The 200,995-nt window shown below is 71.5% G+C and carries 175 protein-coding genes and 2 tRNA genes; 98 read left to right on the forward strand and 79 right to left on the reverse strand.

All coding sequences use genetic code 11. The features are described 5' to 3' along the window. The coding region (gene putA / locus KF737_RS03770) for a bifunctional proline dehydrogenase/L-glutamate gamma-semialdehyde dehydrogenase PutA (RefSeq protein WP_296450519.1) at window positions 1-2,933 on the reverse strand (2,933 nt) is incomplete at its 3' end. 103 nt (window positions 2,934-3,036) lie between these two features. Here putA and KF737_RS03775 point away from each other — a divergent pair. Continuing rightward, a complete protein-coding gene (locus tag KF737_RS03775) occupies window positions 3,037-3,507 on the forward strand; it encodes a winged helix-turn-helix transcriptional regulator (protein ID WP_296450520.1) in 471 nt (156 codons plus the stop codon). Between the two features lie 648 nt (window positions 3,508-4,155). Here the strand turns inward: KF737_RS03775 and KF737_RS03780 are convergent. Continuing rightward, complete coding sequence (locus tag KF737_RS03780; RefSeq protein ID WP_296450521.1) at window positions 4,156-5,355, reverse strand: outer membrane beta-barrel protein; 1,200 nt, start codon at window positions 5,353-5,355, stop codon at window positions 4,156-4,158. A 537-nt stretch (window positions 5,356-5,892) separates the two neighbouring features. After that, window positions 5,893-7,683 carry a cation:proton antiporter gene (locus KF737_RS03785; protein ID WP_296450522.1) on the reverse strand — a complete coding sequence of 597 codons (1,791 nt, stop codon included), beginning with the start codon at window positions 7,681-7,683 and terminating at the stop codon, window positions 5,893-5,895. A gap of 86 nt (window positions 7,684-7,769) precedes the next feature. Between KF737_RS03785 and KF737_RS03790 the strand changes: the two genes are divergently transcribed. The 4 genes from KF737_RS03790 to KF737_RS03805 all read left to right on the forward strand — a co-directional run bounded on the left by KF737_RS03790 (window position 7,770) and on the right by KF737_RS03805 (window position 13,021). Continuing rightward, entirely contained in the window at window positions 7,770-8,168 is a 399-nt protein-coding gene (locus KF737_RS03790; RefSeq protein ID WP_296450523.1) for a DUF2946 family protein, read from the forward strand. 59 nt (window positions 8,169-8,227) lie between these two features. Then, window positions 8,228-10,291: a TonB-dependent receptor gene (locus tag KF737_RS03795; RefSeq protein ID WP_296450524.1), complete on the forward strand. Its 2,064-nt coding sequence runs from the start codon at window positions 8,228-8,230 to the stop codon at window positions 10,289-10,291. A gap of 100 nt (window positions 10,292-10,391) precedes the next feature. Beyond that, window positions 10,392-10,832, forward strand: coding sequence for a copper chaperone PCu(A)C (locus KF737_RS03800; RefSeq protein ID WP_296450525.1), 441 nt, complete (start codon window positions 10,392-10,394; stop codon window positions 10,830-10,832). A gap of 107 nt (window positions 10,833-10,939) precedes the next feature. Next, window positions 10,940-13,021 (forward strand): M13-type metalloendopeptidase, encoded by a 2,082-nt coding sequence (locus tag KF737_RS03805; RefSeq protein ID WP_296450526.1) that lies wholly within the window; start codon window positions 10,940-10,942, stop codon window positions 13,019-13,021. Window positions 13,022-13,473: 452 nt separating this feature from the next. On the opposite strand, the gene hisG is transcribed toward KF737_RS03805, so the two are convergent. The 3 genes from hisG to hisS are packed head-to-tail and all read right to left on the reverse strand — an operon-like array spanning window position 13,474 to window position 17,071. After that, on the reverse strand, window positions 13,474-14,421 hold the full coding sequence (hisG, locus tag KF737_RS03810; RefSeq protein ID WP_296450527.1) for an ATP phosphoribosyltransferase: 948 nt from the start codon (window positions 14,419-14,421) through the stop codon (window positions 13,474-13,476). Further along, window positions 14,418-15,563, reverse strand: a complete 1,146-nt coding sequence (locus KF737_RS03815; protein ID WP_296450528.1) for an ATP phosphoribosyltransferase regulatory subunit — start codon at window positions 15,561-15,563, stop codon at window positions 14,418-14,420. The genes hisG and KF737_RS03815 overlap by 4 nt, the downstream gene beginning before the upstream one ends. Next, on the reverse strand, window positions 15,563-17,071 hold the full coding sequence (hisS, locus tag KF737_RS03820; protein ID WP_296450529.1) for a histidine--tRNA ligase: 1,509 nt from the start codon (window positions 17,069-17,071) through the stop codon (window positions 15,563-15,565). Before hisS ends, KF737_RS03815 begins: the two co-directional genes overlap by 1 nt. A gap of 255 nt (window positions 17,072-17,326) precedes the next feature. Between hisS and KF737_RS03825 the strand changes: the two genes are divergently transcribed. Next, a complete protein-coding gene (locus tag KF737_RS03825; protein ID WP_296450530.1) occupies window positions 17,327-18,220 on the forward strand; it encodes an alpha/beta hydrolase fold domain-containing protein in 894 nt (297 codons plus the stop codon). A gap of 167 nt (window positions 18,221-18,387) precedes the next feature. After that, window positions 18,388-19,827 (forward strand): MFS transporter, encoded by a 1,440-nt coding sequence (locus KF737_RS03830; protein WP_296450531.1) that lies wholly within the window; start codon window positions 18,388-18,390, stop codon window positions 19,825-19,827. A gap of 109 nt (window positions 19,828-19,936) precedes the next feature. Here KF737_RS03830 and KF737_RS03835 read toward each other — a convergent pair whose 3' ends face one another. Next, window positions 19,937-20,512 (reverse strand): VOC family protein, encoded by a 576-nt coding sequence (locus tag KF737_RS03835; RefSeq protein ID WP_296450532.1) that lies wholly within the window; start codon window positions 20,510-20,512, stop codon window positions 19,937-19,939. Window positions 20,513-20,745: 233 nt separating this feature from the next. Further along, entirely contained in the window at window positions 20,746-21,789 is a 1,044-nt protein-coding gene (locus tag KF737_RS03840) for an HWE histidine kinase domain-containing protein (protein WP_296450533.1), read from the reverse strand. A gap of 142 nt (window positions 21,790-21,931) precedes the next feature. On the opposite strand from KF737_RS03840, the gene KF737_RS03845 reads away from it, so the two are divergent. The 4 genes from KF737_RS03845 (at window position 21,932) to zapE (ending at window position 27,351) form a co-directional block, all read left to right on the forward strand. After that, window positions 21,932-23,065, forward strand: coding sequence for a hypothetical protein (locus KF737_RS03845; RefSeq protein WP_296450534.1), 1,134 nt, complete (start codon window positions 21,932-21,934; stop codon window positions 23,063-23,065). Window positions 23,066-23,130: 65 nt separating this feature from the next. After that, a complete protein-coding gene (locus KF737_RS03850; protein ID WP_296450535.1) occupies window positions 23,131-24,342 on the forward strand; it encodes a DUF2920 family protein in 1,212 nt (403 codons plus the stop codon). 47 nt (window positions 24,343-24,389) lie between these two features. After that, window positions 24,390-25,886 (forward strand): CoA-acylating methylmalonate-semialdehyde dehydrogenase, encoded by a 1,497-nt coding sequence (locus KF737_RS03855; protein WP_296450536.1) that lies wholly within the window; start codon window positions 24,390-24,392, stop codon window positions 25,884-25,886. A 343-nt stretch (window positions 25,887-26,229) separates the two neighbouring features. Continuing rightward, window positions 26,230-27,351: a cell division protein ZapE gene (gene zapE / locus KF737_RS03860; RefSeq protein WP_296450537.1), complete on the forward strand. Its 1,122-nt coding sequence runs from the start codon at window positions 26,230-26,232 to the stop codon at window positions 27,349-27,351. A 96-nt stretch (window positions 27,352-27,447) separates the two neighbouring features. Here the strand turns inward: zapE and gltB are convergent, their stop codons facing one another. After that, entirely contained in the window at window positions 27,448-32,034 is a 4,587-nt protein-coding gene (gltB, locus tag KF737_RS03865) for a glutamate synthase large subunit (RefSeq protein WP_296450538.1), read from the reverse strand. A gap of 125 nt (window positions 32,035-32,159) precedes the next feature. Next, on the reverse strand, window positions 32,160-33,605 hold the full coding sequence (locus tag KF737_RS03870) for an NAD(P)-dependent oxidoreductase (RefSeq protein WP_296450540.1): 1,446 nt from the start codon (window positions 33,603-33,605) through the stop codon (window positions 32,160-32,162). A 186-nt stretch (window positions 33,606-33,791) separates the two neighbouring features. On the opposite strand from KF737_RS03870, the gene KF737_RS03875 reads away from it, so the two are divergent. Beyond that, window positions 33,792-34,592 carry an undecaprenyl-diphosphate phosphatase gene (locus KF737_RS03875; protein WP_296450825.1) on the forward strand — a complete coding sequence of 267 codons (801 nt, stop codon included), beginning with the start codon at window positions 33,792-33,794 and terminating at the stop codon, window positions 34,590-34,592. A 28-nt stretch (window positions 34,593-34,620) separates the two neighbouring features. Here the strand turns inward: KF737_RS03875 and KF737_RS03880 are convergent, their stop codons facing one another. Then, window positions 34,621-35,592 carry a complex I NDUFA9 subunit family protein gene (locus tag KF737_RS03880; protein ID WP_296450542.1) on the reverse strand — a complete coding sequence of 324 codons (972 nt, stop codon included), beginning with the start codon at window positions 35,590-35,592 and terminating at the stop codon, window positions 34,621-34,623. 123 nt (window positions 35,593-35,715) lie between these two features. On the opposite strand from KF737_RS03880, the gene KF737_RS03885 reads away from it, so the two are divergent. The 5 genes from KF737_RS03885 (at window position 35,716) to lptB (ending at window position 38,530) form a co-directional block, all read left to right on the forward strand. Then, window positions 35,716-35,802: transfer RNA gene (locus KF737_RS03885), tRNA-Leu, on the forward strand. A 75-nt stretch (window positions 35,803-35,877) separates the two neighbouring features. Continuing rightward, window positions 35,878-36,510, forward strand: coding sequence for a ribonuclease D (locus tag KF737_RS03890; protein ID WP_296450545.1), 633 nt, complete (start codon window positions 35,878-35,880; stop codon window positions 36,508-36,510). 12 nt (window positions 36,511-36,522) lie between these two features. Next, window positions 36,523-37,161: an LPS export ABC transporter periplasmic protein LptC gene (lptC, locus tag KF737_RS03895; RefSeq protein ID WP_296450546.1), complete on the forward strand. Its 639-nt coding sequence runs from the start codon at window positions 36,523-36,525 to the stop codon at window positions 37,159-37,161. A gap of 8 nt (window positions 37,162-37,169) precedes the next feature. After that, window positions 37,170-37,736 (forward strand): LptA/OstA family protein, encoded by a 567-nt coding sequence (locus KF737_RS03900; RefSeq protein ID WP_296450548.1) that lies wholly within the window; start codon window positions 37,170-37,172, stop codon window positions 37,734-37,736. Window positions 37,737-37,804: 68 nt separating this feature from the next. Continuing rightward, on the forward strand, window positions 37,805-38,530 hold the full coding sequence (gene lptB, locus KF737_RS03905; protein WP_296450827.1) for an LPS export ABC transporter ATP-binding protein: 726 nt from the start codon (window positions 37,805-37,807) through the stop codon (window positions 38,528-38,530). 51 nt (window positions 38,531-38,581) lie between these two features. Here lptB and KF737_RS03910 read toward each other — a convergent pair whose 3' ends face one another. The 3 genes from KF737_RS03910 to KF737_RS03920 form a co-directional block, all read right to left on the reverse strand. Then, on the reverse strand, window positions 38,582-40,204 hold the full coding sequence (locus KF737_RS03910) for a cisplatin damage response ATP-dependent DNA ligase (RefSeq protein ID WP_296450551.1): 1,623 nt from the start codon (window positions 40,202-40,204) through the stop codon (window positions 38,582-38,584). Between the two features lie 46 nt (window positions 40,205-40,250). Then, entirely contained in the window at window positions 40,251-40,448 is a 198-nt protein-coding gene (locus KF737_RS03915; RefSeq protein WP_296450553.1) for a hypothetical protein, read from the reverse strand. Between the two features lie 100 nt (window positions 40,449-40,548). Beyond that, window positions 40,549-41,556, reverse strand: coding sequence for a ligase-associated DNA damage response exonuclease (locus tag KF737_RS03920; RefSeq protein ID WP_296450555.1), 1,008 nt, complete (start codon window positions 41,554-41,556; stop codon window positions 40,549-40,551). Between the two features lie 88 nt (window positions 41,557-41,644). Between KF737_RS03920 and KF737_RS03925 the strand changes: the two genes are divergently transcribed. Together KF737_RS03925 and KF737_RS03930 are read left to right on the forward strand one after the other, a co-directional pair. Continuing rightward, window positions 41,645-42,085, forward strand: a complete 441-nt coding sequence (locus KF737_RS03925) for a PaaI family thioesterase (RefSeq protein WP_296450557.1) — start codon at window positions 41,645-41,647, stop codon at window positions 42,083-42,085. Between the two features lie 3 nt (window positions 42,086-42,088). Next, entirely contained in the window at window positions 42,089-42,508 is a 420-nt protein-coding gene (locus tag KF737_RS03930) for a PaaI family thioesterase (protein WP_296450559.1), read from the forward strand. 162 nt (window positions 42,509-42,670) lie between these two features. On the opposite strand, the gene phnD is transcribed toward KF737_RS03930, so the two are convergent. From phnD to KF737_RS03945, 3 genes are read right to left on the reverse strand one after another with little or no spacing between them, the layout of a single operon-like run. Continuing rightward, window positions 42,671-43,663 carry a phosphate/phosphite/phosphonate ABC transporter substrate-binding protein gene (gene phnD, locus KF737_RS03935; RefSeq protein ID WP_296450561.1) on the reverse strand — a complete coding sequence of 331 codons (993 nt, stop codon included), beginning with the start codon at window positions 43,661-43,663 and terminating at the stop codon, window positions 42,671-42,673. Next, complete coding sequence (locus tag KF737_RS03940; RefSeq protein ID WP_296450563.1) at window positions 43,660-44,418, reverse strand: hypothetical protein; 759 nt, start codon at window positions 44,416-44,418, stop codon at window positions 43,660-43,662. The genes phnD and KF737_RS03940 overlap by 4 nt, the downstream gene beginning before the upstream one ends. Then, window positions 44,411-45,937 (reverse strand): alkaline phosphatase D family protein, encoded by a 1,527-nt coding sequence (locus KF737_RS03945; RefSeq protein ID WP_296450564.1) that lies wholly within the window; start codon window positions 45,935-45,937, stop codon window positions 44,411-44,413. Before KF737_RS03945 ends, KF737_RS03940 begins: the two co-directional genes overlap by 8 nt. Before the next feature lie 86 nt (window positions 45,938-46,023). On the opposite strand from KF737_RS03945, the gene KF737_RS03950 reads away from it, so the two are divergent. Beyond that, entirely contained in the window at window positions 46,024-47,721 is a 1,698-nt protein-coding gene (locus tag KF737_RS03950; RefSeq protein WP_296450566.1) for a lysine--tRNA ligase, read from the forward strand. Between the two features lie 40 nt (window positions 47,722-47,761). Here KF737_RS03950 and KF737_RS03955 read toward each other — a convergent pair whose 3' ends face one another. Continuing rightward, complete coding sequence (locus KF737_RS03955; protein WP_296450568.1) at window positions 47,762-48,970, reverse strand: CaiB/BaiF CoA-transferase family protein; 1,209 nt, start codon at window positions 48,968-48,970, stop codon at window positions 47,762-47,764. A 230-nt stretch (window positions 48,971-49,200) separates the two neighbouring features. On the opposite strand from KF737_RS03955, the gene KF737_RS03960 reads away from it, so the two are divergent. Beyond that, window positions 49,201-49,815 (forward strand): response regulator transcription factor, encoded by a 615-nt coding sequence (locus KF737_RS03960; RefSeq protein ID WP_296450570.1) that lies wholly within the window; start codon window positions 49,201-49,203, stop codon window positions 49,813-49,815. Here the strand turns inward: KF737_RS03960 and KF737_RS03965 are convergent. Next, complete coding sequence (locus KF737_RS03965; RefSeq protein ID WP_296450572.1) at window positions 49,812-51,593, reverse strand: hybrid sensor histidine kinase/response regulator; 1,782 nt, start codon at window positions 51,591-51,593, stop codon at window positions 49,812-49,814. The two genes, KF737_RS03960 and KF737_RS03965, sit on opposite strands and share 4 nt — an antisense overlap. A gap of 182 nt (window positions 51,594-51,775) precedes the next feature. Here KF737_RS03965 and KF737_RS03970 point away from each other — a divergent pair, with 182 nt between their 5' ends. Next, window positions 51,776-52,564 carry a PEPxxWA-CTERM sorting domain-containing protein gene (locus KF737_RS03970; RefSeq protein ID WP_296450574.1) on the forward strand — a complete coding sequence of 263 codons (789 nt, stop codon included), beginning with the start codon at window positions 51,776-51,778 and terminating at the stop codon, window positions 52,562-52,564. A gap of 17 nt (window positions 52,565-52,581) precedes the next feature. Here the strand turns inward: KF737_RS03970 and KF737_RS03975 are convergent, their stop codons facing one another. Then, the gene (locus KF737_RS03975) at window positions 52,582-53,271 is read right to left on the reverse strand and encodes an AcvB/VirJ family lysyl-phosphatidylglycerol hydrolase (RefSeq protein WP_296450575.1); all 690 of its coding nucleotides are present in this window, start codon (window positions 53,269-53,271) and stop codon (window positions 52,582-52,584) included. Between the two features lie 513 nt (window positions 53,272-53,784). Between KF737_RS03975 and KF737_RS03980 the strand changes: the two genes are divergently transcribed. The 7 genes from KF737_RS03980 (at window position 53,785) to KF737_RS04010 (ending at window position 59,041) form a co-directional block, all read left to right on the forward strand. Further along, window positions 53,785-54,465 (forward strand): fumarylacetoacetate hydrolase family protein, encoded by a 681-nt coding sequence (locus KF737_RS03980; protein ID WP_296450577.1) that lies wholly within the window; start codon window positions 53,785-53,787, stop codon window positions 54,463-54,465. Continuing rightward, entirely contained in the window at window positions 54,462-55,109 is a 648-nt protein-coding gene (maiA, locus tag KF737_RS03985; protein WP_296450579.1) for a maleylacetoacetate isomerase, read from the forward strand. The genes KF737_RS03980 and maiA overlap by 4 nt, the downstream gene beginning before the upstream one ends. Continuing rightward, window positions 55,109-55,735, forward strand: coding sequence for a carbonic anhydrase (locus KF737_RS03990; RefSeq protein WP_296450581.1), 627 nt, complete (start codon window positions 55,109-55,111; stop codon window positions 55,733-55,735). The genes maiA and KF737_RS03990 overlap by 1 nt, the downstream gene beginning before the upstream one ends. A 233-nt stretch (window positions 55,736-55,968) precedes the next feature. After that, entirely contained in the window at window positions 55,969-56,763 is a 795-nt protein-coding gene (locus KF737_RS03995; protein WP_296450583.1) for an enoyl-CoA hydratase/isomerase family protein, read from the forward strand. Window positions 56,764-56,806: 43 nt separating this feature from the next. Further along, window positions 56,807-57,685 (forward strand): glycine/sarcosine/betaine reductase selenoprotein B family protein, encoded by an 879-nt coding sequence (locus tag KF737_RS04000; RefSeq protein ID WP_296450585.1) that lies wholly within the window; start codon window positions 56,807-56,809, stop codon window positions 57,683-57,685. A gap of 106 nt (window positions 57,686-57,791) precedes the next feature. Further along, window positions 57,792-58,589, forward strand: coding sequence for a DUF4198 domain-containing protein (locus tag KF737_RS04005; protein WP_296450587.1), 798 nt, complete (start codon window positions 57,792-57,794; stop codon window positions 58,587-58,589). 11 nt (window positions 58,590-58,600) lie between these two features. Then, window positions 58,601-59,041 carry a hypothetical protein gene (locus KF737_RS04010; protein ID WP_296450589.1) on the forward strand — a complete coding sequence of 147 codons (441 nt, stop codon included), beginning with the start codon at window positions 58,601-58,603 and terminating at the stop codon, window positions 59,039-59,041. A gap of 163 nt (window positions 59,042-59,204) precedes the next feature. Here the strand turns inward: KF737_RS04010 and KF737_RS04015 are convergent, their stop codons facing one another. Beyond that, window positions 59,205-59,405, reverse strand: a complete 201-nt coding sequence (locus KF737_RS04015; RefSeq protein WP_296450591.1) for a hypothetical protein — start codon at window positions 59,403-59,405, stop codon at window positions 59,205-59,207. Window positions 59,406-59,463: 58 nt separating this feature from the next. Further along, a complete protein-coding gene (locus tag KF737_RS04020) occupies window positions 59,464-59,907 on the reverse strand; it encodes an SRPBCC domain-containing protein (RefSeq protein ID WP_296450593.1) in 444 nt (147 codons plus the stop codon). 321 nt (window positions 59,908-60,228) lie between these two features. On the opposite strand from KF737_RS04020, the gene KF737_RS04025 reads away from it, so the two are divergent. Then, window positions 60,229-62,427, forward strand: a complete 2,199-nt coding sequence (locus KF737_RS04025) for a TonB-dependent hemoglobin/transferrin/lactoferrin family receptor (RefSeq protein ID WP_296450595.1) — start codon at window positions 60,229-60,231, stop codon at window positions 62,425-62,427. 11 nt (window positions 62,428-62,438) lie between these two features. Then, window positions 62,439-63,410 (forward strand): DUF6607 family protein, encoded by a 972-nt coding sequence (locus KF737_RS04030; protein WP_296450597.1) that lies wholly within the window; start codon window positions 62,439-62,441, stop codon window positions 63,408-63,410. Between the two features lie 141 nt (window positions 63,411-63,551). Here KF737_RS04030 and KF737_RS04035 read toward each other — a convergent pair whose 3' ends face one another. The 4 genes from KF737_RS04035 to KF737_RS04050 form a co-directional block, all read right to left on the reverse strand. Beyond that, window positions 63,552-63,935 carry a hypothetical protein gene (locus KF737_RS04035; RefSeq protein ID WP_296450598.1) on the reverse strand — a complete coding sequence of 128 codons (384 nt, stop codon included), beginning with the start codon at window positions 63,933-63,935 and terminating at the stop codon, window positions 63,552-63,554. Between the two features lies 1 nt (window position 63,936). Continuing rightward, a complete protein-coding gene (htpX, locus tag KF737_RS04040) occupies window positions 63,937-64,863 on the reverse strand; it encodes a zinc metalloprotease HtpX (RefSeq protein WP_296450601.1) in 927 nt (308 codons plus the stop codon). A 255-nt stretch (window positions 64,864-65,118) separates the two neighbouring features. After that, window positions 65,119-66,432 carry a bifunctional diguanylate cyclase/phosphodiesterase gene (locus KF737_RS04045; protein WP_296450603.1) on the reverse strand — a complete coding sequence of 438 codons (1,314 nt, stop codon included), beginning with the start codon at window positions 66,430-66,432 and terminating at the stop codon, window positions 65,119-65,121. 237 nt (window positions 66,433-66,669) lie between these two features. Next, window positions 66,670-67,917, reverse strand: a complete 1,248-nt coding sequence (locus KF737_RS04050; protein ID WP_296450606.1) for a dicarboxylate/amino acid:cation symporter — start codon at window positions 67,915-67,917, stop codon at window positions 66,670-66,672. Between the two features lie 102 nt (window positions 67,918-68,019). Between KF737_RS04050 and KF737_RS04055 the strand changes: the two genes are divergently transcribed. Further along, window positions 68,020-69,465 (forward strand): AMP nucleosidase, encoded by a 1,446-nt coding sequence (locus KF737_RS04055; RefSeq protein ID WP_296450608.1) that lies wholly within the window; start codon window positions 68,020-68,022, stop codon window positions 69,463-69,465. A gap of 114 nt (window positions 69,466-69,579) precedes the next feature. Here KF737_RS04055 and KF737_RS04060 read toward each other — a convergent pair whose 3' ends face one another. After that, entirely contained in the window at window positions 69,580-70,353 is a 774-nt protein-coding gene (locus KF737_RS04060) for a tyrosine-protein phosphatase (RefSeq protein ID WP_296450610.1), read from the reverse strand. Between the two features lie 53 nt (window positions 70,354-70,406). After that, a complete protein-coding gene (gene nth, locus KF737_RS04065; RefSeq protein WP_296450612.1) occupies window positions 70,407-71,102 on the reverse strand; it encodes an endonuclease III in 696 nt (231 codons plus the stop codon). Window positions 71,103-71,339: 237 nt separating this feature from the next. Here nth and KF737_RS04070 point away from each other — a divergent pair, with 237 nt between their 5' ends. Beyond that, entirely contained in the window at window positions 71,340-74,156 is a 2,817-nt protein-coding gene (locus KF737_RS04070) for a [protein-PII] uridylyltransferase (protein ID WP_296450614.1), read from the forward strand. Between the two features lie 322 nt (window positions 74,157-74,478). Here KF737_RS04070 and KF737_RS04075 read toward each other — a convergent pair whose 3' ends face one another. Together KF737_RS04075 and KF737_RS04080 are read right to left on the reverse strand one after the other, a co-directional pair. Then, window positions 74,479-75,132 carry a sulfotransferase family protein gene (locus KF737_RS04075; protein ID WP_296450616.1) on the reverse strand — a complete coding sequence of 218 codons (654 nt, stop codon included), beginning with the start codon at window positions 75,130-75,132 and terminating at the stop codon, window positions 74,479-74,481. 39 nt (window positions 75,133-75,171) lie between these two features. Next, window positions 75,172-76,587, reverse strand: coding sequence for a class I adenylate-forming enzyme family protein (locus tag KF737_RS04080; protein WP_296450618.1), 1,416 nt, complete (start codon window positions 76,585-76,587; stop codon window positions 75,172-75,174). A 221-nt stretch (window positions 76,588-76,808) separates the two neighbouring features. Here KF737_RS04080 and KF737_RS04085 point away from each other — a divergent pair, with 221 nt between their 5' ends. Further along, complete coding sequence (locus KF737_RS04085; RefSeq protein ID WP_296450620.1) at window positions 76,809-77,471, forward strand: hypothetical protein; 663 nt, start codon at window positions 76,809-76,811, stop codon at window positions 77,469-77,471. 134 nt (window positions 77,472-77,605) lie between these two features. Here the strand turns inward: KF737_RS04085 and KF737_RS04090 are convergent, their stop codons facing one another. Further along, window positions 77,606-78,265, reverse strand: a complete 660-nt coding sequence (locus tag KF737_RS04090; protein ID WP_296450622.1) for a glutathione S-transferase family protein — start codon at window positions 78,263-78,265, stop codon at window positions 77,606-77,608. Window positions 78,266-78,366: 101 nt separating this feature from the next. Between KF737_RS04090 and KF737_RS04095 the strand changes: the two genes are divergently transcribed. From KF737_RS04095 to KF737_RS04110, 4 genes are all read left to right on the forward strand, one after another. Then, complete coding sequence (locus tag KF737_RS04095; RefSeq protein ID WP_296450624.1) at window positions 78,367-79,431, forward strand: ribonucleotide-diphosphate reductase subunit beta; 1,065 nt, start codon at window positions 78,367-78,369, stop codon at window positions 79,429-79,431. Between the two features lie 46 nt (window positions 79,432-79,477). Beyond that, on the forward strand, window positions 79,478-80,434 hold the full coding sequence (locus KF737_RS04100; RefSeq protein WP_296450626.1) for a phosphoribosylaminoimidazolesuccinocarboxamide synthase: 957 nt from the start codon (window positions 79,478-79,480) through the stop codon (window positions 80,432-80,434). A 167-nt stretch (window positions 80,435-80,601) separates the two neighbouring features. After that, entirely contained in the window at window positions 80,602-81,291 is a 690-nt protein-coding gene (locus KF737_RS04105; RefSeq protein ID WP_296450627.1) for an AAA family ATPase, read from the forward strand. Between the two features lie 61 nt (window positions 81,292-81,352). Beyond that, on the forward strand, window positions 81,353-81,781 hold the full coding sequence (locus KF737_RS04110) for a DUF5990 family protein (protein WP_296450630.1): 429 nt from the start codon (window positions 81,353-81,355) through the stop codon (window positions 81,779-81,781). Window positions 81,782-81,910: 129 nt separating this feature from the next. On the opposite strand, the gene KF737_RS04115 is transcribed toward KF737_RS04110, so the two are convergent. Both KF737_RS04115 and KF737_RS04120 read right to left on the reverse strand, forming a co-directional pair. Further along, complete coding sequence (locus tag KF737_RS04115) at window positions 81,911-83,227, reverse strand: MFS transporter (RefSeq protein ID WP_296450632.1); 1,317 nt, start codon at window positions 83,225-83,227, stop codon at window positions 81,911-81,913. A 92-nt stretch (window positions 83,228-83,319) separates the two neighbouring features. After that, window positions 83,320-84,327, reverse strand: a complete 1,008-nt coding sequence (locus tag KF737_RS04120) for an RluA family pseudouridine synthase (RefSeq protein ID WP_296450634.1) — start codon at window positions 84,325-84,327, stop codon at window positions 83,320-83,322. 65 nt (window positions 84,328-84,392) lie between these two features. On the opposite strand from KF737_RS04120, the gene KF737_RS04125 reads away from it, so the two are divergent. Further along, window positions 84,393-86,051 (forward strand): alkaline phosphatase D family protein, encoded by a 1,659-nt coding sequence (locus KF737_RS04125; RefSeq protein ID WP_296450636.1) that lies wholly within the window; start codon window positions 84,393-84,395, stop codon window positions 86,049-86,051. A 211-nt stretch (window positions 86,052-86,262) separates the two neighbouring features. Here KF737_RS04125 and hisI read toward each other — a convergent pair whose 3' ends face one another. Beyond that, window positions 86,263-86,652, reverse strand: coding sequence for a phosphoribosyl-AMP cyclohydrolase (hisI, locus tag KF737_RS04130; protein ID WP_296450638.1), 390 nt, complete (start codon window positions 86,650-86,652; stop codon window positions 86,263-86,265). A gap of 285 nt (window positions 86,653-86,937) precedes the next feature. Then, a complete protein-coding gene (gene folE, locus KF737_RS04135) occupies window positions 86,938-87,570 on the reverse strand; it encodes a GTP cyclohydrolase I FolE (protein ID WP_296450639.1) in 633 nt (210 codons plus the stop codon). A 169-nt stretch (window positions 87,571-87,739) separates the two neighbouring features. Between folE and cysS the strand changes: the two genes are divergently transcribed. From cysS to KF737_RS04155, 4 genes are all read left to right on the forward strand, one after another. Next, window positions 87,740-89,170 (forward strand): cysteine--tRNA ligase, encoded by a 1,431-nt coding sequence (gene cysS / locus KF737_RS04140; protein WP_296450641.1) that lies wholly within the window; start codon window positions 87,740-87,742, stop codon window positions 89,168-89,170. Further along, a complete protein-coding gene (locus KF737_RS04145) occupies window positions 89,170-89,742 on the forward strand; it encodes an SRPBCC domain-containing protein (RefSeq protein WP_296450644.1) in 573 nt (190 codons plus the stop codon). The genes cysS and KF737_RS04145 overlap by 1 nt, the downstream gene beginning before the upstream one ends. A gap of 18 nt (window positions 89,743-89,760) precedes the next feature. Next, window positions 89,761-90,405, forward strand: a complete 645-nt coding sequence (locus KF737_RS04150) for a glutathione S-transferase family protein (RefSeq protein WP_296450646.1) — start codon at window positions 89,761-89,763, stop codon at window positions 90,403-90,405. A gap of 240 nt (window positions 90,406-90,645) precedes the next feature. After that, window positions 90,646-92,874 carry an arylsulfatase gene (locus KF737_RS04155; protein WP_296450647.1) on the forward strand — a complete coding sequence of 743 codons (2,229 nt, stop codon included), beginning with the start codon at window positions 90,646-90,648 and terminating at the stop codon, window positions 92,872-92,874. A gap of 3 nt (window positions 92,875-92,877) precedes the next feature. Here the strand turns inward: KF737_RS04155 and KF737_RS04160 are convergent, their stop codons facing one another. Then, entirely contained in the window at window positions 92,878-93,627 is a 750-nt protein-coding gene (locus tag KF737_RS04160; protein WP_296450649.1) for a PEPxxWA-CTERM sorting domain-containing protein, read from the reverse strand. A 164-nt stretch (window positions 93,628-93,791) separates the two neighbouring features. On the opposite strand from KF737_RS04160, the gene KF737_RS04165 reads away from it, so the two are divergent. Next, window positions 93,792-94,271: an iron-sulfur cluster assembly scaffold protein gene (locus KF737_RS04165; protein ID WP_296450651.1), complete on the forward strand. Its 480-nt coding sequence runs from the start codon at window positions 93,792-93,794 to the stop codon at window positions 94,269-94,271. Continuing rightward, on the forward strand, window positions 94,271-94,561 hold the full coding sequence (locus tag KF737_RS04170) for a hypothetical protein (protein ID WP_296450654.1): 291 nt from the start codon (window positions 94,271-94,273) through the stop codon (window positions 94,559-94,561). The genes KF737_RS04165 and KF737_RS04170 overlap by 1 nt, the downstream gene beginning before the upstream one ends. Here the strand turns inward: KF737_RS04170 and KF737_RS04175 are convergent. Beyond that, window positions 94,450-95,295: a PEPxxWA-CTERM sorting domain-containing protein gene (locus tag KF737_RS04175; protein ID WP_296450656.1), complete on the reverse strand. Its 846-nt coding sequence runs from the start codon at window positions 95,293-95,295 to the stop codon at window positions 94,450-94,452. The two genes, KF737_RS04170 and KF737_RS04175, sit on opposite strands and share 112 nt — an antisense overlap. A gap of 570 nt (window positions 95,296-95,865) precedes the next feature. Between KF737_RS04175 and yidD the strand changes: the two genes are divergently transcribed. The 3 genes from yidD to KF737_RS04190 are packed head-to-tail and all read left to right on the forward strand — an operon-like array spanning window position 95,866 to window position 99,050. After that, window positions 95,866-96,138 (forward strand): membrane protein insertion efficiency factor YidD, encoded by a 273-nt coding sequence (gene yidD, locus KF737_RS04180; RefSeq protein WP_296450658.1) that lies wholly within the window; start codon window positions 95,866-95,868, stop codon window positions 96,136-96,138. Beyond that, window positions 96,135-98,090 carry a threonine--tRNA ligase gene (thrS, locus tag KF737_RS04185; RefSeq protein ID WP_296450661.1) on the forward strand — a complete coding sequence of 652 codons (1,956 nt, stop codon included), beginning with the start codon at window positions 96,135-96,137 and terminating at the stop codon, window positions 98,088-98,090. The genes yidD and thrS overlap by 4 nt, the downstream gene beginning before the upstream one ends. A 21-nt stretch (window positions 98,091-98,111) precedes the next feature. Further along, window positions 98,112-99,050 (forward strand): glycosyltransferase family 2 protein, encoded by a 939-nt coding sequence (locus KF737_RS04190; RefSeq protein ID WP_296450664.1) that lies wholly within the window; start codon window positions 98,112-98,114, stop codon window positions 99,048-99,050. Between the two features lie 102 nt (window positions 99,051-99,152). Here KF737_RS04190 and KF737_RS04195 read toward each other — a convergent pair whose 3' ends face one another. The 3 genes from KF737_RS04195 to KF737_RS04205 form a co-directional block, all read right to left on the reverse strand. Beyond that, the gene (locus KF737_RS04195) at window positions 99,153-99,962 is read right to left on the reverse strand and encodes a DUF5694 domain-containing protein (protein ID WP_296450666.1); all 810 of its coding nucleotides are present in this window, start codon (window positions 99,960-99,962) and stop codon (window positions 99,153-99,155) included. A 69-nt stretch (window positions 99,963-100,031) separates the two neighbouring features. Then, window positions 100,032-100,958: a hydroxymethylglutaryl-CoA lyase gene (locus tag KF737_RS04200; RefSeq protein WP_296450667.1), complete on the reverse strand. Its 927-nt coding sequence runs from the start codon at window positions 100,956-100,958 to the stop codon at window positions 100,032-100,034. A gap of 1 nt (window position 100,959) precedes the next feature. After that, on the reverse strand, window positions 100,960-102,639 hold the full coding sequence (locus KF737_RS04205; protein WP_296450669.1) for a glycosyltransferase family 39 protein: 1,680 nt from the start codon (window positions 102,637-102,639) through the stop codon (window positions 100,960-100,962). Between the two features lie 55 nt (window positions 102,640-102,694). Between KF737_RS04205 and KF737_RS04210 the strand changes: the two genes are divergently transcribed. The 3 genes from KF737_RS04210 (at window position 102,695) to KF737_RS04220 (ending at window position 104,547) form a co-directional block, all read left to right on the forward strand. Further along, a complete protein-coding gene (locus tag KF737_RS04210; protein ID WP_296450671.1) occupies window positions 102,695-103,420 on the forward strand; it encodes a glycosyltransferase family 2 protein in 726 nt (241 codons plus the stop codon). 108 nt (window positions 103,421-103,528) lie between these two features. Continuing rightward, the gene (locus tag KF737_RS04215) at window positions 103,529-103,999 is read left to right on the forward strand and encodes a hypothetical protein (RefSeq protein WP_296450673.1); all 471 of its coding nucleotides are present in this window, start codon (window positions 103,529-103,531) and stop codon (window positions 103,997-103,999) included. Between the two features lie 233 nt (window positions 104,000-104,232). Next, window positions 104,233-104,547 carry a helix-turn-helix domain-containing protein gene (locus KF737_RS04220; protein WP_296450675.1) on the forward strand — a complete coding sequence of 105 codons (315 nt, stop codon included), beginning with the start codon at window positions 104,233-104,235 and terminating at the stop codon, window positions 104,545-104,547. Window positions 104,548-104,654: 107 nt separating this feature from the next. On the opposite strand, the gene KF737_RS04225 is transcribed toward KF737_RS04220, so the two are convergent. Both KF737_RS04225 and phaR read right to left on the reverse strand, forming a co-directional pair. Then, complete coding sequence (locus KF737_RS04225; RefSeq protein WP_296450677.1) at window positions 104,655-104,873, reverse strand: hypothetical protein; 219 nt, start codon at window positions 104,871-104,873, stop codon at window positions 104,655-104,657. Between the two features lie 161 nt (window positions 104,874-105,034). Next, entirely contained in the window at window positions 105,035-105,676 is a 642-nt protein-coding gene (gene phaR, locus KF737_RS04230) for a polyhydroxyalkanoate synthesis repressor PhaR (RefSeq protein WP_296450681.1), read from the reverse strand. 172 nt (window positions 105,677-105,848) lie between these two features. Between phaR and KF737_RS04235 the strand changes: the two genes are divergently transcribed. The 4 genes from KF737_RS04235 to KF737_RS04250 all read left to right on the forward strand — a co-directional run bounded on the left by KF737_RS04235 (window position 105,849) and on the right by KF737_RS04250 (window position 109,236). Then, window positions 105,849-107,024 (forward strand): acetyl-CoA C-acetyltransferase, encoded by a 1,176-nt coding sequence (locus tag KF737_RS04235; RefSeq protein WP_296450682.1) that lies wholly within the window; start codon window positions 105,849-105,851, stop codon window positions 107,022-107,024. Window positions 107,025-107,076: 52 nt separating this feature from the next. After that, entirely contained in the window at window positions 107,077-107,802 is a 726-nt protein-coding gene (locus KF737_RS04240) for a beta-ketoacyl-ACP reductase (RefSeq protein ID WP_296450684.1), read from the forward strand. 152 nt (window positions 107,803-107,954) lie between these two features. Continuing rightward, on the forward strand, window positions 107,955-108,686 hold the full coding sequence (locus KF737_RS04245) for a DUF4908 domain-containing protein (RefSeq protein WP_296450685.1): 732 nt from the start codon (window positions 107,955-107,957) through the stop codon (window positions 108,684-108,686). A gap of 52 nt (window positions 108,687-108,738) precedes the next feature. Then, on the forward strand, window positions 108,739-109,236 hold the full coding sequence (locus KF737_RS04250) for a hypothetical protein (RefSeq protein ID WP_296450687.1): 498 nt from the start codon (window positions 108,739-108,741) through the stop codon (window positions 109,234-109,236). 846 nt (window positions 109,237-110,082) lie between these two features. Here KF737_RS04250 and gloB read toward each other — a convergent pair. Then, complete coding sequence (gene gloB, locus KF737_RS04255; protein WP_296450689.1) at window positions 110,083-110,844, reverse strand: hydroxyacylglutathione hydrolase; 762 nt, start codon at window positions 110,842-110,844, stop codon at window positions 110,083-110,085. Between the two features lie 72 nt (window positions 110,845-110,916). On the opposite strand from gloB, the gene KF737_RS04260 reads away from it, so the two are divergent. Genes KF737_RS04260 through KF737_RS04270 form a run of 3 tightly spaced genes read left to right on the forward strand, consistent with a single transcriptional unit; the run spans window position 110,917 to window position 112,843 of the window. Next, entirely contained in the window at window positions 110,917-111,675 is a 759-nt protein-coding gene (locus KF737_RS04260; protein ID WP_296450691.1) for a class I SAM-dependent methyltransferase, read from the forward strand. A 42-nt stretch (window positions 111,676-111,717) separates the two neighbouring features. After that, the gene (locus tag KF737_RS04265; protein WP_296450693.1) at window positions 111,718-112,062 is read left to right on the forward strand and encodes a P-II family nitrogen regulator; all 345 of its coding nucleotides are present in this window, start codon (window positions 111,718-111,720) and stop codon (window positions 112,060-112,062) included. A gap of 28 nt (window positions 112,063-112,090) precedes the next feature. After that, on the forward strand, window positions 112,091-112,843 hold the full coding sequence (locus tag KF737_RS04270) for a hypothetical protein (RefSeq protein ID WP_296450695.1): 753 nt from the start codon (window positions 112,091-112,093) through the stop codon (window positions 112,841-112,843). Between the two features lie 225 nt (window positions 112,844-113,068). Here the strand turns inward: KF737_RS04270 and KF737_RS04275 are convergent, their stop codons facing one another. The 3 genes from KF737_RS04275 to KF737_RS04285 form a co-directional block, all read right to left on the reverse strand. Then, entirely contained in the window at window positions 113,069-113,581 is a 513-nt protein-coding gene (locus tag KF737_RS04275; protein ID WP_296450697.1) for a hypothetical protein, read from the reverse strand. Between the two features lie 308 nt (window positions 113,582-113,889). Continuing rightward, the gene (metW, locus tag KF737_RS04280; protein ID WP_296450699.1) at window positions 113,890-114,615 is read right to left on the reverse strand and encodes a methionine biosynthesis protein MetW; all 726 of its coding nucleotides are present in this window, start codon (window positions 114,613-114,615) and stop codon (window positions 113,890-113,892) included. Continuing rightward, on the reverse strand, window positions 114,612-115,769 hold the full coding sequence (locus KF737_RS04285; RefSeq protein ID WP_296450701.1) for a homoserine O-acetyltransferase: 1,158 nt from the start codon (window positions 115,767-115,769) through the stop codon (window positions 114,612-114,614). Before KF737_RS04285 ends, metW begins: the two co-directional genes overlap by 4 nt. Window positions 115,770-115,870: 101 nt before the next feature. On the opposite strand from KF737_RS04285, the gene KF737_RS04290 reads away from it, so the two are divergent. From KF737_RS04290 to KF737_RS04305, 4 genes are all read left to right on the forward strand, one after another. Further along, complete coding sequence (locus KF737_RS04290) at window positions 115,871-116,368, forward strand: histidine phosphatase family protein (protein WP_296450703.1); 498 nt, start codon at window positions 115,871-115,873, stop codon at window positions 116,366-116,368. After that, entirely contained in the window at window positions 116,365-116,697 is a 333-nt protein-coding gene (locus tag KF737_RS04295) for a DUF952 domain-containing protein (protein ID WP_296450704.1), read from the forward strand. Before KF737_RS04290 ends, KF737_RS04295 begins: the two co-directional genes overlap by 4 nt. A 118-nt stretch (window positions 116,698-116,815) precedes the next feature. Then, window positions 116,816-117,853 carry a quinone-dependent dihydroorotate dehydrogenase gene (locus KF737_RS04300; RefSeq protein ID WP_296450706.1) on the forward strand — a complete coding sequence of 346 codons (1,038 nt, stop codon included), beginning with the start codon at window positions 116,816-116,818 and terminating at the stop codon, window positions 117,851-117,853. A 55-nt stretch (window positions 117,854-117,908) separates the two neighbouring features. Beyond that, window positions 117,909-119,384, forward strand: a complete 1,476-nt coding sequence (locus KF737_RS04305) for a sensor histidine kinase (protein WP_296450707.1) — start codon at window positions 117,909-117,911, stop codon at window positions 119,382-119,384. Between the two features lie 119 nt (window positions 119,385-119,503). On the opposite strand, the gene ggt is transcribed toward KF737_RS04305, so the two are convergent. Next, entirely contained in the window at window positions 119,504-121,234 is a 1,731-nt protein-coding gene (gene ggt, locus KF737_RS04310; RefSeq protein ID WP_296450709.1) for a gamma-glutamyltransferase, read from the reverse strand. 88 nt (window positions 121,235-121,322) lie between these two features. On the opposite strand from ggt, the gene KF737_RS04315 reads away from it, so the two are divergent. The 5 genes from KF737_RS04315 to KF737_RS04335 all read left to right on the forward strand — a co-directional run bounded on the left by KF737_RS04315 (window position 121,323) and on the right by KF737_RS04335 (window position 126,063). Then, window positions 121,323-122,345, forward strand: coding sequence for a P1 family peptidase (locus KF737_RS04315; RefSeq protein WP_296450711.1), 1,023 nt, complete (start codon window positions 121,323-121,325; stop codon window positions 122,343-122,345). Between the two features lie 50 nt (window positions 122,346-122,395). Further along, window positions 122,396-123,688 (forward strand): hypothetical protein, encoded by a 1,293-nt coding sequence (locus KF737_RS04320; RefSeq protein ID WP_296450713.1) that lies wholly within the window; start codon window positions 122,396-122,398, stop codon window positions 123,686-123,688. Window positions 123,689-123,781: 93 nt separating this feature from the next. Next, window positions 123,782-123,858 (forward strand) — tRNA-Arg (locus KF737_RS04325). Between the two features lie 122 nt (window positions 123,859-123,980). Further along, window positions 123,981-124,124: a hypothetical protein gene (locus KF737_RS04330; RefSeq protein ID WP_296450715.1), complete on the forward strand. Its 144-nt coding sequence runs from the start codon at window positions 123,981-123,983 to the stop codon at window positions 124,122-124,124. A gap of 16 nt (window positions 124,125-124,140) precedes the next feature. Further along, entirely contained in the window at window positions 124,141-126,063 is a 1,923-nt protein-coding gene (locus KF737_RS04335) for a DUF3604 domain-containing protein (protein ID WP_296450717.1), read from the forward strand. A 40-nt stretch (window positions 126,064-126,103) separates the two neighbouring features. Here the strand turns inward: KF737_RS04335 and KF737_RS04340 are convergent, their stop codons facing one another. The 5 genes from KF737_RS04340 to KF737_RS04360 all read right to left on the reverse strand — a co-directional run bounded on the left by KF737_RS04340 (window position 126,104) and on the right by KF737_RS04360 (window position 132,755). After that, the gene (locus KF737_RS04340) at window positions 126,104-127,585 is read right to left on the reverse strand and encodes an AcvB/VirJ family lysyl-phosphatidylglycerol hydrolase (protein WP_296450718.1); all 1,482 of its coding nucleotides are present in this window, start codon (window positions 127,583-127,585) and stop codon (window positions 126,104-126,106) included. Between the two features lie 90 nt (window positions 127,586-127,675). Further along, entirely contained in the window at window positions 127,676-130,321 is a 2,646-nt protein-coding gene (gene mprF / locus KF737_RS04345; RefSeq protein ID WP_296450720.1) for a bifunctional lysylphosphatidylglycerol flippase/synthetase MprF, read from the reverse strand. A gap of 84 nt (window positions 130,322-130,405) precedes the next feature. Then, window positions 130,406-131,764 (reverse strand): sensor histidine kinase KdpD, encoded by a 1,359-nt coding sequence (locus KF737_RS04350; RefSeq protein WP_296450721.1) that lies wholly within the window; start codon window positions 131,762-131,764, stop codon window positions 130,406-130,408. Next, window positions 131,761-132,444: a response regulator transcription factor gene (locus tag KF737_RS04355; protein ID WP_296450723.1), complete on the reverse strand. Its 684-nt coding sequence runs from the start codon at window positions 132,442-132,444 to the stop codon at window positions 131,761-131,763. The genes KF737_RS04350 and KF737_RS04355 overlap by 4 nt, the downstream gene beginning before the upstream one ends. A gap of 92 nt (window positions 132,445-132,536) precedes the next feature. Continuing rightward, on the reverse strand, window positions 132,537-132,755 hold the full coding sequence (locus KF737_RS04360; RefSeq protein ID WP_296450725.1) for a hypothetical protein: 219 nt from the start codon (window positions 132,753-132,755) through the stop codon (window positions 132,537-132,539). 155 nt (window positions 132,756-132,910) lie between these two features. On the opposite strand from KF737_RS04360, the gene KF737_RS04365 reads away from it, so the two are divergent. After that, entirely contained in the window at window positions 132,911-134,596 is a 1,686-nt protein-coding gene (locus tag KF737_RS04365; RefSeq protein ID WP_296450727.1) for a glycosyltransferase family 4 protein, read from the forward strand. A gap of 8 nt (window positions 134,597-134,604) precedes the next feature. Next, a complete protein-coding gene (locus tag KF737_RS04370) occupies window positions 134,605-135,792 on the forward strand; it encodes an MFS transporter (protein ID WP_296450730.1) in 1,188 nt (395 codons plus the stop codon). Here the strand turns inward: KF737_RS04370 and KF737_RS04375 are convergent. Next, window positions 135,789-136,535, reverse strand: a complete 747-nt coding sequence (locus KF737_RS04375; protein WP_296450732.1) for an ABC transporter ATP-binding protein — start codon at window positions 136,533-136,535, stop codon at window positions 135,789-135,791. The genes KF737_RS04370 and KF737_RS04375 overlap by 4 nt on opposite strands. Window positions 136,536-136,545: 10 nt before the next feature. Then, entirely contained in the window at window positions 136,546-137,379 is an 834-nt protein-coding gene (locus tag KF737_RS04380; protein ID WP_296450734.1) for an ABC transporter permease, read from the reverse strand. A 107-nt stretch (window positions 137,380-137,486) separates the two neighbouring features. Between KF737_RS04380 and KF737_RS04385 the strand changes: the two genes are divergently transcribed. Genes KF737_RS04385 through KF737_RS04395 form a run of 3 tightly spaced genes read left to right on the forward strand, consistent with a single transcriptional unit; the run spans window position 137,487 to window position 140,292 of the window. Then, on the forward strand, window positions 137,487-138,569 hold the full coding sequence (locus KF737_RS04385; protein WP_296450736.1) for a glycosyltransferase family 2 protein: 1,083 nt from the start codon (window positions 137,487-137,489) through the stop codon (window positions 138,567-138,569). Then, the gene (locus tag KF737_RS04390; RefSeq protein ID WP_296450738.1) at window positions 138,566-138,922 is read left to right on the forward strand and encodes an EamA family transporter; all 357 of its coding nucleotides are present in this window, start codon (window positions 138,566-138,568) and stop codon (window positions 138,920-138,922) included. The genes KF737_RS04385 and KF737_RS04390 overlap by 4 nt, the downstream gene beginning before the upstream one ends. Further along, window positions 138,919-140,292 (forward strand): hypothetical protein, encoded by a 1,374-nt coding sequence (locus tag KF737_RS04395; protein WP_296450740.1) that lies wholly within the window; start codon window positions 138,919-138,921, stop codon window positions 140,290-140,292. The genes KF737_RS04390 and KF737_RS04395 overlap by 4 nt, the downstream gene beginning before the upstream one ends. Here KF737_RS04395 and KF737_RS04400 read toward each other — a convergent pair. Further along, window positions 140,258-141,331 (reverse strand): hypothetical protein, encoded by a 1,074-nt coding sequence (locus KF737_RS04400; RefSeq protein WP_296450742.1) that lies wholly within the window; start codon window positions 141,329-141,331, stop codon window positions 140,258-140,260. The genes KF737_RS04395 and KF737_RS04400 overlap by 35 nt on opposite strands. 104 nt (window positions 141,332-141,435) lie before the next feature. On the opposite strand from KF737_RS04400, the gene KF737_RS04405 reads away from it, so the two are divergent. From KF737_RS04405 to KF737_RS04420, 4 genes are read left to right on the forward strand one after another with little or no spacing between them, the layout of a single operon-like run. Further along, window positions 141,436-143,379, forward strand: a complete 1,944-nt coding sequence (locus KF737_RS04405) for a hypothetical protein (protein WP_296450744.1) — start codon at window positions 141,436-141,438, stop codon at window positions 143,377-143,379. Beyond that, on the forward strand, window positions 143,376-144,977 hold the full coding sequence (locus KF737_RS04410; RefSeq protein ID WP_296450746.1) for a hypothetical protein: 1,602 nt from the start codon (window positions 143,376-143,378) through the stop codon (window positions 144,975-144,977). Before KF737_RS04405 ends, KF737_RS04410 begins: the two co-directional genes overlap by 4 nt. Beyond that, window positions 144,974-145,999: a hypothetical protein gene (locus KF737_RS04415; protein WP_296450748.1), complete on the forward strand. Its 1,026-nt coding sequence runs from the start codon at window positions 144,974-144,976 to the stop codon at window positions 145,997-145,999. The genes KF737_RS04410 and KF737_RS04415 overlap by 4 nt, the downstream gene beginning before the upstream one ends. Further along, complete coding sequence (locus KF737_RS04420; protein WP_296450749.1) at window positions 145,996-147,255, forward strand: hypothetical protein; 1,260 nt, start codon at window positions 145,996-145,998, stop codon at window positions 147,253-147,255. Before KF737_RS04415 ends, KF737_RS04420 begins: the two co-directional genes overlap by 4 nt. Here KF737_RS04420 and KF737_RS04425 read toward each other — a convergent pair. Continuing rightward, on the reverse strand, window positions 147,215-148,024 hold the full coding sequence (locus KF737_RS04425; RefSeq protein WP_296450750.1) for a DUF6270 domain-containing protein: 810 nt from the start codon (window positions 148,022-148,024) through the stop codon (window positions 147,215-147,217). The two genes, KF737_RS04420 and KF737_RS04425, sit on opposite strands and share 41 nt — an antisense overlap. Before the next feature lie 210 nt (window positions 148,025-148,234). Here KF737_RS04425 and KF737_RS04430 point away from each other — a divergent pair, with 210 nt between their 5' ends. From KF737_RS04430 to KF737_RS04445, 4 genes are all read left to right on the forward strand, one after another. Then, entirely contained in the window at window positions 148,235-150,010 is a 1,776-nt protein-coding gene (locus tag KF737_RS04430) for a type I secretion system permease/ATPase (protein WP_296450751.1), read from the forward strand. Beyond that, entirely contained in the window at window positions 150,007-151,380 is a 1,374-nt protein-coding gene (locus tag KF737_RS04435; RefSeq protein WP_296450752.1) for an HlyD family type I secretion periplasmic adaptor subunit, read from the forward strand. The genes KF737_RS04430 and KF737_RS04435 overlap by 4 nt, the downstream gene beginning before the upstream one ends. Window positions 151,381-151,594: 214 nt before the next feature. Beyond that, the gene (locus KF737_RS04440) at window positions 151,595-153,409 is read left to right on the forward strand and encodes a calcium-binding protein (RefSeq protein WP_296450753.1); all 1,815 of its coding nucleotides are present in this window, start codon (window positions 151,595-151,597) and stop codon (window positions 153,407-153,409) included. Window positions 153,410-154,069: 660 nt separating this feature from the next. Continuing rightward, a complete protein-coding gene (locus KF737_RS04445; protein WP_296450754.1) occupies window positions 154,070-155,719 on the forward strand; it encodes a glycosyltransferase family 4 protein in 1,650 nt (549 codons plus the stop codon). Between the two features lie 362 nt (window positions 155,720-156,081). Here the strand turns inward: KF737_RS04445 and KF737_RS04450 are convergent, their stop codons facing one another. Next, entirely contained in the window at window positions 156,082-157,062 is a 981-nt protein-coding gene (locus tag KF737_RS04450; protein WP_296450755.1) for a M23 family metallopeptidase, read from the reverse strand. Between the two features lie 210 nt (window positions 157,063-157,272). After that, the gene (locus KF737_RS04455) at window positions 157,273-158,028 is read right to left on the reverse strand and encodes a sulfotransferase domain-containing protein (protein ID WP_296450756.1); all 756 of its coding nucleotides are present in this window, start codon (window positions 158,026-158,028) and stop codon (window positions 157,273-157,275) included. A 74-nt stretch (window positions 158,029-158,102) separates the two neighbouring features. On the opposite strand from KF737_RS04455, the gene rfbF reads away from it, so the two are divergent. Genes rfbF through KF737_RS04490 form a run of 7 tightly spaced genes read left to right on the forward strand, consistent with a single transcriptional unit; the run spans window position 158,103 to window position 163,639 of the window. After that, on the forward strand, window positions 158,103-158,870 hold the full coding sequence (gene rfbF, locus KF737_RS04460) for a glucose-1-phosphate cytidylyltransferase (protein WP_296450757.1): 768 nt from the start codon (window positions 158,103-158,105) through the stop codon (window positions 158,868-158,870). Next, window positions 158,858-159,943, forward strand: coding sequence for a CDP-glucose 4,6-dehydratase (rfbG, locus tag KF737_RS04465; protein ID WP_296450758.1), 1,086 nt, complete (start codon window positions 158,858-158,860; stop codon window positions 159,941-159,943). The genes rfbF and rfbG overlap by 13 nt, the downstream gene beginning before the upstream one ends. After that, window positions 159,940-161,181, forward strand: coding sequence for a class I SAM-dependent methyltransferase (locus KF737_RS04470; RefSeq protein ID WP_296450760.1), 1,242 nt, complete (start codon window positions 159,940-159,942; stop codon window positions 161,179-161,181). The genes rfbG and KF737_RS04470 overlap by 4 nt, the downstream gene beginning before the upstream one ends. Then, window positions 161,178-161,708 carry a dTDP-4-dehydrorhamnose 3,5-epimerase family protein gene (locus tag KF737_RS04475; RefSeq protein WP_296450762.1) on the forward strand — a complete coding sequence of 177 codons (531 nt, stop codon included), beginning with the start codon at window positions 161,178-161,180 and terminating at the stop codon, window positions 161,706-161,708. The genes KF737_RS04470 and KF737_RS04475 overlap by 4 nt, the downstream gene beginning before the upstream one ends. Continuing rightward, window positions 161,701-162,192 carry a DapH/DapD/GlmU-related protein gene (locus KF737_RS04480; protein ID WP_296450764.1) on the forward strand — a complete coding sequence of 164 codons (492 nt, stop codon included), beginning with the start codon at window positions 161,701-161,703 and terminating at the stop codon, window positions 162,190-162,192. The genes KF737_RS04475 and KF737_RS04480 overlap by 8 nt, the downstream gene beginning before the upstream one ends. Beyond that, window positions 162,189-162,989: an NAD(P)-dependent oxidoreductase gene (locus KF737_RS04485; RefSeq protein ID WP_296450766.1), complete on the forward strand. Its 801-nt coding sequence runs from the start codon at window positions 162,189-162,191 to the stop codon at window positions 162,987-162,989. The genes KF737_RS04480 and KF737_RS04485 overlap by 4 nt, the downstream gene beginning before the upstream one ends. After that, a complete protein-coding gene (locus tag KF737_RS04490) occupies window positions 162,986-163,639 on the forward strand; it encodes a hypothetical protein (protein ID WP_296450767.1) in 654 nt (217 codons plus the stop codon). Before KF737_RS04485 ends, KF737_RS04490 begins: the two co-directional genes overlap by 4 nt. 58 nt (window positions 163,640-163,697) lie before the next feature. Here the strand turns inward: KF737_RS04490 and KF737_RS04495 are convergent, their stop codons facing one another. Genes KF737_RS04495 through KF737_RS04510 form a run of 4 tightly spaced genes read right to left on the reverse strand, consistent with a single transcriptional unit; the run spans window position 163,698 to window position 169,241 of the window. Then, a complete protein-coding gene (locus KF737_RS04495) occupies window positions 163,698-165,962 on the reverse strand; it encodes a glycosyltransferase family 41 protein (protein ID WP_296450769.1) in 2,265 nt (754 codons plus the stop codon). After that, on the reverse strand, window positions 165,962-168,247 hold the full coding sequence (locus KF737_RS04500; RefSeq protein ID WP_296450771.1) for a tetratricopeptide repeat protein: 2,286 nt from the start codon (window positions 168,245-168,247) through the stop codon (window positions 165,962-165,964). The genes KF737_RS04495 and KF737_RS04500 overlap by 1 nt, the downstream gene beginning before the upstream one ends. Window positions 168,248-168,303: 56 nt before the next feature. Beyond that, on the reverse strand, window positions 168,304-168,585 hold the full coding sequence (locus KF737_RS04505; RefSeq protein ID WP_296450773.1) for a SemiSWEET family sugar transporter: 282 nt from the start codon (window positions 168,583-168,585) through the stop codon (window positions 168,304-168,306). Beyond that, window positions 168,582-169,241, reverse strand: coding sequence for a sensor histidine kinase (locus KF737_RS04510; protein ID WP_296450775.1), 660 nt, complete (start codon window positions 169,239-169,241; stop codon window positions 168,582-168,584). The genes KF737_RS04505 and KF737_RS04510 overlap by 4 nt, the downstream gene beginning before the upstream one ends. Before the next feature lie 163 nt (window positions 169,242-169,404). Here KF737_RS04510 and purD point away from each other — a divergent pair, with 163 nt between their 5' ends. Continuing rightward, on the forward strand, window positions 169,405-170,673 hold the full coding sequence (purD, locus tag KF737_RS04515) for a phosphoribosylamine--glycine ligase (RefSeq protein ID WP_296450776.1): 1,269 nt from the start codon (window positions 169,405-169,407) through the stop codon (window positions 170,671-170,673). Between the two features lie 228 nt (window positions 170,674-170,901). Here purD and KF737_RS04520 read toward each other — a convergent pair whose 3' ends face one another. Continuing rightward, a complete protein-coding gene (locus KF737_RS04520) occupies window positions 170,902-171,324 on the reverse strand; it encodes an SRPBCC domain-containing protein (RefSeq protein ID WP_296450779.1) in 423 nt (140 codons plus the stop codon). Window positions 171,325-171,428: 104 nt separating this feature from the next. On the opposite strand from KF737_RS04520, the gene KF737_RS04525 reads away from it, so the two are divergent. Next, window positions 171,429-172,505, forward strand: a complete 1,077-nt coding sequence (locus KF737_RS04525) for a phosphotransferase family protein (protein WP_296450781.1) — start codon at window positions 171,429-171,431, stop codon at window positions 172,503-172,505. On the opposite strand, the gene lpxK is transcribed toward KF737_RS04525, so the two are convergent. The 5 genes from lpxK to KF737_RS04550 form a co-directional block, all read right to left on the reverse strand. Beyond that, window positions 172,498-173,487 carry a tetraacyldisaccharide 4'-kinase gene (lpxK, locus tag KF737_RS04530; protein ID WP_296450783.1) on the reverse strand — a complete coding sequence of 330 codons (990 nt, stop codon included), beginning with the start codon at window positions 173,485-173,487 and terminating at the stop codon, window positions 172,498-172,500. The two genes, KF737_RS04525 and lpxK, sit on opposite strands and share 8 nt — an antisense overlap. After that, window positions 173,484-174,734 (reverse strand): glycosyltransferase N-terminal domain-containing protein, encoded by a 1,251-nt coding sequence (locus tag KF737_RS04535; protein ID WP_296450784.1) that lies wholly within the window; start codon window positions 174,732-174,734, stop codon window positions 173,484-173,486. Before KF737_RS04535 ends, lpxK begins: the two co-directional genes overlap by 4 nt. Window positions 174,735-174,800: 66 nt before the next feature. Further along, window positions 174,801-175,793: a cation diffusion facilitator family transporter gene (locus tag KF737_RS04540; protein WP_296450786.1), complete on the reverse strand. Its 993-nt coding sequence runs from the start codon at window positions 175,791-175,793 to the stop codon at window positions 174,801-174,803. A gap of 56 nt (window positions 175,794-175,849) precedes the next feature. Further along, complete coding sequence (locus KF737_RS04545; RefSeq protein ID WP_296450788.1) at window positions 175,850-176,551, reverse strand: lysophospholipid acyltransferase family protein; 702 nt, start codon at window positions 176,549-176,551, stop codon at window positions 175,850-175,852. After that, window positions 176,548-178,338 (reverse strand): ABC transporter transmembrane domain-containing protein, encoded by a 1,791-nt coding sequence (locus tag KF737_RS04550; RefSeq protein WP_296450789.1) that lies wholly within the window; start codon window positions 178,336-178,338, stop codon window positions 176,548-176,550. Before KF737_RS04550 ends, KF737_RS04545 begins: the two co-directional genes overlap by 4 nt. A 131-nt stretch (window positions 178,339-178,469) precedes the next feature. Here KF737_RS04550 and KF737_RS04555 point away from each other — a divergent pair, with 131 nt between their 5' ends. After that, a complete protein-coding gene (locus KF737_RS04555) occupies window positions 178,470-178,565 on the forward strand; it encodes a PEPxxWA-CTERM sorting domain-containing protein (protein WP_296450791.1) in 96 nt (31 codons plus the stop codon). A gap of 44 nt (window positions 178,566-178,609) precedes the next feature. Then, entirely contained in the window at window positions 178,610-179,293 is a 684-nt protein-coding gene (locus KF737_RS04560; protein WP_296450793.1) for a sulfur transferase domain-containing protein, read from the forward strand. Window positions 179,294-179,521: 228 nt separating this feature from the next. On the opposite strand, the gene trxA is transcribed toward KF737_RS04560, so the two are convergent. The 7 genes from trxA to KF737_RS04595 all read right to left on the reverse strand — a co-directional run bounded on the left by trxA (window position 179,522) and on the right by KF737_RS04595 (window position 189,662). Then, window positions 179,522-179,857 carry a thioredoxin gene (gene trxA, locus KF737_RS04565; protein ID WP_296450795.1) on the reverse strand — a complete coding sequence of 112 codons (336 nt, stop codon included), beginning with the start codon at window positions 179,855-179,857 and terminating at the stop codon, window positions 179,522-179,524. 101 nt (window positions 179,858-179,958) lie between these two features. Further along, window positions 179,959-183,453, reverse strand: a complete 3,495-nt coding sequence (addA, locus tag KF737_RS04570) for a double-strand break repair helicase AddA (protein ID WP_296450796.1) — start codon at window positions 183,451-183,453, stop codon at window positions 179,959-179,961. Between the two features lie 79 nt (window positions 183,454-183,532). Then, entirely contained in the window at window positions 183,533-186,547 is a 3,015-nt protein-coding gene (gene addB, locus KF737_RS04575) for a double-strand break repair protein AddB (RefSeq protein WP_296450799.1), read from the reverse strand. After that, window positions 186,544-187,278: a nucleotidyltransferase family protein gene (locus KF737_RS04580; RefSeq protein WP_367273208.1), complete on the reverse strand. Its 735-nt coding sequence runs from the start codon at window positions 187,276-187,278 to the stop codon at window positions 186,544-186,546. Before KF737_RS04580 ends, addB begins: the two co-directional genes overlap by 4 nt. Next, window positions 187,275-188,372: an N-acetylmuramate/N-acetylglucosamine kinase AmgK gene (amgK, locus tag KF737_RS04585; protein WP_296450801.1), complete on the reverse strand. Its 1,098-nt coding sequence runs from the start codon at window positions 188,370-188,372 to the stop codon at window positions 187,275-187,277. The genes KF737_RS04580 and amgK overlap by 4 nt, the downstream gene beginning before the upstream one ends. Next, complete coding sequence (tsaE, locus tag KF737_RS04590; RefSeq protein WP_296450803.1) at window positions 188,356-188,796, reverse strand: tRNA (adenosine(37)-N6)-threonylcarbamoyltransferase complex ATPase subunit type 1 TsaE; 441 nt, start codon at window positions 188,794-188,796, stop codon at window positions 188,356-188,358. The genes amgK and tsaE overlap by 17 nt, the downstream gene beginning before the upstream one ends. Then, window positions 188,793-189,662 (reverse strand): 1-acyl-sn-glycerol-3-phosphate acyltransferase, encoded by an 870-nt coding sequence (locus KF737_RS04595; protein WP_296450805.1) that lies wholly within the window; start codon window positions 189,660-189,662, stop codon window positions 188,793-188,795. The genes tsaE and KF737_RS04595 overlap by 4 nt, the downstream gene beginning before the upstream one ends. Between KF737_RS04595 and KF737_RS04600 the strand changes: the two genes are divergently transcribed. Beyond that, complete coding sequence (locus tag KF737_RS04600; protein WP_296450806.1) at window positions 189,649-189,876, forward strand: hypothetical protein; 228 nt, start codon at window positions 189,649-189,651, stop codon at window positions 189,874-189,876. The two genes, KF737_RS04595 and KF737_RS04600, sit on opposite strands and share 14 nt — an antisense overlap. 31 nt (window positions 189,877-189,907) lie before the next feature. Here the strand turns inward: KF737_RS04600 and pgi are convergent, their stop codons facing one another. Both pgi and KF737_RS04610 read right to left on the reverse strand, forming a co-directional pair. Next, window positions 189,908-191,482, reverse strand: a complete 1,575-nt coding sequence (pgi, locus tag KF737_RS04605) for a glucose-6-phosphate isomerase (RefSeq protein WP_296450808.1) — start codon at window positions 191,480-191,482, stop codon at window positions 189,908-189,910. Window positions 191,483-191,599: 117 nt separating this feature from the next. After that, window positions 191,600-192,814 (reverse strand): cyclopropane-fatty-acyl-phospholipid synthase family protein, encoded by a 1,215-nt coding sequence (locus KF737_RS04610; protein ID WP_296450810.1) that lies wholly within the window; start codon window positions 192,812-192,814, stop codon window positions 191,600-191,602. A 217-nt stretch (window positions 192,815-193,031) separates the two neighbouring features. On the opposite strand from KF737_RS04610, the gene groES reads away from it, so the two are divergent. Together groES and groL are read left to right on the forward strand one after the other, a co-directional pair. Continuing rightward, window positions 193,032-193,319, forward strand: coding sequence for a co-chaperone GroES (gene groES / locus KF737_RS04615; protein ID WP_296450812.1), 288 nt, complete (start codon window positions 193,032-193,034; stop codon window positions 193,317-193,319). A 65-nt stretch (window positions 193,320-193,384) separates the two neighbouring features. Then, on the forward strand, window positions 193,385-195,028 hold the full coding sequence (gene groL, locus KF737_RS04620) for a chaperonin GroEL (protein ID WP_296450814.1): 1,644 nt from the start codon (window positions 193,385-193,387) through the stop codon (window positions 195,026-195,028). A 253-nt stretch (window positions 195,029-195,281) separates the two neighbouring features. On the opposite strand, the gene KF737_RS04625 is transcribed toward groL, so the two are convergent. Continuing rightward, complete coding sequence (locus tag KF737_RS04625) at window positions 195,282-195,635, reverse strand: phage holin family protein (RefSeq protein WP_296450831.1); 354 nt, start codon at window positions 195,633-195,635, stop codon at window positions 195,282-195,284. A gap of 149 nt (window positions 195,636-195,784) precedes the next feature. Between KF737_RS04625 and KF737_RS04630 the strand changes: the two genes are divergently transcribed. After that, on the forward strand, window positions 195,785-197,536 hold the full coding sequence (locus KF737_RS04630) for an ATP-binding protein (protein ID WP_296450816.1): 1,752 nt from the start codon (window positions 195,785-195,787) through the stop codon (window positions 197,534-197,536). On the opposite strand, the gene KF737_RS04635 is transcribed toward KF737_RS04630, so the two are convergent. Beyond that, the gene (locus KF737_RS04635) at window positions 197,533-198,840 is read right to left on the reverse strand and encodes an MFS transporter (RefSeq protein WP_296450818.1); all 1,308 of its coding nucleotides are present in this window, start codon (window positions 198,838-198,840) and stop codon (window positions 197,533-197,535) included. The two genes, KF737_RS04630 and KF737_RS04635, sit on opposite strands and share 4 nt — an antisense overlap. Window positions 198,841-198,949: 109 nt before the next feature. Between KF737_RS04635 and motA the strand changes: the two genes are divergently transcribed. The 3 genes from motA to mnmD form a co-directional block, all read left to right on the forward strand. After that, window positions 198,950-199,819, forward strand: a complete 870-nt coding sequence (gene motA, locus KF737_RS04640) for a flagellar motor stator protein MotA (RefSeq protein ID WP_296450819.1) — start codon at window positions 198,950-198,952, stop codon at window positions 199,817-199,819. 248 nt (window positions 199,820-200,067) lie between these two features. Then, window positions 200,068-200,328: a hypothetical protein gene (locus KF737_RS04645; RefSeq protein ID WP_296450821.1), complete on the forward strand. Its 261-nt coding sequence runs from the start codon at window positions 200,068-200,070 to the stop codon at window positions 200,326-200,328. A gap of 76 nt (window positions 200,329-200,404) precedes the next feature. After that, window positions 200,405-200,995 (forward strand): tRNA (5-methylaminomethyl-2-thiouridine)(34)-methyltransferase MnmD (gene mnmD, locus KF737_RS04650; RefSeq protein WP_296450823.1); only part of this gene is annotated, 591 nt, incomplete at its 3' end.

Genomic DNA, 200,995 nt, shown 5'->3' on the forward strand with positions numbered 1-200,995 from the left:
ACCGCGCCGATCATCGAGCGGTTCACGTAGGCGTTGCCCGCCGGGACGGTCTCGCGGACCTCCTCGGCAAACGCCTCGATGCGCGAATGCACGCCCAGCGTCAGGCCGTAGCGGGCCTGCACCAGCGGGGCCGCGGCCTTCTCCAGCTTCGCCGGGTCGTAGCGGACGACGTGCAGCACCGGGCCGAACACCTCCTTCTGCAGGAAGGACGCGTCGGGGATCTCGGCCAGGGTCGGCGCGAAGAAGTGGCCCCCCTTCGGGACACCCAGGCGCTCCAGCACCTTGGCGTCCGCCTCCAGCCTGCGGACGTGCGCCTCCAGCGCGGCCTGCGCCTCGGCGTCGATCACGGGGCCGATGTCGGTGCGCGGATCGGCGGGGTCGCCGACGACCAGGGTCTTCATCGCGCCCTGGAGGCCGTCGATCAGCAGGTCGGCCGTATCATGCGGCAGGAAGAGGATGCGCAGCGCCGAGCAGCGCTGGCCGGCCGAGCCGAAGCCGGACGTCAGCACGTCGTCGATCACTTGCTCGCGCAGCGCGGTCGTATCGACGAACATGGCGTTGAGGCCGCCCGTCTCGGCGATGAACGGCACGATCGGCCCCTGCCGCGCGGCCAGCGTGCGGTTGATCGCCCAGGCCGTGTCCGTGCCGCCGGTGAAGGCGACGCCGTCGCAGCCGGGGTGCGCGGTGAGCTGCGCGCCCACCGTCGCCCCGTCGCCGGGCAGCAGGTGCAGCAGGTCGGCCGGGACGCCCGCGGCGTGGAACAGCTTCACCGCCTCGGCGGCGATGATCGGGGTCTGTTCGGCGGGCTTGGCCAGCACGCCGTTGCCGGCGGCGAGCGCGGCGGCGATCTGGCCGGTGAAGATGGCCAACGGGAAGTTCCACGGGCTGATGCAGACGAAGACGCCGCGCCCGTGCAGGCTCAAGCTGTTCGTCTCGCCGACCGGCCCGCGCATCGTCTCGGGCTGGGCGAACTGCCGCTCGGCCAGGTGGGCGTAGTAGCGGCAGAAGTCGGCGGCCTCGCGCACCTCGGCGACGGCGTCGGCGAGCGTCTTGCCGGCCTCGCGCACGCAGACAGCGATCAAGCGGTCGCGGTGGGCCTCCAGCGCGTCGCCCATGGCGCGCAGCACGGTCGCCCGGCCTTCGCCGCCGCGGCGGTCCCAGGCGGGTTGCGCGGCCTTCGCCGCCGTGAACGCGGCGCCCACGTGCAGCGGCGTAGCGGCCCAGGTGCGGCCGATCTCGCGGCCGAGGTCCTGCGGCGAGAGCGCGGCCTGCCCGGCGCCCTCGGTCACCAGCTTGCCGGAGACGATCGGGGCGCCCTGCAGCGCCGGCAGCGCGTCGACGGCCGCGGTCAGCCGGTCGCGCACCCCGGCGATGGAGAGGTCGAGGCCCATCGAGTTCTTCCGCGACGGGCCGTAGATGTCGCGCGGCAGGGGGATGCGCGGGTGCGGCCCGGCGCCGGCCGCCTCCACCGCGCCGACGGGATCGACCACGACCTTGCCGACCGGCGTCTTCTCGTCGAGCAGCGCATGCACGAACGAGGTGTTGGCGCCGTTCTCCAGCAGCCGGCGCACCAGGTAGGGCAGCAGGTCCTCGTGGCTGCCCACCGGCGCGTAGACCCTGAGCGGGAAGTCGCCGTAGCGCTCGTGGGCGGCGGCGTAGAGCGCCTCGCCCATGCCGTGCAGCCGCTGGAACTCGACGGCCAGGCCCATCTGGCTGGCCATCAGGCGCACGGCCGCCAGCGTGTGGGCGTTGTGGGTCGCGAACTGGCCGTAGAGGTGCGGCGCGGCGGAGAGCAGCGCCCGTGCGCAGGCGAGGTAGGAGACGTCGGTCGCCGCCTTGGTCGTGTAGACGGGATAGCCTTCGAGCCCCGCCACCTGGGCGCGCTTGATCTCCGAGTCCCAGTAGGCGCCCTTCACCAGCCGCACCATCAGGCGGCGGCCCGACGACCGCGCGATGCCGGCCACCGCCTCGATCGTCCGCGGCCCGCGCTTCTGGTAGGCCTGCACCGCGAGGCCCAGGCCCTTCCACGTCCCCAGCGCCGGTTCACGCGCCAGCCGGTCCAGGATCTCCAGGGAGATGACGAGCCGGTCGGCCTCCTCGGCGTCGAGGGTGAAGTTGATGTTGGCCTCCGCGGCCGTCTGCGCCAGGCGCAGCACGCGCGGGTAGAGGTCGGCGAACACCCGCTCGGCCTGGCGCGCCTCGTAGCGCGGCGAGAGCGCCGAGAGCTTCACGGATATGCCGTGGCCGCGCTCCGGGCCCTGGCCTGTCGCCGCCCTGCCGACCACGGTGATCGCCCGCGCATAGGCCGCCTCGTAGCGGTCGGCGTCGGCGTCGGTGCGCGCGCCCTCGCCCAGCATGTCGTAGCTGCAGACGAAGCCGTCGTCGGCGGCGCGCTTCAGCGCCTTCTCGATGGTGGCGCCCAGCACGAACTGCTCGCCCATGATGCGCACCGCGGCGCCCACGGCGCGGCGGATCACCGGCTCGCCCAGCCGCCCGGCCAGCCGCCTGACGAAGCCCGGCAGGTCGTTGCGGGCCTCCTCGTCCGGGTCGATCAGCTTGCCGGTCAGCATGAGGCTCCAGGTCGAGGCGTTGACCAGGATCGAGTCCGACTTGCCCGCGTGGCTGGCCCAGTCGGCCGAGGCGATCTTCTCGGCGATCAGGCGGTCTCGGGTCTCCTCGTCGGGCGTGCGCAGCAGGGCCTCGGCCAGGCACATCAGCGCCAGCCCCTCGCGCGTCGACAGGCTGAATTCCTGCAGGAAGCTCTCGACCACGCCCTGGCGGTCGGCGGTCCTGCGCGCCGCGCGCACCAGCGCCTCGGCCTCGCCCACCACCGCCTCGCGGTCCTGCGGGCTCAATGGCCGGCCGGCCAGCAGGCCGGCGAGCGCCGTGCGTTCGTCGGCGAACTTGCCGTCGTCCAGGTGATCGAACGCCATGAATGCCCTCCGCGGCTGACGATGTGCGGAATAATCCAGACTTCTCCGAATGTGCTACGTTAGATATCCATGATCGCCGGACATTTCCGGCCGGAGCGCGCACATGGCGAATAACCTGCGGCTGGACGACACGGATCGCCGGCTTCTCCGCGCCTTGCAGGCCGACGGCCGGATCTCGAACGCCGAACTGGCCGAGCGCTGCAACCTCTCGCCCAGCGCCTGCTCGGACCGCGTGCGGCGCCTGCGCGACAGCGGCTACATCACGGGCTTCGCGGCGCTCATCGACCCGCAGATGGTCGAGCGGGGCGTGCTGATCTTCGTGGAGGTGGTGCTGGACCGCACGACCCCCGAGGTGTTCGAGACCTTCGCCGCCGCCGCCCGCCGCGCGCCCGACGTGCTGGAGTGCCACATGGTCGCCGGCGGCTTCGACTACCTCATCAAGAGCCGCGTCCGCGACCTGGCCGCCTGGCGCAAGTTCCTCGAGGACGTCCTGGTCCGCATCCCCGGCGTCCGCGAGACCCGCACCTACGCCGTGCTGGAGGAGGTGAAGTCGACCACGGTGCTCCCGATCTGAGCACCCTTCCCTCCCTTGATGGGCAGGGCGATCGCATATGGATGTGGGCGGCCGAAAGGCCGTCAGTCGAACCGCAGAGATCGCAGAGATACGCAGAGGATTCCGGTGGATCCGCGACCCTCTCTGCGCATCTCCGCGATCTCTGCGGTTCAAGAATCGGGCGGACGAGCCGCCCACAAACCATATGCGATCGCCCTGCCTTGATGGGGAGGGACAGACCGTAGCGCGGTCAGGGTGGTCCAGGCGCGGCGTTTCGTGATTGGCCGTCGAGCGGGCGACTTCCTCCTCTCCCGGGACGCGCCGCTGCGCGGCCCGCCGAGGGCAGGCTAGGAGGGTTGGGTGGTGGTGTGGCCGCGGCGTTGCGGCAGATGGCGCATGTGGCGTCGACGCCTCTCGCGCCCGGCCGGTAAGGTCCTGCGCACACCACCATCCCCGACCCTTCCTCCATCGAGGAGGAAGGGAGACCCTTTTCGCCCTATCTGTCGGGCGGGCACGCAATTTTGCGAAGGGGCGAAGGGGGCGCCGCGCTCCGGGCCATGCTCCCTCACCCTGGCCGCTGCGCGGCCTGTCCCTCCCCATCAAGGGCGGGAAAGAAAAGGGCCCGGCGTCGCCGCCGGGCCCTCGTCTCGTTCGCAGTCAGCGATCGACTTAGAAGTTGATGTCGATCGTCGAGCGGCGGTTCAGCGGTTCCTTCACGCCGTCGCCGGTGGCGACCGCGAGCTGGGTCTCGCCCTTCCAGTCGACCGAGAGGGTCGTCTGGTTCACGCCCGAGCCCACCAGGGCGTCAGCGACGGCCTTGGCGCGGCGCTCGGACAGGCGGACGTTGTACGCCTGCGAACCGGAGCTGTCGGTGTGGCCCACGACCACGACGCGGGTGGCGTTGCCGCCCATGGCGTAGTTGGCCGCATCGGTGATCACCGCCTGCGCTTCCGGCGTGATCACGTACTGATCGAACGGGAAGTAGACGATGAACTGCTTGGCCTCGTAGGCCGCCGGCGGAGGCGGCGGGGGCGGAGGCGGCGGCGGGGGAGGCGGCGGCGGAGGCGGCGGGGGCGGGGGCGGAGGCGGCGGCTCGGCCACGGCGAAGATGTAGCGCAGACCCAGCGTCACCGCCTGGTCCTTGTACTGGCCCGAGAACACGCCCGGCTGCAGGCCGGTCGCCACGCTGCCCGTCGACGTGAAGTCGAGGTCCGAGCCCGCGAGGTAGCGGTAGGTCAGGTCGACGCGCAGTTGGTCGGTGGCCCGCCAGGCGAGGCCCGCGATGAACTGATAGGCGAACGCGGTGTCGCTGTCGTCGATCGTCAGGTTCTGGATGGCGTTGGCCGCGGCGGTGCCGACCGGCACGTTCGAGAACTGGCCCGTGACGTCCATCGAGACGTGGTTCGCGCCGATGCCGGCGCCGATGAACGGGTTGATCACGCTGTTCGGCGCGATGTCGTAGATGATGTTGCCCATCACCGTCCACGCCGACACGTCGCCGTCGGGCTTGCCGCAGGCGGGCGCGGCCGGGGTGCGCGTCACGCCGGGGGTGCAGAGGCCGACGATCGCCTGGTTGGCGCCGCCACGGATCGACTCGATGTCGCCCGAGCGGTAGCCGACTTCCAGTTCGACGCGCCAGTGGTCGGTCAACTGGTAGCCGAGGCGGGCGAAACCGGCCCAGTCGTCTTCCTGGTTGAAGTCCCAGTCATACGCCGCGCCGTTCGGCGCGTTGTTCGAGGACGCCATCTCGAACTCTTGGGGCCAGTGGTACCCGAGGTCCACGGCGCCATACCAACCTTCTTGGGCAGCGGCTCCGGATGCGGCGAACGCCGCAGCCATCGCGGCCCCAGCCAGGAGTTTCAACTTCATAATCAGAGCCCTCTCGTTGCCCTCAGGTGGTGCGGCCGTTCGACCCAGCCGCCGTTATAACAAGGCCGGATGGTTGCGAAAGTGTCGCCAGGGCCACACTCGGAGCGCAATTTCGCCAGCCTTTACCAAGCTCTACCAAGACGTCATAGCCCCGTTCCTGCACAAATGGTCGGATTTGCACGGAACCGCGAACAGAACGCCCCTGGCCGACCCGTCCGACAGCCGCCGTCCGGGTCCCGATCTCATCGCCAGCACCTCGGCAAGTCTCGCCCGACGCGGGATGTTCGGACGCCGACCCCTGACCCAAGTCCTTGGCTTTCCTTGTAAACATACGTCGGTGACGCAGCCGGGGCCCGCGAATGCCGGTCCGCCGCGCTCCCAGTCGTCCGTGAGCCGATGATGGTCATGCGCTTTCCCCGACCGCCAGGCCCTCGCCTTCGCGTCAGCCGGTCAACGAGCAAGGCTCCGCTTGGTTCCGCCCCGTCGGACGGCGGATGAATTTTTTCGGACGGCCGTGATTCCGGCGCCATTCCGCCGTCACGGCTTGGCCTGCCGCTCCCGGAAGCGCCGGGAGCGGCCGCCGAGCGATTCGGGGCGGTTGAGCGCCTTGCGGAATTCGTCGCGCCGTTCGTGGATCGAGGCGATCACCAGGCCCATGGGCACGCCGATCTCCACCAGCACCGCCTCCGAGAGCTGCAGGCTGGCCTCGACGGTCTCGGGCACCGCGTCTGTGGCGCCCAGGTCGTAGAGCCGTTGCGCGTGGCGCGCGTCGCGGGCGCGGGCCACGATGGTCAGGTCCGGCCGCAGCTCGCGGGCCACCGCGACGATCGTCTCCACGCCCTCGGGGTCGTCCATGGTCACCACCAGCGCCGGGGCGTCGGCGAGGCCGCAGCGGAGCAGGAAGTCGGCGCGCGCCGCGTCGCCGAAATAGATGGTCTCGCCCGCGCGGCGGCCCTGGTCCACCAGCCGCGGGTCGAGCTCGGCGCCCACCCACGGCAGCGCGTGGCGCTTCAGCATGTCGCCCACCAGCCGCCCGACGCGCCCGTAGCCGACCACCAGCACCTTGGGCGCCTCGTCGCCGGACGGGGCTTCAGGCTTCTCGGCGGGCTGCTCGGCGGGCGTCACGCGGCGGCCGCCCAGCCGCAGGCCGAGCTGCGCCAGGAACGGGATGGAGAACATCGAGAGCGTGGCGGCCACCAGCGCCGTCTGGCCCACGTCGCGCGGCACGAGCCCCTCCGTCATCGCCTGCCCCAGGATGACGAAGGCGAACTCGCCGGCGCCCGCCAGCAGCAGCGCCGCCTCGATGGCGCTCTTGGTCTTCAGGCCGAACGCCTTCCCGAGCCCGAAGATGATCGCCGTGTTCATGGCCAGCAGTCCGACCGCCGCGCCCAGGATCACCAGCGGACGATCCAGCAGCAGCGGCACGTTCAGGCCGATCCCCACCGACAGGAAGAAGAGCCCGAGCAGCAGCCCCTTGAACGGCTCGACCCGCACCTCGACCTCGTGGCGGAACTCGGTCTCGGCCAGCAGCAGGCCGGCGATGAAGGCGCCCAGCGCCATGGAAAGGCCGGTGATCGCGCTCACCAGGCCCGCGCCCACCACCACCAGCAGGCAGGCGGCGACGAACAGCTCCTCGCTCTTGGCGCGGGCCACCGAGCGCAGCATCGGGCGCATCAGGAAGCGGCCGAACAGGAACAGGAACGCCACGCCCAGCACCGCCGGCAGGACCGAGAGCAGCAGGGCAGGCGACAGCGGCTGGTCGGTCCGGTCGCCCATGAGCGTCAGCGTCACCAGGATCGGCGCCACCGCCAGGTCCTGGAACAGCAGCACCGAGAAGGTCGCGCGGCCGGCCACCGCATGCTGGCGCTTCTGCTCGGTCAGGATCGGCATGACGATGGCGGTGGACGACAGCGCCAGCGCGGCGCCCAGCGCGATCGCCGCGGCCGGCGGCTGGCCGGCGAAATAGGCCACCACCGCCGTCGCGCTCAGGCAGAGCGCCACCTGCAGCGCGCCGAGGCCGAACACATACCGGCGCAGCGACCGCAGGCGCTCCCACGAGAGCTCCAGGCCGATGGCGAACAGCAGGAACACCACCCCGAACTCCGCGAGCTGCGCGAGCTCGTCCGGGTTGGCGATGGTGAAGGCGTCCAGCCAGGAGACTTCGCGCGCGAGCTGGCCCAGGCCGTAGGGCCCCAGCAGCACGCCCGCGCCCAGGAACCCCAGGATCGGGCTGATACGCCATTGCCGGAAAAGCGGGACGACGACCCCGGCCGTGGCCAGGAACAGCACCACATCCTTGTACGCGCCGGGCTGAACCTCGCCTGCCATCCGGTCTCCCAATTGTCTGGACCGGAACACTATGGCCTACCCGGGCCGCTTGCGGAATCCCGCGAGCGCTCTAGAAGCGCAATACCGTGGAAAGGCCGAAGACCGCTCAGATCACGCCGCAGGCCGAGCGCCGCGCCCTGATCGCGCTCGTCGCGGTCTTCGCGCTGCTGGTCCAGGCGCTGTTCCCGGCCGTCGCCGCCGCCTCGCCGCTGTCCGGCCCGGGCATGACGATCTGCACCGGGATGGGCCTCTCGGCCGACCTGCCGGGCGGCCCGCAGCCCGCGACGCCCGCCCACGGCTGCGACCACTGCCTCTGCCCGGCGCCCACAGCCCTGCCGCCCGCGATCGCCGGCGCGCCGGTCGAGATGGTGCGCTACGCGGAGACGGCGCCTTCGCTGACGCCGCGCGCCGTCACGGTCAGCCCGGGCCGCGGCCTGGCCGCGCCGCCACCGCCGTCCCGGGGGCCACCCGCGCCGAACGCCTGAAACGACGCCGCCGGCGCGCGAACCCGCGCGCCCGTCCTTCACGTTCGGAATCCATCTCCATGTCCCGCACACGCGCCCTCGCGCGCGCCCTCCGCCTTGGCGCCTGCGCCTGGCCCGCCCTCGCTTGCCCGACGCCCGCCTGGAGCGCGGACGAGGCCCCGCCCACCGTCGACAGCGTCATCGTCACCGGCGCGCGCAACCCGGAAGACCCGCCGGTGGTCCAGGCGGCCCGCAAGCGCCTGTCCGAGACGCCCGGCGCCGTCTCCGTGATCTCGCAGGAGAGCTACGCCGGCCGCTTCGCCGTGGCCCTCGACGACGTCCTGCGCGACGCGCCCGGCGTCTACGCGCAGAAGAAGTGGGGCGGCGACATCCGCATCTCGATCCGCGGCTCGGGCATCGGCAACGCCAACCACAACCGCGGCCTGCTGATCGCGCAGGACGGCGTGCCGCTGAACGAGGCCGACGGCTACGGCGACAGCCAGATCGCCGATCCGCTCAACACCCGCTTCACCGAGGTCTACCGCGGCGGCAATGCGCTGCGCTTCGGCGGCGCGCTGCTGGGCGGGGCGATCAACATGGTGACGCCGACCGGCAGGACGGCCGGCTACGACACCCTGCTGCGCGTGGACGGCGGCAGCTTCGGCCTGCACCGCGAGCATGTCGCCGTGGCCCGGCAGGCCGGCGACTGGGACGTCTACGCCGCGGCCACCAACCAGCGCGGGCAGGGCTGGCGCCCGCAGAGCCAGCAGAACATCCAGTTCGGCTCGCTGAACGTGGGCCGGAGCTTCGGCGAGGACCGCGAGGTCCGCCTGATCATCAATGGGTCCAACATCAACCAGGAGATCCCCGGCGCGCTCACCCGCGCGCAGTTCGACGCCAACCCGCGCCAGCCCGCGCCCGGCAACTACGCCAACGACCAGGGCCGCAACCAGCGCGGCGTGCGCACGTCGCTGCGCACCACGTGGCGGCTCGGCGACTCCACCGTGTTCGAGGGCGCGGTCTACGGCGTCTGGAAGGACCTCGACCATCCGATCTTCCAGGTCATCGACCAGGAGAGCCGCAACTACGGCGCCTTCGGCCGCCTCGACTGGCAGGGGGAACTGGGCGGCCGCCGCGCCGACGCCTATCTCGGCGCCTGGCTGCGCACCGGCGACCTCGACTCCAACTTCTACGTCAACGTGAAGGGCGCCCGCGGCGCGCCGACCTCGCGCACCCGCCAGAACGCCGACGCCACCGACGTCTTCGGCGAGGGCCGCCTCTTCGTCAGCGACCGGCTGGCCCTGGTGGCCGGCGCGACCTGGGGCACGGCCGACCGCGACTACCAGCAGTATGCGATCCCCGGCCAGCCCGCGACCTTCAACCTGAAGGCCTCGAAGGCCTACGCGTGGCTCGCCCCGCGCATCGGCCTTCTCTGGGAGGACGAGGGCGGCGTGCAGTTGTTCGCCAACCTCACGAAATCGGTGGAGCCGCCGAACCACGGCTCGCTGTCGCCCACCGGGACCGGCTTCGCGCCCGTGAAAGCCCAGGCCGCCTGGACCGCCGAGATCGGGACCCGGGGCCGCCGCGGCCCGCTCACCTGGGACCTCACCGCCTACCGCGCCGAACTCGACCGCGAACTGCTGCAGTTCACGGTGGCGCCGAATATCCCGGCCTCCACCTTCAACGCCGGCGACACCGTCCACCAGGGCGTCGAGGCGGCGCTGGACTGGGAGGTCGCGAAGGGCCTTCGCCTGCGCCAGACCTACACCTTCTCCGACTTCCGCTTCCGGGGGGACAGCCAGTACGGCGACAACCGCCTGCCGATCGCGCCGAAGCACTTCTACCGCGCCGAGCTGCGCTGGCGGCATCCATCGGGCTGGTTCGTCGCGCCGTCGCTCGAGGCCTCGTCCGCCGTCTGGGTCGACTACCGCAACACGACGAAGGCGCCGGCCTACACGGTGTTCAACCTGGGCGCCGGATACGCCGTGAACGACCGCGTCAGCGTCTTCCTCGACATCCGCAACCTCGCGGGCAAGGACTACATCTCCAACGTCCAGGCGCAGATCGCGGCTACCGTGGCCAGCGCCGCCTACTGGCCCGGCGACGGGCGTTCCGTGTTCGGAGGCCTCACATGGTCGTTCTGAGACTGGCCGCGGCGGGGGCGGCGCCGCGCGGGCCGTCAGCCTCGTCCCCGCGACACCAGCGCCTGATGCCGGCCACGTTCATCACGACTAAGGTGTCCGCATGAAGCTCGCCCTCGCCGCCGCCGCGGCGCTCACCCTCGCCGCCACCGCCGCGCACGCCGCGCCGAAGGTCTCCGCCGCCTGGAGCCGGCCCGCCGCCCAGGGCTCGACCGGCGCGGGCTACATGACACTCAGCAACGCGGGCCCCGCCGACGCGCTGGTCGCCGTCGAGAGCCCGCTCTCGGGCCATGTGATGATCCACCAGTCGGCGGTCGCGAACGGCATGGCCTCGATGAAGATGGTCGACCGCGTGCCCGTGGCGACCGGCCGGAGCGTCACATTCGCCCCCGGCGGATACCACCTGATGTTCATGGGCCTGACCAGGGCGCTCGGCGTCGGCGACACGCTGCCCGCCACCCTGGTCTTCGCCAGCGGCGCGAGGGTGAAGGCGTCGTTCGTCGTGGGTTTGGCCCCGCCGGTCGCCGCGCCCGCCCGCAAGTGACCGCCTGACAAAAATGTAACGCGCGTAACGGGGCGGCCCGGAGGCATGATCGCGCCGATTTCGCCCTATCGCCCCTCGCGGCGCATCGAGAGAGCACGACCCCACCCATGAAGACCCCCTGGCTCGCCGTCGCGTCCGCGGCCGCCCTGCTCGTGGCGGCCCCCGTCCTGTCCGGGCCCGCCTTCGCCGCCGACGGCGCCACCGCCCCCGAAACCCCCGTGCGCGACCTGACGAAGGCGCCGCGCATGGGGCCGTGGGGCTTCGACGCCACGGGCATGGACCGCTCGGTGAGGCCCGGCGACGACTTCTTCCGCTACGCCAACGGCGCCTACATGGAGAAGCTGGAGATCCCGGCCGACCGCTCCAGCTACGGCGCCTTCAACACCCTCGACGAACTGTCCAGCGACCGCCTGAGGGCCGTCATCGAAAAGGCCTCGGCCGCCGCCGCCGCGCACGGCCCCGAGGCCCAGGTGGGCGCGCTCTACAGGAGCTACATGGACGAGGCCAGGGTCGAGGCCCTGGGCGCCACGCCGCTGGCTCCCGATCTCGCCAGGATCCGCGCCGCGAGGAGCCGCGACGAGATCGCCCGCCTGATGGGGGCGACCGCCAAGGGCTTCGGCCGCAGTTTCTTCGACCCGCAGGTCTACGACGACTCCAAGGACCCGCTGAGGTACGCGGTCTACCTGAGCCAGGGCGGCGTCACGCTGCCCGACCGCGACTACTACCTCGACGACAGGTTCAAGCCGCAGCGCGAGGCCTACGAGGCCTACATCGCGAAGATGCTGAAGCTGGGCGGCTGGGCGAACCCGGAGGCGAACGCCAGGGCGATCGTCGCCATGGAGACCGAGATCGCCAAGGTCTCGTGGACCCGCGCCGAGCGCCGCGACGACGACAAGACCTACAACCCCGTCGAGACCGCCGAACTGGCGCGCTTCGCGCCGGGCTTCCCCTGGGCCGCCTTCCTGGCCGGCGCCGACCTGTCGGCGGCCCGGCGCGTGATCGTGGCGGAGAACACCGCCTTCCCGAAGATCGCCCAGGTGTTCGCCCGGACCGACGTCGAGACGCTGAAGGCCTGGCTCGCCTTCACGACCACCGACCAGGCTTCGCCGTACCTGTCGAAGGCCTTCGACCAGGCCCGCTTCGACTTCCGCTCGAAGACGCTGTCGGGCGTCCAGCAGCAGCGGCCGCGCTGGAAGCGGGCGGTCGATACGGTGGACGGCAGCCTGGGCGGGGCGGTCGGCAAGCTCTACGTCGAGGCCTACTTCCCGCCCGAGAACAAGGCGCGGATGGAGGCCCTGGTCGGCGATATCCGCACCGCGCTCGCCGCCCGTATCCGCAGGCTCGACTGGATGGGCCCCGAGACCAAGGCCAAGGCGCTGGAGAAGCTCGGCAAGTTCAACGTGAAGATCGGCTATCCCGACAAATGGCGCGACTACGCCGCGCTCACGATCAGGGCCGACGACCTCTATGGCGACATCGAGCGCGCCTCGGCCTTCGACTGGGACTACCGGATCAGGCGGATCAACGACCCGGTCGACCGCGGCGAGTGGGAGATGACCCCCGGCACGATCAACGCCTACTATTCCCCGACCCGGAACGAGATCGTCTTCCCGGCCGCCATCCTGCAGCCGCCGTTCTTCGACCCTGAGGGCGACCCGGCCGTCAACTACGGCGGCATCGGCGGGGTGATCGGCCACGAGATCACCCACGGCTTCGACGACCAGGGCCGCAAGTCGGACGGCGACGGCCGCCTGGCCGAATGGTGGACCGCCGAGGATGCCGCCAAGTTCAACGCCCGGGCCAAGGTCCTGGGCGACCAGTACTCGGCCACCGAGATCCTGCCGGGCGCGAAGATCAACGGCGAGTTGACCATGGGCGAGAACATCGCCGACCTGGGCGGCCTGCTGCTGGCGCTCGATGCCTACCACCTGTCGCTGAAGGGCCGCCCCGCGCCGGTGATCGACGGGCTGACCGGCGACCAGCGCGTGTTCCTGGGCTGGGCGCAGGTGTGGCGGGGCAAGTACCGCGACGACCTGATGAAGCAGATCCTGGTCAGCGACCCGCATTCGCCCCCGGTCGCCCGCGTCGACATCCCCGTGCGCAACATCGACGCCTTCTACGAGGCCTTCGACGTGAAGCCTGGCGACCCGATGTACATCCCGCCCGAGAAGCGCGCGCGGATCTGGTGACCCCTCCCTCCCTTAATGGGGAGGGACAGGCCGCGTAGCGGCCAGGGTGGGGCAGTGTGGGTCGGAACCCAGCGCGTGGGGATTTGCCAATCCCGAAGCGCCAGCGCTTTGGATCAGGCTTCCCCACCCTGCGCGCCTGACGGCGCGCTGTCCCTCCCCATTAAGGGAGGGAAGATTTTTGACTCTTTCGTCGAAACTTGGGGTCGCCAGACAAAGAATCGGCCCGCAGCGGGGGATAGTCGCTGCGGGCCGCCTTGAGCAGTCGCTCTGATAGAGCGGGCGTTTCCTCCCCGAAACGCCGGAGACCTCAGGACTAGCGCCTTCATGTCTCTCGCGATGTGACAGGACGGCAATTTTCTACCCGAGTCAACGGGGCCTCACTCGGAATTGAGCACGGATGACGATAAAACTGCACTTCGCGGGAAGCTTTGCGTCGTTTTTTGACGGGCTAGTCAAAATACGCGTTCTTCCAATCGCCGGAACGGCAGGCACCTGACGTCGAAGACGAAGTCCGGCTTCGACACCGTGACCGGGCCCAGCCCCGCCGCGCTGAGCGCCAGCGCCGAATCCGCCACCTGGGTCGAATCGACGAGAAGGCCGTTCGGCCGCCGCGATGCGCCCGCCGCCACCAGCCCCTCGACCACCGCCGCCTCGGCCGCGTCGCCGCGCGCCGGCCAGGCCAGCGTCGCGCTCTTGAGCGCCGCCGCGCGGGCCTCGACGATCCGCAGCAGCCGTTCCGCCGCCGTCAGGGCGTCCGCATCCCACGCCGCGCGCAGGCTGGCCGCCAGTTGCGCCTGGCTCTTCAGCATCACGCCGTCGCCCAGCACCTTCAGCCCGTTGGCCTGCAGCGTCGCGCCCGTGGTGGTGATGTCGACCACCAGCTCGGCCGCGCCCGTCGCCGGCGCCCCTTCGGTCGCCCCGCCCGACTCCACGATCCGGTAGTCGGCCACGCCGTGGCGCGCGAAGAAGGCGCGGGTCTGCGCCAGGTACTTGGTCGCCACCCGCATCCGCCGGCCGGTCCGCGACAGGTGCTCGTGGGCCACCTCCTCCAGGTCGGCCATGTTCTCCACGTCGAGCCAGCTCTTGGGCGCGGCCACCACCAGGTCGGCCCGGCCGAAGCCCAGCGCGCGCAGCAGCAGCACGCGGCTGTCCAGGTCCTCGCCGCGCTCGCGCAGCAGGTCCTCGCCGGTGACGCCCAGGTGGACCTCCCCCGCATCCAGCGCGTCGGCGATGTCGGCCGCCGACAGCAGCCGCACCTGCGCGCCGGGTACGCCCTTCAGGCTGGCGACGTAGCCGCGCGCGCCGCCGGTGACCTCGAGCTTCAGCCCGCTGTCGGCCAGCCAGCCCTCGACCTGTTCCTTCAGCCGCCCCTTGGACGGAATGGCGATGATCAGGCTCATGCTTCGCCTCCCGGCCCCTCGCCGTCGCGCCACGCCCGCCAGGGCCGGACCATGCAGCCCACCGCCCGCGCGTCGCCCGCGCCGCCCAACCGCGTCAGCAGGCCGTCGTAACGACCCCCCACGGCCACCGGCCGCTCGGGCCCGAGGCCGGCCGACCGCACCTCGAAGGTGATGCCGTCGTAGTAGTCGAACGCGTGGCCCAGCGCCGGGGTGAACCGCGTCGCCTCGGGGGGGGCGATCCGCGACAGCTCCTGCAACCGCGCCTCCCAGCCGCCGAGCGCCGCCTTCAGCGCCGCGTCCTTCCGGCCCGCCAGCTCGCGGACCTTGGCGAAGGCGTAGGCCGGCGCGTCGTCGATCGCCATGAAGGCGCGGATCGCGTCGGCCTGGCCCTCGGTCAGCGCCGGCGCCTGGGCCGCCTCGGCCTTGCGCACCAGCCGCGCGGCGATCTCCGCCGGCCCGCGGCCGCCCACGGGCTCCACGCCCGCCAGCGCCCAGACTTCCTCCAGCAAGGCCGCCGCCTGCGCTTCCGAGAGCCCCGCCAGCAGCCCGGCCAGCGTGCCGCCGCCGGACCCGTTCGCCTCGCCGACGCGCGACAGCTCGTTCCACAGCAGCCGCGGCCGTCCGGCCACGCGCTTCAGCCGGCCGCTGAGCCCCTCCGGCAGGTCCAGGCTTTCCACGAACGCCGAGAACAGCGCCACGTCGCCCAGCCACAGCGACAGGTCCTTGCGCCCGCCCGCCGCCGCCGCGCGCCACGCCAAGCCCGCGATCTCGGCGTCCGCCGCCTCGACCGCGCCGCCGCCCGGCGAGAACATCTCCAGCCCGACCTGCACGAACTCCTCGGGCCTGTCGGCCCCTGACGACGCCCGGAACGCCGCGCCCTCGTACCAGTAGGCGCCGGCCGCGCGGCCGCTCTCGATGTGCCGGCGGGCGATGGCCACGGTGAAGTCGGGCCGCAGGCAGCTCTCGGCCCCGCCCTCGGACTGCACGACGAACAGCCGCGCCCGCATCGCCTCGCCGGCGAGGTCGAGCAGCAGGTTCAGCGGCTGCAGCAGCGGCGCGTCGGCGCGCTCGGCCCCGGAGGCCTCCAGGGGCGCGCGGACGGCGGCCGCGATCTCGGCCGGGACGGCGGGCTCGACGCGCATCACTGCGCGTCCAGGATGCGCCGCAGCGCCGCGACCAGCTCGCCGCGCGGGATCGTCTGCTGGCCCGGCCGCTCGGCCCGCCACTCGGCGTTGTCGCTGACCTTCGAGGCCAGCTCGCGGCCGAGGTCGAGGTCCTTCACGGTGACCGTCCCGGCCGCCAGCTCGTCGTCGCCGACGATGATGGCGGCGGGCGACAGCCGCCGGTCCGCATACTTCATCTGCGCCTTCATGCCCGACGAGCCCAGGTAGACCTCGGCCGGGATCCCCGCCGCGCGCACCTCGCGGGCGACGGCGAAGTAGTCGGCCATCCGGTCGGGCGAGAAGGCGATCACCACCACCGGCCCCCGCGCGGCCCTGGCCATGTCGCGGCCCGCGGCCCGGAGCGCCGAGGCCAGCCGCGAGACGCCGAACGAGAAGCCGGTGGCCGGCGTCCGCTCGCCGGTGAACCGCGCCACCAGGTCGTCGTAGCGCCCGCCGCCGCCGATGGAGCCGAACCGCATCGGCTGGCCCTTCTCGTCCAGCGTGGAGAGCAGCAGCTCCGCCTCGAACACCGGGCCGGTGTAGTATTCGAGCCCCCGCACCACCGAGGGGTCGACGATGGCGCGCTCGGCGCCCACGCCCAGGCCCTTCAGCGCCGCGTCGATGGCGGCCAGCTCCGCCAGCCCCTCGTCGCCCTCGGCCGAGCCGCCGACCACGTCGGCCAGCTTCGCCAGCGTCTCCGCCCGCCCGCCGACCCCGGCCGCGGTGAACGCCAGCACCCGCTCGGCCGCCGAGGCGTTCAGCCCCGCGCCCCTGGTGAAGGCGCCGGACTCGTCCTTGCGCCCCTCGCCCAGCAGGAGGCGCACGCCGTCCGGCCCCAGCCGGTCCAGCTTGTCCACGGCCCGCAGCACCGCCAGCTTCTGGCCCTCGTCGGTCACGCCCGCCGCGGCCATCAGGCCGTTCAGCAGCTTGCGGTTGTTGATCTTGATCACCGCCGCGCCGGCCGGCAGGCCCGCGGCCTCCAGGCCCTCGGCCACCATGGCGATGATCTCGGCGTCGGCTTCCGGGCGCGCCGAGCCCACCGTGTCGGCGTCGCACTGCACGAACTCGCGGAACCGGCCCGGTCCCGGCTTCTCGTTGCGCCATACCGGACCGTAGGCGTAGCGGCGGAACGGCTTGGGCAGCGTCTCCCAGTTCTGCGCCGCGAACCGCGCCAGCGGCGCCGTCAGGTCGTAGCGCAGCGCCACCCACTGCTCGTCGTCGTCGGTCAGCGCGAAGACGCCCTCGTTCGGGCGGTCGGTGTCGGGCAGGAACTTGCCGAGCGCGTCGACGTACTCGAACGCCCCGGTCTCCAGCGGCTCGAAGCCCCAGCGCTCGTAGACGCCGCTGACGGCGGCCAGGATCGCGCGCTCGCCGACCACGTCGCGGGCGCGCCGGTCGATGAATCCGCGGGGCGTTCGGGCTTCGGGGCGCTCGCTCATGGCGGGGCGCTTAGCGTCTGGGGCGGTCTCACTCAAGGAAAGGCTCATCGGTCGTCTCGGTTTGGCGGAGAAGACGGACGAAGCGGGAAGCCCCAGGCCCCGTCCGCGTCCGGCGGGGCTTCGGGAGGGGTTCGCGTCAGGCCACGCGCACGCCGTCCGAACCCGCCGGGGTCGGATGGTGAAGGCCGTGATGGTGCGCGAGCCGCGTCATGACGGCTGCGCTTCTAGCGGAACTTCGTGAACGAGTCACGACGGGCGCCGGGGCCGCCTGTGCTAGCCTCCCGGAAAAGAGGAGGAACCGCGATGCCGGACGACCTGAGCGCGCCCACCGCCGCCCATGAGGTGATCGACCTCTGGCCCGGCGCCCCGCCGCGGATCATCGAGGACGTCCCGCCCGAGAGCGCGTTCAGCCCGCCCGCAGGCCTCGCCGCCCACACGACGATGCTGCGCAACGTCTCGCACCCGACGCTGACGGTCTATCGCCCGACGGGCGAGGCCAACGGCTCCAGCGTCATCGTCTGCCCCGGCGGCGGCTGGTCCATCCTGGCCTGGGAGCACGAGGGCGTCGACGTCGCCGAGTGGTTCGCGGCGCGCGGCTACACCGCCTTCCTGCTGAAGTACCGCGTCTCGGCCACGCCGGCCGACCCGGCCGCCTTCGCCGCGCGCATGGCGCAGAACGACAGCCTGCTGTCCGAGCCCCTGACGGCCGCCAGGGCGCCGAAGGCGATGGGCGACATCGTCCGCGACGAGCGCCTGCTCCACGCCCGCGAGATCGCCGCCGACGATGGCCGCCGCGCCCTGGCCCTCGTGCGCGAACGCGCCGCCGATTTCGGCCTGGACCCCGCCAGGGTCGGCATGATCGGCTTCTCGGCCGGCGCCTTCCTGGTCGTCGACGTGGCCATGGACCCGCGGGGGCCGCCGCCCGCCTTCCTCGCGCCGATCTACGGCGGCGAGACCCGCGGCCGGCCGGTCCCCGCCGACGCCCCGCCGCTCTTCACCTGCATCGCCCACGACGACCGGCTGCTGTTCCACATGGTCGAGGGGCTCTACCTCGACTGGTCGGCGGCCGACCGCTCGTCGGAGCTGCACATCTTCGCCCGCGGGACGCACGGCTTCGGCATGGTGCGCCAGGGCGCCCCGTCGGACCGCTGGATCGACCTCCTCGGCGCCTGGCTCGCAGACAAGGGCTTCGGCTAAGCAAAGTTGCGATGCCCCTCCGACAGATAGGGCATGAACGGGCCGCCGCTTCCGTTCGACTCCTCGGCGACCCTGCTCGGGCGCTCGCGGCGGCAAATCTCGTTTGCGGGCCGCTGAACTTTATTCGGTAGGTCCGGCGCGAGGCCCGCCCCTACGGTCCAGGCGTCATGACCGCCTCAAAGACCGCCGGGACCGGCGAACGCCCCCACTTCGGCTGGCTCTCGATCGGCCTCTATGGCCTGGGATCGATCTCGAACTCGGTGAAGTCGAGCGGCCTCGCGACCTTCCTGATGATCTTCTACAACCAGGTGATGGGCCTGCCGGCCAGCCTGGTGGGCTTCGGCATCGGCTTCGCCCTGATCGTCGACGCCTTCATCGACCCCGCGGTGGGCCAGCTCTCGGACAACACCCGCTCGCGCTGGGGCCGGCGGCATCCGTTCATGTACGCGGCCGCCGCGCCGGTCGCGATCTGCTTCTTCCTGATCTGGAACCCGCCGACCGGCCTCGAGCACATGCAGCTCTTCGCCTACATGATGGCCTGCCTGCTGACGATCCGGCTCTTCGACACCTTCTTCGAGCTGCCGTCCTCGGCCCTGATGCCCGAGCTGGTCGAGGGCTACGACCGGCGCACGGTCGTGGTCGCGGTGCGCGTCCTGATGAGCACCCTGGGCAGCATGGGCATGACCGTCTTCGCCTATCAGGTGGCGATGAGGGAACAGCCCGGCGGCGGGGGCGGCGTCCTGGCGAAGGACGGTTATCTCTCCTACTCGATCGCCGGCGCGCTGGTGATCCTGACCACCATCCTGGTCTCGTCCGTCGCCACCCACCGGTTCATCCCGTGGCTGCGCCAGGCCGGCGCGAAGTCGGCGGCCCGCACCGACCACCTGAAGCAGGTCCTCGAGGTGCTGAGGAACCGCGCCTTCCTGACCATCATGGGCTCGGGCGCGCTGGTGTACCTGGTCGCCGGGATCACCCAGGGCCTGGCGATCTACATCTCGCTCTTCTTCTGGGAGCTGACCCAGGCGCAACTCGCGGGGCTCGCTGCGACGACGGCGGCCGCCAGCCTCACCGGCGTGATCATCGCGCCGCAGCTCACCAAGCGGATCGGCAAGAAGGAGGCCGCCCTCATCGGCTATTTCGTGGGCGCGATGGGCGAGCTCACCCCGTTCATCCTGCGCCTGCTCGGCCTGGCGCCGGACAACGGCGACCCGGCGCTCTTCTCCCTGCTGGCCGCCGGCCGCTTCGTGAACTTCGTCTCCTGGAGCGTCACCGGCATCTGCATCTCCGCCATGATCGCCGACGTGGTGGAGGACAACGCCGTCAGGACCGGCCGCCGGTCCGAGGGCTTCCTGTTCGCCGCCGACAGCCTGTTCAAGAAGATCGCCTCGGCGGGCGGGCCGGCGCTGGCGGGCCTGGTGCTCTCGGCCGCCCACTTCCCGATCGGCGCCAGGAAGGGCGAGGTCTCGCCCGAGGTGCTGCAGACCCTGATCACCCTGTACCTGCCGATGCTGGTGGCGATCTACACGGTCTCGATGAGCATCATGGCCTTCTACAACATCAACCGCCACTCCCACGCCGCCAACCTGGAGGCGCTGAGGGAGGCGTAGGGGCGCCGGCGTCCCATTGAACCGCAGGGATCGCAAAGGAGTCCGCGAAGACCTCTGCGATCCCTGCGGTCAAGGACGGCGCTGACGGCGGAGCGCGGCCGGCGCAGGCTCAGGCCGCGTCGGCCGTCTTGCGCAGGAGCACCGGCGTGTAGTCCACGCGATCGCCCTTCGCGTTCTTGACGCCGGGAGCCAGGTCTTCCTTCGTGCCCAGTTCGCGCAGCAGGCTGGCGAACTCGAAGGCGATCCCGTCCGGGTCGCGGAAGTACATCGAGCGGATCCAGGTGTCGGCGTCGGGCGTCTCGCCGAACGGGTCCGGGCTGCCGTGGTTGATCGTCCGCACCGTGATCCCGCGCGAGCGCATGGCGGCCAGGATCTCGTCGAAGCGCTCGGCCGGGACGTCCAGCGCCACGTGGTTCATCGAGGCGATGGCGGTCTTCGCGCCGTCCTTGCGGACGTCCAGCGGCTGCGAGGCGATGCCGGGCGCATAGGCCGGCGCGCCGTCGAACGTCATGTACGAGAGCATCGCCCCGTTGCCCATGTCGTGGAAGCTGTGCTGGCCGCCGCCGGGCAGCTCTTCCATCTTCACGAGCGGGATGCCGATCTCCTCCCAGAACTTCACCGTCTCGTACATGTCGGAACAGACGAGGGCGACGTGGCTCAGGCCGCGGGTCGGGACATCGGACATTCGGAACCTCCCTCCGCCGGTCGTCCGGCGGGCTTCGGGCCGAAGGCTACACCCAAGGCGAAAGCCGCCTCCACGGAGGAAAAATTTGCGCCCCGTCAACTGTCGTTTGCGTCCCCGCGCGAGCGCGCCGTCCTGGCCCTACCTCTACATCCTGCGCGCCACGACTTGTCGAAGTCCCGAAGCCGGCGGCGTGATCCGCGCCAGGGCTGGGCCTGGCCGCCGGCCTGGCGCTTTCAGGCGTCCGGCGGCGCCTGCTGGGCGTCGAGGCGCAGGCGCATCTCGGCCTGCAGCCCGTCCTCGCGCCAGTCGAAGCGGATGTCGCCCTGCATCAGCCGACCCAACTGGCGGATGAGCCGCGAGCCGAAGCCCTCGTGGCTCGGCGGCGTCACGGGCGGGCCGCCCTGCTCGCGCCAGGTCAGCGTCAGCTCGCCGCCGCGCCGCGTCCAGCCGACGCTCACGCAGCCGCCCTCCCGCGAGAGCCCGCCGTACTTGGCCGCATTGGTGGCCAGCTCGTGCAGCGCCATGCTCATGTTCTGCACGTGGCCGGCCCTCAGCAGCACGTGCGGCCCCTCGACCGTGAAGCGCCCGGGCTCGGCCAGCGCGGCCAGTTCGCTCTCCACCACCTCGGCCAGCGCCGCGCCTTCCCAGCGGCGGGCGACCAGCGAGGTCTGCGCCCGCGCCAGCGCTTCCACGCGCCCGGTCAGGATCCGGCGATAGGTGTCGATGTCCGGCGCCGACGTCAGCCGCAGGATCGACTGCACCACCGTCAGCGAGTTGCGGGCGCGGTGGTCCACCTCGCGCATCAGAAGCTGCCGGGCCTCCTCGCTTCGACGTTCCATCACCTCGCCGGTCACGTCCTGCACGGTGCTCAGGATGAACCCGAGCCGCCCGTCGGGCATGAACACCGGCGCGTTCACGGCCGACCAGAACCGCTCGTCGCTCACCCCGTCGGCCCGCTGGATCGGGAAGGCGCGGACGCCCATGGGGATCGCCTGGCGCTGGGCCAGCACCGCCTCGAAGGACTGGCGGATCGCCTCCACGAACGCGTCCACCTCGCGGCTGAGCCCCTTCGGGAACACCTCCAGCACGCCGCGGCCCAGCAGCGCCGCCGCCTGGGTGCGGAAGGCCCGGGCGTGGGCGGCGTTCACCGCCACCATGGTGAACTTCGGAGGGTCGGCGGCGACCAGCAGCAGCGGACGCGGCGAGGCCTCGAACGCGGCCCGGAAGGCGGCGTCGTCCACGTGCGGTCCAAGACCTTTGGCCAGATCGCGGATCACCGGCCCTCCCAGATCGGGTTGGCAATGGGCGGTAAGCCGGGTCGGCCGTCAATGGCTCCGGGACGCGGCCGAGCGCTCTTCGGAGAAAGTTTACCGGCCTCGTCAAGGATAACGCATTACGCGAAGCCGGGGGGTAGGTGGCGTGCAGGATCGGACGTTCCGCAGTCTGCGGGGCCTGGAGAAGACGGCGTCGACGTCGCGCGTGCTGAATCTGGCCGCGCTGCTGGTCCGCAACGCCGACAATCCCGCCCATGCCGCCAACCCGTTCTTCATGGCCGATCCGCTGAACGGCGCGGTCATCGTCCGCCACCGCCTGCGCGCCGCCGAGCGCGAGGGCTTCACCGACCACCGCTACAGCGCCACCAAGCTGATCATCCCGTTCGCCCGCGAGGACCTGGGCCTGGGCGGCCGCTCGGTGTTCGTCGCCGAGAAGGGCTGGCGCGAGGCCTTCGAGGCGCTCCGCGGCGATGCGGGCGACATCGAGCGCGACGCCGCCGTGCTGGAGGCGATCGACGAGCTGCCGTCGCTGGACCCGTTCCTGCTGCGCGAGCACCTGAAGCGCCGCGGCTTCACCATCAGCCCCAGCCACTTCGACATCTCCGGCCCGGACCTGACGCGCATGCAGCGCTTCGTGGGCGGCGAGATCGCCAAGCTGATCGAGCTGGCCTACCGCGACGCCGAGGGGCTGGAAGGCAACATCAACCGCCTGGTCGAGGCGCTGCTGGTCTCGAAGTCGGACGAGCGGCTGGAGCCGCTGCGCCTGACGCTGCGCCTGGAGAAGGAGAACTACCAGGAGGGGATCTTCGCCTGGAAGGGCTTCCTCTACTACAAGTGGGTGCTCAACACGCTCTGGAGCCAGGTGAAGGACGTGTTCGCCGAGCTGATGCGCGCCAAGGTCATGGGCATCATCGACAGCGCCACCCGCGCCGAGATCGAGGACACCAAGATCCGCCTGCGCACCAAGCTGGAGCGCCAGGTCCGCACCGTGCGCAACCAGCTCAAGATCTACGACGACGTGTTCGCCGAGCTGACCGCCAGCGGCAACGCCTCGGGCTTCCGCGACTTCCTGCTGAAGTCGCCCGACATGTTCCTGACGCTGGGCGAAGGCTGCGGCCTGATCAGCCATATCGCCACCTACTGGCGCTACCAGTTCCCGCACGGCCGCACCCTCGTGGCCGACGCCGGGACGCTGCTCGACATCCTGCAGGACTTCGACGCGGGCCTGGGCCAGGAAGAGGCGGCCCCGCCCGCGACCGCGGCGGCGGCGGCGGCCTGAGGGCCTCTTCGTGAAGGGTTAACCACGTTCGCCGACCCTCCGGGGCCGGACGGGCGAGGATTCCCATGATCGAGATCACCCGTGAGATCGACGGCGCGCCCGACTATGAGATCGGCCTGCCGCGCACGGCCCCCCTGGTCTACGACGTCGCCTGGCCGCAGGAGGGCGAGGCGCCCGGCGTCGTCCTGGTGATCGCGGGCTTCGGCGGCGACACCGACGGCGCGTACAGCAGGGGCCTGCGCCGCCACATCGTCGAGACGACCGGCATGGGCGCGGTCGGCGTCCGCTACCACGCCTTCCACGCGCGCCACACCAACGGCGCGGCCGTGCGGATCGACCCGGCCGACCATGCCGCCCTGCTGGGCGCCGCGTGGCTCGCCAAGGCCCCGGTCGGGAATCCCGCCGACTTCGGCGAGGTCTGCCGGGCGCTGGGCGCGGCGAAGGTCGGCATCGCGCCGAGGGTCTGGATCGATCCGCCCCATGGCGAGGCGCAGAACTTCGGGGTGATCCAGGCGCTCGACCATCTGGCCGTCATCGGCGACCTGCTGGAGAACGCGCCGCCCTTCGACACGCGGCGGATCGTGGTGCTGGGGTCGTCGCACGGCGGCTATATCGCCCACATGATCGCCAAGTTCGCGCCGTCCACGCTGGCCGCCGTCATCGACAATTCGTCCTATGCGCAGCCGCCGATGAACTACCTGGCGATCGGGGACGCCCCCGAATACACGGTCGGCTTCGAAGGCCTCAGCGTGCATGCCCGGGTCAGGAGCGCCTGGACCGTCTCGGACCGCCATGCGCCCAACTTCTACGACCGCGACCGCGACCTGATCCGCGACCTGCGCTACCCGCCGCACCTGGCCGCCATGCGCGCGAGCGCCGCCGACGCGGGCACGCAGTATTTCATGGTCAACGCCGCCGTCGACCCCATCTCGCCGCCCGTCGCGAAGAGGCGCCAGCAGGCGGCCCTGGCCCGCGCCGGGTTCCGCAGCGAGCTTTCGCTCGTCGGGCCGGAGCAGATCGACGGCAAGGTGTTCAAGGCGGTGACCCACGGCCTCGACGCCTCGCTGAAGGGCCTCTTCGACCGCTACATCGGCCGGGTCGTCCCGCGCGAGGTCCCGGTCGACGCGAACCGGGGCGCCGTCGTCGAATACGCCTGCGTCGACCGCGGCTACCGCTTCCGTCACAGCGCCGCCGCGCCCTACGTGACCTGCGAGGTCTATGACCTCTTCGAAGACGACGAGGCGCCCGCCCTCGCTCACCCGGCGGCAGCCGCGTGACGGGCGCCCTCTAGGCTAGCGGCGCGCGCCGCCGTAAAACGCGGCCCATGCGAGACATCCCCCACTTCATCGACGGCGCCGCGTACGCGGGCGCTTCGGGCCGCTTCGGCGACGTCATGAACCCCAACACGGGCGAGGTGCAGGCGCGCGTCCCGTTCGCCACCGAGGCCGAGGTGGACCGGGCCGTCCAGTCGGCGCTGCGCGCGCAGCAGACCTGGGCGCTGGTCAACCCGCAGCGGCGGGCGCGCGTGATGTTCGAGTTCAAGCGGCTGGTCGAGGCCCGCATGGACGAGCTGGCCGAGATCCTGTCCAGCGAGCACGGCAAGGTCATCGCCGACTCCAAGGGCGACATCCAGCGCGGCCTGGAGGTCATCGAGTTCGCCTGCGGCATCCCGCATGCGCTGAAGGGCGAGTACACCGAAGGCGCCGGCCCCGGCATCGACGTCTATTCCATGCGCCAGCCCCTGGGCGTGGGCGCGGGCATCACGCCGTTCAACTTCCCCGGCATGATCCCGATGTGGATGTTTGGGGTCTCCATCGCGGTCGGCAACACCTTCATCCTGAAGCCTTCGGAGAAGGACCCGACGGTCCCGCTCCGCCTGGCCGAGCTGATGATGGAGGCCGGCGCGCCCTCGGGCGTGCTGAACGTGATCCACGGCGACAAGACCGCCGTCGACGCCATCCTCGACCATCCGGACATCAAGGCGGTGAGCTTCGTCGGCAGCTCCGACATCGCCCACTATGTCTACAGCCGCGGCACGGCGGCCGGTAAGCGCGTCCAGGCCATGGGCGGCGCCAAGAACCACGGCCTGATCCTGCCCGACGCCGACCTCGGCCAGGCGGTGAAGGACATCATGGGCGCGGCCTACGGCTCGGCGGGCGAGCGCTGCATGGCGCTGCCGGTGGTGGTGCCCGTGGGCAGGAAGACCGCCGACGAGGTGCGCGAGCGCGTGCTGGCCGAGCTCGACACGCTCAAGGTCGGCATCTCCACCGATGCGGCCGCCCAGTACGGCCCGGTGGTCTCGGCCGCCCACAAGGCCAAGATCGAGGGCTACATCCAGCAGGGCGTCGACGAGGGCGCCGAACTGGTGGTCGACGGCCGCGGCTTCAAGCTGCAGGGCTACGAGAACGGCTACTTCCTGGGCCCGAGCCTGTTCGACAACGTCAAGCCCACCATGAAGACCTACCAGGAGGAGATCTTCGGCCCCGTCCTGCAGATCGTCCGCGCCGAGAGCTTCGAGGAAGCCCTCGCCCTGCCCTCCAGCCACCAGTACGGCAACGGCGTCGCCATCTTCACCCGCAACGGCCGCGCCGCGCGCGAGTTCGCGTCCCGCGTCAACGTCGGCATGGTGGGCATCAACGTGCCGATCCCGGTGCCGGTGGCCTACCACACCTTCGGCGGCTGGAAGCGCAGCGCCTTCGGCGACGCCAACCAGCACGGCATGGAGGGCGTCCGCTTCTGGACCAAGGTGAAGACCATCACCGCCCGCTGGCCCGAAGGCGCCGTCGAGGACTCCGCCTTCGTCATCCCGACGATGCAATAGCCGCGGGGCGCACCGCACCACACGCGAGTCCCTACGACTTTCGTCCTAGGACCTTCGCCCGATACCGCGGCCGGCGGCCCGGCCGTAGCCTCATCCTCGCAAAGGGGTGCTGGGGCTGAAGGGCCGCCGCGCTTACCCGACCGGCCAGCCCATCCTGGCCCGACGCGGCGGTCCGGGGCCGCCGTCGCCCCCGCGGCGGCGGCCTCTCCTCAGCCTTGGGCCGGAGCCTCCGGCATCGCGGCGGTCTTCCGGATCGGCCATGGGGGCTCCTTTCGCCTCGACAACCTCGCGCCGCGGCCTGGCGTTCCTTGCGCTCCCGGGCGACGGCGGCTAGGCGGGGGCGATGGCGTCCGCCCTGCAAGCCGCCTATGAGGCGAAGATCCGCGATGGGTCGATCCGGCCCGACCCGGCCCAGGCGGCGGCGCTTTCGCCCCTCGTCCGCCTCGAGACCGATCTCGCCGACGACGAGCCCGAGGGCGGCATCCTGGCCATGCTGCGCAAGCGCCACTACGAGCCGCCGCGGGGCGTCTACCTGATCGGCCCCGTCGGCCGCGGCAAGACGCTGCTGATGGACCTGTTCTACGAGACGGCCGCCGGCTTCAAGAAGCGGCGCACCCACTTCCACGTCTTCATGGGCGAGGTCCACCGGCTGATCGACGCCTGGCGCAAGGGCGACAAGGACGCGCGGCGCAGGCGGTTCGGCCAGCACAGGGGGGACGACCCGATCCCGCCTGTCGCCGACCTGATCGCCAGCCAGGCGCGCCTGCTCTGCTTCGACGAGTTCCAGGTCACCGACATCGCCGACGCGATGATCCTGGGCCGGCTGTTCGACGCCCTCTTCGCCCACGGCGTCGTGCTGGTCGCCACCTCCAACCGCCTGCCGGACGACCTCTACCTGAACGGCATCAACCGCCAGCTCTTCCTGCCCTTCATCGAGCTCCTGAAGTCCAAGGCCGAGGTGGTCGTCATCGCCGGGCCGCACGACTACCGACTCGACCGCCTGCGCGCCGCCGGCGCCTGGTTCTCGTCGCAGGACCCGGCCCAGGTCGCGGCCTTCGACGCGCTGTGGACCGAGATGCTCGGCCCCGAGGACGAGGACGGCGAGACCGTCGAGGTGCTGGGCCGCAAGCTCCGCTTCCCGCGCGCCGCCGGCGGCCTGTTGCGCGCCACCTTCGACAGCCTGTGCAAGACGGCGCTCGGGCCGAACGACTATGTGGCCGTCGCCGCGCGGTTCCATACGATCTTCCTGGAGGGCCTGCCGAAGATGGGGCCGGCCAACCGCGAGGAGGCCCGGCGCCTGGTGATCCTGATCGACGAGCTCTACGAGGCGAAGACGCGGCTGGTGGTCCTGGCCGAGGCCGAACCCGTCGACCTCTACCCCGCCGGCGACGGCAGCTTCGAATTCGAACGCACCGCCTCCCGCCTCCAGGAGATGCGCTCCGAAAGCTGGCTGGAGGACCGGTAGCGACAGTTCCTCCCCATCGGGGCAGGGCCATCGCCTGCGAAAACCTCTGCGATCTCTGCGGTCAGACAGGGCGCCTGCGGCGCGCTCGCGCCTTCGTCACGCGCGCTCGTGCGCCGCTTCCTCGGCCTGCAACGGGTGGTCGATGCGGCTGATCATCTCCTTCGGGCAGACCTGCCAGAACCGGCCGACGGCGAGGTCCCAGTTGCGCAGGAGGTCGGCGGCCAGCGCCGAGCCGGTCTCGCGCTCGTGCTCCTCGACGAGGCCCTTCAGCACGCCCTGCCAGTGGGCGCCGGCGACGCGGCAGGGCACCACGCTGTCGGCGTTGAGCTGGCGCCGGAAGGTCCCCTCGGCGTCCAGCACGAAAGCCATGCCGCCCGTCATGCCGGCGGCGAAGTTGAAGCCGACCGGCCCCAGGATCACGGCCGTCCCGCCGGTCATGTATTCGAGCCCGTTCGCGCCGCAGCCCTCGATGACGGTGACGGCGCCCGAGTTGCGCACGCCGAACCGCTCGCCCGCCAGGCCCGCCGCGAACAGCCGCCCGGACGTGGCGCCATAGAGCACGGTGTTGCCGAGGATCGCCTGCCGGTGCGGATGCGCGAGCCCCGGCGTCGGGCGGATCACGATGGTCGCGCCCGAGAGGCCCTTGCCGACGTAGTCGTTGGCCTCGCCGGTCACCTCCAGGCGCAGCCCCTGGACCGCGAAGGCGCCCAGGCTCTGCCCGGCCGAGCCCTTGAGCTGCACGGTCAGGTGGCCGGGCGGCAGACCCTCCATCCCGAACCTGCGCACGATGTGGGAGCTGGTCCGCGTGCCGATGGCGCGGGCCGTGTTCTGCACCGTGTAGGTGAGCTGCATCTTCTCGCCGCGTTCCAGCATGGGCGCGGCGTCGCGCACGATCTGGGCGTCGAGCGTATCGGGCACCTCGTTGCGGCCCGCGACGGTGCAGTAGGGCTTGTTCAGCCCGGGGTCCGCCTTCACCAGCAGGGGGTTGAGGTCGAGGTCGTCCAGGTGCTCGCCGCCGCGGCTCACCTGCATCAGGAGGTCGGTGCGGCCCACCGCGTCCTCGAGCGAGCGCAGGCCCAGGCGCGCCAGGATCTCGCGCACCTCCTCGGCGATGAAGGTGAAGAGGTTCACCACCTTGTCCGGCGTCCCGGTGAACTTCGCCCGCAGCGCCTCGTCCTGGGTGCAGACGCCCACCGGGCAGGTGTTGGAGTGGCACTGGCGCACCATGATGCAGCCCATGGCGATCAGGCTGGCCGTGCCGATGCCGTACTCCTCGGCGCCCAGCATGGCGGCGATCACCACGTCGCGGCCGGTGCGGATGCCGCCGTCGGTCCGCAGGCGCACAGAGTGGCGCAGGTTGTTCAGCGTCAGCACCTGGTGGGCTTCCGAGAGGCCCATCTCCCACGGGCCGCCGGCGTACTTGATCGAGGTCTGCGGGCTGGCGCCCGTGCCGCCGACGTTGCCTGAGATCAGGATGGTGTCGGCCTTGGCCTTGGCCACACCGGCGGCGATCGCGCCGATGCCGGTCATGGCCACCAGCTTCACGGTGACCCGGGCGTCCGGGTTGATCTGCTTCAGGTCGTAGATGAGCTGGGCGAGGTCCTCGATCGAATAGATGTCGTGGTGCGGCGGCGGGCTGATCAGCATCACGCCGGGGGTGGCGTGGCGCAGCCTGGCGATCAGCTCGGTCACCTTGAAGCCGGGGAGCTGGCCGCCCTCGCCGGGCTTGGCGCCCTGGCTGACCTTGATCTCGATCTCGCGGCACTGGTTCAGGTATTCGGCGGTGACCCCGAACCGGCCCGAGGCGATCTGCTTCACCGCCGAGTTTGGGTTGTCGCCGTTGGGCAGGGGCTTGTAGCGCGCGCGGTCCTCGCCGCCCTCGCCGGAGACGCTCTTGGCGCCGATCCGGTTCATGGCGATGTTGAGCGCGCCGTGCGCCTCGGGGCTGAGGGCGCCCAGGCTCATGCCCGGGGTCAGGAAGCGCTTGCGGATCTCGTTGACGCTCTCGACCTCGTCGATCGCCACGGGCCTGGCCCCATCCCGGGTGTCCGGGCGGATGTCCAGCAGGTCGCGCAACTGGATCATCGGCATCTTCGCCATGCCTTCGGAGAAGCGCTTGTAGAGGCCGTAGTCGCCCCGGTCGCAGGCCTGTTGCAGGACGTGGATCATCCGCGCCTCGAAGGCGTGCGCCTCGCCCGAGCGGCGGGCCTTGTAGAAGCCGCCCACCGGCAGGCTGATCGCCGCCGGGTCCCAGGCCTTGCGGTGCAGCTCGACCGCCTTGGCCTCCAGGCCCGCCAGGCCGATGCCGGAGATGCGCGAGGGCATGCCGGGGAAGAACTCGGCCACGAGGCTCCGCGACAGCCCGACGGCCTCGAAGTTGTAGCCGCCGCGGTACGAGGAGATCACGCTGATCCCCATCTTGGAGATGATCTTCAGCAGCCCGCCCTCGATCGCGGTCTTGTGGTTCACGCAGAGGTCGCGCAGCGACAGGTCGCCGGTGAGGCCGCGCGCCTGGCGGTCGAGGAAGCTCTCCTGCGCCAGGTAGGCGTTCACCGCCGTCGCGCCGACGCCGACCAGCACCGCGAAGGCGTGGGTGTCCAGGCACTCGGCCGAGCGGACGATGATCGAGACGTAGGAGCGCAGCCCCTTGGCCACGAGCCAGGAATGTACGCCGCCGGTCGCCAGGATCATCGGCAGGGCGACGCGGTCCGGCCCCGAGCCCTCGTCGGTGAGCACGATGGTCGAGCGGCCGCTGAGCGCGGCCTCCTCGGCCTCGGCGCGGATGCGGTCGAGGTTGGCCCTGAGCGCGTCGCCGGGCCGCGCGTCCGCCGCCGGGATCGGCAGGGTGCAGTCGATGCGCGCGACGCTCTTCTCGCCGATCTCGCCCACGACGCGCTCGTACATGCCGGTGGTCAGCACCGGGCTGTCCATGACGAAGACGTCGGTCTGCGCCTCGCTTTCGGCCAGGATGTTGCCGAGGTTCTTGAACCGGGTCTTCAGGCTCATCACCGCCGTCTCGCGCAGCGAGTCGATCGGCGGGTTGGTCACCTGGCTGAAGTTCTGCCGGAAGAAGTGGCTGAGCGGACGATAGCCCTCGGACAGGACGGCCAGCGGCGCGTCGTCGCCCATCGAGCCCACCGCCTCCTTCGCGTCCTCGACCATGGGGGCCAGGATCAGTTCCAGGTCCTCCAGCGTCAGGCCCGCGGCGGCTTGCCGGCGCACCAGTTCCTCGCGGCCGTAGACGCGGGGCTCGGCGCCGGGGCCGATGCGGGTCTCCAGGTCGACGATGTTGCCGAGCCAGCGGTCGTAGGGGTGCAGCGCGGCCAGCCGGTCGAGCGTCTCCTCCTCGTCGTAGAGGCGCCCCTCGGCGAGATCGACGGCCAGCATGCGGCCGGGCTCGATGTGGGCCTTGCGCACGATGCGGCTCTCGTCGACGCGGCACATGCCGGCCTCCGAGCCCACGATCAGCAGGCCGTCCGAGGTCTCGGCGACGCGCAGGGGCCGCAGCCCGTTGCGGTCCTTGCCGGCGATCACCCAGCGGCCGTCGCTGGCGCACACCGCGGCCGGGCCGTCCCACGGCTCCATCACCGAATTGCAGTAGGCGTAGAGCGCTTTGTGGCTCTCCTTGATCTGCCCGTCGGCGCGGGCCGCCCACGCCTCGGGGATCAGCAGCGCCTTGGCCATGGGCGCGTCGCGGCCAGCGCGGACCAGCACCTCGAAGGTGTTGTCGAGCGCCGATGAGTCCGAGCCGCCGGGCTGGATCACCGGCTTGATGTCGTCCTGGTAGTCGCCGAAGGCCCCGGCCGCCATGCGGATCTCGTGGCTCTTCATCCAGTTCACGTTGCCCTTCAGCGTGTTGATCTCGCCGTTGTGGGCCAGCATCCGGAACGGCTGGGCCAGCCGCCATTCCGGGAAGGTGTTGGTCGAGTAGCGCTGGTGGAACACGGCCACCGCCGACTGGAAGCGCGGGTCGGTGAGGTCCGGGTAGAAGGCGTCGATGTGCTGGGCGAGGAACATGCCCTTGTAGATCAGCGCCCGGGCCGACAGGGAGCAGACGTAGAAGTGCTGGATGCTGGCCGCCGCGATCCGGCGCTCGATCCGCTTGCGGCAGAGGAACAGCGCGCGCTCCAGGTCCTCGCCCTCCATGCCGGGCGGGGGCGAGAGCATGATCTGCTCGATCTCGGGGCGCGTGGCGTTGGCCTTCTCGCCGATCACCGAGGTGTCGGTCGGCACCTGCCGCCAGCCGTAGATGTAGAAGCCGAAGCGCAGCGCCTCGCTCTCCACGATGGTCCGTGCCGCCTCCTGGGCGGCGAGGTCGGTGCGCGGCAGGAAGACCTGGCCCACCGCGATCGGGCCCGGCCGCACGACGTGGCCGATCCGCTCCACGTGGGCGGCGAAGAAGTCCTGCGGGACCGAGACGAGCACGCCCGCGCCGTCGCCGGTCTTGCCATCGGCGTCGACGGCGCCGCGGTGCCAGACGGCCTTCAGCGCCCGGATCGCCAGCTCTACCACTTCGCGCCGCGGCTTGCCGTCGATGGCGCAGACCAGGCCCACGCCGCACGCGTCGTGCTGGGCGGTGATGTCGTAGCCGTTCGCCGCGATGAGCCGCTCGCGGTCGCGTTCGTAACGCGCCGCCCACCCCTCCTCTTGAACGTCATGGCCCGGCTTGTCCGGGCCACCCATTGGGCTGTGAGTGTGCGAGAGCGCGAGGCCGCGCCGCTGCGGCAAACCTTCGTCGCCGAGCCCAATGGGTCCCCCGGACAAGCCGGGGGATGACGAGTTCTGGGGGTGAGCGGGGCTTTGCATGGTCACTCCGCGGCGATCTGCGCCCCGGCCGCGTGGGCGGCCAGGTAGCGGTGGATGGCTTCGGCGGCGTCGCGGCCGTCGCGGATGGCCCAGACGACCAGGCTCGCGCCGCGCACCACGTCGCCGCCGGCGAAGACGCCGGGGATTGAGGTCATCTGGGTGCGCAGATCGGCTTTCAGCGTGCCCCAGCGGGTGACCGCGAGGTCCGGCGCGGCGAAGGCGGCGGGCAGGTCCTCAGGGTCGAAGCCCAGCGCCTTGATGACGAGATCGGCCTGCAAGTCGAAGTCGGCGCCCTCGATCTCCTCCGGCGACTGCCGGCCCGAGGCGTCGGGCGGGCCCAGGCGCATGCGCGCGGCCACGACGCCGGCGGCCCTCAGCGCCTCGCCGGTGACGGCCTTCGGCGCCGCCAGCCACTCGAACACCACGCCCTCCTCGATCGCGTGGCCCACCTCGCGGTCCGAGCCCGGCATGTTCGCCCGGTCGCGGCGGTAGAGGCAGGTGACCGAGGCCGCGCCCTGGCGGATGGCGGTGCGCACGCAGTCCATCGCGGTGTCGCCGCCCCCCACGACGACGACCGCCTTGCCGGCGGCGTCCAGCCGGCCGGAGTCGAAATCGGGCGCGGCCTCGCCCAGGCCCCTGCGGTTGGACGCGATCAGGTAGTCGAGCGCCGGCACGACCCCTTCGGAGCCTGCCCCCGGCGCGGCAATGTCGCGCGCCCGGTAGACGCCGGTGGCGACGAAGACGGCGGCGTGCTTCCCGCGCAGGCCGGCCAGCGTCGCGTCGCGGCCGACCTCGAAGTTCAGCACATAGTCGACGCCGCCCTCGGCCAGCCGCCGCGTCCGCCGCTCGACCACGTCCTTCTCCAGCTTGAAGCTGGGGATGCCGTAGACCAGCAGGCCGCCCGGCCGGTCGTGGCGGTCGTAGACGGTGACGCCGTAGCCCAGTTCGCGCAGCCGCTCGGCCGCGGCGAGGCCCGCCGGGCCCGCGCCCACGATGCCCACCGACTGGCCGCGGTCCGCGCCCACCGCGACCGGCCTCACCCAGCCCTCGGCCCACGCCTTGTCGGTCAGGTAGCGCTCGACCGCGCCGATGGTGACCGTGCCGTGGCCGGACTGCTCGATGACGCAGTTGCCTTCGCACAGCCGGTCCTGCGGGCAGATGCGGCCGCAGACCTCCGGCATCGGGTTGGTGGCCTGGCTGAGCTGGTAGGCCTCTTCCAGCCGTCCCTCGGCCGTCATCCGCAGCCAGTCGGGGATGTTGTTGTGCAGCGGGCAATGGGTCTGACAGAACGGCACGCCGCACTGGCTGCACCGCGAGGCCTGTTCGCGGGCCTTCTGGTCGATGAAGTCGCGGTAGATCTCGTGGAAATCCTGCGCGCGCGTCTCCACCCCGCGCTTCTCGGGCGGGGTGCGCGGCGTGACGGTGAACTTCAGCATGCGCTCGGCCATGCCGCGCCCTCTAGACGCGGGACGGGCGGCCGCAAAGCCTATGGGAAAATTATAGGACTATCTGAGAGTCCAGTCGGACGGTCGGCGCTCTCTACGCGCTCCGGAACTGTCATTATAGTCCAATTTTGAGATCATCAGATTCGGGCCCTATGGTCGCCCCTCTTCAAATCGGAGTTGAACCTCGTGCTGCCGGACTGGGTCTATGCGGTCATCCTCGGCGTCATCGAGGGCCTGACGGAGTTCATCCCGGTCTCGTCCACCGGCATGATGCTGCTGGCCAAGAAGGCCATGGGCCTGCCCGACGGCTTCTGGGACACCTTCGCCGTCATGATCCAGTTGGGCGCGATCCTGGCGGTCGTCGTCCTCTACTTCGGCAAGCTCTGGAAGCAGGTGATCTCGCTGCCCAGCGACCCGGCGGCGCGCAAGTTCGCGCTCACGGTGATCGTCGCCTTCATTCCCTCGGTCGTGCTGGGCCTGCTGCTGCACGACTTCATCAAGTCGGTGCTGTTCGAGACGCCGCAGGTGCAGTGCATCTCGCTGATCCTGGGCGGGATCGTGCTGCTGTTCATCGACCGCATGGCGCCGCGGCCCACCGCGCACGACCCGTTCAAGCTGCCGCTCACCAAGGCGCTCGCCATCGGCCTCTTCCAGGTGCTGGCGATGATGCCCGGCGTCTCGCGTTCGGGCGCCACGATCGTCGGAGGCATGCTGTTCGGGGTGGAGAAGCGGGCCGCCGCGGAGTTCACCTTCTTCCTGGCGATCCCGACGATGCTGGGCGCCTTCGTGCTCGACGCCTGGTCCAGCCGCGACCAGCTCACGGGCGACACCCTGCCGCTGATCGCCATCGGCTTCGTCGTGGCCTTCCTGGTGGCGATCGTGGTGATCCGCACCATGCTGGCGGTGGTCACCAGCCGCGGGCTCGCGCCCTTCGGCTGGCTGCGCATCGCCATCGGCGGGATCGGCCTGGCGCTGCTGACCTTCGCCTAGGGGCCTTCGTTCGCGCCCCGATCCGGCGTCAGAGTCCAGCCAGCGCCCGTTGCTCCTGGTCCGCGTACTGCCCGCCCTTGCGGTAGCGGTAGAGGTAGGTGGGCAGGACCGCCTCGAGCGTCGACGGCGTGACGCCGAGGTCGGCGAGGCCGGGATACCGGCCGCTGGCCACGTTGTCGGTGCGCAGCGCCTCCACCTGGTCGGCGGTGACGGGCGGCGGGACCAGGGCCGCGCCCAGGTCGAAGAGGCCGCCCAGGACGCGCGCCGCGGGCCAAGGCACGGGGACCAGCAGGCGGCGCTGCTGCGTCTCGGCCAGCATCAGCTCCATCAGCTCGCGGAAACTGTAGGTCGCCGGGCCGGCCAGCTCGAAGGTCTGGCCGGCCGAGGCCGGATCCACGACGATCTGCGCCAGCGCCCGGCCCACGTCGCCCACGAACACGGGCTGGAAGCGGGTGTGGCCGCCGCCGATCAGCGGCAGCGCCGGCGCGAACTGGGCCAGCGAGGCGAACTTGTTGAAGAACCGGTCGCCGACGCCGAACACCACGCCCGGCCGCACGATCGCCGCGTCGGGGCAGACCGCGCGCACGGCGGCCTCACCCTCGGCCTTGGTGCGGGCGTACTTCGAGGCCGACCGCTCGTCCGCCCCGAGCGCCGAGACGTGGACCACGCGCGCCACGCCCTGGGCCCTGGCGGCGACCGCGACGTTCTGGGCGCCCTTCACGTGGACCGCCTGGAAGCCCTGGCGGCCGGTCTCGCGCAGCACGCCCACGAGGTTCAGCGCCGCCGTCGCCCCGGCCAGCGCCCGCTCCAGCGACGGCAGGTCGCGGACGTTGGCCTGGACCACGTCCACCTGCCCCACGTCGCCCAGCAGGCGCATCTTGTGGGCGAGGCTGGGGTTGCGGACCGCGACCCGCACGCGCCAGCCGGCCTTGGCGAGGTAGCGGACGGCCTGGGAGCCGACGAATCCGGAGCCGCCGAACACGGTGACGAGGTTCTGCATGGCCGCCGATTAGACGATGCGGCGATCTCCCGCAAATCCTGGGCGCAATCTCGCGCGCGAACCGGGCCGTTGACCCGGTCCCACCCTTGCCATATGTAGCCGCCTCCCGATCCGACGGACGGGGCCCAGGTGGCGGAATTGGTAGACGCGCTGGCTTCAGGTGCCAGTGGCTTAACGGCCGTGAAGGTTCGAGTCCTTTCCTGGGCACCATCGGTGATCTCCGGCGCCTTTCCTGGGCGCCACCCCTAAGATAAACCGGGGCAGATACGTCGGAGTCGAGGCGAAGTGGCGACCTCTGGTCATCGGACATTCGTGCATCAGGGCGACCTGCCGGACGGCGTGCTTGCGGGCGCGACGGCGGTGGCGATCGACTCCGAGACCATGGGCCTGCGGCTCGGGCGGGACCCCCTCTGCGTCGTGCAGCTCTCGGACGGGAACGGCGACGCCCACGTGGTGCAGCTCGACCGCGACACCTACGACTGCCCGAACCTGAAGCGGCTGCTGGCCGATCCCGCGGTGACGAAGATCTTCCACTTCGGCCGCTTCGATATCGCCATGTTCTGGCTGCATCTGGGGGTCGTGACCGCGCCCGTCTACTGCACCAAGATCGCCTCCAAGCTCGCCCGGACCTACACCGACCGGCACGGGCTGAAGGACGTCTCGCGCGAGCTGCTCGGCGTCGAGATGTCGAAGGCCCAGCAGTCCAGCGACTGGGGCCAGGCCAGGCTCAGTGAGGACCAGGTGGCCTACGCCGCCTCCGACGTGCTCCATCTCCATGCGCTCCGGGCCAGGCTCGACGAGATGCTGGTGCGCGAGCGGCGCGACCACCTCGCCAGGGCCTGCTTCGAGTTCCTCCCGCATCGCGCCATGCTCGACGTGGCCGGGTGGGAAGACGCCGACATCTTCGCCCACGCCTAGGTATCCCTCCCGATGACCGCGGCCACCGACAGCTCGCTTCCTGAACCGCCCTTTCCCGAGCAGAGGCGCGCCGACTTCGAGCGCTGGCGCCGGCGCTCGCGCCTGATCCGCACGCTCAGGATCGCGCTCCCGGCGCTCATCGCGCTGATCTTCGCGGGCCTGGTGGGCAGCGTCGCCTGGTCCACCTTCAACGCCCAGCCCAAGACCGCCCGCGGCGGCGACGAGCCGATCCGCCTGGTGAACCCACGCTTCGTCGGCCGCGACGACAAGGGCCGGGCCTTCGTGCTCACCGCCGACAGCGCCATCCGCGACCGCCTCGACTACAGCCGCGTCATCCTGAAGAAGCCCGCCCTCGTCCTCGACGAGAACGGCCCCGAGCAGATGCGCATCAACGGCGCCGACGGCGTCTTCCACGAGCAGAGCGGCAAGCTGGAGCTGTCCAACGGGGTGCGGATGGAGGACGCCAAGAACGCCTTCAACACCGCCTCGTCGCTGTTCGACACCAAGACCGGCGAGGTCATCGGTTCAGGCCCCATTCAGGGGGCCGGGGGCCTTGGAGAAATCCGCGCAGAGTCCTATGGCGTGTACGGCAAAGGCGAGACCATGGTCTTCAAGGGCGGCGTGAAGACGCGCCTGGAAGGCAAGAAGTAAGGGCCATCATGAAGGCGTCCACCTCCGCACTGTTCCTCGGCCTCGCCGTGCTCGGCGCGCCCCTGGCCGCCCCGGCCCTGGCGCACGCCCAGGGCCTGGGCCCCGACAGCGACGGCAAGCCGATCGACATCACCGCCGACGAGCTGGAGGTGCAGAACAAGGCCTGCGTCTCCACCTGGCGCGGCAAGGCCGAGGCGCTGCAGGGCTCCTCGCGTCTGCGGGCCGACACGATCCGCGCCACCATGGCCCCCAAGGCCGGCGGCGGCGCCACGGGCACGGGCGCCTGCGGCGACCTGATCAAGATCGACGCCCAGGGCAACGTCTACTACGTCACCACCAAGGACCAGCGGGTGCGCGGCGACGCCGGCGTCTACGACGCCCAGAACGAGACCGTCACGCTCACCGGCGACGTGGTGGCCGTGCAGGGCCAGAACGTGATGCGCGGCTCGCGCATGGTGTTCAACACCAAGACCGGCGAGGGCCACATGGTCGGCGCCGCCTCCGGTCCCAACGCCAAGGGCCGCCCGCGCGGCGTCTTCTATCCGTCGAAGAAGCAGGAGACCGCGTCCAAGTGAACGCGCCGACGACGACCAGGGCGGACAAGGCCGCGCGCGGGTCCGCGGCCGGCGCCCGCGGCGGCGCCATCCCCACCGAGGGGCTGGTGGTCGACAACGTGGGCAAGTCGTTCCGCGGGCGTGCGGTGGTGAAGGGGGTCTCCCTGCGCCTCGCCCGCGGCGAGGTGGCGGGGCTCCTCGGCCCCAACGGCGCCGGCAAGACCACCACCTTCTACATGATCACCGGCCTGATCCCGGCCGACTACGGCGCCATCTACCTCGACGGCGAGAACATCACCGCCCAGCCGATGTACCAGCGCGCCCGCATGGGCGTGGGCTACCTGCCGCAGGAGACCTCGATCTTCCGCGGCATGAGCGTGTGGGAAAACGTGATGGCCGTGGTCGAGCTGCGCCAGCGCGACGCCCGGAAGGCCCGCGAGACGGTGACCGCGCTGCTCAACGAACTGCACATCGAGCACCTGCGCAACTCGCCCGCCGTCAGCCTCTCGGGCGGCGAGCGCCGCCGCGTCGAGATCGCCCGCGCGCTGGCGTCCGAGCCGTCGTTCATGCTGCTGGACGAACCCTTCGCCGGCATCGATCCCCTGGCCATCGCCGACATCCGCGAGGTGATCAGCTACCTCAAGCAGCGCGGCATCGGCATCCTGATCACCGACCACAACGTCCGCGAGACCCTGGACATCATCGACCGCGCCTCGATCATCCACGCGGGCGAGGTGCTGTTCGAAGGCTCCCCCGACGAGATCGTCGACGATCCGGAAGTGCGGCGGGTGTATCTGGGCGACCGGTTCAGCTAGCGGGCGGGCTGGGTGCATCTGCCCCGTCCCTTTCGCGACAGAAGGGACTGATCAGCGCTGCTCCATCTGCCGGAGCAGGCGCTCCAGGGCGTCGATCCCGTCGGCCTCGCCTGGGGGCTTGTCCCAGCGGATGCGGCTGATGCGGGGGAAGCGCATGGCGACGCCGGACTTGTGGCGCGTGGAGCGCTGAAGGCCCTCGAAGGCGACCTCGAAGACCAGGCCGTGGTGCGGCTCGGCGCGGACGCTGCGCACCGGGCCGAAGCGTTCGACGGTGTTGTCGCGCACGAACCTGTCGATCCGCAGCAGCTCCTCGTCGGTGAAGCCGAAGTAGGCCTTGCCGACGGGCGTCAGGATGCGATGGCCGGCGTCGTCCTGCGCCCACACCCCGAAGGTGTAGTCGGAGTAGTAGCTGGACCGCTTGCCGTGCCCGCGCTGGGCGTACATCAGCACCGCGTCGACCAGGAACGGGTCGCGCTTCCACTTGAACCATGGCCCCTTCGGGCGGCCGGCGACGTAATCCGAGTCCCACCGCTTCAGCATCAGCCCTTCGGCGATCTGCGGGTCGCCCGGCGGCGGCGCGGCGCGCAGGCCGGTGAGTTCGGCCCAGGTCGCAAACGGCTGCACGGGCGACAGGTCGATGCGGGGGCTCGCCTGCCGCGCCACGAACGCCTCCAGCCGCTTGCGCCGTTCGGCGAACGGCAGGGGCCGCGTGTCCTCCGCGCCGACCTGGAGGATGTCGTAGGCGCGGATCGCGGCGGGGAACTGCGCCATCAGCCTGGCGTCGACGGTCTTGCGGTTCAGCCGCTGCTGCAGGTCGGCGAAGGGGGCGACCCTGCCGTCGCGGATCACCAGCAGCTCGCCGTCGATGACGCCCTCGTCGTCCAGGGCGTCGAGGATGTCGGGGAAGGTGCGGCTGATGTCGTCGCCGGTGCGGGTGTAAAGCCGTCGCTCGCGGCCCTCGTGGGCGGCCTGCACGCGGATGCCGTCCCACTTCCACTCGGCGGCATAGTCGGCGGGGTCGAGCCTGGCGAAATCCACGGCCTCGTCGATCGCCTGGGCCAGCATCACCGGCCGGAACCGCGCCGGATGCTCGGACGTGGGCTTCCCGGACCGCCCTTCCAGCCAGGCGAACAGGTCCTCGTAGGGCGGCTTCAGCGCATGCCACAGCTCCTCGATCTCGGCTGGGTCGACGCCGCCCATCTCAGCGGCCGCGCGCTTGGCCAGGCGGGCGGTGAGGCCGACGCGCAGCGCGCCGGTCATCAGCTTCAGCAAAGCCCACCGCTCGCGCGGCTCGGGCAGGGCGTCGAGCCAGGCCTCGATGCGCCGCTGCGCCTCGGCGCGCGAAGCGCTGCGCAGGCCGTCGATCACTTCGGACAGTTGCGGCTCGCGGTTGGCGCCTGGCCGTGCGGGCCAGACCAGCGACACCGCCTCGGCCAGGTCGCCCACGTAGTCGTACGACCACCAGAAGAGCTGCGGGTCCATCCGCGCCTCGACGGCCTTGCGGATGAAGGCCGGCTTGGCCGCATCGAACGCCAGGTCGCCGGTGAGCGCCGCCAGCGCCCAGCCGCGGTCCGGGTCGGGGGTGTCGCGCAGGTAGTCGCGCACCAGGGTCAGCTTGGCGTTGCGCGACGGCGTCAGAGACAGCCGGTCGAGGAGTTCGGCGAAGGCCCGCATGGTCCCGGCAAAGCTAGGATCACGCGGGCCGGGTTCCAAATGGACGCTACTTGACTGCGGGAGCCTCGGCCTTGCCCGGGGTCGCCGCGACGGCCGGCTCGGCCGGCGCCGGGGCCTCGGCGACCGTCGGCTCGGTGGCCGTCGCGGTGGAGTCCGGCGGCGGGTCCTTCTGCCAGAACGGCTTGCAGGCGGCGAGCGAACCGGCGGTCAGGACCGCGGCGACGAGGATCAGGGTCTTGCGCATGGATCACCTCCTTGATGGCGCGAGGTGACGATGACGCCCGATGATCACGCGTTCGTGATCGACCTGTGCAGACGCCGGGGAGGATCGGCCCGGCTTCCGTTCAGCCGTCGTCGTCCTCGTAGCCCACAAGGGCGAGCGCTCGGGCGGGGATGTCGTGCAGGGTCGCCCAGCGGGCGAGCGCCTCCTCGCGGCCGTGGGTGATCCAGAGCTCGCCGGGGCGCAGTTCGTCCACGGTGGCGGTGAGCTCGTCCCAGTCGGCGTGGTCGGAAATGACCAGCGGCAGCTCGACGCCGCGCTGGCGGGCGCGAGCGCGGATCTGCATCCAGCCCGAGGCGAAGGCGGCGACCGGCTCGGGGAAGCGGCGGCTCCAGCGGTCCTGCAGGGCCGACGGCGGGGCGATGATGATCTGGCCGGCGAACTCCGCCTTCTTCGCCGTGGTGGCCGGCGCCAGCGGGCCGAGGTCGACGCCGTGCTTCCGGTAGAGGGCGTTCAGCCGCTCGAGCGCGCCGTGGACGTAGATCGTCCGGTCCCAGCCCGCCTCGCGCAGCAGGCGGATGATCCGCTGGGCCTTGCCCAGAGCATAGGCGCCTATGATGTGGCTGCGCTCCGGGAACTGGGCCACCGAGCGCAGCAGCCGCGCGATCTCGGCCTTGTCGTCGGGATGGCGGAAGACCGGCAGGCCGAACGTCGCCTCGCTGATGAAAACGTCGCACGGCACGGGCTCGAACGGCGGGCAGGTGGGATCGCGCCTTCGCTTGTAGTCGCCCGAGACCACCATGGTCAGGCCTTTCCACCGCACCACCGCCTGCGCCGAGCCCAGCACGTGGCCGGCCGGGACCAGCGTCACCTCCACCCCATTGCGGCTGACCGTCTCGCCGTAGGGCGCGGCCTGCGGCGTATGGGCGAAATCGCGGCCGTAGCGCTCGCCCATGATGTCGAGCGTCTGCGGCGTCGCCACCACGTTGTAGTGGCCGGCGCGGGCGTGGTCGGCGTGGCCGTGGGTGATCACCGCCCGGTCCACCGGACGGACAGGGTCGATGTAGAAGTCGCCGGGGGCGCAGTAGAGGCCCTCGGGCTTCGGACAGAGCAGGTCCTGCGGGCGGATCATCAGGATGGAATGTAGGCGCCGAGGGAAGGCTCCGCCCAGATCGCGGCTTTGGATTGACTCCGACGATCGGACGCTGCCAACCCGAAGCATGTCCGACTTCCATTCGACACCCCTGCCCGAGAGGTCGCTGATGGCGCCGCACGCCGACGCGCTGGGCCTCACCCTGGTCTCGATCGAGAAGGGGCGCGGGACGATGTCGGCCCCGTGGCGCGAGGAATTCGTGGGCGACCCGGAAACGGAGGTCATCGCCTCGGGCGTCGTCACCGCGCTCATCGACCACACCTGCGGCCTGGCGATCAATTCGGCCATGGGCGAGATGGTCCCGATCGCGACGCTGGACCTGCGCATCGACTACCTGCGCCCGGCCGCGCCCAGGAGCGGCGTGACCGCCGAGGCCCACGCCTACCGCCTGACCCGCACCGTGGGCTTCGTCCGCGCCGAGGCCTGGGACGCCGACCGCAACGACCTGGTGGCCACGGCCCAGGCGGCGTTCATGCTCAACACCCGCGCCCAGCCGTTGAAGGGCTGACCGATGGACGAGGCCGCGACCCAGAGCCTGGACGCCTTCCTGCAGCGGGCGCCCTACGTCCGCTTCCTCGGCATGCGCGTCGAACTGGCGGGCGACGAGATGACGGCGATCCTGCCGTTCAGCCGGCATCTGATCGGCAACCCGATGCTGCCGGCGCTGCACGGCGGCGCCATCGGGGCCTTCCTGGAGCTCACGGCGCTGGCCCAGCTCGCAGTGGCCGACCCCGGCCGCCGCATGCCCAAGACAATCGACATCACCGTCGAATACCTGCGCTCGGGCCGCGCCCAGGACACCTACGCCCGCGCCATCCTGCGCAAGGTCGGCCGCCGCGTCGCCAACGTGCAGGTCGAAGCCTGGCAGGACAGCCGCGCCCAGCCCATCGCCGGCCTGACCGGCCACTTCCTGATGCGCAACGAGGGCTGACGCCCAAACCTGATCGTCATGGCCCGGCTTGTCCGGGCCACCCATTGGGCTGTGACTTTGGGTCGATGTGGAGCAGCACCGCCGCGAACGCGCACTCGCCTCACAGCCCAATGGGTCCCCCGGACAAGCCGGGGGATGACGAGCGGGGGTGCGGAGTGAAGGTTAGCTGGCGGGCGCCGCCGCGCGCTCCTTGGCGATCTCGGCCAGGGCGGCTTCCGCCTTCTGCTCAGCGGCGGCGTCCTTGCGATTGCGGGCTTCGATGAGCTGGGCGGTGGCTTCCATCTCGCGCACGGGCAGGAGGTGGCTGTCGTCGGCGGCCTTGAACGGGAGCGTCTGGATCTTCTCCAGCACCGCGCGCTGGCGGGCGGCCTCGGGCGTGTCGCCGACGCCGTAGCCGAACATGAAGTCGGCGATCTGGCGGGCCAGCTCGGGGTCGAGGTCCTTGCGCCAGACGATCGGGTCCTCGGGGATGCGCGGCGAGCGCCAGACGATCTCGACGTTCTGCATCGTCTTCCGGGCGATGTCGGTGTCCAGCAGGCCCAGCCGCTCCATCGAGGCGGTGTTGTTGGTGGCCGCGTCCAGCAGCCCGCCCGCCACCGAGAACAGGTTCGTCTCGTGGTTGGACGAGCGCACGGTCTTGAAGCACGACGCCGGGTCGATCTTCTTCGGCGCGAACAGGTAGGTCATCGGCGCCAGCGTGCCCGACGTCGACTTGGGGTCGCCCATGCCGAAGTTCAGGGTCCTGTCGCACGCCAGGATCCTGTCGAGGGTCAGCCCCGAGCCCTTCCGGACGATGATCACCGCCTCGTAGCCGTCGACGCCCGAGGGGTTCACGGAGCGCGCGAAGACCACCCCGTTCGCACGCCGCACGGCCTCCAGGCCCGACTGGTTGGTGAACCAGCCGAGGTCGGTCTGCCGGAAGCGCATCGCCTCGATCAGGGCGGTGTAGTTCGAGCCGTAGAAGGCCTTCACCGGCCGCCCCAGGGCCTTCGACATGTCCGCCAGGAACGGCGTCCAGTCCTTCTCGGCGCTGGCCTGGCTCTCGGCCGACAGGATCGAGAAGACGATCTCCTTGCGCACGGGCTCCTTGGCCGGCTGCGAGCAGGCGGCGAGCGAGGCCGCGGCGGCGAGCGCCAGGATCAGTCTGCGGTTCATTTCCCCTCCACCGGCGGCAGCCGGAACCCCACGATCTCACGGCTGGCCCGATTCACCCCGAACATCACGCCCGCATCGCTGCGGTCGAAGGCGACGGCCTGGCCGTTGACGGGGATCGCAATGGTCGCGACGCGCTTCATGACGCCGCCGCCCTTCGGGACCTCGAGCACGTAGAGCTCGGGATGGTCGTGGCCGGTGACGTAGAGCCGCCCGTCCGCGCCGAACGACCCGCCCGAATTGCTCCGGGGCGCGAACCGCGCCAGCACGTCGGCCGGGAAGGTCCAGGTCTCGTGCGCCCGCCACTGGTCGTCGAAGCGGACGACCTTGGTGGTGCGGTGGTCGCGGCCCGGCTCGCCGCCCTTGCCGTCGTAGTTGGCGAAGCCCGCGAACCACGAGCCCTCCCGGCGGTCGACCCAGGTGATCGAGCCGCGTTGCTGGCCCAGCGGCACGGTGCGCAGGTGCGCCAGCGTCTGGGGGTCGAACACCTCCACCTGGCTGACCATCGGCGTGGCCGGATAGTTCGACGCCGCACACACCAGTTCGCGGCCGATCGCGGCGCACGAGTTCATGTGCGGGAACTTGCCCGGATCGCCCTCGAACGCGCCCACCCGCTTGCCGGTCCTGCGGTCGTACTTGGCGATGGTAGAGTTATCGACCGCATAGATGGCGTGGGCGTCGACGGCGACGCCCTGGTTGGCTTCCCGCGCGGGCAGGCGGGCCAGCGTCACGGCGGCGGCGAAGAGGATCTCAAGCACGCTTCAATCCGGGCTGGCCGGCCTCCACGACGAACCTGGCCAGGTCATTGACCGGCGACTTGGGCGTGAATGCGTTCTCCACGCCGCGGAAGGTGACCTCGCAGGCCTTGGCCGTGAGTTCGACGCGGCCGTAGCCGCGCCTCTGGCCCTCGGCATACTTCAGGTGCGGGTTGCGCGCGAGGCCGGCGGCCAGCGCCTCGTTGCCCGCGCCCAGCGAACTGATCGAGCCGCCGACGAATTCGCTGGCGATCGGCTGGCCGGGCGCGAGGCCGAGGTCGCCCGCGAAGAAGCAGTGGATGTCGCCGCCCAGCGCGATCGGGTTCGGCGTCCTCGCGTCGCGCCAGGTTTCGAGGATGCGGCGCCGCGTCTGGGCGTAGCCGTCCCAGCCGTCGTTGGACACGCGGCCGTCCTCCAGCTTCAGCTCGCCCATCAGGTACTGCTGGGCCAGCACGTTCCAGCGCGCGGGGCTCTGCTTCAGCCGGCCCTGCAGCCACCGCTCCTGCGGCCTGCCCAGCAGCGAGCGGCGCGGGTTCGTCCGGTCGGGGCAGTCGTAGGGGATGCGCTTGCCGTCGGAGACGGCGTCGCAGGTGCGGTGGTCGCGCTCCTGTCGGGTGTCGAGGAAGCTGAAGCGGGCCAGGTTCCCCCAGTCCAGCGCGCGGTAGAGCTGCATGTCGGGCCCGACCGGGATCTGGCGGCGGCGCAGCGGCATGTTCTCGAAGTAGGCCTGGTAGGCGGCGGTGCGGCGGCGCAGGAACGTCTTCGGGTCGGGGTTCGAGCGGTCCTGGTCGTCGCCGTAGTCGTTGACCACCTCGTGGTCGTCCCAGATCGTCATCCAGGGCGCGGCGGCGTGGGCGGCCTGGAGGTCGGCGTCGGCGCGGTACCAGGCGTAGCGCTGGCGGTAGCCGGCGAGGTCGACGGGCTCGGTCGGCGGATGGGCCCGGAGCGCCCCCTTCGTGGCGGCGCCCTCGTAGATGTAGTCGCCCAGGAACAGCACCAGGTCGGGCCGCTCCTGGGCGATCGCGGCGTGGGCGGAATAGAAGCCGGCCTCGTACTTCTGGCAGGACCCGTAGGCGAGCGTCAGCTTCTCCACCGCCGCTCCGGCCAACGGCGCCGTCCGCGTGCGCCCGACCGGGCTCGCGTGGCCGCCGGCCTGGAAGCGGTAGAAGTACTCGCGGTCGGGCTTCAGGCCGGCGACCTCGACATGCACCGAGTGGCCGCCCTCGGGCACGGCCAGCGCCTCGCCCTTGCGGACCACGCGGTCCATGGCGTCGTCCTCGGCGACTTCCCAGGCCACCACCACCGGCGCGCGGCCCATGCCGTAGTCCGGCTCGCGCGGCTTCGGCGCGATGCGCGTCCAGAGGACCACGCCGTCGGCGGTCGGCTCGCCCGAGGCGATCCCGACGCCGAAGGGATCGTCGGCCATCCGCGCCTGGGCGGCGGCCGAGGTCCAGGCCGCCGGCGTCAGCGCCAGGCCGGCCAGCCATGCGGCCTGGGTCAATAGGTGGCGGCGCGACGTCATGGGCCTCTCCTTCGGAACGCGGCCGAGCTTAGACCTCACGGGATGACGGTTGCACCCGTCCCGCGCGCGCTGTAGGCCGCGCGGCTATGTTGACCGGCCCAGACCTGCGAGGACTCTCGCACCAGGCGCGCGAGGCCAGGAGCTGGCCGTTCGAACAGGCGCGCCTGCTGCTCGACCGCATCACCCGCCTGCGCCTCACCGACGCCGAGCGCGACCTCGCCGCGGCCCTCTTCGCCCAGGGCAAGTTCGCCGAGGCCGTCCAGGCCCTGCCGGCGCTCCAGAAGCCCGTCGTCTTCCAGTGCGGCTATGGCGCCAGCGGCCTGCCGCACCTGGGCACCTTCGGCGAGGCGACCCGGCCGACCATCGTGCGCAACGCCTTCCGCGCGCTGACCGAGGACGCGATCCCGACCCAGCTCATCGTCTTCTCCGACGACATGGACGGGCTGCGGAAGATCCCGGACAACGTGCCCAACCGCGAGATGCTGGAGGAGGATCGCGACAAGCCCGTCACGTCCGTCCGTGACCCGTTCGGCGAGCACGAGAGCTTCGGCGCGCACAACAACGCCCGCCTGCGCGCGTTCCTCGACGGCTTCGGCTTCGAGTACACCTTCATGAGCTCGACCGAGACCTACAAGTCGGGCCGGTTCGACGAGGTGCTGCTGCGCATCCTGGACCGTTTCGACGCCGTCCAGGCGATCATGCTGCCGACGCTGGGCGAGGAGCGGCGCGCCACCTACTCGCCCTTCCTGCCGATCAGCCCGAAGACCGGCCGGGTGCTGCAGGCGCCGACCGTGGCCCGAGACGTCGAGAAGGGCACGATCACCTTCCCCGACGAGGACGGGACGCTGACCGAGGTCCCCGTCACCGGCGGCCACGTCAAGCTGCAATGGCGGCCCGACTGGGCGGCGCGCTGGACGGCGCTGGAGGTCGACTTCGAGGCCTCGGGCAAGGACCTGGTGGATTCGGTGCGCGTCTCGAACCGCATCGTGAAGGCGCTGGGCGCCGAGCCGCCGGAGGCCTTCCACTACGAGCTCTTCATGGACGAGAACAACCAGAAGATCTCGAAGTCCAAGGGCAACGGCCTGACCATCGAGGAGTGGCTGCGCTACGGCGCGCCCGAGAGTCTGACCTATTACATGTATCAGTCGCCGAAGTCGGCGAAGCGGCTCTTCTTCGACGTGATCCCGAAGGCGACCGACGAGTACCTGCAGCAGCTCGACGCGCTGATCCGCAAGAAGGCGGAAGGGGACAACGCCGCCCAGCTCGACAACCCGGCCTGGCACGTCCACCGGGGCGACCCGCCGGCGAAGGGCTCGCCGGTCAGCTTCTCGCTGCTGCTGAACCTGGTCTCGGCCGCCGACGCCTCGACCAAGGACCTGCTGTGGGCCTTCATCGCGCGCTACCTGCCGGGCGCGACGCCCGAGAGCGAGCCGCTGCTCGACAGGCTCGCCGGCTACGCGATCAACTACTACGAGGACTTCGTGAAGCCCGCGAAGCGCTTCCGCGCGCCCACCGATCAGGAGCGCGCGGCGATGGAGGCGCTGGTCGCGAAGCTCAGGGACCTGCCCGCCGGCGCCGACGCCGAGGCGATCCAGAACGAGGTGTTCGAGGTCGGCAAGGCCGCCGGCTTCGAGCCGCTGCGCGCCTGGTTCAGCGCCCTCTACGAGGTGCTGCTGGGCCAGAGCCAGGGGCCGCGGTTCGGCAGCTTCGTCGCCATCTTCGGCGTCGACCGCACCATCGACCTCATCGAGCGCGCCCTGGCCGGCGAGCTGGTCGCCGCCTGAGGAAGAACCGCGGAAGAACGCGGAAGTGCGCTGGCGCGCTTCAGAGCACGCCGGCGGCGCGCAGGTCCTTGAGCCTGGCCGACGACAGGCCGGCGCGCTCGGCCAGCACCGCGTCGGTGTGCTCGCCCAGGGCCGGCCCCGGCCAGCGCACGCGCCCCGGCGTCGCCGACAGCTTCGGGAAGGCGTTCTGCATGCGGATCGGGCCGAAGACGCCGTGGTCGACCGTCACGATCGAGTCCCGCGCCGCGAACTGCGGATCCTCCAGCATGTCGGGCGCGCGGTAGACCCGGCTGCACGGCACGCCCTTCGCCTCCAGCAGCGCCAGCAGGTCGCCCAGGTCGTGGGTCGACGTCCAGGCCGCGATGATCCCGTCCAGCTCGGTCTGGTTCACGCCGCGGCTCGCGTGGTCCACGAACTTCGGGTCGGTCTTCAGGTCGGGTCGCCCCATCGCCTCGGTGAGGCGCGCGTAGACGTTGTCGCCGTTGCCCCCGATCAGGATCATCTGGCCGTTCCTGCAGGGGTAGGCGTTCGACGGCGCGATGCCCGGCAGCACCGAACCCGACCGCTCGCGGGTGTAGCCGGTGATGTCGTACTCGGTGATCAGGTTCTCCATCACGCCCAGCACGCTCTCGTACAGCGCCGCGTCGATCACCTGGCCCTGGCCGGTCCGCTCGCGGTGGTGCAGCGCCATGGTGATCCCCATGACCGCGTGCATGGCCGCCAGGCTGTCGCCGATCGAGATGCCCGCCCGCGCCGGCGGCCGGTCGGGCTCGCCGGTCACGTGGCGCAGGCCGCCCATCGCCTCGCCGATCAGGCCGTAGCCGGCGCGCTGCGCATAGGGGCCCGTCTGCCCGAAGCCCGAGACGCGGGCCATGATCAGCCGTGGGTTGATGGCGGAGAGCGCCTCGTAGCTCATCCCCCACTTCTCCATGGCGCCCGGCCGGAAGTTCTCGATCAGGACGTCGGCCTTGCTGATCAACGCCCTCGCCAGCGCCTGGCCCTCGGGCTTGCGCAGGTCGATGCCCACCGACTTCTTGTTGCGGCCGATCACCGGCCACCAGGGCGACAGGCCCTTGGGCAGGCTGCGGCCCCACTGGCGCATCGGGTCGCCGGTCCTGGGGTCCTCGATCTTGATCACCTCGGCGCCGAAGTCGCCCAGGATCTGGCCGCAGAAGGGGCCGGCGATGAGCGTGCCCATCTCGATCACGACGAGGTCGGAGAGCGGGCCTGCGGGTGCGGTCTCGGTCATGCCCACGCCTTAGCGGCCCGGACGCGCCGTCGTGAAGCCCGTTTAGGTTTGCGGCGCGTCAAATCATGGATGTGGGCGGACGCCCCCTAGTCCACCGATGCAACGCCGGCCGGCCTCCAATTCCCCAACGGCGCGCATGCGGTAGCCTGCATCGGCGCCGTGATGCACAATCCCCTTGCGAACCGTCAGGCCGTCGGCGAGTGGGGCGTTCCGAGCGCATGATGAAGATCATGATCGTCGATGACCACGCGCTGGTCCGACAGGGCGTTTCGGCCCTGCTGGAGCGGGAGGCCGGCGGCGCGACGGTGCTCCAGGCCCGCCACAGCGCCGAGGCGCTCGATCTCTCGGCCGCCAACGACGACCTCGACGTCGTCCTGCTCGACCTTTCGATGCCCGGCATGGACGGCATCGCCGCCCTGCGCGAGTTCGGCCGCCAGCGCCCGACGCTGCCCGTGATCGTGTTGAGCGCGTCCGAGGACCCGGCCCTGGCGCGGCGCGCCTTCGCGGCCGGCGCGCTGGGCTATGTGCCGAAGTCGGCGACCGCTGAGACCCTGCTGGCCGCGGTCAGCCTGGTGCTGCGGGGCGAGACCTTCGTCCCGTCGCTGGTGCTGCGCGCGCCCGACGCCGACGCACCCGCGCCGCCGCCGGGCGGTTCGAACCTCACCCACCGCCAGGCCGAGGTGCTGCGGCACCTGGGCGAGGGACTGTCGAACAAGGTGATCGCGTACCGCATGGGCGTCTCGGAGAAGACCATCAAGGCGCATGTGACCGGCGTGCTGCGCGCCATGGCGGCGGACGACCGCGTCGGCGCGGTCCGGTCGGCCCGGGCGGCGGGGCTGATCTAGCCTGCCGCGGCCGCGGTCTCCGCGACGGCGCGCTCGCGGATGAGGTTGCCGACCGCGGCGCGCAGCCGGGCGGGGGCGACGGGCTTGTGCAGCAGGCTGAAGCCCGTGGCGTGGATGGCGCGAAGCTGGTCCGCGCCGATGTCGCCGGTGATGATCAGGACAGGCGCCTCGCCGTCGCCGGCCGCGCGGATCCGGGCGATCGCGTCGGGCGCCGTCTCCCCGTTGCGCAGCCGCCAGTCGCAGACGATCAGGTCGGGCGTGCGGCGCCGGGCGGCGGCCAGCGCCGCCTCGGCCGATCCGCCGGTCACCACGTCGTAGCCCCAGGCGGTGAGCAGCCGCGCGGTGCTCTCGCGCACCAGCGCGTCGTCGTCGACCACGAACACCACCCCGCCCGCGATCAGGGCGGGCGCCGCGTCGGCGACCGGCGGAACGGCGGCCGCCGACGCCAGGGGGACCGAGACCGCGAACATCGAGCCGCGCCCGGGCTCCGAGCTGAGCGTGACCGGGCAGTCCAGCAGGTCGCCCAGCCGCCGCGTGATCGCGAGACCCAGGCCCAGGCCGTTGGCGCGGTCGCGCTCGGGGTTGGCCAACTGGACGAACTCCTCGAACACGCGCGCCTGCTGGTCGGGCGCGATGCCGGGACCGGTGTCCCACACCTCGACGGTGAGCCGCGCGCCGCGCCGGCGGCATCCGACCAGGACGCGGCCGGACCCGGTATGGCGCACGGCGTTCGAGACGAGGTTGCGCAGCATCCGCTCCAGCAGGACCGGATCGGTCGCGACCGTCGCACCGCACGCCACGGTCCGCAGGCGGATCGGGCGGTCGCGGATCTCGGCCGCCTGCTCGGCGCAGATGCGGGCCAGCAGGGGCTGGATCGGGACGGCGCGGACCTGCGGCTGCGTGGCGCCCGCGTCGAGCTGGGAGATGTCGAGCAGGCTCTCGAAGAGGCCGTCCATCGCCTCGACGGTCTCCTGGATGCGGTCGACGAGACCGGCGTCCTCCGCCCGCAGCCGCCCGCGCCCCAGGGCGGCGGCGAACATGCCGAGCGCGTGCATCGGCTGGCGCAGGTCGTGGCTGGCGGCGGCCAGGAAGCGGGCCTTGGCGAGGTTGGCCTGCTCGGCCAGGTCGCGCTGGCGGCGCAGGTCCTCGGCCAGGTCCAGGTTCTCGAAACGCAGGCGCAGCGCCCCGGCCAGCGTGCGGCTCTGCAACCGCCCCAGCCACGCCATGCCGATCAGGACCACCCCGCCCAGCAGCGCCACGCCCCAGTAGCGCGGGTCGTTCAGGGTCATGGCGCGCAGCATGTAGGGCACGATCGCCGGGAACAGCAGCGCGTAGTAGGCCGGGTAGTAGCTGCCCAGCGCCGCCACCGACGCGCAGGCGGCGCCCCCCGCCACCATGCACACCCACATCATCTGGTCCGCCGCGCCGCCCGCCGCGAGCCAGAGGGTCGCGAAGCCCCAGCGCACGCCGTCGGCGAACGACGCCAGGATCAGCCGGCGCGCCCAGACCCGCCAGTCCGCGTCGGCGATGCCCGCCTTCCCGCGCCAGGCCCACAGGCCGAGCTGCCAGGCGGCCACCGCCACGCTGATCGCGAACCAGGCCTCGATCTGCGGGCGGCGGTCCGGCGCGAGGTAGACCATGCCCACGCAGGTCGCGAAGGCGCCGAAGAACATGCAGAGCACGACGACCGGGATGTGCCGGTAGAGGCCGCGGATCAGCTCGCCGCGTTCCCGGTCGCTCGGGCTTGTCTGAACCGAAGCAACTCCGAGCGTCGCCACCTAAGCCTCACCCTGACGTTTCCTTGGCGATCATTCAGAGGGGCGCGCCTCCGTCAATATATCGGACGAACGAATCAAGAGATCGAGGTCTTAGGACGGGTCCCGAGACCTCGGTCCAATTCTGGATCGACTTCAGGATTGCTAACATCGCCATCCAGTCTGTTTGTCGATGGAGACAGGTTATGAGTTTCGCGTCCGTCAGAGACCGTGCGGCGATCGCCGCGGTCGCGCTCCTCCTCGCGGCCCCCGCCACGGCGGCGACCTATACCGACACGACCTTCGACACGTCGGACTACGTGCTGACGTCGTACGCCGGCGCCGGCGTCGCCACGACCCTGACCCAGACCTCGTCCGGGAACCCCGGCACGGCCCTGCAGGGGACCTACGCGGCGAGCGGCGCGAACGCGGCCGGGGCCCTCTTCACCGCGCTGAACACCACGTTCGTCTACGACCCGACCGTGAGCGGCGCGATCACGTCGCTGTCGGCCTCGCTCGACCGCTACTTCGACCCCTCGGTGGATGGTCTGCCGAGCAACGTCGGCAGCTATTCGCTCCGCATCCTCGCCGAGCAGGACGGCGCGCTCTACCAGAGCATCTTCGTCTTCGGGCCGTTCAACATGCCGGGCGGCGGCTGGTACACGCTGAGCCAGGCCGGCATCCTGGCCAGCGACTTCAAGCTGTTCGACCCGAACGACTTCGGGGCCGCGGGCACGCAGACGGGCCTCGACTACGCCGGCAGCGCCATCACCTTCGGGTTCGCCATGCGCGCGTCGGGGGCGGTGGACGGCAACGGCGCTCCGGTGGAGCTTGCGTCGGCCGGCGACCTGCGCGCGGACAACTTCTCGATCGGGATCGTCAGCGCCGGCGTGCCCGAGCCGTCGACCTGGGCGCTCGTGATCGGCGGCTTCGCCCTGGCGGGCGGCGCGCTGCGCCGCCGCCGCATGCAGCCGATCCTCCGCCACGGGTCGTAGGCGGGGGCGCCGGTCCATCAGGGCGGCAGGTTGTCGAGGACGGCGCGGGTCAGCCTGCCGTAGTGGCCATCGAAGTGGTGGCCGCCGGCCAGGGCGACGCGACGGATCAGGTCGGGCGGCAGGTCCGGGCAGGCCGAGGCCCGCTCGCCGGTCCCGTAGACGCACAGCAGCGGCCAGCCCCTCAGCGCCGCCACCGCGGGCTCGGTCGCGAACGCCTCCGGCGAAAGCCGGCCCAGCCAGCTCGTCGGACGGAACGACAGGTCGCCGCGCGGCCCCAGGCCGACCAGCGCCACCAGCCGCACCCGCTCGCGCAGGTCGGGCGGCAGGTGCGGAACGATGGCGGGCAGGGCGTCGGCGCCGAACGAATAGCCGATCAGCACCACGCGGTCGCGGTTCCAGGCCCCCATCTGCCGCCGCAGGGTCTCCGCCAGGTCCGAGGCGGCGCGCTCGGGCGTCCGCGCGGTCCAGAAGTAGAGCGGCGAGTTGTAGCCGACGACCGGCACGCCGCGCCGCGCCAAGCCCTGCGCCAGCCGCGCGTCCAGCGGCCCCCAGCCGCCGTCGCCGGAGTAGATCACCGCCAGCGTGTCGCCGGGCGCGACCACGGCCTCCCGCGCGTCACCGACGCGCGCCCGCCACGACGGGCCGGCGACCGCGCACGTCGTGGCGGTCAGGGCCAGGGCGAGGGCGGTGAGGAGGGCTTTGCGCATCCCTCCCCATACCGGCGGCGTCCGTCACCCGCCTAGAGACTGTTAGGAACTGAGGTCTTTCAGACGGCACTCACGAGCCGGAATAAGAGATTGAAACTCTGGATAAACATCTCCCACAGCTTCCCCTCCCCCTTGCGGGGAGGGGCCAGGGGTGGGGGTGCTCGCCTTGGAGCGCTGCGCCGACACCCCCACTCCCAAACCCTCTCCCCGCAAGGGGGAGAGGGCTTTGCTGCCTCTCGCCGACCAGCCTCAGTCCCTAACAGCTTCTTGAGCCTTCGACGGTTCACTTGAACCGTCGAAGGCTCAAGACCTTTGCTTGAGAACAGACCATTCGGCTTCCCGACCTCGGACCTACCTAAGCGCCGAATGGTCTAGCCGGCATCCGACAGATTTTTGAGACGCGACGGGAGCGCGCCCGACGCCGCGCTGGCCGAGCGCACCGAGACCTTCCCCCGCGGAGGTTTCCGTAGGGTGGGGTTCACTTCGCGGGGCCATGGGCCTAAACGGCGCGCCATGGCCGAGTTCGCGATTGCGCCGCCGCCCGTCCCCGTCGTGCCCGTCGAGGGCGAAGCGGGAGGATTTCCGGTCCGCCGGATCCTCTGCGTGGGGCGCAACTATGCCGCCCACGCCCGCGAGATGGGGGCCGACAGCCGCGAGCCGCCCTTCTTCTTCACCAAGCCTGCCGACGCGATCGTGACGCCGGGGCGCGACCCGGCCTATCCGCCGCGGACGAAGAACCTGCACCACGAGATCGAGCTCGTGGTGGCCATCGGCGCCGCCGGCCGCGACGTGAGCCCCGGCGACGCGCTCGCCCTCGTCTTCGGCTACGCCGTCGGCGTCGACCTTACCCGCCGCGACCTGCAGAACGCAGCCAAGGACAAGGGCCATCCCTGGGACGCCGGCAAGGCGTTCGACGATTCCGCGCCGATCTCCGCGATCCGCCGCGGGAACCAACCGCCCGCCGGCCGCATCTGGATCTCGGTGAACGGGACCGTGAGACAGGAGGGCCAGGTCGCCGACATGATCTGGAACGTCGCCGAGATCGTCGCGGAGGCCTCGAAGCTGTGGACCCTCGCGCCCGGCGACCTGATCTACACCGGCACGCCTGAGGGCGTTGGCCCGCTCGTCCCCGGCGATGTGGTCGAGGGCGAGGTCGAGGGCGTCGGCCGGATCGGCTTCACGGTGGCCCCATGACCTGGACCCTCTACTCCGGCTGGCGCGCCGGCGCGGCCTACCGTGTGCGCATCGGCCTCAAGCTCAAGGGCTGCGCCTACGACTACGCCGCGCTCGACCTGGTCGCCGGCGACCAGCGCCAGGCCGCCTATCGCGCGGTCAATCCGCAGGGTCTCGTCCCGGCGCTCGACCTCGGCGACGGCACGATCCTGGCCCAGAGCCTCGCCATCCTGGAGTGGCTGGAAGAGACGGTCCCCGAGCCGCCCCTGCTGCCGAGGACGCCGCTTGAGCGCGCCATGGTCCGTCGCATCGCCGGTATCATCGCCTGCGACATCCATCCCGCGAACAACACCCGGATCGGCGCGAAGCTGCGGAAGCTCGGCGTGCCCGACGACGTGATCGCGACCGATTGGATCCAGGGCTGGATCCGCGACGGCTTCGATGCGCTGGAGCCGCTGATCGCCCGGTACGCCGGCCGCTTCGCCTTCGGCGACCAGCCCACCATCGCCGACTGCTGCCTGATCCCGCAGGTCTATTCGGCGCACCGCTTCGGTCTGGACGTCACGCCCTATCCGGCCATCGTCGGCGTCGCCGAGCGCGCCAACCAGCACCCGGCCTTCATCGCCGCCCATCCGAACCAGCAACCCGACGCGGTCCCCGCCTGATGCCGAAGACGCTCGAAGACCTGAAGGTCCGCAACAAGGCCTGGGCGGCCGGCAAGGTCGCCGCCGACCCCGGCTTCTTCAAGCGCCTGGAGGGCCAGCAGGCGCCGGAGTACCTGTGGATCGGCTGCTCCGACAGCCGCGTGCCGGCCAACGAGATCGTGGGCCTCGATCCGGGCGAGCTCTTCGTCCACCGCAATGTCGCCAACCTCGCCCCGCCGCAGGACGCCAACTACCTGTCGGTGCTCCAGTTCGCGGTCGAGGTGCTGAAGGTGAAGCACATCCTGGTGGTGGGCCACTACGGCTGCGGCGGCGTGGCCGCGGCGGTCGACGGCCAGCGGCGCGGCATGGTCGACCACTGGCTGCACCCGATCCGCGAGGTGCATCACGAGCACCGCCACGAGATCGAGGCGCTGCCCGGCGAGCGCGAGAAGTGGGACCGCCTGGTCGAGCTGAACGTCATCCGCCAGGTGAGGAACGTCGCCTCCGACGTCTTCGTCATGGAGGCCTGGAAGCGTGGCCAGCCGCTCTGCGTCCACGGCTGGGTCTACACCCTGGGCACCGGCATCGTCACCGACCTCGGCGTCACCGTCGCCGGCCCCGAAGACCTCGACGAGTACATCGGCTAGGCGGGTTGGTTGGTGGTGTGACTGCGGCGCTACGGCAGACGGCGCCTCTCACGGCCGGCCGGTAAAGTCCTGCGCACACCACCATCCCCGGCCCTTCCTCCGTCGAGGAGGAAGGGAGATCCTCTGAGCTGGAGGCGGGTTGGTCCTGGATCGTCCAAAGCGGAATCCAGACTCCGCTTCACAGGGGCGGGGGCGGCGCGTACGGTGCCGCCGAACACCAAACGGAGGGGACGATGTCTGACCTGGTGCAAGTGACGGACGCCGGCCATGTGCGGACGATCCGGCTGAACAGCCCGCGCAACAAGAACGCGCTGTCGACCGAGCTGGCCTGGGGCGTGATCGGCGCCATCGACGCGGCGGCGACGGACGACAACGTCTGGGTGGTGGCGCTGACCGGCACGGGCGACGCCTTCTCGGCCGGGCTGGACCTGACCAATCCGCCGCAGTTCTCGCCGAAGTCGGCGATGGACCGGCAGCTCGACGACATCGGCTGGGTCGGCAACTTCCTGCTGGCCATGCGCAAGCGTTGCGACAAGCCGGTGGTGGGCGGGATCAACGGCGTGGCGGTGGGCGCAGGCCTGGGCCTGGCCATGTCGACCGACGTGCGGCTGATCGCGTCCAGCGCGCGGCTGATGGCGGGCTACACGCGGATCGGCGGGTCGCCCGACGCGGGGCTGACCATCACGCTGCCGCAGACCATGGGCTACGAGAAGGCGCTGCGGTTCATGATGGAGAACCGCACCGTCACCGGCGCCGAGGCGCTGGACTGGGGCATGGCCGGCGAGGTCGTGGACGACGACAGGTTCGAGGCGCGGCTGGCGGAATATTGCGAGAGCCTGTGCGCCTGGTCGCCGATCACGCTGCGGCTGCTGAAGCGCGGGCTGCTGAAGGCGATGGAGAGCCACGACATGGAGGCCCAGCTCCGCTACGAGGTCGGCAACATCCGCATCGCCTTCTCGAGCGAGGACGCCAAGGAGGCCCGCCAGGCCTTCTTCGAGAAGCGCAAGCCGGTGTTCGTGGGGAAGTAGGCGGCGCGCCGGCGCCGCTGCGAGCGGGGGCAGGATGCGAGCGATGATGGACGATCCGCCCATCGACTACATCGCGCGGACCCACGCCTGGTACGGCGCGCTGGGGTATCCGCCGTATCGGTATGCGCAGTTCGAGGAGGTTCCGTTCGCCCCGCTGGGGCGGCCGCTGGCGCGGGCGACGGTGGCGCTGCTGACGACGGCGGCGCCTTATCGGCCGGAACTGGGGCCGCAGGGGGCGGACGCGCCCTACAACGCCGCGGCGAAGTTCTACGCGGTCTATTCCGGTGACGCGGCGGGCGAGCACGACCTGCGGGTCAGCCATGTGGCGGTGGACCGGGCGCACCTGTCCGACGACCAGAACTGCTGGTTCCCGTTGCCGGCGTTGCGGCGCGCCGCGGCGGCCGGGCGGATCGGGGCGGTGGCGGCGCGGTTCCACGGCGCGCCCACCAACCGCAGCCAGCGGACGACGATCGAGGTCGACGCGCCCGAAGCGGTGCGGCGGGTGCGCGAGGACGGGGCGGACGCGGCGGTGCTGGTGGCCAACTGCCCCGTCTGCCACCAGTCCATGAGCCTGATCGCGCGGGCGCTGGAGGCGGCGGGGATCGCCACCGTGGTGATGGGCGCGGCGAAGGACATCGTCGAGCGCTGCGGCGCGCCGCGGTTCCTGTTCAGCGACGTGCCGTTGGGCAATGCGGCCGGGCTGCCGGGCGACGTGGCCTCGCAGGACGCGACGCTGGCGGCGGCGCTCTCGCTGCTGGAGACGGCGACGGGCCCGCGGACGACGGCGGTGAACGCGATCGGCTGGCCCACGCCCGGCTGGAAGCGGGACTACCTGGGCCTGGAGGGCCTGACGGCGGACGACCTCGCCCGCGCCCGCGAGGCGCACAAGGCCGGGCTGGCGGTGGCGGCGAAGCTGCGCTGAGCGGCGCTCTCTCGCGAATGCGAGTCAGTTGCAACTGCCTGCGAAGGTTGCTAGCCAGCCCGGACGAACGCGCCGCGCGGCCGCGGCCGGCTGGAACGGGTGGATCATGGTCGACAGGGCAGGGATCGCGTGGCTCCTCGCGGCGGCGACGCTGGCCGGTGCGGGCGGTGCGGCGGCGCACACATCGTACCTCCTGCCCTCGACCTTCGCGCCGGGCCGCGACGAGGTGGTGACCCTGGAGGCCTCGTTCGCCGAGCGGCAGTTCTTCCGGCCCGAGGTGGCGGTGACGTCGGACGACTTCCACCTGCTGCGGCCCGACGGGCGGCGCGACGCCTACGACAGGATCGCGCCCTTCCGGCAGGTCACCATCCTGGAGAGCGACGTGGCCGAGGCCGGCACCTACCGGTTCACGACGGGCGAGCGCGTCGGCCGCGTGGGCAAGCAGGTGCTGGAGAAGGGCGAATGGCGGCCGCTGGAGCCCGGCGAAGCGCCCCCCGCCGGCGCCCAGACGCGCAGCAGCCAGACCGTGACGGTCGCCGAGGTCTACGTGACCAAGGGCGCGCCGACACGCGCCGCCGTCGACGCGCCGTCCGGGCGCCTCACGATCCGCACCGGCGTCCACCCGAACGAGATCTACCTCGACAAGCCGCTGACGGTGACGGTGGCCTTCGACGGCGCGCCGGCGGCCGGGCAGGAGATCGAGCTGGACCGCGAGGGCGGCGCGTTCGAGGACCCGAAGTTCCACAAGGTCGCCAGGACCGGCGCGGACGGGACGCTGAAGCTCACTTTCGACCGGCCGGGGACCTACCTGATCATGGCCCGCCACGCGGCGCCCGCGCCGCCCGGGTCGGCCACCGAGATGCGCAGCTACACCACCTCGCTCACCTTCGAAGTGCTGCGATAGGAGCTCTGTCCGTGAACGCCCGCCTCTTCGCCCTCGCCGCCCTGATCGCCGCCGCGCCCGGCCTCGCGCTCGCTCAGGAGGAGCCCGCCCGCGGCCACAGCAAGGTCGAATTCATGAAGGCCTACGACACCGACCTCGACGGGAAGGTCAGCCGCGCCGAGTACGAGGCCAAGCGCCACGCCGACTTCGTGCGCACCGACACCGACCGGAACGGCGTCGTCGACGAGGCGGAGTATGTGGCGGAGTACGCAGCCCGGCTCGACGCCGAGCTCGCGGCGATGCGCAAGCGCCAGATCGACCAGGCGCGGGTGCGGTTCGGGGTCATCGACGCCGACAAGGACGGCAGGATGCGGGAGCCCGAGTACGACGCCGTGGCGGCCCGCACCTTCGGCCGCCTGGACACCAACGGCGACGGCGTGGTCGACAGCGCCGACACCGCCCAGAGCCACTAGGTCCACCCCTGTGCTCGTCATCCCCCGGCTTGTCCGGGGGATCCATTGGGCTCGGAGCCTCCGATCTGGCGCTGTGGACGAAGACGTCCGGCTCACAGCCCAATAGGTGGCCCGGACAAGCCGGGCCATGACGTCCTGGATGAAATCCGGACTCAGGCCGCGGTCAGCCCTTCCGCATCGAGGAGTCGCCGCGCCGGGACTGGGTGTTGAGGACGCCGGCCATGTGCTTCGCGTCGTCCTCGGAGAGGCCCGTCTGGGGCACGCCGCCGACGATCGCCGGCTCGCCGGTGAAGATCACGAAGGTGGTGAAGCCCTTGGCGTCACGGCGCACCGCGTACCGGTCGTTCTTGCGTTCGTCAGGCATGTCGACGCGACATTGCCCGATCCGTCGCGCGGATGTCCAATCGGATCGCAGCGGCGCCTCAGCGGACGCCGTGGATCTGGGCGGACTCCTCGGCCAGGCTCTTGATCTCGCGGATAGCCTCGTCGGTCGGACCTTCGAGGGCCGCGAGGTCGACCTCGGCGAGCGGGCCCGTGGTGAACTCGAGCCGGGTGGTCCGGTCGTTGCCGTTGGCCGCGATCTCGAAGATGTCCGAGAACGGGCCGCGCGGATCGTCCGGGTAGTCCAGCCTGAGGAGCCGTTCCGGCTTGAACGCCGCGACGGTGCCGCAAGAGCGGGTGACGCCGTCGGGGGCCTTCCAGGTGATCTTGTCGCCCTCGCGCCAGGAGGTGCGGATGGAGATGCCGTCCAGGTAGGCCGAGGCCCACTCGCGGACCAGCTCCGGGTTGGTGAGGACGCGCCAGACTTCCCCCGGGGGCGCATCGATCTCGAGACTGCGTTTCAGGACCGGCATGGGCTTGCTCATGCTCTTTCTCGTTTGGGGCCGGCACACCCCGTGGAAACCATTGTCGCCCGACGTTTGGATGCGCCCCTTCCAATCGCGGAGGTTGCGTCGATTCGCTGAAATTCCAGAACTTTCCCCCAGAACGTGCGACCCGGTTCAACCGTAGGGGAGGGTCTGTCCCGAACGCGGCGACTTTTGGGTGCAGCTTGACCGTAGCCCCGCGGCGGATTGTCGCCAAGCCGGCATGACGTCACGCCGCGACGGTTCTTTTTCCATTGCGATTGATTCTGCGAATCATTCGCAATAATAGGCGGTCACATTCGAGTTGGGAGATCGCCACTGATGCGTCCGGGTCTGTTCGCCGCCGGTTCATTGCTCGTGCTCGCCGCAGGCGTCGCGCGCGCCGCGGGGGCCGACGATGCGGCCGTCACCGTCGATCCGCTGACCGTGATCGCCGAGCGCACGGAGAAGCCCGCGAGCGAGGTCCCCGCCACCGTCAGCGTGATCGACGCGGGCGAGCTCGAGGACCGGCTGAGCGCCGACATCAAGGACGTCATCAAGTTCGAGCCGAACGTCAGCGTGCGCTCGGGCCCGGCCCGGTTCGGCGCGGCGCTGGGCACGACGGGGCGCGACGGCAACTCCGGCTTCAACATCCGCGGCCTCGAAGGCAACCGCGTGCTGATCCAGATGGACGGCGTGCGCCTGCCCGACGGCTTCACCTTCGGCGCCCAGGCCGTGGGCCGCGGCGACTACCAGGACCTCGACCTGATCAAGCGGGTGGAGATCCTGCGCGGGCCGGCGTCGGCCCTCTACGGCTCGGACGGCGTGGCGGGCGCGGTCAGTTTCACCACCAAGGATCCGGTCGATTTCCTCCCCACAGACAGCGACCGGACCTTCGGCGGTCGCGTGCGCGGCTTCGCGGCTTCGGCCGACGACAGCGCGGGCGCGACCGCCGTCTTCGCCGGACGGCAGGGGCAGCTCTCGGCCATGGTCGCCTACACCTACCGCGAGGGGGACGCACAGGAGACGAAAGGGAAGAACGAGTCGGCCAACAGCGACCGGACGACCGCCAACCCGCAGGACTTCCTGACCCGCTCGGTGCTGGGCAAGCTGGTCTATGCGATCTCGGAGGACAACCGCCTCCGGCTGACCGCCGAACACTTCGACCGCAACGTGAAGGCCGACGTGCTGAGCGGGATCGCCAAGCCGCCGCTGGCGACCACCAGCGTGCTGCGCCTGAAGGCCGCCGACGAGACCGAGCGCAGCCGGGTTGGCCTGGACCAGCGCTGGACGATCGGCGAAGGCCCCGTCGATCGCATCGCCTGGACCGCCTACTGGCAGAAGAGCACCACGGTCCAGTTCACCGCCGAGGACCGCAACACCGCCGCCGACCGCACGCGGCTCACCACCTTCGACAACCGGGTCTACGGCCTCGCGGCCGAGCTGGAGAGCCGCTTCGAGACCGGCGCGGCCAGGCACCAGTTGATCTACGGCGTCGACGTCTCGAAGACACGGCAGACGGGGGTGCGCGACGGCACGGTCCCGCCGGCGGGCGAGGCCTTCCCCACGCGCGCCTTCCCGACCACGGACTACACGCTGCTGGGCGTGTTCGTGCAGGACGAGATCGCGTTCATGGACGGGCGGCTGACGCTCTATCCGGCGCTGCGCTGGGACCGCTACAAGCTGAACCCCAAGGCCGACGCGCTGCTGGGCGGCCTGGTCCCGGCGGGCTCGGACGGCGACCGGCTGTCGCCCAAGCTGGCTCTGGTCTTCAAGCCGACGGAGGAGACGCGGCTCTTCGCCAACTACAGCCGCGGCTTCCGCGCGCCGTCGCCCAGCCAGGTGAACAACGCCTTCTCGAACCCGATCCAGAACTACCGCTCGATCCCGAACCCCGACCTGAAGCCCGAGACCAGCGAGGCGTTCGAGGCCGGCGCGCGCTGGGTGACGCCGACGTGGTCGGTGGAGATCGTGGGCTTCACGGCCGAGTACAGGAACTTCATCGAGCAGTTGCAGGTGTCGGGGACCTTCGCGCCCACCGACCCCGGCGTCTTCCAGTTCGTGAACCTGACGAAGGTGAAGATCCACGGGGTCGAGGCCCGGGCCCGGGCGCAGTTCGGCGCCGGGTTCGGCGGCTTCGCCGGCATCGGCTACGCCAAGGGCGACAGCTACACCCCGGCCAAGGCGCCGCTGGATTCGGTCGATCCGGTGAAGGTGAGCGCGGGCGTGAGCTGGCGTGCGCCCGACGGCCGGTTCGGCGGCGAACTGGCGGCCGTGCATTCCGAGCGCAAAGCGGCGAGCCGGATCGCGGTCGCCTGCGCCCCCTCGTGCTATCGGCCGGGCGCCTTCACGGTCTTCGACGTCACCGCCTTCTGGAAGGTGACCGACGACGTCACCGTCCGCGGCGGCCTCTTCAACCTGACCGACGAGAAATACGCCTACTGGAGCGACGTTCGAGGGCTATCCTCCACCGCCGTCAGCCGCGACGCCTACACCCAGCCCGGGCGGAACGTCTCCGTCTCGCTGACCTACGACTTCTGATGGACATGGCCATGACCGCTTCCCGCCGCACCTGCCTCGCCCTCACCGCCGCATTCGCGGTGACCTACGCCCTGCCGGCCGCCGCCGCGGGCAAGCCGCCCGAGCAGGACCGCGCCTCGATCCTGGCGATGGCGGGGGACTACAAGGTCCGCTTCGACATGCGCGAGACCGTGCCGTTCGTCAGCGACTACAAGCCGCTCGAGCCGAAGCGCAGCGGCGGCTACGAGTCGGTCCGCGTGATCGAGGACCGCGGCGACTTCATCAGCCTGCAGCACATGCTGGTGGTCGAGGGCGAGGACAAGAAGCCGGTCGTGGTGAAGCACTGGCGCCAGGACTGGACGTTCCAGCCGGCCAGGGTGGTGGTCTATGAGAGCGCCGGCCGCTGGGTGCTGAAGGCCGTGCCGGCTGCGCAGCGCAATGGCGCCTGGTCGCAGACGGTCTGGCAGACCGACGATTCCCCGCGCTACGGCGGCGTCGGCAAGTGGGCCTACGACCACGGCGTGGCCCGCTGGCAGAGCGACGAGACGCTGCGGCCGCTGGCCCGGCGCGACGCGGTGCGACACCCGATCTACACTTGGTACGTGGGCGTCAACCGCCACGCGCTGACGCCGACCGGCTGGGTGCATGAGCAGGACAACGCCAAGGTGGGCGAGCGCGACGGCAAGCCCGTCACCTACGTCCACGAGGTGGTGGTCAACACCTACGAGAAGTTCAACGGCTACCCGGTGGCGGCGGCCGACGACTACTGGGCCAGGACCAAGGGCTACTGGGCCGACGTGCGGACGGCCTGGGACGCGGCGATCGCCAAGGACGGCGGCGTGCGCGTGACCGAGGAGGCGCAGAACGGGTCGGTGACGGGCCCGAAGCTGATGGGCCTGGCCGACGAGATCGCCGAGGGCAAGATGGACGTCGCCAAGGCCTCGGCCGAGGCGAAGGCCCTGATCGCCGGCGCGGAAAAGGCCCGCCCCCTGGCGTCGCGGTAGACTCCTCTCCCCCGAGCGCCGCAGGCGCGAAGAGAGGGAGAGGGCAGGGAGAGGGCGGCTCGGCTTGCCAGATGCCGGGCGGTTCCTCGATGATCCTCGGGCAGCCGCCCGGGAAGCTCCCAGGGCGGCGCCGCCCTCTCCCTACCCTCTCCCTCTCCGTTCGCTCCGCTCTCGGGGGGCGAGGCGATCGGCCAGCGCCAACGGCGCCAGGGCGGCGGCGACGCCGGCGATGTTGGCGGCGACGTCCTTCCACTGGAACGTGCCCGAGACGAGGCCAAGGGCCTGCATGAGTTCGAAGCCCATGGCGACGCCCAGGAAGCCGGCGCCGATCAGCCATGGGCTGGCGCGGGGCAGCGAGGCGATGGTCAGGACCGTCAGCAGGTAGCCGTAGGCCACGTGCTCGACCACGTCGGCGGGCGGGGCGTTGCGCCGGGCGTCGTGGTGCGGGTCGATCGCGCCGGCGAAGGCGACGGCCAGAACGCCCAGGAGGGCGGCCCGGCCCGCCCAGGTGATCAGGGCCTGCAACCTACGACCAGGGGCCGATGCGGCGGGCCTCGGCCGTGACCGGGACGGCCGTCTCGCGCCGGCCGCCCAGGCGGCGCGCGTGGCCCATCAGGGCCGCGACGCGGTTCTCCGTCGACGGGTGGGTCGAGAAGAGGCTGTCGGCGCCGCCGCCCGCCAGCGGGTTGATGATGAACATGTGCGCCGTGGCCGGATTGCGCTCCGCGTCGGGGTTGACGTAGCCGCCGCGGGCGTAGGCGTCGATCTTCTGCAGCGCCGAGGCCAGCGCCTGCGGATCGCCCGACATCTCGGCGCCCTCGCGGTCGGCCTCGTACTCGCGGCCGCGGCTGATGGCCATCTGCACCAGGGCGGCGGCCATGGGGGCGACGATCATCATCACGATCATGCCGACGATGCCGGTGGGCCGGCCTTCGCCGTCGCGGCCGCCGAACAGGAAGGCGAAGTTGGCGAGCGCGCCGATGGCGCCGGCGATGGTGGCCGTGATGGTCATGGTCAGCGTGTCGCGATGCTTCACGTGGGCGAGCTCGTGGGCCATCACGCCGCGGATCTCGCGGCGGTCCAGCATCCGCAGCAGGCCGCGGGTGGCGGCGACGGCGGCGTGGTCCGGGTCGCGGCCTGTGGCGAAGGCGTTGGGCTGGTCCTGGTCGATCACGTAGACGCGGGGCGCGGGCATGTTCGCGCAGGCGGCCAGTTCGTGGACGTCCTGCACATAGGCGCGGATCAGCGGCTCGGGATGGCCGGCGTCGACCTCGGTCGCGCGGTACATCGAGAGCACGATCCTGTCGGCGTTCCAGTAGCTGACGAGGTTCATGCCGCCCGCGAAGACCAGCGCAACGGCCATGCCGACCGCCCCGCCGACCACGTAGCCGACGCCCGCGAACAGGGCCGTCATCACGGCCAGCAACATGAAGGTGCGAAGGTGGTTGCGCATGGCCGGGAATATGGTCCCGCGCATACGCGTATACAAGCGCGTATGGAACGGTGAAATGTGCGAGAGGTGGGCCATCCTGATAGGCCGCGAAGCGGCGCCGTCCGATTCAGGGAACCGCGGAATACGCGGAATTGCGCGGAAGGAAGAAGGGCCTGCGCTTTCCGCGTCCTTCCGCGTATTCCGCGGTTCTCAAATGACTGAGCCTCCGCTTTGCGGAGGCCCGAAGGATGGGCGCGGCGCCCTTATTTCGGGGTCCTAGCCCGCGACGGCCAGCCGGGGCGTGGGCGCGTTCTCCTCTCGCAGGAGCGTTTCCATGGCCTCGCCCGGCATGGGCTTGGCGAAGAAGTAGCCCTGCATGCGGTCGCAGCCGGCCGAGCGCAGGAAGAGCGCCTGGCCCTCGTCCTCGACGCCCTCGGCGGTGATCCGCACGCCCAGCGAGCGGGCGGCGTGGAGCATGGAGGCGATCAGCTTGGAGACCCGCGGGTCGCGGCCGATGCCGTCGATCAGCGAACGGTCCAGCTTCACCGTCTGGATCGGCAGGTGCATCAGCGCGCGCAGGTTGGAATAGCCGGTGCCGAAGTCGTCGAGCGCCACGCGCACGCCCTTGGCGGCCAGGCGCTCGATGTGCCGGCGCGCGAGGCCCAGGTCCGAGAGCAGGAAGGTCTCGGTGATCTCGACGCACAGCGCCGTGGCGGGCAGGTCGGTCTGCGCGAGGCGGCCGATCAGCTTGCGTGAGAAGCCGGGGTCGAGCAGGTCGCGCGGGCTGACGTTGCAGGCCACCAGCTCGATCCAGCCCTCGGCGACCCACGGCGCGGTCCGGGCGCAGGCGGCTTCGAAGACCGTCTCGTCGATCGCGCGGATCAGGCCCAGCTCCTCGGCCATCGGCACGAAGGCGGCGGGCGCGAGCAGGCCCTTTTCGGGGTGGTTCCAGCGGGCCAGGACCTCCACCCCGACCATGCGGCCGGTCATGGCGTCGACGATGGGCTGGAACCAGGGGACGATCTCGCCCGCCGGGATGGCCCGGCGAAGCTCGGCTTCGAGGGTCCGGCGATGCTCGCTCTCGGCGCGCAGCTCGGCGTCGAACGCCGACCAGGCGCGGCCGCCGCGGGCCTTGGCGCGGTAGAGGGCCATGTCGGCGAAACGTTGCAGGTCGGCCGCGTCGTGGGCGTCGCGCGGGAAGACCGCCACGCCGATCGAACCGCCGGGCGCGACCTGCCGGCCGTAGATCTCGGCGGGCTGGCTCAGGGCGGCGGCAAGGCGCTCGGCGCGGGCGGCCACGTCGGGGTTGTCGGAGATGACGGCGAACTCGTCGCCGCCGAGGCGGGCGATCAGCTCGCCGGGACCGGCGTCCTCGCGCAGCCGCCGGCCCAGGTCCGCCAGCAGCAGGTCGCCCGCATGGTGGCCCAGGCTGTCGTTCAGGCTCTTGAAGCGGTCGAGGTCGATGACGAAGAGGGCCACGCCGGCGCCGGTGTCGCGGGCGGCCTCCAGGCGCTCGCAGAGGCCCGAGGTGAAGGCGCCGCGGTTGACCAGGCCGGTGAGCGAGTCCGTCTGGGCCAGGCGCAACGTCATCGCGCGCTCCGCTTCCAGCTCGGCCACGCGCGCGGCAAGCTCGGCGAGACTGTTCGACGGGTGCGTCAAGGGCGGAGCTGCGAAGGTCCAACTACAGCCTCGACCCTTGCCCCGACGAGCCTAACGCCGCATTGAGCGACACGGTTTACGGCCGTTAAGCCGCGCCCGGCCGCCCCAAAATGGGTACCTGTCCTTACCGCCCCCTCCCGCCATCGCTGCCGCGATGGGGAGGCAAGGCTACGCCCGCGCCGTCTCCGGCTCGGGCTCCTGGATCTCGTTCTCCCACTTGGCCACGACCGCGCTGGCGACCGAGTTGCCGACGACGTTGGTGGCCGAGCGGCCCATGTCGAGCAGGTGGTCGACGGCCAGGATCAGCGCGATGCCGGCTTCGGGCAGGTCGAAGTAGGTGAGGGTGGCGGCGATCACCACCAGCGACGCCCGCGGCACGCCGGCCATGCCCTTCGACGTCACCATCAGCAGGCCCAGCATGGTGATCTGCTGGGCGATGGTCATCTCGATCCCGTAGACCTGCGCGATGAACAGGGTCGCGAAGGTGCAGTACATCATCGAGCCGTCGAGGTTGAACGAGTAGCCCAGCGGCAGGACGAAGCTGGCGACCTTGCGGCTGATGCCCCACTTCTGCAGCTCCTCCAGGGTGCGCGGGTAGGCGGCCTCCGACGACGCGGTGGAGAAGGCGAGCAGGGTCGGCGCGCGGATCTGGCCGATCAGCTTCAGCACCCGCGGGCCCGCGATGATCACCCCGGCGAGGATCAGGAGGCCCCACAGGATGGTCAGCGACAGGTAGAAGCCGCCGACGAACCGGGCATAGGTGAAGATCACCTCGATCCCGCGCGTCGCGATGGAGGCGGCCAGCGCGGCGAAGATGGCCAGCGGGGCCGTCTTCATGACGTAGCCGGTGACCTTCAACATGATCGCCGCGCCCTGCTCGACGGCGGTCAGCACGGCGGGCGCGCGGTCGTCGATCGCCGAGACCGCGGTGCCGACGAACACCGAGAAGACGACGATCTGCAGGATCTCGTTCCGGGCCATGGCGTCGAAGATCGACGACGGCACCAGGTGGGTCACGAACTCGCGCAGGGTGAACTTCGACATGTCGACGGCCGTGGACGCCGCACCGGCGTCGGCGGTCTGGTGCAGCCCCACGCCGGGCTGCAGCAGGTGGACCATGACGAGGCCCAGGAGCAGCGAGACGATCGAGGCGCAGATGAACCAGAAGATGGTCTTCACGCCGACCCGGCCCACCTCCGAGGCGTCGCCCATGTGCGCGATGCCGGCCACCAGGGTGGTGAACACCAGTGGCGCGATGATCATCTTGATCAGCCGCAGGAAGATGTCGGTGACGATCGAGAGGTTGCCCGCCACCTCCTTCGCCTGCTCGGCGGAGAAGTTCACGTTGATCAGCCAGCCGGCCAGGACGCCGAGCACCATGGCGCCCACGACAAGCCACGTGAAGAGACGGTTCATGCACACCTCAGGAGATTTCGGGGGCAGTTGTCGCCGGGAACCCGGGCTTCGTAAAGCGAACTGGATTCGCAAGCGTCACAAGCCGGCGCTATATAGCCCCCGATGAAGAACCAGGAAGCGGCCGGCATCGTCGATCGGCTGGAGACCGAATACCGCAAGAGCGTCGAGAGTCTCCGAACCGCCCTCAAGTCATTCCTCGCCGGCGGCGCGCCGCCAGACCCCGCCACGCGGCAGGGCGGGGCCTACGTCTATCCGGAGCTGCGGCTGACCTGGCCGCCCGGCCTGCCCTACCCGCGGACCAGCCGCGCCTATGCGCGCATCCCCGCGCCCGGCCGCTATTCGGTGACGGTGACGCGGCCCGAGCTCTACCGCGACTACCTGGTCGAGCAGCTCAGCCTGCTGCGGGAGGACTTCGACATCGCGCTCGAGGTCGGCCGCTCCAACCAGGAGATCCCGTTCCCCTACGTGCTCGACCCGGCCGACCTCGCCATGGCCGACGTCACCTCGCTGGAGATCGCCCGCCATTTCCCGACCACCGAGCTCGCCTACATCGGCGACGAGATCGCCGACGGCGCCTGGGTGGGGCTGGACGACGAGCCCCGGCCCCTGGCCCTGTTCGACGGCCTGCGCACCGACTTCTCGCTGGCGCGGCTCAGCCACTATTCGGGCACGCCGGCCGAACACACACAGCAGTACATCCTCTTCACGAACTACCACCGCTACGTGGACGAGTTCGTCGCCTGGGGGTGCGAACAGATCAAGGCGGGCGGGCCCTACACCGCGCTGTCGGCGGCGGGCGGCGTCTACGTCACCGCCGAGACCCCCGATCCGGTGGCCGCCGTGGCCGCGGGCACGTGGCGCAAGCACCAGATGCCGGCCTACCACCTGATGGCCCCGGGCCGGGCGGGCATCACCCTGGTGAACATCGGCGTCGGCCCCTCGAACGCCAAGACGGTCTGCGATCACCTGGCGGTGCTGCGGCCCCAGGGCTGGCTGATGATCGGCCACTGCGGCGGCCTGCGCGGCAGCCAGAAGATCGGCGACTACGTGCTCGCGCACGCCTACCTGCGCGACGACCATGTGCTGGACAAGGTGCTGCCGCCCGAGATCCCGATCCCGCCGCTGGCCGAGGTGCAGCTCGCGCTGAACGGGGCCGCCGAGCAGGTCACCGGCGAGACGGGCGACGTGCTGAAGCGCCGCCTGCGCACCGGCACCGTGGTCTCGACCGACGACCGCAACTGGGAGCTCAAGTATTCGTCGAGCGCGCTCAGGTTCAACCAGAGCCGCGCCGTCGCCATCGACATGGAGAGCGCCACCATCGCGGCCCAGGGCTACCGGTTCCGGGTGCCCTACGGGACGCTGCTCTGCATCTCGGACAAGCCGCTGCACGGCGAGATCAAGCTGCCGGGGCAGGCCAACGCCTTCTACGACCGCGCCATCGCCCAGCACCTGCAGATCGGCATCGCCGCGGTCGACCTGCTGCGCCAGGAAGGCAGCCGCCTCCACTCGCGCAAGCTCCGCAGCTTCGACGAGCCGCCGTTCCGCTGATCCCTCCCCCTAGAGCCTTCGGCGGTTCGCTTGAACCGTCGAAGGCTCAAGACCTTTGCTTAAGAATAGACCATTCGGCTTCCCGACCTCGGACCTACCTAAGCGCCGAATGGTCTAGGCCAGCAGCCTGTCGTGGATGCGCGCGCGGGTGTCGGCGCCGAGGCCCAGCGCCTGGCCCAGGTAGCCGTCGAGCGAGCCGTAGGTCTCGCGCATCACCCGGAACGATTCCTCCAGGTATTCCGGTTCGACCCGCATCGCGACCATGAGCGCGTCGTCCGTGGCGACGCGGCCGGTGCTTTCGCGGATGACTTCCCGGATCGTCGGCAGGCGCTTCTCGAGCCGCTCGGCGTCGTTGGTCAGCAGGTAGTCCTCGACGATGTCGTCGTCGTGGACGCCGGCGAGGTGGTGGGTCAGGGCGCAGGCGATGCCGGTGCGGTCCTTGCCCGCCGCGCAATGCACCAGGATCGCGCCCTCGGTGTCGGCCAGCGCCCGGAAGTAGCGGGTGTAGAGGTCGAGGTGGCGCTGCTGCAGCGGCGCCTTGCGGTAGTATTCCATCATGTAGTCGTGGAACGACTTCGCGGCCAGGTCCGAGCCCTGGATGAAGGTCAGCCACTCGTCGGCGGCTTCCTGGCCGATGTCGTTGTCGATCACCTGGGCGGCGAAGCCGCTCCAGCGCCGGCTGGGCTGGCGCTCGCGCTCATTGGCCCGGCGCAGGTCGACGATCACCGCCAAGTTCATCGCCGCGAGCTTCTCGAGATCGGCGTCGGTCGCCCCGCCATGCCCCGCCGAGCGGTAGAGCAGCCCCGACTTCAGCCGCCGCGGCCCGGCCGCGTAGTCCCCGAAGTCCCGGAAGTTGTCGATGCCTTCGAAGGCGATGCGTCGGCTCATGCGCAAGTGCTCTAGCGCGGATCGATGACGAGTTCGAGGCGCCTTCCTTCCCTTCATGAGGGGAGGACGGGTCCGACGAACAGATGCCGGCTCGGGCAGAGGTCCGCGACGAGGCAGGCCTCGCACTTCGGCCTGCGCGCCACGCAGGTGTAGCGGCCGTGCAGGATCAGCCAGTGGTGCGCGCGGGTCAGGTACGGCTCGGGCACGACGGCCATCAGGTCGGCCTCGACCTTGTCGGGCGTCTTGCCGTTCGAGAGGCCGAGGCGGTGGCTGACGCGGAAGACGTGGGTGTCGACGGCGATGGCGGGCTCGATGCGCAGCTCGTTCAGCACCACCGAGGCGGTCTTGCGCCCGACGCCGGGCAGGGCCTGGAGCTGCTCGCGCACGAGCGGCACCTCGCCGCCGTGGCTCCCGATCAGGATCTCGGCCATCCGGATCACGTTCCTGGCCTTCATGTTGTAGAGGCCGATGGAGCTGATGAAGGGCTTCAGGCCGGCCTCGCCGAGCGCCAGCATCTTCTGCGGCGTGCCGGCCACCGGGAAGAGCCTGGCGGTGGCCTTGTTGACCGAGACGTCGGTGGCCTGGGCCGAGAGCGCCACGGCCACCACCAGCTCATAGGGGCTGGCGTAGTCCAGCTCGGTGCGCGGGTCGCTCTCCTGGGCCTCGAACCGCGCGAACAGCTCCGCGATCCGCGCCTGCTCGGCGGGTTTGAGCGTCTTCCGGACAGGTCGCTTGGCGGGCTTGGCCATGAGGGCAGTGGTAGCGACCTCCCACCGATTGTCATCCCCCACCGTTCGCCATCCTGGTCTTCGCCTGATGGCGAAGCCGGGATGACACGGGGTGGGATGGATCGGGCGCCGGCTCCGCCCAGACGGCGCGACGTGGCGGTTGGCGTCTCGGCTGCGGTACGAATCTCTGCCCATCGTCCCCACAATGCGGGAACTCTCTGCACGCCCGCTCAAACCGTCTTATATGCGGGCACGACCATGCCCACGCGCCTCAAGCCCACCCGCCTCGAATACGTCGTCGACGGCGTCAAGCTGCGTTCGCAGCTCTCGACCGCGGCGCTGGAGCATCTCGGCGACCTGGCGGCGCAGCGCAAGGCCGCGCTGGAGATCCTGAAGGCCGCCCTGTTCCGCGGCCGGATGATCGCCAAGGAGCGGCTGGAGAACGGGGCCGGCGGCATCGAGACCGCGCGCCTGCTCTCCGGCGTCACCGACGAGGTGGTCTCCGCGCTCTACGACTTCACCACCGTCCACGTGTTCCGCGCCCGCAACCCCACCGAGGGCGAGCGGCTGGCGCTGATGGCGGTGGGCGGCTACGGCCGCGGCACGCTGGCGCCCTACAGCGACCTCGACCTGCTGTTCGTGCGGCCCTACAAGCAGACCGCCCATACCGAGAGCGTGATCGAGTTCATGCTCTATGCCCTGTGGGACCTCGGCTTCAAGGTCGGCCACGCGTCGCGCACGATCGAGGAGTGCATCAAGCTCTCGCGCGAGGACTACACCATCCGCACTTCCATCCTGGAGGCGCGGCGCCTGACCGGCGACGGGAAGCTGGCCGAGGAACTGGTCCGCCGATTCCGCGCCGAGGTGGTGAAGGGCACGGGCGCCGAGTTCGTGGCCGCGAAGCTGAAGGAGCGCGACGAGCGCCACGCCCGCGCCGGCGCCAGCCGCTACATGGTCGAGCCCAACGTGAAGGAGGGGAAGGGCGGCCTCAGGGACCTCAACACCCTCTTCTGGATCGCCCAGTACCTGCATCCCGGCGAGACGCTGGAGCGCGTCATGCAGCTCGAGATGTTCGACCGGCGCGAGGTGCGCGGCTTCATCGTCGCCTTCGACTTCCTCTGGGCCGTGCGCTGCCACCTGCACTTCGCCACCGGCCGGCCGGAGGAGCGCCTCTCCTTCGACCTGCAGCCCGAGCTGGCCCGGCGCATGGGCTACGGCGACCGCGGCGACGCGCCGGCCGTCGAACGCTTCATGCGGCGCTATTTCCTGATCGCCAAGGACGTGGGCGCGCTGACCCGCGTGTTCGCCGCCAAGCTGGAGGCCGACCAGGTGAAGATGGCGCCCAAGGGCATCAGCCGCTTCATCCCGGGCCGCAAGGTGACGCGCAAGCCCCTGGCCGAACCCGGCTTCCACGAGGTGGGCGGCCGCCTCGACGTCGACCCCGACATCTTCGAGCAGGACCCGGTGAACCTGCTGCGGCTCTTCCGCATCGCCGACCAGCGCAACCTCGACCTGCACCCCGACGCCTTCACGGCCGCCTCGCGCTCGACCAACCTGATCACCTCGGCGGTCCGCCGCGACCGTCACGCCGCCAAGGTGTTCCTCGACATCCTGGCCCGCGGCCGCGATCCGCGCACCACGCTGACGCTGATGAACGAGGCGGGCGTGCTCGGCCGCTACCTGCCGGAGTTCGGGCGCATCGTCGCCCAGATGCAGTTCAACATGTACCACTCCTACACGGTCGACGAGCACACGCTCAGGGCCGTCGGCGTCATCGCCGAGATCGCCGCCGGGAGCCTCGCCGAGGACCACCCGCTCTCGAACCAGGTCATGCCGCTGATCGTCGACCGCGAAGCGCTGTTCCTGGCCATGCTGCTGCACGACACCGGCAAGGGCGGGGCCGGCGGCCAGGAGGTGGCGGGGGCGCGCGCGGCGCGCCAGGCCTGCGAGCGGCTGGGCCTGGAGCGCTCCAAGATCGAGCTCGTCGCCTGGCTGGTCGAGCACCACCTGGTCATGAGCGACTACGCCCAGAAGCGCGACGTCTCCGACCCGCGCACTGTGGGCGACTTCGCCCGCATCGTGCAGACGCCCGAGCGCCTGCGCCTGCTGCTGGTGCTGACCGTCGCCGACATCCGCGCCGTGGGCCCGGGAGTCTGGAACGGCTGGAAGGGCCAGCTCATGCGCGAGCTCTACGCCGCGACCGAGGCCGTCTTCCGCGGCGGCCGCGGCTCCGACGCCACCGCGGCGCTCAAGCGCTACCAGGAGAACGCCGCGTACGACGCCCGCGTGCGCCTGGCCAAGGCCGACCCCAAGGCCGAGGCCTGGGGCGACGCCATGGAGGACGCCTACTTCACCGCCTTCGAGGACGCCGAGGTGTTGACCCACGCCCGCCTCTCGCAGACCGCCCGCGAGGGCCTGGGCGCGGCGGCGATCTGCGCCGTGCGGCCCGACCTGAACGCGTCCGAGCTGATGGTCGCCGCCGCCGACCGTCCGCGCCTCTTCATGGACGTCGCCGACGCCATCACCGCGGCCGGCGCCAATGTCGTCGGCGCGCGGGTCTTCACCTCGCGCACCGGCCAGGCGCTGGACGTCTTCTACGTGCAGGACGTGGGCGGCCAGCCGTTCGGCGTCGCCGACGAGCGTGTGCTGATCCGCCTCGCCGACGACCTGGCCGCCGCCGCGCGGGGCGAGCCGCCGGCCCGCGAGGTGCGCCGCAAGGACATGGGCCGCGCGGCCGCCTTCGCGATCACGCCGAACGTCATGCTGGACAACGAGGCCTCCGAGACCGCGACGGTCGTGGAGACGGCGGGCCGCGACCGGCCGGGCCTGCTGGCGGCGCTGGCCCGCACGCTGGCCGAGGCCGGCCTGACCATCACCTCGGCGCACATCGATGGCTACGGCGAACGCGCCGTCGACGCCTTCTACGTGGTCGACGCGACGGGCGCGAAGGTCACCGACGCCAAGAAGCGCAACGCGCTGAAGGCCGCCTTGCTGGCGGCCCTGTCGGACGAGGCCGAGCCGGCCAACGCCCGGCGCGCCGCCCTGCCCAAGGCCCGCGCCAGCGTCGCCCGCTAGAACCACTCGGCGGTTCCGACGGTCCTTCTTCCCTTGCTGGAGAAGAGCCTGCCCCGGACCTGATCCGGGGTGTCGGCCGTAGGCTGGCGGATGAAGGCTCGCGCCGAGCGGGCGAGCATCCTGCGCGCCGCAGGCGCCCTTGAGATGGACCACAGAAAACACGGAAGGACACAGAAGGAGGCTCTGCGGGATCCGCCGCCTTCCGTGTTTTCTGTGTTTTCCGTGGTTGAATCAAAGCGGCGCTGACGCGCCAACGCGGCTGGAAAGCGCGCGACCTTCCCCCGCAAGGGGAGAAGGCCCGTCGGTGCCCCGGACGCGGACGCTAGATCGGCTCGGCGCGCATCTTCGACGGGTCGATCGGGCCCTGGCCCGCCGCCGCGCGCGACTGGAACTGTTCGGTGGAGTTCTCGCGCGGATAGGGCGCGTCGGGCGTGGGCACGCCCAGGAACGTGCAGAGCGGCTCCCAGCCCTCGGCCACGTTGAAGACCAGCAGCCGGTCCTTCGGCACGGTCGCCACCACGCGCTCGGTATGGCGGCGGAAGAAGTCGGTCATGAAGGCGCGGTCGTTCATGTCGCCGCCCTCGTAGAACGACCGGATGTGGCCGAAGAAGGCCGCCGCCGGACCCTCGGCGAAGCGCCCGAGGCTGTCCGGCGAGAAGATCGTCGCCTGGGTCGAGTCGAACCATTTGTCGGGGTCGCGCACCGTGTGCAGCACCTTGGCGTCCGGATAATAGTCCATCAGCTCGCGCCAGTAGGCGCAGCCCGGATGGTCCACCATGGCCTGGCAGCCGTCGAAGATCGCGTCCCAGTCGGGATTGCCGTTCCCGGCCTCGATCCACAGCGGGACCTGCTTCTCGGCCGCCATGAACACCTCGGCCATGTGGTGGCAGCGGGTGAAGCCCAACTGCTCCAGCGCCAGCTTGGTCGACAGCGTTCCCGTCCGGCCCAGACCCGAGCCGATCACCTTCAATGCCATGGCGTTTCCCCGACTTGTCCGAAGCGGCAGAGTAGCCGGCTACCGTGACGTCAACACAGCGATCGTCTCCTCGCGCAGGCGGCGGCGCTCGGTCTTGCCCATGGCGTTGCGCGGGATGGCCTCGATCCAGGCGAAGCGGGCCTCGGGCAGGTTGGGGCCGCTGGTCGCGATGTGGCGGGCGAGGCCCTGCCGGTCGAGGTCGGGCGCGGCCACGACGGCCAGCCAGCAGACGTCGGTCCCGGTGGCGTCCGGCGCGGCGTAGGCGGCGGCGTCCTTCACGCCCGGATAGCCGAGCGCCGCCTCTTCCATGAGCTCGGGCAGGAACTTCATGCCGCCCAGGTCCATCCGGTCGTCGACCCGGCCCTCGACGATCAGCATCCCGTCGGGCCGCAGCCGCCCCAGGTCGCCGGGGTAGAAGCCGCCGTCGCGGAACGCCCGCGCAGTGGCCTCGGGATTGCCCAGGTAGCCCTCGGACCGCCGGTCGCTGAAGATGCGGATCTCGCCCTGTTCGCCGGGCGGCAGTGGCGCGCCGTCGTCGCCCACCACCTCGACGCGGACGTTCGGCACGGGATAGCCCGCCGCGCCGGGGTGCGTCTCCAGCCAGGCTCCGTCGGCCATCGTCGTGCTGCCGGTTTCCGCCGCGCCGTAGCTGATCAGGATCTCGGGCGCGAGCCTGAGCCGCGCCTCCCGCGCCACCGCCGGCGACAGCACCCCGCCGGTCGAGACGATCCGCATCCCGCCCTGCACCGGAAACCCCGGCGGCAGCTCGCCCAGGAGCTGGCGCAGGAAGCTCGGGGTCGCGCCCACGATCGAGGGCTTGAGCGCCTCCAGGCTCTCGGCGAGCTGGCCGGCCGTGTAATCGGCGACGAGCGTCTCGCCCTGGCTCCACGCCGCCAGCGTCATGGCCTGGCCGAGGCCCGTGTCCATGCCCGTCAGGCACACCCAGCGGCCGGGCCGGCCGGCGCAGTAGGTGAGCGCGCAGGTCCGCGTGTTGTCCTCGAGCATCCGCCAGGTCCGCGGCACGCGCCGCGCCGTCCGCGTCGTGCCCGACGACAGCATCACCCGGATCAGATCGTCCGGCCCCACCCGCACCGGCGCGACCGGCCGCGGCTCGGCCGCAAGCGTCGCCGCCAGCCACGCCTCGGTGAGCGCCAGCTCGCCCGGCCCCGCCCGCTCGGCCGCGACGATCGCCAGGTCCGGCGCCGGATCGTTGAAGGGCGAGGACACCACCCCCAGCCGCGCCAGCGCCAGGAACACCACGTGGGTCAGGTAGTCGTTGGCGATGCGGATCGCGACGACGCCCCGCTCGCGGGTCACGCCGAGGTCGCGCAGGCCGGCGGCGATCCGGTTCACGTCGGCGTCCATCTCGGCGTAGGTCGCCCACCGCTGCGGGGTGATCAGCGCGAACGCCGTGGGCCGCAGCTTCGCCTGGAACGCCACATACGCATCGAACATGGAGGGTCCCCCGTTCGTCCGGCCCCCTTGGCCGGGCCACGCGCGCAGCCGCCCATCCCGGCCCGCCCGGCTCCTCCCCGAGGCGCCTGCGCCGCCGGCGAACCGCGCCTGGCGACCGCATACCGCACGCGCATTGAGCGTGCCGCAACCCGTGCGTGGCGGTTTTGACCTTGCGGGTCGGACGCTTCCGTCGTCCCATGCACGGGAACGGGGAGTAGCGCATGCGTGGGGTCGCGCTCGTCGTAGCGATCGTGAGCTGTGCGGCCGCCGGCGCCGCCACGGCGCAGACGCGCGTTCCCGATCTCACCGGCGCCCTGAACCGATCCGCGCTCAATGACGCCGTGGTCGTGAAGGCCCCCGTGGGCTTCGAGGACGACCGGCTCGACAGCGTCACCATCAGGAACTGGCCCAGGGCGGTCAGCTTCTCGTCCGACAGCCTGCAGTTCGAGGTCGCGCCGCACGCCGGGTTCGGGGTCTCCGAGCGCGGGCGGGGGGCGGCCGAGGGCGGCGCCACGCTCGTGGTGTCGGCCAGGAGCCGCGGCGAGCGGGCGCTGGCCCAACTGCGCGACATGGGCGTGAAGGACGGCGCGAGCTTCGGCGACGCGGGCCGCTGGTACCTGTTCGCCGCCGCGTCGGGCCAGGCCGTGGGCCTCAACATGACCCGCTCGGACAAGGGCGGCTGGGACCGCGCCGGCTGGTCCACCGACGACACCGGCGCCCTGGTCGGCGACGCCCAGGTCGGCGTCGGCTGGCGCAAGGGCGCCATGCAGAGCTCGCTGGGCGTCATCCACCGCGAGGTGAAGGGCAAGCACATGATCTGGGGCCAGCAGACGCGCGAGGACACCGTCGCGGCCTTCACCTTCAGCTTCCGGCCGCAGAAGTAGCCGTCCTCTCCCCCGAGCGCGTCGCGCGAAGAGAGGGAGAGGGAGAGGGAGAGGGTAGGGAGAGGGCGGCTGGGCGTCGGAAGCTGAGCCGATCTTGGCCCGTTGATCCACCGCCGGTGGGGGAGAGGAGAAGGCTACAGCCGGTCCCAGCCTTCGAAGAACGGATAGCGCCCGGCCCAGAGGGCGGCGAGGCGCGGGTCGGCGTCGACGCGGCGGACGGCTTCGCCCATGCGCGGGGCGGCGGCGTGGAAGCGCTGGCGGCGCGGGCGGAAGCGGGAGACGACCGCGACGTAGAGGTCGAGCACGGTGAGCTCGTCGCCCAGGATGTAGCGGCCGGGGCTGACCCCAGCCTCCATGATCGCCCAGCATTGCGAGATGCGGTCCTGGATCGCCGTGTCGATCTCGGTGTGGATGGCGGGGTCGGCGACCAGGCGCGAAGGGTCGTCCTTGATCCAGTAGAGCGAATAGACCGCGGCGCTGACGAAGCTCATCCAGCGCAGGAAGGCGCTGCGGCGCGGGTCGTCCGGCCCGGGCGCCAGGCCGGCCCCGGGGTGGAGTTCGCCGAGGCGCACGAGGATGGCGGCGCTCTCCGTCATGATCTCGCCGCCCGGCAGGACGAGCGCCGGCACCTGGCGCATGGGATTGGCCTGCAGCACGCGGTCGCCGGCGGCCGCGTCGTCCTCGAAGGTCGGCGCCTCGACCAGCGCGTAGGGCGCGCCGATCAGCGTCAGGGCCGCCTCGACGGCCACGCCGCCCGACCCGGCGGCAGAGTAGAGGAGATATCCACCGGCCATCACAACTCCGTGGAAAAGCGCTAGATACGGCGTCACGCCGCTTTACGACCACAACATGTTGAGACACTCTTGGGCCCGTTCAGCAGGGGCGAGTGACTCGAATGACCCAAACGCCAATCACCGGATCAGGGGCCAACATCAAGCAGTTGCCGGGCCTCCTCACCCCTTCCTACGCCTACAAGCCGTTCCGGTATCCCTGGGCCTACGACTTCTGGAAGAAGCAGCAGCAGGTCCACTGGATGCCCGAGGAGATCCCGCTGGGCGAGGACCTGAAGGACTGGGCGGTGAACCTCACCGACCGCGAGCGCAACCTGCTCACCCAGATCTTCCGCTTCTTCACCCAGTCGGACGTCGAGGTGAACGACAACTACATGGAGCGGTACGCCCGCGTCTTCAAACCCACCGAGGTGAAGATGATGCTGGCGGCGTTCTCCAACATGGAGACGATCCACATCGCCGCCTACGCCCTGCTGCTCGAGACGATCGGCATGCCGGACAGCGAGTTCACCGCGTTCCTGGACTACAAGGCGCTGCGCGACAAGCACGACTACATGCAGCAGTTCGGTGTCGATTCGAACGCCGATATCGCCAGAACGCTGGCCATGTTCGGCGGATTCACGGAGGGCCTTCAGCTTTTCGCCAGCTTCGCGATGCTGATGAACTTCCCGCGGCACAACAAGATGAAGGGCATGGGCCAGATCGTGAGCTGGTCGGTGCGCGACGAGAGCCTGCACTGCGAAGGCATCGTGAAGCTCTACCACGCCTTCAACAAGGAGACGGGCGCGGTGACCGCGGCCGTCGCCGACGACATCGTCGATTGCTGCAAGACCGTCGTCGGTCTGGAGGACAAGTTCATCGATCTGGCGTTCGAGGCCGGCGAAGTGACGGGCATGACGCCCGACGACATCAAGCGGTACATCCGCTTCATCGCCGACTGGCGCCTGCGCCAACTGAAGCTGCCGGAAGTCTACGGCGTGAAGGAGAACCCGCTCCCCTGGCTGCAGAGCATGCTGAGCGGCGTCGAACACGCCAACTTCTTCGAGGCGCGCTCGACCGAGTACTCCAAGGCCGCGACCAAGGGGCAATGGCACGGCGGCGAAGGCGTCTGGGCCGAATTCGACCGCATGCGGCTCAAGCGCGCGGAGGCGCCCCTGCCGGCGGAGTGAGGCGACGGCCTTGACCTCGCCGGACGCGCTGCCATTACCGCGCCCTATGCAGCCCGCCGCAGCACACGTCCTGGCCGACGCCAGCCTTCCGGAGTTCCCGAACCCCTATCGCGGGAAGGTGCGTGACACCTACGACCTGGGCGACGGGCGGCTGATCCTGATCGCCTCGGACCGGCTGAGCGCCTTCGACCGCATCCTGGCGGTCATCCCGCACAAGGGGCAGGTGCTGACCCAGACGGCGCGCTACGGGTTCGAGCAGACGGCCGACATCTGCCCGAACCACGTGCTGGACTATCCGGACCCCAACGTGGTGGTCGGGCGGCGGCTGACCATCCTGCCGGTCGAGGTCGTGGTGCGCGACTATCTCGCCGGGACGACCGGCACCTCGATCCTCACCCTCTACAAGCAGGGCCGGCGGGCCATGTACGGCCACACCCTGCCCGACGGCCTGCGCGACAACGAACGCCTGCCGCAGCCGATCATCACCCCCACCAGCAAGGCGTTCGACGCGGGCCACGACGAGCCGTTGACGCCGGACGAGATCCTGTCCCGGGGGCTGCTGACGGCGCGGCAGTGGGAGACCGTCTCGGCCTACGCCCTGGCGCTGTTCGCGCGCGGCCAGAAGCTGGCGGCCGAGCGGGGGCTGATCCTGGTCGACACCAAGTACGAGTTCGGGGTCGATGCGGAGGGCCGGATCGTCCTGGCCGACGAGATCCACACGCCCGACTCCAGCCGCTACTGGATCGCCGACACCTATGCGGCCCGGTTCGCCGCCGGCGAGCGGCCCGACTCGTTCGACAAGGACTTCGTCCGCAGTTGGGTCGCGGCCCGGTGCGACCCGTACGTCGATCCGATCCCGGAGATCCCGGCCGAGCTGATCGCGGGCGCCTCGAAGGTCTACGTCGAGGCGTTTGAGACGATCACCGGCCAGACGTTCCAGCCGGCCGCCGACGGCCCGGTGCTGGAGCGGATCCGGCGGAACCTGGCGCGCTACCGGGCCTGAGCGGAGGGAGATGCTGGATGCGGGGGCGGCGTTCGCGTAGAGCTGTTGGCCTCCGCGGGGCCGGTCCGTCCGGCGGCGCGGTTCGGGGCGAATCGCCCGGCGGGTGTAGGATCGGCGCGAACGGCGTCGATCCCGTGACATCGGGGCTGTGAAGGGGGACCACCCGCGTGCCGAACATCGCCTTCATCAGTCCCAAGGGCGGCGCGGGCAAGACGACGGCGGCGCTCCTGCTGGCGCTGGGCCTGGCCGAGCGTGGGCGCCGCGTGGCGCTGATCGACTCGGATCCCAACAAGCCGCTGGTGCGCTGGGCCGGGCTCCCGGGGCGGCCCGAACGGCTGAGCGTACACGCCGCCCCCACCGTGCCCGACATCCGCGAGGCGGCGGCCGAGGCGCGGCGGCTCGGTCCCGAGTGGACGATCGTGGATACGGAAGGATCGGTCAGGGGCGCCATGGTGTTCGCGGCGCTGCGGTTCGACGCCGTCATCACCCCGCTCACCGGCTCGGCGATGGACGCCGTGGAGGCGATCAAGGCCTCGGAGCTGGTCGCCAGCTTCGGCAAGCGGCAGGGCAACCACCTGCCCCATGCCTGCCTGATGAGCCGCGTGCCGGCGGCGCTGAAGCCGCGGTCGCTGGGCGCCGTGGTGGCGCAACTGCGGGCGCGCGAGATCGACATCCTGCCCACGCCGCTGATCGAGAAGGAGGCCTTCCGGGCGCTGTTCGAGGTGGGCGGCGGCCTGGGCGGGCTGGAGCGCCTGGGCTTGCGTGGCGTCGCCGCGGCGCGGGCGAACGTGGCGGCCTATGTGGACGCGGTGACGGCCATGATCGCCCCGGCGCAGGCGTTGCGGCGGGCGGGGTAGGCGACCCTCTCCGTCATCCCGCGGACAAGCCGCGGGATGACCTTCCTGGAGGAGTTGGGTGATGCCCGAGAGCCATGAGATCACCATCCGGCTGACGATCGGGGATCCCGTTCCGGGCGTCGCGTACAGCCTGCAGGATTCCGCCAGTACGCCCGTCGGCGTCGTCATCGCCGCCGACGGGCCGCTGTCGTTCGATGTGCCGGTGCGGGTGGCGGACGGGCCGAAGGGGCCGCGCTTCCTGGGCGAGTTCGTGCGGCGCGAGGGGCCGGAACGGCGGTTCGTCTACATCGCGATCGGCCGCCAGGCCGGCGACGGCGCGACGCATTGGAGCCGCCGGGCGAAGATCGACATCCATACGCTCGACCCAGGGCTGCTCGCGCAGGCGCTGGCGGGCCGGGTGATCGAGGCGCGGCTGCCGGGACGGGACAAGCGCGACGGCGGCCCGGCCTGCGCGACGACGCCGCCGCTGTCGTGGCATGCGCTGGACTGATCCTACTGCGTCACAAGGATAGGGGCGCCATTCGGTGGGCTGCGGCGCGGCAGGATCTGGGCTCCGTCGCCGAAGCCCACGTCGCGGTCATAGCCGGGATCGGCCGGCGCCACGCCGCTCGGGGACAGGCTACGGCGTCCGGTGCTCGCGTTTGTTCGTCTCCGCCAGCAGCAGGATCGAGACGAACGAGATGGTGCAGAGCGCCGCCATGTAGGCCGCGATCACCGCGGAGGTCTTGTATTCGGCCAGCAGGGCGGTGGCGATGATCGGCGCGAAGCCGCCGCCGACGATGGCGCCGAGCTGGTAGCCCAGCGACGCGCCCGAATAGCGGATCTCCGCTGAGAACAGCTCGCTGAACAGCGCCGACTGCGGCCCGTACATGAAGTTCAGGAACACCGAGGCCACGGCGATGCCCAGCACCATGCCCCAGAAGCCCTGCGCGTCGACCAGCGGCCAGAGCGCGAACGCCCAGACCCCGCCCAGCACCGCGCCCACCATGTAGACGCCGCGCCGCCCGTAGCGGTCGGACAGCCATCCCGAGATCGGCAGGCTGGGCGCCGAGAGCAGGGTGCCCACGAGCAGCGCCCAGAGCACCTTCGGCCGGTCCATGCCGAGGTTGGTCACGCAGTACGACACCAGGAAGGTGATCACGAGGTAGAAGCAGCCGTTCGAGGCCACGAACGAGCCCGCCGCCAGCAGGATCTCCTTCGGGTGCCTGCGGATGGCCTGCAGGATCGGGCTCTGCTGCGCGCCCTGGGCCTGCGCGCCCTTGGCCTCCTCCAGCGCCTTGAACTCGGGCGTGTCCTCCAGCTTGAGCTGCACATAGAGGCCCAGGCCCACCAGCAGCACCGACAGCAGGAACGGCACGCGCCAGCCCCAGGCCGCGAAGGTTTCGGGCGCGAAGTTGGCGGTCATGATCAGGAAGATCAGGTTGGCCAGCACCACGCCCGTCGGCACGCCGAGCTGCGGGAAGCTGCCGTAGAACCCCTTCTTCCCCGGCGGCGCGCTCTCGGTGGCGAGCAGGGCCGCGCCGCCCCACTGGCCGCCCACCGCCAGCCCTTGCGCGAACCGCAGCAGGACCAGCGCCAGCGGCGCCGCCACGCCCACTGTCGCGTACGAGGGCAGGCAGCCGATCAGCGTCGTCGCCGTTCCCATCACCAGCAGGGCGACCACCAGAGCCTTCTTGCGCCCGACGAGGTCGCCGAAGTGGCCGAAGATCATCCCGCCGATCGGGCGCGCGATGAAGCCCACGGCAAAGGTGGAGAAGGCGGCGATCTGGGCCACGGCCGGCGGCATGTCGGCCGGGAAGAACAGCTTGGGGAACACCAGCGCCGCGGCGGTCCCGTAGATGAAGAAGTCGTACCACTCGATGGAACTGGCCGCGACCGAGGTCCCGACGATCTTAGCGAGCTTGTTGTCGCGCACGGGCGCGGCGGCGGCGGTCATCGGCAATTTCCCCCAGACGGCCGAGTCCCCCGGCCTTTTCAGCACTATGGCATGTTCGTGGGGCGCGGTGTGTGACGGTGCGGAAATAGCTCCTAGAGCCGCGAGAGTTCCGCTTCCAGCGCGGCCATGTCGGGGGGGAGCGGGCTTTCGCAACGGATCGTCTCGCCGGTGATCGGGTGGACGAAGCCCAGCACGGCGGCGTGCAGGGCCTGCCGCGAAAGCCGTGCAGCCGCGATGGCCTCCTTCACCGCGTTCGACGGCCCGCCCGAGCCGTAGACCGGATCGCCCAGGCAGGGCGCGCCGCGGCTGGCCAGGTGGACGCGGATCTGGTGCGTGCGGCCGGTCTCCAGCCGGCAGGCCACGCGCGCCGCCAGCGGCTTCTCCACGGGCCCGTAGATCTTCTCGACCGCGTAGTGGGTCACGGCATGGCGGCCGCCGGACTTGGCGACCGCCATCTTCTTCCGGTCGCTCGTGGAGCGGGCGATGGGGGCCTCGATCGTCCCGCGCGGCGGCAGCAGCGAGCCGCGCACCAGCGCCACGTAGACCCGCTCGATGTCGTGCTCGGCGAACAGCGCCGAGAGCCCCTGGTGCGCCGCGTCGGTCTTGGCCACGACCACGACGCCGGAGGTGTCCTTGTCGATCCGATGCACGATCCCCGGCCGCGCCACGCCGCCGATGCCCGACAGGGTGTCGCCGCAGTGATGCAGGAGCGCGTTGACCAGCGTCCCGCTCTCGCTGCCCGGCGCGGGATGCATGGCGATCCCCGCCGGCTTGTCGATGACGATCAGGTGCGCGTCCTCGTGGAGCACGACGATCGGGATCGCCTCGGCCTGCGGCTCGGCGGCCAGCGGCGCCGGCACCTCGATCCGGTAGTCGCCCGCCACAGCCTTGGCCGAGCCGTCGGTGACGACCGCGCCGTCGCGGCTCACGCGCCCTTCGGCGATCAGCGCCTGCAGCCGCGCCCGCGAGAATTCGGGCAGCAGCCCCGCCAGCGTCTTGTCCAGCCGCGCGCCCGCCTCGCCCGGCCCCACGGCGACGATCCGCAGGCCGTGGACATCGTCCTCCGCGTCGTCGTTTTCGGGCTCGCCTTCGGGGGCCATCGGCCGTCATGCTCCTGTGATAGGCTGACGCCTAATACAGCCAGGCGACGAGGGGGAGACTTCCGATGCGGATCGATCGGCGCGAGGCGCTCGCCTTGCTGGGCCTGGGCGCGGCGACACCGGCCGCCGCGCAGACGGCGAAGCCTCTGGGCGTCACCTTCCAGCACGGCGTCGCCTCCGGCGACCCGACCCAGACCCGCGTGGTGCTCTGGACCCGGATCACGCCCGAGAGCCCCCATGCGCAGATCGCCTACACCTGGGCGCTGAACCCGGTCGACCGGCGCGCGGGCGGCGCGAAGAAGGGCGCCGGCGTCACCGGTCCCGACCGCGACTTCACGGTGAAGGTCGACGTGGGCGGCCTCGACGCCGGCCGCGCCTACACCTTCGCCTTCACAGCCGAGGGCGTGACCTCGCCGACGGGCCTCACGCGGACGCTGCCGCAGGGGCCCACCAGGGACGCGGTGATCGCCACCACCTCCTGCGCGCTCTTTCCGAACGGCTACTTCAACGCCTACCAGGCCATCGCCGACCTACCGCGCGTCGACCTGGTCCTGGCGCTGGGCGACTACATCTACGAGTACGGCGGCGAGGGCAGCTACGGCATGGACAGCCCGGTCGCCAAGGTGCGGCCGCACGACCCGCCGCACGAGATCCTGACGCTCGCGGACTACCGCCGCCGCCACGCGCAGTACAAGACCGATCCCAGCCTGCAGGCGGCCCACGCCAGGGCGCCCTGGATCGTCGCGTGGGACGATCACGAGACCTGCAACGACAGCTATTCCACCGGCGGCCAGAACCACAATCCGGAGAAGGGCGAAGGCGACTGGGATGCGCGCAAGGCCGCCGCCCTCAAGGCCTATTACGAATGGATGCCGATCCGCGAGCCGGCGGACGGCCAGACGCTCGCCGAGGCCTCCGAGCGCAGCTTCCGGATCGGGGATCTCGCCCAGATCGTCATGCTGGAGACGCGGCTGACCGCGCGCGGCAAGCAGCTCGACTACGACGCGGACGTGACCCTGGTGGACGGCAAGCCCGACATCGCCGCCTTCCGGTCGAAGCTGGCCGATCCGGCGCGCCGGATGATGAGCCCCGGGCAGGAGGCCTGGCTGGGCGAACAGCTCGCCGGCTCCGCCGCCGCGGGGCATGCCTGGCAGGTGGTCGGCTCGGGCGTGGTCATGGGCCGGCTGACGATGCCGGATCCGGAGACCTTCCCGCCCGGCGCCCTCGACAGCCTGGGCGAGGCAGGCCGCAAGCGCGTCATGGCCTGGTCGCCACTGGCCAAGGCGGGCCTGCCCTGGGGGCTCGACATGTGGGACGGCTACCCGGCGGACCGGGAGCGGGTCTACGAGATCGTGCGCAAGGCCGGCGCCCGGCCGGTGGTGGTGACCGGCGACAGCCACGCCTTCTGGGCCAACGAACTCTCCGACGCCCAGGGCCGGCGCGTGGCGGTCGAGTTCGGGACGACGGGCGTCACCAGCCCCGGCGCCGGCGACATCCTGACCGGCTTCGACGTCGGCCCGGCCTTCACGGAGGCGAGCCGCGAGGTGGTCTTCAACGACCAGAAGGCGAAGGGCTTCGTCCTGCTCACCCTCGGCCACGACCGGCTGAAGGCCGAACTGATGGCGGTCTCCACCATCCACTCGAAGACCTTCACCACGAGCGTGCTCAAGACCTTCGAGGCCTACCCCGACGGCAAGGGCGTCTCGGCGCTGAAGGAAGTCTAGCGCCCCGCGGCGGCAGCGCCCCCTCCACCACTTCGTGGTCCCCCTCCCCCATGAATGGGGGAGGTACTTGGAGCGATCGACCTCGCGAATCTCCCCTGCGAAGCGGGGGAGGGGGACCACGAAGTGGTGGAGGGGGCGCTGCGACGGCTCGGGCCTCAGCGTCGCTCCAGCGCCGCCGCGACGGAGAACGCCAGCAGCGCCTGCGCCGCCGTCATCGCCGCACCAGCCGGCCGTCCGCCTCCACCACGCGGTAGAAGCACGAGCGCGCGCCGGTGTGGCAGGCCCCGCCGTCGCCCTGCGGCCGCACCTTCAGCCACACCGCGTCCTGGTCGCAGTCGACGCGCAGCTCGTCGACCACCTGCACCTGCCCGCTGGTCGCGCCCTTGTGCCAGAGCTCGCCGCGCGAGCGGCTCCAGTAGTGCGCCTCGCCGGTCGCGAGGGTTCTTTCCAGCGCCTCGGCGTTCATCCAGGCCAGCATCAGCACCTCGCCGGTGTCGGCATGGGTCGCGATCGCCGCGATCAGGCCGGCGGCGTCGAAACGGGGGCTGAGCGTCTCGCCCTGCTCGAGGGCGTCCTTCGAGGGCGCGGTCGGGAAGGTCATCTGGTCGGGTCCTTGCCGGTTCTCGGCCCCTGTACCATCGTTCCGATCCGAGGGAGAGGGCTGCCTCCGGCGCCGCCCAGCTTCCCACCAGGAACGTCATCCCGCGGCTTGTCCGCGGGACCCATGAACACCGAGCCAGCCGACTGACCTGCGGCGTCGCCGCCGCGACTTTCCGCCGACGACCGCGCACGATGGGTCCCGCGAACAAGTCGCGGGATGACGATCAAGGGGTGGCGGCTGGATCCCGGATCGGCCTTGCGGCCGTCCGGGATGACGCCTGGGGCGTCACTTCCGGTTCACGAAGTCCAGGAAGCGCTGGCGGAGCGTCGGGTCGGTCTTGAAGACGCCGGTGAACTGGGTGGTGATCGTGCTCACGTGGCGGTGGTGGACGCCGCGGGTGGTCATGCACTGGTGGGCGGCGTCGATCAGCACGGCCACGCCCGCCGGGCGCAGGCTGTCGGTGATGGCGTCGGCGATCTGCTGGGTCATGGTCTCCTGGGTCTGGAGACGACGCGCGAAGATCTCGACCACCTTGGCCAGCTTGGAGAGGCCCACGACGCGGTTGGTCGGCATGTAGGCCACGAACGCCTTGCCCAGGAACGGGGCCATGTGGTGCTCGCAGTGGCTCTCCACCTCGATCTCGCGGAGCATGACGATGTCGTCGTAGCCCTGCACGTCCTCGAACGTCCGGCTGAGTTCCTTGGACGGGTCGAGGTTGTAGCCCTCGAACCATTCGCCGTAGGCGTCGACCACGCGCTTCGGCGTATCGATCACGCCCTCGCGGCGCGGGTCGTCGCCGGCCCAGGCGATCAGCGTGCGGACGGCCTCCATGGCCTCCTCGCGGGTCGGGCGCTTGAAGGGTTCAAGCGTTCCGTCCTCGGACCCGATGAGGGTTCGGTCTCGTGCAGGGGCATCCATGTTGATGGTTCTTCCCAGGGCTGAGTTGCGCCGGGACGATGGTCCCGGAAATGACGCGTGCCACCCATTCACTTTGCGGACGGGCGCGATTGGCCTCGGGTCCGGAGGTTCTCTATATGGGGCCAACGCCCATTCGGGCAACCGTCACGCAGCGTTACCTTCAAGAGCAATGACCCTCAGCCTCTACGACACCATGAGCCGCCGCAAGGCGCCGTTCGCCCCGAAGGATCCGTCGCGGGTGACGCTCTACGTCTGTGGGCCCACGGTCTACAACTACGCCCATATCGGCAACTTCCGGCCGGTGGTGGTCTTCGACCTGCTCTTCCGCGTCCTGCGCCGCCACTACGGCGCGGATCACGTCCTCTATGCGGCGAACGTCACCGACGTGGACGACAAGATCAACCGGAAGGCCGCCGAGGAGGGCGTGCCGATCAGGACGATCAGCGACCGCTACCTCGACGCCTACAACGCCGACGCCGCGGCGCTGGGGGCGCTGCGCCCCACGTTCCAGCCGCGCGTGACGGAGACCATGGACGCCATCACCGGCATGATCGGCGACCTGATCCGCAACAACGGCGCCTACGAGGCCGAGGGTCACGTGCTGTTCGACACCCAGGCCTTCGCCGACTACGGCAAGCTCTCGGGCCACCCGATGGACGAGATGATCGCCGGCGCCCGCATCGACGTGGCGCCCTACAAGCGCCACCCCGCCGACTTCGTGCTCTGGAAGCCGTCGAAGCCGGGCGAGCCGGCGTGGCCCAGCCCCTGGGGCGACGGCCGCCCCGGCTGGCACATCGAATGCACGGCCATGATCCACGAGGCGCTGGGCCTGCCCATCGACATCCATGGCGGCGGCGAGGACCTCAAGTTCCCGCACCATGAGAACGAGCTGGCCCAGGGCGTCTGCTCGGGCCACGGCGGCCGCGAGTACGCTGGCGTCTGGATGCACAACGGCTTCCTCAACATGGCGCAGGAGAAGATGAGCAAGAGCCTGGGCAACGTCGCCCTGGCCCACGACCTGCTCGAGCTCTACCCCGGCGAGGCGATCCGCTGGGCGCTGCTTCTCGGGCACTATCGCCAGCCGCTGGAGTGGACCGACACCCTCATCGAGCAGGCCAAGGCCAATCTCGACAGGCTCTACCGCGTGCTGGACGACTCGGGCCGGTTCCTGGCCGGCAAGGTCGTGCCCGACGGCGCCCAGAGCCCCGCCGGCGCGGCCGAGCACGCCGACATCCTGAAGGCGCTCGCCGACGACCTCAACACGCCCGAGGCCTTCGCCGCGCTCTTCCGGCTCGCCGACAAGGTCCGCGCCGCGATCATGGCCAAGGACGCCCTCGCCGTGGCCGGCGGCCGCGACCTGCTGCTCGACGCGGGGAACCTGATGGGCTTCCTGGCCGCCGACCCGCAGGGCTGGTTCCAGTCCGGCGCCGACGACGACCTGAAGTCCAGGGTCGAGGGCCTGATCGCCGCCCGGGCCGACGCGCGCGCCGCCAAGGACTGGCCACAGGCCGACCGCATCCGCGACGAACTCGCCGCCCTCAACGTGGAGGTGATGGACGGGCCGTCCGGCGCCACCTGGCGGATCAGGGAGCAGGCCTGATGCCCATGAAGTCCGGCCCCGACCTGATGGCCGGCCCCTTTGGGCGGAAGGCCGGCGGCCTGGGCCCGAAGACGATGTCGCTGAAGACCGAGGGCAAGCCCCCGCCGCCCAAGCCGCCGGGCGGCGTGCGCATCGAGGACCGCGTCGGCATCCAGGCGCCGGCCGAGCTGATCTGGGGGATCGTCCACGACATCGGCCGCTGGCATGAGTGGAACCCGACCTATACCCGGGCCGCCGGCCAGGTCCGCATCGGCGACACCCTGACCCTGACCCTCGAACTGCCCGGCCAGCCGGCGCAGGAGATCAGGCCCAGGGTGCTCGACTGGGTGCCGAACGAGCAACTGCACTGGCGGCTTACGTTCATGGGCGGCCTCATCCGGACGCTGCGCTACATCGAGATCAGCCCGCTCTCCGAGACCGGCTGCATCGTCGACAACGGCGAGATCTTCGGCGGCCTCATGGGCCCCTCCCTCGGCAAGCGCGTCGGCCGCTCCGTCCGCCAGGGCTTCCAGGCCATGAACGCGGCCCTGAAGGACCGCGCCGAAGCCGAATGGGCCAAGCGTCGGGGGTAGCCGGCACGGAGTGAGCCCATGACCCAACTCGTCCTCGTCACCTACGATTGGGTCCCCGAGCCGCCGCGCGGGCTGGTGCGCGACCTGCGGGTCCGCTGGGCGCTGGAGGAAGCCGGGCTGCCCTACCGCGTCGAAAGCACGCCCTTCGAGGACCGCCCGGCCGAGCACATCGCCCACCAGCCCTTCGCGCAGGTCCCCTGGCTCACCGACGGCGACGTCTCGGTCTTCGAGAGCGGCGCGGTGCTCCTTTATCTCGCGGAGAAGAGCGAGGCGCTGATGCCGAAGGGCGCCCGGCCCGAGGCGACCGAGTGGGTGTTCGCGGCGCTGAACTCCGTCGAGATGGCCACCCAGCCCTGGGTGCTGTTCCACTTCTGGGGCGTCGACAGCGGCCCCGCCCGCGAGCAGTTCGACAACTTCGTGAAGCTGCGCCTCGACCGCATGGAGCCGGTGCTGGCCGAACGCGAGTGGCTGGTCGCCGGCCAGTTCGGCGTCGCCGACATCCTGATGGCCGACGTGCTGCGCGTGGTCGACAAGTTCGACGGGCTCAAGGCCCACCCCGCCTGCAAGGCCTACGTCGACCGCGCCACGGCCCGCCCGGCCTTCCAGAAGGCCCACGCGGACCAGCTCGCCCACTTCGCCGCCGCCGACGCCGCGCGGGCGTAACTCACCCACGATTGTCATCCCGGTTTGGGCGCAGCCCAAGACCGGGACCCAACCGTCCGGTGCTCTGAGCCGGCGATCTGGCCCCGACCGTCCGGGCCGCCCTCCTGCCATCGACGCGCCCGACGGTTGGGTCCCGGTCTTCGCCTGCGGCGAAACCGGGATGACACAAGTTGGGGAGTTGGATGCTTGGCCCCATACGCCCACTGCGCCATGTAGTCCTCAACGAGGAAAGGGCGGGGCATGGCGCAGAAGATCGGGCGGACGGTGGCGGAGTCCGAGCCCTACTGGCCCGAGGCGTCCAAGCCGCCCAAGGGCGCGCCGAACATCCTGGTCATCCTCTTCGACGACGTCGGGTTCTCCGACTTCGGCTGCTACGGCTCGCCGATCCGCACGCCCAACATCGACCGCCTCGCCGCCGAGGGCCTGCGCTATGCGGGCTTCCACACGACGGCCATGTGCTCGACCACGCGGGCGGCCCTGCTGACCGGGCGCAACCACCACTCGGTCGGCATGGGGTGCCTCGCCAACTTCGACTGCGGCTTCCCCGGCTACCGCGGCAAGCTGGCCCGCGAGGCCGCGACCCTGCCCGAGATGCTGCGCCCGCACGGCTACCGGAACTACATGCTGGGCAAGTGGCACGTGACGCGGCTCACCGAGACCGGCCCCACCGGCCCGTTCGACGGCTGGCCGCTCGGCCGCGGCTTCGACCGCTACTACGGCTTCATGGACGCCGAGACCGACCAGTACGCGCCCGAGCTCGTGCGCGACAACACGCCGATCGCCCCGCCCGGGACCTACGAGACCGGCTACCACCTGACCGCCGACCTCACCGACGAGGCCATCCGCTACATCGCCGACCACACCGCCGACGCGCCCGACAAGCCCTGGCTCTGCTGGTTCGCGCCGGGCGCCTGCCACGCGCCGCACCAGGCCCCCGCCGACCTGATCAAGAGCTACGACGCCGTCTTCGAGCGCGGCTGGGACGTCGAGCGCGAGGAGCGCCTCGCCCGCCAGAAGGCCATGGGCCTGGTCCCGCCGGACACGAAGCTGCCGCCCCGCAACGACGGCGTCCGGCCCTGGGACAGCTATCCCGAGGACGAGCGCCGGCTGATGACCCGCCTGCAGTCGGCCTTCGCCGCCATGCTGGAGCACACCGACCAGCACATCGGCCGCCTGGTCTCCTTCCTCGAAGGCGCCGGCCTGCGCGACGACACCCTCATCGTCGTCATGTCCGACAACGGCGCCTCGCAGGAGGGCGGCCCCCTCGGCTTCGTCAACGCCATGGGCCCGTTCAACTTCCGCGGCGAGCCGATGGCCGAGAAGATCGCCCGCATCGACGACATCGGCGGCCCCGACACCCACTCCAACTTCCCGCAGGGATGGGCGATGGCGTCCAACACGCCGCTGCGCCGCTACAAGCAGAACACCCACGGCGGCGGCATCCGCGACCCGCTGGTGATCTCCTGGCCGAAGGGCGTCGCGGCGCGCGGCGAGATCCGCCCGCACTTCGCCCACGCCAGCGACCTCGTCCCGACCCTGCTCGACCTCGTCGGCATCAGCCCGCCCGCCGAGGTGCAGGGCGTCGAGCAGATGCCGCTGGAGGGCGAGAGCTTCGCCGCCAGCCTGCACGACGCCGCCGCCCCGCCGCGCAAGGCGCCGCAGTACTTCGAGATGTTCGGCCACCGCGGCCTCTGGCGGGATGGCTGGAAGGCCGTCGCCTTCCATCCGCCCGGCTCGCCCTTCGACAACGACGTCTGGGAGCTCTTCCACCTCGACGCCGACTTCTCCGAGAGCGACGACCTCGCCGCCGCCGAGCCCGAACGCCTGAAGGCCCTGGTCGAGGAGTGGTGGCGCCAGGCGCAGGCGCACAACGTCCTGCCGCTGGACGACCGGTTCGCCCCGCGGTTCGTCGAGAACGCCACCCGCTTCCACGGCGCGCGGCGCCGCTTCGTGCTGCACAAGGGCATGGGCCACCTGCCCACCGACGTCGCCCCCGACGTCCGCGCCCGCAGCTACCGCATCGAGGCCGATGTCGCGCTGACCCCCGGCTGCGAGGGCGTGCTCCTCGCCCACGGCGACGCCACGAGCGGCTACGCCCTCTACGTGAAGGACGGCCGCCTGCACCACACGCTGAACATCGGCGGCGAGAAGGTCACCGTCAGTTCCGACCCGCTGCCGCCCACGGCCACCCGCCTCGGCGTCGCATCGGTGCGCAGCGACGAGGGCCCGCGCACCTTCACCCTCCTCGTCGACGGCGAGCCGGCCGGCGAGGTCACGGCTGCCATCGGCTTCGTCACCTTCGTCTCCTGGTCCGGCCTCGACGTCGGCGTCGGCCGCGGCAGCCCCGTCGCCGACTACCCCGCGCCCTTCGCCTTCACCGGCGAGCTGAAGAAGGTCACCGTCACCCTCGACACCGACCAGGCGCTCGACGGAGACGCCGTGGCTGAGGCCGAGATGGCGCGGCAGTAGCCGTCAGGCGGCGCGCGCCGTCCGCCGGCGCAGGCCCGCGCCGGCGAGGCCGAAGCCGGCCAGCATCAGCGCCCACTCCGCCGGCTCGGGCACGCTGTCCGACACCGAGGGACCCGCCGGCGAGGGCCGGCCGTTGTTGTAGAGGGTCGCCACGTCGGCGGCGCTCAGCGCCGTGTCGAACGTCTGGATGAAGTCCACGTAGCCGCGGCCGTCCTCCGAGCCCTCGTCGATGAAGAACAGCAGCGGGTTCAGGATCTTCGAACTGGCCGGGTCGCCGTTCAGGTTCCGCGCCAGCGCGCCGTCGACGTAGATCTGCATGCTGGTGTTGCTCCGGGCGAACACCAGGTGGTGCATCGTCCCCAGGCTGAACGCCGTCCCGTCGTAGGCGGCGTGATCGCTGTAGTACGAGACGTTGCCCGAGTGGACGTAGAGGCCGTCGTCGTTGCCGCTGGAGTTGAGGATGCGTCCGTAGGCGCTGTTCACCGCGTCGAACTGGAAGTAGAGCTCCACCGAATAGACCGCCGGATCGGCGAAGGCCGACGTCGCGAGGCCCAGCCCCTCGTGGTAGTCGAACGCGTAGCCGTTTGCGCCCAGTTCGCCGCCGTACGAGGTCAGCGACGGGCCGCCGTACGAGTCGGCGAGCGAGCCGTCCAGATGGTAGCTGTGGATCGGCACGATCTCGGCGGCGGCGCCCGTCGCCATGCCGGCGGCGAGCACGGCCGCGGCCGCCGCGGTCAGAAGGTGATGTTTCACGCGCATGGTCCCTGTGGCGGCGGAGCGAACCAAAGCCCCCGGAAACCCGCCAGCCTTGGCCGTAGGCTTCGCTCGCCGGCGCGGCGTCCCCCTTTTTGGGGTCTCGCCAACGCGAACGGGCGCGCGCGTTTGACTCCCGCCGCGGGAACCCCGACCTAAGCCCCATGATCGACGACATCTACTCCGCCAAGGTGCTCCGCCTCGCGGCCGAGACGCCCCGGCTGGGGCGCCTGCCCGACGCGCACGCCTCCTCGGAGAAGGTGTCGAAGCTGTGCGGCAGCCGGGTGATTGTCGACGTGAAGGTCGAGGGCGACCGGGTCGCCGACTTCGCCCAGGACGTGAAGGTCTGCGCTCTGGGCCAGGCCGCCGCCTCGGTGCTCGGCGCCCACGTCGTGGGCGCTACGCTCGGCGAGATCGAGGGAACCCGGGACGCCTTTCGCGCGATGCTGAAGGCGGGTGGCCCGCCGCCCGGCGGCCGCTTCGCCGATCTGGCGTTGCTGGCCGCGGTGAGGGACTATCCGGCCCGTCACGCCTCGACGCTGCTCGCGTTCGAGGCCGCGGCGGAAGCGGTCCGGGCCGCCGTATTGCAAAGGGCCGTGTCGCAAGGGGCCGTGGCGCGAGCGAACGAGGGGCGAGGAGCGTAATGGCCGACTTCATCTTCCTGCATCACGACGACGCCTCGGGCGGCTCCCGCCTCGACTGGGACCCCTACCTCACCCGCCTGCGCGAGGGCGGCGTGTTCCAGGGCGGCAGCGCCATCGGCGAGGGCTGCTGCGCCAGGAAGACCGGCGACGCCCCCGAACTCACGGCCCACATCATGGGCTACGTCCGCGTCACCGCCGACAACCTCGCCGAGGCCCGCAAGCTCCTGCCCGGCAACCCCGTCTTCGAAGCCGGCGGGACCGTCGAGATCCGCGAACTGCCGAAGGGATGACGCCTGTCTCTCCGCCGCGGCGCGCCGGCGGAGAGACAGTTGCGCTCAACCCGCCGCCGGCGCCGTCCCCCGCGACGACGGCGCAGGGCCGCGCCGCTCGCGCCGAAGCCCAGGATCATCAGCGCCCAGGCCGACGGCTCGGGAATCCCGCCGCCGGGCGGCGTCACCGCTTCGCCGCGGAAGCTGATGTCGTCGATCGCCAGGTCGTTGAAGGCGTAGACGTTGTTGGTGTCGATCAGGCGGATCGTCGCCTGGGTCGCCGCGCCGGCGAACCAACCGGTGCTGATCGGGTTCCAGGTGGTGGACGTCACCCCCGTGGTGTTCGGCAGGACGACGGCGGCGAGCTGCTGGCCGTTGATCTGGATCGTCACGTTGGGCGTCGATCCCATATTGCCCAGAGACGTCGCCCACAGCGACAGGTCATAGTGGGTGTACGGCACGACCGAGACCACCACTTCCCAGAAGAAGTCCCCCGAGCCGGCGCCGTCGACCACCATCATGTTGCCCTGGCCGCTGGTGTGGTCGCCGATGGCCGGAAAGCAGGCCGCGCACACCGTGGCCGGGTTGGAGACCACCCAGTAGTTGCCCTGGAACGTCGAGCCCGCGCCGCCGTAGGCATAGGTCGAGTTGAAGCCCGTGGCTCCGGCCGAGAAGTCCCCGTTGGTGAGAAGTTCGGCGGCGCCGGCGGGCGCGGCGGTGACCGCCAGGGCGGCGGCGAGAAGAAGCGAACGCATACGATACCCCATGAAAAGACCGACGCGGTGGACGGCGGCTGGCGTTCATGGGCTCTCGCGGGACCCCACCGCCTCCCCCGAAAGGGGGCTCGTCCTCATGGGGCCGCCGACGCGCGAGAGGAACGCCGCTCGCCCGGCGCGAAGCGCCCTCGAGATTCGAGAAACCGCGGAATACGCGGAATACGCGGAAGGAGCCTGTGCGGCGCGGTCGTCCGGGATCCCTTTCCGCGTCCTTCCGCGTATTCCGCGGTTCCAAAATGACTGCGCCTGCGGCGCGTTCGCGGGCCTTCGTGTGGGGTCTTGGTTGAATCCGACGGCGCCTGCGGTGCGGCCTGCCCGCCCGAAAGGTTCCGTTGACCGCCGGCCTGTGATATTGCCTGCGGCCTTCGCCCAGAGGTTCCGCATGCGCCGCCTGACGGACATCGCCGCCTTCTTCGCCCGGACGCACCGTCCGGCGGTGACGGCTGGCCCCCGCCTGACGGGAACGCGAACTACTACCGCCGGCGCGGCTTGAACCTCTCGGGGTTCTGGGCGTAAGCCCGGGCCTGCAATCGCAAGACCGCAGCCGGTATGAGCTTCTACGAGAGATGCGTCCGTGGGCTCCTTCGGGCCTACAAGCTGACGCTGTCGCCGCTGATCGGGCCGTCGTGCCGGTTCGCTCCGACCTGCTCGGAGTACGCCGCCCAGGCCCTGATCGGCCACGGCCCTGTGCGAGGTACGGTCCTCACCGTGCGCAGGCTGTGCAGATGCCATCCCTGGGGCGGCGCGGGCTGGGACCCGCCGCCGCCTCCGCGTCCCAAGGCCGAGCGCCGGACGCGCGACTGGAAGTGTGAAGAACCATGATCGACCTGATTTTCCCCGACGGCTCGAAACGCGAGTACGAGGCCGGGGTCACGGGCAAGCAAGTTGCAGCGAGCATCGCCCCCTCGCTGGCCAAGCGGGCCGTGCTCATCAAGCTGGACGGCGAACTGCTGGACGTCGACCGCCCGCTCGAGAAGGGCGGCAAGTTCGAGATCCTCGACCGCAACGCCCCCGGCGCGCTGGAGACGATCCGCCACGACGTCAGCCACATCCTGGCCGAGGCGGTGCAGGAACTGTTCCCCGGCACGCAGGTCACGATCGGCCCGGCCATCGAGGACGGCTTCTACTACGACTTCGCCCGCGACGAGCCGTTCAGCCTGGACGACCTGGCGAAGATCGAGGCGCGCATGAAGGAGATCGTCGACCGCGACGAGCCGATCGTGCGCGAGGTCTGGGACCGCGACGAGGCCATCGCCCACTTCAAGTCCATCGGCGAGCACTACAAGGCCGAGATCATCGGCGGCATCCCGGCCGGCGAGGCGGTCAGCGTCTATCGCCAGGGCGCCTGGAAGGACCTCTGCCGCGGCCCGCACCTGCCCAGCACGAAGGCGGCGGGCAAGGCGTTCAAGCTGACGAAGCTGGCCGGCGCCTACTGGCGCGGCGACAGCAACAACCCGATGCTCCAGCGCATCTACGGCACGGCCTGGGCGAACGAGGCCGACCTGGAGGCCTACATCAGGCGGGTCGAAGAGGCCGAGAAGCGCGACCACCGCAAGATCGGCCGCCAGATGGACCTCTTCCACATGCAGGAAGAAGGCCGCGGCATGGTCTTCTGGCACGAGAAGGGCCTGACGCTCTGGCGCACGATCGAGGCCTACATGCGCCGCCGCCTCGAAGCCGCCGGCTATGTCGAGGTCCGCACGCCCCAGGTGCTGGACCGCGTCTTCTGGGAGAAGTCGGGCCACTGGGAGAACTACCGGCCCAACATGTTCGTCTGCGAGACGGTGGAGGGCGAGGAACTGGCCCTGAAGCCGATGAACTGCCCCGGCCACATCCAGATCTTCAGCTTCGGCCAGAAGAGCTACCGCGACCTGCCGCTGCGCATGGCCGAGTTCGGCGCCTGCCACCGCTACGAGCCGTCGGGCGCCCTGCACGGCCTGATGCGGGTGCGCGCCTTCACGCAGGACGACGCCCACATCTTCTGCCGCGAGGACCAGATCGTCGACGAGGTCGCCTCGTTCATCGAGCTGGCCTCTTCGATCCACGCCGACTTCGGCCTGACGCGCGACCACATCACGCTGGGCACGCGGCCCAACCCGCGCGCCGGGACGGACGAATTCTGGGACATGGCCGAGAACCAGCTACTGGACGCCGCCCGCAAGGCCGGCGTCGAGCCGGTGATCGCCGAGGGCGACGGCGCCTTCTATGCGCCGAAGCTCGACTTCCAGCTCAAGGACGCCATCGGCCGCATGTGGACGTGCGGCACGATCCAGAACGACTACGTGCTGCCCGAGCGCCTCGGCGCCGAGTTCGTCGGCGAGGACGGGCAGAAGCACAAGCCCGTCATGCTGCACCGCGCGATCCTGGGCTCGTTCGAACGCTTCATCGGCGTGGTGATCGAGAACTTTGCGGGCGCCTTCCCGCTCTGGCTCTCGCCGGTGCAAGTGGTGGTGGCGACGATCACGTCCGACGCCGACGACTTCGCCCTGAAGGCCGCCGCCGAGCTCCGCGCGGCCGGTCTGAGGGTGGAGACAGACCTGCGCAACGAGAAGATCAACTACAAGATCCGCGAGCACAGCCTGGCCAAGACGCCCATCATCGCCGTCGTCGGCCGCCGCGAGGCGGAAGAGGGCAGGGTGGCGCTTCGGCGCCTCGGCTCCGACGGCCAGCAGATTCTCGGGCTGGACGAAGCGTGTAACGTCCTTGCAACAGAAGCCCTTCCGCCGGACATTGCGCGCCGGCGGGGACGCGTTGGGGAGACGGCCGCGGCGTAATCGCGGCCGGGTGGAGGTTGGATGAACGGCGTCGCCGCGCCCAGGATCGCTGTCGATTCAGCGCCGGCCCCTGATGTGCAGGGGGGCGACGCCCTGCGGCCGCGGCGCAGCGTCTCGGTGGTGATGGTGGTCTACATGACGGGCGAGGCGCTCCAGGAGAGCCTCGCCTGCGTGCTGGCCGACCCGCTCGTCGACGAGTTCGTGATCGTCGACAACGGCTCCTCGCCGCAGGAGGCCGAGCGGCTGCGCCTGCTGGCCGAACGCGACGACCGCGTGGTGCTGAGGACCGGCCACGGCAACGTGGGCTTCGCCAGGGGCGCCAACCTCGGCGCGCGGACGGCCAAGGGCGACCTGATCGTCTTCCTGAACCCCGACGCCTTCCTGCAGGCCGGCTGCATCGCCGCCCTCGCCCGCGAGATCGAGGGCCGCGCCGTCCCCTGCATCGTCGGCGGCCGGGTGCTGAACCCCGACCGCACCGAGCAGCGCGGCGCGCGCCGCGGCGACATCACGCCCGTCTCGGCCCTGCTCTCGATGAGCGGCCTGGCGAGATCGCCGGCGCTGCGGAAGTTCGAGGTGCATTGGGAGGGCGAGGCGCTGCCCGAGCAGGCCGCGCCCGCGCCGACCATCTCCGGCGCGTGCTTCTGCATGCGGCGCGAGGACTTCGAGGCCGTCGATGGCTTCGACGAGGGCTACTTCCTGCACGTCGAGGACGTCGACCTCTGCTGGCGCGTGCGCGAGATGGGCGGCGAGGTGCTGTTCCACCCCAAGGCCGAGGTGATCCACATCGGCGGCGCCAGCCAGACCAGCCGCCTGAAGGTCGAGTTCCACAAGGGCGTCGGCCTCGCCCGCTACTTCGCCAAGCGCGCCGGCCCCCTCGGCCGCTGGGCCGCCTGGGCCCTGGCGCCGCTCGTCATCGCCGCCGCGGTCGCAAGGCCTCTGCTGCGGCGCACGCGCCGCTAGACCATTCGGCGCTTAGGTAGGTCCGAGGTCGGGAAGCCGAATGGTCTATTCTTAAAGCAAAGGTCTTGATCATTCGACGGTCCAAGCGAACCGTCGAATGCTCTAGCGCGGCAGGTACGCGTTCGGCTCGACCAGCTTCAGGCCCGGCGTCTCGGCCACGCACTGGCGCAGCAGGAAGGTGTGGCCGGAGCCGTAGAACACCACCATGCGGTCGCCCGGCCTGGCCGCCTGCACGAGGTTGGCGCAGATCGCGAAGTTGCGCCTGTACCAGGCCGTCAGCAGCTCGACGCCCGGCTGCACGTCGCCGCCGCCGACCCGCGCCATCGCGCGATAGAAGGCGTTGTCCCGCGCCACCCGGATCGGATCGTTCAGGAACCGCAGCGTCGGCGCGACGCCCCGCTCGCGCAGCACCTTGTCCTGCTCGGCCACCATCGCGCCGATGTCGGCCTGGGCCGCGTCCAGCGCCGCCGTCTGCCCGTGCGCCTTGGCGTAGGCCTCGACCGCTTCGAACGGAAACTCGCCGTCGACGTCGACGCCGATCATCCGCGCGCCGGTCTGCTTGGCCAGCCGGAAGCCCAGTTGCACCACCTCGTTGCGCGAGGCCGGCAGGCTGCCGTCGACGAACTTCGGCCAGCGCTCGGCCACCGTCTGCGCTGGCCACTCGGCCGCCACGACCGTCGGCCGGAACCTCGCCAGCGCGTCGGCGACCTTCTGGATCTCGGCCTGCCGCGCCGGCGCCAGCACGTCGTCGACCCTGGCGTTGTGCAGGTCGGCGCCCGGATTGGCCATGTGGAAGTCGCCGACGATCATCACCTGGACGGGCGCCGGCGCGGCCGCCCGGGCGGCGAGCGGCGTGGCGGCGATGGCGCAGGACGCGGTCAGGCGGGCGAGAAGCGGAAGCGGCGACGACATGGCCGTGCAGATAGCCGCGCCGCGCCGGCCGCGACAGTTAAGTCTTGTTCAGGCTTTGCTGTACCGCCCTCAGGCCGCCGAGGACGCGGCCGGCTGCGGCTTCGGGAACCCGCCGGCCTTGGCGACCGACGAGGCCACGCGCTTGCCCAGCAGGTCCGAGGCCCAGACGCCGATCCCGATCAACTGGTCGAGGTCGTAGCCGGTCTCGTAGCCGGCGCGCTCCAGCATGTAGACGAGGTCCTCGGTGCCGATGTTGCCGGTGGCGTTCGGCGCGAACGGACAGCCGCCCAGGCCGCCGACGCTGGCGTCCAGGACGTCCACGCCCGCCTCGACGCCGGCGAAGGCGTTGGCGAGGCCGGTGTTGCGGGTGTCGTGGAAGTGCAGGCGCAGCGGGATGTGGCCCGCCGCCTTCTTCGCCGCCTCGACGCGGCGGCGCACCGTCCAGGGGTCGGCGACGCCGATGGTGTCGGCGAGCGCGATCTCGGCCACCCGCATGTCGGCGGCCGCCTTGACGATCTCCACCACGCGCTCCTCGGGCACCTCGCCGTCGAACGGGCAGCCGAAGGCCACCGACACGGTCATGGTGACCGGCGGGTCCTCCTTCTTGCGCACGCCCATGATGTCGGCGAGCGCGGTGACCTGCTCGTCCACCGAGGCGCCCTGGTTGCGGATGCCGAAGCCGTCGCTGGCGCAGACCACCACATTGGCCTCGTCGCAGCCGGCGTCCCGGCAGCGTTCCCAGCCGCGCATGTTGAGCACCAGCCCGATGCGCGAGCGGCCGTCCTTGTGCGGCAGGGCGGCCATGATCTCCTCGGCGCCGGCCATCTGCGGCACCCGCTTGGGGTTCACGAACGAGACCACCTCCATGCGCCGCGCGCCCGCGGCCTCGAGCCGGGCGATCATCTCCAGCTTCTGGCCCACCTCGAACAGGGTCTTCTCATTCTGCAGGCCGTCCCTCGGGCCCACTTCCACGATCTCGATCCGCCGCCGGCCCATCCTACTTCGCCTCGTCTACTGTCACGTCCGGCGCCACATAGACCCTCAGCGCCATGGGATCACCCTTCGAGTAGTTGATCCCGTCCACTTCCGCGACCAGCCGCGCGGTTCCGCCGCGGGCCTTGAGCGCCTCGCGGAACGCGGCCTCCTCGCGACCCTCCACGATGGCGGGCCGGTTCTCGACCACCGCCTGCGCCGCTTCCGCGGGGCCTTCCAGTTCCGTGGCCGTGCCCAGCGCGAAGACCAGGCTGGGCTCGGCGAAGCCCGCCACGGCCACCGGCGCCTCGGCCACGCCCTGCCGCGGCAGCAGGCGGGCCCGGTCCAGAGCCCGCTCCAGCCGCGCCGACAGCCAGAGCGGCTGGAGCCGCGGCAGGACGCCCGCCGCCAGCACGGCGTGGCCCAGGACGCCGAGACCCAGGGCGCCGATCAGCGCCGCCTGCGGCGCCCGGCGGACCATCAGATAGGCGCCTGTCAGCCCGGCCGCCGCCAGCAGGCCCGCCGCGACCGTCGCGGCCCACGCGTCGCTCCCGTCGCCGTAGAGCGAGAGCAGGTAGAAGACCCCGCCCGCCAGGGCCAGGCCCACCACGGCCACGAGGCCCGCGCCGAGCCAGCGCGCCGCCGCGCCGATGGGCTCGGCCAGGGCGCGGGCCGCCAGCCACGCCAGCGCCGCATAGGCCGGCATCGTGTAATGCACGAGCTTGGTCGGCAGCAGCTCGAAGGCGATCCAGGTCGGGACCAGCCAGGCGATGGCGAAGCGCACGCCAGGCTCGGCGCGATGCTTCCAGGCCGCCACCGCCGCCGCGGGCAGCAGCAGCGTCATCGGGAAGGCGAGGATCGGCGTCAGCAGCGTGTGGTAGCCGGGCGGCGCGCCGTGGGTCTCCTGGCCGCCGGCCAGCTTGGGCGCCAGGTCGCCGCCGACCGCCTCGGTCCAGAAACCGCCGTCGGTGGCGACGGTCACGGCCCCCGCCCACGGCCCCACCACCGCCAGCACGACGATCAGCCCCCACCACCACTTCAGGCCGGCGAGCCAGCCGGTGCGCCGGTCCCAGAGCGCCAGCGCGATCATCGCCAGGCCCACGACCATCGGCCCCACCGGCCCCTTGATCAGGATCGAGGCCGCCAGCGCGCCCCAGAAGATCCAGACCGTGCCCCGCGGCGCCGGCGGTCCGTCGCCTCGCGCGGCGTAGAGCCGGCCCAGCGCCGCCATCGCCAGCACGATGGTTCCGGTCAGCGCCGCGTCGGTCTTGGCGATGAACGCCTCGGTGGAGACCAGGAACGAGGCGCCCAGCATGGCGCCGGCGAACAGCGCCGAGCGCCGGTCGAAGAAGGCGGCCGCGCCCCAGGCGCAGGCGGCGGCGGCCAGCATGGCGCCCAGCAGCGACGGGATGCGGTAGGCCCAGATCGCCCGCGCCTCGGGCGCCGAGAGCAGGCGCACGCTGGCGGCCTGCAGCCAGTGGATGCCCACCGGCTTCTTGAACCGCGGCGCGTCCTGGAAGCGGATCACCACATAGTCGCGGCTCTCGATCATCTGGGCCGTGGCCTGGGCGAATCGGGCCTCGTCACGGTCGAGCGGCGGCACGGCGATCAGGCCGGGCAGGCCGGCCAGGAAGGCGATGAACGCCGCCAGCGCCGGCCCGCGCCAGCCGCCGCTCCACCGCTCGATCGTCCGCTCCAGCGTCATTTCGCCCAGATAGCACGATCCTTTCCCGCCGCGGCTTTTCCGCTATGAGGCGCTGATGGCTTCAATGCCCGACATCTCTGTTGTGGTCCCCGTCTACGATGAGGAGGGCGCCGCGCCGGCCCTGGCGCGCGAGATCGCCGCCGCGTTCGCGGGCCGCGCGTTCGAGATCGTGTTCGTGGACGACGCCAGCCGCGACGGCACGCGCGCGGCGCTGAAGGCGCTGGCGGGCGAGATTCCCGAGCTGCGGATCCTCGCGCACCGGAAGAACTCGGGCCAGAGCCGCGCCGTCCGCTCGGGCGTCCTGGCGGCGCGCGCGCCGGTGATCGTCACCCTCGACGGCGACGGCCAGAACGACCCCGCCGACGGCCCCGGCCTGGTCGACGCCCTGGACGCCGGCCCGCCCGAACTGGCCCTGGTCGGCGGCGAGCGGGTGAAGCGGCAGGACAGCCGGGCCAAGAAGCTCGCGTCCCGCGTCGGCAACGGCGTGCGCAAGCGCCTGCTCAGGGACACCGCCAACGACACCGGCTGCGGCCTGAAGGCGTTCCGCCGCGAGGCCTTCCTGCGGCTTCCCTACTTCGACCATATCCACCGCTACCTGCCGGCGCTGATGCTGCGCGAGGGCTACCAGGTGGCGTTCCGCCCCGTGAACCACCGCCACCGCCAGACGGGCCGGTCGAAATACACCAACCTCGGCCGCCTCATGGCCTCGCTCAGCGACCTCCTCGGCGTGATGTGGCTGCAGTCGCGGGCGCGGAACCCGGGCGGGGTGGACGAGGTCTAGGATCACCGCGTCAGCCGGGCGCCTCCTAGGCGCGCTACGTGCTGGGGTGGACCTGATTGTTCATCATCTGTTCTTGACGGAGCCGCGCGGACAGCTATCGTTTTCGGCATGACCCAACTCGTCGACAGGGGCGGATGGCCCGTCGGTCTCGACATCGACTATGAAAGCGACGAGGAGGTCGCGGCGATCGGGGCGTTGACTGCGGAGGCTCGCGCGTTCGTCGACGCTGCGACCTGGAGCATGCCGGTCGAGGACCTGGTGTTCGCGTTCGGGGTCGCTCCGATCCTGGGACTCTATCTGCTGCGGTTCCTACCGGGCGGACGGCCCGAGGACTGCGAGCGCTGGGTCGTGGTCGGTGATCTGCCGTTCATGCACTTTGAGACCGACGACACGCCTACGCCGGCGCTGGCCCTCCAACTCTACTGCGCCATCGCTCAGGATTGGGCCGACAACGTCATGGACGGGCATGACCTCTCGGAGAGCTACCCGATCCCGGTTGCTCCGACCCGCGAGTACGCCGAAATGCTGCTCGGGCGGGTCGACTTCATCCGCACCAGGCTCATCCCTCTGGCGCAATAGACTCGGGTCTGCTGGAGGCCGGCCCGGCATGGCGGCCATGGGCGGTTCCTTCGATAATCCGGGCGCGCCGCGGACGGCGGTTCCGGCCCATCCGGCCTCAGGTGAAGGCCGACAGGATCAGGGTGACGACCGCGACATCGACGAAGCGGGAGAGGAAGACGAGCATCGGAGCGTCCGTGGCGGTGGCTTTCGAACTTGGTTAAGCAAGTCCGGCGCCAGCCGAGCCGGAACCCATGGCCCTCTTCTTCGACGCCCCCTGGTTCGACGAAAAGCTCTCGGAGCGGGGCCTTTCGCGCGAGCTGATGGCCGCCGTCGCGGGCCTGTCCGCCGTCGAACTCGCCGAGGTGTTCAAGGACCAGCGGGAAGTTTCCGCCGGGCAGGTGGCGGCCTTTGCCGAGTTGCTGGGCGTCACGCCAGCCGAGGTGGCGAACCGCGCCGGCGTCTCGACGCCCACGCCGGGCGCGTCGCCCGAGGCGCGCATCGCCGAACTCGAACGCCGCGTGGCCGCGCTCGAGACCGAGCTGGCGAGGATCAAGTCCACGCCATGAGCGTCATCCCGGCCGGGAACCCATGCACACGGGCGTCGGAAAGCCCTTCCGCACCGACGGCGTGCATGGATGGCCGGGACAGGCCCGGCCATGACGTTCAGTCTGGATCAGATGTCGGTGCGGGCCTGGCGGCCCTTGCGGGCGCGGCGGTCGTAGGCGCCCGACCACTCGACGCGGTTGTAGGCGGCCTGGGCGATGTCGACGATGCCGGCGCCGGCGCGCAGGCCGCGGCGCTGGCCGTCCTGGCCCAGGACCTGGGCGGCGAACTCGCTTTCGACGCGACGGCGGTCCTCGCGGAAGCTGCGCGGCTGAGGGACCGGGCCCACGGCGACCGGCAGGTTAGGCGAGAACGTTTCCCCGCCTTGCTCGACGGAGTCCGCCTCGGTCCTCGACGCCGATCGCGCCTGGACCGCGCGTCTGATGCGGTCGATGCGGGACATCTTGTCGCACAACCTGCAATACGTGGGCCACAACCAGCCCGGTCGACTCAGCCCTTCGCGAGCCTGTCGAGCTGAGCCTGCATCTCCGCCATCTGCTTGCGCAAGAGTGTTAACGCCTCATCGGGTGCGGATTCACCCCGCGGTTGAGTCGCGGGGGCGGGCTCCTCGGCCTTCGGGGCCGTGGCGGCAGGGGCGTAGGCGAAGGGCGAGAACATCTTCATCGCCCGGTCGAAGAGCTGCAGGTTCTGGCGGATCTGGTCCTCGTAGGCGGCCATGCCGCCCGCCTGCCCGAAGGTCGAGAGCTGGCTGCGCAGGCGCTCCTGCTGCTGGGTGAAGCTGGCGAGGCTGAGCTCGAGGTAGCTGGGCAGGAAGGCCTGCATCGAGTTGCCGTAGAAGCTGATCAACTGGCGCAGGAACTGGATCGGCAGCAGGGACTGGCCCTGGCTCTTCTCCTCCTCCTCGAAGATGATCTGGGTCAGGACCGTGCGGGTGATGTCCTCGTTGGTCTTGGCGTCGTAGACGACGAAGTCGACGCCCTGCTTCACCATTTCCGAGAGGTGCTCCAGCGTGACGTAGCTGGAGGAGGCGGTGTTGTAGAGCCGGCGGTTCGCATACTTCTTGATGACGACGCGTTCGCCCGTCTGGGCGGCCCCTGCGGCGTCGGGCCCGGAATCCTGGGTGTCAGCCATCCCTGATCCTTATCGCGGCCGACAGGAGAGTCGCCGCATTTTCTGCACCGCAGTATCGCGGATGCGAGGACAGAAGCAAATGGCATCGCAAGCACGAAGGGGCCTTGCGGCGCCGCGACGTGAGGCCGATACAGATTTCAGGGCCCGCTGAAAAACGCTTCAGGATCAAGCCATGACCGACATCGTCATCGTCTCCGCCGCTCGCACCCCGGTGGGTTCGTTCAACGGCGCGCTCTCCAGCCTGCCGGCCCACGAGCTGGGCAAGCTGGCCATCCAGGCCGCCGTGGAGCGGGCCGGGATCCAGGCCAGCGACGTCAAGGAAGTGATCATGGGTCAGGTGCTGCAGGCCGGCGCGGGGCAGGGCCCGGCGCGGCAGGCGGCGGTCAACGCGGGCATCCCGGTCGAGAGCCCGGCGTGGAGCCTGAACCAGCTCTGCGGCTCGGGCCTGCGGGCCGTGGCCCTGGCGGCGCAGCAGATCATGGACGGCTCGGCCGACATCGTGATCGCCGGCGGCCAGGAGAGCATGAGCCAGTCGCCGCACGCCCAGCAACTGCGCGGCGGCCAGAAGATGGGCGACCTGTCGCTGATCGACACCATGATCAAGGACGGCCTGTGGGACGCCTTCCACGGCTACCACATGGGCCAGACGGCCGAGAACATCGCCGCCCGCTGGCAGATCACCCGCGAGGACCAGGACACCTTCGCCGTCGGCTCCCAGAACCGGGCCGAGGCCGCGCAGAAGGGCGGCAAGTTCAAGGACGAGATCGTCCCGGTGACGATCAAGGGCCGCAAGGGCGACACCGTCGTCGCCGACGACGAGTACATCCGCCACGGCGCCACCATCGAGGCCATGTCGGGCCTGCGCCCGGCGTTCAACAAGGAAGGCTCGGTCACCGCGGCCAACGCCTCGGGCCTGAACGACGGCGCCGCCGCGCTGGTGCTGATGAGCGCCGAGGAGGCGAAGAAGCGCGGCCTGAAGCCGCTGGCGCGCATCGCGTCCTGGGCCAACGCCGGCGTCGACCCCGAGATCATGGGCACGGGGCCGATCCCGGCCAGCCGCAAGGCGCTGGAGAAGGCGGGCTGGAAGGTCTCCGACCTCGACCTGATCGAGAGCAACGAGGCGTTCGCCGCCCAGTCGCTCTGCGTGGTGCGCGAGCTGGGCCTCGACCCGGCCAAGGTCAACGTGAACGGCGGCGCGATCGCCATCGGTCACCCGATCGGCGCCTCGGGCGCCCGCATCCTGACCACGCTGTTGCACGAGATGAACCGCACGGACGCGAAGAAGGGCCTCGCCACGCTGTGCGTCGGCGGCGGCATGGGCGTCGCGATGTGCGTGGAGAAGGTCTGACAGCCGCAAGCCACGCTCACAGTGGTGACGGCGACATAGGGAGACGGACGGAATGGCCAGGGTTGCGCTGGTCACGGGTGGAACCCGTGGCATCGGTCGGGCGATCGTCGAACGGCTGAGGGCCGACGGGATGCTGGTGGCGGCCGGATATTCCGGCAACGACGAGGCCGCCGCGGCCTGCGCCAAGGAACTCGGCATCGTGGTGGTGAAGGGCAACGTCGGGAACTTCGCCGACTGCAAGCACGCCGCCGAGCGGGTCGAGCAGGAACTCGGCCCCATCGACGTGCTGGTCAACAACGCCGGCATCACCCGCGACGGCGTCTTCCACAAGATGACCTCCGAGCAGTGGTCGGAAGTGATCCGCGTGAACATGGACTCGCTGTTCAACATGACCCGCCAGGTCATCGAGGGCATGCGCGACCGCGGCTGGGGCCGGATCGTCAACATCAGCTCGATCAACGGCCAGAAGGGCCAGATGGGGCAGACCAACTACTCCGCCGCCAAGGCCGGCATGATCGGCTTCACCAAGGCGCTGGCCCTCGAGAACGCCCGCAAGGGCGTGACGGTGAACTGCATCGCGCCGGGCTACATCGACACCGAGATGGTGCAGGCGGTCCCGGAGAAGGTGCTGGAGGGCATCATCGCCCAGATCCCGGTGGGCCGGCTCGGCAAGGGCGAGGAGATCGCCGACATGGTGGCGTTCCTGGCCGGCGAACGGGCGGGCTACGTGACCGGGACCACGCTCGCGCTCAACGGCGGCCAGTACATGGTCGGGTAGCGCCCGCCCGAAAGCAGAGCGTGGTCCGGGCGCAAAAGTGGATTCCACCTCTGCTGACCGCGCTCGGCCCCACCGGCGTCGAAAAAACGCCCCGATCACGCGGCATCTCCATGAGTGCAATGGAAGGTGAGCGGACGGCGTCGAGGAGGGCCATGATCGCGGCGCTGTTGGGCGCGGCCGCGTCCGGCGTCGCCTTGCCGGCCGGCGCGGGCCCCGCCGACCGTCTTCGCGACAGCCTCCTGAAACGCCCCGGCGGCGAGATCGCCGGCCCGCCCCTGGCCCGATTCGTCTCGGAAGAGGGCCGCGTCTTCGTCCTCGACCGCAGCCAGGGCGTGCCCATGCTGAAGTTCGACGACAGCCCCGAGGTCTGGGTGCTGGCGCCGAGCCCCGCGCCGCGCGGCGACGTGATCTACAAGGACGAACTGGGCGAGCCGGTGCTGCGCGCCACGCGGCTCGGCGGCCTGACGCTGTTCTCCGACGAGCGGCCGAACGGCGAGGCGGTCTCGCTGGCGGGCGGCGGCTTCCCGCTCAGGCTTCCGCCGCTCAGCCCGGCGGCGCTGGGCGAGCGGCTGCTGCAGGCCAGCTACCGCTCGGGCCGGATCGCGCGGCGCACCATCGTCTTCGAGGCCCGCCGGGTGACGCCGGCCGGATCGGCCCTGGTGGGCGACGCCGCCGTCGTCACCAGCCTCGCCTTCGTGCGCATGGCCGAGCGCCGCGGCGGCCGCACCGTCCTGGGCCAGTTCAACATCGTCCGCTTCGAAGAGGGCAAGAAGCCCGCGGTCACCCTGAAGGACGGCGTCCTGCGCATCGTCGTGGCCCCCGAGCAGGGCCTCGCCGGCCGGCCGTCCTCCAAACGCATCATGAAGGTGGCGAGCGCGCAGTAGGCCAGCGCCGAAACGCGTTGGCGGCTGGTCGGGACAACGCCACACTCCGACGATGACGCATCATGATCAGCCGAGTTCAGAACCAAGCTTCGCCGATGGCAGGCTGTTGATTCAGATCGAAGCGTGGGAAGGCAACTTGCATGTCGGCCTCAGTTCCGACCTGACGCCGCCGGAGTATCGGTTCCAGGGCGGGCTCAACGTCGTTCAGGGATTCTATATCGATGGCCGGGTGGTTGCGCCTGCGCGCCACCGGGGCGATGCGATTCGAGTTTGGATCAGACCGTTTGGAACGGATGTCCGCTTCGGCCCAGGCGAGCAGGAGGAGGTTGGTCAAATCCAAGTCTCGCAAACACCAACGACTGCCGCTGCTCTCAGCGCCACCCTCCTTATGCCGGAGGGGGCGCGGAGCATGGCGGCGGTGTGCCTCGAAGCGACCTGGCGCTACCTCCATCTGTGGACCTTCGACGAAGATCCAGACGAGGCTTCGATCAACGCCTACTCCTTCTCTTCGGAGATTCACCGAAGTATCGAAGAGTGGGCTCAAGCCTGAAGTCCACTCCTCAGGGATACGACCGGCCACCCTTGTATCGAGCTGTAGTTAGGGGCGGCGTTCCGATCTCGCCTTCGTGAGAGTCGCACCACGCTCGCCTCTCACTCGCGCTTGCATGACACGCTGCCTTCGCGCGTTCGGTGGGCTGCTCACCGCAAATGGCACGGTCGCGCCTGTCCTGCATTTCACATTGCGGGTGCCTCTCCCGACCCGCGCCGGAGGCAGGTCCTCCTCCATCTCCTATGCGTGGGAAGCTGTCCGGCGGGAGCGGTAACCAACCGCCATTGGGAGGTAAGGCTGGCGTCGGGGGACGATGGCAAGCGGCGTTGGTGCATGGTTCCTCCGTGCGACCGGCGAGGCCCCTCGCCATCGGTTCCTGTCTGGGCGCTCGCGTAGCTCTCCACCGGTTTCCTTCGACATGGCTTGCAAAGTAGCCTTGGTTATCCAACGCGCCGTGCTTCTCGCACGACGCGCATGCTTGGGAGCCCTGCGGGGCGGGCTGCTTGTTCGAGAAGAAGAATGCGTTGTACGCGCGCTCGGCCTTCTGCCGTCGCTCCTCTTCGACTTCATCGGGCGTTCGTGAGTACCAACGCCTCAGCGTCTCGCCTTCAAGGCGTGCGGGATTCACTTGGCTGAATGCCATTCGCGTTCTCCACGGGCTGCGCGACACGGCGATTGATCGCCATGACGTGTTGTGTCTGGGATTGAACGCAGTCCGTATTGCGGGGCCTTGGCCGCTATCGCGGCTGGCTACGCAGTGAGCAGCGCACCGCAAACCTCGCATAAAGCGGGCCCTAAGTCAAGAACAAAATGGCAACTATAGCTACGAAAGCGCGCAGCGGCAGGTCAGCCCTTGAACGCGTCCTTGGCTTCGCGGACGGCGGCGAAGGCGCGGGCGTCGGGTTGGCCCGACGCGCCCATGCGCTCCGCCAGTTGCGGGGCGCGCAGGAACGGGTTGGTGGCCTTCTCCAGGCCGATGGTGGTGGGCACGGTCCACTCGCCGCGGTCGCGGGCGGCGAAGATCTGGGCGGCGCGGTCCTTCAGCGCCTTCGAATCGTCCACCGAGAGCGCGAAGCGGGCGTTCGAGGCCGTGTACTCGTGGGCGCAGTAGACGGTGGTGTCGTCGGGCAGGGCGGCGATCTTCTGCAGGCTGGCCCACATCTGCTCGGGCGTGCCCTCGAACAGCCGCCCGCAGCCCAGGGCGAACAGGGTGTCGCCGACGAAGGCGATGCGGTCGGCCGCGTCGAAGTAGGTGATGTGGCCCAGGGTGTGGCCGCCGGTGTCGAGCACCCGGAACGCGGTCTCGCCCAGTTGCACGGTGTCGCCCTCGACCAGCTCGCGGTCCAGCGGCGCGATGCGGGTGACTTCCTTGGGGCCCACGATGGTGCAGCCGGTGATGGCCTTGATGTCGGCGTTGCCGCCCGCGTGGTCCGGATGCCAGTGGGTGTTGAGGATGAGGTCCAGGTCCCAGCCCAGGCTCTCCAGCTCGCGCAGGACCGCGCCGGCCTCCGGCGTGTCGATGCAGGCGGTCAGCCCCGTCGCCTCGTCGCGGACCAGGAAGCCGTAGTTGTCGGAGAGGCAGGGGAACTGGTGGACGGTGAGCGGCATGGCGGAACTCCCGGCGGACCTTCGTTGATTTAGGCTGGCCGACGGCGCGCGTCGAGCTTAGCCAGGACCGGTATGCGCCGCGACGTCCTCGAGCTTCGCCAGTTCTACGCCTCCGACCTCGGCCGGGCGGCGCGGGCCATGGTGGAGCGCAAGCTCACCGAGGCCTGGGGCGACGCCCATGGCCTGGACCTGCTGGCGCTGGGGTACGCCACCCCGTTCGTCGGGCCGCTGCGCGCCACCGCCCGGCGCGTGGTGGCCGGCATGCCGGCGTTACAGGGCGTCGAGGTGTGGCCGGCCGAGGCGCCCAACTTGGCGACGCTGACGCCGGAGGACGCCCTGCCGTTCCAGAATGCCCTCTTCGACCGGGTGCTGGTGGTGCATGGGCTGGAGGAGAGCCCCGATCCGGTGGGCTACCTGCGCGAGGTCTGGCGGGTGCTGGCGCCCTCGGGCAAGGCGATCATCACCGTCGCCTCGCGCAACGGCCTGTGGGCCAACACCGAGAAGACCCCCTTCGGCCACGGCCGGCCCTACACCCGCGGCCAGCTCGCCGAGCTGCTGCGCGACGCCGACCTCGAGCCCTCGGGCTGGACGCGGGCGCTCTACGTGCCGCCGGTCGGCTGGATGGCGGGCTGGGCCGAGGGGTTCGAGCAGGCGGGGTCGCGGCTGTGGCCGGGGTTCGCGGGGCTGCTCCTGATGGAGGCGGTGAAGCAGACGTTCGCGGTGAAGCCGCAGGGCCGCCGCGCCCGCGTCGCGCGGCCGGCGCTGGTCCCCGCGCCCGGCGTTCCGGCCGCCTCGGCGAGACCGCTGGCGTCGCCACGACGAAGGCCTTAGCTTCACAGGCTGGAAAGCCACCGAATTCGGAGCGACCGGCGCATGAAGCTGATCATCGCGATCATCAAGCCCAGCCGGCTCGACGCCGTGCTGGACGCCGTCACCGAGGCGGGCGCCTCGGGCCTCACCGTCACCGAGGTGCGCGGCTACGGCCGCCAGCGCGGCAAGACCGAGGTCTACCGCGGCGCCGAGTACGAGGTGAAGCTGCTGCCCAAGGTGAAGCTGGAGATCGCCGTGCCGGCCGACATCGTCGAGGCGGTGGTCGAGGCGCTGCAGACGACGGCCAACACCGGCAAGATCGGCGACGGCAAGATCTTCGTCCTCGACCTCGAGCGGGCGCTGCGCATCCGCACCGGCGAGCAGGACGCGGCGGCCATCGCGGGCTGATCCGCCCACGCCCATGCGCCCCGACCCCATGCGCGCAGTCCGGCTCGTCGGCGCGGCGCTGGCGCTCATCGCAACCGGTCCCGCCGCGGCGGCGGACCTGACGAACCGCGACGTGGCCGAGGCCCTGAAGCGCCACGTCTGCTTCAGCCGGGTCTGGTGGGGCGACCCCTACGCGCGGCTGGGCCAGACCGTCCACCTGGACGTCCGGATGGACGGCCGCACCGCCTACGCCTGGAGCGAGGACATGCGCGCGGTGCCGCGCACGCCGAAGTGGGCCGACAGCTATGTCGTGGTCGCCCGCGCGGCCGGGCCGGTGGTGACCCAGCGCTCGGGCTACAACATCGACCTGTTGCGCGGCGAGCCGGCCTTCGAGCGCGACCGCCGGCGCGTGTATGGCGGGAGGTCCGAGCGGGTGCGCCTGGAGCTGCCGACGGCGTGCGAGCCGAGGTTCGACCCGGACACGCCGCAGAAGGCGGAGATGCGCCAGACGCTGATGGGCAGCCTGACCAACGCGGTGCGCACCTGGGGCCGCCGCCCGGCCGGCGGCCTGGTCCGCATGACCGTCGCCAACTTCAACATCGACTACCCGGAGGCCTTCGCGCTGCGCCAGGACACCGGCGAGGTCCTCCGTGTCAGCCTGCTCTCGAACGATCCGGCGAGCTATGCCGGCGGGGCCGGCCGCCAGTACGCGGTGACGCCGGCCCCCCGCGGCCCGACGGCGCTCCAGCTCCGGCGGCTGATCCTGAAGTACGGCCGGACCGAGGTGATCCGGGTGCGCTGAGCTGGGGGCGTCCTGTCGGGGGCGAAGCGCGGTAGGTTCGCGGTTCTCAAGCACGCCCACGAGGAACGTCATGGCTGGCCCTGTGCCGGCCATCCAGACGCGCAGACGCGCGGATGGGGCCCGCGGCGGGGGCCGCTGCGAGCTTGGCTGGATCGGTGTTCATGGGTGGCCGGCACAAGGCCGGCCATGACGTTCAGGGAGAGGGATGTCGGGAGAGCGCGTCCGTCAGGACGTGTCGGTAAGGCGTAGTAGCGCAGAGCCGGCGAGGAGCTTGGTCCGGCCTGTGGGTTTGCGCTCGGGGTCGAGGACCGCGAGGGCCTTGGCGTAGCTCCTGCGGATCTTGACGACGGCGGCCGCGACCGCAGCCTGGATGACGGCCTCGTCGTGGGCCGGGTCGCCGGTGAGGCGGAGCAGCGGCGTCTCCCAGTCGGGGCGTTCGTATTCGTTCCAGTCGCAGCGTTCGGCGTACTCGCCCCGCTCTTTGCGCTCCTCCGGCTCGGCGTCCGGGTCGGCTTCCGGGCGGGGTTGCACGCGCTCGAAGCTGCCGCTGGCGATGCGCAGGCGCAGCGCGATCGACTGGCGCACGCTGCGGGCGACGTCGCAGTGGGCGTCGGCCAGGGCGATCAGGGTCTGGGTGTCCGGGTCCGCGTCGACGGCGACGGCGATGCGGCGCACGAGGCCCATGCCGAACTCGGCGAGCTCGTGCAGTTGGGTCGATGCGGCGTCGGTCGTGGACATGAACAAATCAAGAACATACTAGAGCGCAGGCGTCAACAATGCTCGTCATCCCGCGACTTGTTCGCGGGACCCAAGATCGCGGGAGGCGGGTGGCGGGGTGCGGCGGCGTCTCCGCCAACCCCTCCTGAACCACGGTGTTCATGGGTCCCGCGAACAAGTCGCGGGATGACGAGAGAGAGGGGCGCGCGCGGCGAGCTCGGTGGGTGGGGCTCGCCCCCTCCACCACTCGCTCTTCCCCCGGCCTTCGCCGGGGTCGGCGAGCGGTCCCCCTCCCGCCACTGCTGCCGCAGTGGGGGAGGTGAGGGCGCTTAGCGCCTGCGGGGGCGCTTCTTCGGGGCCGGCTCGTCCGCCTTCGGCAGGTCGACTTCGCCGAAGAGGTTCTGGGGCGGGGCGGCGGCCGGTTCCGGCTCGCGCTTGCGGCTGAGGAGGAAGAGGGCGGTTTCGGCGCGCCAGTTCTCGATGGGCGCGCGCGGGTCGATGGCGCGGGCGGGCTGGCCGCCGCCGAACGAGGCGCAGGCGTCGATGCGCAGCTCCAACTGGTCGCAGAGGCCCACGAAGTCGCGCAGGGTGCAGAGGTGGATGTTGGGCGTCGACCACCAGGGTTCGGGCAGGGCGCCGGTCTCGGGCATGCGGCCGCGGCTCAAGAGCGCCCAGCGGACCTTCCAGTGGCCGAAGTTCGGCACCGAGACCACCGCCTGCTCGGCGATGCGCAGGAGCTCGGAGAGCACGTGCCGGGGCTCGCGCATCTGCTGCAGGGTCTTGCTCAGGATCGCGTAGTCGAAGGCGCGCGTCGGGAAATGGTCGAGGTCGCGGTCGCCGTCGCCCTGCACGACCGACAGCCCGCGGGCCACGCAGCGGGCGACGCCCTCGGCGCTGATCTCCAGGCCCTGGCCGTCCACCTGCTTCTCATGGGTGAGCAGTTCCAGCAGCTCGCCGTCCTCGCAGCCGACGTCGAGGACGCGCGCGCCGGGCCGCACCAGCTTCAGGATCTCGGCGAAGTCCTCGCGGATGGAGGCTGGAGGGGCGCCGCTCACGCCAGCCCTCGCGCCTGCGCCTGGGCGCCCAGGAAGCCCCTCAGCGTCGCGTCCAGCAGCGGCTCGTCGAGGAAGAAGGCGTCGTGGCCCTTGTCGGTCTGGATCTCGGCGAAGCTGGCCCGGCAGCCGGCGCCGTTCAGGGCGCGGACCACGTCGCGGCTCTCGGGCGTCGGGTAGAGCCAGTCGGACGAGAAGGAGAGCACGCAGAACTTCACCCTGCGCGCGCCCACGAACGCCTGGGCCAGCACGCCGCCGTGCTGGGCGGCGAGGTCGAAGTAGTCGAGGGCGCGGGTGATGTAGAGGTAGGAATTCGCGTCGAAGCGGTCGACGAAGCTGGCGCCCTGGTGGCGCAGGTAGCTCTCCACCTGGAAGTCGGCGTCGAAGCCCCACGACAGGCCGTCGCGCTGCAGCTCGCGGCCGAACTTCCGTTGCAGGGCCGCTTCCGACAGATAGGTGATGTGCGCGGCCATGCGCGCGACCGCGAGGCCCTTCTCGGGCCGCACGCCCGCGGTCAGGTAGGCGCCGCTCATCCAGTTGGGGTCGGCCATGATCGCCTGGCGGCCCACCTCGTGGAAGGCGATGTTCTGCGCCGAGTGGCGCGCGGCGGCGGCGATGCACACCACGCTGAACACCCGCTCGGGATAGTCGGACGCCCACTGGAGGGCCTGCATGCCGCCCATGGACCCGCCGATCACGGCGAACAGGGTGTCTATGCCCATGGCGTCGATCAGCATCGCCTGCGCGCGGACCATGTCGCGGATGGTGATGACGGGGAACTTGAGCCCGTAGGCCTCGCCGGTCGCGGGGTCGATCGACGCGGGGCCGGTGGTGCCCATGCAGCCGCCGACCACGTTGGTGCAGACGATGAAGTGGCGCTCGGGGTCCAGCGGCTTGCCGGGGCCGACGAAGCGGTCCCACCAGCCGGGCTTGCCGGTCACCGGGTGCGTCGAGGCCAGGTGCTGGTCGCCGGAGAGCGCGTGGCAGACCAGCACGGCGTTCGACTTGTCGGCGTTCAGCGCGCCGTAGGTCTTGTAGCCGATCTCCAGCGGGGCGAGCCGGGCGCCCGAATCGAGGCGCAGGGGCCGGTCCGCCGGGAACCGCCAGGTCCCGCCGCCCGCCTCGAATTCCGCCTGGATCGGGCCCTGCGCCGTCATGCGCGCCTTGGACCGCCTGCGTCCCTGAGTGTCAATGGGGGTGTCAATGGCTTGCGAAGGTCGCCCCCTACGCTAAGAACCGCTGGGGTTAGGGAGCGTCCATGGATCGGCTGATCCTCCTTCGGCACGGCAAGGCCGAGCCGGATTCCGCGAGCGGCGACGACTTCGACCGCCGGCTGGCGCCGCGCGGGCAGGAGGAGTCCGCCGGGATGGGCGCGCACCTGGCGGGCCTGGGCTTTACGCCCGACGTGGCGCTGGTGTCGTCCGCGGCGCGCACGCGCGACACCTGGGCCGCGATGCAGCCGATCTTCGCCAGGACCGAGATGCGCATCGAGGACCACCTCTATCACGCCGATTCCGGCACCATCCGCGCGGCGGCCGAGCAGGCCGGCGAGGCGTGCCGGACGCTGATGATCGTGGGCCACAACCCCGGGCTCCAGGAGCTGACGATCCAGCTCCTGCAGGAGGGCGGCGCGTCGCCGGACCTGATCGGCAAGGCGCGGCGCAACTTCCCGACCGCGGCGGCGGCGGTCTTCCTGATCGACGCCAACGGGCGGCCGCACTACGACGGGCTGTTCTTCCCCGGGCGGTATCATTGAGGATCTACAAGATCCTGCCCCGATCCGAATGGACGGCGGCCGAGGCGGCCGGACGGTTCGAGGGCTCGGCGGTGGACCACCAGGACGGCTACATCCACTTCTCCACGGCCGCGCAGGCGGGCGAGACGGCGCGGCGCCACTTCGCCGGGCAGGCCGGTCTCTTGGTGCTGGAGGTCGAGGGCGACGACCTGGGCGCGGCGCTGAGGTGGGAGCCGTCGCGCGGCGGCGACCTGTTCCCGCACCTTTACGGGACGCTTCCGGTGGAGGACGTCCACGCCGTTCATGAGGCGCCGTTGGGTCCCGACGGCGTCCCGAGGATGCCGGTATGAGCAGACGCCTTGAGCCCTCTCCCCCTTGCGGGGAGAGGGTTGGGAGAGGGGGTGTCGGCGCCGTGTTCCGGGCGAGCGCACCCCCACCCCCGGCCCCTCCCCGCAAGGGGGAGGGGAGATGATCCACCGTCTCGCCACTCGGGCGCTGCGCGGCTTCGACCCCGAGGACGCCCACGGGCTCGCGATCGCCGGCCTGAAGCTGGGCCTGGGTCCCCGCGCGCCGGCCGACCCGCCCATCCTGGCGACCGAGCTGGCGGGGATGGCGCTGCCCAACCCCGTGGGCCTGGCGCCGGGCTTCGACAAGAACGCCGAGGTGTTCGGGCCGATGCTGGCCGCGGGCTTCGGCTTCGTGGAGTGCGGCACCGTCACGCCGAAGCCGCAGGCGGGCAATCCGCGCCCGCGCCTGTTCCGCCTGAGCGAGGACCGGGCGGTGATCAACCGCATGGGCTTCAACAACGCGGGGCTGGAGGCGTTCGCCGCCCGGCTCGCGCGCCGGGGCGCCGGCGTCGTGGGCGCGAACCTGGGGGCCAACAAGGACTCCGAGGACCGCCTCGCCGACTACACCGCCGGCCTGCGCCGCCTCTGGGGCATGGCGTCCTACTTCACGATCAACATCTCCTCGCCCAACACGCCGGGCCTGCGCGCCCTGCAGACGAAGGCGGCGCTCGACGAGCTGCTGGGCCGGCTGGTGCAGACGGCCGACGCCCTGCCGCAGGGCGTCGCCGCGCCGATGTTCCTGAAGGTCGCGCCCGACCTGGAGGACGCCGAGATCGAGGCCATCGCCGAGACCGTCGCCGCCCACGGCCTGGCCGGCGTCATCGTCTCCAACACCACCGTGGCGCGGCCGCCGCTGCGGTCGAGGTCCGCATCCGAGACCGGGGGCCTGTCCGGCGCGCCGCTGATGGGGCCGTCCACCGCGGTGCTCAGCCGGTTCCGCGAGGCGGCGGCGGGCCGGTTCCTGCTGGTCGGCGTGGGCGGGATCGCCTCGGGCGCCGACGCCTACGCCAAGATCCGCGCCGGCGCCGCAGCCGTTCAGCTCTATTCGGCGTTGGTGTTCGAGGGCCCCGGCCTGGTGACCCGGATCAAGCGCGACCTAGCCGCGATGTTGCAGGCCGACGGCTTCCGGTCCGTGGCCGAAGCGGCGGCTGCGCGTTAGCCTAGCCGCGGGCCCTCCGGAGCATTAAGTCGGGCCCATCAAGTCGAAAGGGACCATGGCGGAGGCGCCCAGCGACGGTTTCCGGCAGTTCAGGCGCCGCCTCTTCTGGCCCGGCGGCCTTTCCGCGCGCCTGCTGGTCCTCACCGTCGTCTTCGCCCTGCTGGGCGGCGCGATGGCCATCCCGCCGGCCATGGCGGCCTACGAGACGCAGTGGCTGCTGGACCGTGTCCGCGCCGCCGAGCTGGCCTCGCTCGCCCCCGAGGTCGCCCCCGACCGCGTGGTCTCCGAGCACCTGAAGACCCAGCTCCTCGAAGGCGCCGGGGTGGAGATCGTGGCCGTCTCCATCGACGGCGTCCGGTCGCTCGTGTTCGCCGCCAACCGGCCGGCCCGCGCGCCCTATGTCGTGGACCTGCGGCCGCGCGCCACCGGCGTGGCCCTGCTCGCGCCCTTCCAGACCCTGCTGGGCGACGGCGGCCGCATGCGGGTGGTGGCCGAGCCGCGCCTGCGCAAGGAGGCCGACTTCATCGAGTTCGTGGCCGGCGACGCCGAGCTGAAGCGGGCGCTGGCCGGCTACCTGTGGCGGCTGGTGGCGATCGTGGCGGGCGTCTCGGCGCTGGCCGGCTTCGTCGTCTACTTCGCGCTGAACCTCTTCCTGGTGCGGCCCGTGCGGCGGATCACGTTCGCGATGGAGCGGTTCCGCGCCGACCCGGAAGACCCCGCCGCGCAGATCCAGCTCTCGGGCCGCCGGGACGAGATCGGTCGCGCCGAGGCCGAGCTCGACCGCATGCAGGCCGACCTGCGCGCCGCGCTCCAGTCCCGCGCCCGGCTGGCCGCGCTGGGCGAGGCGGTGGCCAAGATCAACCACGACCTGAAGAACATGCTGACCTCGGCCCAGCTCGCGTCCGAGCGGCTGGCCGCGTCGAAGGACCCCACCGTCAGCCAGGCGCTGCCCCGCCTGGAGCGCGCGCTGGACCGCGCCGTGAAGCTGGCCGCCGACGTGCTGGTCTACGGCAAGACCAACGAGGCCGCGCCCGAGCCGCAGGTGGTGAAGCTGTCGCCGGCGCTGCGCGAGGCCGCCGCCGAGGCGCGCGTGCCGGGGCCGGGCGTGACGTTCGTCTCCAAGGTGGCCGCCGCCGACCAGGTCACCGCCGATCCGGACCAGTTGCACCGCATCCTCGTGAACCTGCTGCGCAACGCCCGCCAGGCCATCGAGCACCAGGACGGCCGCGAGGGCGCCGGCCGCATCGAGGTCTCGCTGGAGACCGCCGGCGGCTCCAGCCTGATCCGCGTGTCCGACGACGGCCCCGGCGTGCCCGAGCGCATCCGCGAGCGCCTGTTCCAGCCCTTCGCCGGCTCGGGCCGCCCCGACTCCACCGGCCTCGGCCTCGCCATCGCCCGCGAACTGGCCCAGGGCCACGGCGGCGACCTGGCGCTCTCCGTCACCGGCCCCGAAGGCACGGTCTTCGAACTGCGCCTGCCCGGCGCGCCGCGGGCGAAACCGCGGGTCAGGCGCGCGAAGAGCGAGGCCTGAGCCGCGTCGGCGTCCCCTTTCCGGAAACCGCGGAATACGCGGAATGACGCGGAAAGCTGACCCGGATTCCTTCCGCGGAATTCCGCGCATTCCGCGGTTCAATCGGAAAGCCTGCGGCGCTACGGCGCCCTGGCCACGCCCTCGCGGCGGGGGTCGGCGCCGCCGCGCAGGCCCTTGGGCGTGACCTCGACGCCGTGCAGGCCCGATCCCTCGGCGCCGAAGCCGTTGGTCAGCTTCACCCCGCGGGCCTCCAGGCCGGCGCGCAGCTCGGGCGGGAACCTGTCGACCTCGGCGGCGTAGAAGCTGCCGCCCGCGATCATGTTGGGCAGTGCGATGGCGTCCTGCACGGGCATCTTCCAGTCCAGCATGCCGACCAGGGCCTTCAGGTTGTAGGCCAGGATCGAGGGGCCGCCCGGCGAGCCCACGGCGGCGACGAAGTTGCGGTTCCTGTCCAGCACGATGGCCGGCGCCATCGACGAGCGGGGCCGCTTGCCGGGCGCCACCGCGTTGGCCGCCGGGGCGCCGTCGCGGTCCTGCGGCGTGAACGAGAAGTCGGTGAGCTGGTTGTTCAGGAAGAAGCCGTGGACCATCCGGCCCGAGCCGAAGATGCTCTCGACCGTGGTGGTCATCGAGACCACGTTCCCCCACCGGTCGACGATCACGAAATGGGTGGTGCCGCCCGGCTCCTTCGTGGCGTCCGGGGCGCGCGGGCCGGCGCCCTTCGGCTTGCCCGGGGCGACGCTCGCGGCCGGCGTGGGTCCGATCAGCCGGGCGCGCTCGGCCACATAGGCCCGGTCGAGCAGGCCGTCGACCGGGACCTCCACGAAGTCGGGGTCGCCGATGTAGCGGTCGCGGTCGGCGTACATCAGCCGGCTCGCCTGGCTGAACAGGTACCAGCCTTCGACGTCGTTGCGATGGCTGGCGATGTCGGTGTGCTCGAGGATGCCCAGCGCCTCCAGCACCGCCGGCCCGCCGGACGGGGCGTTCGGCGTGCAGACGATGTAGATGCGGTAGGGCCGGCACAGGCCCGGCCCGCTCTTGGGCCTATAGGCCGCGAGGTCGGCGAGGCTGAGCGTGCCGGGCATGTCGCCCTCATGCACCTTGTCGACGATGGCCTGGGCGATCTCGCCCTCCAGCAGCGCCTTCGGGCCCTCGGCGGCGATCTTGCGGACGGTGGCGGCGTAGGCCGGGTTCCGCATGATCTCGCCGGCCTGGACCTTCGTCCCGTCGGCCTTGGTGAAGTATTTCACGGCGTCGGGCGTGGCGGCCTGGCCCGCGCGGCTGGCGGCCGCGGCGGCCATGCGGCCGGGCACGGGGAAGCCGCCGTCGGCCAGCCGCTCGGCCTCGCCGAACAGGTCCCTCCACGCGAGCTTGCCGTGCTGCTTCTGCGCCAGCGACAGCATGGCGATGGCGCCGGGCGCCCCCGTCGAGCGGCCCGAGAGGATCGCCACGCCCCGGTTCAGCGGCTGGCCCGCCGCGTCCATGAAGAGCTGCGGCGTCGCGCCCATCGGCGCGGTCTCGCGGCCGTCGTAGGCCGTCACCGCCTTCGTCCTGGCGTCGTAGTAGGTCATGAAGGCGCCGCCGCCGAGGCCCGAGCTCTGCGGCTCCACCAGGCCCAGGGTCGCCTGCACGGCCACCGCCGCATCCACCGCCGTGCCGCCGGCGCGCAGCACCTTCAGGCCCGCCTCCACCGCCAGCGGATTGGCGGCCGCCACCATCGCCCTGGCCCCGACGGGCGCGGCGGCCTTGGCGGGCGGCGCCTTTGCCGGAGCTTGGGCGAGGGTGTCCTGCGGGACGGCGCAGGCGGAGACGAACGCGGCGAGGGCCAGCGGCAGGAACGGCGACTTCACGGGACGGGCAGGCTCCTCGGATACGGAACGCGACCATAGCGGCCTCGGCCGCGTGGACAACAAGGGCGCGCACATGCGAGGTCCGCGCATGGCGGCGAATCGAGCCGGCGCGGGCGCGCGCAACCTGATCACCGACGTGCCGGGCCTGAAGGTCGGGCAGGCGCAGGACATGGCCGTGCGCACCGGGGTCACCGTGATCCTGCCCGACGACCGCGCCGTCTGCGCCGTGGACGTGCGCGGCGGCGCGCCCGGCACCCGCGAGACCGACGCCCTGGCGCCGGAGACCCTGGTGGATGCGGTGGACGCCGTGGTCCTCTCCGGCGGCTCGGTCTACGGCCTGGCTGCGGCGGACGGCGTGGTGGGCTGGCTGGGCGCGCGGGGGCGCGGCTACGGCATGGTCGACGGCATCCCCAAGTCGCCCGTGGTCCCGGCCGCCATCCTGTTCGACGTCGCCAACGGCGGCGACAAGGCCTGGGGCGAGGACCCGCCCTACCGCGCGCTGGGGCGCGCGGCGATCGAGGCGGCGGGCCTGGAGCTCGCGCTCGGGACCGCCGGTTGCGGCGTGGGCGCCATGGCCGGGACGCTGAAGGGCGGGACCGGCTCGGCCTCGTCGGTCACGCCGGACGGCTACACGGTGGGCGCGGTCGTGGGCGTCAATAGCTGGGGCTCGGTCGTCGCGCCGGGCGGGCGCACCTTCTGGGCCGCCCCGTTCGAGCTGGGCGACGAATTCGGCGGACTGGGCGCGGCCGGCCTCGTGGGCCCGCCCGACGACTGGGGCCCGGCCAAGCGCCCCGCCGACCAGCGCAACACCACCATCGCCTGCGTCGCCACCGACGCGGCCCTGACGCCGGCCCAGGCCAGGCGGCTCGCCGTCATGGCCCAGGACGGCCTGGCCCGCGCCATCCGCCCCGTCCACGCGCCCTTCGACGGCGACGTCGTCTTCGCGCTCTCCACCGGCCGCAGGCCGCTGGCCGGGCCTGCGCCCTACACGCTGGCCCGGCTGGGCGCGCTGGCCGCCGACGTGCTGGCCCGCGCCGTCGCGCGCGGGGTCTTTGAAGCCACGCCGTGGCCCGGCTCGTATGTCACCTGCTGGCGGGACCTTCCGGCCTGACGGGGCCGCTGGTAGTTTGAGGGAACGGGTTAGTTCAGGAGAGTCTTCCCATGCGTCTCGGACGTCGCCTCGCGCTGCTCGCGGGCGTTGCAGCACTGGCCGCGACCTGCGCCGCGGGCGCCTCGGCCCAGCAGCAGAAGGTCACCGGCCCCGTCGCCGTCTACTGGATGAGCGCCCAGACCCAGACGGGCTTCGGCATGCCCGCCATGGGCGGCGGCGGCAAGCCCGACGCGGGCGCGATGATGCGCATGATGATGGGCGGGGGCGGCGGCGCGACCAAGACGCTGAACCTGCAGCTCGGCTCGAGCCAGCCGCCGTCGGGCGCGCCGGCCGCCGAGCACCTGCCGCCCCGCGGCCTGCAGGCCGGCGCCAGCCTGCCGCTGCTGAGCCCGAAGGCCTCCACCCCGGTCCGCGAGGACACGCCCGAGTACATCCCGCGCGAGTACCAGAAGCCGCGCGGCAGGATGCTGATCTTCTGGGGCTGCGGCGAGCACGCCAAGCCGGGCCAGCCGGTGGTGATCGACTTCGCCACCATGACCTCCAACCCGCAGGCGATGGCCGGGGTCTTCAAGGCGATCGACTACCGCCCGATGCAGCCGCCGTCGCCCGCCCGCAACAAGACCTACGGCGAGTGGCCCAACAGCCAGACGAAGACCACCGTCCCGCCGAACGGCTCGCTGATCGGACCGCACACGATCCAGGGCAACTACAGCCCCGAGATCAGCTTCATGCTGGGCGAGGACCAGGATTTCCTGGGCCCGCTCAACCTCGCGACCAACCAGCGCAACGCCGTGGGCGGGGTCGACCTCGGCTGGAACCTGGTCGGCAACGCCCAGGCCTATTTCGCCAGCGCCATGGGCGGCGCCGGCGACACCGTGGTCATGTGGACGTCGTCCGAGCTGCAGGCCGCGCCCTTCGGGGTGATGGACTACCTCTCCACCGGCGACATCGCGCGCCTGGTCGCCAACCGCACCCTGATGGGCCCGGCCACCCGCGCCTGCAAGGTGCCCAAGGAGGTGATGGACGCCCTGGGCGGCGGCGGTGGCGGCGGCGGTATCGTCCAGCTCGCGGCCTATGGCGGCGAGGCCAACTTCGTCTATCCGCCCCGGCCGACCAACCCGAAGATCGCCTGGAACCAGGAGTGGGCGGTGAAGGTCCGCTACCGCTCGGCGACGGGCGGGCTGCTGGGCATGGCGATGCCGCAGATGGACGGCGGCCGCCAGGCCGGCGGCTATCCCGGCGCGGGCCAGCCGCCGCCCCCCGGCCAGCCGCCCAAGGCGCCGAGCGCCGGCGACATCCTCAAGCAGGGCATCCTGGGCGGCCTGCCGTTCCCCCGGCGATAGGGCTTCCGGAGGCGCGCGGAAAAAGGCGCGGAAGGGGGCTTGCGCTCCCCCCGCCCTGCAACTAGGTTCCGCGCCCTCGCCGAAAGGCCAGACGCGCCCGTAGCTCAGCTGGATAGAGCATCAGACTACGAATCTGAGGGTCGGACGTTCGAATCGTTCCGGGCGCGCCATTTTCTCTCCATCGTTGAAGATGCGGCTCGTGCGCCGGCGGGTGGGGCCATGGCGTGAAGGCATGGGTATGGGAAATCGTGGGCTCTCCCCGCGTGGGGCGCGCGCGACATAAGCTCCGGGCATGTCCGCATCCGCCGCGGGCGCGGCGGCGCTCGGCGGGCGACATGCGGCCGGCCGGAGCCCTGCGCAGAACAGGGTCGAGCGCCCGCCGCCGATTCAGGCCCTGGGTGAGGACGCCGACCATGCCGAAGCGCAGATTCCTTGAAACCATCCGCCAGACAATGCCCGCCGTCGTCGGCGTGGCGGTGGTGGGCGGCGTGGTGGTGGGCGGCGGGGCCATCGGCGCCCAGGTCGCGCAACAGAAACCGGCGCGCGCCGCCCCCGCCGCAAGCCCGGCGTCAGCGGCCAAGGCGCCGGCGGCGACGCAGCGCCTGCCCGGCTACAACGCCGACCGCAACGCCTATTTCGGCGACCTGCATGTCCACACCTACCTGTCCAACGACGCCTACATCTTCAACGTCCGCAGGACGCCGGACGATGCCTACCGGTTCGCCAAGGGGGAGGCGATCGGACACGCCGCCGGCTTCGATGTCCGTCTTCAGGGCGGCCCCTTGGATTTCGTGGCCGTCACGGATCATGCGGAGTACATGGGCGTCATCCGGGAAGCAGCCGACCCGGTGAACCCGCTGTCGAAGCTTCCGTTCAGCAAGGGGCTGATGAGCCCTGACCTCAACGAGATTCAGCGGGCCTTCAGGGCATACGGCCAGGCGAGGCGCGACGGGACGTTGCCGGCGGAGTTCAACGACCCCGCGATCGTGTCGCGAGCCTGGCGCGAGGTGCAGGACGCCGCCGCGCGCAACTACGCGCCGGGACGCTTCACCACGTTCGTCGGATATGAGTTCACGTCGGGGCTGGAAGGGCGCAATCTCCATCGCAACGTCATCTTCCAGACGGCGAACGTGCCAAGCCTGCCGTATTCGACCAGCGACTCCAACGACCCGGAAGATCTCTGGCGCAAGATGGACGCCTGGCGGGCGAAGGGCGTCGAAGCCCTCGCGATCCCGCACAATTCCAACGGGTCCGACGGCCTGATGTTCGACGGCAGCCGTATGAGCGGACGTCCCCTCGACAGGGCCTACGCCGAGATGCGCGCCCGCAACGAACCGCTGGTGGAGATCAGCCAGACCAAGGGGACGTCCGAGGCGCATCCGTCCCTCTCGCCTAACGACGAGTGGGCCAACTTCGAGATCATGGAGAGCTACATCGGGGCGGAAAAGCCGATCACCAAGTTCGATGGCGGCTACGTGCGACGCGCGCTCGAGGACGGAATTCTCCACCGCCAGAAGCTGGGCGTGAACCCGTTCAAGCTCGGCTTCGTCGGCGGCTCCGACACCCACAACGCCGCCCCGGGCAGCGTCGAGGAGCCCAACTACTTCAGCAAGGCCGGCCTGTCCGACGCCACGCCAGAGCGGCGGGGCTCGATTCCGGCAAAGGGCGCGAGGACCTGGGGCGACGACGAATCGGCCGCCGCGGGCGGGCGCTACAAGACCTGGGGCGCGTCGGGCCTCGCCGGCATCTGGGCCGAGGAGAACAGCCGCGGCGCTCTCTACGCGGCGCTGCGGCGCAGGGAGACCTTCGCGACGTCAGGGCCCCGCATCAAGGTGCGCTTCTTCGCGGGCTACGACCTGCCGGCCGACCTGCTGACCCGGACCGACACCGTGCGCCAGGCCTATGCCCACGGCGTGCCCATGGGCGGCGACCTGCTGGCCTCGAAGGGCCGCGCGCCCAGCTTCCTGGTCTGGGCCGTGCGTGACCCGCGCGGCGGCTATCTCCAGCGCGCCCAGGTGGTGAAGGGCTGGATCGAGAACGGCCAGGCGAAGGAGAAGGTGTTCGACGTGGCCTGTTCGGACGGCCTCAAGGTCGGCGCGAACAGCCGCTGCGGCGACAACGGCGCGACCGTGAACCTGAAGACCTGCGAGCCCGACCGCTTCAAGGGCGACGTGGAGCTGCGGACGGTCTGGAAGGACCCCGAGTTCAACCCGAGGCAGCGGGCCTTCTACTACGTCCGCGTGCTGGAGAACCCGTCCTGCCGCTGGTCGACCTGGGACGCGCTGCGCAACGGCACGCCGCCCAACCCGAACCTGCAACCCACCATCATGGAACGCGCCTGGTCCTCGCCCATCTGGTTCGAGCCCACCGCCTAGCGCGGGTATCGGTGGGCCGGCCTGTCCCCGGGATCCGGCCTCAGATCCCGGCGGCGCGGAGGATGGCGTTGCTGACCGGCGCGTAGTCGCCGTCGAAGTGGTGGTCGCCGGCGACCCTGATCGGCTGGATCAGTCCGGGCGCGAAGCCGGGGCAGGCGTCGTTGCGCTCGCGGTCGCCGTAGATGCAGACCTTCGGCACGTCGCGCAGCCCCTGCAGGACCGGCGCCAGGGGATAGGCGCTGGACGCGGTTAGGTTCAGCCAGTCGCCGGGCCGGAACTCCAGCTCGCCGTCCTTGCTGACGCCCACGAGGGCCACGAGGCGGACGTGGCTGCGGATGTCGGGCGGCAGGCGCGCGACGATGGCCGGCAGGGCGTCGGCGCCGAACGAATAGCCGGCCAGGATCACCCTGGACCTGCCCCAGGCGGCCATGTAGCGGCGCAGGACGGCGGTGAGGTCGCGCGCCGCCTCGTCGGACGTGCGCGCGGTCCAGAAATAACGCAGGGCGTCGTAGCCCACGACGGGCACCCCACCCCTGGAGAGCCCCGCCGCGAGGCCCTGGTCGATGCCGGCCCAGCCGCCGTCGCCGGAATAGAGCACCGCCATGGTGTCGCCGTGGCCGGGCGCGTTCACCTCGACCAGCGGCAGGCCGGCCAGGCGCCGGGCCGCCGATCCCGAGGCGACCGGGGCGGCCGGCGCGGACGCGGCCGGGTACAGGCTGGCGAAGGCGGTCGCGAGCCGCGGCGCCCAGTTCGCGGGCACGGAGTAGCCGTGGCCCACCTTCGGCAGGTCGACGATGCGGCCGCGGGGGACCTGCGCCATGAAGGCGTGCGCCTGGGCGGCGGGGCAGGTCTCGTCCCGGCCGCCCTGCATGACGATGAACGGCGCGGTGAGCGTCGCCGAGGGCGCATAGACGAAGCCGAGCGCGGGATCGGGGCGGTGGGCGAGCTTGCCGACGCCCGCGCTCATCGGCTTCGGGGTCTTGAGGTCGGGGCAGAAGCCGAGCGCGATCGCGCCCTGGAAGGTGGCGGCCGGCGCCTGGGCCAGGGCGCCGTAGGCGATCGTGGCGCCCGAGGAGTAGCCGACGACGACGGGGCGATGGTAGCGCGTGAAGCCGAGGTCCTTCTGGACGGCCTGCGCCAGGGCGGCGAAGTCGCCGGCGGGGTAGAAGGCCTCGGCGCCGGCCTGGGTCTGGGCCAGGTACCTGCGGATGTCGACGCCCACGACGGTCGCGTCCATGCGGGCCAGTTGGCGCGCCATGTCGACCACGCCCTGGTTCCAGCCGCCGTCGCCCGAGACGAACACCACGAAGCGGCCGGGCTCCTTCGAGGTGCGGTAGACGGTCACCGGGCCGGCCGGGCCGAAGCGGTAGCCCGTCTCGGTCATGGGGCCGTTGGCGGGCGCCGCGGCGAGCGGCGCGGGTGCGGGCGGAGCAGGGGGCGCCGGCGGCCGGGTGGCGGCGAAGGTGGCGGTCGTGAGCGCCGCGACGGCGGCGCCGGCGATCAGGGTGCGGATCAGGTTCATGTCGGGCCCCGGGGCTGAGACGGGCGGCGCGGTCGCTCTCCGCGCGGTCCCCTTCTCGCGCCCGAAGCCGGCGCCGGCGTCTCGTCAGGCTTACGGCTTTGTGAGACTTGGGGTGAGGCTTGGACGCGGGGCCGCTTCCCGCCCGACGAGCCGCGTCACGTCGATGAGGGCGCCGGCGAGCGCGAGGGGCGGGGCGGCGAGATAGCGCGGCGTCCAGACCGGATCGAACTTGGCCTTGAAGGCGCGCAGCCCCTGGAACCCGTAGAACCGTGCGCCCCGGCGCGCGACCTCGCCGCCGACCTTGTGCCACAGGGGCGCCAGCGGGTGCTCGTTGAGGCCGGCGAGCGGCGCGAGGCCGAGGTTGAAGCGCTGGTAGCCCTCCGCCCGCGCCCAGCGCATCAGTTCGATGAAGAGGAAGTCCATGACCCCGCCGGCGTGGGACGGCACGTGCCGCATCAGGTCGACGGAGGCCTCGACCCGGCCGCCGGTCCAGACGTTCGCGAACGCCACGATGCGCCCCTCGTGCCGCACGAGGGCGACGGGGTCGTGGCGCAGCACCGCCGGGTCGAAGCGGCCCAGCGAGAAGCCCTTCTCCGTCCCCCCGTGCGCCAGGAGCCAGGCCTCGGAGATCGCCTCGAGCTGCGTCAGCAGCGCCTCGGACGGCGGCGCGCAGACCAGTTCGAAGGTCAGGCCGTCGCGCTGGGCGCGCGCGTGGGCCTGGCGCAGGTTGCGCCGGCGGCCGCCCACCAGGCTGAAATCGGCCAGGGGCACCTTGGCTTCCTCGCCGAGCTTGAGCAGGACGAGGCCGAGGTCCAGGTAGTCGACCAGCCAGTCCGGCGTGCCGTGGTAGATCACCAGGCGCGCATCGGCGCGGTCGGCGGTCTCCTTGAGTTTCCACAGCAGCCGGCGACCGGCGTCCCGGTCGCCCACGGGATCGCCCATGCTGATCAGGCTGCGGCCCTGGGCGCCGTACATGACGAAGGCGGCGTCGTCCGGGGCGCGGAGCAGCGCCTTGTCGCCGATCAGGGCGAGCCGGGCGGTGGTGTCGGGGCAGGCCTCGACGAGCGGCCGGACCGCGTCGATCCCGGCGTCTCCCGCCACGTCGGCGTGGGCCGTGCCCGCGCGGGCGAGCACCGAGGCGCCGGCCGCCAGCAGGGCGGCGCCCAGCACGGCCAGGCCGCGGAGGAAGCGGGCCGGGTCGGCGCGGTAGCCCACGTCGGCCAGCAGGTGCGTCTCGAAGGGCGTGTCGGCGTAGATCCAGAGCCCGAGCGCGGCGGCCCCGGTCACGACGGCGAGCAGGCCGGCCGACCACCAGGAGATCCACTGGCCGTCGCTCCACGCCCCGCGCCGCCGGAAGGCCCGGCGCGACAGGACGAGCGCCACGCCGAAGACGGCGGTGAGGAGCGCCGGCCCGAGATCGAGCCCGCGCAGGAGGGCGGTGGAAGCCCCGACGGCGGCGGCGAGCGCGGCGACGCCCACCGCCTGGCGGCGCCGGCGCATGAGGCCCAGCGCCGCCGCCATCAGCGCGAGGCCGGCGACCAGCGACAGGAGGTGGCTGGTCTCCAGGACCAGCAGGGGCACGGTGGCCCTGAGCACGGCGAGGCGCTCGGGCGCGATGCGCCCGACGGCCGTGAGGATCAGCAGCGCGCCGAGCGCGAAGGCCGCGACCGACAGCACGGCGGGGGCGGCGATCGCCCAGGAGCGCCGGACCCGGGCGAGACCCGTGCCTTCGGCCAGGCCGGTGCGGACGAGGACGCCGGCGGCCAGGGTCAGCGGAACGACGTAGTAGATCAGGCGGTACCCCAGGAACGCGGCGGCCAGGGCCGAGCGCGACGCCTCCGGCAGCAGGGTCAGGATCACGCCCTCGAACACGCCGGCGCCGCCGGGCACGTGGCTCACCAGGCCCACGAAGGTCGCCAGGACGTAGGGGCCGACGAAGGCCTGGTAGGCCACCGCGAGATGGGGCAGGAGGACCCAGGCCACGGCGGCGGTGACCGCGGTGTCCACGAGGCCCAGGCCGACCTGGGCCAGCGCGGTCCGGAGCGGCGGCAGGGACAGGGCGTGGCCGAGGATCGTCACCTGGCCGCGCAGCGTCGCGCAGGCCGCGACGTAGGTCGCCGGGCCCGACAGCAGCAGCAGGCCGAGCCCCCGCGCCAGCGCGGGCGAGACCGGCAGTACGGCCGCGGCGAGGCCGGGCTCGAGGGCCAGGACGAGGCCGCCGAGGCCGGCCATGCCCAGGCCGAAGGTGACGCCGTAGAAGGCGGTGACCTGCGCCACCGTCGCCAGCGATGCGCCATAGGGCGCGTAGAGCCGCGCGCGGATCGCCGTGCCGGTCACCAGGGCGAACCCCAGGGTGTGGGCGAAGGCGTTGCCGCAGAACGCGCCCAGCGTGCTGGTGCGGAAGGGCGCCTTCACCCCGGCCCAGCGCAGGCCCAGCGCCTCGATCAGCGCCAGGAGGCCAAAGCTGGCCGCCGTGAGGCCGGCCGCGGCGGCGAGAGGCGCGGGGCCCCAGGCGACGGCCTCGGCCGCCACCTGTTCGAGCCGCAGCCCGTGGAACTCGCGCCAGAGCACCCAGGCGGCCGCCAGCAGCAGCAGGAACGGGGCGGCGCGGCCCGCCCAGCGGAAGAAGGTCTGGCGCATGTCGGCCCCTGTCCGGAACGCGTCGCCGCATTGGAGCGGAACCGGCGCCGGCTGAACAGCCGGCGTCGGACGGAGCGCCTGGCCCACCTCGGTCATCGGGGTCTCCTCACGGGTCCCCGATCCTGGCCCGCCCGGCTGTCGGCGGACCCGTCGTCAACCTTGCAGGAAGTTGAGGCGCGCTCAGGCCCGCGAGAGCTCCAGGACCACGCGGAGGCCGGGCGCGTTGTCCTCCAGCAGGAGGCGGCCGCGGTGCAGCTTGGCGCATGCCGCCGCGATGGCCAGGCCGAGCCCGGACCCGGAGGTGGTGCGGGCGCGATCCAGGCGCACGAACCGCTCGACGACGCGGCCGCGGTCGGCCTCGGGAATGCCGGGCCCGTCGTCGGCGACGATGCAGCGGACGCCGTCGCCGTCCGCGGCGACGCGGACCTCCACCCGCGCCCCGCTCCCGGCATGGCGCGCCGCATTGTGGATGAGGTTGCCGATCGCCTGCCGCAGCAGCACCTCGTGACCCTCCAGGGTCACGTTCCGCGCCGGCGCGACATGCAGGGTCTGGCCGGCGTCCTCCACGACCGGCGCGAAGAGGTCGGCGACCTCCTCGAGCAGCGCGCCGAGGTCCACGGGCTGGAACATGTCGCGCGACACCCCGGTCTCGGCGCGGGCGATGTCCAGCAGCGCGCCTGCGGTGGCCAGCGCCTGGTCCGCCTGGTCCCACGCCTGCCCGATCAGCTCGATCCGCGCCGCATCGTCGATCCCGGCGTCCAGGGCGCGGGACAGCGAGCCCTTCATGCGCGTGAGCGGCGAGCGCAGGTCGTGGGCCAGGCTGTCGGTGACCATCTGCAGGCCGGTCATCAGCTCCTCGTTGCGGTCGAGCATCGCGTTGATGGCGCCGCCCAGCCGGTCGAAGACGTCGCCGCCGGGCGTGCTGGGGGCGCGCGCGGAGGTCTTCCCCGCCGCGATGTCGCCCGCCGTCCGCGCGATGGCCTCGGCGCGCGTGTAGACCACCCGGGCGATCCAGAGGCTGACGGCCAGGAGCGCGCCCAGGGCCACGGCCAGGGAAACGCCGGCGCCGACCGCGAAGGTCTGGCGCAGGCGCGTCCGTTCGGTCAGGTCCTCGTAGACCACCAGGGTCCCGCCCGTGGCGATGGGCTGGACCAGCACCGACCAGGGCGAAGGCTTCCCGTTCTCCCGGATCTGCACCTGCGTCAGGCCCGGCGGCGGAAGCTGCGACCACGGCAGCAGGCGCACCCCGCCCAGCAGGGCGCCGTCGTTGGCGAACACCGCATAGCGGAAGCCTTCCACGGCATGGGCGCGCTCCTTGCGGTCGAGGGCCCTGGCCAGCGGGGCGAGGCCTTCCACATGCGCGAAGGCGACGAAGTAGTCCCGGGCCGAGGCGGCGACCTCGCGCTGGCGCTCGGCGATGATCCGCTCTCCCACCGCGTCGATCAGGCCGACGCCGGCGAGCAGCGCGGCGACCGCGGCGACCACCAGCGCCAGGACGAGCCGGCCCGGACGGAGCTGCGCAGGGGGCGGTCGGCTCATGGCCGCTCGGAGAGGCGATAGCCCGTGCCGCGCAGGGTGTGCAGCAGCGGCGTCTCGAACCCTTCGTCGATCTTCTTGCGCAGGCGGCTGATGTGGGTGTCGACGACGCTGGTGTGCGGATCGAACCGGTAGTCCCAGACCTGCTCCAGCAGCATGGTGCGGGTCACGACCCGGTCCTTGTGGCGCAGGAAGTACTCCAGCAGCTTGAACTCGCGCGGCAGCAGGTCGACGCCCCGGCCCGCGCGGGTGACGCGGCGCGTGAGCAGGTCGACGCTGAGGTCGCCGCAACGGAGCTCGGTCTCCACCTCCTTGCCGGGCTTGCGGCGCAGCAGGTTCTCGATCCGGGCGGCCACCTCGGAGTAGCCGAACGGCTTGGTGATGTAGTCGTCGCCGCCGGCCCGCAGGCCCTTCACCCGCTCGTCGATGTGGGCCAGGGCGCTGAGGATGAGGATCGGCGTCTCGACGCCGGCCGCGCGCAGGGCCTTCACCACGCTGAGCCCGTCCATGGTCGGCAGCATGCGGTCCATGACGATGAGGTCGAACCCGGAGCCGGAGCCCATGAAGAGGCCGTCGCGCCCGTCGGCCACGTGCTCGACGGTGAACCCGTCCTGGCGCAGGCTCTTCGCCAGGAAATCGGCGGTCTCGGCGTCGTCCTCCACGACGAGGATTCGGCGGCTCATGCGGGTCTCCTTGGCCGCGACCCTACGCGGATCGTCCAGCGAGGCAAACGGGCCTGCGGCCGCCTGAAGCGCGAAGGCGGACGGCCCTGGCGTCAGCCCTTGGAGACGCAGGCCTTCATGAAGGCGGCGCGCGTGCCCGTGTGGCTCTTCTGCGCCGTCCAGGCGGCTTCACAGGCCTGCTGCTTGCCGCCGTGGGGGGCGGCGGTCCGGGCCGCGGCGGGCGCGGGCTTGGGCGCAGGGGCGGCGGCGAAGGCCGTCGGGCCGAGGGCGAGGCTCGCGGCGAGGGCGGCCGGGACGAGGACGTTGCGCATGTGGGACTCCTTGGCGACCGGGCGGCTGTGGCGCCGGTGACGACGAGAAGACCGCGCCCGGCCCACACCGCCTGCGGCCCGAAACTTACATCGGTGTGAGAGGCCCGGCGCCGACGGCGTTTCGCAGGCGGCGCGGCCTTGGCTAGAAAGGCGGCATGACGTCTGCATCCGAGCCGCGCGGCCGCCTGGCCATCCTGCATCCGCCCGGGCGGCTGGCGCCGAAGACCAATCCATTCGGCAAGGACGTGGCCAATGCGCAGCTCTGGCAGGCGCTGGCGCAGCACGGGGGCTGGGCGCGGATCGACATGCTGGGGCTGGCGCCGTTCGACGACACGGGCCTGGCCGACGAGCTGTTCGCGGGCGCGCCGCGCAGGACCGAGATCGGCGCGGGCCTTCTCGTCCACTCGAACGCACCTGTGGAGGCGGGCATGCTTCTCCGCGGCCAGCCCGAACTCTCGGATCTCGCCTGGCGCCGCCGGCGGCTTGCCTCGGACCGGGCCTACAGCCTGGTGGGCCTCATCCACACGCTGGCGCCGCCGATGATGCGGCAGTTCATCGCCAGCACCCAGGTCGCGCCCATGCACCCCTGGGACGCGCTGATCTGCACCTCGCCCGCCGTGCGCGGGAACCTGGAGGCCATGTTCGCCGGCTGGGGCGAGCACCTGGCTGAGCGCACCGGCGGCCGTGCGCCGCCGCGCCCCGCGCTGCCGGTGATCCCGCTGGGCGTGGACGCCGGCCGCTTCGCCGCGCTCGCCGACCGGCCGGAGGTCCGCGCGCGGCGCCGCGCCGAACTGGGCCTGGCCGACGGCGACGTGCTGGTGCTCTGGGTCGGGCGGCTGTCCTACTACGAGAAGGCCTTCCCGCAGCCGATGTTCAAGGCGGTGCAGGCGGCCGCCGCGGAGACCGGCGTGCGGGTGGCCTTCGGCCTCGCCGGCTGGTTCCCCGGGGACGGCGACCGCGCCCACTACGAGCAGGCGGCGCGCGCCCACGCGCCCGACGTCGACGTGCGCTACCTCGACGGCAACGACGCCGGCCTGCTGGGGGAGCTGTGGGCGGCCGGCGACATCTTCCTGTCGCTGGTGGACAACATCCAGGAGACCTTCGGCATCACGCCGCTGGAGGCCATGGCGGCCGGCCTGCCGGTGGTGGCCAGCGACTGGGACGGCTACCGCTCCACCGTCCGCGACGGCGTCGAGGGCTTTCTCGCGCCCACGCTCATGGGCCCGACGGCCGGCGGGCTGGGCGCCCATCTGATCGAGCGCCACACCCTGGAGCAGGCGTCGTACCAGGCCTATGTCGGCGCGGTCGCCCAGCATACGGCGGTGCATGTCGGCCGCGCCGCGGCGGCCATCGCCGCCCTGATCCGCGACCCGGATCTGCGCCGGCGGATGGGGCAGGCGGGCCGGGCGCGCGTCGCCCAGGCCTTCGACTGGCCCGTGGTGGCGCGCCAGTACCACGACCTGGCCGATGAACTCGCCGCGGTGCGGGCCGCGGCCGCCGACCCGGTCGCGCGGCCGCCCGGCGACCCGGTGCGCGGCGACCCGTTCCGCGACTTCGCCGGCTTCGCCACCGCGGGCCTGACGCTGGACACCCGCCTCACCGCCGCGCCCGGCGCGACGGAGGCCGCGGTGCTCGGCGCCCGGGACGTGGCGCTGGATGTCGGCTTCCCGGCCTTCCGCGCCCCGCCCGAGACCTGCGCCCAGGCGCTGGCCGTGATCGCCGCTCGCGGCGGGGCGAGCGTGCGCGAGGTGCTGGCCGCCTTTCCGGCGCCGCATCGCCGCGCCGTCGAGCTGGGCCTGGCCTGGCTGGCCAAGTACGGCTTCGTCGACTGGCTGACCTGAGGGCGGCGATGTCCACCGCCCGGCTCCTGCTGACGGCCAAGGGCCTGCGCGCCTTCGGCGACGGGTTCACGGCGCTGCTGCTGCCGCTCTACCTGACCGACCTCGGGCTGTCGGCCTTCCAGGTCGGCGTCGTGGCGACCTCGGCGATGCTGGGGTCGGCGATGCTGACGCTGGCCGTGGGCCTCGCCGGCCACCGGCTCCACAGCCGCAGCCTGCTCATGGCCGCCTGCGGGCTCATGCTCGCGACAGGCCTCGCGTTCTCGCAGGCGCACGCCTTCTGGCCGCTGGTGGTCGTGGCGTTCATGGGCACGCTGAGCCCGTCCGGCGGTGACGTCAGCGTGTTCGCCCCCGTGGAGCAGGCGGTCCTGGCCCAGGCCGGGCCCGACCGCGACCGCACGGCGCGCTTCGCCCGCTACAGCTTCGTGGGCGGCCTGGGCGTGGCGGTGGGCTCGCTCGCGGTCGGGCTGGTCGACCCGATCGCCGGCGTCGGCGGGGTGTCGCGCCGAGGGGTGATCGAGGGCGCGTTCGTCCTCTACGGCCTGATCGGCGCCGCGGCGTTCCTGCTCTATCGCCGCCTCCCGTCCGCGCCCCTGCAGGACGCGCCGCCGCCGACCGCGCTGGGGCCGTCTCGCAAGCGCGTGCTGCAACTGGCGGCGCTCTTCAGCCTCGACTCGTTCGGCAGCGGCTTCATCATCTCGTCGCTGCTGGCGCTGTGGCTGTTCCACCGTTTCGGGATGAGCCTGCCGGCAGCCGGGGCCTTCTTCTTCTGGACGGGCCTCCTGACCGCGGTGTCGCAGTTCGCGGCCGTGCGCCTCGCGCGGCGGATCGGGCTGGTGCGGACCATGGTCTTCACCCACCTGCCGGCCTGCCTGTGCGTGGCGGCGTGTGCGTTCGCGCCGAACCTCGCGACGGTGCTCGTGCTGCTGACGATCCGCGCGGCGCTCTCCAACATGGATGTGCCGGCGCGCAGTTCGTACGTGATGGCGGTGGTGACCCCGGCCGAGCGCGCCGCCGCGGCCGGGGTCACCAACGTGCCGCGCAGCCTCGCGGCCTCGGCCAGCCCGGCGCTCGCGGGCCTGCTGTTCAGCGCCGCGGTCTTCCCCTGGCCGCTGCTGATCGGCGGCGGGCTGAAGGCGACCTACGACCTTCTCTTGCTGCGGCAGTTCCGCGACGTGCGGCCGCCCGAGGAGGGTTAGGCGGCCAGGAGCTGCTCGACCTTGCGGATGTCGACGACCTCGGAGGCGACGCCGCCTTCCAGGCGCATCACCTTGTTGCAGTAGAGCTTGAGCAGCGGCAGCTCGTGGGTCGCGAGCACCAGGATGCCGGCCCGCTCGACCAGCTTCAGCAGCCGCTTGTGCGCCATCTTCTGGAAGTCGGCGTCGCCCACGGCGATCCACTCGTCCATCAGGAGCACGTCGGCCTCGACGGCGGTGGCCGAGGCGAAGGCGAGGCGGCCCTGCATGCCGGCCGAATAGGTCTTCACCGGCATCGCCAGGAACGGCCCGAGGCCGGTGAACTCGGCGATCTCGTCCATCTTCGCCTCGATCTCGCGCGAGGAGAGGCCGGCGATCCGGCCACGCAGACGGATGTTCTCGTAGCCCGTCGCGGTGGGATCGATGCCCAGCGACAGGTCCAGGAGGGCGGCGATCCGGCCATGCACGTCGATGGTCCCCTCGTCCGGCTCGTAGGCGCCGGAGAGCGCGCGCAGCAGGGTGGTCTTGCCCGAACCGTTGTGGCCGATCAGCCCCAGGCGGTCGCCGGCCTTCAGCTCCAGGTTCACGCCGGCCAGCGCGGTCACGTCGGTGACGCCGGCGTGGCGGCCCAGCGCGCCGCCCACGCTGACCGCCCGGGCCAGCGCCTTCTTCAGCGACTTCGCGTCGGCCCCGTAGACGGGGAAGCGGAGCGTCAGGTCCGCGCAGCGGATCGATGCCGTGGTCATTGGGCTGTTGTCATAGGTAGTGGACGATCCGGCGCCGCGTGCGGGCGAAGATGAGGAAGGTGGCCAGCCAGCCGACGACGGCCATCGAGACCAGCACGACGTAGGTGGCGGGCAGCACGGGCTGGCCCAGGAGCGGCCCCCGGACGGCCTGCAGCAGGTGATAGAAGGGGTTCAGGTCGAGGTAGATCTGGTGCTCGCCGAAGCGGCTGGGCAGCCAGAAGACCGGGGTCATGAAGATCGCGAACTGCATGATCGAGACCACGATCTGCGGGATGTCGCGGTAGCGCGCCGAGGCGATGCCGGCGAGCAGCGAGATCCAGCTCGCGTTCACGAGCATCAGCACGATGCCGATCAGCGCCAGGAACGGGTTCGCGACTTTCCAGGTGCCGTAGAACGCCAGCATGCCGACGACGATCACCAGGTGGTGCGCCAGGTTGATCAGGTTCCGGAAGACGGTGCGCCAGACGAAGGTGAACATCGGCAGCGCCGTCTGCGACAGCATGCCCGACGCCTGCACGAAGGTGTCGCAGCCCTCGTTGATCGTGCCGGTCATCACGCCGAAGAACACGATCCCCAGCGCCACGTAGGGCAGGAACTCGTTGACCGGCAACTTGAAGAGGCTGGCGTAGAGGAAGCCGATCCCCAGGACCATCAACCCCATCGACAGCGTGATCCAGAACGGCCCCAGCACCGAGCCGCGGTAGCGCGACGCCACGTCGTGGGTGGCCAGCGACCAGGCCAGCCCGATCCGGGCGAAGGAGTTTCGGAGGTCCCGCGCCGCCATCTGCAACTGGAACAGCGCGCCGCGCCGTCCGGTCCGCAGCATGTGGGTGGCGGTGTCCATGGACTCTCCGACTGGCGGCCTCTCCCGACGACAGGCGCGCGAGGTATCAGCGCGGGTATCGCGGCGCAAGGATGGCGCCCGTCCGGCCGCCATGTTAGCCGGGCGTCGTGGCCCGAAGCGCGACCGCAAGACCGCCCGAGATCCCGGCCCGCCTCGCCGCGGGGCCGCCGGCGCTGTCGCTGGAGGGGGCGGGCGTCTGGCTCGTCGTGCCCTGCTACAGGGTCAAGGCCCACATCCTGCAGGTGATCCGGCGGACGCCGGCGTGGGTCGAGGGGATCGTCTGCGTCGACGACGCCTGTCCCGAGGGCTCGGGCGACTTCATCGAGGCCGGGAACACCGACCCGCGGGTCCACGTGATCCGGCTCCACCGGAACCAGGGCGTGGGCGGCGCCACCCTGGCCGGCTACGCCGAGGCCGCGCGCCGGGGCGCGCGCGTGATGGTCAAGGTGGACGGCGACGACCAGATGGACCTGGGCTATGCGGCCCAGCTCGTCGCGCCGATCCTCCTGGGCGAGGCGGACTACGCCAAGGGCAACCGCTTCACCTCGATCAGCCACCTGACGACCATGCCGACGGTCCGCGTGCTCGGGAACGCGATGCTCTCGTTCGCGGCCAAGCTCTCCACCGGCTACTGGAACCTGTTCGACCCCACCAACGGCTATACCGCCATCGAGGCCAACGTGGCGCGGCTCGTGATGGAGAAGCGGGTGGCGCGGCGGTTCTTCTTCGAGACCGACCTGCTCTACCACCTGGGCACCCTGCGCGCGGTGGTGCGCGACGTGCCGATGCCGGCCCGCTACGCCGACGAGGTCTCCAACATCCGCATCGGCGCCATCGTCGGGCCGTTCGCGCTGCGCCACGCGCGCAACTTCGCCCAGCGGGTGATCGGCCAGTACTTCATCCGCGACTTCAACGCCGCGTCGCTGGAGCTGGTGTTCGGCCTGTTCTTCAGCCTGTTCGGCGTCGCCTATGCGCTGAGCTACTTCGCCAACCGCGTGCCGGGCGTGCCCGCCTCGGCCGGGGTGGTCATGCTGGCCGCCCTGCCGGTGATCCTGGGCGCGCAGTTCCTGCTGCAGGCGATGAACTACGACGTGCTGAACGTGCCCGGCCGCCCGATCCATCCGTACCTGGCCGTCCTGCGCGAGCTGGAGACGGAGGAGGCCGCCCCCGCGGCGGAGCCTGCGCCGTGAGCCCGAAGGACATGGCGCTGTGCAGCGTCTTCGCCGTGGCGCTGCCGCTGGGCCAGATGCTGTTCAAGTGGGGGGCGATCTACAACGAGCGGCTCACGGGGCCCTTCCTGCAGCGCGTGCTGGTGAACTGGCCGCTGATCGGCGCCTTCGCCTGGTATGGCGTGACCGCGCTGCTCTGGTTCTACGTGCTGACCCGCGTGCCGCTGTCGCTGGCCTACGCCTTCTCGCTGGTCGGCTCGTGCCTGGTGCCGTTGGCCGGGTGGCTGGTGTTCAAGGAGCAGGGCTCCTGGACCATGGTCGCGGGCTACGCCCTGATGCTGGCCGGCCTCTTCCTCGTGGTGCGGCCGGCGTGAGCCACTCCGCGCTGAAGTCGCCCGCCCGCTGGGTCCTGTGGCTGGTGCTGGTCGCCGGCTACCTGCTGATGCTGCGGCTGAACCTGCCGGGGCACCTCTCGGTGGATTCGGTGCTGGCCCTGCACGAGGGCCGCTTCGGCGTGCGGACCACCTGGAACCCGGCGATCTTCGGCTGGCTGCTGGGCGCGCTGGACCGGATCACGCCGGGGACGGCGCTGGTCGTGGCGCTGAGCGGCGGCCTGCTGTTCGGCGGCTGGCTGCTGCTGTCGCTGAGCCGCCCGCGGACGGCCTGGCTCGCGCCGCTCGTGGCGCTGGGCCTGATCGCCCTGCCGCAGGCGCTGATCTATCCGGCCATCGTCTGGAAGGACGTGCTGTTCGCCGACTGCGCCATCGCCGGCTTCGCGCTCCTGGCCTTCGGCGTGCGGAAGGGCGGGACGCCCTGGATCAGCCTGGGGCTGGCGGCGCTGCTGTTCGCCGCGGCGGGCCTGTTCCGGCAGAACGGCCTGATCCTCGCCCCGCCCGCCGCGATCGCCATCGCCTGGGCGCTCTCCGCGCGCGGCTGGAGGCGGAGCCTGGGCCTGGCCGCCGGCTGGCTCATCGCGGTCGCCGCGCTGACGCTGGTGCTCAGCGCCGTCGCGCGGCCCCAGGGCGCGGGCGCCCCCGACAACGCCGGCGAGAAGGGCCTGCGCCTCCTGGCCACCTACGACCTCGCCGCCGCCGCGCACCTGCAGCCGGGCCGGCCGACGCCGCGCATCGACGCGGTGGCGCCCGACGTCGGCCGGTACCTGCGCGCCAACGCCGACCGGCTCTACGCCCCGGAGCGGGTCGACGTGCTGACCGCCGACCCGCAGATGGGGATCGGGCTGAAGCGCGTGCCCCGCGCCGTGATCCTCGCCGAGTGGCGCGACCTGCTGACCTCCGACCCCGGCCTGTGGCTCCGGAGCCGGGCGCTCGCCTTCCGCCAGGTGGCCGCGACGCCGGTGATCGACCGCTGCCTGCCCATCACCGTCGGCGTCGAGGGTCCGCCGATGACGCTGGCGGCGCTGAAGATCCCCGCGCGGCGCAGCGCCGAGGACATGCGGCTCTACAACTGGACGACCTGGTTCCTCGACACGCCGGCCATGTCGCACGTGGCCTACGCCGTGGCGGCGTTCGCGGTGATGGTCCTGCTGCTACTGCGCCGCGACCCGCCCGACCTGATCGTGGCCGGGCTGATGGCGGGCGCGCTGGGCTTCGCGGCCAGCTTCTTCGCGATCTCGATCGCCTGCGACTACCGCTACCTCTACGTCCTCGACGTGGCGGCGCTGACGGGCCTCCTGTACCTGGCCCTGGACCCTAGTCTTCCAGCGCGGCGTCGAGCTCGGCGTTGATGCGCTCCAGGGCGCCCTGCGCGGCCTCCAGCCGCCTGAGGTCCGCCCGCCAGCCGGCCTCGAGCGCCTTGCGTTCCTTCTTCATCTCGGCCCGCAGCTCGGCCTGGAAGGCCTTGGCGCCGATCAGCCGGTCGCGGGCGTCCTTCAGCTCGGCGCGCGCGGTCGCCAGGTCCCGCGCCTGCGGGCTGACCAGCGCCCCGATGTCCTCGGCCCGCTTTTCCAGCCTGGCCGCGGCGCGGTCCAGCAGCTTGCGGTCGGGCTTGCCGCCCGCGGCGGTCTCGGCGAACCAGCGATGGACGTCGGCGGCGATGGCGCCGGCCCAGCCCAGGGTCTCCAGCCCGGCGTCGCCGGCGTTGTGGCGCAGGTCCTGGGTGAGGAAGCCGTCGATCTCGCGGGCCGCCGCCGCGGTCAGGTTCGGCAGCGGGCCGCCCAGCGCCGCCTCGATCCGCGCCACCTCGGCCCGCCAGTCGGCGAGCAGGGCGTCGTAGCCCACGAAGGCGCGCGGCAGGTCGCGGGTGTAGGCCTCGGCCGCCAGCATGTAGGCGCTCCAGACCAGCACCGACTTCTCGTCCGTGAACCCGTCGCGGCGTTTCAGCGACCCGGCCACGGCCAGCGGGTGGCGCACGGGGATCACGCATCGGGCCGCGCACCGCTTCTGCCCCAGGATCGCGCGCCAGAACGGCAGCAGCACCGTGGCCCGCGGGTCCTTCATCAGCGGGTTGGCCGCGGGGCCGAAGTCCTCGTCGAACAGGGCCGCGGCGCGCTTCACCCAGGCCCTCTCCTCGGGGGGCGGCAGCGGGCGGAACGGGTAGGCGAAGGGGTCGTCCCAGGCGGAGCCCGCGGCGCGCAGGCGCTCGTCGTTGAGGATCGCGATCTTCCAGGGCTCGAAGTAGCCCTTGGCGTTGTGCTCGTCGCCCGGCATCACGTTGGTGGGCAGGTCGCAGCCCGCCAGCGCCAGCAACTGGGTCACCGCCGAGGTGCCCGAGCGGTGCATGCCCAGCACCAGCCAGGCCGTGCGTGTCGCGGAAGTCTCGCTCATCGGCTGGCGTGGTAGGGGCCGTTCGGCGCCGCCGCAAGCGGTTGATTCCGGGGGGCCAACTGTTGCACTACCGGCCCCGCGCCGCAGGACGAACCAGGATCCCGATGCCCCACAGGGCCCACGCCCGCAATCGGCCCGAGCCGGAAGACGTCGTGCGCGTGATCTCGCCGGCGTTCGATCCGGACTTCTACCGGGCGGTCTACGACGACCTGCCGGCCGACATGCACCCGCTCTGGCACTATCGCCTCACGGGCTGGCGCGAGGGCCGCGATCCCGCGCCCTGGTTCTCGGTCGGCCACTACATGGAGGACAACCCGGACCTGGTGCGTTCGGGCTGGGAGCCGCTTTGCCACTACCTGTCGCTGGGCCGGCTGGAGGGGCGCGAGGTGCGCCCGTCCGACTGGGCCCCTCGCTACTTCGCCGCGCAGGACTGGGCCCCGCGGCCGTGGAGCTTCAAGGGCTTCGGCGCCGCGCCGGCCCGCGCCGCGACCCAGCCCGCGATCCCGCTCAACGCGCAGGAAGCCGCCGTCGCCGCCGAGTTCGACGCCGCCTTCTACCTGGCCGCCAACCCGGACATCGCGCAATCGGGCACGGACCCGCTGCGTCACTTCCTGGAGACCGGCTGGCTGGAGGGCCGCGATCCGACGCCGCGGTTCTCGATCCGCGACTATCTCGAGCTGCATCCGGACGTGGCCGGCACGGGCCTGAACCCGTTTGCGCACTTCCTGATCTCCGGCCGCGCCGAGGGCCGCTCGGCCCGCCACGACCTCGGCTTCCGCTACGACGTGCTGAGCCGCCTGACCGCGCCGGAGGATCGGATCGCCGCGGCGGCGAAGGCGTCGGCCGACGCGCGCCTCGACCCGCCCGCGCTGCTGGACGCGGCGCTGGCCCACGTCCGCGACCTGCACCTCACCTTCAGCCACGACGACTACATCGAGCACTCGGGCGGCCTGCAGCAGTGCCTGCGCCGCGAGCAGCAGAAGGTGGTGTCGCTGGGCCTCGACCACCTGCACCTCTTCCCGGTCGCGCCATGGCCGGCGGTGCGGGCGGCGGACGAGCCCGGCCCGGTGGGCGTGCTCCTGAACGGTCGGCGCGTGGGCGCCTTCCAGCCGCGGACGGTGCGCGAGGCGATCGCCCGGGCCGCGCCCACGGGCCGCCGCAGCTTCGCGGTCCACAGCCTGCTGGGCCACGAGCCCGACACGACGGCCGACATCGTCGAGGCGCTGGGCGTCGCCGACGGCTTCTTCTGGCTGCACGACTTCGCGAGCCTCTGCTCCGGCTTCCACCTGCAGCGCAACGACCTGGAGGACTGCGGCGCGCCGCCGCCGGGCAGCGCCGCCTGCGCCGTCTGCGCCTACGGCCCGACCCGCGCGCGCCACCTCGACGCCCACGCCCGCCTGTTCGCGCGCCTGAACCTGACCGTGGTCGCGCCCTCTCAGACCACGCTGGACTTCTGGACGGCGCACGGCGACCTGCCGGCCAGGCGCGCCGTCGTCCTGCCCCACGCCAGGCTGAAGACGCCCCGCGCCGCGCCGAAGGGGCCGAAGCATCGTCCCTTCCGGATCGCCTATCTCGGCATGCCGCAGCCGCTGAAGGGCTGGCCGATCTTCCGCGAGCTGGCGCTGACCTTCGCGGGCGACCCGCGCTACGAGTTCCTGCACCTGGGCGGCCGGCCCGATCCGGGCGCCTACGCCGAGTTCCACGAGGTGATGGTCACGCCCGACCGGCCGCGCGCCATGCAGGAGACGCTGGCGGCGCTCGAAGCCGACGCGGCGCTGATCTGGCCGCTCTGCCGCGAGACCTTCTCGTTCACCGCCTACGAGGCCGCCGCGGCGGGCGCGGCGGTGATCACGGGCCCCGACAGCGGCAATGTCGCGGCCTTCGCGTCCGACCCGAAGCGGGGCCGCGTGCTGCCGACCGAGGCGGCCTTGTTCCACGCCTTCGCCACCGGCGAGGTGCTGGCGCTCGGCCGCGAGGCCCGCAGGGCGAAGCTCTACGACATCGACTACAGCGGCATGACCGGCGACCTGCTGGCGAGGGGCTCGTGAGCGCGTTCGCCCGCCTGCGCCGCGTCGCGGCCCGCACCCTCGGGCGCGGCGGCGGCGAGCGCCGCCTGGTGGCCCAGGCGTTCGACCGCGCCTGGTACCTGACGACCAATCCGGACGTGGCCGCCACCCGCGCCGACCCGCTGGACCACTTCCTCGCCCACGGCTGGCGCGAGGGCCGCGATCCGACGCCGCGCTTCTCCGTGGACGAGTACCTGGAGAACAATCCCGACATCGCCGCGGCCGGCCTGAACCCCTTCGTCCACTGGCTGAAGCACGGCCGCCACGAAGGCCGGCCCACGCCCGACGCGCTCGGCTTCCGCCAGCAGGTGATCCGCCGCCTGAAGCCGATCGACGAGCAGGTCGACGCCTCCTCCCGCGCCACCGCCGCCGTGGCCGCCGGGACCGCCGCGGCGCTCGCGGCGGGGCTCGGGAAGGCGCGGCACGGGCTGAAGGGCCTGCACATCACCTTCAGCCATGATGACTACCGGACGAAGGTCGGCGGCGTGCAGCTCTGCCTGCACATCGAGGCCGCGCGCGTGGCCGGCCAGCGCCGCGACCACCTGCAGCTCCATCCGGCGATCCACTGGCCGGTGGTCCGGGCGGCGGGCGATCCGGGCCGGCTGGAGGCGGTGCTCAACGGCCAGTCGCTGGGCGTCTTCGCGCCGGCCGACGTCGCCGAGGCGCTGGCGAAGGCCAGGGTCGCGGGCGGCAGCTTCGCGATCCACAGCCTGCTGGGGCACGAGGCCGGCGAGACCGCCGCCATCGTCGAGGCCGCGGGGCTGAAGGCCGGGTTCCTGTGGCTGCACGACTACGCGAGCCTCTGCGCCGGCTTCCACCTGCTGCGCGACGGCGTCGAGGACTGCGCCGCCCCGCCGCCCGAGAGCGGCGCCTGCGCCATCTGCGTCCACGGCCCGGCCCGCGCCCGCCACATCGACGCCCACGCCGCCCTCTTCGAGCGCCTGGACCTCACCGTCGTCAGCCCCGCCCGGGGCACGCTCGACTTCTGGCGCGCGCACACGGGCCTGAAGCCCGCCGCGAGCGTCGTCCACCCGCACGCGGCGCTGACGCCGCGCGGGCCTGCGCCGGCGCCGAAGGCCGGCCCGCTCCGGGTGGCCTATGCGGGCCATCCCGCGGCCCACAAGGGCTGGCCGATCTTCCGCGACCTGTCGCTCAGGCACGAGGGCGACCGCCGCTACACGTTCCTGCACCTGGGCGCCTCGACCGAGGCGGGCCTGCCGATGCAGTTCCACGACGTCCGGGTCAGCGCCGAGAAGCCGCACGCCATGCGCGAGGCGCTGGAGCGCCTGGAGGTCGACGTGCTGGTCTTCTGGCCGCTCTGGCGCGAGACCTTCTCGTTCCTGGCCTGCGAGGCCGTCGCCGCGGGCGCCGCGATCCTCACCGGCCCCGACAGCGGCAACGTCGCCGCCCTGGTCCGCGGGTACGACGCGGGCCGCATCGTCTCGGAAGCCGAACTGGCGGACGCCTTCGCCACCGGCACCGTCGCCGAGCTTTCCCGCGCGGCGCGCCGCCCCATGCTCTACGATCTCGCCTTCAGCGGCATGACCGCCGACCTCGTCCCCGCCAAAGTCCCCGCATGAAAGTCCTCGTCTACTCCAGCTTCACCTTCTCGTACCTGAACCGCGCCCGGGTGCTGTTCCAGACGCTGCGCCGCTTCCATCCCGACTGGGAGCTGGCGGCGCTCATCACCGACAGGCCGCCGGAAGGGTTCGCGTTCGACCCGGCCGCCGAGCCGTTCGACCGCCTGGTGTGGGCCAGCGACCTGGGCATCCCGGACTTCGAGGGCTGGCTCTTCAAGCACGACGTGGTCGAGGTCTGCACGGCGGTGAAGGGCCCCTTCATCCACCAGGCCTGTTCGTGGGGCTTCGACGCGGTGATCTACCTCGATCCCGACACCGCACTGCTGGGCGGGCTCGATCCGCTGGTGGACTGGCTCCAGGACCACGACATCCTGCTGACGCCGCACCTGATCGACCCCAACGACGACGACATGGCGATCCAGGACAACGACATCTCGGCGTCCCGGACGGGCATCTTCAACCTGGGCTTCGTCGCGATCCGCACGAGCGGGGAGGGCGCCCGCTTCGCCAAATGGTGGAACGACCGGCTGCTCAGCTACTGCTACGACGACATCCCGAACGGCCTCTTCGTCGACCAGCGCTGGTGCGACCACGTGCCCGCCCTCTTCGACCGGCTGAAGATCATCCGCGACCCGGGCTACAACGTCGCGAGCTGGAACCTCTCCACCCGGAAGGTCGCCGTGGAGAAGGACGGGCGCATCACCGTCAACGGCCACCTCTTGCGCTTCTGGCACTTCACCAAGCTGGGGCCGATCGGCGACACCATGACCAAGCGCTACGCCGGGCGGAACTTCCAAGTCTACGAGATCTGGGCCTGGTACAAGCGCCAGGTCGCCGCCGTCACCGACCCCGCGATCCCGGAACGCTACTGGGCCTACGGGGCCTATGACGACGGCAAGCCCATCGCCAAATCCGAGCGCGTGCTCTATCGGCAACGCCAGGATCTCCGGGACGCCTTCCCCAACCCCTTCGCCTCCGGCCGCGGCAGTTTCCAAGAATGGCTCGAACACGAAGGCGCGTGACGCCGGCCCCCAAGCCCGCCGCGCCCGCGTCCCAGGCGCCCGTGGCCGAAACCGAGGCCGCGGGCCACGCCGCCCTGCTGGAGAAGGCGCGCGCCGTCACCCGGAAGGTGGCGCGGCTGAAACGCGACTTCGCCGGCGCGCACCGCCTGGCGCATGACGCCCAGATGCGCGAGGCGCTGGTCCGCACCGAGCTGACCCTGGCGCTGCACGAGTCGCTGGTCGCCCGTTCCGAGCTGCAGGCGAAGCTGCGCGAGCAGGCGCTGGCCGCGCTGCGCGCCCGCCCCGAACGCCGCCTGCGCCGCCACAACCGCCTGTCGCGGATGCTCGACAAGGCGCTGGCGCGCCTGGGCTCGGTGGGGCAGGCGCTGGTGATCGCGCGCAGCGGCGTCTGGCGTGGCACGGGCCGGCCGCTGCACGACCTGCGCCACATGGCCGCCTACGCGCGGCGGCGCGCGCGGGCCGACGTGACGCCCCTCGCGCCGGTCGACCAGCGCTGGTATCTCGACGCCTATCCCGACGTGGGCGCCGCGCGCACCGCGCCGCTGGTCCACTACCTCGTCTCCGGCGACCGCGAGCGCCGCAGGCCGGGGCCGCTGTTCGATCCGCAATGGTACGCGCGCCAGGCCGGCGCCGAGCTGGGCGCCACCGGGCTCTCGCCGCTGGAGCACTACCGGCGCGTCGGCGCCGTGCGCGGGCTCTCGCCGCACCCGGCCTTCGACGTCGGCCACTACCTTTCGCAGGTTCCGGCGCTGGAGCCGGGCGACGATCCGCTGTCGCACTACATGCGCGAGGGCGGCTTCATCGGCCTGTCGCCGCACCCGGCGTTCGACCCGGCCTGGTACCAGCGCCAGGCGGGCGAGGCGATGGCGGGGCGTCCGGCGCTGCTCCACTACCTCGGCGGCGGCTGGAAGGACGGGCTCTCGCCGCACCCCCTGTTCGATCCGCGCTGGTACCAGGAGCATTATCCCATGGCGGCGGAGACGGGCCTCGACCCGTTCACCCACTTCCTGGCCTTCGGCGGCGCCGAGCGGCTGAGCCCGGGGCCCTGGTTCGACGGCGCCCACTACGTCGAGAGCCGCGGCGCGGCGCTGGCGCCGGGCGCCAATCCGCTGGTGGACTACCTGACCGGGGGCGCGTGGGCGGTGGCCGAGGCGCGGCCTGGCTTCCCGACCGTCGCCTACCTCGCCTCACGGCCGGAACTGGCGCGCACCGGCGTCACGCCGCTGGAGCACTGGGCTCGGCGGGCAGGCCGGTGAACGCATCGACGAGGCCCAGCGCCGCGAGCTGGCGGCGCACCTCGTCGTAGTACTCGGGCACGTAGTGGAAGGGCGACAGGCCCCAGCGGTGGTCGGTGTCGGAGAGCCGCAGCTCGCCCGCGTCGATCCGCGCCATCGGCGGCATCATCGCCTCGAAGTGCGCCTCCTGCCGGCCCAGCAGGTCGTTGTAGGACCAGATGTCCGCCGGGTCCCCGCCCAGGATCTCCGGCCCGTCGATCGGCCGCACCGCGCCCTCGGCGTCGCGGTGATGGGTCGCCCAGCGCGCGGAGTGCAGGATCAGGTGGGCGCGGCTCAGCGTGGACGCCCGGACGAGGGCGGCGAACTCGGCGGCGGAATCCCTCCAGAGCCGGTCGCAGGCGCCCGACAGCCTGGGCACGACACGATGCCTGCGGAATTCGCGCCGCGTCAGATAGCCGCTCCGCATCATCTCGCCGCTCCGCAGGACCAGCGAGTCGCCGATCGACACCAGGTCGAAGCGGTCGTCGATGAAGTCGAAGATGACGTGGGTGGGCCGGAACGCCAGCAGCCGCGCGAGCGCGGTCTTGGTGAGGTCGGCGACCAGGGCGCCGTGCTCGTGGTTGTGCAGGTCGCCGGGCGGCGTCTTCGCAGGCGAGAACCCCTTGACCGGGACCGAGAACAGGCTCGGGAGGCTGGTGCGGGAGATGTAGAGGAGGCGCTCGGCGCCGCCGCCACGGATCGGCCACAGATCGCGGGTTATGCAACTGCCGACGATGGCGATGCGTGACATAGGGGCGCCTGTGCTCAGCGACGTCTCACAGCTCAAGACGCCGGAAGGGGCGGGCGAATCACGCCATTGACACGGCCGGGCCGGCTGAGCATCTACCCGCGCTCTCGACGACGCGGGCGGCCTGGACAGCTTGGTCGCAGTTCGCGTTCACCCTTTCTGACGAAGTTTGGTGTATCAGGTCTTGTGGCCTGAAGGGACGATCTAGTCGAAATGAAATTCCTGACGTTCCTCTCGAATCTGCCCGACAACGTGCTCGGGCGGGCGCTTCGCGATGGCTACAAGCCCGCCGCCGTGGCGTTCATGTTCAGCCTGGTTTCGAACGTGCTCTACCTGGCGCTGCCGCTCTATACCTATCAGATCTACGGCCGGGTGATGGTCAGCCAGAACCAGGCGACGCTCTGGATGCTGACGCTGGTCACCCTGTTCGTGTTCGCCATCTCCAGCGTCATCGACGACTTCCGCGCCCGCATCCTGATCAACTACGGCGTGGCGCTGGACCAGCGCGTGTCGGGCCGGGTGTTCACGGGCCTCTTCGACGCCGCCGTGCGCGGCGACCCCGGCGCCCGCGCCCAGGCGCTGCGCGACCTCGACCAGTTCCGCCAGTCGCTGACGGGCATCGCCGCGGCCGCGTTCTTCGACGTGCCGTGGATTCCCGTCTTCCTGGTGGTCCTCTTCCTCATCGACCCGCTGGTCGGCGTCATCACGGTGGCGGCCGCCGCCGCGCTCTTCGCGCTGGCCGTCCTGCAGGCCCGCGCCACCCAGGGGGCGCTGAAGGAGGCCAACGAGGCGGCGCTGCGCAGCTACGGCTTCACCGACGCGGCGCTCCGCAACGGCGAGGTCGTGCGCGCCATGGGCATGCTGCCGACGCTCGGCCAGGCCTGGGCCCGCCACCGGCAGGTGACCATCGAACGCGGCGCCGCCGCGGCCGAGGCGTCGAACATGTACACCGACATCATCAAGGCGGTGCGCATGGGGGCGCAGGTGCTGATCATCGCGATCGGCGCCTACCTGATCATCGAGGGCAAGATCCACTCGGGCATGCTGTTCGCCAACATGATCCTGGCCAGCCGCGCCCTGCAGCCGATCGAGAAGATCGTGGGCTCGTGGGACCCGCTGAACAACATGGTCCGCGCCTACGAGCGGCTGAACAGCCTGCTGGCCAAGGCCGAGCCGCCCTCCTCGGCCACCGCGCTCCCGCGCCCGCTCGGCAAGCTCTCGGTGGAAGGCGTCAACTTCGCGCCGCCCGGCATGCAGCGCCTGGTGCTGGCCAACGTCAACTTCGCGGTCGACCCGAACGAGGTGCTGGGCGTGATCGGCCCCTCCGGCGCCGGCAAGTCGACGCTGGCGCGCCTGCTGGTCGGCATCTGGCGGCCGCTCAACGGCGTGGTGCGCCTCGACGGCGCCGACGTCTTCAGTTGGGACCGCGCCGACTTTGGCCGCCACGTGGGCTACCTGCCGCAGGACACCGAGCTGTTCGCCGGCACCGTGCGCAACAACATCGCCCGCTTCCGCGAGGGCGTCACCGACGAGGAGGTGGTGTCCGCCGCCCAGCTCGCGGGCGTCCACGAGCTGATCCTGCGCATGCCCAAGGGCTACGACACCGACGTGGGCGAGGGCGGCGTGGTGCTCTCCGCCGGCCAGCGCCAGCGCGTGGGCCTCGCCCGCACCCTGCTCGGCAACCCGGCCTTCGTGGTGCTGGACGAGCCCAACGCCAACCTCGACGCCGAGGGCGAGGACGCCCTGATGCGCGCCATCGACGCCATGAAGGCCAACGGCGCCACCGTGGTGATCATCAGCCACAAGCCGGGCGTGTTCCGCGCGGCCGACAAGATGCTGGTCCTGCGCGACGGCCGCGTGGAGCTGTTCGGCCCGCGCGACCAGGTCATGGCCCGCCTGGTGAAGGCCGCCCAGCCGCAGCCGCCGCAGCAGCAGCCGGTTCCGACGCCGCCGCCGACCGAGGTCCGCGCCGTGGAGGGCGGCCGATGAAGCTCGACCTGACGCCCACCCGCACCAGCTACGTCGCCCCGGTCTTCGGGGGCGACGACAAGGGGCCGCTGCCGCCCGAGCTCCAGCACCGCCTGAGGCGGCCGATGCTGGTCGGCGCCGGGGTCATCGGCGCGTTCGTCGTGGGCCTGGGCCTGTGGGCCTCGGTGAGCAGCCTGTCCACCGGCATCACCGCGACGGCCGAGGTGCGCGCCGACGCCCAGCGCAAGACGCTGCGGCCGCGCGAGGCGGGGATCGTGAAGCAGATCCTGGCGCACGAGGGCCAGTTCGTCCGCGCCGGCCAGCCGCTGCTGCTGTTCAACGACGTCGAGGCCCGGGCGGGCGTCGACGTGATGCAGAACCAGTACGACACCCTGGTCGCGCAGAACGCCCGCTTCTCGGCCGAGGCCCTCGGCAAGTCCCAGCTCGAACTGCCGGCCGAGCTGATGTCGCGGATGACCGACCCGCGGGTCGCGACGCTGATTCGCGACCAGCAGTTCCTGTTCACCAGCCGCCAGCAACTGTTCCAGAGCCAGTCGTCGGTGCTGGCCCAGCGGATCGAGCAGCAGCAGAGCCAGATCGAGGGCATCCAGGCGCAGCTCGACTCCAACAACGAGCAGCAGCGGCTGACCGAGGAGGAGCTCGCCGGCTACCGCAAGCTGAACGAGCAGGGCTTCGCGCCGAAGACGCTGATCCTGCGCTACGAGCGCACCCTGGCCGAGCTCGCCGGCCGCAAGGGCCAGCTCATTTCCGAGATCGCCCGCATCAAGCAGCAGATGGGCGAGACGCGCATGCAGCTCGCCTCGCTGCGCGACGAGCGCGAGAGCCAGTCGGCCGAGGGCCTGCGCGACAGCCAGGCGAAGCTCTCCGACGTGATCCCGCGGCTGACCACGGCGCGTCAGTCCCTCGCCAACACCGTCGTGCGCGCGCCGGTGGACGGCTATATCTTCAACCTCACCCAGTTCACCGTCGGCGGCGTCGTCGGCGGCGGCGAGGTGATGATGGACGTCGTGCCGTCGGGCGTGCCGCTCACGGTCACGGCGATGATCAAGCCGGAAGACGTGGACGAGGTCCATGTGGGCATGGACGCCAGGGTGAAGCTGACCGGGCTGAACCAGCGGTTCAACGATTCGCTGGACGCCAAGGTCTCGGTGGTCTCGGCCGACCGGATCACCAACGAGAAAAACGGGCAGGCCTTCTATCGCGTCGACCTGAAGCTCGCGCCGACCGAGCTCAAGAAGCTGAAGAAGGGCGTCCAGCTCACGCCCGGCATGCCCGCCATGGCCCTCATCGTGACGGGCAAGCGGTCGGTCATGGGCTTCATCGTTTCGCCGATCGTCGACACGCTGGAAGACGCCTTCCGCGAGGAGTAGGGGCGTCGGCGCCACACTCGAAACACCCAGGGATTCCCGAGGCTTTTTCAGGTTGCGTATTTGACAGGCTTCCGATACGTCTCCCCTTGGGCTCGTCTAACCTGACGCCGCAGCCGCATGCTATGGCGCTGGGATATTGGACCGCTGGGACTGCTCCATCGGGGATGGGGGTCAAGCGTGCCAGGGGTCCGTGTGACACAGACTGGAGAGACTAATGGCGACTTATTTCTTTGAGACGATCACCGACGCGCAGGCCTTGGCCTACGACAAGAACAACGACGATCTGGTGTTCGGCCAGACGGGCGAGCGCGCGAACACCACGACCGTTCGCTACAACGCGGCGACCGCGACGACCGGCCCGTCCATCACGCTGATTTCCGGCCTGACGGGCAAGACCGTCACGTTCTCGGCCGCTTTCGCCGGCGAAACGCCGATCTTCCCCGACAGCTCGCGGCTGTACGTGGGCGACACCGACAACAACGCTGTCGCGGGCACTGCGGCCGGCGATGCGCTGTATGGCGGCGCGGGTGACGACACGCTCACCAGCGGTGACGGCGCCGACCTGGTTCAGGGCAACGCCGGCAACGACACCATCGATGCGGGCGCCGGCAACGACACGGTCTACGGCGGCCAGGGCGACGACACCATCGAGGTCGGCGCGGGCAACAACTTCGCCCAGGGCAACCTCGGCAACGACACCATCACCTCGGGCAACGGCGCCAACACGATGCTTGGCGGTCAGGGCAACGACTCGATCATCGGCGGCACGGGCGCCGACTTCCTCAACGGCAACCTCGGCAACGACACCATCAACAGCGGCAGCGGCAATGACGTCGTTCTGGGTGAAGGTGGCGACGACTCGATCGTGAACACCTCGACGGCGGCGCAGAGCGTCAGCCTCGACGGTGGCATCGGCAACGACACCATCACCGTGACGGCGGCCGCGGCCTCCATCCTCGGCGGCGACGGCGACGACTCGATCGAGCAAAGCTCCGGCGCGCTGTCGGTCAGTTCGTTCATCCAGGGCGGCGTCGGCAACGACACGATCACCTCGGCCAACGTCGGCCGGGACACGATCCTCGGCGGCCAGGGCAACGACTCGATCTCCGCCACGAGCACCCTCGGCGACCTGCTGAACGGCAACCTGGGGAACGATACGATCGCGGCCGGCGGTGGCAACGACACCATCCTCGGTGAAGCCGGCAACGACGTCATCAACGCCGGGGCTGGCGACGACACGGTCGACGGTGGAGCCGGCAACGACTCGATCATCGCCGGCGCCGGCAACGACAACATCCTGGGCGGCGACGGCAACGACACGATCGAAGCCACGTCGGGCAACAACGTCATCGACGCGGGCGCCGGCAACGACGTCGTGACCGGCGGCGCCGGCAACGACTCGATCACCCTCGGCGACGGCGACGACTCCGCCAGCGGCGGGGACGGCAACGACGTCATCTCGGGCGGCAACGGCAACGACCTGATCGACGCCGGCGCCGGCAACGACGTCGTGACGGGCGGTGAAGGCAACGACACCCTCGTCGGCGGCGACGGCAACGACAACCTCGAAGGCGGTGGCGGCAACGACAACCTCAGCGGCGGCAACGGCGCCGACACGCTGAACGGCGGTGACGGCAACGACACGATCGCTGGCGGCGCGGACACGGACTTCCTCCGTGGCGGCAACGGCAACGACCTGTTCACCTTCGCCAACGGCGACTCCGGCGTGACCGCCGGCTCGCTGGACCAGATCCTGGACTGGGAGTCGACCGACGCCATGCACTTCGGCGCACTCACTGCGGCGACGGACGGTGTCAACTACATCGAGCTGTCGGCGACGAGCTACGACTCGGCGAAGCTCCTGGCGGACACCCAGATCGGCAACGGCAACGACTACGTCGTGGTCCAGGTCGGATCGGACGTGGTGGTGTTCGTCGACACGGCCGGCAACAACGGTACTGCGGAAGACGCGGTGGTGCTGGTGGGCCGTACGCTGGCGGACATCTCCGCGGCCAACATCATCGCCTAAGCTCGCTCGCGAGCCAGACGATCAAGGATCGGGCCGCCCTTCGGGGCGGCCCTTTTCTTTGGGCGCCCTTTTTCTTTGGGCAGAGGCCTTCCCCGGGTCCGGACTCAATAGAGTTAGCCCAGAATACAGTGTCATCCCGGCCGGAGGGCCGTATTCGGCCCGTAGAGCCGGGACCCAGGCAGGGCCATCGCATATGGATGCGGGCGGCCGAAAGGCCGTCAGTCGAACCGCAGAGATCGCGGAGATACGCGGAGAAGCTCTCCCACGATTGTCATCCCGGTTTCGCCGCAGGCGAAGACCGGGACCCAACCGTCCGGTGCTCTGAGGTTGTTATCTGGCCCCGCTGGCCAGGGGCCGGCCCCCAACCATCGACGCACCGGAGGGTTGGGTCCCGGTCTTGGGCTACGCCCAAACCGGGATGACAAACGGGGAGAGCTTCTCTGCGCATCTCCGCGATCTCTGCGGTTCATGACTCGGGCGGACGAGCCGCCCACAAGCCATATGCGATGGCCCTGGGGACCCAGGGGCTTCAAGCTCTGAGTCCGGCGCCCCTGGGTCCCGGCTCTCCGCTACGCTGCGGCCGGGATCCATATTTCCGCCGTCTCGCCAGGACCGCCCGCGCTTTGCGCGTCCCGCCGGCCGGGCTATGAGCCGTCACCGATGTCCAACGCCGCCATCTACCTCCACCCCAACGCCTTCGACACGTCCGGGGAGGCGCTCCTCGGGCGGCACTCGGCCGGCGAGAGCTTCCTGCGCGGCTTCGTGCGCCACGCCGACGTCGACCGTTTCCATTTCTGGAACGCCGCCGGCCGGCCGCAGGCGGAACTCGACGCCCTGGTGCAGCGCATCGAGGCGCCGGGGCGGCCGATCAACTGGATCGGCCAGACCGCCCGCGGCCGCCTCGCCGAGGCCGGCGCGCTCAACTATCCGTCGCCCGGCATCGACGCCGAGGCCTGGCGCCGCCGCGCGATCGGCCAGCAGCTCTACGCGCTGACCGGCATCACCCACACCACCGCCACCGGCCGCACCATGCGGATCATCGGCGACCTGCTCACCGCCCCGCTGCGGGACTACGACGCCCTCATCTGCACCTCGTCCGCCGTCCGCGGCGCCGTCGAGACCCAGCTCCAGATGGTGCGCGAGCACCTGGCCGAGCTGCACGGGCCCCGCCGCAGCCCCGAATTGCAGCGCGTCACCATCCCGCTCGGCGTCAACTGCGGCGACTTCCAGACCTCGCCGGCCGACCGCAAGCGCTGGCGCGAACAACTCGGAATCCCCGACGACGCCATCGTCGTCCTCTACGTCGGCCGCTTCCAGGTGAAGGTGAAGATGAACCCGGCGCTGATGGCCATGGCCCTCGAGCGCGCGGCGCGGCGCACCAGCAAGGAGATCTGGTGGGTCAACTCGGGCTGGATCGAGCCCGCCGGCACCGAGGCCGTCTACCACGGCGAGACCGCCAAGCTGTGCCCTTCGGTGCGCTATGTCCACGTCGACGGCCGCCCGGCCGACGTCCGCTTCTCGATCTGGTCGGTCGCCGACCTCTTCATCAGCTTCTCCGACAACATCCAGGAGACGTTCGGGCTCACGCCGGTCGAGGCGATGGCGGCCGGCCTGCCCTGCGTGGTCAGCGACTGGAACGGCTACAGGGACACCGTCCGCGACGGCCTGGACGGCGTCCGCATCCCGACCACCGCGCCCCGCCCGAACTTCGGCGGCGATCTCGCCTATTACTTCGAGAACGCCTGGATCACCTACGACAACTACGTCGGCGCCACGGCCCAGTACGTCGCCGTCGACCTCCAGAAGGCCGAGGAGGCGCTGCTCCGGCTGTTCGAGGACGCGGACCTGCGCCGCACGCTGGGCGCCCAGGCCCAGCGCCAGGCGCGCGAGGTGTTCGACTGGGCGGCGATCATTCCGCAGTACCAGGCGCTCTGGGCCGAGCAGGACGCCCGACGCCGCGCTCACCCGCCTGCGCCGCCGCGCGTCAACCCCTATCGGCCCGACCCCTACACCCTCTTCGCCGGCTACCCCACGCGCCACCTGCAGCCGGGCGACGTCCTGGCGATCAATCCCGGCATGGACTGGCCCGCCGCCAAGGCCCGCCTGGACGCGCCGATGGCCGCGTACAGCCGCTTCAACCGGCCGACCCCGGCCGAGTGCGAGACGGTGATCGCCTTCCTGGCCGAACACGGGGCGGCCCCCGTCGCCCGCCTGCGGGAACTGATCCCCGAAGGGCGCCGCAATTTCCTGGAGCGCGGCCTGCTGTGGCTGGCCCGGCACGACGTGGTGACGATCCACCCGGCCGCCTGAGGCCCGAAACGCGAAAGGCCGGACGGCCGATCTCGCGATCCGCCACCCGGCCAAAGCGACACAGCCATGGAGAGCTAGGCTGACGCCCGAAACCTAGCCGAAAGCTGCGCCACGGCAAAGGCGGTGGCGCATCACGAGTCGTTCAACGCCGTTGGCCCGAGCGCCAATCCACATTCCGCGAACGCTTCCCTGTGCGAGCCTTCCAGCCTCGGGGGCGCGTCAGCGCCGCTTCGATTCAACCACGGACCACACGGACCACACCGACGCGGCTGCTGCGCCCCGGAATCCGTCCGTGTGGTTCGTGTGGTCCGTGGTTCCAAATGAAGGCGCCTGCGGCGCGCAGCCGGCTCAGCTCGCGTGTCCTACAGCGCCACCTCGACACGGCGGCTGACGGCCACCTTGCCGGCGCGCCAGACGCGGTAGTCGCCCACGTAGCGCCCCTTGGGCCAGCCCGTGGCCGGCCGCCGCTTGCCGATGAGGTTGAAGTCCTCGGCGCGCCACCGGGCCAGCGGCGGGCGGCGCACCGTGGCCAGCGTGGTCCCGTCCGGCGCCTTCAGCGTCAGCTCCGCCTCGTCGCCCGGCAGCAGGCCGATGGCGCGGACGTAGAAGATCATCCACGGCGAGGCCGCGCCCGCGAAGGGCTCCACGGTCGCCAGCTCGACGTCGTCCTTGCTGGGCTGCACGGCGGTGAAGCCCGCGTTCAGCACGACGCCCTGCCGGTAGGCCAGCTTCGCCGCCGCGCCGGGCGTCCACAGCGACGCCTGGCGCGCGTTGCAGGCCGAGGCCGCATCCGGTGCGAACGGGTCGACCACCCGGTCGCCGTGGCGCACGTCGAAGTGCAGGTGCGGGAAGTCGCTCATGCCGGTGACGCCGACCTTCCCCAGCGGCTGGCCCGCCGCCACCGCCTGGCCCGGCTTCACCGTCACGCTGCCGTTCGCCATGTGGCAGTAGGCGGTCAGCCAGCCGCCCCCGTGGTCGATCGACACCGCGTTGCCGCAACCGTTGGTCGGGCCGGTGGAATGGCCGGGCGGCTGGTCGGGCACGCCGTCGCGGATGTAGCGCACCCTGCCCGCGGCGGCGGCGAGCACGGTCACGCCCCGCCGCTGGGCCGCCATGTCGGGCAGGCGGATGTCGACGCCGGTGTGCCCGTCGTAGGTCTCGGGCCCGCAGCGGTAATCGCGCGTTCCGGGGCCGGGATCGCGGTCGACGTAGTGCTGGATCTCGCAGGTCCGGCCGGGCTCGCAGGCGATGGGCAGGACGAAGGTCGGGGCGCCGGGCGGCGCGGCGGCGCTCAGCCCGAGGGCCGAGAACGCCGCCAGGGCGGGGAGGGCGAGACGGTGCATCGGCCGAGCCTCCTTCGGCGCGGGGTCGAAACTGTGGCCGCCACGGCGGCTTGCTCAATACCGCTCAACTCAATGCCGCTCATCCCGGCGAACGCCGGGACCCAGATGGAATGGCTCTTGGGCGAAGGCCGCGGGCTCTGAGGTCCTCCAACCAACCTCTGCACCTTTGGATCTGGGTCCCGGCATTCGCCGGGATGAGCGGAAGTTGAGCTAGCCGAAACGTATCCCCGTCGACGCCGCCAGCCGCTCGGCGTCGGCGGCATAGACGTGGCGCAGGAAGGTGACGTCCGCCGCGTCCGGCGCGCCGGCCTCGGGCCCCACGTGGCTCTCCCGCGCCGCCGGCGTCGGCGCGCCGTCGAGGCCCAGGAAGCCGCGCACCTGCGCCAGCGCCGCGCCGTGGTCGGCCCGCAGCGCGTCCGACGCCAGCACCAGCACCTGGTCCCTCGCGAACAGCCCCAGCGCCCGCTCCATCTGCTCGCCGTAGAAGCCGCGCTCGACGTAGCTGAATTCGCGGTGATGGCCCCAGGGTTCGGCGTCCAGCAGCCGCCGGCGGCCCTCGCGCACGCACCAGCCGAACGGGTTCGTCTCGACGCCGCGCGCCGTTTCCATGCGCCAGTGCGACCAGGCCCGCTCGACGGGGTCGCGCAGCACCAGGATCAGCTTCATCGCCGGATTGTAGGCCGCGATCCGCTCCAGGCTCTTCGGCCAGTAGGCGTAGATCGGCGTCGCCTCGCCCGCCGGCCGGCCCGCGACCCCATCGGGGACCTGGGGGAAGCGGGCGTGGTAGCCGTCATAGTCGGGATGGCTCCAGTCCTGCCCCTCGTCGTCGAAGAAGTGCAGCTCCTTCTCGGACGGCAACGCGACGTCGCCGTAGTCGCCGAGGTAGTCGAAGAGGGCCGTCGTGCCGCCCTTCTGCACGCCGGCGACCAGGAAGTTCACGAGCGGGGCGGGGCGCGGCGCGGCCATCGCTTCCCATCCCGCGCGGCGGCCTTCGGGGCAAGAGGCTTTGGCCGGCGCGCGGCGTCCGTTAAGAGGGCCGCATGAAGACTGTGATCCTGGCCGGCGGCCTCGGCACGCGCATCTCCGAGGAGAGCCAGTTCAAGCCGAAGCCGATGATCGAGATCGGCGGCCGGCCGATCCTCTGGCACATCATGAAGCTGTATTCGTCCTACGGATTCAACGACTTCATCGTCTGCCTGGGCTACCGCGGCTATGTGGTGAAGGAGTATTTCGCCAACTATGTGCTGCACAATTCCGACCTGACCGTCGACCTGAAGTCGGGCGACGTCGAATACCACGCCACCAAGCACGAGCCCTGGAAGGTGACCCTCGTCGACACCGGCGCCGAGACCATGACGGGCGGGCGGCTGAAGCGGGTGGCGAAGTACCTCCCGGCCAACACCCCCTTCTTCATGACCTACGGCGACGGCGTCTCCGACGTGGACCTGAAGGCGCTGGCCGAGTTCCACAAGGGCCACGGCAAGGCCGCCACCATCACCGCCGTCGCCCCGCCCGGCCGCTTCGGCGCGCTGGAGATCAACGACGGCCGCGTCGACCGCTTCGTGGAGAAGCCGCCGGGCGACCAGGGCCTGATCAACGGCGGTTTCTTCGTGCTGAACCCGTCGGTCATCGACCGCATCGACGGCGACCCCACCATCTGGGAGCGCGAGCCGCTGGAGGGCCTTGCCGCCGACGGCGAGCTGATGTCGTACCGCCACGACGGCTTCTGGGCCGCCATGGACACGCTCCGCGACAAGAACGTCCTCGAGGCGCTCTGGGCCTCCGGCGAGGCGCCGTGGCGGCGGTGAGCGGGGCGGCGCTGAACCCGGCCTTCTGGAACGGCAAGCGCGTCCTGCTCACCGGCCACACCGGGTTCAAGGGCGCGTGGGCGGCGATCTGGCTGACCCGGCTGGGCGCCCGGGTGACCGGCGTGGCGCTGAAGCCCGACCAGAAGCCGAACCTGTTCGACCTGGCCGGCGTGGCGGCGCTGATCGACGCGCAGGTCGCCGACATCCGCGCGCCGAAGGCGCTCGACGCGGCGCTGGCCGGCCGCGAGTTCGACCTCGTGCTGCACATGGCCGCGCAGGCCATCGTGCGGACCTCGGTCGAGGACCCCATCGGGACCTTCGCCACCAACGTCATGGGCACGGCCAACCTGCTGCAGGCGCTGCGGCGCCAGCCCGCCCTGCAGGCCGTGCTCGTGATCACCTCGGACAAGGTCTACGCCAACAACGACGCCGGGACCGCCTTCGTCGAGGGCGACAACCTCGGCGGCAAGGACCCGTACTCGGCCTCCAAGGCGGCCGCCGAGATCGTCGTGCAGAGCTTCGCCAGGAGCTACTTCCCGGCCGTCCCGGTGGGCTCGGCCCGCGGCGGCAACGTGATCGGCGGCGGTGACTTCTCCCGCGATCGCCTCGTGGCCGACATCGTGCGCGCCGCGCGCGGCGGCGAGGCCGTGGTGCTGCGCCATCCCGAGGCGACGCGGCCGTGGCAGCATGTGCTGGACTGCCTCGCCGGCTACTTCACCCTGATCGAGGCGCTGGCCACCCGGCCCGACGCGCCCCGCGCGGTGAACTTCGGCCCGCGGCCCGGCGGCCCGGAGGTCACCGTCGGCGAGCTCGCCACGCTGGGCGTCGAGGCGCTGGGCGGCAAGCCCTGGGTCCACCGGCCCGACCCGGCGTCGCTGGAGGCCAGGGCGCTGGCCATCGACGCCGGACTCGCCAGGCGGGCGCTGGGCTTCGAGAGCCGCCTCGACGCGCCGCAGGCCGTGGCGCTGACCATGGACTGGTACGCCCGCGAGGCGGCCGGCGAGTCGCCGCTCGGCTTGTGCGTCGAGCAGATCGAGGGCTACGAAGCCCTCGCCAATCGAGACCTCGGATGACCGCCCCCACCTGCCGCTTCTGTCGGGCGCCGCTGACGCGCACCTTCCTGGACCTGGGCCTCCAGCCGCTGGCCAACAGCTACCTGACGCCCGAGCAACTGGCGGCGGGAGACGAGCCGGTCTTCCCGCTCCACACCCGCGTCTGCGACCGCTGCTTCCTGGTGCAGGCCGACCACGACGTGCCGGCCGAGGCGATCTTCGACGCCGGCTACGCCTACTTCTCGTCGTTCTCGCCGGGCTGGGTCGAGCACGCGCGCCTCTACGCCGAGGCGATGACCGAACGCTTCGGCCTGGGGCCGGACTCCCTCGTCGTCGAGGTGGCCAGCAACGACGGCTACCTGCTGAAGCACTTCCTGGCCAAGGACATCCCCGTCCTCGGCATCGAGCCCACGGCCAACACCGCCGAAGCCGCCCGCGCCGTCGGCGTGCGCACCGACGTGGTGTTCTTCAACGCTGAAACAGGCGCGAACCTTGCCGCCCGCGGCGACCGCGCCGACCTGATGGCCGCCAACAACGTCCTGGCCCACGTGCCCGACCTGAACGCCTTCGTCGCCGGCTTCCCCCTCGTGCTGAAGCCGCAGGGTGTGCTGACCTTCGAGTTCCCGCACCTGCTGAACCTCATCGAGAAGGTGCAGTTCGACACCATCTACCACGAGCACTATTCCTACCTCTCGCTGGTCGCCGTGGAGCAGGTGCTGAACGCCCATGGCCTGCGACCCTTCGATGTTGAACTTCTGCCGACCCACGGCGGCTCGCTGCGCCTCTTCTGCTGCCACCGGGCCTCCGGCCACGAGGAGACCGACGCGCTCCGGGCCCTGCGGGCGACGGAGTCCGCGGCCGGCCTCGACCGCATCGCGACCTACGAAGGCTATGCGGCCCGCGTCGAGGCCGTGCGCGACAGCTTCCTCGCCTTCGTCCGCGACGCCCGCGACGACGGCAAGGCGATCGCCGCCTACGGGGCGGCGGCCAAGGGCAACACCTTCCTCAACTACTGCGGCGTCACCCGCGACGACATCGTCGAGGCCTACGACATGAACCCCGCCAAGCAGGGCCGCTACCTGCCGGGCAGCCACGTGCCGGTCCGCAGCCCCGAGGCCGTCCGCAAGACCCGCCCCGACTACGTCCTGATCCTGCCCTGGAACCTGAAGGACGAGATCACGACGCAGCTTTCCTTCATCGCCGACTGGGGCGGCCGCTTCGTCGTGGCCTCGCCCGAGACCCAGGTGCTTCAAGGTTGAAGTTCTCGCGCACCAAGCTGGCCGGCGTCTTCCGCGTGGCCGCCGAGCCGCACCGCGACGCGCGCGGCGCCTTCGCGCGCCTGCACTGCCCGGACGAGTTCGCCGCCGCCGGCGTCGCCTTCGCGCCGGCCCAGACCAGCCTCTCCTGCAACCCGCACGCCTTGACCCTGCGCGGCCTGCACTACCAGGCCGCGCCCCATGCCGAGGCCAAGCTGGTGCGCGTCACCCGCGGCCGCGTCTTCGACGTGGCGGTCGACCTGCGGCCGGGGAGCCCCACCCATCGCCAGTGGATCGCCGAGGAGCTGTCGGCCGACAACCTGATGGCGCTCTTCATCCCCGAGGGCGTCGCGCACGGCTTCCTGACCCTGGAGGCCGACACCGACGTGCTCTACCAGATCGCCCCCGCCTACCGCCCCGGCCACGACGCCGGCGTCCGCTGGGACGACCCGGCCTTCGGCGTCGCCTGGCCGCACAGGCCGTCGTTGATCTCGGATCGCGACGCCACCTATCCTGACTACGATGCTTAAGGTCGACCCGACAGCGCGCATCTCGAAGCTCGCCGACATCGAGGACTCCGTGCGCGGCAGCCTCATCGAGATCGGGCCGCGCGTGATGATCGACAGCTTCGTGAAGATCAAGCCGGCCGGCGGCTCGGGCGACGTGGTCATCGGGGCCGACACCGCCATCAACTCCGGCACCGTCATCTACACGGGCAACGGCGTCAGGATCGGCGAGGGCGTGGCGATCGCCGCCAACTGCACGCTCGCCCCCACCAACCACGCGATCGCCGACCGTTCGCGCATGATCCGGGACCAGGGCTTCCAGCCCTCCAGGGGCGGCATCGTCATCGAGGACGACTGCTGGCTGGGCTCGGGGGTGGTGCTGCTGGACGGCGCCGTCCTGCGCAAGGGCTGCGTGATCGCGGCCGGCGCGGTGGTCCGCGGCGAGGTCGAGGCCTACGCCATCTACGGCGGCACGCCCGCGCGGCGCATCGGGGCGCGCGGCGAATGACGGTCACCGTCCTGGGGGGCGCAGGCTTCGTGGGCGCCCGCCTCACGGCCCGGCTCCGGGACGCCGGCCTCGATCCCTGGGTCCCGGCCCGCGGCGACCCCGACCTCCTGGCCCGCGACCTCGGCACGGTCTTCTACTGCGCCGGCCTCACCGCCGACTACGACCGCCGCCCGTTCGACACCGTCGAGGCGCATTCCACGCTGGTGAGCCGGATCATCGAGGCGGGCCGCTTCGACAAGCTCGTCTACTGCTCGTCGACCCGCCTCTACGACGGCCAGCGCAAGGACGTCGTCCACGAGGCCGAGCCGCTGGTCCTCGATCCCGCCGACCCGCGCCGCGTCTACGACCTCTCCAAGGCGCTGGGCGAGAACCTGACCCTGGCCCGCAGCGGCGGCCGCGGCGCGGTCGCACGCCTCTCCAACGTCTTCGACTGGGAAGACGGCGCGCCGGGCTTCCTCTCCGAGTGGCTGATCGAGGCGCGGGCCAACCGCGACCTCGTCCTGCAATCCAGCCCCAACATCGCCCGCGACTACATCCACCTCGACGACACGGTCGCCGCCCTCATCGCCATCGCCGAGCGCGGGCAGGGGATCTTCAACGTCGCCGCCGGCCGCCTCACCACCAACGCCGAGATCGCCCGCGTCTTCGAGGCCAGGGGTTTCTGGGTGAAGTTCACGGGCGACGCCAATCCGCCTGCGCCCCCCAACGCCGCCGTCGAGCGCCTGGCCGGCCTTGGCGTCGCCGCGCGGCCGGTGGAGGATGTGGTCGCCGCCTATCTGGAAGGGCTTCCCGCTTGAAGCTGCTGGACCACACCCGCGAGAGCCTGATCGGCTACCTGACGGCCCAGTGCGCCGCCATCGCGCCCGACGGGCGCGAGGCCGCGTTCCGCGCCGCGGTCGACGCCCACCTCGACGAGGCGCTGGAGCGGATGCACCATTGCATCAACGCCTGCGCCCCCTGGCGGCCCGACCAGTTCAACGTGCTGCAATCCTCGCAGCACTGCATCTTCCTCTACTACCTCGCCAACACCATGTACCGGCGCTCGAACGAGACCGCCGCGGCCACGCGCCTCTTCCTGATGAACAAGGCGCTGAACGGCATCGACCTCTTCTACGAGATCGCCATGCCGCCGGTGTTCTACATCGGCCACTCGGTCGGCATCGTGCTCGCCAAGGCCACCTACGGGAACCACCTGGTCCTCTACCAGAACTCGACCGTGGGCCGGCACAAGGACGAGATCCCGGTCATCGGCGACCGGGTGGTGATCTACCCCAACTGCGCCGTCATCGGCCGCTCGGTGATCGGCAGCGACTCGGTGCTGAGCCAGGGGACCAGCGCCATCAACAAGACCGTCCCCGAGGGCGTCATCGCCTTCCGCTCGGGCGGCGCGGACCTGGCGTTCCAGCCCCGCCCGGACGACCTGCTGCAGGAATACTTCCGGCTCTAGGTTTTTGTCTTGTCGCGCGTTTATTCCGAAAACCGGCTCCCACTTTTCGGAACGCGCTCTAGCCGCCGCGCACGGCGTTCCACATCGTGTCGTAGAAGTCGCGGGCGAAGTCGGCGGTGCGGCCCAGGGGGCCCGCACGGAGATCGGCGCGCAGGGTGGCCCTGAGCGTACGGCGGCGCCCGGCGTCGGCCGCGAGGCGGGTCGCGATCCCGACGTAGCCGTCCACGTCCCGCGCGCAGAGGTCGCCCAGGCCTGCGTTGGTCAGGATCGAGTAGCTCAGCCGCTCGTAGAACGCCGGCCCGACCAGGCTCACCACCGGCACGCCCATCCAGAGGCTCTCGGTGGTGGTCGTGCCGCCCGTCAGCGGGAAGGTGTCGAGGCTCACGTCCATGTCGCCGTAGTGCGCGAGGTGGCCGCCGCGCACCACGCGCCAGACCAGCCGTTCGGCGCCCACGCCCTCGGCCGCGAACGCCGCCGCGATGTTGGCGCGGAAGGCCGCCGAACCCGCTTCGGGCCGCAGGACCATGAACCGGCTGTCCGGGACCGCGGCGACGACCTTCGCCCAGGCGTCGAGCGTGCCGGGGTTGTACTTGTAGGGGTTGTTCGCCGTGCCGAAGGTCACGAAGCCGTTCCGGGCGCTCGGCGGGTCGGCGGCCACGGCCGGCTCGTCGGTGAAGACGTGCTCGCCGAGGGTGATCCAGCTCGTCGGCAGCGTCAGCGGCTGCTCGATCATCAGCTCGGGCCGCTCAGGCGCATTGAGGGGGTCGCAGACGAACCAGTCGACGCAGGAGAGTCCCACCGAATGCGGGTAGCCGAGCCAGCTCGCCTGCCTCGGCGCCGCGCGAAACGCCATCACCTCCACGCGGTTGAACCGGGTCGATCCGCCCAGGTCGATCAGCAGGTCCAGCCCGTCGTCAGCGATCGCCTGGGCCGACGCGCGGCTCTGGAGCCCGTCCAGCAGGCGCACGGTCGCCGTCTGCGCCACCTGCGTCTTCACGGGATCGTCCCGTCCGGGGTGGTGCGAATAGACGAACAGCTCGAAGCGCGGGTCGCGGTGGGTGAAGAGCGGCAGGGCGAAGTAGCCCACCGCATGCCGGCGCAGGTCGGACGACAGGAACCCCAGGCGAACCTTGCCGTCGGCCGCCCGCGCCCTGGGCCGCGCCACCGGCGCCCCGGCCGCCCAGGTCTCGGTCCTGCGCCCCCACATGCGGTGCTGTTCGAGGAGCTCCAGCCGGTCGGCGTCGCTCGCCACCCGGGGGATCTGCTCCAGGAACGCCGAATGGCGGCCGCTGCTGGCGAACGCGCGGCCCATCTCGCGGAAGCCGCCCACCCGCTTCACGGCCTCGAAGTCGCAGGCGCGGGCCAGCACCTCGCTCAGGATCTTCGCGCCGGGATCGGTGTTCCGCGGCAGGGCCTCGAGCGCCAGCCGATAGGCCTTGTCCAGGCTCGCCCCCTCGGTCGGCGAGCGGTCGCGGGACAGCCCCTCGGCGAGCGCCAGCGCGTAGCCGGAGTCGTGCGGCGCCCGATCGTGGGCGATCTGCAACTCGGCGTTGGCGGCCCTGCGGTCGCTGTCGGCGATCAGCCGGCCGCGCTCGTAATGCGTCCAGGCCGCGCCCGGGATGAGCGTCTCGACGGCGTCCAGGAACCCCTGCGCCTCGGCCCGCCGGCCCGTCCGGCGCAGCAGCGCCGCCTTGGCCTCAAGAAGCCTCCGCTCGGTCGGTTGCCGGCGGATGCCGTCCTCCAGAACCGTGACGGCGTCGGCCGGCAGCGGACTGTTCGTGAGCAGTGTGGAGAGGTCCAGCCGGATGTCGACGTTGTCCGGGTCCATCGCGAGCGATGATCGGACCGCCTCGGTCGCCGCGGGGATCCTGTCCTGCTGCCAGAGCGCGCGGCCCAGCCGCCAGACATGTCCTGGTTCGGCGGGATCGAGCCGCATCAGCTCGCGATAGACCTCCTCGGCCCTCGCGCTTCGCCGCGCGTCCATCAGGGCGTTGCCGAGGTTCTGCAAGGCGGCCGGGAACCCGGGCCGCATCGCGACCGCGGTCTCCAGCGCCGCCACCGCCTCCGGCAGCCGCTTCAGGCGGCGCAGCGCCACGCCGCGGGTGTTGGTCAGGTCGTAGTCGCCGGCGTGGGCCGTCAGCCCCTCGGCCGCGCGCCGCTCGGCGTCCTCCATCCGGCCCAGGCCGAAGAGTTGCGCCGCCAGCATCCGCCACACGACGGCCGGCTGCGGCCCCTCGGCGATCGCCGCCTCCAGCTCGGCCACCGCGGCCTCGCGCCGTCCCGCGGCGGCCGCCGCCTTCGCCGCCGCCAGCCGGTCGACCATCAGCGTCGTTCGGTCAACGCGCGATGGACCATGTCGTAGAAGTCCTTCGCGAACTGCTCGGTCTGGCCCAGCGGGCTCATGCGCAGCGTGTCGCGTATGGTCCTGCGGATCGCGCGCCGCCGTTCGGTGTCGGCCGCCAGCTTCAGGGAGATCGCCTGGAACTCGTCCAGGCTCGTCGCGCAGAGGTCGCCCAGGCCGGCGTTGTTGAGGATCGAGTAGCTCAGCCGCTCGAAGAACGCCGCGCCCACCAGGCTCACGACGGGCACGCCCATCCACAGCGTTTCGGTCGTGGTCGTGCCGCCCGTCAGCGGGAAGGTGTCCAGCGTGATGTCGACCTCGTTGTAGAGGGGCAGGTGCGCGCCACGCACCACGTGCCAGACGAGCCGGTCCGCGCCCACGCCCTCGTGCGCGAACTCCCGCTCGATGTTGGCGCGGAAGCTCGCCGATCCGCCTTCCGGCCGGATGAAGGCGAAGCGGGAGTTCGGCGTGGCCTTGACCACTCGCGCCCAGGCCCGCAGCAGCTCGCTCGTGTACTTGTGCGGATTGTTGGCGGTCCCGTAGGTGACGAAGCCATTGCGGTCCTGCGGCAACTCCTCGCGGATCTCGATCGCGTTGGAGAAGAAGCGCGCGCCCAGCGCGATCCAGCTCTTGGGCAGCAGGAGCGGCTTCTCGACCAGCAGTTCGGGCCGTTCCGGCACGTTGTAGGGGTCGCAGACCAGGTAGTCGATCGTGTCCAGCCCCGCCGAGTGCGGATACCCCAGCCACGACGCCTGGACCGGGGCGGGCCGGTAGGCCATCACCTCCAGCTTGTTCATGTGGGTCGACCCGCCCAGTTCGATCAGGATGTCGAGCTGGTCCGCGGCGATCTTCTCGGCCGCCTCGCCCACGCTGATGTCCGGCCACCAGCGATAGCCGGCGATGCGGCTCGTGATGTACTGCTGGGCGGCGTCCTCCTTGCCCAGGTTGTACGAGTAGACGAACACCTCGAACCGCTCGTTGTCGACATGGTCGAACAGCGGCATCGCGAAGTAGCCGACGGGGTGCTGGCGCAGGTCCGACGACATGAAGCCCAGCCGGATCTTGCCGTTGCCGGCCCTGGGCGGCGGGCGCTTGATGGGCCGGCGCGCGGCCCCCTTCTCCACATCGCGGCCCCAGATGCGGTGCTGCTCGATCAGCTCCAGCCGGTCCTCGTCGCTCTGGACGCGCGCGAGCTGCTTCAGAAGCGCCGTGTGGCGACCGGTCGAGGCCCAGCCGCGGCCCAGGGTCTTGAAGTCGCCCACCGCGTCCATCGAGTGATAGTCGGCCACGCGGACGAAGACCTCGGTCATGATCTTGGTGGCGGCGTCGCCGAACTCCCCCTTCCGCGGCAGCAGCGTGAGCGCGAGCTGGTAGGCCTCTTCGATGTGGCCGCCTTCGTCGCCCAGCCGCGTGCGCTCCAGGCTCTCGACGAGCGCGACCGCGTAGTCCAGCCGGTCGGGCTCCAGCTCGACCGCGCGGCGCAGGTGCGCGTTCGCCTTCTCGCGGTCCCAGTCGGCCACCAGGAGGCCGATCTGGCAATGCAGCCAGGCGGCGTCCGGGTTGGCCGGCAGAAGCTCGGTCAGGAACTGTTCGGCCCGGCGCATCTGGCCCGAGCGCCGGTACATCAGCGCCCGGCCTTCCAGCAGCCGTTGGTCGCCGGGGTTGGCCGCCAGCGCCTTGTCCAGCGCCGCCTCGGCCTCGGCCGTCCGGAACTCCTCGTTCAGCGCGCCCACCATGTCGAGCCAGGCGTCGACGTTGTCCTTCTTCAGGCTGATGGCGGTGCGGAAGCGGGTCAGGGCCGGCTCGATCCTGGCCTGCTGGTGCAGCGCGCGGCCCATCTGGCGCTGGTACTCGGCGTTGCGCGGGTCGATGCGCACGAGCTTGCTGAACATCGCCTCGGCGCGTGCGCCCTCGCGCAGGTCGAGCAGCACGTTGCCCAGGTTCTGCTGGGCCGCGGCGTTCTTCGGGTTGAGCTTGATGGCGGCTTCGAGGATCGGCACGGCCTCGGCCTGGCGCTTCGCCTTGCGCAGCAGGACGCCGTAGGTGTTCAGCAGGTCGTAGTCCTTGGGATGGCGCCTGGCGCCCTGGGCCCCGATCGCGGCGCCTTCCTCGAACCGGCCCGCGCCGTAGAGGTTGGCGGTCAGCACGCGGTAGACCTGCGCGTTGCGCGCCGGGTCCTCGGCGACGGCCGCGAGCAGGTGCTCGATCGCCTCGTCCCGCCGCCCCGCGTTCAACGCCGCCTGCGCCGCCTGCAACCGATCGCTCATTCCGCGCCCTTCAACCCGAACGGAACCGGCTGCTTAAGGCCCGCCGCCGCGCGTGGCTAGGGCGCCGTCGCCGCAGCCCCATGGGAGAAGCGCCACTTCAGCGCCAGGATGGTGGCCGAGAGCGCCAGGCAGACGGCGTTGGACGTGGCCACGGGCCAGCTTCCGATCATCACGCCGTAGGCGATCCAGAGCGAGAAGCCGGTGACCGTCACGGCGTACATCCGCAGCGACACGGACGAGGCGTCGCGTTCGCGCCGGATCTTCACGATCTGCGGCACGAAGCTGGTCATCGAGCACAGGGCGGCGCCCGTGCCGACCGCGTCGGCGATGGAGATCATCGGGGCGCGGCCCGCACGGTGTCGCTGTCCATGGGGACGACAACGGAAAGCCGCACGCCGGGTTGCGCCACGTCGGTGACGAGTTTGCCGCGGAGCTGCTGCGCCATCAGTTGCGCCACCGTCAGGCCGAAGCCGCTCGGGCGCGCGCCCGGCGGGATGCCGACGCCGTCGTCGGCCACGGAGAGTTCGAAGCCGGCTTCGGTCCGCCGCAGCGCCACGCGCACCCGGCCGGTGCGGTCTTCCGGATAGGCGTGGCGCAGCGCGTTGCCGACCGCCTCGCTGACCAGCAGGGCCATCGGCGCGCCCTGGCGGCCGGGGATGGTCACGCTCTCGAGGTCCAGGTCGATCTCGACGCCTTCGCGGCCCGCCGACCCGGCCAGGTCGCCGACGATCTCGCGGACCAGCGCCGCCAGCTCCACCTGCTCGGCGTCGCCGACCCAGCCGACGTGGCGGTGCGAGACGCTGACGGCGGCGACGCGCTGCTGCACGGCGCGCAACGCGGTCCTGGCGCCCTCGTCACCCGTGCGACGGCCCTGGAGGAGAACGATCGAGGAGATGAGCTGCAGGGTGTTCTTCACCCTGTGATCGACCTCGCGCGCCCTGGCCGCCTGCCGCTCGAGCGCCTGCTCGGGGCTGTCGGTAATCGGATTGGCCATCCCGTCTCCCGTCGTTCGGCCGTCGACCCGACGAGATTATCCCACCTCCCGCAGCCTGTAGCTGTGACTCGGCGTCGCCGGTCGCCGAACGTGGCGTCGCCCTGCGGGATGTTGACGCCGGATCGCCTTGACCCCGTCGGCGGGCCACGCCAAAGCGCCCCTCATGAATATCCTCCTCGTGGGTTCGGGCGGGCGCGAGCACGCGCTGGCGTGGAAGATCGCGGCCTCGCCGCTGGTGAGGCGTCTCGTGGCCGCGCCGGGTAATCCGGGCATGGCTGCGCAGGCCGAACTGCGGAACGTGTCCGCGACCGACGTGGAGGGCCTCGTGGCCCTGGCCCGCGAGATCGCGGCGGACCTCGTCGTGATCGGGCCCGAATCCTCGGTCGCGGCGGGCCTCGGCGACGCCGTCGTGGCCGCCGGCATCCCATGTTTCGGGCCGTCCGCGCAGGCGGGACAACTGGAGAGCTCCAAGGCCTTCACCAAGGCCTTCTGCGACCGCTATGGGCTGCCGACGTCGGCCTATGCGGTCTGCGGGAGCGCCGCCGAGGCCCGCGCGGCGCTGCCCCGCTTCCAGCCGCCCTATGTGATCAAGGCCGACGGGCTGGCGGCCGGGAAGGGCGTCGTGATCGCCGCCACCCGGGAAGAGGCCGAGGCGGCCATCGACGACGCCTTCGGCGGGCGCTTCGGCGCGGCGGGCGCCCGCGTGGTGCTGGAAGAGTTCCTGGAGGGCGAGATCGGCTCGCTGTTCGCGCTCTGCGACGGCAAGGACTCGATGGTGTTCGGCTGGGCCCAGGACCACAAGCGCGCCTTCGACGGCGAGCAGGGGCCGAACACCGGCGGCATGGGGACCTACTCGCCGGCGCCGGTCTTCACGCCGGAACTGGTCGAACAGGTCCGCACCCGGCTGGTCGAACCCGCCTTCGCCGGCATCGCGGCCGACGGCGCGCCGTATCGCGGAGTCCTCTTCGTGGAGCTGATGGCGACCCGGGACGGCCCCAAGCTGGTCGAGTTCAACGTCCGCTTCGGCGACCCGGAGTGCCAGGTGCTGATGCTGCGCCTGGAGAGCGACATCGTCCCGTACCTGCTGGCCTGCGCGCAGGGCCGGCTGGCCGGGATGCCGGCGCCGACGTGGCGCGACGAGAGCGCCGTCTGCGTGGTGATGGCCGCCCGGGGCTATCCGGAGAAGCCGGCGGCGGGTGGGGCGATCAACGGCGCGGACGCCGACTTCGGCGCCGACACGGTCGTGCTGCACGCCGGCACGAAGCGGGACGAGGCGGGCCAGCTCCGCGCGTCGGGCGGCCGCGTCCTCAACGCCTGCGCCCGCGGCGCCACGCTGCGCGAGGCCCGCGACCGCGCCTACGCCGCCGTCGACGCCATCGACTTCCCGGACGGTTTCTGCCGCCGCGACATCGGCTGGCGGGCGCTGGTCTAGGACCACCGCCGTCGAATGGTGAGAGCTCCCTTCCTCCTCGACGGAGGAAGGGTCGGGGATGGTGGTGTGCGCAGGCCGGCGGCGTCTGAAGCGCCGCTCGGCGCCGACATGCGTGACAGCGCCAACGCCGCGGCCACACCACCACCCAACCCTCCTCCATCGAGGAGGAGGGCCAGATGTTTCACGGCTTCGTCCCAGGCCTGAGACGTCGCTGAATGTGGACTCGTCCTAGCCTTCCGCCACGGCGCGGAGCGCCGGGAGCGCCACCGCGTGCCAGGCGCGGCCCATGCCGCCGCGCACGTCCTCGGTCTCGCGGTCCTCGAACCGATCCCACCCCGAGTGGACCAGCCGCACATGCGTGCCGCCCGAGATCTCGGTCAGGCGGATGTCGACGAAGGTGTCGGGCAGGCCCCAGGTGAACGACAGCCGCCGCGGCCGGTCCAGCACCTCGATCCGGCACGCGATCGCATCCGTCACGTCGCCCGCGAGGCGCCGCGCGCGTTCGGGCTGCAGGTAGAAGACGTGACCGGCCTCCGCCCGGAACCGCAGGGCGCCCATCCACTGCGTCACCTGCGCCGGATCGCTCAGCGCCTGCCAGACCCGCTCGCGCGGGGCCGCGATCTCGATGATCGACATGACGTCTTCGGCCATGCCCCCGAGTGGCGGACGCCGTGCCGGGGCGTCAAGCCTTGCTCCCTCGCCCCGCCCGGCTAAAAGGGCTTCAAACGAGCGTACGAGAGCGTGGGGAGACGAACATGGCCGAAGCCCTGACCGCCGAGCAGGAGCGCGAGGCGCTCAACACCGGCACCAAGGACGTGGCCGACAGCCACAAGTTCGACGAGGCCTCGCTGGCCCGCTGGATGGAGGCCAACGTCGAGGGCTACGCCGGCCCGCTTGAGGTCCGCCAGTTCAAGGGCGGCCAGTCGAACCCGACCTACCAGCTCGTCACGCCGGGCAAGAAGTACGTCATGCGCAGGAAGCCGCCGGGCAAGCTGCTGCCCTCGGCGCACGCGGTGGACCGTGAGTTCAAGGTGATCTCGGCGCTCTATCCGACCGGCTTTCCGGTGGCCAGGCCCTACGGGCTCTGCACCGACGAGAGCGTCGTCGGCACCATGTTCTACATCATGGACATGGTCGAAGGCCGGATCCTCTGGGACCAGTCGCTGCCGGCCTATTCGCCCGCCGAGCGCCGCGAGATCATCCTGGCCAAGATCAAGACCCTCGCCGACCTGCACAACACCGACTACGTCAAGGTCGGCCTCGAGGACTACGGCCGCCCGGGCAACTACATGGCCCGCCAGGTCGACCGCTGGACCAAGCAGTACAAGGCCTCCGAGACGGTCCACATCCCCGAGATCGAGAAGCTGATCGAGTTCCTGCCGCGCACCGTGCCCGAGCAGGAGCGCACCTCGATCGTCCACGGCGACTACCGCCTCGACAACATGATCTTCCACCCCACCGAGAACCGCGTCGCCGCCGTGCTCGACTGGGAGCTGGGCACGCTGGGCGAGCCGCTGGCCGACTTCACCTACCTGCTGATGAACTGGATCAACGGCGGCATCTCGCAGATCCCGGACCTCAAGGCCCACGGCATCCCGACGCTGGACGAAGCGGTCGCCTACTACTGCGAGCTGACCGGCCGCTCGGGCCTGCCGGAGCTGAACTGGTTCTACAGCTACAACACCTTCCGCCTCGCCGGCATCCTGCAGGGGATCGTGGGCCGGGTGCGCGACGGCACCGCCAACAGCCCCCACGCCGCCCAGCAGGCCGACCGCGTGCTGGCGCTGGCCGAGACGAGCTGGAAGTTCGCGCAACTGGCGGGCGCTAAGTAGCCCGCGACAGCACGGCGACGAGCGCCGCGTCGTCCTCGAAGACGGCGCGGACGGGCCAGGCGGTGACGCGTTCGCGCCAGGCCGGCGGCAGGCGCGCCCAATCCTTCTCGGTGGTGACGAGGCCGGCCCCGTACTGCGCGGCGCGGTCGCTCAGGCGGGTGAGATCGGCTTCGCTGTAGGCGTGGTGGTCCGGGAAGGGCCAGAGGTCCTTCAGGTCGCAGCCGGCGGCCTGCAGCGCGCGCTCGACCTTCCAGGGCTTGCCGACGCCGGCGAAGCCGACCTGCGGCCCGGCCGGCGGCGGCGCGGCGGGGGCGAGCCGGGCGACCAGCACCGGCAGGCCTTCGAACTGGCGCACGAGCGCCGGGTCGGGCGCATCGAGGTCGGCCGGGAGCAGCAGGACGACGGCGTCGGCGCGGGCGAGGCCGGCCTTCAGCGGCTCGCGCATCGGGCCGGCGGGAAAGACGCGGCCGTCGCCGAAGGGCCACTCGTCGTTCCGCGTCTCGCCGTCGACCACGACCAGCGACAGCGTCCTGGCGACCGCGGGGTTCTGGTGGCCGTCGTCCATGACGACGAGCTTCGCGCCGGCCTGGGCCGCGGCCATCGCGCCGGCCGCGCGGTCGCGGGAGACCCAGACGTCGAGGTCCTGCGCCAGCATCAGCGGCTCGTCGCCGACGTCGGCGGCGGTGTGCTGCGCGAGGTCGACCTTCACCGGGCCGGCGAGCGATCCGCCGTAGCCGCGGGTCAGGACCGTCCCGCCCAGCCGCCGCGCGAGCTCGCGCGCCACCGGCGTCTTGCCCGCGCCGCCGACGGTGAGGTTGCCGACGCAGATCACCGGGACGCCCGGATCGACCGGCCGCCCGTTCGCGATCCGGCGCGCCGTGGCCGCGGCCCAGATCCAGGAGATCGGCGTGAGCGCGAGGCGCGCCACCGCGCCCACCTTGGCGTCGCGGGTGTACCACCAGCGCGGCGTGGACAGCTTCATGGCAAGAGCGGCTCCAGCAGCTCCAGCGCCCGCTGCATCGTCGCTGCGTTCTGTCGGCCGGCGTAGGCGAGGGCGGCCTCGCCCATGCGCCTCGCGATCGTCGGGTTGTCGAGCAGGCCGCGGAGGTGGCGCGCGAGCGCCGCGGCGTCGGCGGCCTCGATCGCGGCGGCCTCGGCGAACAGTTCTGCGTAGGTCTCGGCGGCGTTGAAGGCGTGCGGGCCGGTCAGGATCGGGCGGCCGATGCGCGCGGGCTCCAGCGGGTTGTGGCCGCCGACGCCGGGGGCGAAGCCGCCGCCCATCACGACGATGTCCGCCAGGCGGAAGAAGAGGCCGAGTTCGCCCAGGGTGTCGGCGACGTGGATCGCGCCGGTCGGCGCCTCGCCCGCGGCGCGGCGGGTCGCGCGCAGTTCGTCGGCCAGGGCCGGGCCGCGGTCGGGGTGGCGCGGGGCGATCACCAGCAGGGCCTCGCCGAGGTTGGGCGCGGCGTCGTGGAAGGCCTTGGCGACGAGCGCCTCCTCGCCGGGATGGGTGCTGGCCGCCAGGACGACCTTGCGGCCGGCCGTGGCGGTCCTGAGGCGCTCCAGTTCGGCGGCGTCGAAGGGCAGGGGATCGCCGACCAGCTTCAGGTTCAGCCGCGGACCGGGCCGCCCGCCCAGGCGCGCGAGGCGGTCCTCGGTGGCCGCGTCCTGCGCCGCCAGCACCTCGAAGGCCCCGACCAGCGCCCGCGCCGAGCCGGGCCAGCGCGACCAGCGCGCGGCGCTGGCCTCGGTCATGCGCGCCGAGATCAGCGACAGCCGCACGCCCCGTGCGCCGGCCGCCAGGATCAGGTTGGGCCAGAGTTCGCTCTCGACGAAGACGCCGGCCGCCGGCCGCCAATGGTCGAGGAAGCGCCGCACGGCGCCCGGCGCGTCCACCGGCGCGAACTGGTGGATCACGCCGGCCGGCAGGCGCTCGGCCATCATGGCCGCGGCGGTGACGGTGCCCGATGTGACCAGGAGGGCGAGATCGGGCCGGTGCGTGCGCAGCGCCGAGACCAGCGGCAGCAGCGACATGGTCTCGCCGACGCTGACGCCGTGCAGCCAGGCCAGCGGGCCGTCGGGGCGGGCCGCGCCGGGCCGGCCCAGGCGCTCGCCCAAGCGGGCGGCGTCTTCCTTGCCGCGACCCGCGCGACCGCGCAGCACGGCCGGCGCGAAAGGCTCCAGCAGGCCGGTCGCCGCGCCGTAGAGGGCGAGCGGAAGCGTCCTCATCCTACTTCGCTCCTTCGGAGCTACGAAGGATTGAACCGAACCCTGCGAAGCCTCGGCGAAGCAGGGTCACGCCACCTTCGCGCAGCCGACGCCGCAGCCGGCGTCGTCGGTCTCGATCTGCAGGGTGGCGTGGCCGATGCGGAAGCGTACCGCCAGTTCGGCGCTGGCGCTCTGCAGCAGGGCGTCGGCGCCGTCGTTGTTGGGCCGCAGCAGGTGGGCGGTCATGGCCGTCTCCGTGGTCGAGAGCGCCCAGACGTGGAGGTCGTGGACGCCTTCGACGCCGGGCAGGCCGGCGAGGTAGCCCCGCACGGCGTCGACGTCGATGCCGCGCGGCGCGGCGTCGAGCACAAGGTCGACCGAGTCGCGCAGGAGGCCCCAGGTGCCGAACACGATGACGGCGGCGATCAGGAGGCCCAGCGCCGGGTCGATCCAGAGAAGGCCCGTGCGGCTCATGGCGAAGGCGCCCACCACCACGGCCAGCGAAACGCCGGCGTCGGCGGCCATGTGCAGGAAGGCGCCGCGGACGTTGAGGTCGGAATGGGCGCCGCGCATGAAGAGCAGGGCGGTGGCGCCGTTGATCACCACGCCTAGCGCCGCCGTCAGCATGACGAGGTCGGACTCCACCGGCGACGGCTGCAGGAGCCGGTGTACGGACTCCGAGGCGATGGCGCCCACCGCGACCAGCAGCAGGACGGCGTTGGCGAGCGACGCCAGGATGGTGGCCTTGCGCATGCCGTAGGTGCGGCGGCCGGCGGGCGCCCGCCTGGCCAGGATCGTCGCGCCCCAGGCCAGCAGCAGCGACAGCACGTCCGAGAGGTTGTGGCCCGCGTCGGCCAGCAGCGACAGCGAGCCGGTCCAGAAGCCCACGCCCGCCTCGGCGGCCACGAAGGCGGTGTTGAGGATCACGCCGATCGCGAAGGCGCGGCCCATGTCGGCGGGGGCGTGGTGGTGATGGTGGCCGTGCCCGTGGCGACCGTGGCCATGATCGTGCCCACCATGGTCGTGGGCGCCATGGTCATGGTCGTCGTGCGCGTGGCCGTGGTCGTGCTGGTGGGCCATCGGGCCTATGTCTCACCGCCCGCCGGGGCGATCAATGCGATACCAAGTAACGGGGATCAGCGGGCGGCCAGCGCCTCGGCCCTGCGCGTCGCCGCGGAAAGGCGCGCCGACCAGTCGGCGACCAGGGCGGCGATGGCGGCTTCGTCGGCGTCGGGCGGGACGAAGAGCGGGCCGTCCCAGACCACCGAACCGCGGCCGAACGGGGCGGCCCACATGACCTTGTCCCAGGTGCCCTGCATCTGCGCGGCCGGCGCGGCGGCGATGCCCATGAGGTAGACGGCCTGGCCCGAGCGCCTGGCGATCTGCAGCGAGCCGGCGGCGATCACCTCGTTCGGGCCGCGGGGACCGTCGGGCGTGACGACGAGGGCGCCGCCGCCGGCCACCCACTGGGTCGCCTCGCGGATGGCGGCGACGGCCTGGCGCGCCTTGGCGGCGTCGCCCTTCTTGGCGGACGAGACGCGGATGGCCGGGAAGCCCGACATGTCGAGGGCGCGGGCGATGAACTCGCCGTCGGCGCTGGGGGAGATCAGGGCCTTGGTGCGCTTCCTCCACCACTGCGGCGCGGTGGCGAGGCAGAGCGGGATGCGGCCGTGCCAGAAGAGCGCGATGGCGCCCCTGCTGTCGTCCGCGAGGACGGGTTCGACGGCGTCCAGGTTCTCATGCGTCCAGCGCACGGTGCGCAGGATGAGCCGCAGGTAGGTCCCGAGCACCCAGCCGAGGAAGGCCTGGACGCCGTCCGAACGGAGCAGCTTCTTCACGCGGCGGGCTCCGCCTCCAGGTCCTGGCCCCCGAGATCCTGAGTCCGGGCCAGGCGGGCGTAGAGGCCGCGCTTCTTCACGAGCGCGCCGTGGTCGCCGGTCTCGACGATCCGGCCGCGGTCGACCACGTAGATGCGGTCGGCGCCGCGGACGGTGGAGAGGCGGTGGGCGATGAGCAGGGTGGTGCGGCCGGCCATGAGGCGCTTCAGCGCCGCCTGGACCTGCGCCTCGCTCTCGGTGTCGAGCGCGCTGGTGGCCTCGTCGAGCAGGAGGATGGGCGCGTCCTTCAGGAAGGCCCGCGCGATGGCGATCCGCTGGCGCTGGCCGCCCGAGAGGCGGGCCCCGGCCTCGCCGACGACGGTGTCGTAGCCGTCGGGCAGGGCGGCGATGAACCCGTGCGCCGCGGCGGCCCGGGCGGCGGCCTCGATCTCGGCCGGCGCGGCGTCGGGGCGGGCGTAGGCGATGTTGGCGCGGATGGTGTCGTCGAACAGGAACGGCTCCTGGGTGACCAGCGCGATCTGGTCGCGGAGCGAGGCGAGTGTGACCTCGCGCACGTCGGTCCCGTCCAGGGTCACGCGGCCGGCGCTGACGTCGTAGAAACGCGGGATGAGGTTGAGGATCGTGCTCTTGCCGCCGCCCGAGGGGCCGACGAGCGCCACGGTCTCGCCGCGCCGCGCCTCGAGGTCGACTCCGCCCAGGGCCGGCGGGCCGTCGCCGCCGTACGAGAAGGCGACGCCTTCGAAGCGGATGTGGCCCTCGGCGCGGGCGACGGGACGGGCGCCGGCCTGCTCGCGCACCTCGGGCTCGACGTCGAGGGCGGCGAAGAGGCGGCGCGCGGCCGACATCCCCTCGGCGAACACGGTCTGGAGGTTGGCGAGCTGGCGCAGCGCCTGGCTGGCCATGGTCAGCGCCGCGACGAAGGAGAAGAAGGCGCCGGCGTTCATCTCGCCCTGGGTCGAGCGCCAGCCGGCGTAGGCGAAGACGACGGCCACGATCAGCGTCATCAGGAGCTCAGTCGCGGGCGCGGCGCGGGCGCGGGCGTTGGCGCCCTTGGTCAGGTGCTTCTGGCGGCGGGCGACCACCTCGGCGACGCGGGCCTCCTCGTAGGCCTCTCGGTTCTCGATCTTCACGACGCGGACGCCGTCCAGGCTCTCCATGATCGCCGAGGAGAGGTTGGAGGTCTCGGCCATGGCGCCCTTGGCGGCCTTGGTCGTGCGCTTGGAGAAGCGGCGCATGATCCAGCCGGCGACCGGCACGGCCAGCAGCAGCACGAGCGACAGCGCCCAGTCGTTGGCCACCATCACCAAGACCGCGCCGATGAAGACGAGCAGGTTCTGGGTGTAGTTCACGACGCCCGAGGTGGCCGCCTCACGGATCAGGCCGGCGTCGTACAGCACCGAGGAGACATAGGCGCCGGAGTGCTGGCTGCGCAGGTGCGCGAGGTCGGCGCGGACCAGCTTGCCGAAGAGCTGCACCTGCACGTCGCCGACGACGGCGTTGCCGATGTGGTTGACCAGCGTGGCCTGGACGATCTGGGCGACGGTGCGGGCGACGGCCAGGGCGGCGATGGTCAGCGGAATCCAGAGCAGCGCGCCGGCCTTGTGGAAGACCAGGAGGTCGTTGGTGGCCGGCTCGATGATGCGGACCAGTTCGGCCGAGCAGTAGGCCACGACCACGGCGGCCAGCATGGCCACGGTCCAGCCCCGCCAGCGCGGCGCCATGTAGCGCTGCGCCACCCGCGCCACGACCGCGCGGGCGCCAAGCTCCGGCGGTGCGGGGGCGCTCATGGGGCTGGGGTCGGATGTTGCGCGGGCGGTGTCAAGCGGGCGCCGCCCCGCGCGCTGTGAGCGCTCTCGGATTCAACCGCGGAGATCACAGGGAGACGTGGAGGGCGAGACGGCGCCCTCTTTGCGGCGGCGTGCCCGAGCCGGGCGTCTGGGCGCTGATGCTGCTGGGCTTCGGCGCGGCGGGCGCGGGGCTGCGCCGAAACCGCGCGGCGGCGGCTCGGGCCTGAGGCCCGCGCTTCCGCTCCGGCGCGTCTGGCCCTATCTGGGGCCGATGACGGACGCTCCCGCCGACGACCGCTTCGACCTTTCCACGCCGGCCGGGCGGACGAGGGCGTATCTGGATTACCTCTGGAACGACCATGCCTATCTGCGGCTGGGGTTCTCGAACGCGCACTGGATCAGCGAGGAGCTGGTGCGGGCGAACCAGCCGTGGCCGCATCAGATCGCGGCGTGGAAGGGCCGGGGGATCCGGACGATCGTGAACCTGAGGGGCGGGTTCGACGCCAGCTTCCACGCGCTGGAGAAGGACGCCTGCGCGCGGCTGGGACTGAACTTCGTCAATTTCACCATCACCTCGCGGGAGGTTCCGTCGCGGGATCGGGTGCTGGGGGCGAAGCGGCTGTTCGAGACGCTGGAATATCCGGCGCTGATGCACTGCAAGTCCGGCGCGGACCGGGCGGGCGTCATGAGCGTGCTCTACATGCACTTCCGGAAGGGCAAGACGATCCGCGAGGCGCTGGAGCAGCTCTCCTTCAGGTACCTGCACATCCGGCACGGCAAGACCGGAGTCCTGGACTACACCTTCGCCCGCTACCTGACCGAGGGCGAGCCGGCGGGGATGAGCTTCCTCGAGTGGGTCGAGAGCCCGATGTACGACCCGGCCGGCATGAAGGCCGACTTCCGCACCAACATGTGGGGGAACGCGCTGGTGGATGGCGTGCTGCGGCGGGAGTAGGGCGTCGTTCCTCCCCGTCGGTCCCCGAAGGGGCGGGGCGGTGGCATATGGATGCGGGCGGCCGAAAGGCCGTCAGTCAAACCGCGGAGATCGCGGAGATACGCGGAGGATTCCGGTGGATCCGCGAGCTCTCTGCGTATCTCTGCGATCTCTGCGGTTCATGAATCGGGCGGACGAGCCGCCCACAAACCGTATGTGATTGCCCTGCCCGAAGGGGGAGGAACCGGCTCAGGCGGCGGCGGCGACGCCGGCTTCGGCCAGCCACTCCAGGATCTTCTGCTTGGGCATGGCGCCGACCTTCATCGAGGCCATCTGGCCGCCCTTGAACAGCATCATGGTGGGGATGCCGCGCACGCCGTAGCGCGACGGCGTGGTCGGGCTCTGCTCGATGTCGAGCTTGGCGATCTTCACCTGGCCGGCCAGCTCGTCGGAGAGCTGCTCCAGCGCGGGCGCGATCTGCTTGCAGGGGCCGCACCACTCGGCCCAGAAGTCGACCAGGACGGGCGTCTCGGACGCCAGCACGTCGGCCTGGAAGGATTCGTCGGTGACCTTCACGGTGCTCATCGAAAAACTCCTGTGGCGCGGGTCTCGCCTGCGCCGCTTTAGGGGCAACGCGCGGCACGCGCCTTCCTGATCCGCCGATGTAGGCGGACCCCCGCAACGTATCAACCGTCACGGGCGAGGTCAGCAAGCGTCCGGGCGATCAGGTTTTCTGGAACCGGCATCAGCTTCGGGCCGTCGGTCCAGACGATGGCGGCCTCGATCCGGCGGCCCGGGAAGACCTCGGCGAGGACGGCGGCGTAGAGAGCCATCTGGCGCAGGTAGGCGGGATCGGCGGCCTCGATCGTGTCGGGCGAGGGGCGGTTGGTCTTGAAGTCCACGACCAGCACACGGCCGGGCAGGACGACGAGGCGGTCGATGCGGCCCGAGATGCGCAAGCCGGGCGGCAGGCTCGCGGCGGTCCCGGCGACGGCGACCTCGGGGCGCGAGCCCGGGCCGAACACCTCGGCGAAGCGGGGGTCCTGCAGCACGGTCAGCGCGGCGGCGGCCATTTCCGCGCGCTGGCCGGGCGTGAGGTCGCGCTCGCGGGCCAGGAGGTCGGCGGCGCCCCTGGCCCACGCGGCGGGCGCGATGTCGGGCAGGAGCTGCAGCAGGCGGTGGATCAGGTCGCCGCGGCGGAAGCGGCCGAGGCCGGCGCTCTCGGCCAGCGGCGAGGCGGCCGCGGCGGCCGCGCCCTCGCCCAGGTCGGACGGCGAGGCGTAGCGGGCGTAGGCCTCGGCCCTGGCGGGCGTTCCGGCCCAGGACGGCAGGGCCAGGCGGACGGCTTCCCCGGGCGGCCGGGCGCGGACGCGCTGCGGGTCGGGGCCGTAGCGGCGGAAGCGGGCGCCGTCGGGGTGTTCGAGCTCGCGGACGTCGCCTTCGATCCCGGCGTGGCTCAGCGCGTCGCGCACGGCGCCCCACCAGCCCGCAAGCGTCTCGGGGTTCGTCCGCTCGGCGCGGCGTCCGCAGAGCACGAGCCGGTCGCGGGCGCGGGTGAGGGCCACGTAGAGCAGGCGGTAGGCTTCCGCGTCTTCGCGGTCGCGACGCAACCTGCGGGCGTCGGAGGTCGCCGGACAGTCGTTTGCCGACCGCGCGCTCCAGAGGAAGCCGACGCCCTCGGCGCCGCGGTCGACGCGCAGCAGGGGCGAGCCGCGGGAGGTGTTCGCAAGGTTGGTCTCGGGCAGGAAGACGATGGGCGCCTCGAGGCCCTTGGCGCCGTGGGCGGTCATCACCCGGACCTCGGCCTTCGCGCCCTCCATCTCGCGCTTCACGACGATCTCCAGGCCCGAGAGCTCGTCGGCCAGGCTTTCGAGGTCGTGGGCGCCGCGGTCCTCGGCGGCCAGCGCCTGGTTCAGGAACTCGTCCAGCGCGTCGCGGGCCTCCGGGCCGAGGCGGGTCAGCAGGCGCTGGCGCATCGAGCGGCCGTCGGTCCCGACGTGCTCGACCAGGCGGACGAAGAACTCGAACGGCCGCGCCGTCTTCGCCGTGTCGAGGGCGAGGCGGAGGAAACGCGCGGCGTCGCGCCAGAGCGCGGTCTCGTCGGCGCGGTCGCGCAGCGTGCGCCAGAGCCGCCCTTCGCGGCCGTGGGCCAGGGCGTAGAGGCTGTCGTCGTCGAGGCCGCAGAAGGGGCTCTTGAGCAGGCCGGCCAGCGTCAGGTCGTCGCCGGGGAAGAGGGCGAAGCGGGCCAGCGCCAGCAGGTCGTCGAAGATGATGTGGTTGGAGAGCGAGAGCCGGTCGGCGCCGGCCACGGGCAGGTCCGCCTGCTTCAGGGCCCGCAGGATCTCCTCGAACAGCGCGCCGCGGCGGCGGACCAGGATCAGCACGTCGCCGGCGTGGGCGGGGCGCAGCCTGAGCGTCTCCTTGTCGTGGACCGCTTCGCCGCGGGCGATCAGGCCCTTGATCTCGGCGGCGATGCGGCGCGCGAGCTTCTTGTTCCCGCTGTCGCGGGGCTCGACGTCGAGCGGCAGGTCCCAGGCGCCCTGGTCCTGCGGGCCGGGATCGACCTCCATCTCCCAGAGGTCGACGCAGCCGGCGTGCGCGCGGCGCGGCGGGGCGATCTCGTGGACGACCGCGTCGCCGGGCTGGATCGCGGCGTTGAGGTGGGCGGGCGTGAAGACGGCGTCGACGAAGCCCAGCACCTGGGGCGTCGAGCGCCAGGACTCCAGCAGGTCGATGCGCCGGACGCGGTGGTCGGTGTCGGCGACGCGGGCGGAGTAGGCCTCGAAGCGCTCGGCCAGCAGTTCGGGCCGGGCGCCCTGGAACGAGTAGATCGACTGCTTGCGGTCGCCGACGACGAAGACTCCCCGGTCGAGCTTCCGGGCGGGCCGGCCGCCGGCGCCGGCGAAGAAGTCCTCGGTCAGCGCATCGACGATGGCCCACTGCTCGGGGGCGGTGTCCTGCGCCTCGTCCAGCAGGATGTGGTCGACGCCGCCGTCCAGCTTGTAGAGCACCCAGGCGGCGGCCGGCCGGTCGCGCAACAGGGCGCAGGTCTTCTCCACGAGGTCGGCGAAGTCGAGCGCGCCCGAGGCGTCCTTCTCGATGCGGTAGGCCTCCAGATAGGCGTGGGCGAGGCTCAGCGCATCGACGCTGTCGCGGCCGACCTGGGCGGCGCGCAGGCGTTCGCGGACGTTGTGCAGGCGCGCCTGCTCCTCCAGCAGGAAGGCCTTCAACTCGGGCTCGGCGCGCAGCAGCCTGGCGGTCTCGACCCATTTCCGCGGCTCGTCCTTCTGGGTGAAGAAGAGGTCGACGGCGTCCGCCAGGCTCGGATCGGCGGCGTTCGCGAGCGCGTCCAGGATCGCGGCGCGTTCACCGTCCTGCTTGCCGCCGGCGCGCAGCGCCTCGGCGCAGCGGCGGTAGAGGCCGCGGTCGATCCCGGCCATGGCGCCGCGGGCCAGAGCCTCCGGGTCGGTGTCGGGCGCGATGTCCACCGTCCGCCAGACCCAGTCGACCGCGCCCGCCAGGCCGCCGCGGTCGAAGAATTCGCGGAGCGCCCCGCGCCGGGTCTCGAACTCGGCGAACATGGCCTGGAAGCGGCGGAAGTCGAGCGAGACCGCGAGGCGGCCGTAGGCGTCGGCCAGCGGGCCGGGGATGTTCAGCACGTGGTGCGCGACGGCCTTGCGCGCGGCGGCGGCGACCGCGGCGGCGGCGGCCTCGTCCATCACGCGGAAGCCGGGCGGGACGCCGGCCTCCAGCGGGAAGCGCTTCAGCACCTTCTCGCAGAAGGCGTGGATGGTCTGGATCTTCAGGCCGCCGGGCGTCTCCAGGGCGGCGGCGAACAGGCCGCGGGCCTCCGACAGGTCCTGGTGGTCGAAGCTGGCGGGGGCGCGGGACCGCAGCTTACCCAGCGCGTCGCGCAGGTCGGCGTCGCTGGCCACGGACCAGCCGCCCAGGCGCTCGTAGAGCCGGCGCTGCATCTCGGACGCGGCGGCCTTGGTGTAGGTGACGCAGAGGATCGTCTCGGGCCTGGCCTTGGCCAGCAGCAGGCGCGCCACCCGGTCGATGAGCGTCTTGGTCTTGCCCGAGCCGGCGTTGGCGGTGACGAAGACCGAGATCGTCGGGTCGGCCGCCTCCTCCTGGGCATGGCGCGCCTCGCCGCGGCTGAAGAGGTCCACGAGGGTCATCCTGCTTCGCTCCTGGCGGGGCTTCGCAGGATCGATCCTCCGCAGGCGCCCAGTCCTCCGAAGCCTTGGCGAAGGAGGGTCATTCGTCGTCGTCCTCGCCGCTGGTGGACCACTCGAAGACGCGGGCCAGGTGGTCGTAGTCGGAGACGTACATCTTCACGAACTGCGGGGCGGTGCGCGAGGTGTAGCCCTGGGCCGGGTCGGCGTAGCGGGCGATCAGGCGCGTGAGGCCGGCCAGCGCGCCATCGACCGCCTCGCGGGTGTTGAGGATCTTGTCGCCGTCGCCCCAGGGCGCGGCGCGGACCTCCTCGCGGCCGGGGTTCGGATGGCGACCGCTGACTTCGAGGTAGGTGAGGTCGCCCGCGGTCACGGCGCCGACGTCGGCGAAGCCGCCGCGCTCCAGGATGGCGGCGGTGAGCGTGAGCTGCGGCGAGAAGCCGGTCTCGACCATGCGCTTGGAAGGCGCGCGGCCGGTCTTGTAGTCGAGCACGTGGCCGAGGCCGTCGGGCGTCACCTCGATGCGGTCGGCCTTGGCGGCGATGGTGAAGGGCCGGCCGGCGATGTGCAGCGTGGCCTCGCCCTTCTTCTCGACGAAGAGGACGCGGCTGTCGGCGCGGCGCGTGCGTTCGAGGTCGGCGACCCAGGCGGCGGCCTCGCCGGCCAGCGCGGTCTCGCGGGCGAGCGCGTCGCGGGGCATGCCGGCCTTCTCCAGCTCGCTGAGATAGAGGTCGCGGAAGATGTCGGCGGCGTCGGGCGGCAGCGCGGTGGGCCAGTCGAGGACGAAGCGCTCGAAGGCGGCGTGGATGGCCGTGCCGCGGGCGCGGGCCTCCACCTCCTCGTCGGGGCGCTCCAGCAGGTAGAGGCCCAGGATGTCCCGCGCCCAGACGGCGTAGGGATCGCGGGTCAGGGTCTCGATGCGGGTGACGAAGAGCTTGTCGGGGCGGTGCTCGACCGGCGGCGCCGGCGACGGCCGCCTGACCGGATCGTAGGGGCCGGGCGCGTCGAGGGCGGCGGCCCAGGCCAGCGCCTCGGGCCGCCCGGGGATGGCGAGGCCGGCGCCCTTGGCCAGGGTCTCCAGCCGCCAGAGCCAGCGCGACTTCACGGTGGGCTGGCCGTCGCGGCGCTCGGTGTGCAGCAGGACCACCTCGGGGGCGCAGACCGCCTGGGCGAAGTCGTGGGCGGCCAGCCCGATGCGGCGCTCGGGCGAGGGCAGCTTCAGCGCTTCGCGCATAGGCCGCGAGAGGAACGGGTCGGTGGGCGCGGCGGCGGGCCAGACGCCCTCCTCCAGACCGGCGACGATGAGGCGGTCCGCGCGGACGAGGCGGGCCTCGATCGAGCCCAGGATGCGCAGGCGCGGATGGGTGGCGCCGCCGCTGCGCACCGTCTCGCCCTCCATCAGGCGGCGCAGCAGCTCGGCGAACTGGCGCGGCGTGACGGTCGGCAGGTCCTCGCCTTCGCGGATCAGGCCCGAGAGCAGGCGCGACATGGCCTCGCCGGCGTGCCCCGCCCACAGGTCGCCCGAAAGGGGGTCGCCCGTGCGGCCGGCCTCGTCGGCGGCCAGCGCCTCCATGGCGCCGACGAGGCGCAGCGCCGCGGCGGACGGCGCCTCGTAGGCGTCGCGCGGCCAGGTGACGGCCTCGACGATGGCCTGCAGGCGTTCGGCCAGCGGGAGCGCGTCGGGCGCGGGGTTGCGGCCGCCGGTGAGGCGGGCCTTCAGCTCGTCCCAGGTGCGGGCGCGGGCGCCGCGCAGGCCAGAGCGCTCCAGTCGGGTCGCATCTCCGAGGCGGGTGAGCGGGTGCTTCAGCAGGCCCAGCAGCGCCACCGGGTCGACCGGATCGACCGCCGCGCGGGCGACGAGGCCCGCGAGCGCGCCGCAGGGCGAGCCGGCCAGGCTCTCGCCGGCGGAGGAGTCGGGGACCACGCCCCAGCGGGCCAGCTTCGCGGAGACCCGGCGGGCGAGCTTCTGGTCCGGCGTGACCAGCGCGGCGGTCTGCTCCGGCGTCTCCAGGGCCTCGCGCAGCAGCAGCGCCGCGACGGTGGCGGCCTCCTCCTCGGTGCGGGCGTCGACCAGCGAGAGGCCCGCGAGGCCCTCGGCGACGGCGTCGGCGTGCTCGCGGCGCAGCTCGCCGATGACGTGGAGCCAGTCGGCGGTCTCCTCGGCGGGGCGCAGCGCCTCGTTGACGATGCGGCGGCGCCAGCGCTGGGGCCGGGTCTCGCCGGTGGACGCCGGCCAGGTGGCGACCTCGCCGCGGGCGACTTGCGCGGTGTCGAGCAGGCGGCGCAGCGCGCCCTGCGGATGCTGCACCTCCACCTTGCCCCAGGCCTTGTCGCTGAGGTCGAGGTCGACGCCGGGCAGGACGACCGCGCCCCGGGGCGCGGCGGCGATGGCGATCATCAGCGCGCGGGTGGCGGGCGCCGTGCCGGTGGAGCCGGCGGCGACCATGACGCCCTGCGGCGGCCGGTCGGTCCAGACCTCGGCCAGGCGGCGGAGCAGGCGCACGCGGCGCTCGCTGACGTCGACCACGCCCAGGGCGGCGAGGCGGGCGGGCCAGAGCGCAAGCGCGTGATCGAGGAACTTGCGCGAGACCTCCCAGTGCTCGGCGAGTTCGACGGGGGCGAGGCCGCCGAGGGCTTCGCGGACGTCGACCTCCTCGATCTGCAGGCCGTCGAGGAAGCCGCCGAGGGCGTCGGCGAGGTCGAGGGCCTGGCCGGCGCTGCCGACGCCGCCCGGGACGTGCTCGGCGAGCTGGGCGACGAGGCGGACCAGCTCGAAGCGGCGGCGGAGCGGGTCGATGGCGGCGGGCAGGTCGAGCGCAAGGTCCCCCGGCTCGAAGGGCGGCTCGCCGGCTTCCAGGTCGCCCAGCGGGCGCATCTGCGGCGGCAGCACGGCCTTGCCGCCCGCGGCGTGCAGGAAGGCGTCGGCCAGCGCGCGGGCGCCTCTGCGTGTGGGCGTCAGCACCACGGCGTCCGCCAGGGCCTCGGGGCCCAGCGGGATCAGGGCGTCGTAGAGGCCGCGGGCCAGGTCTTCCGCGAACGGCCGGTGCGCCGGGATGTTGAACCAGCGCGACCCCGGCTGCTCGAAGAAGGCGGTCATGGAGCCAAAACTTCGCCCAGTATCTCGAACTCCGCCGCGTCGCGGGCCACGGGATCGCCGACGTGCATCCAGAAGCCGTCCATCGGCGTCCCATGCAGCCGGCCCAACGCCTGCAGGCGATGCCATGTCGGAATGATCGAGAACGGGCCGTCAGGTTCTCCGTCAAGCACCTCAGGCTTCAGGATCGCGAAGCCGATGTTGGCGAACGGAGTCGGCGGGTCAGGCGCAACGGAGTGAGTAAGGCGACCCGCGTTGTCACGGAAGAAGCCCTGCGGCCCTTCGAAGCCGATGCCCTGTCCCCGCGTCACAAGGAGAAGGAGGATGTCCATGGCGGCGGGATCCCAGGCCTCCTTGAGGCCCTCCAGCGCCGGCTTCTCACCCTCGATCCACAGCGAGTCGATATTGGCGACGAAGATCGGATCGCGTCCGAGCTTGTCCGCGGCGTGCTTGATACCGCCGCCTGAGTCCAAGAGGCCGGCGCGCTCATCGGAGATCAGGATCTCCATGCCCTCGCGCTTGGCGAGATGCTCTTCGAGTTGGCCAGCGAAATGATGGACGTTGACGACCGCGCGTTCGACGCCGGCGTCTTCCAGCCGATTGAGCACGCGGTCGATAAGCGGAATGCCCGCGACAGGGACCAGCGCCTTTGGAATGCGCTCGGTCAGCGGCCGCATCCGGCTGCCGATGCCGGCCGCCAGCACCATCGCGGTCTTGGGCCCGGGCACGCTCACGAACGGGCCCCGGCGGGGACGTGGCGGTCGAGCCAGGCGGCGAGGCCGCTGAGCGCCGGGTCGGCCAGGCAGCGGTCGAGATAGCCCCAGAGGCGCGGCATCAGCGCCGCGTAGCGGGGCTTGCCGTCGCGGGTGGCGAGGCGGGCGAAGATGCCCAGGATGCGCACGATGTTGAGCGCCCCCAGGCTGTGGAAGTCGGCGAGGAAGGCCTGCCGGTCGAGGCCGGGGCGCAGGCGGAAGTAGAGGTCGAGGCACGCCGCCTCGCGCTGCGGCGTCACCTGGCGGCGCGCGTCGTGCAGCAGCATGGAGAGGTCCCACGCGGGGTGGGCCTTCAGCGCGTCCTGGAAGTCGAGCAGGCCGACGCGCCCGGCGCCGCTGCGGCCGGGCAGCCAGATCAGGTTCTCGGCGTGGTAGTCGCGGTGGCAGAAGACGGTGGCGTTCGCATCGCCGTACCGGCGGATCGGGCCCCAGACGGCTTCCCATCCGGCGACGGCGCCGGGGCCGAAGGCGGGCTGGGCCTTAAGCTTCGGCAGCCACTCGATGAAGATGCCGTCGGCGGTGGCGAGCGCGGTCTCGTCGTAGGTGAGCAGCGGCCAGCTCACGCCGCCGTAGCTCAGCACGTCGGGCGGGGTCACCGCATGCAGGCGGGCGAGCGCCTCGATGGCCCCGGCGTACATCGGCGCCTCGTCCTGGCCCTGCTCGATCAGGCGGGCGAAGAGGTCGTCGCCGAGGTCTTCCAGCACGGCCAGCCCGGCGCGTGGGTCGGCGGCCACGATCGCGGGCGCCGAGAGGCCCTGCTCGCGCAGCCAGCCGGCGGTGGCCACGAACGCGTCGACGCGGCCGGCGGCGAGCCGGGCCAGCGCGTTGTAGCCCAGGGCCGCGCGCTCGGCCGGGGTGGCGCCGGGCGGGCAGGGCGCCGTCTCGGCGCTCGGCGGCTGGTCCATGAAGATCAGCGTGGTCCCGGTGGCCGTGCGCAGGCGCTCGTAGGCGCGCGTGGAGGCGTCGCCCGACAGCGGCTCGCGCCGCGCGTCGCCGAGGCCGGCGCCGCGCAGGAACTCCGCCTTCAGGGCTTCGCGCTCAGAGCTCAACGTCACGTCCTTCCCAGGCGCCATGCGCCGTCAGCCGCGCCAGCCGGCCGCCAGCTTCGTCCGGGGCGATGACTATATCGAGTCGGTCGCGGGGCAGGTCGCCCTCCAGCCGCTCGGGCCATTCGATGACCGCCGCGCCGGCGTCGAGGGCTTCGTCCAGGCCGATCTCGTAGGCCTCGTCGGGGCTCTCCAGGCGATAGAGGTCGAAGTGGGCGACGCTGAGGCGCGGGCCCTCGTAGAACTGGACGAGCGTGAAGGTGGGGCTGGGCACCTCCTCGCCGGGCGTGGTGAGCGCGCGGATGAGGGCGCGGGCCAGGGTCGACTTGCCGGCGCCCAGCGGGCCGGAAAGGCAGACGGCCTCGCCGGCCTCGAGCTTCGCCGCCACGGCCTCGCCCAGCCGTGCGGTGGCCGCCTCGTCCGGAAGGTTCATGCAAAGGCCCGGTCGCGGTCGGCGGGCAGGCCGCGTTCGACGTAGGCCTTCAGGCGGGCGGTGGCCTCGGCCGGGTCGCCGTCGAGCGCCCCGGCCGGGATCGCCGGGCCCACCGTCAGGGCGAACGCGCGGCCGCGCTTGTTCAGCAGCTCGTGGAAGAGGGTGATGTCGCGCAGCTCGTCCGAGCGGCCGTGGAACAGGTGGAACAGCGTCGACCACGGCCCGGCCACGTGGATCGGCAGGACGGGCGCCTCGTACTTGCGGGCGATCGAGATGGCCGAGGACATCCAGGTGGGGTCCGAGAGGCTGCCGTCGGGCTGGCGGCGCGCCAGCCGGCCGGCGGGGAAGATGGCGAGGCAGCGCTCGGCCTCCAGCGCCTCCCTGGTGGCCTGCAGGGTCACGCGGGTCTTCTCGCGGGTGCGCTTGGCGTCGACCCATTCGACCGGGATCAGCACCTCGCCGAAGTCGGGGCAGACGCGGTGCGCGTCGGCGTTGGCGTAGAAGCAGATGTCGGGGCGCAGCGGCTTCAGCGCATCGAACACCGCGATGCCGTCGGCGATGCCGGTCGGGTGGTTGCAGATGACCACGAGGCGGCCGGTGCGCGGGACGCGGTCCAGGCCCGTGGCGGTGACCTTGAGCGCCAGCAGGCCCGAGATGTGGTCCAGGGCCGCACGGCCGGGCAGGACGGCGATGGCGTCGGCCATGCGGCGCGCCTTGCCGTAGTCGAGGATCGCGTAGAGCAGGGGCCTGAGCAGCGGCCACGCCGGGCCGCCCGAGAGCCTCGGGGCCCGCTCGGCGATCAGCACATCGACGATGTGGTCGCGGGCGCGCGCCGGCTTGGCGGCGGCCGCGGTGGCGACGGTCATGACCGGAACATGGCCTGCGCCCCGACACCGCCGCAAGCCGCGCGGCGTTCCGGATGAGGGGGCGTGCGAGCCGTCGAGCGGGTTCTGGCGCGTCGGCCGCCGGTTTGATTCGACCACGAACCACACGAACCACACGAACAAGCCGCCGGCCGCGCTCGAGGCCGAGCTCATCTCTGATCCGTTCGTGTGGTTCGTGTGGTTCGTGGTTGAATGAAGGCGCCTGCGGCGCGCATCGCGCCGCCGGCTCAGCGCTGGCTTCTCAGCCGGGCGATCAGGGCGGCGGTGGAGGGGTCGTGCGCGCCGGGCGGGCCGCCTTCCAGTTCGCCGAGGACGCGGGCGGCGAGCGTCTTGCCCAGCTCCACGCCCCACTGGTCGAAGCTGTTGATCCCCCAGAGCACGCCCTCGACGAAGACCTTGTGCTCGTAGAGGGCGATGAGGGCGCCGAGCCGCTCGGGATCGAGGCGGTCGAGCAGGACGAAGCTGGAGGGGCGGTCGCCGGGGAAGGCGCGCTGCGGGTCGGGCGTCTCGGCGGGCGGGCGGCCGACCATAAGGGCCTCGGCCTGGGCGACGGCGTTGGCCAGCAGCTTGGCCTGCGCGGCGGGGTCGCCCTCGGAGCCTTCGCGCACGGCCAGGATATCGACCGGGACGATGTCGGTCCCCTGGTGCAGGAGCTGGAAGAAGGCGTGCTGGCCGTTGGTGCCGGCGTCGCCGAAGACGCTGGCGGCCGTCGCGTGCGGGACGGGCTGGCCGGCGGCCGTGACCCGCTTGCCGTTCGACTCCATCTCGAGCTGCTGGAGGAAGGCCGCGAAGAGGCGCAGGCGCTGGGCGTAGGGCACGACCGCGCGGATGGGGCGGGAGAGGCCGTTGCGGTTGAAGACGTGGGCGAGGGCGAGGAGGACGGGGGCGTTGCGGTCGAGCGGCGCGGCCCGGAAGTGCTCGTCCATGGCCCAGGCGCCGGCCTGGAAGCGGGCGAAGACGTCCCAGCCCAGGGCCACGGCGCAGGAAAGGCCGACCGCCGACCAGATCGAGTAGCGGCCGCCCACCCAGTCCCAGAAACCGAACACCTGGTCGGCGGGCACGCCGAAGGCCTGCGCCTTGTCGGGGGCGGCGGAGACGGCGACGAGGTGGCTGTCGGACGCGGTTCCGAGGCTGGCGCGGAGCCACGCGCGGGCGGTCTCGGCGTTGGTCAGGGTTTCGAGGGTGGTGAAGGTCTTGGAGACCGTGACCACCATCGTCTCGGCCGGGTCGAGGCCGGTCAGCGCCTGGGCCAGTTCGGCCGGGTCGACGTTGGCGGCGAAGCGCAGGTCGATGGGCGGGTCGAGCGGCTTCAGCGCCTCCCAGACCAGGCGCGGCCCGAGGTCGGAGCCGCCGATGCCGATGTGGACGATGGCGCGGAAGGGTTTGCCCGTGCAGCCGGCCTTGGCGCCCGAGCGCACGGCGTCGGCGAACGCCTTCATCGCCGCGCGGCTGGCCTCGACCTCGCCCGAGACCGGCCGGCCGCCGGCCCTGAAGTCCGCGCCGTCGGGCGCGCGCAGCGCCATGTGCAGGGCCGGGCGGCCCTCGGTGGCGTTGACGATCTCGCCGGCGAAGAGGCGGTCGCGCGCGGTCTCGACGCCGGACGCGCGGGCGAGGTCCAGCATCACCGAGAGGTCGGCCAGCGACCACGGCTGCTTGGAGAGGTCGATCTCCAGCCCGGCGGCGTCGAGGGTCAGGCGCGCGAGCCGCCCGGGCTCGGCCGCGAACAGGCCGTCGATGCGGCGCCCGGCGGCGGCCGTCGCCGCCCGGTTCAGAGCCGCCCAGGCGGCTTCGGTCTGGTTCACCTCTGGCATGGCGTCATCAACACCGATTGCGCCGCGAACGCCACTCCTGTTCCCGGGCCCGCCGCTGGGCCTGGATCCGGCGAAGGCCGATGGGCGAAGATCGGCGGGACGACGCGCTCAGGCCACCTTCCGCCTGGGGTTGGCATAGGCGCGTTCGGTGTCGCCGATGTAGTCGCGGGTGATGGGGAGCACGTCGACGCGCTTGGCGAGCTGGATCTGCCAGATGAACTGGCGGCGCGCGCGGAAGCTCTGCTCGGCGATGCCCAGGTAGAACTCGAACATCCGGCAGAAGCGCTCGTCGTAGAGCTCCGCGATGTCGGCGCGGGCGGCCTCGAAGCGGTCGCGCCAGTGGCGGATGGTCTCGGCGTAGTGCAGGCGCAGGATCTCGATGTCGGTGACGATCAGGCCCGCCCGCTCGATGGCCGGCAGCACCTCGCTGAGCGCCGGCGAGTAGCCGCCGGGGAAGATGTACTTGTCGATCCAGGCGTTGGTGACGCCCGGCTCGGGCCGGCCGATCGCGTGGACGAGGCCCACCCCGTCGTCCTTCATTAGCCGGGCCACGCCGTCGAAGTACTCCTGGTAGTTGGGGCGGCCCACCGCCTCGAACATGGCGACCGACAGCACCCGGTCGTAGGTCCCCGTGAGGTCGCGGTAGTCGGTCAGCGAGAACCGCGCCTTGTGCGCCAGGCCCAGCGCCTCGGCGCGTTCCTTGGCGACCTTGAGCTGTTCGACCGAAAGCGTGATGGCGTCGACCTCGACGTCGCAGTCCTTCACCAGTTGCAGGGCGAGGCCGCCCCAGCCGCAGCCGATCTCGACCACGCTGTGCCCCGGCTGGGCCTGCAGCTTGGCCGCGATGTGCCGCTTCTTGGCGAGCTGGGCTTCCTCCAGCGTCATGTCGGGCCGCTCGAAGTAGGCGCAGCTATACTGCATGTCCTCGTCGAGGAAGCGCCGGTAGAGGTCGTAGGAGAGGTCGTAGTGGTGGGCGACGTTCCGGCGCGCCGCCACGCGGTCGTTGGCCTCGCGCAGGGTGCGCTTCAGCCAGCGACGGAAGGGATTGCGGCCCTTCTTCCTGCGGTTCTCGGCGTTGGCGCCGATCAGGTCGATGAAGTCCGAGATCGTGCCCTGCTCCAGCACGAGGCCCCCGTCCATGTAGGCCTCGCCCACGCCCAGCCCCGGCTTGGCGGCGATCCGCGCCGCCCAGGCTGCGGTGGTGACCTTCGCGACCAGCGGCGGGCCCGAGCCGTCGCCGAGCTTCAGCGTACCGCCCCCCGGCAGCTTCAACGTCAGATCGCCGGTGCGGACCACCCGCTCCAGCATCGATTGCAGACCCATCGACACGCTCCTGGAACCCTCCCCGCAGAGTAGGTCGGACGCCGGGAAAGCCAAGACCGCGCGCGAATCCTCACGTCCGCCTTGACTCGCCCCGGCGCTGTTCCTAACTCCCCGACCGACGTTGGCACTCGGGGGCCGGGACTGCTAACAGCCGCGTCCGCCCCTCGCCCGCGTCGCGATTTGAACCCGTTCCGAACGGAAGAAGAGAGAACAACACATGGCGTTTCGTCCCCTGGGAGATCGCGTCCTCGTCAAGCGCGTCGAGGAAGAGGAAAAGACCAAGGGCGGGATCATCATCCCCGACACCGCGAAGGAAAAGCCGCAGGAAGGCGAGGTCATCTCCGTCGGCCCGGGCGCCCGCGACGACTCCGGCAAGGTCCAGCCGCTGGACGTGAAGGCCGGCGACCGCATCCTGTTCGGCAAGTGGTCCGGCACCGAGGTCAAGCTCGACGGCGAGGACCTGCTGATCATGAAGGAAAGCGACATCCTGGGCGTCGTCTCCTGAGCGAGACCGCCTGAGCGCCCACCGGGCGGCTTCCCCCACGAATTTTCTAGGAAAGAGAGTCAGCCATGGCTGCCAAAGACGTCTATTTCGCTTCCGACGCGCGCGACAAGATGCTGCGCGGCGTCAACACCCTCGCCAACGCGGTGAAGGTGACCCTGGGCCCCAAGGGCCGCAACGTGGTCATCGAGAAGTCCTTCGGCGCCCCGCGCTCGACCAAGGACGGCGTCTCGGTCGCCAAGGAAATCGAACTGGCCGACAAGTTCGAGAACCTGGGCGCCCAGCTCATCCGTGAAGTCGCCTCCAAGACCAACGACAAGGCCGGCGACGGCACCACCACCGCCACGGTGCTCGCCCAGGCGATCGTCGTCGAAGGCCTGAAGTCGGTCGCGGCCGGCATGAACCCGATGGACCTGAAGCGCGGCGTCGACAAGGCGGTCGCCAAGGTCGTCGAAGAGATCAAGTCGTCGGCCAAGAAGGTCTCGTCCAACAACGAGATCGCCCAGGTCGGCACCATCTCGGCCAACGGCGACGTGGAAGTGGGCGAAATGATCGCCCGCGCCATGGAGAAGGTCGGCAACGAAGGCGTCATCACCGTCGAGGAAGCCAAGACCGCCGAGACCGAACTCGACGTCGTCGAGGGCATGCAGTTCGACCGCGGCTACCTGTCGCCGTACTTCATCACCAACGCCGAGAAGATGGAGGCCGACCTCGAGGAGCCGCTCATCCTGCTCTTCGAAAAGAAGCTGGCCTCGCTCCAGCCGCTGCTGCCGGTCCTCGAGGCCGTCGTGCAGTCGGGCCGTCCGCTGCTGATCATCGCGGAAGACGTGGAAGGCGAAGCCCTGGCCACGCTGGTCGTGAACAAGCTCCGCGGCGGCCTGCGCGTCGCGGCGGTGAAGGCTCCGGGCTTCGGCGACCGCCGCAAGGCCATGCTGGAAGACATCGCCACCCTGACCGGCGGCACGCTCGTCTCGGAAGACCTGGGCATCAAGCTCGAGTCGGTCACGCTCGACATGCTGGGCAAGGCCAAGAAGGTCACGATCACCAAGGACGACACCACGATCGTCGACGGCTCGGGCGACAAGGCCGACATCGACGGCCGCATCGCCCAGATCAAGGCCCAGATCGAGACGACGACCTCGGACTACGACAAGGAGAAGCTGCAGGAACGCCTGGCCAAGCTGGCCGGCGGCGTCGCGGTGGTCCGCGTCGGCGGTTCGACCGAAGTCGAGGTGAAGGAGAAGAAGGACCGCGTCGACGACGCCCTGAACGCGACCCGCGCGGCCGTGGAGGAAGGCATCGTCCCCGGCGGCGGCGTCGCCCTGCTGAAGGCCTCGAAGGTCCTCGACGGCTTCAAGGGTGACAACGACGACCAGGAAGCCGGCGTCGCCATCGTGCGCCGCGCGCTGCAGGCCCCGATCCGCCAGATCGCCGAGAACGCCGGCGTGGAAGGCTCGATCGTGGTCGGCAAGGTGCTCGAGAACGGCTCGGCCACCTTCGGCTTCAACGCCCAGACCGAAGAGTACGTGGACCTGGTGAAGGCCGGCGTGATCGACCCCGCGAAGGTCGTGCGCACCGCCCTGCAGGACGCCGCCTCGGTGGCCGGCCTGCTGATCACCACCGAAGCCGCGATCGTCGAAGCCCCCAAGAAGGGCGGCGCCGGCGGCGCCCCGGGCGGCATGCCCGGCGGCATGGGCGACATGGACTTCTAAGTCCGACGCTCGACGGCTGAGAATGAGGGGCGGGGCCGCGAGGCTCCGCCCTTTTTCTTTGCTCCTCTCTCAGGCGCGGAGCGCCGTGGGAGAGGTTGGGAGAGGGCGACGCGGCGGATCGACCTGGCGCAGGCGTGGGATCAGGGGACCTCGCCCAGCCCGGGACCGGGTCCGACGCCGCGTCGACGCCGACGCCTGCGCCGCCCTCTCCCAACCTCTCCCTCGCCGCTTCGCGGCCGGGAGAGGGGTCTTCCTACTCCCGCCGGCCGTCCTCCAGGGCCACGCCGCCGATCCAGCTCGCGAGGCCGGTGATGACGGCGGCCATGATGCCGGCGAAGAGGCCGTGGACCTGGAAGCCGTCGAGCATGACGGCGACGAGGCCGATCATCATCGCGTTCACCACCAGCAGGAACAGGCCCAGCGTCAGCAGGGTGAGCGGCAGGGTCAGGATGAAGACGATCGGCCGGACGAAGGCGTTGACGATCCCCAGGAGCAGCGCCGCGGCGATCAGGCTGCCGGTGTTGGTGACCACGACCCCGGGCGTCACCTTCGAGGCGACCCAGAGGCCGAGCGCGGCGAACACCGCGCGCACGAGGAACCTGGCCAGCATGGATGAGCACCCTTCCCGTTCGACGCCGCCAGCCTAGCTGCGCCGCGCGCCGACGAAAATCCCGCTCCGTGAACAAGGGTCCGTTCACGAATGGCGGGCATTCTCGCTGCGACAGGCTGCCGCATGGGGGTGCGGGCAGGCCGAACATGCAGGACGAACTGGTCGTGAAGAGGGCGTCGACCCTGCTGGACGAGCGTTTGGACGCGGTGGCCGCCACCGCGCGCCGGATCTTCGTCGTCCGCCTGGTCATGGGCGCCGGGGTCGCCGCCCTGACCAGCCTGTTGTTCGATCCGGCCACCGCCGCAGCCTGGTTCGCCACCTACGTCGCCGGGGAGACGCTCAACCGGGCGGTCACGCGTCCCGTCCGCGAGGGGCGGCCGATGTCGCGGCCCAGGCGGGCGCTCTATGTCGTCGCGATCTTCTATGCCGCCGCGGTCTGGTCGGGCCTTTCGATCCTGTACTGGAACCACGGCTCGGAGGTGTTCCGCATCGCCGCGATGGTGATCCTGATGGGGCCCATGGTGCATGCCCAGGGGTTCGCCTTCCGCTCGCCCGTCGCCCTGGCGGCGATCGGCGTCCCGCCGACGGCGCTCTGGTTCATCCTGCCGATCGGGTTCGGCGGCTACTCGGGCATCGGCCTCGTGGCGCTCTCGGTCGGGCTCGTGATGCTGCTGGCCTACCTGGCCGTCAGCGCGCGGGCCAACATGCGCACCGCCGCCGAACTGGCGGCCGCCCAGCGCGCCGCCGAGGCCGCGAACGAGGCCAAGTCGAACTTCCTGGCGATGATGAGCCACGAGCTGCGCACGCCGCTGAACGGGGTGCTGGGGATGGCGCGCGCGCTGGAGCGCACCGCGCTCGACCCGCGCCAGCAGGGCTATGTGGCGACCATCGTGCGTTCCGGCGACGGCCTGCTGACGATCCTCAACGACGTCCTCGACATCGCCAAGATCGAGGCCGGACGGATGGACCTGGAGGTCGCCGCCTTCGACCTGAAGGGCCTGGCCGACCAGTCGATCGAGCTGTGGTCCGAGACGGCGGCGGGCAAGGGCCTGTCGCTCGCCTGCGAGGCCGACGCCGACCTGCCGGCGCGGGTGCTGGGCGACGAGACCCGAGTGCGTCAGATCGTGCTGAACCTCGTCTCGAACGCCTTGAAGTTCACCGAGACGGGCGGCGTGGTCGTGAGCCTGCGCTGCGCCCCGGGCGCCGACGGCGACGGCGGCGTCGAGATCGTGGTCGCCGACACCGGCATCGGGATGACGCCGGACCAGCAGGCGGCCCTCTTCCGCCCCTATGCCCAGGCGGAGGCCTCGACGGCGCGGCGCTACGGCGGCACCGGGCTGGGCCTCGCGATCTGCCGCAAGCTCAGCCTGATGATGGGCGGCGAGATCTCGGTGTCGAGCGCGCCCGGCGAGGGCTCGGCGTTCCGCGTCTGGCTGCCGCTGCCCGCCGCCGAGGCCGTGGCGGCGGCGCCGCAGGCGTGCGAAGGCCTGCCGGCGCTGCGGGTGCTGGTGGCCGACGACAACCCGATCAACCAGGCGGTGGCCCGCGCGGTCCTGGAGGCCGCCGGTTGCCGCGTCGAGACGGTGGCCGACGGCGCCCAGGCGCTGGAGCGTCTGCGGATCGAGGCGTTCGACGTGGTGCTGATGGACGTCCACATGCCGGTGATGGACGGGATCGAGGCCGTGGGCCGGCTGCGCGACGGCCAGGCCGGGCCGCCCGACGTTCCGGTGGTGGCGCTGACCGCCGACGCCATGCCCGGCGAGGCGGCGCGCCTGAAGGCCCTGGGCTTCGACGCGCTGCAGCACAAGCCGGTGCAGCCCGCCGCCCTGATCGGCGCCATCGCCGAGGTGATCCAGGCGCGGCCGCCGCGCGCCGGGAGCGATGAAGCCGCGGCCTAGACCGCGCCGCCCTCGTCGCTCTTCTCCAGCGTCGCCATGGTCGTGGCCTCGCGCGGGACCGGCTTGGGGTCGGCGTTCTTCAGCGCGGTGTTGCGGAAGGCGTAGACCAGCAGGCCCGTCATCAGCAGCGCGTTCAGGAGGAAGGGGAGCGGGCCGTAGCGCTCGTACAGCAGCACGAAGGCCGGGGCGAAGATCACGTTGATGCCGTTGACCGCGGCGATGGCGCCTGCGACCCGCGCCTGCTCCTCGATGCCGACGGCGATGGACGAGCCCGCCGTGAAGCCCGGCCGCGCGAAGCCGAAGCCCAGGGCCGAGACCGCATAGCCCGCCACAACGCCGTAGTAGCCGGGCGAGAGCGCCACGATCAGGTTGCCCAGCGCGGCCACGCCCACGCCCCACCGCAGGAGCTGGCGCGGCGTCATCTCGAACATCCGGATCAGGCCCCACTGCGCCAGCAGGCCCGCCACCGCCCCGAACATCATGGCGATGGCGATGAAGTACTGCGCCTGGGCCGGGCTCATGTGCAGCTTGTCGATGATCAGGAAGCCCAGGCTCTGGGCCTGCGCCGTCTGGCAGGTGGCGACGATGAAGCCGTAGACCAGGAAGGGGGTGATGCGCGGGTCGCGCCACATCGCCTTCTCCTTCGCCGCGCCGCCGACCACGGGCTTGCGCGGGCGCTGCGCCTCCGGGGCGACGGGCCGGTCGGGCAGGTAGCGCCAGACGACGAACAGCATGACGAGCGCGATGAGCGAGAAGCTGTAGAGCGGTCCCGCGAGCCCGATCATCGGATAGACGAACAGCGGCGCGAGGAACGGGCCGATCACCGTGCCCAGGCCAAACGCGCCGGCGAGGCTGGCCATCGCCTGGGTGCGCCCCTCGGGCGGGGTGCGCTCGGCGACATAGGCCTGGGTGGCCGGGTTCGAGGCCGCGCCGAACAGGCCGAACAGCGAGCGGGCCAGGAGGAACAGCCCGAAGATGACCATCGGCGGCCACAGGTGCGCGAGGCCCGCGCTGACCACCAAGCCGCAGAGCGCCATCGAGATCGTGAAGCCCGCCAGCCCCAGCATCATCAGCGGCTTGCGCCCGTGCCGGTCGGACGAGCGGGCCCAGTAGGGCGAGGAGAACGCCCAGAGCAGCGCCGAAAGGGAGAAGATGCCCGAGACCATGAAGTCGGGGATGCCCACCGAGCGGCCGATGGCCGGCAGCACCGAGATCAGCCCGGTGTTGCCCATCGCCGTCGCCGCCGACACGGCGAAGATGATCGTGAACGAGCGCCGGGGGATCGCGGGCGTGGGACTGGACATCGCGCACAGGCTTTAGGGGCGTTGCGGCCCCGCGGCAAACGCGCCGCGCCCGCGCTCACGCAGCATTAAACATTAACGGCCATGCTCCGCGCACGTCTGCGGGGAAGCCATGTTCCAGATTATCGGTCTCGTGCTGCTGTTCGGCCTGGTGTTCGGCAGCTACATCATGTCCGGCGGGAACATGGGCGTGATCCTGCACGCCGCGCCGCACGAGATGATGGCGATCGGCGGGGCCGGCGTCGCCAGCTTCCTCGTCGCCAACTCGATGACGACGATCAAGGCCTGCGGCGGCGGCTTCGGCAAGGTGTTCGGCGGTCCCAAGTGGAAGGCCGGCGACTACCGCGACCTGCTCTCGCTGCTGTTCCTGCTGACCAAGACCATGAAGTCCAAGGGGGTGATCGCCCTCGAAAGCCACATCGAGAACCCCGGCGAGAGCTCGATCTTCACGCGCTTCCCGAAGATCGGGAAGGATCACTTCGCCATCGACTTCATCTGCGACACGCTGCGGATGATGACCATGAACCTCGAAGACCCGCACCAGGTCGAGGACGCCATGGAAAAGCAGCTCGAGAAGCACCACCACGAGGCGCTGGCCCCCAGCCACGCCATCCAGAACCTCGCCGACGCCCTGCCCGCCCTGGGTATCGTCGCAGCCGTGCTGGGCGTCATCAAGACCATGGGCGCGATCACCGAGCCGCCGGAAATCCTCGGCGAGATGATCGGCGGCGCGCTCGTGGGGACGTTCCTGGGCGTGTTCCTCGCCTATGGCATCGTGGCGCCCATGGCGACGCGCATGAAGGAGGTCGTCGAGGAGGAGGGCTCGTTCTACAGGATCATCCAGGCGGTGCTGGTGGCCCACCTGCACGGCAACGCCGCGCAGATCTCGGTCGAAATCGGACGCGGCAACGTGCCCAGCCCCGCCCAGCCCAGCTTCCTCGAGCTGGAAGAAGCCCTGTCGGCCATCCCGGCCGAGGCCTGACGCGCCGTCCAGGCCCGGAGGTCATCGCGTGCAGGCCGTGTGCAGGCCTGCCGCTCCGCGCCGTTAACATCCTCGAAACGAAGGGTGGCGCTCGCGCCACAGGCGAACCCAGGATCACGGAACCGTGAGTTAGCGCTTGCCATCACGGCGGCGTGAGAGGTACTCCTATGCCCGCGTCGGGGGGCGGTCTTGCCCTGCAGTAAGGCCTGACCGGCGCTCGAAACACCGACCAGACCAGGGAACTCCCAATGAACAAGCTCATGATCTCCGTGGTGGCCGCCGCTGCCGCGCTGTCGCTCGCCGCCTGCCAGAAGAAGGAAGAAGCTCCGGCCGCCGAAGCGCCCGCCGCTGCCGCCGCCGCCGCCGCTGCGAACTCGGCCGACGCCGCCGCCGCCTCGGCTTCGGCCGCCGCCGACTCGGCCGCCGCCGCGGCTCCGGCCGCCGACGCCGCTGCCGCCCCGGCTGCTGACGCCGCGGCCCCGGCTGCCGCCCCGGCCGAGAAGCACTAAGCTTCCCGACCCGATACGGGTTACGGAAGGGCCGCTCTCCGGAGCGGCCCTTTTTCGTTGCCCGGACGCCACCGACATGAGTTCCGTCGCCCCGAGTTCGGGCAGCCCGCTGGAATGGACGCCCGACGGCCAGCCGCGATCGCGGGCGTTCGGCGACGTCTACTTCTCGGCCGAGGACGGGCTGGCCGAGACGCGGGCGGTGTTCCTGGAAGGCTGCGGCCTGCCGCAGGCCTGGGCCGGGCGGCGGCGGTTCGTGGTGGGCGAGCTGGGATTCGGGACGGGCCTGAACATCGCCGCCCTGCTGCACTTGTGGCGCGAGACGCGGCCGCAGGACGGCCACCTCCACATCTTCTCGGTCGAGGCCTACCCGATCACCGCCGACGAGGCGGCGCGGGCCTTGTCGCGCTGGCCCGAACTGGCCGAGGTCGTGGCGCTGCTCACGGCGCGCTGGCCGGGCCGGGCGCGGGGCCGCCATCGGGTGGACCTGCCCGAGCTTTCGGCGACGCTCGACTTGGCGGTGATGGACGTGGAGCCGGCGCTGGCGGGCTGGCAGGGTCGCGCCGACGCCTGGTTCCTCGACGGCTTCGCGCCGTCGGCCAATCCGCAGATGTGGTCGGAGGAGGTGCTGGGCCTGGTGGCCGCGCGCTCGGCGCCCGGCGCGCGGGCG

The organism is Phenylobacterium sp., from assembly GCF_019636135.1.
In the GTDB taxonomy this organism is placed as follows: Bacteria; Pseudomonadota; Alphaproteobacteria; order Caulobacterales; family Caulobacteraceae; genus Phenylobacterium.

Bases quoted from the DNA above. Each gene is read 5' to 3' on its own strand.
- KF737_RS03775 (WP_296450520.1), top strand. From the start codon at position 3,037: ATGGCGAATAACCTGCGGCTGGACGACACGGATCGCCGGCTTCTCCGC.
- KF737_RS03780 (WP_296450521.1), bottom strand. From the start codon at position 5,355: ATGAAGTTGAAACTCCTGGCTGGGGCCGCGATGGCTGCGGCGTTCGCC.
- KF737_RS03785 (WP_296450522.1), bottom strand. From the start codon at position 7,683: ATGGCAGGCGAGGTTCAGCCCGGCGCGTACAAGGATGTGGTGCTGTTC.
- KF737_RS03795 (WP_296450524.1), top strand. From the start codon at position 8,228: ATGTCCCGCACACGCGCCCTCGCGCGCGCCCTCCGCCTTGGCGCCTGC.
- KF737_RS03800 (WP_296450525.1), top strand. From the start codon at position 10,392: ATGAAGCTCGCCCTCGCCGCCGCCGCGGCGCTCACCCTCGCCGCCACC.
- KF737_RS03805 (WP_296450526.1), top strand. From the start codon at position 10,940: ATGAAGACCCCCTGGCTCGCCGTCGCGTCCGCGGCCGCCCTGCTCGTG.
- hisG (WP_296450527.1), bottom strand. From the start codon at position 14,421: ATGAGCCTGATCATCGCCATTCCGTCCAAGGGGCGGCTGAAGGAACAG.
- KF737_RS03815 (WP_296450528.1), bottom strand. From the start codon at position 15,563: ATGCGCGTCGAGCCCGCCGTCCCGGCCGAGATCGCGGCCGCCGTCCGC.
- hisS (WP_296450529.1), bottom strand. From the start codon at position 17,071: ATGAGCCTTTCCTTGAGTGAGACCGCCCCAGACGCTAAGCGCCCCGCC.
- KF737_RS03825 (WP_296450530.1), top strand. From the start codon at position 17,327: ATGCCGGACGACCTGAGCGCGCCCACCGCCGCCCATGAGGTGATCGAC.
- KF737_RS03830 (WP_296450531.1), top strand. From the start codon at position 18,388: ATGACCGCCTCAAAGACCGCCGGGACCGGCGAACGCCCCCACTTCGGC.
- KF737_RS03835 (WP_296450532.1), bottom strand. From the start codon at position 20,512: ATGTCCGATGTCCCGACCCGCGGCCTGAGCCACGTCGCCCTCGTCTGT.
- KF737_RS03850 (WP_296450535.1), top strand. From the start codon at position 23,131: ATGATCGAGATCACCCGTGAGATCGACGGCGCGCCCGACTATGAGATC.
- KF737_RS03855 (WP_296450536.1), top strand. From the start codon at position 24,390: ATGCGAGACATCCCCCACTTCATCGACGGCGCCGCGTACGCGGGCGCT.
- zapE (WP_296450537.1), top strand. From the start codon at position 26,230: ATGGCGTCCGCCCTGCAAGCCGCCTATGAGGCGAAGATCCGCGATGGG.
- gltB (WP_296450538.1), bottom strand. From the start codon at position 32,034: ATGGGTGGCCCGGACAAGCCGGGCCATGACGTTCAAGAGGAGGGGTGG.
- KF737_RS03870 (WP_296450540.1), bottom strand. From the start codon at position 33,605: ATGGCCGAGCGCATGCTGAAGTTCACCGTCACGCCGCGCACCCCGCCC.
- KF737_RS03880 (WP_296450542.1), bottom strand. From the start codon at position 35,592: ATGCAGAACCTCGTCACCGTGTTCGGCGGCTCCGGATTCGTCGGCTCC.
- lptC (WP_296450546.1), top strand. From the start codon at position 36,523: ATGACCGCGGCCACCGACAGCTCGCTTCCTGAACCGCCCTTTCCCGAG.
- KF737_RS03900 (WP_296450548.1), top strand. From the start codon at position 37,170: ATGAAGGCGTCCACCTCCGCACTGTTCCTCGGCCTCGCCGTGCTCGGC.
- KF737_RS03910 (WP_296450551.1), bottom strand. From the start codon at position 40,204: ATGCGGGCCTTCGCCGAACTCCTCGACCGGCTGTCTCTGACGCCGTCG.
- KF737_RS03915 (WP_296450553.1), bottom strand. From the start codon at position 40,448: ATGCGCAAGACCCTGATCCTCGTCGCCGCGGTCCTGACCGCCGGTTCG.
- KF737_RS03920 (WP_296450555.1), bottom strand. From the start codon at position 41,556: ATGATCCGCCCGCAGGACCTGCTCTGTCCGAAGCCCGAGGGCCTCTAC.
- KF737_RS03925 (WP_296450557.1), top strand. From the start codon at position 41,645: ATGTCCGACTTCCATTCGACACCCCTGCCCGAGAGGTCGCTGATGGCG.
- KF737_RS03930 (WP_296450559.1), top strand. From the start codon at position 42,089: ATGGACGAGGCCGCGACCCAGAGCCTGGACGCCTTCCTGCAGCGGGCG.
- phnD (WP_296450561.1), bottom strand. From the start codon at position 43,663: ATGAACCGCAGACTGATCCTGGCGCTCGCCGCCGCGGCCTCGCTCGCC.
- KF737_RS03945 (WP_296450564.1), bottom strand. From the start codon at position 45,937: ATGACGTCGCGCCGCCACCTATTGACCCAGGCCGCATGGCTGGCCGGC.
- KF737_RS03950 (WP_296450566.1), top strand. From the start codon at position 46,024: ATGTTGACCGGCCCAGACCTGCGAGGACTCTCGCACCAGGCGCGCGAG.
- KF737_RS03955 (WP_296450568.1), bottom strand. From the start codon at position 48,970: ATGACCGAGACCGCACCCGCAGGCCCGCTCTCCGACCTCGTCGTGATC.
- KF737_RS03960 (WP_296450570.1), top strand. From the start codon at position 49,201: ATGATCGTCGATGACCACGCGCTGGTCCGACAGGGCGTTTCGGCCCTG.
- KF737_RS03970 (WP_296450574.1), top strand. From the start codon at position 51,776: ATGAGTTTCGCGTCCGTCAGAGACCGTGCGGCGATCGCCGCGGTCGCG.
- KF737_RS03975 (WP_296450575.1), bottom strand. From the start codon at position 53,271: ATGCGCAAAGCCCTCCTCACCGCCCTCGCCCTGGCCCTGACCGCCACG.
- KF737_RS03980 (WP_296450577.1), top strand. From the start codon at position 53,785: ATGGCCGAGTTCGCGATTGCGCCGCCGCCCGTCCCCGTCGTGCCCGTC.
- maiA (WP_296450579.1), top strand. From the start codon at position 54,462: ATGACCTGGACCCTCTACTCCGGCTGGCGCGCCGGCGCGGCCTACCGT.
- KF737_RS03990 (WP_296450581.1), top strand. From the start codon at position 55,109: ATGCCGAAGACGCTCGAAGACCTGAAGGTCCGCAACAAGGCCTGGGCG.
- KF737_RS03995 (WP_296450583.1), top strand. From the start codon at position 55,969: ATGTCTGACCTGGTGCAAGTGACGGACGCCGGCCATGTGCGGACGATC.
- KF737_RS04000 (WP_296450585.1), top strand. From the start codon at position 56,807: ATGATGGACGATCCGCCCATCGACTACATCGCGCGGACCCACGCCTGG.
- KF737_RS04005 (WP_296450587.1), top strand. From the start codon at position 57,792: ATGGTCGACAGGGCAGGGATCGCGTGGCTCCTCGCGGCGGCGACGCTG.
- KF737_RS04015 (WP_296450591.1), bottom strand. From the start codon at position 59,405: ATGCCTGACGAACGCAAGAACGACCGGTACGCGGTGCGCCGTGACGCC.
- KF737_RS04020 (WP_296450593.1), bottom strand. From the start codon at position 59,907: ATGAGCAAGCCCATGCCGGTCCTGAAACGCAGTCTCGAGATCGATGCG.
- KF737_RS04025 (WP_296450595.1), top strand. From the start codon at position 60,229: ATGCGTCCGGGTCTGTTCGCCGCCGGTTCATTGCTCGTGCTCGCCGCA.
- KF737_RS04030 (WP_296450597.1), top strand. From the start codon at position 62,439: ATGACCGCTTCCCGCCGCACCTGCCTCGCCCTCACCGCCGCATTCGCG.
- htpX (WP_296450601.1), bottom strand. From the start codon at position 64,863: ATGCGCAACCACCTTCGCACCTTCATGTTGCTGGCCGTGATGACGGCC.
- KF737_RS04045 (WP_296450603.1), bottom strand. From the start codon at position 66,432: ATGACGTTGCGCCTGGCCCAGACGGACTCGCTCACCGGCCTGGTCAAC.
- KF737_RS04050 (WP_296450606.1), bottom strand. From the start codon at position 67,917: ATGAACCGTCTCTTCACGTGGCTTGTCGTGGGCGCCATGGTGCTCGGC.
- KF737_RS04055 (WP_296450608.1), top strand. From the start codon at position 68,020: ATGAAGAACCAGGAAGCGGCCGGCATCGTCGATCGGCTGGAGACCGAA.
- KF737_RS04060 (WP_296450610.1), bottom strand. From the start codon at position 70,353: ATGAGCCGACGCATCGCCTTCGAAGGCATCGACAACTTCCGGGACTTC.
- nth (WP_296450612.1), bottom strand. From the start codon at position 71,102: ATGGCCAAGCCCGCCAAGCGACCTGTCCGGAAGACGCTCAAACCCGCC.
- KF737_RS04070 (WP_296450614.1), top strand. From the start codon at position 71,340: ATGCCCACGCGCCTCAAGCCCACCCGCCTCGAATACGTCGTCGACGGC.
- KF737_RS04075 (WP_296450616.1), bottom strand. From the start codon at position 75,132: ATGGCATTGAAGGTGATCGGCTCGGGTCTGGGCCGGACGGGAACGCTG.
- KF737_RS04080 (WP_296450618.1), bottom strand. From the start codon at position 76,587: ATGTTCGATGCGTATGTGGCGTTCCAGGCGAAGCTGCGGCCCACGGCG.
- KF737_RS04085 (WP_296450620.1), top strand. From the start codon at position 76,809: ATGCGTGGGGTCGCGCTCGTCGTAGCGATCGTGAGCTGTGCGGCCGCC.
- KF737_RS04090 (WP_296450622.1), bottom strand. From the start codon at position 78,265: ATGGCCGGTGGATATCTCCTCTACTCTGCCGCCGGGTCGGGCGGCGTG.
- KF737_RS04095 (WP_296450624.1), top strand. From the start codon at position 78,367: ATGACCCAAACGCCAATCACCGGATCAGGGGCCAACATCAAGCAGTTG.
- KF737_RS04100 (WP_296450626.1), top strand. From the start codon at position 79,478: ATGCAGCCCGCCGCAGCACACGTCCTGGCCGACGCCAGCCTTCCGGAG.
- KF737_RS04110 (WP_296450630.1), top strand. From the start codon at position 81,353: ATGCCCGAGAGCCATGAGATCACCATCCGGCTGACGATCGGGGATCCC.
- KF737_RS04115 (WP_296450632.1), bottom strand. From the start codon at position 83,227: ATGACCGCCGCCGCCGCGCCCGTGCGCGACAACAAGCTCGCTAAGATC.
- KF737_RS04120 (WP_296450634.1), bottom strand. From the start codon at position 84,327: ATGGCCCCCGAAGGCGAGCCCGAAAACGACGACGCGGAGGACGATGTC.
- KF737_RS04125 (WP_296450636.1), top strand. From the start codon at position 84,393: ATGCGGATCGATCGGCGCGAGGCGCTCGCCTTGCTGGGCCTGGGCGCG.
- hisI (WP_296450638.1), bottom strand. From the start codon at position 86,652: ATGACCTTCCCGACCGCGCCCTCGAAGGACGCCCTCGAGCAGGGCGAG.
- folE (WP_296450639.1), bottom strand. From the start codon at position 87,570: ATGGATGCCCCTGCACGAGACCGAACCCTCATCGGGTCCGAGGACGGA.
- cysS (WP_296450641.1), top strand. From the start codon at position 87,740: ATGACCCTCAGCCTCTACGACACCATGAGCCGCCGCAAGGCGCCGTTC.
- KF737_RS04145 (WP_296450644.1), top strand. From the start codon at position 89,170: ATGCCCATGAAGTCCGGCCCCGACCTGATGGCCGGCCCCTTTGGGCGG.
- KF737_RS04150 (WP_296450646.1), top strand. From the start codon at position 89,761: ATGACCCAACTCGTCCTCGTCACCTACGATTGGGTCCCCGAGCCGCCG.
- KF737_RS04155 (WP_296450647.1), top strand. From the start codon at position 90,646: ATGGCGCAGAAGATCGGGCGGACGGTGGCGGAGTCCGAGCCCTACTGG.
- KF737_RS04165 (WP_296450651.1), top strand. From the start codon at position 93,792: ATGATCGACGACATCTACTCCGCCAAGGTGCTCCGCCTCGCGGCCGAG.
- KF737_RS04170 (WP_296450654.1), top strand. From the start codon at position 94,271: ATGGCCGACTTCATCTTCCTGCATCACGACGACGCCTCGGGCGGCTCC.
- KF737_RS04175 (WP_296450656.1), bottom strand. From the start codon at position 95,295: ATGCGTTCGCTTCTTCTCGCCGCCGCCCTGGCGGTCACCGCCGCGCCC.
- yidD (WP_296450658.1), top strand. From the start codon at position 95,866: ATGAGCTTCTACGAGAGATGCGTCCGTGGGCTCCTTCGGGCCTACAAG.
- thrS (WP_296450661.1), top strand. From the start codon at position 96,135: ATGATCGACCTGATTTTCCCCGACGGCTCGAAACGCGAGTACGAGGCC.
- KF737_RS04190 (WP_296450664.1), top strand. From the start codon at position 98,112: ATGAACGGCGTCGCCGCGCCCAGGATCGCTGTCGATTCAGCGCCGGCC.
- KF737_RS04195 (WP_296450666.1), bottom strand. From the start codon at position 99,962: ATGTCGTCGCCGCTTCCGCTTCTCGCCCGCCTGACCGCGTCCTGCGCC.
- KF737_RS04200 (WP_296450667.1), bottom strand. From the start codon at position 100,958: ATGGGCCGGCGGCGGATCGAGATCGTGGAAGTGGGCCCGAGGGACGGC.
- KF737_RS04205 (WP_296450669.1), bottom strand. From the start codon at position 102,639: ATGACGCTGGAGCGGACGATCGAGCGGTGGAGCGGCGGCTGGCGCGGG.
- KF737_RS04210 (WP_296450671.1), top strand. From the start codon at position 102,695: ATGGCTTCAATGCCCGACATCTCTGTTGTGGTCCCCGTCTACGATGAG.
- KF737_RS04215 (WP_296450673.1), top strand. From the start codon at position 103,529: ATGACCCAACTCGTCGACAGGGGCGGATGGCCCGTCGGTCTCGACATC.
- KF737_RS04220 (WP_296450675.1), top strand. From the start codon at position 104,233: ATGGCCCTCTTCTTCGACGCCCCCTGGTTCGACGAAAAGCTCTCGGAG.
- phaR (WP_296450681.1), bottom strand. From the start codon at position 105,676: ATGGCTGACACCCAGGATTCCGGGCCCGACGCCGCAGGGGCCGCCCAG.
- KF737_RS04235 (WP_296450682.1), top strand. From the start codon at position 105,849: ATGACCGACATCGTCATCGTCTCCGCCGCTCGCACCCCGGTGGGTTCG.
- KF737_RS04240 (WP_296450684.1), top strand. From the start codon at position 107,077: ATGGCCAGGGTTGCGCTGGTCACGGGTGGAACCCGTGGCATCGGTCGG.
- KF737_RS04245 (WP_296450685.1), top strand. From the start codon at position 107,955: ATGATCGCGGCGCTGTTGGGCGCGGCCGCGTCCGGCGTCGCCTTGCCG.
- KF737_RS04250 (WP_296450687.1), top strand. From the start codon at position 108,739: ATGACGCATCATGATCAGCCGAGTTCAGAACCAAGCTTCGCCGATGGC.
- gloB (WP_296450689.1), bottom strand. From the start codon at position 110,844: ATGCCGCTCACCGTCCACCAGTTCCCCTGCCTCTCCGACAACTACGGC.
- KF737_RS04260 (WP_296450691.1), top strand. From the start codon at position 110,917: ATGCGCCGCGACGTCCTCGAGCTTCGCCAGTTCTACGCCTCCGACCTC.
- KF737_RS04265 (WP_296450693.1), top strand. From the start codon at position 111,718: ATGAAGCTGATCATCGCGATCATCAAGCCCAGCCGGCTCGACGCCGTG.
- KF737_RS04270 (WP_296450695.1), top strand. From the start codon at position 112,091: ATGCGCGCAGTCCGGCTCGTCGGCGCGGCGCTGGCGCTCATCGCAACC.
- KF737_RS04275 (WP_296450697.1), bottom strand. From the start codon at position 113,581: ATGTCCACGACCGACGCCGCATCGACCCAACTGCACGAGCTCGCCGAG.
- KF737_RS04285 (WP_296450701.1), bottom strand. From the start codon at position 115,769: ATGACGGCGCAGGGCCCGATCCAGGCGGAATTCGAGGCGGGCGGCGGG.
- KF737_RS04290 (WP_296450703.1), top strand. From the start codon at position 115,871: ATGGATCGGCTGATCCTCCTTCGGCACGGCAAGGCCGAGCCGGATTCC.
- KF737_RS04300 (WP_296450706.1), top strand. From the start codon at position 116,816: ATGATCCACCGTCTCGCCACTCGGGCGCTGCGCGGCTTCGACCCCGAG.
- KF737_RS04305 (WP_296450707.1), top strand. From the start codon at position 117,909: ATGGCGGAGGCGCCCAGCGACGGTTTCCGGCAGTTCAGGCGCCGCCTC.
- KF737_RS04315 (WP_296450711.1), top strand. From the start codon at position 121,323: ATGGCGGCGAATCGAGCCGGCGCGGGCGCGCGCAACCTGATCACCGAC.
- KF737_RS04320 (WP_296450713.1), top strand. From the start codon at position 122,396: ATGCGTCTCGGACGTCGCCTCGCGCTGCTCGCGGGCGTTGCAGCACTG.
- KF737_RS04330 (WP_296450715.1), top strand. From the start codon at position 123,981: ATGTCCGCATCCGCCGCGGGCGCGGCGGCGCTCGGCGGGCGACATGCG.
- KF737_RS04335 (WP_296450717.1), top strand. From the start codon at position 124,141: ATGCCCGCCGTCGTCGGCGTGGCGGTGGTGGGCGGCGTGGTGGTGGGC.
- KF737_RS04340 (WP_296450718.1), bottom strand. From the start codon at position 127,585: ATGAACCTGATCCGCACCCTGATCGCCGGCGCCGCCGTCGCGGCGCTC.
- mprF (WP_296450720.1), bottom strand. From the start codon at position 130,321: ATGACCGAGGTGGGCCAGGCGCTCCGTCCGACGCCGGCTGTTCAGCCG.
- KF737_RS04350 (WP_296450721.1), bottom strand. From the start codon at position 131,764: ATGAGCCGACCGCCCCCTGCGCAGCTCCGTCCGGGCCGGCTCGTCCTG.
- KF737_RS04355 (WP_296450723.1), bottom strand. From the start codon at position 132,444: ATGAGCCGCCGAATCCTCGTCGTGGAGGACGACGCCGAGACCGCCGAT.
- KF737_RS04360 (WP_296450725.1), bottom strand. From the start codon at position 132,755: ATGCGCAACGTCCTCGTCCCGGCCGCCCTCGCCGCGAGCCTCGCCCTC.
- KF737_RS04365 (WP_296450727.1), top strand. From the start codon at position 132,911: ATGACGTCTGCATCCGAGCCGCGCGGCCGCCTGGCCATCCTGCATCCG.
- KF737_RS04370 (WP_296450730.1), top strand. From the start codon at position 134,605: ATGTCCACCGCCCGGCTCCTGCTGACGGCCAAGGGCCTGCGCGCCTTC.
- KF737_RS04375 (WP_296450732.1), bottom strand. From the start codon at position 136,535: ATGACCACGGCATCGATCCGCTGCGCGGACCTGACGCTCCGCTTCCCC.
- KF737_RS04380 (WP_296450734.1), bottom strand. From the start codon at position 137,379: ATGGACACCGCCACCCACATGCTGCGGACCGGACGGCGCGGCGCGCTG.
- KF737_RS04400 (WP_296450742.1), bottom strand. From the start codon at position 141,331: ATGAGCGAGACTTCCGCGACACGCACGGCCTGGCTGGTGCTGGGCATG.
- KF737_RS04405 (WP_296450744.1), top strand. From the start codon at position 141,436: ATGCCCCACAGGGCCCACGCCCGCAATCGGCCCGAGCCGGAAGACGTC.
- KF737_RS04415 (WP_296450748.1), top strand. From the start codon at position 144,974: ATGAAAGTCCTCGTCTACTCCAGCTTCACCTTCTCGTACCTGAACCGC.
- KF737_RS04425 (WP_296450750.1), bottom strand. From the start codon at position 148,024: ATGTCACGCATCGCCATCGTCGGCAGTTGCATAACCCGCGATCTGTGG.
- KF737_RS04430 (WP_296450751.1), top strand. From the start codon at position 148,235: ATGAAATTCCTGACGTTCCTCTCGAATCTGCCCGACAACGTGCTCGGG.
- KF737_RS04435 (WP_296450752.1), top strand. From the start codon at position 150,007: ATGAAGCTCGACCTGACGCCCACCCGCACCAGCTACGTCGCCCCGGTC.
- KF737_RS04440 (WP_296450753.1), top strand. From the start codon at position 151,595: ATGGCGACTTATTTCTTTGAGACGATCACCGACGCGCAGGCCTTGGCC.
- KF737_RS04445 (WP_296450754.1), top strand. From the start codon at position 154,070: ATGTCCAACGCCGCCATCTACCTCCACCCCAACGCCTTCGACACGTCC.
- KF737_RS04450 (WP_296450755.1), bottom strand. From the start codon at position 157,062: ATGCACCGTCTCGCCCTCCCCGCCCTGGCGGCGTTCTCGGCCCTCGGG.
- KF737_RS04455 (WP_296450756.1), bottom strand. From the start codon at position 158,028: ATGGCCGCGCCGCGCCCCGCCCCGCTCGTGAACTTCCTGGTCGCCGGC.
- rfbF (WP_296450757.1), top strand. From the start codon at position 158,103: ATGAAGACTGTGATCCTGGCCGGCGGCCTCGGCACGCGCATCTCCGAG.
- KF737_RS04470 (WP_296450760.1), top strand. From the start codon at position 159,940: ATGACCGCCCCCACCTGCCGCTTCTGTCGGGCGCCGCTGACGCGCACC.
- KF737_RS04480 (WP_296450764.1), top strand. From the start codon at position 161,701: ATGCTTAAGGTCGACCCGACAGCGCGCATCTCGAAGCTCGCCGACATC.
- KF737_RS04485 (WP_296450766.1), top strand. From the start codon at position 162,189: ATGACGGTCACCGTCCTGGGGGGCGCAGGCTTCGTGGGCGCCCGCCTC.
- KF737_RS04495 (WP_296450769.1), bottom strand. From the start codon at position 165,962: ATGGTCGACCGGCTGGCGGCGGCGAAGGCGGCGGCCGCCGCGGGACGG.
- KF737_RS04500 (WP_296450771.1), bottom strand. From the start codon at position 168,247: ATGAGCGATCGGTTGCAGGCGGCGCAGGCGGCGTTGAACGCGGGGCGG.
- KF737_RS04505 (WP_296450773.1), bottom strand. From the start codon at position 168,585: ATGATCTCCATCGCCGACGCGGTCGGCACGGGCGCCGCCCTGTGCTCG.
- KF737_RS04510 (WP_296450775.1), bottom strand. From the start codon at position 169,241: ATGGCCAATCCGATTACCGACAGCCCCGAGCAGGCGCTCGAGCGGCAG.
- purD (WP_296450776.1), top strand. From the start codon at position 169,405: ATGAATATCCTCCTCGTGGGTTCGGGCGGGCGCGAGCACGCGCTGGCG.
- KF737_RS04520 (WP_296450779.1), bottom strand. From the start codon at position 171,324: ATGGCCGAAGACGTCATGTCGATCATCGAGATCGCGGCCCCGCGCGAG.
- KF737_RS04525 (WP_296450781.1), top strand. From the start codon at position 171,429: ATGGCCGAAGCCCTGACCGCCGAGCAGGAGCGCGAGGCGCTCAACACC.
- lpxK (WP_296450783.1), bottom strand. From the start codon at position 173,487: ATGAAGCTGTCCACGCCGCGCTGGTGGTACACCCGCGACGCCAAGGTG.
- KF737_RS04535 (WP_296450784.1), bottom strand. From the start codon at position 174,734: ATGAGGACGCTTCCGCTCGCCCTCTACGGCGCGGCGACCGGCCTGCTG.
- KF737_RS04540 (WP_296450786.1), bottom strand. From the start codon at position 175,793: ATGGCCCACCAGCACGACCACGGCCACGCGCACGACGACCATGACCAT.
- KF737_RS04550 (WP_296450789.1), bottom strand. From the start codon at position 178,338: ATGAGCGCCCCCGCACCGCCGGAGCTTGGCGCCCGCGCGGTCGTGGCG.
- KF737_RS04560 (WP_296450793.1), top strand. From the start codon at position 178,610: ATGACGGACGCTCCCGCCGACGACCGCTTCGACCTTTCCACGCCGGCC.
- trxA (WP_296450795.1), bottom strand. From the start codon at position 179,857: ATGAGCACCGTGAAGGTCACCGACGAATCCTTCCAGGCCGACGTGCTG.
- addA (WP_296450796.1), bottom strand. From the start codon at position 183,453: ATGACCCTCGTGGACCTCTTCAGCCGCGGCGAGGCGCGCCATGCCCAG.
- addB (WP_296450799.1), bottom strand. From the start codon at position 186,547: ATGACCGCCTTCTTCGAGCAGCCGGGGTCGCGCTGGTTCAACATCCCG.
- tsaE (WP_296450803.1), bottom strand. From the start codon at position 188,796: ATGAACCTTCCGGACGAGGCGGCCACCGCACGGCTGGGCGAGGCCGTG.
- KF737_RS04595 (WP_296450805.1), bottom strand. From the start codon at position 189,662: ATGACCGTCGCCACCGCGGCCGCCGCCAAGCCGGCGCGCGCCCGCGAC.
- KF737_RS04610 (WP_296450810.1), bottom strand. From the start codon at position 192,814: ATGGGTCTGCAATCGATGCTGGAGCGGGTGGTCCGCACCGGCGATCTG.
- groES (WP_296450812.1), top strand. From the start codon at position 193,032: ATGGCGTTTCGTCCCCTGGGAGATCGCGTCCTCGTCAAGCGCGTCGAG.
- groL (WP_296450814.1), top strand. From the start codon at position 193,385: ATGGCTGCCAAAGACGTCTATTTCGCTTCCGACGCGCGCGACAAGATG.
- KF737_RS04630 (WP_296450816.1), top strand. From the start codon at position 195,785: ATGCAGGACGAACTGGTCGTGAAGAGGGCGTCGACCCTGCTGGACGAG.
- KF737_RS04635 (WP_296450818.1), bottom strand. From the start codon at position 198,840: ATGTCCAGTCCCACGCCCGCGATCCCCCGGCGCTCGTTCACGATCATC.
- motA (WP_296450819.1), top strand. From the start codon at position 198,950: ATGTTCCAGATTATCGGTCTCGTGCTGCTGTTCGGCCTGGTGTTCGGC.
- KF737_RS04645 (WP_296450821.1), top strand. From the start codon at position 200,068: ATGAACAAGCTCATGATCTCCGTGGTGGCCGCCGCTGCCGCGCTGTCG.